Source organism: Kineosporia sp. NBRC 101731, assembly GCF_030269305.1.
GTDB lineage: Bacteria > Actinomycetota > Actinomycetes > Actinomycetales > Kineosporiaceae > Kineosporia.
Window position 1 is genome coordinate 1178321 of record NZ_BSTC01000001.1, and the last position, 230686, is coordinate 1409006.

At 69.4% G+C, this 230686-nt stretch carries 213 protein-coding genes, 3 tRNA genes, 3 pseudogenes and 2 riboswitches (2 of these 221 cut by a window edge); of the genes and pseudogenes, 148 read left to right on the forward strand and 71 right to left on the reverse strand.

Annotation, left to right across the window (positions count from 1 at the left end):
- The 38 genes and pseudogenes from fusA to QSK05_RS05345 form a co-directional block, all read left to right on the forward strand.
- Positions 1-1208, forward strand: the 3' portion of a protein-coding gene (gene fusA, locus QSK05_RS05160; RefSeq protein WP_285595169.1) for an elongation factor G. The gene continues 895 nt to the left of window position 1, outside the view; 1208 of the gene's 2103 nt are visible here — the last part of the coding sequence; its start codon lies off the left edge, out of view; it ends in the stop codon at positions 1206-1208.
- Positions 1209-1271: 63 nt separating this feature from the next.
- The gene (gene tuf, locus QSK05_RS05165) at positions 1272-2468 is read left to right on the forward strand and encodes an elongation factor Tu (RefSeq protein ID WP_285594411.1); all 1197 of its coding nucleotides are present in this window, start codon (positions 1272-1274) and stop codon (positions 2466-2468) included.
- Positions 2469-3059: 591 nt separating this feature from the next.
- On the forward strand, positions 3060-3368 hold the full coding sequence (gene rpsJ, locus QSK05_RS05170) for a 30S ribosomal protein S10 (RefSeq protein ID WP_052530780.1): 309 nt from the start codon (positions 3060-3062) through the stop codon (positions 3366-3368).
- Positions 3369-3382: 14 nt separating this feature from the next.
- Positions 3383-4054: a 50S ribosomal protein L3 gene (gene rplC, locus QSK05_RS05175; protein ID WP_231482807.1), complete on the forward strand. Its 672-nt coding sequence runs from the start codon at positions 3383-3385 to the stop codon at positions 4052-4054.
- Positions 4055-4058: 4 nt separating this feature from the next.
- The gene (gene rplD, locus QSK05_RS05180; RefSeq protein ID WP_231482806.1) at positions 4059-4739 is read left to right on the forward strand and encodes a 50S ribosomal protein L4; all 681 of its coding nucleotides are present in this window, start codon (positions 4059-4061) and stop codon (positions 4737-4739) included.
- Between the two features lie 5 nt (positions 4740-4744).
- Positions 4745-5047, forward strand: a complete 303-nt coding sequence (gene rplW, locus QSK05_RS05185) for a 50S ribosomal protein L23 (RefSeq protein WP_231482911.1) — start codon at positions 4745-4747, stop codon at positions 5045-5047.
- An 89-nt stretch (positions 5048-5136) separates the two neighbouring features.
- Entirely contained in the window at positions 5137-5973 is an 837-nt protein-coding gene (gene rplB, locus QSK05_RS05190) for a 50S ribosomal protein L2 (RefSeq protein ID WP_231482805.1), read from the forward strand.
- A gap of 16 nt (positions 5974-5989) precedes the next feature.
- The gene (gene rpsS, locus QSK05_RS05195; RefSeq protein ID WP_052530784.1) at positions 5990-6271 is read left to right on the forward strand and encodes a 30S ribosomal protein S19; all 282 of its coding nucleotides are present in this window, start codon (positions 5990-5992) and stop codon (positions 6269-6271) included.
- 47 nt (positions 6272-6318) lie between these two features.
- Entirely contained in the window at positions 6319-6714 is a 396-nt protein-coding gene (rplV, locus tag QSK05_RS05200; RefSeq protein ID WP_285594415.1) for a 50S ribosomal protein L22, read from the forward strand.
- Positions 6714-7550, forward strand: coding sequence for a 30S ribosomal protein S3 (gene rpsC / locus QSK05_RS05205; protein WP_231482801.1), 837 nt, complete (start codon positions 6714-6716; stop codon positions 7548-7550). Before rplV ends, rpsC begins: the two co-directional genes overlap by 1 nt.
- Before the next feature lie 5 nt (positions 7551-7555).
- The gene (rplP, locus tag QSK05_RS05210; protein ID WP_231482799.1) at positions 7556-7975 is read left to right on the forward strand and encodes a 50S ribosomal protein L16; all 420 of its coding nucleotides are present in this window, start codon (positions 7556-7558) and stop codon (positions 7973-7975) included.
- Positions 7975-8187 (forward strand): annotated as a pseudogene (gene rpmC / locus QSK05_RS05215) (50S ribosomal protein L29); the annotation flags it as partial. The gene rplP and the pseudogene rpmC, both read left to right, overlap by 1 nt.
- Positions 8188-8210: 23 nt before the next feature.
- Positions 8211-8492 (forward strand): 30S ribosomal protein S17, encoded by a 282-nt coding sequence (gene rpsQ, locus QSK05_RS05220; RefSeq protein ID WP_231482789.1) that lies wholly within the window; start codon positions 8211-8213, stop codon positions 8490-8492.
- The gene (gene rplN / locus QSK05_RS05225) at positions 8489-8857 is read left to right on the forward strand and encodes a 50S ribosomal protein L14 (protein WP_214154112.1); all 369 of its coding nucleotides are present in this window, start codon (positions 8489-8491) and stop codon (positions 8855-8857) included. The genes rpsQ and rplN overlap by 4 nt, the downstream gene beginning before the upstream one ends.
- A gap of 1 nt (position 8858) precedes the next feature.
- Entirely contained in the window at positions 8859-9224 is a 366-nt protein-coding gene (gene rplX / locus QSK05_RS05230) for a 50S ribosomal protein L24 (protein ID WP_231482787.1), read from the forward strand.
- A gap of 2 nt (positions 9225-9226) precedes the next feature.
- Positions 9227-9799 (forward strand): 50S ribosomal protein L5, encoded by a 573-nt coding sequence (gene rplE, locus QSK05_RS05235; protein WP_285594419.1) that lies wholly within the window; start codon positions 9227-9229, stop codon positions 9797-9799.
- A 1-nt stretch (position 9800) separates the two neighbouring features.
- The gene (locus QSK05_RS05240; RefSeq protein WP_052530793.1) at positions 9801-9986 is read left to right on the forward strand and encodes a type Z 30S ribosomal protein S14; all 186 of its coding nucleotides are present in this window, start codon (positions 9801-9803) and stop codon (positions 9984-9986) included.
- 91 nt (positions 9987-10077) lie between these two features.
- A complete protein-coding gene (locus tag QSK05_RS05245; RefSeq protein ID WP_285594422.1) occupies positions 10078-10257 on the forward strand; it encodes a hypothetical protein in 180 nt (59 codons plus the stop codon).
- Complete coding sequence (gene rpsH, locus QSK05_RS05250; RefSeq protein ID WP_285594424.1) at positions 10251-10649, forward strand: 30S ribosomal protein S8; 399 nt, start codon at positions 10251-10253, stop codon at positions 10647-10649. The genes QSK05_RS05245 and rpsH overlap by 7 nt, the downstream gene beginning before the upstream one ends.
- A gap of 18 nt (positions 10650-10667) precedes the next feature.
- Positions 10668-11210, forward strand: coding sequence for a 50S ribosomal protein L6 (rplF, locus tag QSK05_RS05255; protein ID WP_285594426.1), 543 nt, complete (start codon positions 10668-10670; stop codon positions 11208-11210).
- Positions 11210-11599: a 50S ribosomal protein L18 gene (gene rplR, locus QSK05_RS05260; RefSeq protein WP_231482778.1), complete on the forward strand. Its 390-nt coding sequence runs from the start codon at positions 11210-11212 to the stop codon at positions 11597-11599. Before rplF ends, rplR begins: the two co-directional genes overlap by 1 nt.
- A gap of 47 nt (positions 11600-11646) precedes the next feature.
- Positions 11647-12306, forward strand: coding sequence for a 30S ribosomal protein S5 (gene rpsE, locus QSK05_RS05265; RefSeq protein WP_285594428.1), 660 nt, complete (start codon positions 11647-11649; stop codon positions 12304-12306).
- Positions 12306-12488, forward strand: a complete 183-nt coding sequence (gene rpmD, locus QSK05_RS05270; protein ID WP_285594430.1) for a 50S ribosomal protein L30 — start codon at positions 12306-12308, stop codon at positions 12486-12488. Before rpsE ends, rpmD begins: the two co-directional genes overlap by 1 nt.
- A gap of 1 nt (position 12489) precedes the next feature.
- Positions 12490-12954, forward strand: coding sequence for a 50S ribosomal protein L15 (gene rplO / locus QSK05_RS05275; RefSeq protein WP_231482774.1), 465 nt, complete (start codon positions 12490-12492; stop codon positions 12952-12954).
- A gap of 205 nt (positions 12955-13159) precedes the next feature.
- On the forward strand, positions 13160-14470 hold the full coding sequence (gene secY / locus QSK05_RS05280; protein ID WP_285594433.1) for a preprotein translocase subunit SecY: 1311 nt from the start codon (positions 13160-13162) through the stop codon (positions 14468-14470).
- Positions 14471-14483: 13 nt separating this feature from the next.
- On the forward strand, positions 14484-15056 hold the full coding sequence (locus QSK05_RS05285) for an adenylate kinase (RefSeq protein ID WP_285594435.1): 573 nt from the start codon (positions 14484-14486) through the stop codon (positions 15054-15056).
- Positions 15057-15078: 22 nt separating this feature from the next.
- The gene (map, locus tag QSK05_RS05290) at positions 15079-15927 is read left to right on the forward strand and encodes a type I methionyl aminopeptidase (RefSeq protein WP_285594436.1); all 849 of its coding nucleotides are present in this window, start codon (positions 15079-15081) and stop codon (positions 15925-15927) included.
- Between the two features lie 219 nt (positions 15928-16146).
- Complete coding sequence (infA, locus tag QSK05_RS05295) at positions 16147-16368, forward strand: translation initiation factor IF-1 (RefSeq protein ID WP_052530803.1); 222 nt, start codon at positions 16147-16149, stop codon at positions 16366-16368.
- A 60-nt stretch (positions 16369-16428) separates the two neighbouring features.
- A complete protein-coding gene (gene rpmJ, locus QSK05_RS05300) occupies positions 16429-16542 on the forward strand; it encodes a 50S ribosomal protein L36 (RefSeq protein WP_214154137.1) in 114 nt (37 codons plus the stop codon).
- A gap of 198 nt (positions 16543-16740) precedes the next feature.
- Positions 16741-17121: a 30S ribosomal protein S13 gene (rpsM, locus tag QSK05_RS05305; RefSeq protein ID WP_231482763.1), complete on the forward strand. Its 381-nt coding sequence runs from the start codon at positions 16741-16743 to the stop codon at positions 17119-17121.
- A 76-nt stretch (positions 17122-17197) separates the two neighbouring features.
- On the forward strand, positions 17198-17605 hold the full coding sequence (gene rpsK, locus QSK05_RS05310) for a 30S ribosomal protein S11 (RefSeq protein WP_285594440.1): 408 nt from the start codon (positions 17198-17200) through the stop codon (positions 17603-17605).
- A gap of 95 nt (positions 17606-17700) precedes the next feature.
- Entirely contained in the window at positions 17701-18717 is a 1017-nt protein-coding gene (locus tag QSK05_RS05315) for a DNA-directed RNA polymerase subunit alpha (protein ID WP_231482756.1), read from the forward strand.
- Between the two features lie 68 nt (positions 18718-18785).
- The gene (gene rplQ / locus QSK05_RS05320) at positions 18786-19433 is read left to right on the forward strand and encodes a 50S ribosomal protein L17 (RefSeq protein WP_285594443.1); all 648 of its coding nucleotides are present in this window, start codon (positions 18786-18788) and stop codon (positions 19431-19433) included.
- 118 nt (positions 19434-19551) lie between these two features.
- Complete coding sequence (locus QSK05_RS05325) at positions 19552-20385, forward strand: tRNA pseudouridine synthase A (protein WP_285594445.1); 834 nt, start codon at positions 19552-19554, stop codon at positions 20383-20385.
- Positions 20386-20462: 77 nt separating this feature from the next.
- Positions 20463-22337 (forward strand): ExeM/NucH family extracellular endonuclease, encoded by a 1875-nt coding sequence (locus QSK05_RS05330; protein ID WP_285594447.1) that lies wholly within the window; start codon positions 20463-20465, stop codon positions 22335-22337.
- A 57-nt stretch (positions 22338-22394) separates the two neighbouring features.
- Positions 22395-22880, forward strand: coding sequence for a DUF5709 domain-containing protein (locus QSK05_RS05335; protein WP_285594450.1), 486 nt, complete (start codon positions 22395-22397; stop codon positions 22878-22880).
- 44 nt (positions 22881-22924) lie between these two features.
- Positions 22925-24616, forward strand: coding sequence for an ABC-F family ATP-binding cassette domain-containing protein (locus QSK05_RS05340; RefSeq protein ID WP_285594451.1), 1692 nt, complete (start codon positions 22925-22927; stop codon positions 24614-24616).
- A gap of 55 nt (positions 24617-24671) precedes the next feature.
- Positions 24672-25583, forward strand: coding sequence for a lipid kinase (locus QSK05_RS05345; RefSeq protein ID WP_285594453.1), 912 nt, complete (start codon positions 24672-24674; stop codon positions 25581-25583).
- Positions 25584-25590: 7 nt separating this feature from the next.
- Here QSK05_RS05345 and sthA read toward each other — a convergent pair whose 3' ends face one another.
- The gene (gene sthA / locus QSK05_RS05350) at positions 25591-27009 is read right to left on the reverse strand and encodes a Si-specific NAD(P)(+) transhydrogenase (protein WP_285594455.1); all 1419 of its coding nucleotides are present in this window, start codon (positions 27007-27009) and stop codon (positions 25591-25593) included.
- Between the two features lie 295 nt (positions 27010-27304).
- On the opposite strand from sthA, the gene rplM reads away from it, so the two are divergent.
- The 3 genes from rplM (at position 27305) to glmM (ending at position 29793) form a co-directional block, all read left to right on the forward strand.
- Positions 27305-27748 (forward strand): 50S ribosomal protein L13, encoded by a 444-nt coding sequence (gene rplM / locus QSK05_RS05355; protein WP_285594457.1) that lies wholly within the window; start codon positions 27305-27307, stop codon positions 27746-27748.
- 70 nt (positions 27749-27818) lie between these two features.
- Positions 27819-28322 carry a 30S ribosomal protein S9 gene (rpsI, locus tag QSK05_RS05360; RefSeq protein WP_345718736.1) on the forward strand — a complete coding sequence of 168 codons (504 nt, stop codon included), beginning with the start codon at positions 27819-27821 and terminating at the stop codon, positions 28320-28322.
- Between the two features lie 118 nt (positions 28323-28440).
- Positions 28441-29793, forward strand: a complete 1353-nt coding sequence (gene glmM, locus QSK05_RS05365; protein ID WP_285594460.1) for a phosphoglucosamine mutase — start codon at positions 28441-28443, stop codon at positions 29791-29793.
- Positions 29794-29911: 118 nt separating this feature from the next.
- On the opposite strand, the gene QSK05_RS05370 is transcribed toward glmM, so the two are convergent.
- From QSK05_RS05370 to coaA, 3 genes are all read right to left on the reverse strand, one after another.
- Positions 29912-31417, reverse strand: coding sequence for a hypothetical protein (locus QSK05_RS05370; RefSeq protein ID WP_285594462.1), 1506 nt, complete (start codon positions 31415-31417; stop codon positions 29912-29914).
- Positions 31417-32025, reverse strand: coding sequence for a SigE family RNA polymerase sigma factor (locus QSK05_RS05375; protein ID WP_285594465.1), 609 nt, complete (start codon positions 32023-32025; stop codon positions 31417-31419). The genes QSK05_RS05370 and QSK05_RS05375 overlap by 1 nt, the downstream gene beginning before the upstream one ends.
- A gap of 70 nt (positions 32026-32095) precedes the next feature.
- On the reverse strand, positions 32096-33094 hold the full coding sequence (coaA, locus tag QSK05_RS05380) for a type I pantothenate kinase (protein WP_502879717.1): 999 nt from the start codon (positions 33092-33094) through the stop codon (positions 32096-32098).
- Between the two features lie 165 nt (positions 33095-33259).
- On the opposite strand from coaA, the gene glmS reads away from it, so the two are divergent.
- The 8 genes from glmS to tsaD all read left to right on the forward strand — a co-directional run bounded on the left by glmS (position 33260) and on the right by tsaD (position 42128).
- Positions 33260-35131: a glutamine--fructose-6-phosphate transaminase (isomerizing) gene (gene glmS, locus QSK05_RS05385; protein WP_285594468.1), complete on the forward strand. Its 1872-nt coding sequence runs from the start codon at positions 33260-33262 to the stop codon at positions 35129-35131.
- A gap of 123 nt (positions 35132-35254) precedes the next feature.
- Positions 35255-36817 carry an NAD(P)H-hydrate epimerase gene (locus QSK05_RS05390; protein WP_285594470.1) on the forward strand — a complete coding sequence of 521 codons (1563 nt, stop codon included), beginning with the start codon at positions 35255-35257 and terminating at the stop codon, positions 36815-36817.
- 35 nt (positions 36818-36852) lie between these two features.
- The gene (gene alr / locus QSK05_RS05395) at positions 36853-38034 is read left to right on the forward strand and encodes an alanine racemase (RefSeq protein WP_352299999.1); all 1182 of its coding nucleotides are present in this window, start codon (positions 36853-36855) and stop codon (positions 38032-38034) included.
- A gap of 12 nt (positions 38035-38046) precedes the next feature.
- Entirely contained in the window at positions 38047-39333 is a 1287-nt protein-coding gene (locus QSK05_RS05400) for an alpha/beta fold hydrolase (RefSeq protein ID WP_285594474.1), read from the forward strand.
- A gap of 47 nt (positions 39334-39380) precedes the next feature.
- Positions 39381-39878, forward strand: a complete 498-nt coding sequence (tsaE, locus tag QSK05_RS05405) for a tRNA (adenosine(37)-N6)-threonylcarbamoyltransferase complex ATPase subunit type 1 TsaE (protein ID WP_352300299.1) — start codon at positions 39381-39383, stop codon at positions 39876-39878.
- A gap of 39 nt (positions 39879-39917) precedes the next feature.
- Positions 39918-40610 carry a tRNA (adenosine(37)-N6)-threonylcarbamoyltransferase complex dimerization subunit type 1 TsaB gene (gene tsaB / locus QSK05_RS05410; RefSeq protein ID WP_285594478.1) on the forward strand — a complete coding sequence of 231 codons (693 nt, stop codon included), beginning with the start codon at positions 39918-39920 and terminating at the stop codon, positions 40608-40610.
- Positions 40607-41071, forward strand: a complete 465-nt coding sequence (rimI, locus tag QSK05_RS05415) for a ribosomal protein S18-alanine N-acetyltransferase (protein ID WP_285594480.1) — start codon at positions 40607-40609, stop codon at positions 41069-41071. The genes tsaB and rimI overlap by 4 nt, the downstream gene beginning before the upstream one ends.
- 10 nt (positions 41072-41081) lie before the next feature.
- Positions 41082-42128: a tRNA (adenosine(37)-N6)-threonylcarbamoyltransferase complex transferase subunit TsaD gene (gene tsaD / locus QSK05_RS05420; protein WP_285594482.1), complete on the forward strand. Its 1047-nt coding sequence runs from the start codon at positions 41082-41084 to the stop codon at positions 42126-42128.
- A 52-nt stretch (positions 42129-42180) separates the two neighbouring features.
- On the opposite strand, the gene QSK05_RS05425 is transcribed toward tsaD, so the two are convergent.
- The gene (locus tag QSK05_RS05425) at positions 42181-43377 is read right to left on the reverse strand and encodes a THUMP-like domain-containing protein (protein WP_231482717.1); all 1197 of its coding nucleotides are present in this window, start codon (positions 43375-43377) and stop codon (positions 42181-42183) included.
- A 226-nt stretch (positions 43378-43603) separates the two neighbouring features.
- Here QSK05_RS05425 and groES point away from each other — a divergent pair, with 226 nt between their 5' ends.
- Positions 43604-43903, forward strand: a complete 300-nt coding sequence (groES, locus tag QSK05_RS05430; RefSeq protein WP_231482716.1) for a co-chaperone GroES — start codon at positions 43604-43606, stop codon at positions 43901-43903.
- Positions 43904-44035: 132 nt separating this feature from the next.
- On the forward strand, positions 44036-45655 hold the full coding sequence (gene groL / locus QSK05_RS05435; protein ID WP_285594486.1) for a chaperonin GroEL: 1620 nt from the start codon (positions 44036-44038) through the stop codon (positions 45653-45655).
- Positions 45656-45710: 55 nt separating this feature from the next.
- Here the strand turns inward: groL and QSK05_RS05440 are convergent, their stop codons facing one another.
- The gene (locus QSK05_RS05440) at positions 45711-46010 is read right to left on the reverse strand and encodes a WhiB family transcriptional regulator (RefSeq protein ID WP_285594487.1); all 300 of its coding nucleotides are present in this window, start codon (positions 46008-46010) and stop codon (positions 45711-45713) included.
- Between the two features lie 355 nt (positions 46011-46365).
- Here QSK05_RS05440 and QSK05_RS05445 point away from each other — a divergent pair, with 355 nt between their 5' ends.
- From QSK05_RS05445 to QSK05_RS05505, 13 genes are all read left to right on the forward strand, one after another.
- Positions 46366-47697 carry a MerR family transcriptional regulator gene (locus QSK05_RS05445; protein ID WP_285594489.1) on the forward strand — a complete coding sequence of 444 codons (1332 nt, stop codon included), beginning with the start codon at positions 46366-46368 and terminating at the stop codon, positions 47695-47697.
- Between the two features lie 100 nt (positions 47698-47797).
- Positions 47798-48412 (forward strand): response regulator transcription factor, encoded by a 615-nt coding sequence (locus QSK05_RS05450; protein ID WP_052530831.1) that lies wholly within the window; start codon positions 47798-47800, stop codon positions 48410-48412.
- Between the two features lie 64 nt (positions 48413-48476).
- Positions 48477-49058: an RNA polymerase sigma factor ShbA gene (gene shbA / locus QSK05_RS05455; protein ID WP_285594493.1), complete on the forward strand. Its 582-nt coding sequence runs from the start codon at positions 48477-48479 to the stop codon at positions 49056-49058.
- Positions 49055-50170, forward strand: a complete 1116-nt coding sequence (locus QSK05_RS05460) for a RodZ family helix-turn-helix domain-containing protein (protein WP_285594495.1) — start codon at positions 49055-49057, stop codon at positions 50168-50170. Before shbA ends, QSK05_RS05460 begins: the two co-directional genes overlap by 4 nt.
- 158 nt (positions 50171-50328) lie before the next feature.
- Positions 50329-51801, forward strand: coding sequence for an IMP dehydrogenase (gene guaB, locus QSK05_RS05465; RefSeq protein ID WP_352300302.1), 1473 nt, complete (start codon positions 50329-50331; stop codon positions 51799-51801).
- Between the two features lie 18 nt (positions 51802-51819).
- Complete coding sequence (locus QSK05_RS05470; RefSeq protein ID WP_352300011.1) at positions 51820-52944, forward strand: GuaB3 family IMP dehydrogenase-related protein; 1125 nt, start codon at positions 51820-51822, stop codon at positions 52942-52944.
- A gap of 157 nt (positions 52945-53101) precedes the next feature.
- A complete protein-coding gene (locus QSK05_RS05475) occupies positions 53102-53761 on the forward strand; it encodes an alpha/beta hydrolase (RefSeq protein ID WP_285594500.1) in 660 nt (219 codons plus the stop codon).
- A complete protein-coding gene (locus QSK05_RS05480) occupies positions 53758-55017 on the forward strand; it encodes an NAD(P)/FAD-dependent oxidoreductase (RefSeq protein WP_285594502.1) in 1260 nt (419 codons plus the stop codon). Before QSK05_RS05475 ends, QSK05_RS05480 begins: the two co-directional genes overlap by 4 nt.
- A gap of 35 nt (positions 55018-55052) precedes the next feature.
- Positions 55053-55772, forward strand: coding sequence for a DUF1365 domain-containing protein (locus tag QSK05_RS05485; RefSeq protein WP_352300304.1), 720 nt, complete (start codon positions 55053-55055; stop codon positions 55770-55772).
- The gene (locus tag QSK05_RS05490; RefSeq protein ID WP_285594506.1) at positions 55769-57067 is read left to right on the forward strand and encodes an SAM-dependent methyltransferase; all 1299 of its coding nucleotides are present in this window, start codon (positions 55769-55771) and stop codon (positions 57065-57067) included. Before QSK05_RS05485 ends, QSK05_RS05490 begins: the two co-directional genes overlap by 4 nt.
- Entirely contained in the window at positions 57064-58314 is a 1251-nt protein-coding gene (locus QSK05_RS05495; RefSeq protein ID WP_285594507.1) for a class I SAM-dependent methyltransferase, read from the forward strand. Before QSK05_RS05490 ends, QSK05_RS05495 begins: the two co-directional genes overlap by 4 nt.
- Before the next feature lie 50 nt (positions 58315-58364).
- Complete coding sequence (locus tag QSK05_RS05500; RefSeq protein ID WP_285594510.1) at positions 58365-59186, forward strand: DUF1295 domain-containing protein; 822 nt, start codon at positions 58365-58367, stop codon at positions 59184-59186.
- A 611-nt stretch (positions 59187-59797) separates the two neighbouring features.
- Positions 59798-59998, forward strand: a complete 201-nt coding sequence (locus tag QSK05_RS05505) for a hypothetical protein (protein WP_285594511.1) — start codon at positions 59798-59800, stop codon at positions 59996-59998.
- Between the two features lie 1146 nt (positions 59999-61144).
- Here the strand turns inward: QSK05_RS05505 and QSK05_RS36240 are convergent.
- Positions 61145-61918, reverse strand: a pseudogene (locus QSK05_RS36240) (DUF222 domain-containing protein); the annotation flags it as partial.
- 343 nt (positions 61919-62261) lie between these two features.
- On the opposite strand from QSK05_RS36240, the gene QSK05_RS05510 reads away from it, so the two are divergent.
- Both QSK05_RS05510 and QSK05_RS05515 read left to right on the forward strand, forming a co-directional pair.
- Positions 62262-63518, forward strand: a complete 1257-nt coding sequence (locus tag QSK05_RS05510) for a DUF2786 domain-containing protein (RefSeq protein ID WP_285594513.1) — start codon at positions 62262-62264, stop codon at positions 63516-63518.
- A 206-nt stretch (positions 63519-63724) separates the two neighbouring features.
- Positions 63725-64126, forward strand: coding sequence for a hypothetical protein (locus QSK05_RS05515; protein WP_285594515.1), 402 nt, complete (start codon positions 63725-63727; stop codon positions 64124-64126).
- On the opposite strand, the gene QSK05_RS05520 is transcribed toward QSK05_RS05515, so the two are convergent.
- Positions 64123-65994, reverse strand: coding sequence for an ABC transporter ATP-binding protein (locus QSK05_RS05520; RefSeq protein ID WP_285594517.1), 1872 nt, complete (start codon positions 65992-65994; stop codon positions 64123-64125). The genes QSK05_RS05515 and QSK05_RS05520 overlap by 4 nt on opposite strands.
- Positions 65991-67727 (reverse strand): ABC transporter transmembrane domain-containing protein, encoded by a 1737-nt coding sequence (locus QSK05_RS05525; RefSeq protein ID WP_285594519.1) that lies wholly within the window; start codon positions 67725-67727, stop codon positions 65991-65993. Before QSK05_RS05525 ends, QSK05_RS05520 begins: the two co-directional genes overlap by 4 nt.
- Before the next feature lie 81 nt (positions 67728-67808).
- Here QSK05_RS05525 and QSK05_RS05530 point away from each other — a divergent pair, with 81 nt between their 5' ends.
- The 3 genes from QSK05_RS05530 to guaA are packed head-to-tail and all read left to right on the forward strand — an operon-like array spanning position 67809 to position 70663.
- Complete coding sequence (locus QSK05_RS05530) at positions 67809-68657, forward strand: SURF1 family protein (RefSeq protein ID WP_285594521.1); 849 nt, start codon at positions 67809-67811, stop codon at positions 68655-68657.
- Entirely contained in the window at positions 68627-69049 is a 423-nt protein-coding gene (locus QSK05_RS05535) for a DUF3817 domain-containing protein (RefSeq protein WP_285594523.1), read from the forward strand. The genes QSK05_RS05530 and QSK05_RS05535 overlap by 31 nt, the downstream gene beginning before the upstream one ends.
- Positions 69050-69070: 21 nt before the next feature.
- Positions 69071-70663: a glutamine-hydrolyzing GMP synthase gene (gene guaA / locus QSK05_RS05540; protein ID WP_285594525.1), complete on the forward strand. Its 1593-nt coding sequence runs from the start codon at positions 69071-69073 to the stop codon at positions 70661-70663.
- Between the two features lie 56 nt (positions 70664-70719).
- On the opposite strand, the gene QSK05_RS05545 is transcribed toward guaA, so the two are convergent.
- From QSK05_RS05545 to QSK05_RS05555, 3 genes are all read right to left on the reverse strand, one after another.
- Positions 70720-71565, reverse strand: coding sequence for an NAD-dependent epimerase/dehydratase family protein (locus QSK05_RS05545; protein ID WP_285594527.1), 846 nt, complete (start codon positions 71563-71565; stop codon positions 70720-70722).
- A 120-nt stretch (positions 71566-71685) separates the two neighbouring features.
- A complete protein-coding gene (locus tag QSK05_RS05550) occupies positions 71686-72468 on the reverse strand; it encodes a nucleotidyltransferase family protein (RefSeq protein ID WP_285594530.1) in 783 nt (260 codons plus the stop codon).
- A 37-nt stretch (positions 72469-72505) separates the two neighbouring features.
- Entirely contained in the window at positions 72506-73024 is a 519-nt protein-coding gene (locus QSK05_RS05555; protein WP_285594532.1) for an NUDIX domain-containing protein, read from the reverse strand.
- Positions 73025-73152: 128 nt separating this feature from the next.
- Between QSK05_RS05555 and QSK05_RS05560 the strand changes: the two genes are divergently transcribed.
- The 3 genes from QSK05_RS05560 (at position 73153) to QSK05_RS05570 (ending at position 77699) form a co-directional block, all read left to right on the forward strand.
- Entirely contained in the window at positions 73153-74316 is a 1164-nt protein-coding gene (locus QSK05_RS05560) for an NUDIX domain-containing protein (RefSeq protein WP_285594534.1), read from the forward strand.
- Positions 74317-74318: 2 nt separating this feature from the next.
- On the forward strand, positions 74319-76421 hold the full coding sequence (locus QSK05_RS05565; RefSeq protein WP_285595174.1) for an Eco57I restriction-modification methylase domain-containing protein: 2103 nt from the start codon (positions 74319-74321) through the stop codon (positions 76419-76421).
- Positions 76422-76586: 165 nt separating this feature from the next.
- On the forward strand, positions 76587-77699 hold the full coding sequence (locus QSK05_RS05570; protein WP_285594537.1) for a glycerophosphodiester phosphodiesterase: 1113 nt from the start codon (positions 76587-76589) through the stop codon (positions 77697-77699).
- Here QSK05_RS05570 and QSK05_RS05575 read toward each other — a convergent pair.
- Together QSK05_RS05575 and QSK05_RS05580 are read right to left on the reverse strand one after the other, a co-directional pair.
- Positions 77696-78070 (reverse strand): hypothetical protein, encoded by a 375-nt coding sequence (locus QSK05_RS05575; RefSeq protein WP_285594575.1) that lies wholly within the window; start codon positions 78068-78070, stop codon positions 77696-77698. The genes QSK05_RS05570 and QSK05_RS05575 overlap by 4 nt on opposite strands.
- On the reverse strand, positions 78070-79338 hold the full coding sequence (locus tag QSK05_RS05580; protein WP_285594577.1) for a PspC domain-containing protein: 1269 nt from the start codon (positions 79336-79338) through the stop codon (positions 78070-78072). Before QSK05_RS05580 ends, QSK05_RS05575 begins: the two co-directional genes overlap by 1 nt.
- Positions 79339-79498: 160 nt before the next feature.
- Here QSK05_RS05580 and QSK05_RS05585 point away from each other — a divergent pair, with 160 nt between their 5' ends.
- From QSK05_RS05585 to pcrA, 3 genes are all read left to right on the forward strand, one after another.
- Positions 79499-81022 (forward strand): ATP-binding protein, encoded by a 1524-nt coding sequence (locus QSK05_RS05585; protein ID WP_285594579.1) that lies wholly within the window; start codon positions 79499-79501, stop codon positions 81020-81022.
- Positions 81019-81741, forward strand: coding sequence for a LuxR C-terminal-related transcriptional regulator (locus tag QSK05_RS05590; protein ID WP_285594582.1), 723 nt, complete (start codon positions 81019-81021; stop codon positions 81739-81741). The genes QSK05_RS05585 and QSK05_RS05590 overlap by 4 nt, the downstream gene beginning before the upstream one ends.
- A 97-nt stretch (positions 81742-81838) precedes the next feature.
- Positions 81839-84412: a DNA helicase PcrA gene (gene pcrA / locus QSK05_RS05595; protein WP_285594584.1), complete on the forward strand. Its 2574-nt coding sequence runs from the start codon at positions 81839-81841 to the stop codon at positions 84410-84412.
- 64 nt (positions 84413-84476) lie between these two features.
- On the opposite strand, the gene QSK05_RS05600 is transcribed toward pcrA, so the two are convergent.
- Positions 84477-85787: a glycoside hydrolase family 3 N-terminal domain-containing protein gene (locus tag QSK05_RS05600; RefSeq protein ID WP_285594586.1), complete on the reverse strand. Its 1311-nt coding sequence runs from the start codon at positions 85785-85787 to the stop codon at positions 84477-84479.
- A 136-nt stretch (positions 85788-85923) separates the two neighbouring features.
- Between QSK05_RS05600 and sucC the strand changes: the two genes are divergently transcribed.
- The 3 genes from sucC (at position 85924) to QSK05_RS05615 (ending at position 89686) form a co-directional block, all read left to right on the forward strand.
- Positions 85924-87105 carry an ADP-forming succinate--CoA ligase subunit beta gene (gene sucC, locus QSK05_RS05605; protein ID WP_285594588.1) on the forward strand — a complete coding sequence of 394 codons (1182 nt, stop codon included), beginning with the start codon at positions 85924-85926 and terminating at the stop codon, positions 87103-87105.
- Between the two features lie 3 nt (positions 87106-87108).
- A complete protein-coding gene (gene sucD, locus QSK05_RS05610; protein ID WP_285594590.1) occupies positions 87109-87996 on the forward strand; it encodes a succinate--CoA ligase subunit alpha in 888 nt (295 codons plus the stop codon).
- A gap of 193 nt (positions 87997-88189) precedes the next feature.
- Positions 88190-89686, forward strand: a complete 1497-nt coding sequence (locus QSK05_RS05615; RefSeq protein WP_285594592.1) for a cell division protein PerM — start codon at positions 88190-88192, stop codon at positions 89684-89686.
- Positions 89687-89690: 4 nt separating this feature from the next.
- Here QSK05_RS05615 and QSK05_RS05620 read toward each other — a convergent pair whose 3' ends face one another.
- Positions 89691-90383, reverse strand: coding sequence for an MFS transporter (locus tag QSK05_RS05620; protein ID WP_285594594.1), 693 nt, complete (start codon positions 90381-90383; stop codon positions 89691-89693).
- A gap of 143 nt (positions 90384-90526) precedes the next feature.
- Between QSK05_RS05620 and purN the strand changes: the two genes are divergently transcribed.
- The 13 genes from purN to QSK05_RS05685 all read left to right on the forward strand — a co-directional run bounded on the left by purN (position 90527) and on the right by QSK05_RS05685 (position 106015).
- On the forward strand, positions 90527-91159 hold the full coding sequence (gene purN / locus QSK05_RS05625; RefSeq protein ID WP_285594595.1) for a phosphoribosylglycinamide formyltransferase: 633 nt from the start codon (positions 90527-90529) through the stop codon (positions 91157-91159).
- 38 nt (positions 91160-91197) lie between these two features.
- Positions 91198-91284: riboswitch (ZMP/ZTP riboswitch) on the forward strand.
- Between the two features lie 54 nt (positions 91285-91338).
- Positions 91339-92946 carry a bifunctional phosphoribosylaminoimidazolecarboxamide formyltransferase/IMP cyclohydrolase gene (gene purH / locus QSK05_RS05630; RefSeq protein ID WP_285594597.1) on the forward strand — a complete coding sequence of 536 codons (1608 nt, stop codon included), beginning with the start codon at positions 91339-91341 and terminating at the stop codon, positions 92944-92946.
- Positions 92947-92992: 46 nt separating this feature from the next.
- The gene (locus QSK05_RS05635; RefSeq protein WP_285594599.1) at positions 92993-93265 is read left to right on the forward strand and encodes a DUF3017 domain-containing protein; all 273 of its coding nucleotides are present in this window, start codon (positions 92993-92995) and stop codon (positions 93263-93265) included.
- Positions 93266-93429: 164 nt separating this feature from the next.
- Positions 93430-94698, forward strand: a complete 1269-nt coding sequence (locus tag QSK05_RS05640) for a toxic anion resistance protein (RefSeq protein WP_285594600.1) — start codon at positions 93430-93432, stop codon at positions 94696-94698.
- Between the two features lie 24 nt (positions 94699-94722).
- Positions 94723-95373, forward strand: a complete 651-nt coding sequence (locus QSK05_RS05645) for a hypothetical protein (RefSeq protein ID WP_285594601.1) — start codon at positions 94723-94725, stop codon at positions 95371-95373.
- The gene (locus tag QSK05_RS05650) at positions 95370-96839 is read left to right on the forward strand and encodes an AAA family ATPase (protein ID WP_285594602.1); all 1470 of its coding nucleotides are present in this window, start codon (positions 95370-95372) and stop codon (positions 96837-96839) included. The genes QSK05_RS05645 and QSK05_RS05650 overlap by 4 nt, the downstream gene beginning before the upstream one ends.
- A complete protein-coding gene (locus tag QSK05_RS05655; protein ID WP_285594604.1) occupies positions 96836-98092 on the forward strand; it encodes a GlnX family signal transduction membrane protein in 1257 nt (418 codons plus the stop codon). The genes QSK05_RS05650 and QSK05_RS05655 overlap by 4 nt, the downstream gene beginning before the upstream one ends.
- Before the next feature lie 11 nt (positions 98093-98103).
- Positions 98104-99141, forward strand: a complete 1038-nt coding sequence (locus QSK05_RS05660; RefSeq protein WP_285594606.1) for a glutamate ABC transporter substrate-binding protein — start codon at positions 98104-98106, stop codon at positions 99139-99141.
- Between the two features lie 58 nt (positions 99142-99199).
- On the forward strand, positions 99200-100333 hold the full coding sequence (locus tag QSK05_RS05665) for a hypothetical protein (protein WP_285594608.1): 1134 nt from the start codon (positions 99200-99202) through the stop codon (positions 100331-100333).
- 1 nt (position 100334) lies between these two features.
- Positions 100335-102593: a serine/threonine-protein kinase gene (locus QSK05_RS05670; RefSeq protein WP_285594610.1), complete on the forward strand. Its 2259-nt coding sequence runs from the start codon at positions 100335-100337 to the stop codon at positions 102591-102593.
- A 55-nt stretch (positions 102594-102648) separates the two neighbouring features.
- Positions 102649-103911 (forward strand): protein phosphatase 2C domain-containing protein, encoded by a 1263-nt coding sequence (locus QSK05_RS05675; protein ID WP_285594612.1) that lies wholly within the window; start codon positions 102649-102651, stop codon positions 103909-103911.
- Between the two features lie 71 nt (positions 103912-103982).
- A complete protein-coding gene (locus QSK05_RS05680; RefSeq protein ID WP_285594614.1) occupies positions 103983-105266 on the forward strand; it encodes a vWA domain-containing protein in 1284 nt (427 codons plus the stop codon).
- Complete coding sequence (locus tag QSK05_RS05685; RefSeq protein ID WP_285594616.1) at positions 105263-106015, forward strand: FHA domain-containing protein; 753 nt, start codon at positions 105263-105265, stop codon at positions 106013-106015. Before QSK05_RS05680 ends, QSK05_RS05685 begins: the two co-directional genes overlap by 4 nt.
- A 56-nt stretch (positions 106016-106071) precedes the next feature.
- Here the strand turns inward: QSK05_RS05685 and QSK05_RS05690 are convergent, their stop codons facing one another.
- The 3 genes from QSK05_RS05690 to purU all read right to left on the reverse strand — a co-directional run bounded on the left by QSK05_RS05690 (position 106072) and on the right by purU (position 108837).
- Positions 106072-106722, reverse strand: a complete 651-nt coding sequence (locus tag QSK05_RS05690) for a hypothetical protein (RefSeq protein WP_285594619.1) — start codon at positions 106720-106722, stop codon at positions 106072-106074.
- A 209-nt stretch (positions 106723-106931) separates the two neighbouring features.
- Positions 106932-107732 carry a DUF6318 family protein gene (locus QSK05_RS36245; RefSeq protein WP_352300308.1) on the reverse strand — a complete coding sequence of 267 codons (801 nt, stop codon included), beginning with the start codon at positions 107730-107732 and terminating at the stop codon, positions 106932-106934.
- Between the two features lie 160 nt (positions 107733-107892).
- A complete protein-coding gene (purU, locus tag QSK05_RS05695; protein ID WP_285594621.1) occupies positions 107893-108837 on the reverse strand; it encodes a formyltetrahydrofolate deformylase in 945 nt (314 codons plus the stop codon).
- A gap of 755 nt (positions 108838-109592) precedes the next feature.
- Here purU and QSK05_RS05700 point away from each other — a divergent pair.
- Positions 109593-111281, forward strand: coding sequence for a glycoside hydrolase family 26 protein (locus tag QSK05_RS05700; protein WP_285594623.1), 1689 nt, complete (start codon positions 109593-109595; stop codon positions 111279-111281).
- Between the two features lie 74 nt (positions 111282-111355).
- On the opposite strand, the gene QSK05_RS05705 is transcribed toward QSK05_RS05700, so the two are convergent.
- Positions 111356-111730, reverse strand: a complete 375-nt coding sequence (locus QSK05_RS05705) for a hypothetical protein (protein WP_285594625.1) — start codon at positions 111728-111730, stop codon at positions 111356-111358.
- A gap of 106 nt (positions 111731-111836) precedes the next feature.
- On the opposite strand from QSK05_RS05705, the gene QSK05_RS05710 reads away from it, so the two are divergent.
- The 3 genes from QSK05_RS05710 (at position 111837) to QSK05_RS05720 (ending at position 114873) form a co-directional block, all read left to right on the forward strand.
- Positions 111837-112400, forward strand: a complete 564-nt coding sequence (locus QSK05_RS05710) for a LemA family protein (RefSeq protein ID WP_285594627.1) — start codon at positions 111837-111839, stop codon at positions 112398-112400.
- Positions 112401-112549: 149 nt separating this feature from the next.
- Positions 112550-112638, forward strand: a riboswitch (ZMP/ZTP riboswitch).
- A 52-nt stretch (positions 112639-112690) separates the two neighbouring features.
- Entirely contained in the window at positions 112691-113989 is a 1299-nt protein-coding gene (gene glyA / locus QSK05_RS05715) for a serine hydroxymethyltransferase (protein WP_285594629.1), read from the forward strand.
- Between the two features lie 5 nt (positions 113990-113994).
- Entirely contained in the window at positions 113995-114873 is an 879-nt protein-coding gene (locus QSK05_RS05720) for a bifunctional methylenetetrahydrofolate dehydrogenase/methenyltetrahydrofolate cyclohydrolase (RefSeq protein WP_285594634.1), read from the forward strand.
- A gap of 59 nt (positions 114874-114932) precedes the next feature.
- Here the strand turns inward: QSK05_RS05720 and QSK05_RS05725 are convergent, their stop codons facing one another.
- A complete protein-coding gene (locus tag QSK05_RS05725) occupies positions 114933-116138 on the reverse strand; it encodes a M20 metallopeptidase family protein (protein ID WP_285594636.1) in 1206 nt (401 codons plus the stop codon).
- A 173-nt stretch (positions 116139-116311) separates the two neighbouring features.
- Here QSK05_RS05725 and QSK05_RS05730 point away from each other — a divergent pair, with 173 nt between their 5' ends.
- Entirely contained in the window at positions 116312-117118 is an 807-nt protein-coding gene (locus tag QSK05_RS05730) for an exodeoxyribonuclease III (protein WP_285594638.1), read from the forward strand.
- An 83-nt stretch (positions 117119-117201) separates the two neighbouring features.
- Here the strand turns inward: QSK05_RS05730 and QSK05_RS05735 are convergent, their stop codons facing one another.
- The 5 genes and pseudogenes from QSK05_RS05735 to QSK05_RS05755 all read right to left on the reverse strand — a co-directional run bounded on the left by QSK05_RS05735 (position 117202) and on the right by QSK05_RS05755 (position 118906).
- A complete protein-coding gene (locus QSK05_RS05735) occupies positions 117202-117471 on the reverse strand; it encodes a Txe/YoeB family addiction module toxin (RefSeq protein ID WP_285594640.1) in 270 nt (89 codons plus the stop codon).
- Entirely contained in the window at positions 117464-117718 is a 255-nt protein-coding gene (locus QSK05_RS05740; RefSeq protein ID WP_285594642.1) for a type II toxin-antitoxin system Phd/YefM family antitoxin, read from the reverse strand. Before QSK05_RS05740 ends, QSK05_RS05735 begins: the two co-directional genes overlap by 8 nt.
- Before the next feature lie 205 nt (positions 117719-117923).
- A pseudogene (locus QSK05_RS05745) lies at positions 117924-118073 on the reverse strand (ATP-binding protein); the annotation flags it as partial.
- A gap of 171 nt (positions 118074-118244) precedes the next feature.
- Positions 118245-118628, reverse strand: a complete 384-nt coding sequence (locus QSK05_RS05750; protein ID WP_285594647.1) for an alpha/beta fold hydrolase — start codon at positions 118626-118628, stop codon at positions 118245-118247.
- The gene (locus QSK05_RS05755) at positions 118625-118906 is read right to left on the reverse strand and encodes an alpha/beta fold hydrolase (RefSeq protein WP_285594649.1); all 282 of its coding nucleotides are present in this window, start codon (positions 118904-118906) and stop codon (positions 118625-118627) included. Before QSK05_RS05755 ends, QSK05_RS05750 begins: the two co-directional genes overlap by 4 nt.
- Before the next feature lie 331 nt (positions 118907-119237).
- Here QSK05_RS05755 and QSK05_RS05760 point away from each other — a divergent pair, with 331 nt between their 5' ends.
- Both QSK05_RS05760 and QSK05_RS05765 read left to right on the forward strand, forming a co-directional pair.
- Positions 119238-119534 carry an AbrB/MazE/SpoVT family DNA-binding domain-containing protein gene (locus QSK05_RS05760; RefSeq protein ID WP_285594651.1) on the forward strand — a complete coding sequence of 99 codons (297 nt, stop codon included), beginning with the start codon at positions 119238-119240 and terminating at the stop codon, positions 119532-119534.
- Positions 119531-119863 carry a hypothetical protein gene (locus QSK05_RS05765; protein WP_285594653.1) on the forward strand — a complete coding sequence of 111 codons (333 nt, stop codon included), beginning with the start codon at positions 119531-119533 and terminating at the stop codon, positions 119861-119863. The genes QSK05_RS05760 and QSK05_RS05765 overlap by 4 nt, the downstream gene beginning before the upstream one ends.
- 41 nt (positions 119864-119904) lie before the next feature.
- Here QSK05_RS05765 and QSK05_RS05770 read toward each other — a convergent pair whose 3' ends face one another.
- Positions 119905-121404, reverse strand: coding sequence for a methyl-accepting chemotaxis protein (locus QSK05_RS05770; protein ID WP_285594654.1), 1500 nt, complete (start codon positions 121402-121404; stop codon positions 119905-119907).
- A gap of 260 nt (positions 121405-121664) precedes the next feature.
- A complete protein-coding gene (locus QSK05_RS05775; protein WP_285594655.1) occupies positions 121665-123557 on the reverse strand; it encodes a CASTOR/POLLUX-related putative ion channel in 1893 nt (630 codons plus the stop codon).
- Between the two features lie 114 nt (positions 123558-123671).
- On the opposite strand from QSK05_RS05775, the gene QSK05_RS05780 reads away from it, so the two are divergent.
- Together QSK05_RS05780 and QSK05_RS05785 are read left to right on the forward strand one after the other, a co-directional pair.
- Positions 123672-124517, forward strand: a complete 846-nt coding sequence (locus QSK05_RS05780; RefSeq protein ID WP_352300040.1) for a DUF72 domain-containing protein — start codon at positions 123672-123674, stop codon at positions 124515-124517.
- Positions 124518-124582: 65 nt separating this feature from the next.
- Positions 124583-125509 carry a hypothetical protein gene (locus QSK05_RS05785; RefSeq protein ID WP_285594657.1) on the forward strand — a complete coding sequence of 309 codons (927 nt, stop codon included), beginning with the start codon at positions 124583-124585 and terminating at the stop codon, positions 125507-125509.
- Between the two features lie 13 nt (positions 125510-125522).
- Here QSK05_RS05785 and manA read toward each other — a convergent pair whose 3' ends face one another.
- Both manA and QSK05_RS05795 read right to left on the reverse strand, forming a co-directional pair.
- Complete coding sequence (gene manA, locus QSK05_RS05790; protein ID WP_285594658.1) at positions 125523-126797, reverse strand: mannose-6-phosphate isomerase, class I; 1275 nt, start codon at positions 126795-126797, stop codon at positions 125523-125525.
- A 101-nt stretch (positions 126798-126898) separates the two neighbouring features.
- Positions 126899-127687 (reverse strand): alpha/beta fold hydrolase, encoded by a 789-nt coding sequence (locus QSK05_RS05795; protein WP_285594659.1) that lies wholly within the window; start codon positions 127685-127687, stop codon positions 126899-126901.
- A 139-nt stretch (positions 127688-127826) separates the two neighbouring features.
- Between QSK05_RS05795 and trpS the strand changes: the two genes are divergently transcribed.
- Genes trpS through QSK05_RS05810 form a run of 3 tightly spaced genes read left to right on the forward strand, consistent with a single transcriptional unit; the run spans position 127827 to position 130654 of the window.
- Positions 127827-128846, forward strand: coding sequence for a tryptophan--tRNA ligase (gene trpS, locus QSK05_RS05800; protein ID WP_285594660.1), 1020 nt, complete (start codon positions 127827-127829; stop codon positions 128844-128846).
- A gap of 5 nt (positions 128847-128851) precedes the next feature.
- On the forward strand, positions 128852-129451 hold the full coding sequence (locus QSK05_RS05805) for a 2'-5' RNA ligase family protein (protein WP_285594661.1): 600 nt from the start codon (positions 128852-128854) through the stop codon (positions 129449-129451).
- Positions 129452-129454: 3 nt separating this feature from the next.
- On the forward strand, positions 129455-130654 hold the full coding sequence (locus QSK05_RS05810) for a YihY/virulence factor BrkB family protein (RefSeq protein WP_285594662.1): 1200 nt from the start codon (positions 129455-129457) through the stop codon (positions 130652-130654).
- A gap of 48 nt (positions 130655-130702) precedes the next feature.
- Here the strand turns inward: QSK05_RS05810 and QSK05_RS05815 are convergent, their stop codons facing one another.
- Entirely contained in the window at positions 130703-132007 is a 1305-nt protein-coding gene (locus QSK05_RS05815; protein ID WP_285594663.1) for a D-alanyl-D-alanine carboxypeptidase family protein, read from the reverse strand.
- A gap of 83 nt (positions 132008-132090) precedes the next feature.
- Complete coding sequence (locus tag QSK05_RS05820) at positions 132091-133209, reverse strand: glycosyltransferase family 4 protein (protein WP_502879733.1); 1119 nt, start codon at positions 133207-133209, stop codon at positions 132091-132093.
- A 342-nt stretch (positions 133210-133551) separates the two neighbouring features.
- Between QSK05_RS05820 and QSK05_RS05825 the strand changes: the two genes are divergently transcribed.
- From QSK05_RS05825 to QSK05_RS05870, 10 genes are all read left to right on the forward strand, one after another.
- Positions 133552-134679, forward strand: coding sequence for a mannose-1-phosphate guanylyltransferase (locus tag QSK05_RS05825; RefSeq protein WP_285594665.1), 1128 nt, complete (start codon positions 133552-133554; stop codon positions 134677-134679).
- Positions 134680-134719: 40 nt separating this feature from the next.
- Positions 134720-135439: a methyltransferase domain-containing protein gene (locus QSK05_RS05830; protein WP_285594666.1), complete on the forward strand. Its 720-nt coding sequence runs from the start codon at positions 134720-134722 to the stop codon at positions 135437-135439.
- Complete coding sequence (locus QSK05_RS05835) at positions 135436-136503, forward strand: type III polyketide synthase (protein WP_285594667.1); 1068 nt, start codon at positions 135436-135438, stop codon at positions 136501-136503. Before QSK05_RS05830 ends, QSK05_RS05835 begins: the two co-directional genes overlap by 4 nt.
- A 64-nt stretch (positions 136504-136567) precedes the next feature.
- Complete coding sequence (locus QSK05_RS05840; protein WP_285594668.1) at positions 136568-137746, forward strand: amidohydrolase; 1179 nt, start codon at positions 136568-136570, stop codon at positions 137744-137746.
- A gap of 292 nt (positions 137747-138038) precedes the next feature.
- On the forward strand, positions 138039-139094 hold the full coding sequence (locus QSK05_RS05845; RefSeq protein WP_285594669.1) for a BMP family lipoprotein: 1056 nt from the start codon (positions 138039-138041) through the stop codon (positions 139092-139094).
- Between the two features lie 127 nt (positions 139095-139221).
- Entirely contained in the window at positions 139222-140787 is a 1566-nt protein-coding gene (locus QSK05_RS05850) for an ABC transporter ATP-binding protein (RefSeq protein WP_285594670.1), read from the forward strand.
- A 5-nt stretch (positions 140788-140792) separates the two neighbouring features.
- Positions 140793-141929, forward strand: coding sequence for an ABC transporter permease (locus tag QSK05_RS05855; RefSeq protein ID WP_285595175.1), 1137 nt, complete (start codon positions 140793-140795; stop codon positions 141927-141929).
- A complete protein-coding gene (locus tag QSK05_RS05860; protein WP_285594671.1) occupies positions 141926-143188 on the forward strand; it encodes an ABC transporter permease in 1263 nt (420 codons plus the stop codon). Before QSK05_RS05855 ends, QSK05_RS05860 begins: the two co-directional genes overlap by 4 nt.
- 2 nt (positions 143189-143190) lie before the next feature.
- A complete protein-coding gene (locus QSK05_RS05865) occupies positions 143191-143676 on the forward strand; it encodes a cytidine deaminase (protein ID WP_285594672.1) in 486 nt (161 codons plus the stop codon).
- Positions 143677-143815: 139 nt separating this feature from the next.
- Complete coding sequence (locus QSK05_RS05870) at positions 143816-145108, forward strand: thymidine phosphorylase (RefSeq protein WP_285594673.1); 1293 nt, start codon at positions 143816-143818, stop codon at positions 145106-145108.
- 193 nt (positions 145109-145301) lie between these two features.
- On the opposite strand, the gene QSK05_RS05875 is transcribed toward QSK05_RS05870, so the two are convergent.
- A complete protein-coding gene (locus QSK05_RS05875) occupies positions 145302-147671 on the reverse strand; it encodes a glycoside hydrolase family 65 protein (protein ID WP_285594674.1) in 2370 nt (789 codons plus the stop codon).
- Complete coding sequence (locus QSK05_RS05880; protein WP_285594675.1) at positions 147668-148444, reverse strand: beta-phosphoglucomutase family hydrolase; 777 nt, start codon at positions 148442-148444, stop codon at positions 147668-147670. Before QSK05_RS05880 ends, QSK05_RS05875 begins: the two co-directional genes overlap by 4 nt.
- Before the next feature lie 113 nt (positions 148445-148557).
- On the opposite strand from QSK05_RS05880, the gene QSK05_RS05885 reads away from it, so the two are divergent.
- Together QSK05_RS05885 and ligD are read left to right on the forward strand one after the other, a co-directional pair.
- The gene (locus QSK05_RS05885) at positions 148558-149661 is read left to right on the forward strand and encodes an ATP-dependent DNA ligase (protein ID WP_285594676.1); all 1104 of its coding nucleotides are present in this window, start codon (positions 148558-148560) and stop codon (positions 149659-149661) included.
- A 3-nt stretch (positions 149662-149664) separates the two neighbouring features.
- Positions 149665-150756, forward strand: coding sequence for a non-homologous end-joining DNA ligase (gene ligD / locus QSK05_RS05890; RefSeq protein WP_285594677.1), 1092 nt, complete (start codon positions 149665-149667; stop codon positions 150754-150756).
- Here the strand turns inward: ligD and QSK05_RS05895 are convergent, their stop codons facing one another.
- Positions 150757-151074: a hypothetical protein gene (locus QSK05_RS05895; RefSeq protein WP_285594678.1), complete on the reverse strand. Its 318-nt coding sequence runs from the start codon at positions 151072-151074 to the stop codon at positions 150757-150759.
- Positions 151071-152093 carry a hypothetical protein gene (locus QSK05_RS05900; protein ID WP_285594679.1) on the reverse strand — a complete coding sequence of 341 codons (1023 nt, stop codon included), beginning with the start codon at positions 152091-152093 and terminating at the stop codon, positions 151071-151073. The genes QSK05_RS05895 and QSK05_RS05900 overlap by 4 nt, the downstream gene beginning before the upstream one ends.
- A 144-nt stretch (positions 152094-152237) precedes the next feature.
- On the opposite strand from QSK05_RS05900, the gene QSK05_RS05905 reads away from it, so the two are divergent.
- Together QSK05_RS05905 and QSK05_RS05910 are read left to right on the forward strand one after the other, a co-directional pair.
- On the forward strand, positions 152238-153344 hold the full coding sequence (locus tag QSK05_RS05905; RefSeq protein WP_285594680.1) for an adenosine deaminase: 1107 nt from the start codon (positions 152238-152240) through the stop codon (positions 153342-153344).
- 29 nt (positions 153345-153373) lie between these two features.
- Entirely contained in the window at positions 153374-155491 is a 2118-nt protein-coding gene (locus QSK05_RS05910) for a tetratricopeptide repeat protein (RefSeq protein ID WP_285594681.1), read from the forward strand.
- Position 155492: 1 nt separating this feature from the next.
- Here the strand turns inward: QSK05_RS05910 and QSK05_RS05915 are convergent, their stop codons facing one another.
- Positions 155493-157214, reverse strand: a complete 1722-nt coding sequence (locus QSK05_RS05915) for a phospho-sugar mutase (RefSeq protein WP_285594682.1) — start codon at positions 157212-157214, stop codon at positions 155493-155495.
- Positions 157215-157254: 40 nt separating this feature from the next.
- On the reverse strand, positions 157255-158613 hold the full coding sequence (locus tag QSK05_RS05920; RefSeq protein ID WP_352300053.1) for an NAD(P)H-quinone dehydrogenase: 1359 nt from the start codon (positions 158611-158613) through the stop codon (positions 157255-157257).
- A 133-nt stretch (positions 158614-158746) separates the two neighbouring features.
- Between QSK05_RS05920 and QSK05_RS05925 the strand changes: the two genes are divergently transcribed.
- Together QSK05_RS05925 and QSK05_RS05930 are read left to right on the forward strand one after the other, a co-directional pair.
- Positions 158747-159226, forward strand: coding sequence for a gamma-glutamylcyclotransferase family protein (locus tag QSK05_RS05925; protein WP_285594684.1), 480 nt, complete (start codon positions 158747-158749; stop codon positions 159224-159226).
- Positions 159227-159233: 7 nt separating this feature from the next.
- The gene (locus QSK05_RS05930) at positions 159234-160058 is read left to right on the forward strand and encodes a purine-nucleoside phosphorylase (RefSeq protein ID WP_285594685.1); all 825 of its coding nucleotides are present in this window, start codon (positions 159234-159236) and stop codon (positions 160056-160058) included.
- A gap of 70 nt (positions 160059-160128) precedes the next feature.
- Here QSK05_RS05930 and QSK05_RS05935 read toward each other — a convergent pair whose 3' ends face one another.
- Positions 160129-161922, reverse strand: coding sequence for an acetyl/propionyl/methylcrotonyl-CoA carboxylase subunit alpha (locus tag QSK05_RS05935; protein ID WP_285594686.1), 1794 nt, complete (start codon positions 161920-161922; stop codon positions 160129-160131).
- A 158-nt stretch (positions 161923-162080) separates the two neighbouring features.
- Here QSK05_RS05935 and trxA point away from each other — a divergent pair, with 158 nt between their 5' ends.
- Complete coding sequence (gene trxA / locus QSK05_RS05940; RefSeq protein WP_352300057.1) at positions 162081-162455, forward strand: thioredoxin; 375 nt, start codon at positions 162081-162083, stop codon at positions 162453-162455.
- A gap of 39 nt (positions 162456-162494) precedes the next feature.
- Here the strand turns inward: trxA and QSK05_RS05945 are convergent, their stop codons facing one another.
- The 5 genes from QSK05_RS05945 to QSK05_RS05965 all read right to left on the reverse strand — a co-directional run bounded on the left by QSK05_RS05945 (position 162495) and on the right by QSK05_RS05965 (position 169038).
- Positions 162495-163901, reverse strand: a complete 1407-nt coding sequence (locus QSK05_RS05945; RefSeq protein ID WP_285594689.1) for an endonuclease/exonuclease/phosphatase family protein — start codon at positions 163899-163901, stop codon at positions 162495-162497.
- Positions 163902-163938: 37 nt separating this feature from the next.
- Positions 163939-165555, reverse strand: a complete 1617-nt coding sequence (locus QSK05_RS05950; protein ID WP_285594690.1) for a putative bifunctional diguanylate cyclase/phosphodiesterase — start codon at positions 165553-165555, stop codon at positions 163939-163941.
- A gap of 317 nt (positions 165556-165872) precedes the next feature.
- Positions 165873-166556 (reverse strand): Maf family protein, encoded by a 684-nt coding sequence (locus QSK05_RS05955; RefSeq protein WP_285594692.1) that lies wholly within the window; start codon positions 166554-166556, stop codon positions 165873-165875.
- 592 nt (positions 166557-167148) lie between these two features.
- Complete coding sequence (locus tag QSK05_RS05960) at positions 167149-167379, reverse strand: acyl-CoA carboxylase subunit epsilon (protein WP_285594694.1); 231 nt, start codon at positions 167377-167379, stop codon at positions 167149-167151.
- Between the two features lie 9 nt (positions 167380-167388).
- Entirely contained in the window at positions 167389-169038 is a 1650-nt protein-coding gene (locus QSK05_RS05965) for an acyl-CoA carboxylase subunit beta (RefSeq protein WP_285594696.1), read from the reverse strand.
- A 121-nt stretch (positions 169039-169159) separates the two neighbouring features.
- On the opposite strand from QSK05_RS05965, the gene QSK05_RS05970 reads away from it, so the two are divergent.
- Genes QSK05_RS05970 through QSK05_RS05980 form a run of 3 tightly spaced genes read left to right on the forward strand, consistent with a single transcriptional unit; the run spans position 169160 to position 171580 of the window.
- Positions 169160-170005, forward strand: coding sequence for a biotin--[acetyl-CoA-carboxylase] ligase (locus QSK05_RS05970; protein ID WP_285594698.1), 846 nt, complete (start codon positions 169160-169162; stop codon positions 170003-170005).
- A 7-nt stretch (positions 170006-170012) separates the two neighbouring features.
- The gene (locus tag QSK05_RS05975; protein ID WP_285594700.1) at positions 170013-170603 is read left to right on the forward strand and encodes a PH domain-containing protein; all 591 of its coding nucleotides are present in this window, start codon (positions 170013-170015) and stop codon (positions 170601-170603) included.
- Positions 170603-171580: an adenylate/guanylate cyclase domain-containing protein gene (locus tag QSK05_RS05980; RefSeq protein ID WP_285594702.1), complete on the forward strand. Its 978-nt coding sequence runs from the start codon at positions 170603-170605 to the stop codon at positions 171578-171580. Before QSK05_RS05975 ends, QSK05_RS05980 begins: the two co-directional genes overlap by 1 nt.
- Here QSK05_RS05980 and QSK05_RS05985 read toward each other — a convergent pair.
- Complete coding sequence (locus QSK05_RS05985) at positions 171577-172170, reverse strand: GtrA family protein (protein ID WP_285594704.1); 594 nt, start codon at positions 172168-172170, stop codon at positions 171577-171579. The two genes, QSK05_RS05980 and QSK05_RS05985, sit on opposite strands and share 4 nt — an antisense overlap.
- Positions 172171-172346: 176 nt before the next feature.
- Between QSK05_RS05985 and QSK05_RS05990 the strand changes: the two genes are divergently transcribed.
- Both QSK05_RS05990 and purE read left to right on the forward strand, forming a co-directional pair.
- Positions 172347-173528 carry a 5-(carboxyamino)imidazole ribonucleotide synthase gene (locus QSK05_RS05990; RefSeq protein WP_352300311.1) on the forward strand — a complete coding sequence of 394 codons (1182 nt, stop codon included), beginning with the start codon at positions 172347-172349 and terminating at the stop codon, positions 173526-173528.
- 26 nt (positions 173529-173554) lie between these two features.
- Positions 173555-174136: a 5-(carboxyamino)imidazole ribonucleotide mutase gene (gene purE / locus QSK05_RS05995; protein ID WP_285594708.1), complete on the forward strand. Its 582-nt coding sequence runs from the start codon at positions 173555-173557 to the stop codon at positions 174134-174136.
- Between the two features lie 167 nt (positions 174137-174303).
- On the opposite strand, the gene QSK05_RS06000 is transcribed toward purE, so the two are convergent.
- The 5 genes from QSK05_RS06000 to QSK05_RS06020 all read right to left on the reverse strand — a co-directional run bounded on the left by QSK05_RS06000 (position 174304) and on the right by QSK05_RS06020 (position 179161).
- Positions 174304-175731: an LCP family protein gene (locus QSK05_RS06000; RefSeq protein WP_285594710.1), complete on the reverse strand. Its 1428-nt coding sequence runs from the start codon at positions 175729-175731 to the stop codon at positions 174304-174306.
- Positions 175728-176171 (reverse strand): CoA-binding protein, encoded by a 444-nt coding sequence (locus QSK05_RS06005; RefSeq protein ID WP_285594712.1) that lies wholly within the window; start codon positions 176169-176171, stop codon positions 175728-175730. The genes QSK05_RS06000 and QSK05_RS06005 overlap by 4 nt, the downstream gene beginning before the upstream one ends.
- A gap of 190 nt (positions 176172-176361) precedes the next feature.
- Positions 176362-177336, reverse strand: coding sequence for a UDP-glucose 4-epimerase GalE (galE, locus tag QSK05_RS06010; RefSeq protein WP_285594714.1), 975 nt, complete (start codon positions 177334-177336; stop codon positions 176362-176364).
- 131 nt (positions 177337-177467) lie between these two features.
- Positions 177468-178253, reverse strand: coding sequence for an endonuclease/exonuclease/phosphatase family protein (locus tag QSK05_RS06015; RefSeq protein ID WP_285594716.1), 786 nt, complete (start codon positions 178251-178253; stop codon positions 177468-177470).
- Positions 178250-179161: a phosphotransferase gene (locus QSK05_RS06020; protein WP_285594718.1), complete on the reverse strand. Its 912-nt coding sequence runs from the start codon at positions 179159-179161 to the stop codon at positions 178250-178252. The genes QSK05_RS06015 and QSK05_RS06020 overlap by 4 nt, the downstream gene beginning before the upstream one ends.
- 39 nt (positions 179162-179200) lie before the next feature.
- Between QSK05_RS06020 and nudC the strand changes: the two genes are divergently transcribed.
- Positions 179201-180115 (forward strand): NAD(+) diphosphatase, encoded by a 915-nt coding sequence (nudC, locus tag QSK05_RS06025; RefSeq protein ID WP_285594720.1) that lies wholly within the window; start codon positions 179201-179203, stop codon positions 180113-180115.
- Positions 180116-180126: 11 nt separating this feature from the next.
- Here the strand turns inward: nudC and QSK05_RS06030 are convergent, their stop codons facing one another.
- Both QSK05_RS06030 and QSK05_RS06035 read right to left on the reverse strand, forming a co-directional pair.
- Positions 180127-180678, reverse strand: a complete 552-nt coding sequence (locus QSK05_RS06030; RefSeq protein ID WP_285594722.1) for a nucleoside/nucleotide kinase family protein — start codon at positions 180676-180678, stop codon at positions 180127-180129.
- A gap of 95 nt (positions 180679-180773) precedes the next feature.
- Positions 180774-181034 carry a mycoredoxin gene (locus QSK05_RS06035; protein ID WP_285594724.1) on the reverse strand — a complete coding sequence of 87 codons (261 nt, stop codon included), beginning with the start codon at positions 181032-181034 and terminating at the stop codon, positions 180774-180776.
- A 98-nt stretch (positions 181035-181132) separates the two neighbouring features.
- On the opposite strand from QSK05_RS06035, the gene QSK05_RS06040 reads away from it, so the two are divergent.
- The 7 genes from QSK05_RS06040 (at position 181133) to QSK05_RS06070 (ending at position 189531) form a co-directional block, all read left to right on the forward strand.
- Positions 181133-183265, forward strand: coding sequence for an ATP-dependent DNA helicase UvrD2 (locus QSK05_RS06040; protein ID WP_285594726.1), 2133 nt, complete (start codon positions 181133-181135; stop codon positions 183263-183265).
- A 257-nt stretch (positions 183266-183522) separates the two neighbouring features.
- Complete coding sequence (locus QSK05_RS06045; protein ID WP_502879734.1) at positions 183523-185994, forward strand: FtsK/SpoIIIE domain-containing protein; 2472 nt, start codon at positions 183523-183525, stop codon at positions 185992-185994.
- Positions 185994-186635, forward strand: coding sequence for a hypothetical protein (locus QSK05_RS06050; RefSeq protein WP_285594729.1), 642 nt, complete (start codon positions 185994-185996; stop codon positions 186633-186635). Before QSK05_RS06045 ends, QSK05_RS06050 begins: the two co-directional genes overlap by 1 nt.
- 298 nt (positions 186636-186933) lie before the next feature.
- Positions 186934-187224 (forward strand): hypothetical protein, encoded by a 291-nt coding sequence (locus tag QSK05_RS06055; protein WP_285594731.1) that lies wholly within the window; start codon positions 186934-186936, stop codon positions 187222-187224.
- Between the two features lie 246 nt (positions 187225-187470).
- Positions 187471-187701, forward strand: coding sequence for a WhiB family transcriptional regulator (locus tag QSK05_RS06060; protein WP_502879735.1), 231 nt, complete (start codon positions 187471-187473; stop codon positions 187699-187701).
- Between the two features lie 88 nt (positions 187702-187789).
- Positions 187790-187957 (forward strand): hypothetical protein, encoded by a 168-nt coding sequence (locus tag QSK05_RS06065; protein WP_285594734.1) that lies wholly within the window; start codon positions 187790-187792, stop codon positions 187955-187957.
- Positions 187958-188097: 140 nt separating this feature from the next.
- Positions 188098-189531 (forward strand): alkaline phosphatase family protein, encoded by a 1434-nt coding sequence (locus tag QSK05_RS06070; protein ID WP_285594735.1) that lies wholly within the window; start codon positions 188098-188100, stop codon positions 189529-189531.
- 262 nt (positions 189532-189793) lie between these two features.
- Here the strand turns inward: QSK05_RS06070 and QSK05_RS06075 are convergent, their stop codons facing one another.
- From QSK05_RS06075 to QSK05_RS06090, 4 genes are all read right to left on the reverse strand, one after another.
- Positions 189794-190045, reverse strand: a complete 252-nt coding sequence (locus tag QSK05_RS06075) for a hypothetical protein (RefSeq protein ID WP_285594736.1) — start codon at positions 190043-190045, stop codon at positions 189794-189796.
- 451 nt (positions 190046-190496) lie between these two features.
- On the reverse strand, positions 190497-191861 hold the full coding sequence (locus QSK05_RS06080) for an ABC1 kinase family protein (RefSeq protein ID WP_285594737.1): 1365 nt from the start codon (positions 191859-191861) through the stop codon (positions 190497-190499).
- Positions 191862-191863: 2 nt separating this feature from the next.
- Positions 191864-192979, reverse strand: coding sequence for a ThiF family adenylyltransferase (locus QSK05_RS06085; RefSeq protein WP_285594739.1), 1116 nt, complete (start codon positions 192977-192979; stop codon positions 191864-191866).
- Between the two features lie 251 nt (positions 192980-193230).
- Entirely contained in the window at positions 193231-193386 is a 156-nt protein-coding gene (locus QSK05_RS06090) for a DUF5679 domain-containing protein (RefSeq protein ID WP_231482420.1), read from the reverse strand.
- Between the two features lie 568 nt (positions 193387-193954).
- Here QSK05_RS06090 and QSK05_RS06095 point away from each other — a divergent pair.
- Positions 193955-194608 carry a M48 family metallopeptidase gene (locus QSK05_RS06095; protein WP_285594743.1) on the forward strand — a complete coding sequence of 218 codons (654 nt, stop codon included), beginning with the start codon at positions 193955-193957 and terminating at the stop codon, positions 194606-194608.
- On the opposite strand, the gene QSK05_RS06100 is transcribed toward QSK05_RS06095, so the two are convergent.
- Together QSK05_RS06100 and QSK05_RS06105 are read right to left on the reverse strand one after the other, a co-directional pair.
- On the reverse strand, positions 194574-195185 hold the full coding sequence (locus tag QSK05_RS06100; protein ID WP_285594746.1) for an NUDIX hydrolase: 612 nt from the start codon (positions 195183-195185) through the stop codon (positions 194574-194576). The two genes, QSK05_RS06095 and QSK05_RS06100, sit on opposite strands and share 35 nt — an antisense overlap.
- Positions 195182-196762, reverse strand: a complete 1581-nt coding sequence (locus QSK05_RS06105) for a zinc-dependent metalloprotease (protein WP_285594747.1) — start codon at positions 196760-196762, stop codon at positions 195182-195184. The genes QSK05_RS06100 and QSK05_RS06105 overlap by 4 nt, the downstream gene beginning before the upstream one ends.
- A gap of 484 nt (positions 196763-197246) precedes the next feature.
- On the opposite strand from QSK05_RS06105, the gene QSK05_RS06110 reads away from it, so the two are divergent.
- Positions 197247-198908 carry an NAD-dependent epimerase/dehydratase family protein gene (locus QSK05_RS06110; RefSeq protein ID WP_285594749.1) on the forward strand — a complete coding sequence of 554 codons (1662 nt, stop codon included), beginning with the start codon at positions 197247-197249 and terminating at the stop codon, positions 198906-198908.
- The gene (locus tag QSK05_RS06115) at positions 198905-200020 is read left to right on the forward strand and encodes a YlbL family protein (protein ID WP_285594751.1); all 1116 of its coding nucleotides are present in this window, start codon (positions 198905-198907) and stop codon (positions 200018-200020) included. The genes QSK05_RS06110 and QSK05_RS06115 overlap by 4 nt, the downstream gene beginning before the upstream one ends.
- Before the next feature lie 81 nt (positions 200021-200101).
- On the opposite strand, the gene QSK05_RS06120 is transcribed toward QSK05_RS06115, so the two are convergent.
- A complete protein-coding gene (locus tag QSK05_RS06120; protein ID WP_285594753.1) occupies positions 200102-200653 on the reverse strand; it encodes a PPA1309 family protein in 552 nt (183 codons plus the stop codon).
- 133 nt (positions 200654-200786) lie between these two features.
- Between QSK05_RS06120 and QSK05_RS06125 the strand changes: the two genes are divergently transcribed.
- On the forward strand, positions 200787-203825 hold the full coding sequence (locus QSK05_RS06125) for a UPF0182 family membrane protein (RefSeq protein WP_285594755.1): 3039 nt from the start codon (positions 200787-200789) through the stop codon (positions 203823-203825).
- Between the two features lie 67 nt (positions 203826-203892).
- Positions 203893-203966: transfer RNA gene (locus QSK05_RS06130), tRNA-Met, on the forward strand.
- A 74-nt stretch (positions 203967-204040) separates the two neighbouring features.
- On the opposite strand, the gene fucO is transcribed toward QSK05_RS06130, so the two are convergent.
- On the reverse strand, positions 204041-205192 hold the full coding sequence (gene fucO / locus QSK05_RS06135; protein WP_285594757.1) for a lactaldehyde reductase: 1152 nt from the start codon (positions 205190-205192) through the stop codon (positions 204041-204043).
- 322 nt (positions 205193-205514) lie between these two features.
- On the opposite strand from fucO, the gene QSK05_RS06140 reads away from it, so the two are divergent.
- The 4 genes from QSK05_RS06140 to QSK05_RS06155 all read left to right on the forward strand — a co-directional run bounded on the left by QSK05_RS06140 (position 205515) and on the right by QSK05_RS06155 (position 208178).
- Positions 205515-206693: a GH12 family glycosyl hydrolase domain-containing protein gene (locus QSK05_RS06140; RefSeq protein ID WP_285594759.1), complete on the forward strand. Its 1179-nt coding sequence runs from the start codon at positions 205515-205517 to the stop codon at positions 206691-206693.
- Between the two features lie 101 nt (positions 206694-206794).
- Positions 206795-206868: transfer RNA gene (locus QSK05_RS06145), tRNA-Met, on the forward strand.
- A gap of 133 nt (positions 206869-207001) precedes the next feature.
- Positions 207002-207075, forward strand: a tRNA-Met gene (locus tag QSK05_RS06150).
- A 173-nt stretch (positions 207076-207248) separates the two neighbouring features.
- Entirely contained in the window at positions 207249-208178 is a 930-nt protein-coding gene (locus QSK05_RS06155) for a nucleoside hydrolase (RefSeq protein WP_285594761.1), read from the forward strand.
- Between the two features lie 185 nt (positions 208179-208363).
- Here the strand turns inward: QSK05_RS06155 and QSK05_RS06160 are convergent, their stop codons facing one another.
- Both QSK05_RS06160 and QSK05_RS06165 read right to left on the reverse strand, forming a co-directional pair.
- On the reverse strand, positions 208364-209701 hold the full coding sequence (locus QSK05_RS06160; protein ID WP_285594762.1) for a flavin monoamine oxidase family protein: 1338 nt from the start codon (positions 209699-209701) through the stop codon (positions 208364-208366).
- A 90-nt stretch (positions 209702-209791) separates the two neighbouring features.
- Positions 209792-210730, reverse strand: coding sequence for a LysR family transcriptional regulator (locus QSK05_RS06165; protein WP_285594766.1), 939 nt, complete (start codon positions 210728-210730; stop codon positions 209792-209794).
- 70 nt (positions 210731-210800) lie between these two features.
- On the opposite strand from QSK05_RS06165, the gene gabT reads away from it, so the two are divergent.
- From gabT to QSK05_RS06180, 3 genes are all read left to right on the forward strand, one after another.
- Positions 210801-212120: a 4-aminobutyrate--2-oxoglutarate transaminase gene (gabT, locus tag QSK05_RS06170; protein WP_285594768.1), complete on the forward strand. Its 1320-nt coding sequence runs from the start codon at positions 210801-210803 to the stop codon at positions 212118-212120.
- A gap of 1 nt (position 212121) precedes the next feature.
- Positions 212122-213549, forward strand: a complete 1428-nt coding sequence (locus QSK05_RS06175) for an NAD-dependent succinate-semialdehyde dehydrogenase (protein WP_285594770.1) — start codon at positions 212122-212124, stop codon at positions 213547-213549.
- 177 nt (positions 213550-213726) lie between these two features.
- Complete coding sequence (locus QSK05_RS06180; protein WP_285594772.1) at positions 213727-215796, forward strand: methyl-accepting chemotaxis protein; 2070 nt, start codon at positions 213727-213729, stop codon at positions 215794-215796.
- Between the two features lie 25 nt (positions 215797-215821).
- Here the strand turns inward: QSK05_RS06180 and QSK05_RS06185 are convergent, their stop codons facing one another.
- The 8 genes from QSK05_RS06185 to QSK05_RS06220 all read right to left on the reverse strand — a co-directional run bounded on the left by QSK05_RS06185 (position 215822) and on the right by QSK05_RS06220 (position 224615).
- Positions 215822-216880: an FxLYD domain-containing protein gene (locus tag QSK05_RS06185; RefSeq protein ID WP_285594774.1), complete on the reverse strand. Its 1059-nt coding sequence runs from the start codon at positions 216878-216880 to the stop codon at positions 215822-215824.
- 23 nt (positions 216881-216903) lie between these two features.
- Positions 216904-217968, reverse strand: coding sequence for a hypothetical protein (locus tag QSK05_RS06190; protein WP_285594775.1), 1065 nt, complete (start codon positions 217966-217968; stop codon positions 216904-216906).
- A gap of 64 nt (positions 217969-218032) precedes the next feature.
- Positions 218033-218845 carry an N-acyl homoserine lactonase family protein gene (locus tag QSK05_RS06195; RefSeq protein ID WP_285594776.1) on the reverse strand — a complete coding sequence of 271 codons (813 nt, stop codon included), beginning with the start codon at positions 218843-218845 and terminating at the stop codon, positions 218033-218035.
- Positions 218842-220410 carry an ABC transporter ATP-binding protein gene (locus QSK05_RS06200; RefSeq protein WP_285594778.1) on the reverse strand — a complete coding sequence of 523 codons (1569 nt, stop codon included), beginning with the start codon at positions 220408-220410 and terminating at the stop codon, positions 218842-218844. The genes QSK05_RS06195 and QSK05_RS06200 overlap by 4 nt, the downstream gene beginning before the upstream one ends.
- Positions 220407-221408 (reverse strand): ABC transporter permease, encoded by a 1002-nt coding sequence (locus tag QSK05_RS06205; protein WP_285594780.1) that lies wholly within the window; start codon positions 221406-221408, stop codon positions 220407-220409. Before QSK05_RS06205 ends, QSK05_RS06200 begins: the two co-directional genes overlap by 4 nt.
- Positions 221405-222256, reverse strand: a complete 852-nt coding sequence (locus tag QSK05_RS06210) for an ABC transporter permease (protein ID WP_285594782.1) — start codon at positions 222254-222256, stop codon at positions 221405-221407. Before QSK05_RS06210 ends, QSK05_RS06205 begins: the two co-directional genes overlap by 4 nt.
- A 4-nt stretch (positions 222257-222260) precedes the next feature.
- A complete protein-coding gene (locus tag QSK05_RS06215) occupies positions 222261-223856 on the reverse strand; it encodes an ABC transporter substrate-binding protein (protein ID WP_285594784.1) in 1596 nt (531 codons plus the stop codon).
- A gap of 105 nt (positions 223857-223961) precedes the next feature.
- Positions 223962-224615, reverse strand: coding sequence for a TetR/AcrR family transcriptional regulator (locus QSK05_RS06220; RefSeq protein WP_285594786.1), 654 nt, complete (start codon positions 224613-224615; stop codon positions 223962-223964).
- Positions 224616-224739: 124 nt separating this feature from the next.
- Here QSK05_RS06220 and QSK05_RS06225 point away from each other — a divergent pair, with 124 nt between their 5' ends.
- The 3 genes from QSK05_RS06225 to QSK05_RS06235 all read left to right on the forward strand — a co-directional run bounded on the left by QSK05_RS06225 (position 224740) and on the right by QSK05_RS06235 (position 230106).
- On the forward strand, positions 224740-228279 hold the full coding sequence (locus QSK05_RS06225) for a 5-oxoprolinase/urea amidolyase family protein (protein WP_285594788.1): 3540 nt from the start codon (positions 224740-224742) through the stop codon (positions 228277-228279).
- 251 nt (positions 228280-228530) lie between these two features.
- Positions 228531-228821: a hypothetical protein gene (locus QSK05_RS06230; RefSeq protein WP_285594790.1), complete on the forward strand. Its 291-nt coding sequence runs from the start codon at positions 228531-228533 to the stop codon at positions 228819-228821.
- Positions 228822-228909: 88 nt separating this feature from the next.
- On the forward strand, positions 228910-230106 hold the full coding sequence (locus QSK05_RS06235) for a serine hydrolase domain-containing protein (protein ID WP_285594792.1): 1197 nt from the start codon (positions 228910-228912) through the stop codon (positions 230104-230106).
- Between the two features lie 37 nt (positions 230107-230143).
- Here the strand turns inward: QSK05_RS06235 and QSK05_RS06240 are convergent, their stop codons facing one another.
- Positions 230144-230686 carry the 3' portion of an SMI1/KNR4 family protein gene (locus QSK05_RS06240; RefSeq protein WP_285594794.1) on the reverse strand. The gene runs 138 nt beyond the window's last position, so only the last 543 of its 681 coding nucleotides appear in the window; its start codon lies off the right edge, out of view — the gene reads right to left on this strand; the stop codon is at positions 230144-230146.

A 230686-nucleotide genomic window follows, 5' to 3' on the forward strand; every position in this document is an offset into this window, starting at 1 on the left:
AAGAGGCCGTGATCACGCGTGCGGCCAACAACGACGCTCCGTTCTCGGCGCTGGCCTTCAAGATCGCCTCGCACCCGTTCTTCGGCAAGCTCACCTACATCCGGGTCTACTCCGGCAAGGTGGCGAGCGGCGCGCAGCTGATCAACTCGACCAAGGGCAAGAAGGAGCGCATCGGGAAGATCTTCCAGATGCACTCCAACAAGGAGAACCCGGTCGACGAGGCTGCTGCGGGCCACATCTACGCGGTCATCGGTCTGAAAGACACCACCACTGGTGAGACTCTTGCAGACCCGACGAACCCGATCGTCCTGGAGTCGATGACCTTCCCGGAGCCGGTCATCTCGGTTGCTATCGAGCCGAAGACCAAGGGCGACCAGGAGAAGCTCGGCACCGCGATCCAGAAGCTCGCCGAAGAGGACCCGACCTTCCAGGTCCGCCAGGACGACGAGACCGGCCAGACGATCATCGCCGGGATGGGCGAGCTCCACCTCGACATCCTGGTCGACCGTATGCGCCGCGAGTTCAAGGTCGAGGCGAACGTCGGCAAGCCGCAGGTGGCGTACCGAGAGACCATCCGCAAGGAGGTCGTGAAGTACGACTACACGCACAAGAAGCAGACCGGTGGTTCGGGCCAGTACGCCAAGGTCCAGGTGACGATCGCACCGATGGACACGTCCGAGGGCGTGTTCTACGAGTTCGAGAACAAGGTCACCGGTGGCCGCATCCCGCGCGAATACATTCCGAGCGTGGATGCTGGTATCCAGGACGCCATGCAGTTCGGCATCCTGGCGGGTTACCCGCTGGTCGGCATCAAGGCCACCCTGCTGGACGGTGCGGCGCACGACGTCGACTCGTCCGAGATGGCGTTCAAGGTTGCCGGCTCGATGGTGCTGAAGGAGGCTGCCCGCAAGGCCAGCCCCGTGCTCCTCGAGCCGATGATGGCAGTCGAGGTGCGTACCCCGATCGAGTACATGGGTGACGTGATCGGCGACCTGAACTCCCGTCGCGGTCAGATCCAGGCCATGGAAGATGTCAGCGGTGCCAAGGTCGTCAAGGCCACGGTTCCGCTGTCGGAGATGTTCGGCTACGTCGGTGACCTGCGCAGCAAGACGCAGGGACGTGCCGTTTACACCATGCAGTTCGACTCTTACGCAGAGGTTCCCCGGAACGTTGCGGAAGAGATCATCAAGAAGGTTCGCGGCGAGTAATCGCGCCACCAGCATTCCCGTCGAACCAAGTACAGATAACAACCCGTCCGACAGGAGGACCCCGTGGCGAAGGCGAAGTTCGAGCGGACTAAGCCGCACGTCAACATCGGTACCATTGGTCACATTGACCACGGTAAGACGACGCTGACGGCTGCGATCAGTAAGACGCTGCACGCCAAGTGGCCGGAGCTCAACCCGGACACCCAGGCGTTCGACCAGATCGACAAGGCGCCCGAAGAGCGCCAGCGCGGTATCACCATCTCGATCGCGCACATCGAGTACCAGACTGAGACGCGCCACTACGCGCACGTCGACTGCCCTGGTCACGCCGACTACATCAAGAACATGATCACTGGTGCGGCCCAGATGGACGGTGCCATCCTCGTGGTGGCGGCGACCGACGGCCCGATGCCCCAGACCCGTGAGCACGTGCTGCTCGCGCGTCAGGTCGGCGTCCCCTACATCGTCGTGGCTCTCAACAAGTCCGACATGGTGGACGACGAAGAGATCATGGAGCTCGTTGAGCTCGAGGTTCGTGAGCTCCTCTCCTCGTACGAGTTCCCGGGCGACGACCTGCCGATCGTGCGGGTCTCCGCGCTGAAGGCTCTCGAGGGCGACCCGGAGTGGCAGGAGAAGGTTCTCGAGCTCCTGGCCGCCGTGGACGAGCACATCCCGGAGCCGGTGCGTGACACCGAGAAGCCGTTCCTCATGCCCATCGAGGACGTCTTCACGATCACCGGTCGTGGAACCGTCGTCACCGGCAAGGTCGAGCGCGGCATCCTGAAGACCAACGAGACTGTTGAAATCGTTGGCATCAAGGACAAGTCGACCACCACCACGGTCACCGCCATCGAGATGTTCCGCAAGACTCTCGATGAGGCCATGGCCGGCGAGAACTGCGGTCTGCTGCTTCGCGGTATCAAGCGCGAAGACGTGGAGCGCGGCCAGGTCGTCGTGAAGCCGGGCTCGATCACTCCCCACACGGAGTTCGAGGCCAACGTCTACATCCTGTCGAAGGATGAGGGCGGCCGGCACACGCCGTTCTACGACTCCTACCGTCCGCAGTTCTACTTCCGGACCACGGACGTCACGGGCGTTGTGAAGCTCCCCGAGGGCACCGAGATGGTCATGCCCGGTGACAACACCGAGATGAGCGTCACGCTGATCCAGCCCATCGCCATGGAGGACGGCCTGCTCTTCGCTATTCGCGAGGGTGGTCGTACCGTCGGCTCGGGCCGCGTCACCAAGATCCTCAAGTAGTACCCACCAGCGGCGGCAGCCTCTCAGGCTGCCGCCGCTGGCGTGCGTCTGGACCCGTAACGCCGTCTGTGCCTTCGTGCCGGGCGTCTCTTCCAGCTCCGATCACCCGAACTCGCGAAGAGCGAAAGCGGGGGAGCGGCAAGGGATCACGGGTCCAGGCGGGCGGTTTTCCGTTTACCGTCAGGACCGCGATTGGTCAATGGCGGGTTACGTCTGGCACACTGGACAGGTTGCTCGCGCACCGTCGCGTCCGTTGCGCCCCTCCTGGGGCCCGGAACGACCGGCACCGGGTAGCCACCAATGCACCATCGGCCCAGCCCTTGGTCCTTCGTTGAAAACGTGGGGCGATTCTGGGCCGCGAACGCGACACGCCCGACCTCGGGGGTCGGTGTTCGCCAGCCCGACCGAAGTAGGGGTGTGAGCGTCGCAGAAGACGTGAAACGCCAGTAAGACAGCAAGTCGCACAGCATTCCTCGTGAATGCGAGGCCCGGACCGCGCACCACGGCCCGGGTGGACCACAGACAGTGCCGATCGGCAGCACCACTCGCCGGAACGCCTGTCGACCAAGCGAAAGAGAGCGCAACGACGCCATGGCGGGACAAAAGATCCGCATCCGGCTGAAGGCCTACGACCACGAGGTCATCGACAGCTCGGCCCGCAAGATCGTCGACACGGTCGTTCGGACGGGCGCGACGGTCGCGGGGCCGGTGCCACTGCCGACGGAAAAGAACGTGTTCTGCGTCATCCGTTCGCCGCACAAGTACAAGGACAGCCGCGAGCACTTCGAGATGCGCACGCACAAGCGGTTGATCGACATCATCAACCCGACGCCGAAGACGGTGGACTCGCTGATGCGGCTTGACCTGCCCGCCGGCGTGGACATCGAGATCAAGCTCTAGAAGGACCTCATCTCATGACTCTGAAGACGATCAGTAAGCCGACGGTGACCACCGTCAAGGGCTTGCTCGGCGAGAAGCTCGGGATGACCCAGGTCTGGGACGCGAACAACCGGCTCGTCCCGGTCACCGTCATCCAGGTCGGTCCGTGCGTCGTCACGCAGGTGCGCAACGCAGAGGGCGACGGTTACCCGGCGGTTCAGATCGCGTACGGCGCGATCGACCCCCGCAAGGTGACCAAGCCGCTGGCCGGGCACTTCGAGAAGGCCGGCGTCACGCCGCGCCGTCACGTGCTCGAGCTGCGCACGGCGAACGCCGCCGAGTACAGCCTGGGCCAGGAGCTCACCGTGGAGACCTTCGAGGCCGGCCAGGTGGTCGACGTCTCCGGTACCACCAAGGGCAAGGGCCACGCCGGTGTCATGAAGCGTCACGGCTTCAAGGGCCTCGGCGCCTCGCACGGTACGCAGCGCAAGCACCGTTCCCCGGGTTCCATCGGCGGTTGCGCCACCCCGGGTCGCGTGTTCAAGGGCATGCGGATGGCCGGCCGTATGGGTGGCGAGCGGCAGACCACGCAGAACCTCAGCGTGTACGCCGTCGACGCCGAGCGCGGTCTGCTCCTGATCAAGGGTGCCGTCCCGGGGCCGCGCGGCGGCATCGTCCTGGTTCGCACCGCGGCGAAGAAGGGCTGAAACGATGGCCACCGAAACCACCACCAACCTGAGCCTGAACGTCGTCGACGGCACGGGTGAGAAGGTCGGCACCGTCGACCTCCCCGCCGCCATCTTCGACGTCCAGACCAACGTGCCCCTGATCCACCAGGTCGTCGTGGCCCAGCTGGCCGCGGCCCGCCAGGGCACGCACGACACGAAGACCCGTGGCGAAGTTCGCGGTGGCGGCCGTAAGCCGTACCGCCAGAAGGGCACCGGCCGCGCCCGTCAGGGCTCGACCCGTGCTCCTCAGTTCGCCGGCGGTGGCGTTGTCCACGGACCGCACCCGCGGGACTACTCACAGCGGACCCCGAAGAAGATGATCGCCGCCGCGCTGCGGGGATCCCTCTCGGACCGCAACCGTCACGGTCGCGTTCACGTGCTCTCCGAGCTCGTGAAGGGTGACGCCCCGTCCACCAAGGCGGTGCGCAAGGCCCTCGCCGGCCTGACCGAGCGGGAGAACCTGCTGGTCGTCGTGACCCGCACGGACGAGGTCGGCCAGCGGAGCCTGTCCAACCTGGACGGCATCCACGTGCTGCCCTTCGACCAGCTGAACGCCTACGACGTGCTCTGCGCCGACGACGTGGTGTTCACCAAGGCCGCGCTGGACTCGTTCCTCGAGAGCCCGGTCGTCACCAAGGTCACCGCGAAGGAGGCTGCCAAGTGAGCAGCATCGGAAGCGTCCACAAGGACCCGCGCGACATCCTGCTGGCGCCGGTTGTCTCGGAGAAGAGCTACAGCCTCCTCGACGAGGGCAAGTACACCTTCCTGGTGGACCCGCGGGCCAACAAGACCGAGATCAAGATTGCCGTCGAGACGGTCTTCGGGGTCAAGGTCTCGGCCGTCAACACCGCGAACCGGCAGGGTAAGACCCGCCGCACGCGGAACGGCCTGGGCAAGCGCAAGGACACCAAGCGCGCCATCATCACGCTGAGCGAAGGCACCATCGACATCTTCGGCGGGCCGGTCTCCTGACGCCCGTACGTTCCTATCCGGCGATTCAGTCGCTGGATTGAGGGCGTCCGAAGACCGACATCCGAGAAACAGCAAGAGGACTGACTCACATGGGAATCCGCAAGTACAAGCCGACGACGCCGGGCCGCCGTGGTTCGTCCGTCGCCGACTTCGTGGAGATCACCCGGTCGGAGCCGGAGAAGTCCCTGGTGCGCCCGCTGACCAAGAGCGGCGGCCGGAACAACACCGGCCGGATCACCACCCGGCACAAGGGCGGCGGTCACAAGCGCGCCTACCGGGTGATCGACTTCCGTCGTCACGACAAGGACGGCATTCCGGCCACGGTCGCTCACATCGAGTACGACCCCAACCGCACGGCGCGTATCGCGCTGCTGCACTACGCGGACGGCGAAAAGCGTTACATCGTCGCGCCGACCAAGCTCAAGCAGGGCGACCGGATCGAGAACGGCCCCACGGCCGACATCAAGCCGGGTAACAGCCTCGAGCTGCGCAACATCCCCGTCGGTACGGTCGTCCACGCGATCGAGCTGCGTCCGGGCGGCGGGGCCAAGATCGCCCGCTCGGCCGGTTCCTCGGTCCAGCTGGTCGCCCGTGAGGGCCGCTTCGCTCAGCTCCGTCTGCCGTCCGGTGAGATCCGGAACGTGGACGTGCGCTGCCGCGCGACGGTCGGCGAGGTCGGCAACGCCGAGCAGTCGAACATCAACTGGGGCAAGGCCGGCCGCATGCGCTGGAAGGGCAAGCGCCCGACGGTGCGCGGTGTGGCCATGAACCCGATCGACCACCCGCACGGTGGTGGTGAGGGTAAGACCTCTGGTGGTCGCCACCCGGTCAGCCCCTGGGGCCAGGCCGAGGGACGCACGCGTCGCCCCAACAAGGAGAGCGACAAGATGATCGTTCGCCGCCGCCGTTCCGGCAAGAAGCGCTGATAGGAGCCTTTCGAGAATGCCTCGCAGTCTGAAGAAGGGTCCCTTCGTCGACGACCACCTGCAGAAAAAGGTGGACGTTCAGAACGAGAAGGGGACCAAGACAGTCATCCGGACCTGGTCCCGGCGCTCGATGATCGTGCCCGACATGCTCGGTCACACGATCGCCGTGCACGACGGCCGCAAGCACGTCCCGGTGTTCGTCACCGAGTCGATGATCGGTCACAAGCTGGGCGAGTTCGCCCCCACCCGCACGTTCCGCGGACACGAGAAGGACGACCGCAAGGGTCGCCGGCGCTGATCGCGCCCACCCAAGCAGTCAGAAGCGACAGAAGGTAGGAAGTAGCGATGGAAGCCAAGGCGCAGGCGCGGTATGTCCGTGTCACGCCCATGAAGGCCCGCCGCGTCGTCGACCTCATCCGCGGGAAGCAGGCGCCGCAGGCGATCGCCACGCTGGAGTTCGCTCCGCAGGCCGCCAGCGAGCCGGTGCTCAAGGTCGTGCAGAGCGCGATCGCGAACGCACGGGTGAAGGCCGCTGCCGCGTCCGAGGCGTTCGACGAGCGCACCCTGGTCATCCAGGAGGCTTACGTGGACGAGGGCCCGACGCTCAAGCGGTTCCGGCCGCGGGCACAGGGCCGGGCGTACCGGATCCGTAAGCGGACCGCCCACATCACTGTGGTCGTCGGTCCGGCCGAGAAGAAGGGCGGCCCCCAGGCCGTCTCCGCGAATGGGAGGACCCGCTAGTGGGCCAGAAGGTCAACCCGCACGGGTTCCGCCTGGGCATCACCACCGAGCACAAGAGCCGGTGGTTCGCTGACAGCACCAAGGGTGGGCAGCGGTACCGCGACTACGTGAAGGAAGACGTCGCGATCCGCAAGCTCATGTCCAAGGGCATGGAGCGGGCCGGCATCAGCCGCGTGGAGATCGAGCGCACCCGGGACCGGGTTCGCGTCGACATCCACACCGCGCGTCCGGGCATCGTCATCGGTCGCCGTGGCGCCGAGGCCGACCGGATCCGTGGCGAGCTCGAGAAGCTCACGGGCAAGCAGGTTCAGCTGAACATCCTCGAGGTGAAGAACCCCGAGGTCGACGCTCAGCTGGTCGCCCAGGGCATCGCCGAGCAGCTGGCCAGCCGGGTCTCCTTCCGCCGCGCGATGCGCAAGGGCATGCAGTCCTCGCTCCGCGCCGGTGCCAAGGGCATCCGGGTGCAGTGCTCGGGCCGTCTCGGCGGCGCCGAGATGAGCCGTTCGGAGTTCTACCGCGAGGGCCGCGTGCCCCTGCACACGCTCCGCGCGAACATCGACTACGGCCTGTACGAGGCCCGCACCACCTTCGGCCGCATCGGCGTGAAGGTGTGGATCTACAAGGGCGACATCACCAGCCGCGAGCTCGCTCGCGAGCAGGCTGCCGCCCCGGCGCGTGGCCCGCGTCGCGACGGTCCGGGTGGCCCCGGTGGCCGCGCGGCTCGCCCGCAGCGTCGTCGTCCGCAGCAGTCCGCTGACAGCGCCCCCGCTGCCGAGGCGCCCGCCGCCTCCGCGCCGGCCGCTGACGCGCCTGCCGCTACCGGATCGGAGGCCTGAGCACCATGCTGATCCCGCGTCGGGTCAAGTACCGCAAGCAGCACCACCCCAGCCGCTCCGGCATGTCGAAGGGCGGCACCGCCGTGACCTTCGGCGAGTGGGGCATCCAGGCTCTGGAGCCTGCGTACGTGACCAACCGGCAGATCGAGTCGGCGCGTATCGCGATCACTCGTCACATCCGTCGTGGCGGCAAGGTCTGGATCAACATCTACCCGGACCGCCCGCTGACCAAGAAGCCCGCCGAGACCCGCATGGGTTCCGGTAAGGGTTCCCCGGAGTGGTGGGTCGCGAACGTCAAGCCTGGTCGCGTGATGTTCGAACTCTCGTTCCCGACTGAAAAGGTGGCGAAGGAAGCCCTCACCCGGGCGATCCACAAGCTGCCGATGAAGTGCCGGATCGTCCGGCGCGAAGGCGGTGAAAGCTGATGGCCGTCGGTTCCAAAGATCTGAACCCGGTTAACCTGCGCGGTTTCGACCAGGAGCGCTTGGCCGAGGAGCTGAAGAAGGCGAAGGAAGAGCTCTTCAACCTTCGCTTCCAGTCCGCGACCGGCCAGCTGGAAAACAACATGCGGCTGCGTGCTGTCAAGCGGGACATCGCCCGCATCTACACGGTGATGCGCGAGCGCGAGCTCGGTATCACCGTCACCCCGGAGGCCTGAGCATGAGTGAGAACACCCAGGCTGACGTTGAGGTGCGCGGCAACCGTAAGGGACGCCGCGGCTACGTCGTCAGCGACAAGATGGACAAGACCGTGGTGGTCGAGGTCGAGGACCGGGTCAAGCACCCGCTCTACGGCAAGGTCATCCGGCGCACCACCAAGGTGAAGGTGCACGACGAGGCCAACACCGCTGGTGTCGGCGACCTGGTGTCGATCTCGGAGACCCGTCCGCTGTCGGCCACCAAGCGCTGGCGCCTGGTCGAGATTCTGGAGAAGGCCAAGTGATTCAGCAGGAATCGCGGCTCCGCGTCGCCGACAACACCGGTGCGAAGGAGATCCTCTGCATCCGCGTGCTCGGCGGCTCCGGCCGTCGGTACGCCGGCATCGGTGATGTCATCGTCGCGACCGTCAAGGACGCCATTCCCGGCGGCAACGTCAAGAAGGGCGACGTCGTCAAGGCCGTCATCGTGCGCACCGTCAAGGAGCGCCGCCGGCCGGACGGCTCGTACATCCGCTTCGACGAGAACGCCGCGGTGATTCTCCGCAACGACGGCGACCCGCGTGGCACCCGTATCTTCGGGCCGGTCGGTCGCGAGCTGCGTGACAAGAAGTTCATGAAGATCATTTCGCTGGCACCGGAGGTGCTCTGAGATGGCGAAGATGAGGATCAAGAAGGGCGACACCGTCCAGCTGATCACTGGTCGCAGCCAGAAGAACGGTGGCGACCGGAACAAGACCGGCAAGGTGATCTCCGTGAACACGGAGACCCAGCGGGTCCTGGTCGAGGGGCTCAACCGGGTCAAGCGCCACACCAAGGAGGGACAGTCCAGCCGGGGTTCGCAGACCGGCGGGATCATCACTCAGGAGGCAGCGATCCACATCAGCAACCTGATGCTGGTCGACCCCGAGACCAAGAAGGCCACCCGCGTCGGCACCCGGGTCGAGACCGTCGAGCGCGACGGCAAGACCAAGACCGTGCGGGTTCGCTACGCCAAGCGTTCCGGTAAGGATCTGTGACGATGACTGTGACCGAAGAGGGCACCAAGGTGCAGCCGCGTCTGCGTGCGCGCTACGACGCGGAGATCGCGCCCGAGCTGCGCAAGCAGTTCAACTACCCGAACGTGATGCAGACCCCGCGTCTGGTCAAGGTCGTCGTGAACATGGGTGTGGGCGAGGCTGCCCGCGACTCCAAGCTGATCGACGGCGCGGTGCGCGACCTGAGCGCGATCACCGGCCAGAAGCCGCAGGTCACCAAGGCCCGCAAGTCCATCGCGCAGTTCAAGCTGCGTGAGGGCATGCCGATCGGCGCGCACGTCACGCTGCGTGGCGACCGCATGTGGGAGTTCCTGGACCGCCTGGTGAGCATCGCTCTGCCGCGTATCCGCGACTTCCGTGGACTCAGCGGCAAGCAGTTCGACGGGCGTGGCAACTACACGTTCGGCCTGAACGAGCAGTCCATGTTCCACGAGATCGACCAGGACCGGATCGACCGCGTTCGGGGTATGGACATCACGGTCGTCACGACGGCCACCAATGACGAAGAGGGGCGAGTCTTCCTGAAGCTCCTCGGTTTCCCGTTCAAGGAGAACTGACGTGGCGAAGACTGCGCTGATCAACAAGGCGGCGCGTAAGCCGAAGTTCGGTGTCCGGGGTTACACCCGGTGCCAGCGCTGCGGCCGCCCGCACTCTGTCTACCGCAAGTTCGGCCTGTGCCGGATCTGCCTGCGCGAGATGGCCCACCGGGGCGAACTGCCCGGCGTCACCAAGAGCAGCTGGTAGGCCGGCCGTGTCACAGCTGACAATTCCGACCCCAGGCGCCACTTCGGTGGCGCCCCGGTCCGGCCGTCGTCGGACGGTGCGCAACAATCGCATGGTTTCGCTGCGCTCCAGCCTTCCGACCGGCTTGGTGACGCTGCGGCACGATGTACCGGAGTACCTCCCCGAGTTCCTCGAGCCCGAGGTTCTCGAAGCAGCAACTACGCCACAGGTCGACGCCTCCGAGAAGGTTGCCGAAACCGTGGTGGGAAAGGGCGGACAAGCCCAATGGTGATGACCGATCCGATCGCGGACATGTTGACCCGCGTACGGAACGCGAACTCCGCGTACCACGACCAGACCCAGATGCCTTACAGCAAGCTGAAGGCGAACGTGGCCGAACTCCTCAAGTCGGAGGGCTACATCTCCTCCTGGGAGATCGCTGACGCCGAGGTGGGCAAGACGCTCACCGTCAAGCTGAAGTTCGGCCCCAACCGGGAGCGCTCGATCGCCGGTCTCCGGCGGATCAGCAAGCCCGGTCTGCGGGTCTACGCGAAGTCGACGAACCTGCCCCGGGTCCTTGGTGGCCTCGGCGTGGCGATCCTGTCGACCTCGTCCGGGCTCATGACCGACAAGCAGGCCAAGCAGAAGGGCGTAGGTGGGGAAGTCCTCGCCTACGTCTGGTAACGGGAAGGGAGAGAGAGCATGTCCCGAATCGGACGACTGCCGATCACCGTTCCCGCCGGCGTCGACGTGAACCTCGACGGCGCGCAGGTGTCGGTGAAGGGCCCCAAGGGGACCCTGAACCTCACCGTTGCCGCCCCGATCACCGTCGCCCGCGAGGACGACGGAACGGTGAAGGTCACGCGCCCCGACGACGAGCGTACGTCGCGCGCACTGCACGGTCTGACCCGCACGCTGATCGCCAACATGGTGGTCGGTGTGACCGAGGGTTACACCAAGAAGCTTGAGATCGTTGGCACGGGTTACCGGGTCCAGGCGAAGGGCTCCAACCTGGAGTTCGCCCTGGGCTACAGCCACTCGATCACGGTGGAGCCGCCGGCCGGCGTCACCTTCGCGGTGGAGGGCCCGACGAAGTTCTCGGTGTCCGGCATCGACAAGCAGGCTGTCGGCGAGGTCGCCGCCAACCTGCGCAAGCTGCGTAAGCCCGACCCCTACAAGGGCAAGGGCGTCCGCTACGCCGACGAAGTGATCAAGCGCAAGGTCGGAAAGGCGGGTAAGAAGTAATGGCTATCGGTGTCAAGCGCAGCGGCGGTGGCTCGGTCCGCAACAAGCAGGCCTCCCGTACCCGTCGCCACCTGCGAGTGCGCAAGCAGCTGCGGGGCTCCACGGAGCGCCCGCGCCTGGTCGTGAACCGTTCCGCCCGACACGTTTTCGTGCAGGTCGTGGACGACACGCAGGGCAAGACCCTGGCGTCGGCCTCCACCATGGAGGCAGACCTGCGGGGCCTGGACGGCGACAAGACCGCCAAGGCCCGCCGTGTCGGCGAGCTGCTCGGCGAGCGCGCCAAGGCCGCCGGTGTCACCGCTGTGGTCTTCGACCGCGGTGGCAACAGGTACCACGGTCGTGTCGCCGCAATTGCGGACGGCGCCCGTGAGGCCGGGCTGGTCCTCTAGCCCATGCGCACGCTGACCTTTACGAAGCGAGAGAGAAGGAACGTCTGATGGCTGGACCTCAGCGTCGCGGGCCCGGGGGTAACACCAACTCCGGCGGGCCGACCAGCGGCGGCGAGAACAGCGGCGGCGGCGGTCGCCGGGGCGGCCGTGACCGCGACAACCGTGGTGGTCGTGACGGCGGCCAGGACAAGAACCAGTTCGTCGAGCGCGTCGTCGCGATCAACCGGGTTGCCAAGGTCGTGAAGGGTGGTCGTCGCTTCAGCTTCACCGCCCTGGTGGTCGTCGGTGACGGCGACGGCACGGTCGGCGTCGGTTACGGCAAGGCCAAGGAAGTACCCGCCGCGATCGCGAAGGGCGTTGAAGAGGCGAAGAAGGCCTTCTTCAAGGTTCCGCGTATCCAGGGCACGATTCCTCACCGGATCCAGGGTGAGGAAGCGGCCGGCGTCGTGCTGCTCATGCCGGCTTCGCCCGGTACCGGTGTTATCGCCGGTGGTCCGGTGCGCGCCGTGCTGGAGTGCGCCGGTATTCACGACGTGCTGAGCAAGTCGCTCGGCTCGGACAACGCGATCAACGTCGTTCACGCGACCGTTGCCGCGCTGCGTGGTCTCGAGCGTCCGGAAGAGGTTGCGGCCCGTCGTGGTCTGCCTCTCGAGGACGTCGCTCCGGTCGCCATGCTGCGCGCCCGGGCCGCGGGGGTGGCCGGCTGATGGCTCAGCTGAAGGTCACCCAGATCAAGTCGAAGATCGGCGGCAAGCAGAACCAGCGCGACTCGTTGCGCTCGCTCGGCCTGAAGCGGATCGGGCACTCTGTGATCAAGGAAGACCGTCCCGAGATTCGCGGGATGGTCAACACGGTGCGGCATCTCGTCACCGTCGAGGAGGTGGACTGAGATGGCAGAAGGCCAGCGCGAGCACGCGCTGAAGGTGCATCACCTGCGCCCGGCCCCCGGGGCCAAGACGGCCAAGATCCGGGTCGGTCGTGGTGAAGGCGGCAAGCGCGGTAAGACCGCGGGTCGCGGTACCAAGGGTACGAAGGCCCGTTACCAGGTTCCGGCCCGGTTCGAGGGTGGGCAGATGCCCCTCCACATGCGGCTCCCGAAGCTGCGTGGGTTCAAGAACCCGTTCCGGACCGAGTACCAGGTCGTCAACCTGGACAAGCTCAGCTCCCTGTTCCCCGACGGCGGCAGCGTCTCCGTCGAGGACCTGGTGGCCAAGGGTGCAGTCCGTGAGGGACACCTGGTCAAGGTTCTGGGCGACGGCGAGATCTCGGTTGCGATCAACGTGACCGCGAACAAGTTCTCCGCCAGCGCCAAGGAGAAGCTCGCTGCTGCCGGTGGCAGCGCCACCGAGCTGTAGCACCTGCTCGACCAGCTCGATTTCTGACACCCCGGTGACTCCCGAAATATGGGAGTCGCCGGGGTGTTAAGGTCACACGACCGGCGTCTTGCAGATCGGCGGGCCCAGGTGGCTCACAGCCGTTCTGTCGGGCGCACCAACGGCCCAATCCAATGGCCCGTCACGACGAGCTGCCCTGTGTTGGGCAGCGCGCAGGAGGTTTTGCGTGCTCACCGCGTTCTTCCGGGCGTTTCGAACCCCTGATCTGCGGCGCAAGATCTTCTTCACCGTAGCGATCATGGCGCTCTTCCGCCTGGGGTCGTATGTCCCGACCCCCGGCGTCGACTACGCGGCCGTACGTCGCTGTGTGGACCTCGCGAGCAACAGCAGCTCGTCCGGCCTCTACGAGCTGGTGAACCTGTTCAGCGGTGGTGCGTTGCTGCAGCTGTCGATCTTCGCGCTCGGGATCATGCCGTACATCACGGCCTCGATCATCATCCAGCTGCTCACCGTGGTCATTCCACGGTTCGAAGCGCTGAAGGAGGAAGGTCAGTCCGGCACCGCCCAACTGACCCAGTACACGCGATATCTGACCATCGGTCTCGCGGTGCTGCAGTCGACCACCTTCGTGGCGATCTCCCGTCAGCAGGGTGGCCTCTTCACCAACTGCACCGAGACGCTGATCCCGAACGACGACCTCTTCACCCTCGGCGTCATGGTTCTGACCATGACGGCGGGTACCGGCTTCATCATGTGGCTGGGTGAGCTCGTCACCGAGAAGGGCATCGGCAACGGTATGTCGTTGCTGATCTTCACCTCGATCGCATCGGCGTTCCCGGGTTCGCTCTGGTCGATCAAGACGCAGCGGGGCTTCGACACCTTCTTCATCGTGATCGGTCTCGGTCTGCTGATCATGGCCGCGGTCATCTTCGTCGAGCAGAGCCAGCGCCGCATCCCGGTGCAGTACGCCAAGCGGCAGGTCGGCCGGCGGGCGTACGGCGGCACGACGACCTACATCCCGATCAAGGTGAACATGGCGGGCGTCATCCCGGTCATCTTCGCCTCGTCGCTGCTGTACCTGCCGGCCCTGATCGCCCAGTTCCAGGGGCAGAACAGCACCGCCGGCTGGGTGGTCTGGATCCGGGACCACCTGGTGAAGGGCGACCACCCGATCTACATCGCGCTCTACTTCGCGCTGATCGTCTTCTTCACGTACTTCTACGTGGCGATCACGTTCAACCCGGACGAGGTCGCCGAGAACATGAAGAAGTACGGCGGCTTCATCCCCGGAATCCGCGCGGGCCGACCGACGGCCGACTACCTCGAATATGTTCTGAGTCGCATTACTCTTGCTGGTGCTCTGTACCTCGGCATGGTGGCATTGATCCCTCTGATCGCGTTGATCCTGGTCGACGCGAATCAGAACTTCCCCTTCGGCGGTACGAGCATCCTCATCGTCGTCGGAGTGGGTCTGGAAACGGTCAAGCAGATCGAGTCCCAGTTGCAGCAGCGTCACTATGAAGGGTTCCTGCGATGAGAGCGGTGCGTCGATGAGGCTTGTGATCCTCGGTCCACCCGGCGCTGGAAAGGGCACACAGGCCAAGAAGGTCGCGTCCCACTTCGGCATCCCGGCGATCTCGACCGGTGACATCTTCCGGCAGAACGTCACGGACGGAACGCCGCTCGGCAAGCAGGTCGAGGAGATCATGAAGTCCGGGAAGTACGTGCCGGACGAGGTCACCAACGAGATGGTGCGCAACCGCCTCCTCGAGGAGGATGCCGCTGTCGGGTTCCTGCTGGACGGTTATCCGCGTACCGCGGCGCAGGTCGACGAGCTCGACTCGATGATCGCGACCTCGGGCACGAAGCTGGATGCTGTGCTCGAGCTGACCGTGGACATGGACGAAGTGGTGGACCGTCTGCTCAAGCGGGCCGAGATCGAAGGTCGCCCGGACGACACCGAAGACGTCATCCGGCACCGGCTCGAGGTCTACACCGAGCAGACCGCTCCGCTCGTGCACATCTACTCGGACCGCAACCTGCTGCTGCGGGTCGACGGCATGGGTGACATCAGCGACGTGACCAGCCGGCTCCTGGCCGCCTGCAACGACTTCGCTGTCTGAACCAACCAAGAGAGAACCAAGAATGCTCGGTCGCGACCGGATCCAGTACAAGACGCCCGATCAGGTCCGCCTCATGCGGGCCGCCGGGCTGATCGTCGCCGACGCCCTCCAGGCCGTGCGTGACGCACTGGCCCCCGGGCTGACGACGAGTGACCTGGACCGGGTCGCGAACGAGCTGATCGTCGGGCGGGGCGCGACGCCGTCGTTCCTGAACTACGGCCGTCCGCCCTACCCCGCCACGCTCTGCGTGTCGGTGAACGACGAGGTCGTGCACGGCATCCCGGGCAGCAAGGTGCTCAGGGCGGGCGACGTGGTGAGCGTCGACTGCGGGGCCATCCTGGCCGGCTGGCACGGCGACTCGGCCTTCACCGCGGTGGTGCCCGGTGACAGCGAGCGGGACCCGGAACAGGCCAAGGCCGACCAGGACCTGATCGACACCACCGAGGAGTCGATGTGGCGCGGGATCGCGGCCATCGTCGCGGGAGAACGCCTGAACGCGATCGGTGTGGCGGTCGAGGACTTCGTCGGTGACCGCTTCGGCCTGGTCGAGGACTACGGCGGTCACGGCATCGGCACCGAGATGCACCAGGCCCCGCACGTGCTGAACTACCGCACGCGTGACCGTGGACCGAAACTCAAGACCGGCATCTGCCTGGCCATCGAGCCGATGCTCACCGCCGGTAACCCGGACACCCGGGTGCTCGCCGACGAGTGGACCGTGGCCACGGTGGACGGCGGGAACGCCGCTCACTGGGAGCACTCGGTGGCTCTGCTCGAAGACGGCCTCTGGGTGCTCACGGCCCCCGACGGCGGGGTCTCGAAACTGACCGAACTGGGCGCTGCGGTCTCTTCCCTGGCCACCCCGGCCTAGGCTCGATTTCGCCGTCCACCATGGTATGGCGTAGACTTTTACGTCGGCTCATGTGCTGAATTTCTTCGTCGTCCGGGAACACCCGGTGACGGCCTGAGACAGCCTCTAGACGTCAGTCTGAGCCGTCTGATGAAACGCCTGATCGTTCCGGTCCTGTAGTTGGAGGGCCGGGTAGCGGCCGGGCGCCGCGATGAACGATCGACAGGAAAAGCGGAGGACATGCCGAAGAAAGACGGTGTCATCGAGATTGAAGGCAGCGTGGTGGAGGCGCTGCCGAATGCCATGTTCCGCGTGGAGCTTTCCAACGGGCACAAGGTACTCGCGCACATCTCCGGCAAGATGCGCCAGCACTACATCCGGATCCTTCCGGAAGACCGGGTGGTGGTCGAGCTGAGCCCGTACGACCTCTCCCGTGGGCGCATCGTCTACCGCTACAAGTGACACCTCCACACACCACCGCCCCGTTCCATCAGCCACTCTGAGAAATCACGAGAAGCCACGATGAAGGTCAAGCCGAGCGTCAAGAAGATCTGCGACAAGTGCCGAGTGATCCGCCGTAACGGCCGGGTCATGGTGATCTGCGACAACGTGCGCCACAAGCAGCGTCAGGGCTGATCCAAGCCCCGCAGAACCACCGCACCATCGCAGGATCTGAGCAAAACAGCAGCGCACGTCTCTGAGGTGCAGGGCGACACGCCCGACCTCGGGGTACGACACCCCCGGACAACTGGGCCGGGGACCCTCGCGGTAGTCCCACGCAGGGAAATGTCGCTGCTCCACACCTGGTAACGAGCAGAGAAGAGAACTCCTGCAATGGCACGTCTCGTTGGAGTCGACCTCCCGCGCGAAAAGCGCCTCGAGGTCGCCCTCACCTACATCTTCGGCGTCGGCAAGACCCGCGCCAAGGAGACCCTCGCCGCGACCGGCCTGAGCGCCGACCTGCGCGTGCGTGAGCTGAGCGAGGAAGACCTCGTCCGTCTGCGCGACCACCTCGAGGGCAACTTCAAGCTCGAGGGTGACCTGCGCCGCGAGGTTGCCGCCGACATCCGCCGCAAGGTCGAGATCGGTTGCTACGAGGGTCTGCGTCACCGTCGTGGCCTGCCGGTCCGCGGTCAGCGCACCAAGACGAACGCTCGTACCCGCAAGGGCCCGAAGCGCACCGTGGCCGGCAAGAAGAAGGCCGGCAAGAAGTAGTCCAGCTCCAATCCCTGAACCAAGGGTCCGGAGCACGGACCGACGACCTCCGCCTTATTCGTAGGAAGAGCTTTCAATGCCTCCCAAGTCACGCCAGTCCGCTGCGTCGCGCAAGCCGCGTCGCAAGGAGAAGAAGAACGTCGCTCACGGGCACGCCCACATCAAGAGCACGTTCAACAACACCATCGTCTCGATCACCGACCCGGCCGGAAACGTCATTGCGTGGGCGTCCTCGGGCCAGGTCGGCTTCAAGGGCTCGCGTAAGTCCACTCCGTTCGCCGCGCAGATGGCGGCCGAGGCCGCTGCCCGCCGCGCGCAGGAGCACGGCATGCGCAAGGTCGACGTCTTCGTGAAGGGCCCGGGCTCGGGCCGCGAGACCGCGATCCGCTCGCTCCAGGCCACCGGCCTCGAGGTCGGCTCGATCCAGGACGTCACCCCGACGCCGCACAACGGTTGCCGCCCGCCGAAGCGTCGTCGCGTCTAACGCTTCACCCGGCCCGCCGGTCGGACAGAGGACCGGCGGGCTCACCCCCAGCAGGCGTCATATAGCGGTCGCCTGTAGCGAAAGGGAAAACACCAGTGCTGATTGCACAGCGCCCCATCCTCGCCGAGGAAGCAGTCTCCGAGCACCGTTCCCGGTTCGTCATCGAGCCGCTGGAGCCGGGTTTCGGGTACACCCTCGGTAACTCGCTCCGTCGCACCCTGCTCTCGAGCATCCCGGGCGCGTCGGTCACCAGCATCCGCATCGACGGTGTGCTGCACGAGTTCACCACCGTGCCCGGTGTCAAGGAAGACGTCACCGAGCTCATCCTGAACATCAAGCGTCTGGTCGTCTCCTCGGAGCACGACGAGCCGATCGTGATGTACCTGCGCAAGCAGGGTCCGGGTACGGTCACCGCCGCGGACATCGCTCCGCCGGCCGGTGTCGAGGTGCACAACCCCGACCTGCACATCGCCACGCTGAACGGCAAGGGCAAGCTCGAGCTCGAGCTGACGGTCGAGCGCGGTCGTGGCTACGTGTCGGCCAACCAGAACAAGACCGGTGAGCAGGAGATCGGTCGTATCCCGATCGACTCCATCTACTCGCCGGTGCTGAAGGTCACGTACAAGGTCGAGGCGACCCGTGTCGAGCAGCGCACCGACTTCGACCGGCTGATCGTCGACGTCGAGACCAAGCCGTCGATGCAGCCGCGCGACGCCATGGCGAGCGCCGGCAAGACGCTGGTCGAGCTGTTCGGCCTGGCCCGTGAGCTCAACCTCGAGGCCGAGGGCATCGACATGGGCCCGTCCCCGTCGGACGCCGCCCTGGCCGCCGATCTGGCTCTGCCGATCGAGGAGCTCGACCTCACGGTCCGGTCGTACAACTGCCTCAAGCGCGAGGGCATCCACACCGTGGGTGAACTCGTCGGGCGCAGTGAGGCCGACCTGCTCGACATCCGTAACTTCGGCGCCAAGTCGATCGACGAGGTCAAGGCCAAGCTTCACGGCATGAACCTGGCGCTCAAGGACAGCCCGCCCGGGTTCGACCCCACCCTCGTCGTCGACAGCTTCGGAGCGGACGACGACATGTCGTTCGCCGAGGACGAGCAGCTCTGACAACCCCATAGCCCGGCGCGGGACGCGAACCCCCGTGCCCGGGTTGTGCATCTCTAGGAGTCACAGACATGCCCACGCCCACCAAGGGTCCCCGTCTCGGGGGTGGTCCCGCGCACGAGCGGCTGATGCTCGCCAACCTCGCGACCCAGCTGTTCACGCACAAGTCCATCACCACCACGCAGACGAAGGCCAAGCGCATGCAGCCCCTGGCTGAGCGCATGATCACCTTCGCGAAGCGCGGTGACCTGGCGGCCCGCCGCCGGGTGCTGCAGACGATCACGGACAAGGGCGTCGTGCACACGCTCTTCACCGAGATCGCGCCGGTCGTGGCGGAGCGTAAGGGTGGCTACACCCGGATCACCAAGATCGGTAACCGCAAGGGCGACAACGCCCCCATGGTCGTCATCGAGCTGGTCCTGGACCCGCTGACCGCCGGTCAGTCGACCGTGCGTGAGGCTGAGGCCGCCACCGGTCGCGCCGCCCGGGGCAACAAGTCCGTGGCCGCCGAGCAGGCCGCCGAGGACACCGCGACCGAGGCGGAGAACGCCAAGGTCGACGGTGACGCCGAGGGTTCGGTCGACGCCGCCGCCCAGTCCGAGACCGCTGCCGTTGCGGCCGAGGCCGAGGCTCCGGGTAGCGACGAGGCCAAGGACGCCAAGGCTGCTGCCGAGGTTGCCGAAGAGTCTGCCGACGACGCGGTCGACGGCAAGAAGTAAGTTCCACGCCGCCGAGCCCGTCATCCCCGTCCTGGGGGTGGCGGGCTCGCGTCGTTGTGGTCACCGAAACAGAGAGAGCCCAGTGCTTTTGGACGTTGTTGAGCCCCCGCTGTCCACGGTGAGAGTTCGCCTGGACCTGGGTTACGACGGCACGGACTTCAGCGGCTGGGCCGCCCAGCCCGGCCGCCGCACGGTCGAGGAGACCCTGTCGACGGGACTGGGCACGATCCTGCGCCTGCCCGGCGGCCCGAAATTGACGGTGGCCGGCCGCACCGATGCCGGCGTGCACGCGAACGGCCAGGTGGCGCACGCCGACATTCCGGCCGACGCCTGGAACCGGTTGCCCGGCCGCAGTGACCGGGCTCCGGAGCAGGCCGTCCTGACCCGGCTGGCGGGTGTTCTGCCGGGTGACATCCGGGTGCACGGTGCCTCGATCGCCGCCGAGGGTTTCGATGCCCGCTTCTCCGCGATCAACCGGCGCTACGCGTACCGGATCAGTGACCACCCCAGCGGGCCACCTCCGCTGCGCCGCCGCGACGTCCTGAGCCACCGGCGTCCTCTGGACGAAGCCGCCATGACCCGGGCCGCCCGCACGCTGACCGGACTCAACGACTTCGCCGCGTTCTGCAAGTACCGCGAGGGTGCGACCACGATCCGCACCCTGCTCGCCTACGAGTGGCATCGCGACGAGCAGGGTCTGCTCGTGGCCACGGTGCTCGCCGACGCCTTCTGCCACTCGATGGTGCGGGCCCTGGTCGGTGCCGTGCTGCCGGTGGGGGAGGGGCGTAAGCCCGACGACTGGCCCGCCCAGGTACTGACCGAGGGGCATCGCGACCCGCGCGTCGCGGTGGTGCCCCCCCACGGCCTGGTGCTGGAAGAGGTCGGGTACCCCGCGGACGACGAACTGGCGGCCCGGGCGAAGGAGTCAAGGGCGGTACGCACCCTGCCGTAGTCCGCTGACCGATCGGGTGTCACTCGTCACGTGCTGTTCACGCGAAAAGGCACAGAAGACCCTTAGGCTCCTCCACCGTGACGACGACGAGGCGTAATTACGCGACCGGCGCCAAGGTGCTCGCGGCGGCGACGGGACTGGCGGGGCTGGGCATTCTGGCTCCGGGGACCGCGCAGGCAGCGACGTGCACGGGCGACGTGACCGCGATCGGCAGCATCCAGGGCAGCGGCGCCGCGGCGGCGATCACCGGCGCGGTGACCGTGCGCGGCGTGGTCGTCAGCGACAACGAGGGATCCTCGCCCACCCTGCAGGGGTTCTTCCTGCAGGACGGCGGTGACCAGGACAAGGCCACGTCGGACGGGATCTTCGTCTACGCACCGGGAAAGAACCAGGTCAGCGTGGGTGACGAGGTCCAGGTCACCGGTACCGCGGCGGAGTACCAGGGGCAGACCCAGATCACGTCCACCGCCCTGGACCTGTGCGCGACCGGTCAGAAGGTGAAGCCGACCACGGTGAAGCTGCCCCTGGCCTCGGCGACCGCCCTGGAGCGCTACGAGGGCATGCTGGTGCGCCTGCCGCAGAGGCTCACCGTCTCCGAGCACTACCTGCTGGGCCGGTTCGGCCAGGTCACGGTGTCGAGCAAGGGCCGGCTGATGCAGCCGACCAACGTGTACGCCGCGGACGACCCGAAGCGGGCGCAGCTGCAGGCGAAGAACACCCTGAACCAGCTGATCGTCGACGACGCGCTGAACAACCAGAACGCCGACCCGATCGGGTTCGGCCGCGACGGCAAGCCGCTGAGCGCCACGAACACCCTGCGCACCGGCGACACGGTGAAGAACGCGACCGGCGTGCTGACCTACACCTGGGCCGGTAACGCGGCCAGTCCCAACGCCTGGCGCCTGCGCCCGGTCGGCGCCCTGAACGGCGCCGCGGACTTCCAGGCGACCAACCCCCGCCCGAAGACCTCGAAGGTCAAGGGGGACGTGACCGTCGCCAGCAGCAACGTGCTGAACTACTTCAACACCTTCACCGGCTGCACGTACGGCGTGGGGGGCGCGGCCACCGACTGCCGCGGTGCGGAGAACGCCGCCGAGCTGGAGCGGCAGACCGCCAAGGAGATCGCCGCGCTGAAGAGCCTGGACGCCGACGTGGTCGGCCTGATGGAGATCGAGAACGACGGCTACGGCGCCGACAGCGCGATCGCCACCCTGACCGACGCCCTGAACGCGTCCACCGCGCCCGGCACCTACGCGTACGTGGACGCGGACGCGGCCACCGGCGTCGTCAATGTGGCCGGTGACGACGCGATCAAGGTCGGGATGCTCTATAAGCCGGCCAAGGTCACCCCGGTCAAGACCCTGGTCGAGAACGATGACCTGTTCGAGCGTCACCCGCTGGCCGTGACCTTCAGGACCCCGAAGAACGCCAAGGTCAGCGTGGTGGTGAACCACTTCAAGTCGAAGGGCTGCGACGGCGCGACCGGGCTGGACACCGACCAGGGCGACGGTCAGAGCTGCTGGAACGCCCACCGCACCGAGCAGGCCACGACACTGGCGGGCTGGATCGACTCGACGCTGGTGCCGGCCGCGGGCGACAAGGACGTGCTGGTCATCGGTGACCTGAACTCGTACGCCAAGGAAGACCCGATCCTGGCCCTGAACGACCTGGGTTACACGGACATGATCGACAAGGAGATCGGCAGCGACAAGGCCTACTCGTACGTGTTCAGCGCCCAGTCCGGTTACCTCGACCAGGCCCTGGCCAGCTCGTCACTGAAGAGCCAGGTGAAGGACGTGCTGGACGTGCACATCAACGCCGACGAGCCTTCGGTGCTGGACTACAACACCAACTTCAAGTCCGCCGGGCAGATCACGTCGCTGTACGCCCCCGACCGGTTCCGTACCTCGGACCACGACCCGGTACTCATCGGTCTGGATCTGAAGAAGTAACGATCTTCGGACGCTCACGAATGGCGGCCGCGGCGCGAAAGTGCCAAGGTCGCCTTCATGAGTAATTCGACCTTTGAGCCTGGCGACTCGGACGAGGTCTACCAGCCGTCGGCAGACGGCTCGGACGAGACCTACGACCTGGACCAGGCCTTCGGTGACGACGACGTCGACTCGGCGGTGTATGACGCCGGCTACTCACCGCCGGAGAAGCCGCGGGGCATGACCCGGTTCGGCACCACCGACGCCGAGGAGGCGCAGGGCGAGAGCCTCGAGGCGCGCCTGGCGCAGGAGGAGCCCGACCCGAACCTGGTCTCCGACCTGGAGGCTTCGCCGACCGACGAGAACGTCGACTCGGTGGACAACAACCGCATCGAGGACGAGGACCTCTCCTACGCGGAGGTCGGTCGCGGTCGTGCGGGCCGGCTGGTCGACCCGGACGAGGGTCTGGGCGCCGACGAGGAGAAAGACCTGATCGGCTCCGACGTGGGCATCGATCAGGGGGCCGCGAGCGCCGAAGAGGCCGCGGTCCACATCATCGAGTGAAATCGCTTCGCGTCTGAGCGCCGATGCCGGGCACACTGTCAGGTGTGTCCGGCATCGACGTCAATCAGGTTTCTTTCACTCTTCCCGACGGGCGTCCCCTGCTGGACGAGGTCACCTTCAAGGTGCCCGACGGCGCGGTCGCCGCGCTGATCGGCCCGAACGGCACCGGCAAGACCACGCTGCTGCGCATCCTGGCGGGTGACACCGCCGCGCACGGTGGCGCCGCCGTGGTGTCCGGATCGCTCGGGGTGATGCGTCAGTTCATCGGTAGCGTCCGCGACGAGACCAGTGTGCGCGACCTGCTCGTCTCGGTGGCGCCGACGACCATCCGGGTGGCCGGGCAGGCTCTCGAGGCCGCCGAGCTGAAGATGATGGAGCACGAGGACGAGCCCACCCAGATGGCCTATGCCCAGGCGCTGTCCGACTGGGCCGACGCCGGTGGCTACGAGGCGGAGACCTCCTGGGACGTCTGCACCGTGGCCGCGCTCGGCCTGCCGTTCGAGAAGGCCCAGTACCGCAGCGCCAACACGCTCTCCGGTGGTGAGCAGAAGCGTCTGGTGCTGGAGGCCCTGCTGCGTGGCCCCGACGACGTGCTGCTGCTCGACGAGCCGGACAACTACCTCGACGTTCCGGGTAAGCGCTGGCTCGAGGAGCGCCTGGCCGAGACCTCCAAGACCGTGCTGCTGGTCAGCCACGACCGGGAACTGCTCTCCCACGCGGCCACCCGCATCGTCACCCTGGAGCCGCACGCGGCCGGGGCGAACGCCTGGATCCACGGTGGCGGGTTCGGCACGTACGCGCAGGCCCGCACCGACCGCAACAGCCGGCTGGAAGAGCTGCGCCGGCGCTGGGACGAGGAGCACGCCAAGCTCAAGCAGCTCGTGCTGATGCTGAAGACCAAGTCCTCGTTCATGGACTCGATGGCCGCGCAGTACCACGCCGCGCAGACCCGGCTGGCGAAGTTCGAGGCGGCCGGCCCGCCCGAGCTGGTGGCGAACGAGCAGAACGTGCACATGCGCCTCAAGGGTGGACGCACGGGGAAACGGGCCGTGGTGGCCACCGATCTGGAGCTCACGGGTCTGATGAAGCCGTTCAGCACCGAGTTGTGGTTCGGCGACCGGGTGGCGGTGCTGGGGTCCAACGGCTCGGGCAAGTCGCACTTCCTGCGGCTGCTCGCGGCCGGTGGCAGCGACCCGGACGTGGAGCACCAGCCGGTGGACGACTCACCGACGGCCCGGCCGGGTGCGGTGCCGCACACCGGCTCGGTCAAGCTCGGTGCCCGGGTGCGGCCGGGCTGGTTCGCGCAGACCCATCAGCACGTGGAACTGGCCGGGCGCACGCTCCTCGACATCCTGCACCGCGGCGACGGGCACCGTTCCGGGCTGCCGCGCGAGGCCGCCAGCCGGGTGCTGGACCGCTACGAGCTCAGCGAGCAGGCCGAGCAGAAGTTCGAGTCGCTGTCGGGCGGACAGCAGGCGCGGTTCCAGATCCTGCTGCTCGAGCTCTCAGGGGCCACTCTGCTGCTGCTCGACGAGCCGACGGACAACCTTGACCTGCACTCGGCCGAGGCCCTGGAGAAGGGACTCAGCGCGTTCGAGGGCACGGTCGTGGCGGTGACCCACGACCGCTGGTTCTCCCGCGAGTTCGACCGGTTCCTGGTGTTCGGGTCGGACGGTCAGGTCTACGAGTCGGACGAGCCGGTCTGGGACGAGGCACGGGTTCAGCGGGCACGCTAGGTGCTCCCAGGGGTCTGTGACGGAACCATCAGAATGCGGCCGTAGTTTGATCTCCGTGACAGAGACGCCGGCGGTACTGATCGTCAACTCGGCGTCGCGCCGCGGGCAGGAGACTTTCGCCCAGGCCCGCGACCGGCTCGAAGAACTGGGTGTCCAGCTGATGGCCGCCCACGCCGTGGATGACCCGAGCACGCTGCCCCAACTGGTGCAGGAGACGATCGACGCGGGCGCCCGCACGATCGTGCTCGGCGGTGGTGACGGCACGGTCAGCTCGGTCGCGCCCCAGTTGTGCAACACCGGGGTGGTGCTCGGGCTGCTGCCCACCGGCACCGCGAACGACCTGGCGCGCACCCTGGGGCTGCCCACCGACCTGATGAAGGCCTGCGAGACGGTGGCCGACGGCAAGGCGGTGGACGTCGACCTCGGGGTGGTGGGTGACGACCGTTTCCTCAACGTGAGTTCCATCGGCCTGGCCGTCGGGGTCACCGAGATGCTCAACCCGAAGCTGAAGAAGCGTCTCGGCGCCCTCGCCTACCCGATCGCCGCCGCCAAGGCCTACCGGCGGTTCGTGCCGTTCTCGGCCCGGCTGGAGTTCCCCGACGGTGACCACCCCGACCTCGAGCTCGACGACCTGCTCCAGCTGGCCGTGGCCAACGGCCGGTTCTACGGCGGGGGAGCGGTGGTCTCGCCCGACGCCGGTATCGACGACCACCTGCTCGACGTCTACGCGATCCCCCGCGGAACCCCGCGGCAGCGCTGGCAGGTGGCCCGGCACTTCGTCAGCGGCGCGTTCACCGAGAACGACCACGTCTACCACGTCACCACGCAGAACGTCCGGGTCAGTACGGTTCCCGGGCAGGCGGTCAACGTCGACGGCGAGCTCTCGGCCCGCACCCCCGTCGACTTCGGCATCGTGCGGGGTGGCCTGCGGGTGATCGTGCCGGAAAACGCGACGGTCGGTATCTAGGCGAAATCTAGGCGAAGAACCGCTCCACGGCCCGGATCTTGTTCACCGCGTCGAGCGCGGCCACCTTGTAGGCCTCGGACAGCGTGGGGTAGTTGAACACGGTGTCGACGAGGTGGTCGATGGTGCCCTCGCACGTCATGATCGCCTGGCCGAGGTGCACCAGCTCGGTCGCCTGGGAGCCGAACACGTGCACGCCCAGGAGCTTTCGCGTGCCGGTGCTGACCAGCAGCTTGAGCATGCCGTAGGAGTCGCCGGCGATCTGCCCGCGGGCCAGTTCGCGGTAGCGCGAGATGCCGACCTCGTAGGGCACGGACGACGAGGTCAGGTCGGCCTCGGTCCAGCCGCAGTAACTGATCTCCGGGATCGTGTAGATACCGATCGGCTGCAGGCTGATCAGGCTGTTCACGTGTTCGCCGAAGGCGTGATAGGCCGCCAGGCGGCCCTGTTCCATCGAGGTCGCGGCCAGGGCCGGGAAACCGATCACGTCACCGACGGCGTAGATGTGCTCGACGCTCGTGCGGTAGTGGTCGTCCACCGTGATCCGGCCCCGCAGGTCTGCCTCCAGTCCGGCGGCGGGCAGGTCCAGCGCCTGCGTGGCGCCCTGGCGACCGGCTGAGTACATCACCGCATCAGCCGGAATTCGTTTACCGGAGACCAGATTCGTCACGGTGCCGTTGGCGTTGTTCTCGACCGAGGCGACCTTCTCGTCGAACCGGAAGGTGACCGAGAGGTCGCGCAGGTGGAACTTCAGCGACTCGACGATCTCGGAGTCGCAGAAGTCGAGCATCCGGTCGCGCTGTTCGACCACGGTGACCTTGCAGCCGACCGCCGCGAACATCGACGCGTACTCGATGCCGATCACCCCGGCACCGACCACGACCATCGACCGGGGCAGCTGGTCCAGGTGCAGGATGCCGTCGGAGTCGATGACCTTCTTGCCGTCGAACTCGATCGAGGACGGCCGGGCCGGGGTGGTGCCCGTGGCGATCACCACGTACTGCGCGGTGACCGAGCGGGTGCCCTGTGGACCGCCCTCGATCAGCACGGTGTGCGGGTCGGTGAACCGGCCGGTGCCGTGCAGCAGGTCCACGCCGTTGCGGTTGAGCTGGCTGCGGATCACCTCGACCTCACGGCCGATCACGTGCTGGGTGCGAGCCAGCAGGTCCTCCAGGGTGATGTCGTGTTTCACCCGGTAGTTCTGGCCGTACATGTCCCGCTGGTAGGTGCCGGTGAGGTAGAGAACGGCCTCGCGCAGCGTCTTCGAGGGGATGGTGCCGGTGTTGATGCACACCCCGCCCACCATGTCGCCGCGTTCGATCACCGCGGCGTGCCGGCCCAGCTTGGCCGCGGCGATAGCTGCCTTCTGCCCGCCCGGCCCACTTCCGATCACCAGCAGGTCGTACTCGTAGTCATGCTCGTCGGCCATGATCGGATCCCCCGGGTATCAGCTGGTTCGCGGCTGGCCACCACTCCATCGGCGGGGGGCGGCGCGGGGTTGATCGGCGGGGCGAAGTTGTGCTTGCCGACCCCACGTTTTGACCCCCCGGAAGCAGCCCGGTAATCTGAGTCCTCGTTGTGTGACCCGTCCGTCATGTCGAGCCTAGTTGGTGCGTGGCACGTCGGGTACGGAGTAGCGACCTCGTTGATGCATTCGAAGAGGCGTTGTCCGTGGCACATGAAAATGTCGACCCGAATGCTCTGATCAGAACGAGGCTGCGACCGTGCGTACGTTTACCCCCAAGCCCGGTGACATCGAGCGCCGCTGGCACGTCATCGACGCGTCCGACGTCGTGCTCGGCCGGCTCGCTTCGCAGGCCGCTGTGCTCCTTCGGGGCAAGCACAAGGCCACTTTCGCTCCCCACATCGACACTGGTGACTTCGTCATCATCGTCAACGCCGACAAGGTCGCCCTGACCGGCAAGAAGCGCGAGCAGAAGCTCGCCTACCGGCACTCCGGCTACCCGGGCGGTCTGCGCTCGGTCAGCTACACCGAGCTGCTGGAGAAGAACCCTCAGCGCGCCGTCGAGAAGGCGATCCGGGGCATGCTGCCGAAGAACTCCCTCGGCCGCGAGGTGCTCGGCAAGCTCAAGGTCTACGTCGGCCCCGAGCACCCGCACGCCGCGCAGCAGCCCGTCCCCTTCGAGATCACCCAGGTCGCGCAGTAATCCACGAGGCTGCCGGTAACCCGGCGCCCGCGGATCGCGACCCCCGTAGCCAAGCGCAACAAGGAGAACCGTGACCGAGTCCACCGCCGAAGTGGCTGACGCCGCCACCGAGGAGTTCGAAGAGGACGCCCCGAGCAGCTACACCTCCGCCACGCCGGCGGTCAAGGGTAGCGGCTCCAGCATCATCGCCCCCGGCTCGGCCACCGGCCGCCGCAAGGAGGCTGTCGCCCGGGTCCGCATCATTCCGGGCACCGGCCAGTGGAAGATCAATGGCCGCACCATTGAAGATTACTTCCCGAACAAGGTGCACCAGCAGCTCGTCAACGAGCCGTTCCGGGTCACCGAGCTCGAGGGTCGCTTCGACGTCATCGCCCGTCTGCACGGTGGCGGCTCGTCCGGCCAGGCCGGTGCGCTGCGTCTGGGCATCGCCCGTTCGCTGAACGAGATCGACGAAGAGACGAACCGTCCGTCGATGAAGAAGGCCGGCTTCATGACCCGTGACCCGCGGGCCAAGGAGCGTAAGAAGGCTGGTCTCAAGAAGGCTCGTAAGGCTCCTCAGTACAGCAAGCGCTGATCCAGACATCAGCTGCGCACGCACGGCCCCGGGGTTATCTGGCTCCGGGGCCGTGTTGCGTTCAGCGGGGGGATAATCGGCGAGTAGATGTGAAACATTCCCGCGTAGGAGGAACTCGTTGGCGCGACTATTCGGCACGGATGGCGTCCGGGGTCTGGCGAACCGCGACCTGACCGCTGAGCTCGCCCTCGACCTCGCGGTCGCGGCGGCGCACGTGCTCGGCGAGGTCGCGGATTTCCACGGCCGTAGGCCCCGAGCAGTGGTCGGGCGTGACCCGCGGGCCTCGGGTGAGTTCCTGTCCGCCGCCGTCATGGCCGGTCTGGCCAGCGCGGGTGTCGATGTCGAGGACGCGGGCGTGGTTCCCACCCCCGCCGTGGCCTTCCTCGTCGACGACTCCGAGGCAGACCTGGGCGTGGTGCTGTCGGCCTCGCACAACCCGATGCCCGACAACGGCATCAAGTTCTTCGCCAGCGGTGGCTACAAGCTGCCCGACGAGGTCGAGGACCAGATCGAGCGCCGCATGGGCGAGCCCTGGGCCCGCCCCACCGGCGCCGAGGTCGGTCGCACCCGCCGTCTGGCCAAAGCCGGTGACAGCTACGTCGCGCACCTGCTGGCCACCCTGCCGTGCCGTCTCGACGGACTGAAGGTGGTGCTCGACTGCGCCCACGGTGCGGCCAGCGTGGTCTCCCCGCGGGCCTTCCGCGAGGCCGGGGCCGAGGTCATCGTGATCGGTGCCGAGCCCGACGGGCTCAACATCAACGACGACTACGGCTCCACCCACGTGGGGCACCTGCGCGACGCCGTGCTGGCGCACGGCGCCGACGTGGGTATCGCCCACGACGGTGACGCCGACCGCTGCCTGGCGATCGACCACCTGGGCCGCGACATCGACGGCGACCAGATCATGGCCGTGCTGGCCCTGGCCTTCGCCGACCGCGGCGTGCTGGCCCACAAGACCCTCGTCACCACGGTGATGAGCAACCTGGGTCTGCGCCTGGCCATGGAGCGTGAGGGCATTCGCGTGATCCAGACCGCGGTGGGCGACCGCTACGTGCTCGAGGAGATGCGCAGCGGTGGCTACTCGCTCGGCGGTGAACAGTCCGGCCACGTCGTCATGCTCGACCACAGCACCACCGGCGACGGCGTCCTGACCGGCCTGCACCTGCTCGCCCGCATGGCCCAGACCGGTAAGTCGCTGGCCGAGCTGGCGTCGGTGATGGAGCGCCTGCCCCAGGTCCTCGTCAACGTCAAGGGCGTGGACAAGAACCGCTGCCACGACGACGCCGAGCTCCAGGCCGCGGTCGCCGCGGCCGAGGCCAGGCTCGGCGACACCGGCCGGGTGCTGCTGCGCCCCTCCGGCACCGAGGCCCTGGTCCGCGTCATGGTCGAGGCCAAGGAGGCCGGCCAGGCCAGCGCCGAGGCCGAGGGCCTGGCCGCGGTGGTGAAGGACCGGCTCGCACTGAGCGTGTAGAAGCTGAGCGTGTAAAGCTGTGTGAGGCAAGGAAAGAAGGGCGGTTCCGCGGAGTGCGGAACCGCCCTTCTACTTCCGGGTCACCGCGTCCCCTCCTGCGCGCGGTGACCCGGAACCCTTACGGAGTCACCGACCGCCCGTTACCGCCGGCGACGTCGACAGTCGAGAGGAACGTGTCCTCCTGACTCCTGGGCGGCGTCTGCTGCGCGATCACCGAACCGTCCGCCGCGAGGGCGACCACCGGCTCCACCGCCGGGTCCTCCGGTTCCCCGGTGAAAGGGCTGGACACGTCCAGAACAGCCATCCGGTTCTTCACCGCAGCCGTGACCTGCCCGACCCGGACCTGGGTGGCGTTCTGCGGGGCGATCACCAGGTAACGCCGGGTCTCGCCGTGCTCGATCCAGACGCTCGCCATCGCGGCAGAATCGCTGTCAGCCTCGGTCACCTGATGGCCCCGCTGGATGGCCTCGAACTCCTCGTCGGCGGCGTCGTTGTCGTTGTAGTCCCCATCGTCCGGCTGGCGCTCGCTGAAGGCGGCGATGTAGACGCCGTTCGCGGACCGCAGCAGCGTCGCCACGGCCTGACCCTGCTTCCCGGCCTTGGCGGTACCGGCCCAGACCGGCGTCTGTGCGCTGGTCGCCCGGTTCTCGCCCAGAGCGCCGCCGAGATATTCGAGTTCGTCGGGATCCGTGCCGGGTGCGGCCACCGCCACCAGGTCGTAGCCCGGGGCGTGGGCGGCCGACGACCCCCCGGTCTCGGCCCCCCCGACCGTGATCCGGGCGTCGAACAGGCGGTATTCGTCCTCGGTGACCGGACCGGCCCAGACGCCCTGGCCGGCCGAGGGCACAGCCCGCCGGGTCGTGTCGATCTTCTCGGTCGTCCCCACCACGTCGAAAGTGCGGGCCGTCGCGATCTGCGGGGCGTCGGCGCCGGGGGCGGAGACGATCACGACGGCCTTCGCGACGTCGTACGAGTCGCCCGGGGCGTCGAACAGGGTCAGTGGTTCGTAGGGCACCTCGTCGGGGCTGACCGACAGGCCGCTGCTGGCCGTGCTCGTCATCCGGGATGCCGGGGCCCCGGCGTCACCGAGCCAGATGTCGCGGCCCCAGTAGGTCTTTCCCTTCTTCTCCCCGGAGTACACCAAAACCGCGTAACGGGCGCGGTCCTCGATGTCCCCGGCCGCGACGACGTGCACGTCGTCGGCGTCGACCCGGTCGTCCTCACCGGCCAGCCGCTCGCGCACAGCAGCCTGCCAGGTCTTGTCACCGGCCAGCGACCCGACGGTCGCCGTCGGGTACCCGGCCTCCTCGAGCGTGGCCGGTTCCGTGGTCCGGGTGGCGATCACGGTGGGCGTCGGGCGGCTCGGAACACCCTGGTCGGCGCGGTCCACCGCACCCCCGGCCAGTACCTGCACGGCTACCACCGCCGCAGCCGCGGCTCCGGCCAGGGCCAGCCCGCCGTAACGGGTGATCCGGTCACGCCGGACGGAGGTCTCGAGGCGGGGGAAGGGGCGGCTGTCGCGGGTCTGGGTCTCGGCCAGACGCTGCAGGCGGGCGGCCAGCTCAGGAGTCAGGCCCAGCTCGGGAGGCAGGCCCGGCTCGGGCCGCTGATCGGTCGGGTTCATCACTTGGCTCCCTTCGGGCGGGTGCTGAGCTTCGGGCGGGTGTCGAGTACTTCGGACCGGCTCGTGATCTGGGTGCCGGACGCGGGCACGGGGAGGGACCGGTCCGGTGCCGCCGCGCCGACCACCGCCGGAGGTGAATCTGCAAGAGCCGCGCGGAGTTTCGCCAGGCCCCGGCTCGAGGCGCTTTTCACCGAGCCGGCCGAGCAGCCCATCAGGTGGGCGGTCTCGGCCTCTGAGCGGTCCTCCAGGTAGCGCAGCACCACCGCGGCGCGCATCTGCGGCGGCAGCGAGCGCAGGGCGGCGACGAGCTGCTCGTCCACCGGCTCCGTGGCGCCGAGCCCGACCGCCGGTGCGGGGGCCGACTCCAACGGCACCTCGCGGATGCGGCGCTTACGGCGCCACGACAGGGCCGCGTTCACCACGGCCTTGCGCACGTACGGTTCCGGGTTGTCGTCCCCCAGTCGGTGCCAGCGGCGGTGCACCCGGGTCAGGGCCTCCTGCACGCAGTCCTCGGCCACGCCGCGGTCCACGGTGATCAGGTAGGCGCTCTGCACCAGGGCAGGCCAGCGCGCGGTGACGAACTGCCGGAAGGCTGCCTCGTCGTCCATGAATCCCCCCTTCGAAGGTCTTGCTCCTCAGGGGGATACACGCCGTCCGGGGCCGGTGAGGTTGCTCGGCCTACAGCTTTCTCAGCCGGATCCGCCGGGCGGTGTGGTCGGCACCCTTGGTCAGCACCAGGGTGGCGCGGCCGCGGGTCGGCAGCACGTTCTCCACCAGGTTCTTCTCGTTGATGTCGTGCCAGATCCGCATGGCCGTGGCCACCGCCTCGGCGTCGGTGAGGGCGGCGTAGCGCTGGAAGTACGACTCCGGACGGGCGAACGCGGTCTCGCGCAGGCGCAGGAAGCGGTTCACGTACCACTGGCGCACCTGCTCGGTGTGCGCGTCCACGTAGATGGAGAAGTCGAAGAAGTCGCTGACCGCCATGCCCTGGCGGCCGTCGGCGCGGACCCGGGCGGGCTGCAGCACGTTCAGGCCCTCCATGATGAGGACGTCGGGGCGGCGGACCACGACCTCCTCGCCGGGCACGATGTCGTAGGTCAGGTGGGAGTAGACGGGGGCCCGCACCTCCGGCCGACCCGACTTCACGTCGGCCACGAAACGCAGCAGCCGACGCTGGTCGTACGACTCCGGGAAACCCTTGCGGGTCATCAGCCCGAGCCGGTCCAGCTCGGCGTTCGGTTTGAGGAAACCGTCGGTGGTGACCAGTTCCACGCTCGGGGTGCCCGGCCAGCGGGTGAGCAGCTCGCGCAGGATGCGGGCGGTGGTGGACTTACCCACGGCCACCGAACCGGCGATGCCGATGACGAACGGCGTGCGGGCCGGGCTCTCCTGGAGAAAGGTGGAGGTGGCCTGGTGCAGCTGGGCGGTGCCGGCCACGTAGAGGTTCAGGAGCCGGCTCATCGGCAGGTAGATCTCCTCGACCTCGCGCAGGTCGAGGAGGTCTCCCAGTCCGCGCAGCCGGTCGACGTCCGCCGCGGTGAGGGTCATCGGGGTGTTGGCCCGCAGGGCGCCCCAGGCCGCGCGGTCCAGCTCCACGTAGGGCGTGGAGCGGCTGCCGGTGCCCTCGGGGCGTTCCGGCGCGCTCAGGGGGTCGAGGCTCCTCGGCACGGGGGTCATTCTGCCCGCCGCGCCCCGGCCACGGGGCCCGGGCGTCCGTGACGGATCCGACGATTCACCCAGTGTCATCGGACGGTTGCCGAATGCTCCGGGTGGCAGCGGCAACCGGGCGAACCCCGTCGTTCCGGAGAACGACGCCCGCGCGGCCGGTTAGGCTCAGTCACCATGTGCGGAATCGTGGGCTACACGACGGATCCTGGGTCTTCGGGCAGCGGGGCGCTCGACGTCGTTCTGGAAGGTCTGCGGCGGCTCGAGTACCGGGGCTATGACTCCGCCGGGGTCGCCCTTCAGGTCGATGGCGAGCTGTGGACGGCGAAGCGGTCGGGCAAGCTCGCCCGGCTGGAAGAGGCGCTGGCGGCCACGCCGCCCCCCGCCGCGGCGACGGGTATCGGTCACACCCGGTGGGCCACCCACGGTGGGCCGACCGACGAGAACGCGCACCCGCACCTGGCCGGGAACGGTGGCCGGAATGCCGTCGCCCTGATCCACAACGGCATCATCGAGAACTTCGCCGTGCTGAAGAAGGAGCTCCTGGCCGACGGCGTGGAGTTCCTCAGCCAAACCGACACCGAGGTCGCGGCGCACCTGCTGAACGCGGCGTACGAGAGGGTCGGCGACCTGACCGAGGCCATGCGTCTGGTGTCGAACCGGCTCGAGGGCGCCTTCACGCTGCTCGCGGTGCATGCCGCCGAGCCGGGCACCGTGGTCGGCGCCCGCCGTAACTCCCCGCTGGTGGTCGGGGTCGGCGAGGGCGCGAACTACCTGGGTTCCGACGTGGCCGCCTTCATCGGGTACACCCGCGAGGCCATCGAACTGGGCCAGGACCAGATCGCGACGATCACCCCGGCCGCTGTCAGCATCATCGACTTCGAGGGCAACCCGGTCGAGGGCAAGCGCTTCCACGTGGACTGGGACGCCGCGGCCGCGGAGAAAGGCGGTTACCCGTCCTTCATGGCCAAAGAGATCATGGACCAGCCCCAGGCGGTGGCCGACACCCTGCTCGGCCGCACCGACATCGACGGCAACCTGGTGCTCGACGAGCTGCGGATCGACGAGTCCGTGCTGCGGTCGGTGGACAAGATCGTGGTGCTGGCCTGTGGCACCTCGTCGTACGCGGGCATGGTCGCCAAGTACGCCATCGAGCACTGGTGCCGGATCCCGGTCGAGGTCGAGCTGTCGCACGAGTTCCGCTACCGCGACCCGGTGGTGAACGCGCGCACCCTGGTCGTGGCGATCTCGCAGTCCGGCGAGACGATGGACACGATCATGGCGATCCGGCACGCCCGCGAGCAGGGCGCCCAGGTGGTGGCGATCTGCAACACCCACGGTTCGACCATCCCGCGCGAGTCCGACGCGGTGCTCTACACGCACGCCGGCCCGGAGATCGCCGTCGCCTCGACCAAGGCGTTCCTGGCCCAGATCACCGCCTGCTACCTGCTCGGCCTGTATCTGGCCCGGCTGCGCGGCAACAAGTTCCCGGACGAGATCCGCGAGATCCTGGGCCAGTTGCAGGCCATGCCGGACAAGATCCAGAAGGTGCTGGACGGCCTGGAGCAGGTGCGCACCATGGCTCGCTGGATGGCCGACACCCGCTCGGTGCTGTTCCTCGGCCGTCACGTCGGTTACCCGGTGGCGATGGAGGGCGCGCTCAAGCTCAAGGAGCTCGCCTACATCCATGCCGAGGGTTTCGCCGCCGGTGAGCTCAAGCACGGCCCGATCGCCCTGATCGAGCCCGGCCAGGCGGTGTTCGTGATCGTGCCCTCACCGCGCGGCCGCGACTCGCTGCACGCCAAGGTGGTCTCCAACATCCAGGAGATCAACGCCCGCGGCGCCCGCACCATCGTCATCGCCGAGGAGGGCGACACCGACGTGGTGCCCTACGCCAGCGAAGTGATCTACGTCCCGCAGACCCCGACGCTCCTGGCTCCCCTCGTCACTGTCGTGCCGCTGCAGGTGTTCGCCTGCGAGCTCGCCACGGCCAAGGGCCTGGACGTCGACCAGCCCCGGAACCTGGCGAAATCGGTCACGGTCGAGTAGCCACTGACCAGTAGCCGTTGGCCGGACGGTTGCACCGTGCGTGTGGTCGACGTGCGGTGCCCGTTCGGCCGCCGGACGCATGGGTGGGGACGCCGGACCCCCGGTAGTTGCTTAGATGAGGCCATGAGACGAGCGAACCCAAAGGCGGGACGCCATCAGAAGGGCCCGGCGGCCTATCGCGTGGAAGACCTGCGCAAGGCCGAGCAACAGGTGATGGCCTTGTTGCCGGGCGGGGCCCTGATGCAGCAGGCGGCCGCGGGTCTCGCCGTCAGCTGCGCCCGGGTGCTGCGCGAGCGTACCGGTGGCATTTCCGGCCGGCGGGCCGTGCTGCTCGTCGGGCCCGGTGACAACGGCGGCGACGCGCTCTTCGCCGGGGTCCGCCTGGAGCGCCGGGGGGTCGCCGTCACCGCTCTGCTCACCGCGGAGAAGTCCCACCCGCTGGGCAGTGCCGCGCTCGTGGCCGCCGGGGGGCGCTGCGTCGAGGTCGGCCCGGACACCGCGGTCGAGGCCTGGACCCAGCTCGAGGCCGCCGATCTGGTGGTCGACGGCCTGCTCGGCCTGGGCGGCCGCCCGGGGCTGCGGGAGCCGGCCGCCGGGCTGGTCGACCGCATCCCCGACCACGCCGTCGTCGTCGCCGTGGACCTGCCCAGTGGTGTCGACCCGGACACCGGCGCCACCCTCTCGCCGTACGTCTGGGCCGATCTCACCGTCACCTTCGGTGCGGCCAAGGCCTGCCTGCTGCTGCCGCCCGCCAGTTCCGCCGCCGGCGACCTGGAGATCATCGACATCGGCCTGGCCCCCTACCTGCCCTCCGAGCCCCTGGTGAGCCGGCTGTCCGCGGCGGACGTGGCCCGGCTGTGGCCGGTGCCCTCGCCCGGCGCGGACAAGTACCGCCGGGGTGTGCTGGGCGTCGTCGCCGGATCGGCCGGTTATCCGGGCGCCGCCGTGCTGGCAGTTGCCGGGGCGCTGCGCACCGGGGTCGGGATGGTGCGCTACGTCGGCCCGAAGGACGCCACCGCCGCGGTGCGCTCGGCCTGGCCCGAGGCGGTCTCGGGCACCGGGCGGGTGCAGGCCTGGCTGCTCGGCTCGGGGGTGGTGCCGGATGCCGCCGACCAGCAGCCCGAGGCCATCCACGAGGCCCTGCAGTCCGACCACCCGTGCCTGCTGGACGCGGGGGCGCTCGGCCTGTTCCCGGCCGAGCTACAGGCCCACCAGAATCGATCAGGCTCCGGCGACGGCACGGTGTCGACCCCGCCCGACCGCTCCGACCGCCTCCTGCTCACCCCGCACGCCGGGGAACTGGCCCGGCTGCTGAGCGACCTGGGCGAGGACACCCACCGCGAGGAGGTCGAGAACCAGCCCTACGCGTTCGCCCACCGGGCGGCCCGGCTGACCGGTGCGACCGTGCTGCTGAAGGGCTCCACCACGCTGGTGGTGCGTCCCGACGGGCACGCCCGCAGTCAGGCCGAGGCGCCCTCCTGGCTGGCGACGGCCGGTTCCGGGGACGTGCTCGCCGGGATCGCCGGGGCCCTGCTGGCCGGCGGTCTCAGCCCGTTCGACGCGGGCAGCGTGGCGGCGTTCGTCCACGGCCGGGCGGCCTCGAAGGCCTCCGGCGGCGGGCCGATCACCAGCCTCGACGTGGCCGGTCAGGTTCCCGCGACGGTGGCGGCGCTGTTGAGTCACTGAGCCCTTGGCCGCTGGAGCTGCCACAATCGACGGTTATGAACGTGTCTTCACCCGTGTCCCGGATCGAGCTGCCCGCCGGCCTGCCGTCGGCCGCGGTGGTCGATCTGGACGCGATCGCGGCCAACGTCCGGGTGCTGCGCGAGTGTGCACCGAAGGCCCAGGTGATGGCCGTGGTGAAGGCCGACGCCTACGGTCACGGACTGCTGCCCGTGGCCCGGGCGGCACTGGCCGGGGGAGCGACCTGGCTGGGCACGGCGCAGCTGTCCGAGGCCCTGGCGCTGCGGGCCGCCGGGATCACCGCGCCGACCCTGGCCTGGCTCACAGTTCCGGGTGACGCCTACGCCGAGGCGGTCAGGCAGAACGTGGACATCGGGGTCAGCGCCGGCTGGGCCCTGACCGAGATCGCCGCGGCCGCACGTGATCTGGGCACGGCGGCCCGGGTGCACCTGAAGGCCGACACCGGGCTGAACCGCAACGGCTGCACCCCCGAGGACTGGCCGCAGTTGGTCGAAGACGCCCTGAAACTCCAGGCCGAGGGCCTGCTCTCGGTGGTGGGCGTGTTCTCGCACCTGGTTTCCGGCGACACCCCGCAGGCCCCGGTCAACCGGGAGCAGATCGATGCCTTCGTCACCGCCGTCGATCTGGCCACCGCGGCCGGGGCCCGGTTCGAGGTGCGGCACCTGGCGAACTCGCCGGCCACGCTGGCCCTTCCCGACACCCACTTCGACCTGGTCCGCCCGGGCCTGGCGGTGTACGGCCTGAGCCCGTTGCCCGACCGGGCCGGCGCGGCCGACCTGGGGCTGCGCCCGGCCATGACCGTGCTCGGCCGGGTGGCGAACGTCAAGAAGGTGGCCGCCGGGCAGGGGGTCTCGTACGGCCACACCTACACGACCTCCACCGACACCGAGCTGGCCGTGGTGCCACTGGGTTACGGCGACGGCGTCCCCCGCCACGCGAGCAGCGCCGGGCCGGTGCAGCTGGCCGGGCGACGATTCCACGTCACCGGGCGGGTGTGCATGGACCAGGTCGTGATCGACCTGGCCGACGGGGGGATCGGCCGGGTGGCAGCCGGCGACGTGGCGGTGCTCTTCGGCGGCGCCCCCGGTGAGCCCACCGCGCAGGACTGGGCCGATGCTGCCGGCACGATCAGCTACGAGATCGTGACGCGCCTGGGTGCCCGGGTGCCGCGGATCCACACCGGTTCCGCGGGCCGGTAGGAGTAGATCGAGATGCCAGGGAAGGCACCGAGAAGTAGTCGCCCTCAGACCCCCGCGCGCACTCTGGGCCCCGCCAAACCGCCGCGGATCGTCGCCCCGGACGGCACCACGGCCCATACCAGGAATACCAGGAACACCGTTCTCGCCTTCGGCGTGGGCCTGGTCGCGACCGGCGTCGGTGCGGTGCTCGGCCTGGCCGCCGAGCGCGCCGCGATGTCCCGGCGCAAGCTGCTGGGTGATCCCGGGGCAGCTGCGACGGACGGCCGCGGTGGCCCGGAACTTGGCTCGCTGCAAGGTAGGTCGCACGTAGTGACGAGTGGCGGGGCGTCTCTGCACGTCGAGGTCGACGAGCCGGAGGAATCACCGCCCCTCACTGTCGTCCTCACTCACGGGTACTCGCTCAGTCTGGATGCCTGGCACTACCAGCGGCTGGCGTTGCGCGGGCACTACCGGCTGGTGCTCTGGGACCAGCGGGGTCACGGGCGCTCGGGCGCCGGGGAGGACGGTTCCTCGACGATCGACCAGATCGGACGCGACCTGGCCGCGGTCATCGACGAGGTGGCCCCGCAGGGTCCCCTGGTGCTGCTCGGGCACTCGATGGGGGGCATGACCGTGATGGCGCTCGCCGAGCAGCGTCCCGAGCTGTTCGCCGAGCGCGTGGTGGGCGTCGGGCTGTTCTGTACCAGCGCGGGGGGCCTGGGTCCGCTCGACCTCGGCCTGTCCGGCGTGGGCCGGGCGATGATGTCCCTGGCCCCGGCCGCGGCCCGTCTGCTGGCCAGCCGGCCGTCTCTGGTCGCTCACGGTCGACGGATCGGCAGTGACCTGGAAAGTCTTCTGGTGCGCCGGTACTCGTTCGCCTCGCCGGTTCCCCAGGAACTGGTGCGGTTCTCGGCGGGCCTGATCGCGCAGACCCGGATGGAGGTCATCTCCGACTTCCTGCCCGGTCTGGGCAGCCACGACAAGCGGGTCGCACTGGCCGTGCTCGACGGCCACGCCCTGCTGGTGATGGCGGGGGAGGACGACCTGCTGATCCCGCGCGCCCACAGCGACGACATCGTGGCGAGCCTGCCCGACGCCGAGTACGTGGTGGTGCGGCAGGCCGGTCATCTGCTGCCGCTGGAGCACCCGGATCTGGTCAACGCCTACCTGCTGGAACTGATGACGGACGCCTCCGCGGCGGTGCGCGACCGGAAGCCGAGTCGTCGGCGGGGGTGGGGACGTCGTACCGTGACCCCCGTACGGCAACCAGCCGGCGAAAGGGCTGAAGGCCGAGCCAATGACCAAGGAGGTCGCAGGTGAGTGGGGCGCACCGGGCTGATCCGGCCGGATCCGTCGGCGAGCCGGCCATGACCGTGTCGTCCGACGTGTCGTCCGCGGCCGCCATGCGCGAGCTCGGCGGACTCGTGGCCGGCCTGCTGAAACCCGGAGACCTGCTGGTCCTCACCGGTGATCTGGGCGCGGGCAAGACCACGCTGACGCAGGGCATCGGCGCGGGGCTGGAGGTGCGCGGTGACATCACCAGCCCGACCTTCGTGATCGCCCGGGTGCACCCGTCGCTCGTCGAGGGCCCGGCGCTGGTGCACGTGGACGCCTACCGCCTCGACACCCTGTCCGAGGTGGACGATCTCGACCTGGACGCCGACCTGTCCGAGTCGGTCACCGTGGTCGAGTGGGGCGAGGGCCTGGTGGAGGGGCTGGCCTCCGACCGCCTGGAGGTCCGCCTGGAACGCCCGCGCGGCGCCTCCGGCCCGGACGACCCCGAGACCGTGCACGACGAGCCCCGTACCGTGCGCCTGCGGGGCTACGGCCCCCGCTGGTCCGGCGTCGAGTTGCCCTCCCTCTAACTCCCTCTAGCTCCATCTAACGGAGAACGCGAGAACGACATGACCGACGAGCTCACCCTGGCCCTGGACACCGCGTCCGCCATGGTTTCGGTCGCCGTGCACGACGGCGCCGCCGTCGTGGCCGAGCGGTCCGGCGAGCGCAGCGGCAAGCATGCCGAGCAGCTCGCCCCCCTGATCGAGGAGGTGCTGGCCGAGGCCGGGGCGACCCGCGCCGATCTGACCGGCATCGTCACCGGAGTGGGCCCCGGCCCGTTCACCGGGCTGAGGGTCGGTCTGGTCACGGCCGCCGTGCTGGGCTACGCGCTCGATCTGCCGGTCCGGGGCGTGTGCAGCCTCGACGCGGTCGCTCTGGAAGCCGTGCAGCACGGCGCGACCGCCCCTTTCATCGCGGCCATGGACGCCCGGCGCCGCGAGGTCTACTGGGCCCGCTACGAGGTCACGAAGATCGATGGGGTGCTGGTCCCGGTACGGGAGGGGCTGCCAGAGGTCAGTGCGCCGGCCGAGCTCGAGCTGAACGCACTCCGAGCCGCAGGCCGCGGAGCCGACCTCTACCCCGACATCTTCGGCGCCCCCCTCGAAGGTCCGCCGGACCCCTCCGCCGGTGCCCTCGCGTCCTTGGCCCATCTGGATCGTGGTCAGCCGCACCCGCGCTTCCTGCTCGATCCCGAGCCGCTGTACCTGCGTCGCCCCGACGCCCAGGCCAACATCACCCGGAAGCGTGTGCTGAAGTGAGCATTCGCCTGCGGGCGATGCGCTGGTGGGACGTCGAGGCGCTGATGCCGCTGGAACGCGAGTTGTTCGGCGACACCGCGTGGACCGTGGAGATGTTCTGGTCGGAGCTCGCCCACCCCGAGACCCGTTGGTACGTGGTGGCAGAATCAGCAGAGGACGAATTGCTCGGCTACGCGGGCCTGCTGGCACCGGGCGCGGAGGCAGACGTGCAGACCGTCGCCGTCGCGCCGGCGGCCCAGGGCCGCGGCGTGGGCCGTCAGCTGCTCGACGCGATGATCGACCAGGCCCGGTCCCGGGAGGCGACCAGCCTCCTGCTGGAGGTTCGCGCCGACAACGAACAGGCCATCCGGCTCTACACCCGGCGGGGTTTCGAGCGCATCGCGATCCGCCACCGGTACTACCAGCCCGGCGACATCGACGCCTGGATCATGAGACTTCGACCTCTGAGAGCGGGTGACTAGGGTGGGTGGCGTGAGCGATGAACCTCTCGTCCTCGGCCTGGAGACCTCCTGCGACGAGACCGGGGTCGGTATCGTGCGCGGCGGCACGCTGCTGGCCGACGCGGTCGCCTCCTCGGTCGACCAGCACGCCCGCTTCGGTGGGGTGGTGCCCGAGGTCGCCAGCCGCGCGCACCTGGAGGCCATGGTGCCGACGTTGCGTCGTGCCTGCGCCGACGCCGGTGTCTCGCTGAGCGATGTCGATGCGATCGCCGTGACCTCCGGCCCGGGCCTGTCCGGCGCGCTGATGGTGGGCGTGGCCGCGGCGAAGGCCCTGGCGCTGGCCCTGGGCAAGCCGCTGTACGGCGTGAACCACCTGGCCGCGCACGTGGCGGTGGACATCCTCGAGCACGGTCCGCTGCCCGAGCCCGCCATCGCCATGCTGGTCTCCGGCGGGCACTCGTCACTGCTCTACGTGCCCGACGTCAGTTACGACGTGCAGCCCATCGGCCGCACCATCGACGACGCCGCGGGTGAGGCCTTCGACAAGGTGGCGCGTCTGCTGGGGCTGGGATTCCCGGGCGGTCCGCTGATCGACCGGGCCGCGCGCGAGGGCGACCCGGCCGCGATCCGTTTCCCCCGGGGCCTGAGCGCCGCGCACGACATGCGCGACCACCGGTTCGACTTCTCGTTCTCCGGCCTGAAAACGGCCGTGGCCCGCTGGGTCGAGCAGCGGGAGGCCGAGGGCGTCAGCGTGCCGGTCAACGACGTCTCGGCGTCGTTCCAGGAGGCCGTGGTCGACGTACTCACCCGCAAGGCGGTGCTCGCCTGTCAGGAGAACGGCGTCGAGCACCTGCTGATCGGTGGGGGAGTGGCGGCGAACTCCCGGCTGCGGGCCATGGCGCAGGAGCGCTGCGCGAAGCAGGGCATCACCCTGCGGGTGCCGAGGCCCGGCCTGTGCACCGACAACGGCGCGATGGTGGCGGCACTCGGTGCCCGCATGGTGCAGACGGGCCGCACTCCGTCAGACCTGACCCTCCCGGCCGACAGCTCGATGCCGGTCACGCTGGTGCAGGCCTGAAAACCTGATGGAAGACGTGGTGGAGCCTGCGCATGCAGGCTCCACCACGTCTTCAATTCTGTTTGTACGGCCGCACCACGATCACCGACTGCCGCCCCGCCACCCGGGTCAGCACGATGGTGGCCTCGTTCGGCCCGGCCAGCCGGAGCTGACGGCGTAGCTGCTCGGGCTCGACCGCGGTGCCGCGCTTCTTGATGGTGATCCGGCCGACGCCGCGGTCGCGCAGATAGGTGCGCAGTTGCTTGAGCTGGAAGCCGAAGACGTCGTCGACGGCGTAGACCCGGGCCAGCTGGGTGTGCTCGATGCGGTCGGCGGTGACGTAGGCGATGGTCGGGTCGATGAGCCGGCCGCCGATCTGGTTGGCCACGGCCGCGACCAGCCCGGACCGGATCACCGCACCGTCGGGCTCGTAGAGGAACTGGCCCACCTTGCCCACCTCGGCGGGCACCGTGTCGGCCATCGAGCTGTCGTTGATCTCCGCGCCGCCGCCGGAGGAGTCGAGCACCAGGGCGCTGCGCCGCACGCCTTCGCGGCGGACCGAGCCGAACCACAGCCCACACTCCACCACGTCGCCGTCGACCGACACCCACTGCGCCTCGGTGTCGTCGGGGACCATGTGATGGGGCACGCCGGGGGCGGTCTTCATGCCGACCGCGGGCAGTCGGCCGGCCAGCTCGCGGACGAACGACAGCGGCGGGTTGCCGGTGCGCGGGTCGAGCAGCCGCCGGCCCGAGGCCTCGCGGCGCGCCGGGTCGAGGAAGGCCCCGTCGAGATCGTCGATGCGGGTGGTCATGGCGTCTTCGTGCCGCACCACGGCCTCTGGCCAGTGCCGCAGGTTGACGGTGGCGATGGCCGCGGTGACCTCGTCCTTCTCCACCGCCACGACCTCCCGGTCGAGCGTGGCGAGGGCCATCGAGTCGGCCCCGATACCGCAGCCCAGGTCACCCACCCGCCGCACCCCGGCCGCGGCGAAACGCTGCGCGTGCCGCGCTGCCACGGGCAGCCGGGTGGCCTGCTCGAGGCCGGTGGGGGTGAAGAGCATGCCGTCGGCGAACGGGCCGAACTTGGCCCGGGCAGCGGATCTCAGGCGGGACTGGGTGAGGGCGGCGGCGACCGTCTCGGCCGGGTGGCCGTCGCGCCGCAGCTGCTCGCCCAGTGACATCGTGGTGGACTCGTCGTACTGGGGCAGCGACTCCAGCAGGGACCAGCCGTCCTGGGTGAGCAGGTTCGCGATTCCGGAGAGATCCACCCGCTGATCCTCCCACGGCCCACCGACAATCTTGCCGACACTCCTGGCACTCGGGTTGACCGAGTGCTAACGACCGTTCTAGATTCGAACCTGGCACTCTCCTCGTGAGATTGCCAGCAACACCCCTCAGCAGGGCCCCGATCGGCACCCGCGACGACGGTCGATGTCCCGCTGGACCACAGTCCTTGCACATTCATCGACGTTCCGAGAAGGGGAGGTCCGCAAAGTGTCGGTCTCCATCAAGCCGCTCGAGGACCGAATTGTCGTCAAGCCGCTGGACGCGGAGCAGACGACGGCCTCGGGTCTCGTCATTCCGGACACCGCCAAGGAGAAGCCCCAGGAGGGCGAGGTCCTGGCGGTCGGCCCCGGCCGATTCGACGACGAAGGCGCCAAGCGGATTCCGCTCGACGTCAAGGTCGGCGACACCGTTCTGTACAGCAAGTACGGCGGCACCGAGGTGAAGTACTCCGGCGAGGAGTTCCTCATCCTCTCGGCGCGCGACGTCCTCGCGATCATCGAGAAGTGATTCGGCGGTCCCGCTGATTCAGCGGGCCCGTTGATCGAGCATCCGCCCCGGTCTGCCTTCGTGGCGGCCGGGGCGTATGTGGTTCTCCTAGTACCCAAGTGGCGAGAAATCCATCCAAAGGACTGACAACGCATGGCAAAGACTCTGGAGTTCAACGACGACGCCCGGCGCTCGCTCGAGCGGGGGGTCGACGCCCTGGCGAACGCCGTCAAGGTGACGCTCGGCCCGCGTGGCCGCAACGTCGTGATCGACAAGAAGTGGGGCGCCCCCACCATCACGAACGACGGCGTCACCATTGCCAAGGAGGTGGAGCTGGACGACCCGTACGAGAACCTGGGGGCCCAGCTCGCCAAGGAGGTCGCGACCAAGACCAACGACGTCGCCGGTGACGGCACCACCACCGCGACCGTGCTGGCCCAGGCGATGGTCAAGGAGGGCCTGCGGAACGTTGCCGCCGGCGCCGCCCCGTCCAGCCTGAAGCGTGGCATCGACGCGGCCGTCGAGGCCGTCAGCAACAAGCTGCTCGAGACCGCCCGGGAGATCGAGGGCAAGGAAGAGATCGCCCACGTCGCCACCATCTCGGCGCAGGACGCGGGGGTCGGTTCGCTGATCGCCGACGCGTTCGACAAGGTCGGCAAGGACGGCGTCATCACCGTCGAGGAGTCCTCCTCGACCGCGATGGAGCTCGACTTCACCGAGGGCATGCAGTTCGACAAGGGCTACCTGTCGCCGTACTTCGTGACCGACGCGGAGCGGATGGAAGCCGTCCTCGAGGACGCCTACATCCTGATCCACCAGAACAAGATCTCCTCCCTCTCCGAGCTGCTCCCGCTGCTGGAGAAGGTGCTGCAGACCGGTAAGCCGCTGCTGATCCTGGCCGAGGACGTCGACGGCGAGGCGCTGTCCACCCTGGTCGTCAACAAGATCAAGGGCACGTTCGCCGCCGCCGCGGTCAAGGCCCCCGGCTTCGGTGACCGCCGCAAGGCCACCCTGCAGGACATCGCCGTGCTCACCGGCGGCCAGGTCGTCAGCCCGGAGATCGGCCTGAAGCTCGACCAGGTCGGCCTGGAGGAGCTGGGCCGCGCCCGCCGCGTCGTCATCACCAAGGACGACACCACGATCATCGAGGGCGCCGGCGAGCGCATCGAGGTCGAGGGCCGGATCGCGCAGATCCGCGCCGAGATCGACCGCACCGACTCCGACTGGGACCGCGAGAAGCTGCAGGAGCGTCTGGCCAAGCTGGCCGGTGGCGTCTGTGTCATCCGCGTCGGCGCTCACACCGAGGTGGAGCTCAAGGAGAAGAAGCACCGCATCGAGGACGCCGTCTCGGCGACCCGCGCGGCCATCGAGGAGGGCATCGTCGCCGGCGGCGGTTCGGCCCTCATCCACGCCGTCTCGGTGCTGGACGACAGCCTGGGCCTGACCGGCGACGAGGCGACCGGCGTCAACATCGTGAAGCGCTCGGCCTCCGAGCCGCTGCGCTGGATCGCCGAGAACGCCGGCCTCGAGGGCTACGTCGTGGTCGACAAGGTCCGCCAGGGTGGTCCGGGCACCGGGTTCGACGCTGCTGCCCAGGTGTATGGCGACCTGCTCGCCAAGGGCATCATCGACCCGGTCAAGGTCACCCGGTCGGCGCTGATCAACGCCGCCTCCATCGCGTCGATGGTTCTCACCACCGACACGCTGGTCGTGGACAAGCCGGAGCCGGCCGAGGAGCCCGCGGCCGGTCACGGTCACGGCCACGGCCACTGATCCGTCACTGATCCGGTACTGAAAAAGCCCGGCCCCGTTCCGGGGCCGGGCTTTTTCAGCTGGCCGCCAGCGACTCGTCCCGCTCCTGCGCGTACGTGCTCTCCCGTTCGTCCTCGGTCAGACCGCCCCAGACCCCGTAGGGCTCGCGGACCTGCAGGGCGTGGTCGCGGCACTGCTCCATCACGGGGCAGCGGGCGCACACGGACTTCGCCGCGACGTCCCGCTGGCGGCGGGCCGGGCCGCGCTCGCCCTCGGGGTGGAAGAAGACCCGCGGATCCGCGGTCCGGCAGGCGCCGTCGAGCTGCCATTCCCACAGGTCGGCGACGGGCCCGGGAAGACGAGAAATCTCAGCCATCATGGACACACCATTCCGATCGAAGAACCTGACCCCGGGTTTCGGGGTCGTGTGTTGGTCGCGTGTTGGTCGTGTGATGGAGGGGGCTCCTCCAGTCCCGGCAAGAGATGCATCGGTCCGCCTCGGGGCGCGCTTGACGCTTCGGTGAACTACCTTTGAAGCGGTTCTCCCGGAGATTGCAACGGTTCGGGCGCTGCTCAAGTAGGATCGTTGCACCGCTTGTTCGGCTGGGGCGGCATCGGGGGACGTTCTGAGTTAGTGTCTGTGTCTCTAGTGCCAGGGGGCGGGTGAAGTGTCAGAAACGTCTCGGCAGGCAATGACCCGAGCTGAAGAGCCCGCCCAAGGTCGGAATGAGGTGACGGAGGCGATCTCTACGCCGCCCTCGCCCACGCTCACGGTGGCCGCCGTGGCCCGACGTCTCGGCGTCGCCCCGCCCACCCTGCGTACCTGGGACCGTCGCTACGGTCTCGGTCCCTCCGCGCACACCGCCGGTGCCCACCGCCGTTACTCCCCGGCCGACGTGGCCCGGCTCATGGTCATGCGCCGGCTCACCCTGGAAGGGGTGGCCCCGAGCGACGCCGCGAAGATCGCGCTCGCCACGGCGCTCACCCCCGAGGGCCGCCCCGTGCAGCCCGACGACGACCACACCCCGGCCGAGGGTTTCGACGCGTCCCACCTCGACCCGGACGCGGGCGGCCGGCCCCTCGACACCCCCCGTGACTTCGCCCCCGGCGCCGACCGCTACCCGCCCGGTTCGTTCCTCGACGAGGTCGACCTGGACCCGGGTTTCGACAAGACCTTCGACAAGAGTCTCGACGAGCCGGCCCCGGGTGAGACGGAGTACCCCGTCGGCTACGGCCGTCCCGAGCCCACCGCCTGGTCGGCCCGGGGCCGGGCCTCGCGTCCCCAGGACGACTCTCCCGACGACGAACTCGACCTCACCGGTCTGGGCGAGCCCGGCGACGGGTACGACGACCCCGGCCGCCGGAACGATGACGAGTGGCCCGGGGTGCTGCGCTCGGTCGAGACCGCCGCCGGCGGCCCCGCCGGTGGCGGCCGGGCGATGGCCCTGCCCGACGGCACCCCGCAGAGCCGGGGTCTGGCCCGCGCGGCCATGTCGCTGGACACCTACGAGACCCACCGCATCCTGCGGGAGAGCATCCGCCGTCAGGGGGTGGTGCCGACCTGGAACACGATGATCATGCCGGTGCTGCGTGCGCTGGGTGAGCGGGTACGGGTCTCGGGTGAGGGCATCGACGTCGAGCACGCGTTCTCCGAGGTGATTCTCGGGGTGCTGCGCAACGTGGCCGTCAATGTCCGGATCACCCGTAACTCACCGATGGTGCTGCTCGCCTGCGCCGACTCGGACTACCACTCGCTGCCCCTGCACGCGCTCGCCGCGGCGCTGGCCGAGCACGAGGTACCCACCCGGATGCTGGGCACGGGACTGCCCCCGCACGCCCTCGCATCGTCCGTGCGCCGCACCACACCGTCGGTCATCGTGCTCTTCGCCCGGATGCCCGGGGCTGACGCCGCCGACTCGCAGATCCTGCGCCGGCAGCGGCCCGCGCCGACCGTGATCCTGGCCGGGCCGGGCTGGCGCCCGGACACCATCCCCGCCAGCGCCCGCACCGCCGGCTCCCTGATCGAGTCGATCGACGAGGTCCTGCGCGGTCTCCAGGCCTGAGTGGCCGGCAGTAGCTCAAGTCCCCGGCCCCACAGCCGAAACCTTGGTCAGAGGACATCTCCCACGGATGGGTGATGCCAAGGCTTCGTGAGGTGTATCTGTGGCAACGGTTCTGGTGTGCGATGACTCTGCGCTGGTCAGAGAAACCTTGCACAGGGCTCTTTCTTCCGTTCCCGGCATCACCCGCGTGGTGGACGCTTCCTCGGGTGAGGAAGCGCTGGCGCGCTGGCCGGTCGAGCGCCCGTCGCTCGTGCTGATGGACGTGCGGATGCCCGGTATCGGTGGCGTCGAGGCGGCCCGGAGGTTGCTCTCGCGGCATCCCGAGGCCATCGTGGTCATGGTGACCATGGCTGAGGACGCCGACGGCGTCGCCCGGTCGGTGGCGGGAGGTGCCCGCGGCTATCTGGTCAAGGACGCGTCCCGGGAGGAGGTGGCGGCAACGGTGGTCTACGCCCTGAGCGACGGCCTGGCCCGGCGCACAGTTCCGGCCCCCCGCAGCAACGACGCGAACGTGTCGGCTCCGCCCCTCACCGAACGTGAGATGCAGGTGCTCACAGGAATGAGCCGTGGTCGCAGCAACGCCGAGATCGGCAAGGAGCTGTACCTCTCCGAAGACACGGTGAAGACGCACGCGCGCAGGCTCTTTCGCAAGATGGGCGCGGCGGACCGGGCACAGGCGGTTGCGGTCGGGTTCCGCTGGGGCCTGATACGGTGAAGTAATGGCCGTCCGGGGCGGCAAGAAAAATGCCGTAGGTGTAACGCCGAAGCCTCATGCCGCGATGTCTCAACCGGACGACACAGAAGACTTCCAGGAGCTGTCGTCCCGCGCCGTCCAGGGTGACGACGCGGCCACTGAACGATTGCTCCAACGCGTTCACCACTTGGCCAGGCGTTACTGCCGGGCCAGGCTCTCCCGCATGCCCGGCGGGGAGCACACGGCGGACGACGTTGCGCAGGAGGTTTGCATCGCTGTGCTTTCAGCGCTGAGTCGCTATCGGGACGAGGGACGTCCGTTCGAGGCGTTCGTCTACCGCATCGCGGCCAACAAGGTGGCTGATGCACAACGTGCCTTCTACCGTGCGGCCATCCCTGTCGCGGACGTTCCGGAGACTCCGGAGACCGCGGCCGGTCCGGAGGAGCTGGCCGAACGGGCCGGCGACGCACAGCAGGTCCGTGAGCTGCTCAACCGGCTCCCCGACCAGCTGCGTGAGCTGCTCGTTCTCCGGGTGGCGGTCGGGATGTCGGCGGAGGAGACAGGCCGGGCCCTGGGCATGACCGCGGGGGCGGTCCGGGTTGCCCAGCACCGGGCGATGCAACGACTGCGGAGCATGATCGATGTTCCCGCGACGGAGACGGCATGAGTACTTCGCCCCCACAGGACGAGACCGGCCAGGACCTGACCGGCCTGATCGGCCCGGACCAACCCACCGCCGACCTTTCCGAGCTGGCCGCCACCGATGCGCTGCTCGACCGGCTGGCCTCACGCACGGCGTCCGACGACGACCTGCTCGACCCGACGGCCTCAGCCCTTCATCTGTTGCTGGGCGAGATCGACGCCGAGGCCAGTGCCGACAGCGCCATGGCCCGCCTGGTCGAGGTGCTGGCCGGGCGGCCGCTGTACATCGACGCGCCCAGTAACCAGGTCCATCAGATCGACCTGACGACAGTGGACACCACAGCGGACACCACAGCGGACGTCGAACCCACGGCCATCGACGTGACCGACGTCCAGGAGCCGGCTGCCACTCCCGTCACCCCCATCACTGCCGCACGCAGCAAGCGCTGGCGGGTGGCTGCGAGCAAGATCTCGGCCCCGGTCGCCGCTGCGTCGATCGCCGTCATGGTGGTCCTCGGCGGTGGTGTGAGCGCGGCCGTGGCCGGCGACCCGATGGCACCGCTGAACGGTGTCGGCCGGGTCATGGCCAAGCTGCCCGGCGTCGACTCGTCGGGCTACGCCCGGAAAGACGCCCAGAAGGAGCTCGAGCTCGCGGCGAGCCTGGCCGCGTCCGACCCGGACGGGGCCCTGGAGCACTACAACAAGGCCCAGGCGATCCTGGCCGACCTCCCCGCCAGCAAGAAGTCCGACCTGCTCGCCCAGGCCGACGCGGTGGCGCTGCAGCTCGCGCCCACCGAGCCGGGCGTCCCCGGGACGACCCCGGTCAGCACCGTGACCACCCCGAGTGACGACATCACCAGCGATCCGGCCGTCACCGGCACCCCGGTCGCCGCGACGTCGACGGACGAGACGTCGGAACCCACGACGAGCACCGGCACCGACGGTGCCTCCACCCCGCCGACCAGTGCGTCGAGCACCGACCCGACCGCCACCACCGGGCCGACCACCACCAGCGCGCCCAGCACCTCGACCGACGCGCCCGGCACGCAGACCACTGTGCCCTCCACCCAGGCCAGCACGGCGCCGTCCACGGCCTCGTCGGAGGCCTCCCCGGTGGATTCGGCACCGGAGGAATGACCCTTCCGGTCCGCGTGTCAAGAGCACCCTCCAATCGTGACTAGCATGAGGACAGGGAAGACGACCCGCCCCGCCGCTGTTCGTCCTCTCTGACGGCCGGACAGCGACGCGGAAGGTTTCCCCTGGTGAGCGTGAACCAGAACGACGAGATCCCGGCGATGCCGCTCGGACTCACCTACGACGACGTGCTGCTCCTGCCGGGTGAGAGCGACGTGATCCCCAGCGCCGCCGACACCCGCTCGAAGGTGAGCCGCCGGATCGAGGTGGCCGTGCCGCTGATGTCCGCGGCGATGGACACCGTCACCGAGGCGCGTATGGCCATCTCGATGGCCCGCCAGGGTGGTCTGGGCGTGCTGCACCGCAACCTCTCGATCGACGACCAGGCCCAGCAGGTCGACCTGGTCAAGCGGTCCGAGGCGGGCATGGTCACGCACCCGGTGACCACCACCCAGGACGCCACCCTCGCGGAGGTGGACGCGATGTGCGGCCACTACCGCGTCTCGGGTCTGCCGGTGGTGGACGACGCCGGCAAGCTCGTGGGCATCATCACCAACCGTGACATGCGCTTCGAGTCCGACTCGGGCCGCCGCGTGGGCGACGTGATGACCCGCATGCCGCTGGTCACCGGCCCGGTCGGGATCAGCCCCGACGACGCGATGGCTCTCCTGGCCCGGCACAAGATCGAGAAGCTCCCGCTGGTGGACGACGACGGTCGTCTCGCGGGCCTGATCACGGTGAAGGACTACACCAAGCGCGAGCAGTTCCCGCTCGCCACCAAGGACGAGGCCGGCCGGCTGCGCGTCGGTGCGGCCATCGGCTTCTTCGACGACGCCTGGAAGCGCGGCATGGCGCTGGTCGACGCCGGCGTCGACGTGCTCATCGTCGACACCGCCCATGGTCACTCGCACGGTGTGGCCGACATGATCGCCCGCCTGAAGAAAGACAGCGCCGCGGCGCACGTCGACATCATCGGCGGCAACGTCGCCACCCGGGCCGGTGCCCAGGCCCTGATCGACGCCGGTGCGGACGGCATCAAGGTGGGTGTCGGCCCGGGCTCGATCTGCACCACCCGGGTCGTGGCCGGTGTCGGTGTTCCCCAGGTCACCGCCATTCTGGAGGCCGCGCGGGCAGGTAAGGCCGCCGGCGTTCCGGTGATCGGTGACGGTGGTCTGCAGTACTCCGGTGACATCGCCAAGGCCCTGGTCGCGGGCGCCGACACGGTGATGCTGGGCTCGCTCCTGGCCGGTTGTGAGGAGAGCCCGGGCGACCTGGTCTTCATCAACGGCAAGCAGTTCAAGTCCTACCGGGGCATGGGGTCGCTGGGCGCCGCCCAGACCCGGGGCAAGGCCAAGTCCTACTCCAAGGACCGCTACTTCCAGGGCGACGTCTCCGACGACAAGTTCGTGCCCGAGGGCATCGAGGGTCAGGTGCCCTACCGCGGCCCGCTCAGCGCCGTGGCCTACCAGCTCATCGGTGGCCTGCGGCAGTCGATGTTCTACGTCGGCGCCGCCACCATCCCGGAGCTGAAAGACCGCGGCCGGTTCGTCCGGATCACCTCGGCGGGTCTCAAGGAGAGCCACCCGCACGACATCCAGATGACGGTCGAGGCCCCGAACTACAGCCGCCGCTGAACAGACAGATAACCTTCGGTGGTGACTGAGATCGAGATCGGCCGGGGCAAGCGGGGCCGGCGCGCCTACACGTTCGACGATGTCGCGATCGTCCCCAGCCGGAGGACGCGCGACCCCGAAGAGGTGTCGACGCACTGGCAGATCGACGCCTACCGGTTCGACCTGCCGATCGTGGCGGCGCCGATGGACTCCGTGATGTCCCCGGCCACCGCGGTGGCGATGGGCAATCTGGGTGGTCTGGGGGTGCTCGACCTCGAGGGCCTCTGGACCCGGTACGAAGACCCGGCGCCGCTGCTCGCGGAGATCGCCGGGCTCGACCCGGCCGTCTCCACGCGGCGTATGCAGGAGCTGTACGACGAGGAGATCAAGCCCGAGCTGATCGTGGCCCGGATCAAGGAGATCCGTGACGCCGGCGTCACGGTCGCCGCAGCCCTCACCCCGCAGCGCACCCAGCAGTTCTGGAAGACCGTGGTGGACGCGGGGGTCGATCTCTTCGTCATCCGCGGCACCACCGTGTCGGCCGAGCACGTCTCCGGCCGGGCCGAGCCGCTGAACCTCAAGCGCTTCATCTACGAACTCGACGTGCCCGTCATCGTCGGTGGCTGCGCGACCTACACGGCCGCGCTGCACCTGATGCGCACGGGCGCGGCGGGTGTGCTCGTCGGTTTCGGTGGTGGCGCCACGCACACCACCCGCGACACGCTCGGCATCCACGCGCCGATGGCGACCGCGGTGGCCGACGTGGCCGCCGCCCGTCGCGACTACATGGACGAGTCCGGTGGCCGGTACGTGCACGTCATCGCCGACGGCGGCATGGCCCGCTCCGGTGAGATCGTCAAGGCCATCGCCTGTGGCGCCGACGCCGTCATGCTCGGTGCGGCTCTGGCCCGGGCCTCCGACGCTCCCGGCCGGGGCTACCACTGGGGTCCCGAGGCGCACCACCCGTCGGTGCCCCGCGGCACCCGGGCCCAGGTGGGCACGGTCGGCACGCTGGAAGAGATCCTCTACGGTCCCGGCCGCGTGGCCGACGGCACGACGAACCTGATCGGTGCCCTGCGCCGGTCGATGGCCACCACGGGTTACTCCGACCTCAAGGAGTTCCAGCGGGTCGAGGTCGTCGTCTCGCCGTACCAGCCCAGCTGACACCATTGCAGAACGCGCCCGCGCAGCTACCGTGAGGCAGGCTGTTCCCGACGTGACCTAGTCCGGGTCACGTCGGGAAGGACGTCTCGTGCGGTCGGCAAGATCTTTTTCGCCCCGGCGAGCCATCCGACCCCCCACCCTGCTCCGAAGCACAGGTATGGGACGTCATCTGGCCGTGTGCGGCTCGCTGTCCGGGTCGCGGTGGCGCGACGGTCAGGTGCGCGCCGTCGCACTGATGCTTCACGGCGGAAGGGTGACCGGCCACGAGCCGGTGACCTGGTACCAGCCGGCGGTACTTCGGGTGAACTGGCTGGCGCAGGCCCTGCACCGGAGGGTGCGCCGGCACGGCGTGCAGGTCTGGAACCTGCGCTTCGGGGTGCGCGGCTGGAACGGGCCCGAAGCCTCGCCGCTGGCCGATGTCCAGTGGGCCCTCGATGAAATTGAGGGACGCGTGGGTCGCCCGGTCGTGTTGGTCGGGCATTCCATGGGGGCACGAACGGCGCTGCGCGCTGCGGGAGCCCCGGCGGTGCGGGGCGCGGTGGCGCTGGCTCCGTGGGTGCCGGAGGGCGAACCGGTCGCCCAGCTCGCAGACCGCTCGGTGGTGCTGGTGCACGGCACGGCCGATCGGGTGACGGACCCGGAGCTGACCTCCCGGTACGCCCGGCGGATCCGGCCGGTGGCCAGATCCGTGGAGCACCACGAGATCCCGGGCTCCGGGCATGCGATGCTGCAGTCCGTGCGGCGGTGGGACTCCCTGACCGCTGCGGGGGTCCTGGACATCCTTGAGATCCGGGGCTCGCGCGAGGCTGTCCGATGAGGCGCCGGGTCGCCGTCATCGGTAGTGGAATCTCGGGACTGACCGCCGCCTACGTGCTGCGTACCTCGTCCGAGGTGACGCTGTACGAGGCCGCCCCCCGGCTCGGCGGCCACGCCGACACCCACTCGGTGATCAGTCCCGAGGGCCGGGAACTGTCGGTGGACACCGGTTTCATCGTCCACAACGCACGCACCTACCCGACGCTCCTGAGGCTCTTCGGTGAGCTGGGCGTCCGCACGCAGGAAACGGACATGAGCATGTCCGTGCGCTGCGACGGGTGTGGGCTGGAGTATTCCGGAGGTCAGGGGGCCCGCGGTCTGGTCGCCCGCTCGTCCAACCTGCTGAACCCGCGCTTCGACCTGATGCTGCTGGAGATCCTGCGGTTCCACCGGGCTGCCCGTGCCGTGCTGTCCACGCCGGGTGACGAGGCTCTGACGATGGCCGAGTTCCTTCGGAGGGGAAGGTATTCGAACTACGTCACAGATCATTTCGTCGTGCCCCTGATCGCCGCGGTCTGGTCGTGCGCAGCCGACACCGCCTTGCAGTACCCGGCCCGGTACCTGTTCGCCTTCCTCGACAACCACGGCATGCTCAGCGTCGGCGGCTCACCGAAATGGCGCACGGTGGTCGGAGGTTCGGCCCGCTATGTGGAGCTCGTGGGGAAAGAGCTCGCGGAGGTGCGGCTCTCCAGCCCGGTGCGGTCGGTGCTGCGGCATCCGGGCGGCGGGGTCTCGGTCGTGGACGGTGCGGGGGGCGCCGAATCCTATGACGCCGTGGTGGTGGCCACCCATCCGGACCAGGCGTTGCGGCTGCTGGCCGATCCGACCGAGGCCGAGAAGACTGCCCTCGGGGCCTTTCGGTACAGCGTCAATCCTGCTGTGCTGCATACGGACTCGTCGGTTCTTCCGACCGCTGAACGGGCCGCCGCATCGTGGAACTACCGCATGCCGACCTGTGCGGGCAGTGCCGACGCGGTGCGGGTGAGCTACGACATGAGCCGGCTGATGCGGCTCGATTCCGGCACCCGGTACCTGGTGTCGCTGAACGCGCCGGACGTGGACGCGGCCTGCGTGATCGAGACGATGGACTACGCGCATCCCCAGTTCACGCCGCAGTCGGTGGCCGCGCAGAAGCTCCTGCCCGCGCTGAACGACGGCACGACTGCCTTCGCGGGGGCCTATCACGGCTGGGGATTCCACGAGGACGGTGCCCGGTCCGGGCTGGCGGCGGCCCAGTCGCTGGGGGCGTCGTGGTGAGGAAGAAGCTGGCCGGGGCCAACGCCGTGGTCGGCCTGTCCCAGCCGGCGATCTACCGCTGCTCCATCGAGCACACCCGGACCACCCCGCTGCGCAACCAGTTCCGCTACCGCAGCTACCTGTGGTCGGTCGACCTGGACGACCTGCCCCGGGTGCCGTCGACGGTCGCGGGATTCCGTCCGCAGGATCATCTGGGGGCCGGGCCTGACCTGCGGGGCAACGTTGACACGTACCTGGCGACCGAGGGCATCGACCTGCGCGGTGGCCGGATCCGCATGCTCACGGCGGCGCGGGTGCTGGGCTACGTGTTCAACCCGCTGACCGTCTACTGGTGCCACGATCCGGCCGGTGACCTGGTCTGTGTGGTGGCCGAGGTGCACAACACCTACGGCGGGCGGCACTGCTACCTGGTCCGCACCGACGACCGGGGCCGCGGCCGGGTGCAGAAGGACTTCTACGTCTCGCCGTTCGAGGCTGCCTCGGGTGCCCACTACACGATGAGCCTGCCCGAGCCCGGTGAGCGCCTCGACCTCGCCATCACCCTGCACCGCCCCGGTCAGGCACCCTTCGTGACCCGGGTGCACGGCCGGCGTCATATCGCGACCAGGACCACGATCGCCCGGTTCGCTCTGCGTTTTCCCCTGGCTCCGCTCGCCGTCGCGGCGCGGATCCGTCTCCAGGGGGTCAAGTTGTGGGCGCGCGGTCTGCCCGTCGTTCCCCGTCCCGATCACGTACGTCAGGAGGCCGTTGAATGAGCGTCACGGACCCGAGAATTGCTGTGGCGGCGGTGATTCCCGATGACGACCTGGCGGTTCGGTGGCCCGACGTCGCACGGGTGCCGGCCGGTGGGGTCCAGGCCGTGGTGGCCCGGGCGTTGTTCCGCCGGGCGGTGGCCGGTCTTCCCCTTCGGGTCGAGCTGGGTTCTGAGAGCATAGGTTCCGGTGGCCCGGGCGACCCGGTGATGCGGATCGTCCGACCCGATCACTTCTTCGCCCGGGTGGGGCGTTACGGCCTGATCGGGGTGGGGGAGTCTTACCAGGCCGGGGACTGGGAAGCAGACGCCCTGGTCGAACTGCTCACCGTGTTCGCCACCCGGATGGCCCGACTGGTGCCGCCCGCGCTGCAGAAGCTGCGCCGGTTCGCCCTGCTCCGGCAGCCGCAGACCGACGAGAACACCCCGGACGGTGCCCGCACGAACATCTCCCGGCACTACGACCTGTCCAACGACCTGTTCGCCACCTTCCTCGACCCCACCCTGACCTACTCGGCCGCGCTCTTCGACGACGAGGTGGGCAACACCTGGCACGATCTTGAGGCCGCCCAGCTGCGCAAGATCGAACGGCTGCTGGACGAGTGCCGGGTCGGCGAGGGCAGCCGGGTACTCGAGATCGGCACGGGATGGGGCCAACTCGCGATCCAGGCGGCGGCCCGGGGTGCCACGGTGCACTCGATCACCCTGTCCGAGGAACAGCTCAGCCTGGCCCGGCAGCGGGTGGCCGAGGCCGGTCACGACGACCGGGTCACCATCGAGTTGTGCGACTACCGCGCCGTCACCGGGCAGTACGACGCGATCATCAGCGTGGAGATGATCGAGGCGGTCGGGGAGTCCTACTGGCCCACCTACTTCGCCACGATCGACCGCTGCCTGGCTCCGGGCGGCAGCGTCGGGATCCAGGCGATCACGATGCCGCACGACCGGCTCGTGGTCTCCCGCCGCACCTGGACCTGGATCCAGAAGTACGTGTTCCCGGGTGGGCTGCTGCCCTCGGTTGAGGCCTTCCGCCAGGCGGTGGGCGAAACCTCGTTGCGGGTGATCAGCGACCTGTCGTTCGGCCCGGCCTACGCCGAGACGTTGCGTCTGTGGCGCCAGAGATTCGCTGCGGCCTCCGACGATCTCGATGCCCTCGGCTTCGACGCCGTCTTCCGCCGGATGTGGATCTTCTACCTGGCATACTCCGAGGCGGGTTTCCGCTCGCGCTACCTCGACGTGCACCAGTTCGTCCTGCGCAGGCCCGTCGTCTTTCAGCGTTCCGTAGTGGAGGCATCGTGACCACGCCGAGCCTGGCCGCCGAGGTCACCCCGATCGCCGAGGCGGTGCTCGGGAAAGACCTGCCGATCCGCATCCGGCTGTGGGACGGTACGGAGACCGGACCCGCCGACGCCCCGGCGCTGGTCATCCGTTCGTCCCGTGCTCTTCGCCGTTTGTTCTGGCATCCCGGCGAACTCGGCCTGGCGCAGGCCTATGTGACCGGTGAGATCGATGTCGAGGGCGATCTGGCCGACGGATTCCGGCGGGTGTGGGCCGCCCTTCGCACACAGAAGGCGTCGCCGAATCTCGCCCTCGCCCCCAAGATTCTCGGTCTTGCGGCGAAGGGCATCGGCCGGCCTCTGCCGCCGCCCGACTCCCAGGCCCGACTGCGCGGACGGCTGCACACCCGCGGGCGCGACAAAGACGCCATCGCCCATCACTACGACCTGTCCAACGACTTCTACCAGCTCGTGCTCGATCCTCACATGGCCTACTCCTGCGCCTATTTCACTGAGCCCGGGCAGTCGCTGGAGAAGGCGCAGGCAGCCAAGCTCGACCTGGTCTGCCGCAAGCTCGGTCTGACGGCCGGACAGCGTCTGCTCGACGTGGGATGCGGCTGGGGCGCGCTCAGTATTCATGCGGCGCAGGCCTATGGCGCGCAGGTCACCGGCATCACGCTCTCGGGGCAGCAGGCAGCGTTCGTGCGTGAACGCGTCCAGAAGCTCGGACTTGAGGATCGGGTGACGGTGAAACTGCTCGACTACCGCGAGCTGGCCGGCGAGCCGTTCGACGCCGTGGCCTCGCTGGAGATGGGCGAGCACGTCGGGCAGGCCAATTATCCGGTCTACGCGGCGACCCTGCACCGCATGGTGGTGCCGGGCGGTCGTGTTCTGGTGCAGCAGATGTCGCGTGGTGCGAACCGTCCCGGTGGCGGTGCGTTCATCGAGGCCTACATCGCGCCGGACATGCATATGCGTCCGGTGGGGGAGACCGTCGCGATGCTGGAACGGGCGGGTCTTGAGGTGCGGGATGTTCACGGGATGCGCGAACACTACGTATGGACCGCCCAGGCTTGGTACGAGCTGTTCGAGCAGCGCTACCCGGACATCGTTGCCCTGGTCGGTGAGGAGATGGCCCGGGTGTGGCGGCTCTATCTCGTCGGCGGAGGTCTGGCGTTCGAGGAGGGGCGGATGGGGGTGGACCAGATCCTCGCCGTGCGTCGGGTGCCGGGTGGGATGAGTTCGATGCCGGCTGTGCGTGATTTCTGATGGGTCGTTGTTTCTGATGAGGCGAGACTTCTGAGTGTTGAGGACTTCTGATGTCGCAGTCGTTCGCTGATCTGCTGTCCGACCTGTGGCCCGTGATGGTCGTGAGTCTGGTGTCGGCCGTTCTGCTTCAGGTCGGAACATTCTTCTATGCGTTGCGGGTGGGGCGATTCAGCGTCGTCGATATCACCTGGGGGCCGAGTTTCGGTCTGATCGCTGTGGTCGGGTGGCTGGTTTCGGTCGGTGAAACGGGGGACGACTGGCGCCGCGGCCTGGTGCTCGTGCTCACGCTGCTCTGGGGCGGCCGTCTGGCCTGGCACATCGGCGGACGTCAGCGGGGGGAGACGCAGGACGACCCGCGGTACACCGAGCTGTTGTCGAGGTCTTCCGGCCATCCGAAACTGGCTGCGCTGCGACAGGTTTTCCTGCTGCAGGCAGTAGTTGCCTGGTTCATCGCGCTCCCCCTCCAATTCGCCATGGTGGACGCCGGTAAGCCCGGCATCCTGGTGTGGCTCGGTGTGCTCGTGTGGGGCGTGGGCTTCTTCTTCGAGGCAGTGGGGGACCGGCAGCTCGCGGTCTTCAAGGCCGACCCGTCCCATCGGGGCAAGGTCATGGATCGCGGCCTGTGGAAATACACGCGGCACCCCAACTATTTTGGCGACGCCTGCGTCTGGTGGGGTTTGTTCCTGGTCGCTGCCGATGCTGGCTGGTCGTGGCTGACCCTGCTTTCCCCGCTGCTGATGACCTGGTTCCTGGCAGCCAAGACGGGCAAGCCACTGATGGAGAGACAACTGTCGAAGAGCCGCCCGGGCTATGCCGAATATGTTGATCGGACAAGCGGTTTTATCCCCCTTCCCCCGCGGCGTGGGCGCTGATATTGAGCGTGGGCGCCGTCGGCTCTGGCGGCTGCTTCGGCTATTGCGGTGCGGGTGCGGGTGCGGGTGCGGGTGCGGGTGCGAGGGCTGGGGCCGGCGTAGAGCACGGCTGTCTCCGATCTCGCTCGTGTGCTCGAGGGCGTGCTTGGAACAGGGCGCTTTAGCTCCGGTCAGAAGGGTGGCTCTCCGAAGTCGATGTCGGAATGCTGGTTAGCCGGTGGTTTGCGCGGCGCGAGACTCTGCAGATCTTTCTGCCACTCCCCGAGCCGAAATTGACGACGCGCTTCCTGATCTGCTGGCTCGGTGGGCTCGGTGGGCTCGGTGGGCTCGGTGGGAGCGAGGGCCTTAGGGGCCGGGTAGTTCCCGTTAGTTCCGGGAAGCGGCGGAGGCGGTTGTACTCGATACTGGCCCAAACGGCTCCGCCATTCGATGCTGCCGGTCGGATAGGGCTCGTCGGGGCTGGTGAGGCGCATCGTCCATCCACCATGTGTCTTGAGGCGATGGTGAAAACGGCACAGCGGCACTAAGTTACAAGGACATGACTTTCCTCCTTGGCTGAACGGGATCGCATGGTCGACATCGCATTGTTGCGCCGGCCGGGAGCAACTGGGATGGACGCACTGCTGGAAACGCCCCATGACCTGATCCAGGACGGTCTGGCGGGGCTTGTACCGGGTCGAGGGTTCGGCGCAGTTGGCTTGGTCGCCGGGTCCGTGCTGCCCGCGAGACTTGTGATGCTGGTCGTCGGGCCCGTGGTGGTACTCGGGCGATTCGCGGTGCTGGTCGTCGCGCTTGCGGTGTTGCTCGTGTGATTCCTCGTGTGATTCGGAGTAATGGTCGTCGCGCGGGTGGCGTTGGTCGTGGGGTTCGCTGGGCTGGTCGTGCCCCCCGTGGTGCTGGTCGTGTGGGCCGCCGGTCTGGTCGTGCGGTTCAGAGGCCCGGTTGTGAGGTCCGCAGTCCTGATACGCAGGAGTGCTGTTGTGAGCGCGGTCGGCGGGTGCTGGGTTGCGGTGGGGGCCGTTGCCGTCGGAAGCGGGGTTGCGATGACCAGACTCAGTGCTTCGGTCGCCAGGCTCGAAGCCGTTGTCGCGCGGTCGAGGGGCCAGGTTGTCAGACACTGTGGTCCGGCTGGAGGACGGGTTCCCCGGCGCGCGGTCCTGCTCGGTCGGACCATTGGCCCGACCGGAAGCATGCCGCGCATGTTCATCGATACGGATCACCGTGACGTTCCCTGCCTGCCGGGCTATCTCGCGGGCGAGGTCGGCCGGTACCGCGCCTATGCCCTGGAGCTCGCCGGGTAGGTCATCGATGCCGCGCAAGGTATCCACAGTGACCGTGACGACCAGATGAGGTCTGCGTCCTTGCTGCCGGGGTAGGGCAGGGGGCAGCCACCAGCCCAGAACGGACCCCTGAGCCTGGGCCACAGAATCTGGCCGGCTTCGAGGCGAAGCGTCTGGTGGTGGGTCTGATCTTTCAAGGCACGGTGCAGCGGGCTGATCGGAATGTGGTGATGCGGGCCTGGTGGGCTGTGTCGGAATCTGCTGGTCGGGTCGTGTTTGCTCCGACTTACCGGATGATGGCGCCAAGCCGCTGGGTCGTGGCGACATCGGCTGGCCGGATTGAGGTGTTCCGGCTGCGTCAGGCTGAGGGGTTGCCGCGCTGTCGGGCTGAGGCGCTTGCGCCCTGGCCGGATGTGGTGAGGCAGATCCGTCGGAGGTCTCGGCAACTGATCCGTTGTGCTGGTGGGGGGCTGCCGAACCGGGGTGTGGCGAAGCGGGCTGGCCCTGACGGGGTGAAGCCGAGGCGTTCGCCCGGCGCGTTGCCGGGGCACCGGTTGTAGGCGAGGTCGGGGCGTCGGGATGTCCGGGCGGAACCACACGTCCGCCGAAGGAGTCGACAGGTTCTTGGGGTACGGGAACGAACGGCAGAGGGCTGTGACTGTGAATGGACCGGAAGATGGCCACAAATGCGTCGGCTCGTCGTTCCTGATGGCTGCGGGGGTCTGGGTTGCCGGCCCTGCGAGCCTGGTCGCGACAAGCATCGGCCAGGCCGTCGAGCAGGGTATGGATCATCATGGTCTGGTCGGCCGTCAGCTTCGCGTAGAGACCTCCCATCCCGTCGGGAAGAGGAAAAGCTCTGATGCATCGGTCTTTTCTTTCCTTTTGATGACGTGTTCGGGCGGCCGAAGGATCGACCTTCTGGATCTCCCGCTGGGTCGCGGCGAGGGCCTGGCCGTGTGACATGCCGGGCAGCAGCTGAACCAGGGCGGCTTGTACTGCCTCCCACTCGGAAGTCCCGGGCTGTATGGAATTACGCATTCGGGTGTGCATGGCAACGACTGTGCGCCAGTCGAGATCCCCGGAATCAACCAGGGCCACCAGTAGGGGTAGTTCGGGGCAGACCAGTACGGATTCTCCCACTCGGCCGTTCGCCTGATGCCGGGTAAATCCAAGTGCCATGCCGATTTCGGCCCCGATCGACTCGATGCCGTCAACGGCCTCGTACGAGCTCTGCGAGGGAAGCGATGAGGCGGCCAGGCCGGCCGCCCTGTAGAGGCATTGCGACTGGATGGCATCCAGGTGCCGCTTCAGGCGCTCGGCTGCCACTGCCGCCCCGAGGCACTGGCTCTCCGATACTTGTGTTCGGTAGGAGTTTTCGACGGCCTGAAAGAGGTCGGACATGAGCAAGGAGGTAAGGGCGACGTCGGGCCAGGCCGACAACTGGTTCTCCATTGGGACCGCACCCCCGCGCCATCGTTCGAACACCTGTTCGAATATTAGCCCATTTTTCGGACTTCTGGGGCTTCGAGTTCGCTCCCTGTCGAGAGGTGGTTCATTGAAATGCTGCTACCTGCAATGGGAATGAGTGTGCTGTGCTCTGTGGGGCGGCGCGATTCTGGAGGGAGGGATGCGGTCGACTCTTGGGAACGGTGACCTGTGGAAAGTGCTTTTCATCCACAGCCACCCAGTCGGCGTTCGGGGCGACGGCTTGTCGACCTAGGGTGTCGGTATGGGTAGCAGAGACCGCCGACGAGATGACTCCGCTGAGCGGGCCGTCTTCAGGGCGCTAGCGGGCATGCGAGATGCCGATCTCCCGCACGAGCAGATGCTCGAAATCCTGCTTCAGGCGGCGATGTCGACGGTCGGAGTGGGGAACCGAGGTGCGTTCGAGGAGCTCTCCACAGCGCTTGCCGAGAGGCCGGACCTGAGGGGCTGGCGAACGTTCGTGGCGCGCGACCTGATGATCCGGTTGCCGTTCGCGATCGGGCAGGCCTGGTCGAGGGGGTGGGAGCCGGCCGATGTCGTGCGATATGCCGGGAGGCGTCTGGGCCCTGGGCGGGCTGCGCTGGCGGCCGAGGCGGTGAGTGAACAGCTGGCCGGCTATGCGGGGGTGACGGTCGATCCTCGCTGGCACGAGCAGGTGGCCGAGTTCGAGGTCGTGCCCTGGTGGCCGGCCGGTAGTACCGCTGTGCAGGCACACCTCGAGCGGGACGGATGGGTGACCTTCGCGCCGGAGTTGCTGGAACTGGTCGGGTTTCTTCTCATGTTGCCCGGGCTGGAGCGGGTCGGGCCGCCACCGGGGGAGTACCGGCCCCTGGCCGGAGATCGGCCCACGCCACCCCCGCAGGTGGACGAACGGGTGCTGAGCCGCATCCGGGCGTTACTGGCGAAGGCTGAGGCGACCACGTCGGAGGCGGAGGCGGAGGCTTTCACCGCCGGTGCACAGGAGCGGATGGCCCGCCACAGCATTGACATGGCCATGGTTCAGGCGGGTGGTGATCAGGTGCGGGGGGAACGCCCCGCGACTCGGCGTATCTGGATCGACCCGCCCTACGAGCAGTCGAAAACCGTTCTGCTGAATGCGGTCGCGCAAGCGAATCGATGCCGGTCGGTGTGGACGAAAAATATCGGGTTCTGCACGGTGATCGGGTTCGCCGCTGATGTGGAAGCGGTCGAGGCGCTGTTCACGTCGTTGCTCGTGCAGGCGACGATGGCGATGACTCGCGCAGGTCGTATAGAGGAGGCCGGGGGCAGGGCGCGGAGCAAGACATTCCGGCAGTCGTTCCTGGCGGCTTACGCGTTCCGGATCGGTGAGCGCCTGACCGAGATCACGCAGGAGCAGACCGAGGCCGCGCGGGCCGAACTCGGCGACGATCGGTTGCTGCCGGTGCTGGCCAGCCGGCAGCAGGATGTGGAGGATCGTTTCGAGGAGTTGTTCCCCAGCGTCACGAGAGGGCGCAGCATCCGGGTGGGTGATCGGATGGGCTGGGCCAGCGGCCGGGGGGCCGCGGACCAGGCCACATTCGGTACGTCGTCGGCGGTGACTCCATGACGTGATGGCTCGATGACTCGATGACTGCAGGCCCGGCTATGTCCAGTGGCCTCGTGAAGGTCGCGCCCGCCGCGGCGGTGGGTAGTACGGCCTCTGGCCGAGACGCAGGTGTAGCCAGGCATCATTCGATCGTCGTACGGCCGAGACGTCCCGGTATCCGTCGGCGGCGTGACGACGCCGGGTACGGCCGTGAATATGTTTTCGGTATGGAGACTTTCGCTGCGAATCCCCGGTCCGCGGCCTCGTTGCGGTCGCGTCGCCGGTGGCCGGTCGCGGTCGGGGCTGCGGTCGGTACGGTGCTGGTCATCCTGGGTGGCCGGTTCGTCAACGGGGGCCTGAACGTGTTCGAGCGGGTGGCGCAGGAGTCCTGCGGGAACGGTTTCTGCGTGCAGCGGATCCATTCTCCCGAGCTTCTCCTGGTGCCCGGCTATGACGTGGTGACGGTGTGGCAGGAAGGCAATCCAGGCCGGATGTACTCCTCCGGCGATCCGTTCGACGAGTACTCGGAGGTGGTCATCACGTGGGAGGACGGCGGGGTCACCGTGTCCGACGGTGGGCCGGCCCGGCTGAGCTGGACAGCAGATTCGCTCGCTCGGCTGAATGACTAGCCCTCCTGCCACGACCGCCACAGAGCCGCGTACGAGCCGCCGTGCTGCAGCAGCTCGTCATGGGTTCCCAGCTCGGTGATCTGCCCGCCCTCGACCACGGCCACCCGGTCGGCGTCGTGGGCGGTGTGCAGACGGTGGGCGACCGCCACCACCGTGCGTCCCGCGAGTACGGCCGACAGCGAGCGTTCCAGGTGACGGGCGGCGCGGGGGTCGAGCAGTGACGTGGCCTCGTCCAGCACCAGGGTGTGAGGGTCGGACAGCACCAGCCGGGCGAGGGCGACCTGCTGGGCCTGGCTCGGGGTGAGGCTGTGCCCGCCCGACCCGACGACCGTGGAAAGACCTTGCGGCAGTGTCAGGACCCAGGGCAGAGCATCGACAGCATCGAGAGCGCGCGTCAGTTCCGCGTCCGTGGAGTCGGCCCGGGCCAGGCGCAGGTTGTCCGCCAGGGTCCCGACGAAGACGTGCTGTTCCTGCGTCACCAGTGCAACCTGTTGCCGCAGGTCCGGCAGCGGCAGATCTACCAGGCTGATGCCGGAGCCGGAGCCGGAGCCGGAGCCGGAGCCGGAGCCGGAGCCGGAGCCGGAGCCGGGGTTGGAGCCTGCACCCGCGCCTGTGTCTTCGCCGGTGCCTGTGCCCGCTCCTTCGTCTGCGTGCACCGTCACCGAACCCGTCCTCGGCGGGTGGATGCCGGCCAGAAGCCTTCCGAGCGTTGACTTCCCGGCCCCGCTCGGCCCGACCACGGCCAGCCGCTCGCCGGGTCGCAGGGTCAGGGAGACGCCGTGCAGCACGTCCAGGTCACCGCGATAGGCGTAGCGCACGTCGCGGGCCGCAACGGCGCGGGAGCCGTCCGGGAGATCACCGGCGGAGGCCGAGACGGTGCGGTCGTCCGGTACCTGCCCGATGCCGATGATGCGGGCGAGGGAGGCGCCGCCGATCTGTAGTTCGTCCGTCCACTCCAGGATCAGGTCGAGCGGGCCCATCAGCTGGGACACGTACAGCACCACCGTGGTGACCTCACCGGCCGAGGCCCGGCCGGTGAGGGTCAGCCAGCCGCCCCAGGCGAGCACGGCGGCGGTCGGGATGATGTAGCCGAACTCGACCAGCGGTGACCACACGGTGCGCAGCGACAACGTGTAGCGCTCCGCGCGGTAGACCTCGCGCAGGTCGTCGTCCACCCGCTGCCGGCGCCGCTCACCGAGCCGCAGGGCGGCGACGGTGCGCGCCCCGTCGAGGGTTTCGCTCACCGTGCCGTCCAGCCGGGCGTAGGCGGCCATCTCGGCCAGATAGCCGTCGCGGGCCCGGCGCAGGTACCAGCGCGTCGTCGGCACGATGAAGAAGGCCCCGGTCAGCGCGGCCACCCCGACCAGTGGCGAGGTCACGAGGATCGCGGTCAGGGTGACGATCAGGGAGATCACACCGACCACCACGTTCGGCACGGCGTACCGCACGCTGTGACTGACGGCCTCGACGTCGTTGGTGGTACGTGAGATCAGGTCGCCGCTGCCGGCCCGCTCGACCACGGACAACGGCAGCCGGGTGACCTCCCGCAGGAAGTCCTCCCGCATCTCCGCGAACACCCGCTCGCCGAGCACCAGGGAGCTGCGGTTGGCGTACCAGGCCAGACCGGCCTGGACGAGAACGGCGACGGCCAGCAGCGACACCGCGTGATTCACGGACGAGCCGGTGGCCGAGCCGTCGGTGAAGTCCTGCACCAGGCGGCCGAGCAGCGCCGGGCCGGCCAGCGCGACGACGGCCGCGGCACCGTGTGCGGTGACCGAGAAGGCGAAGGCCCGGCGGTGCCGGCGCAGCAGCCGGGTGGTCTCTTGGCGCACCCGTTCCCGCGGGGCGATCGGCAGCAGGGCGCTCATCGTCGGCTCTCCTCAACCGCGGCCTCAACGGCAGCTTCGCTACGCACCACGACTTCTCGATATCTGGGTGACGACGACAGAAGGGACCGGTGCGTGCCCGACGCACCCACGCGTCCTTCATCGAGAAAGGCGACCCGATCGCACCGATCGAGCACCAGCGGACTGGACGAAACGACCAAAGTTGTTCTCCCCGAACGAGAAGCGTGCAGCCGGTCGGCGATCCGGGCCTCGGTGTGCGCGTCGACCGCCGAGGTCGGCTCGACCAGCACCAGCACCTCCACATCGGGGTGGGCGGCCATCAGCAGGGCCCGCGCCAGGGCGAGCCGCTGCCGTTGCCCGCCCGAGAAGTCGCGCCCACGCTCGGCGACCGGCGCGTCCAGCCCTTCGGGCAGCCCGGTCAGCACGTCGAAGGCGTCGGCCGTGTGCACCGCCCCGAGCACCTCCTCGTCGGTGTGCCGGCCCAGCGGGTCGATCTGCTCGCGCAGCGTGCCGGTGAACAGCCGGGGCTCGGCCTCACTCAGCACCACCCGCCGGCGCACCCGGTCGGCGGGCAGGTGCTCGAGGGGCACGTCACCCAGCCGGGCGCCGGGGGTGAGGGCCGCGAGCCGGTCGGCGATCTCGATCCCGGTCTCCGGCCGGGCGCTGACCAGCGCGGTCAGGGATCCCACCGGCACGGTCAGCCCGGACGAAGGGTCATGGAGGACACTGCCGGGCTCCGGTAGGTGGGTGGTCGCCGAGGTGGGGACGCGGCGGCCCAGCACCGCGATCAGCCGCTCCGCCGCCACCCGGGCCCGCACCCACCGGGACAGCACCTCGGTGGACGTCTGGAGCGGCAGCTGGAGGAACGCGGTGACGGCATACACCGTGACCAGGTCGCCCACGCTGAGGCGGCCCTCCACCACCCCGTGCCCGGCCAGCCAGGTCAGCCCGGTCAGGAACGCGCCGGGCAGCAGGACGTGCGCGGCGTCGAGCAGCGCCTGCAGGCCGGCCACCCGGACCCCGGCCCGCCGCACCTCCTGGCTGTGCTCGGCGTAGCGGGCCGTGAACTGGTCCTCCCCACCGATGCCCCGCAGCACCCGCAGCCCGGCCACGGTGTCGGCGCCCAGCGAGGTGAGGTCGCCCTCGCGGGCCCGGTGCCGGGTCTGCCGGGTCTGCAGCGGCTGGATCAGCACGATCAGCCCGGCCGCCAGCAGCGGCATCCCGATCACCACGAACAGCCCGATGGCCAGGTCGATCCGGAGCAGATAGATCGCCACGGCGCCGAAGGCGACGACGGTGCCTGTGCCTCGCGCGGTGATGTCCATCAGGTCGGCGAAGCGCGGGCCGTCGGTGCTCACGGCCTGCACCACCTCACCGGTGGTGACCTTGCCGGAGACGGCCAGACCGTGGTCGGCCACGTGGTGCCCGACCAGGTGCTGACTGCGCAGCGCGCCCAGCAGCCAGTTCGACACGGCGAACCGGTGCCGCATCATGCCGGAGAGGGCCGAGGCGAGCGCCAGCCCCACCAGCACCAGACATCCGGTGACCAGGGCGGAGGAGTCCCGCGCGACCAGCCCGGCGTCGACGGTGTTGCCGACCACCAGCGGGATCGCGGCCTGACACCCCATCCAGAACACACCCAGCAGGGCGCCCCCGGCCAGGGTGCGCCACTGGAGCCGGGCCATCGAGAGGATGTAGACGGTGGGCGAGGTGATGGACGGCCGGGGCGGTACCGGATCCGGGAGCGTGATCACTCTTCAGGAAGGTACGGAGGCAACAGGGTCGACCGCACCCCAGTTTCCGGGCCCACCGGTGCACCGCGTTACCTTTACCGGGTGCTTCGTACCGCGCTGAAGCCGCGATGGCTGGCGCTCCTGGTGGTCATGCTGCTCGCTGCCACCCTGATGGCCAAGCTCGGCGAGTGGCAGCTCGAGCGCGCCCGTGAGCACGGCGATTCGGCCCAGCAGGCCGAGCTGGCGCAGAAGTCGTCGAAGACCGTGCCGCTGGAGAGCGTGCTGAAGCCCAGCCAGACCTTCCAGCGCGACGCGGTCAACGCGAAGGTCACGGCGTCGGGACACTGGAGCGGCGAGAACCAGCTGCTGTCGCCCGATCGCGAGCAGGACGGCCGGACCGGCCTGTGGGTGGTGACGCCGCTGATCACCGAGGACGGCACCACGGTCCCGGTGGTGCGCGGCTGGGTGGCCGGCCCGGACGATGCGGCGGCCGCCGCACCCGACAGCGACACCCAGGTCACCGTCGTCGGTCTGCTGCAGCCCAGTGAGCCGCCGTCGGTGCGTCAGCCGGGGGAGACGTCCGGGCTGCCGGAGGGCCAGATCGACCGGGTCGCCGCGGCCCAGCTCGCCGCGCTCTGGCCGCAGCCGATGATCACCGGTTTCGTCGTGCTCGACAGCCAGACCCCGGCCCCGGCCACGCAGATCACCCCCGTGCCCCCGCCCTCCTCGGACGGCCAGCTGGACTGGGGCAATCTGTCCTACGCGATCCAGTGGTGGGCCTTCGCCGTGATCGCCCTGCTGTTCTGGTTCCGGCTGGTGCGCGACGACCACCGAGGTCTGCTGCCCGGCCAGGACAACGAAGACGACGCAGACGACGAAGACAACGCAGACAACGAACTCCTAGACGAAGGAACCTCCTCATGGCCGGCCCGAACCGCGGACAGTCCCTGAAGAACGCCCTGCTGAGGTACCGGGTGCTGGCCTACGCCACCGGTGTCTTCCTGCTGCTGCTGACGCTGCACATCGTCATGCAGGGCTTCCAGATGCGGAACACCGATCTGTCCTGGTTCTCGAACGAGGGCCTGAGCGCGGTGATCCCGGGCAGCGGCCACCTGATCCCGATGATCCACGGCTGGCTCTACCTGATCTACGTGATCGTGGCCGTGGACCTGTGGATGCGCACGCGCCTGCCCCTCGGCAGCACGATCCTGGTGGTTCTGGCCGGGACCGTCCCGGTGATGTCGTTCGTCGCCGAGCGCTGGGTGACCGGCCGGGTGCAGCCGATGGTCGGCGCCGTGGTGGAGAGGAAGCCCCGGCCCGACGCCGTTCAGAAGCAGTCCTGAACCGGCCCTATCCTTGTCCGGGTGAGTCAACCCGAGTCCGTTCCCGCGACCGACCACCGGCCTGTCCTGGTCGTCGACTTCGGCGCGCAGTACGCCCAGCTGATCGCGCGCCGTGTGCGCGAGGCCAACGTGTACTCCGAGATCGTGCCCTCCTCGATGCCGATCGCCGACATGCTGAAGAAGGACCCGGCGGCCATCGTGCTGTCCGGCGGCCCGAGCAGCGTCTACGAAGAGGGCGCCCCGCAGGTCGACCCGTCCCTGTTCGAGGCCGGGGTGCCCGTGCTGGGCATCTGCTACGGCTTCCAGGCGATGGCCCTGGCGCTCGGCGGCGAGGTGGCCCACACGGGCCTGCGTGAATACGGCGGTACGAAGGTCAGCACCACCGAGGAGTCCACGCTGCTGCACGGCACTCCCGCCGACCAGTCGGTGTGGATGAGCCACGGCGACGCCGTGCACACCGCACCTCCCGGCTTCGACGTGCTCGCCGAGTCGTCCGGTGCCCCGGTGGCCGCCTTCGAGAACAAGGAGAAGGCCTTCTACGGCGTGCAGTGGCACCCGGAGGTCAAGCACTCCACGTTCGGTCAGACGGTGCTCACCAACTTCCTCTACACCGGCGCCGGTCTGCCCGGCGACTGGACCACGGGCAACGTCATCGACGAGCAGGTCGCGCGCATCAAGGCGCAGATCGGTGACGGCAAGGTGATCTGCGCGCTCTCGGGCGGCGTGGACTCGGCCGTCGCCGCCGCACTCGTGCAGCGGGCCGTCGGTGACCAGCTGACCTGCGTGTTCGTCGACCACGGGCTGCTGCGTTCGGGCGAGGCCGAGCAGGTCGAGCAGGACTTCGTCGCCGCCACCGGCGTGAAGCTCAAGGTCGTCGACGCGGTCGAGCGCTTCCAGACCGCGCTCACCGGGGTCAGCGACCCGGAGGAGAAGCGCAAGATCATCGGCCGGGAGTTCATCCGGGTCTTCGAAGACGCCGCCCGTGAGGTGGTCGAAGAGGCCCACGAGAGCGACGGCGAAGACGTCAAGTTCCTCGTGCAGGGCACGCTCTACCCCGACGTGGTGGAGTCGGGCGGCGGTACCGGCACGGCCAACATCAAGAGCCACCACAACGTCGGCGGTCTGCCCGACGACCTGCAGTTCGACCTGGTCGAGCCGCTGCGCACGCTGTTCAAGGACGAGGTTCGCGCCGTCGGCGCCCAGCTCGGCCTGCCCGAGGAGATCGTGCAGCGTCAGCCCTTCCCGGGCCCCGGCCTGGCGATCCGCATCGTCGGTGAGGTCACCAAGGAGCGTCTCGACACGCTGCGCCAGGCCGACGCCATCGTGCGCGCCGAGCTCACGGCGGCCGGTCTCGACCGCGAGATCTGGCAGTGCCCGGTGGTTCTGCTGGCCGACGTGCGCTCGGTCGGTGTGCAGGGCGACGGCCGCACCTACGGCCACCCGATCGTGCTGCGGCCGGTGTCCAGCGAAGACGCGATGACCGCCGACTGGACCCGCGTGCCCTACGAACTGCTGGCGCGGATCTCGACGCGGATCACCAACGAGGTGGACGGCGTCAACCGGGTGGTGCTCGACGTGACGAGCAAGCCCCCGGGCACCATCGAGTGGGAGTAGAACCTCAGTGAGGACGTCGGTGAGTCTCCCCCGGGAGGCTCACCGACGTCCTCACTTCAGTTCTGGAAAGAACGGGTCAAGCCACCCAGCGGCAGCGAGGTGAACGGACCACCGACGCGCTCGGGTGCGGGTGGCGGCTGCTCGCCGGTACGGGAACGGCGGCTGGTCTCCGGGGGGATCTCCTCGGCGAAGGCCTCGGAGTCGTCCTGCGGCTGGTAACCCATCGCCCGCGCGGTGGAAAGGTCCCACCAGCCGCGCGTATTCGCCGAGACGCCGTAGGCGATCACGTGACCGCGCACCGGGCCGCGCAGGCTCGCGTCCATCAGCCGGGCCGCGTCGCCGGGGCTCAGCCAGGTGGACAGCTCGCGGCGGTTGGCCGGCTTCTCCTTGCAGGCGCCGATGCGCAGCGACACCACCTCCAGCCCGAACCGGTCGGAGTAGAGCTGGCCGAGCGCCTCCAGCGCGACCTTGGCCACGCCGTAGAAGGTGTCGGGACGGGGCCGCACGTCGACGCCGAGGTCACTGCCGCCGGCGGTGCGCTCCCAGAAACCCACCGCGTGGCAACTGCTCGCCAGCACCACGCGCTGGATGCCCCGGCGCAGCGCGGCGTCGAGCACGGCCTGCGTGCCCTGCACGTTGGCCTCGAGGATCTGCGGGAGTGGCGCTTCGTGCGGGATACCGGCCAGGTGGATCACCGCCCCGCAGCCCACCGTGGCGGCGTCGAGCGCGGCACTGTCGAGCACGTCGATGCTGCTGATGTCCGGGTCGCCGTCGGGTTCGCGGTCGAGCGAGTGCAGTTCCCAGCCCAGGGAGGCCAGGCGGGGACGCACCATCCGGCCGATGGTGCCCGCAGCGCCGGTGATCAGCACCGGTGACTGCGAGGAGGCCGCAAGGGTGGTCACCGTCGCGACATTAGTCGTGCCGTCGGAGCTTGGCATCCCCCGATCGCGTGTCCGGGCGGCGATGGAGAGTAACCATCGCCATCCCGACCAGCGACGAAAGCCGAGAACAGAGGACGTCGATCAGCCCGCAACTGTCACGCTCAGTTCGCGGGTCCCGGCGCGGATCTGCCGTTCCAGCACCTCGTCGGGCCCGACGTAGGCGCCCGGCCAGACCACCGAGCTCGTCACGGTGCCCAGCACCTGCGCGCCCTCACCGATGACGCTCGCACCGTGCGACGCGTGCAGATTGGCCGCCAGGTAGTCGGCCGGGGTGCCGCAGTCGATGGCCACCGTGTTCTCCGGCAGCACGAACAGGTCGAGGCGGTCCTTCTCCATCTCCTGCCGCCACAGCACCTCGTACAGGCCGGTGATCTCCACCTCGAGGTTCTTCACCAGGTCCCACGGCAGCAGGCAGGCCCCGACGTAACAGACCGCCGTGCCGTCGGGAGTGGTGAAGTCGCGCCGGGTGGTGGCGGGGGCACACAGCAGACGGCAGCGCTCGCCGTCCCAGCCGTCCGCGAAACCCTTCAGGCCGTCCGGCAGGTACTGGTCGGCGTTGGTCACCAGGGCGTGGCGCCCGTCCAGCCAGGGTTTGAGGTGGGCCACACCGCCCGCGGTGCCGAGGGATTCCGGGGCTTCGACCGAGAGGTGAGCCCGGTCTCCGACGTGCGCCTGGATCTGCCCGGCGTGGTGGAAGACGTTCACCGCCAGGTTGGCCGGGCCGTTCCCGGTCAGCGGCGCGAGGCGGGACAGAGCCTGGTCGAGCAGGGCGATGTTGCCGACGGGGCACAGCGGCTTGGGGCGCAGCTCGGTGAGGGGGCGCAGGCGCGTGCCCTCACCGGCGGCGAGCACGATGCCGGCCATGCCGTTGTGGCTGTCATGACTGGGGTGATCAGGAAGGCTAGGCACCGAGCGTGCGGCCTTCGTGCGGGGTGGACGCCTGGAAACGGATCAGCTCGGCGACAGCGGTGCGGGTGGGGTCGTCGGTGGTCTCCGGGTCGGTCAGCTCGTCGAAGCGGATCCAGCCGGACTCCAGCGCCTCGCCGGAGGCCTCGACCGGGAACGGCTCGGCGACGCGCACCCAGAACAGGACGTCGACGCGGCGGGAGCTGGGCTCGACCACGGTGGAGAACGGCAGGCCGACCTCGACCCGCAGCCCGGTCTCCTCCTCGACCTCGCGCACCACCGCGGAGGACGCGTTCTCGCCCCGGTTCAGCAGACCGCCCGGGAAGGTCCAGCCCCGGCGGTGCCGCTGTTTCAGCATCAGCAGGGTGCCCTCGTGCTCGATCAACGCCAGGGCACCGACCGTGTGGCCCGGGGCGACCCGGCGGATGATCCACAGGCGGAGGAAGCGGGGAAGACGACGGTAGAGACTCAGGGCCATCGCATAAGGACGGCGCACAACCTGACGGCCGGACATCCCCGCAGGATAGGGCAGATGACCGTTCCGGGTGATTCGGGTGGGACGTCTGTCCAACTTCTCGGGCCGGTGGGCGGTAGCGTCATACGGTGCCGTCTGCCGAATCTATGCGTCCCCCACTCCGTCCGGTGCAGCGGACCGCGGCCTACGGCGTGGTCAACGACGGATCAGGGGCTCTGTTGTTACTGCGTGTCCCCGCCGGTGGTGATCCGGCGGGGCGCTGGTCGCTGCCCGGAGGTGTGGTGCGACACGGCGAGCACCCGCGCGACCGGGTGCGGGCCGGGCTGCTGGAGCAGACCGGTCTGCGGGCCGCCAGCATCACCCCGCGCGACGCGGGCGCCGACGTGGTCGAACTGCCCGACGAAGGCATCAGCGTGCACACCCTGCGCCTGCTGTTCGACGTCACGCTGTACGGCACACCGGCCGGGATCCCCGGCCCCGGCCGCCCGGCGGTCGATCGGCGCAGCCCCTCCGAGCAGGGTGACCGGCTGCTGGGGGAGGACCCGGCGGCCCTGGATCCCTCGGACGAACTGCCCGCTCCCGTGGCCCTCGTCGTGACGCCCGACCCCGACCGGCCGGTCGCGCAGTTCGTCGGGCGGTTCATGGCTCCCGGCGAACTGGTGGGTCTGCCGCTGTCCCGGTTCCTGGCTCCCCTGCTGGAGGGGAACTCCTCGGACGAGACGCTGCTGCTGACCGGCGGCCCCGATCTGCTCGACCCGCCGCTCGACCCGGCCTCTCTCGCGGTCCCGGTCCCGAGCCTCGACGAGGTGCCCGCCTTCGTGCAGCGCCCCGCCGCCTACGCGGTGCTGGTGAACGAGAAGGCCGACGGTGGCCCGCAGATGCTGCTGAGCCGGCTGGCGGGCAGCGAGAGCACCTGGACCCTGCCCGGCGGCGGTATCGACCACGGTGAGCACCCCCGCCCGGCCCTGCGCCGAGAGATCCACGAGGAGGCCGGGCTGCCCTACACCGAGGGCCCCCTCATCGACATCTCCAGCCGGCACTTCGTCGGCCGCGGTCCGCACGGGCGCCTGGAGGATTTCCACGCCCTGCGCCTGATCTACGCCGGATCGGTGCCGTTCGACCAGGAGCCCCAGGTGATGGAGGTGGACGGCTCCACCGACGAGGCCGCCTGGATCCCGATCGCCGACCTGGACACCGCCGGTGCCGTGCCCACCGCCCACGATGCGCTCGCCGCCTGGCAGGCGTACCGCGACGGCGAGGGCCTGGAAGCCGTGATGGACCGGGCGGCCGACGCCCGGGGCGACGAGATGATTGACAGACCTGGTTCGTGATCATGCATAAACTGGCCGGTCCGGCGGGCCTGGTGCTGGCCGCGGCGGCCGAGATGACCGTCCCCGACGATCTCGACCCTCAGCTGTGGCGGGATCAGGCCGTTCTGCGTGCGGTCGAGAATGCCTGGGAGGCAGAAGATCTGGTCAGCGTCGGGGCCCTGGCCACCGGCTACGACGCGCTGCTGCTCTACGTGCCGGCCACGGTCGGCGGGGCGCTGACCCTGCATCCCGTCGGCAACGCCGAGCGCCGGCACCGCGGGGCGTTCAGCACTCCGTCGGTGTACGCGGACTCCCTGGCCCGGCGGGCGATCCCGGCTCTGCCCGGCGACGGCCGGCTGCCCACCATCGTCGACCCGGCCTGTGGCGCGGGCAATCTGCTGCGCGCCGCGCTGGGCCGGCTGCTGTCGCTCGGGGTGCCACCGCAAGAGGTCCTCGGTGCCCTGCACGGCGTCGACGCCGACCCGGTCGCGGTGAGCCTGTGCCGGTCCGCGCTCGCGGCCGACCTCAGCCTGGCCGGGCGGCCGACCGATCCGGCCGAGCTGGAGCACCAGATTCTTTCCGGTGACGGGCTTTCCGGTGGTACTCCGAACCAGGAGGCAGCCGGGGCCGGGCTCACCTGGCACACAGCGTTCCCGGCGGTGCTCGACGTCGAGGGGGCCGAGCCGGAACCGGTCACCGGGTGGCGGGGCGGCTTCGACGTGGTGGTGGCCAACCCGCCCTGGGAGCGGCTCAAGGTGCACGCCCGCGACTGGGGCGGCTCGATCCCCACCGGGCTGCGCGACCACCGCGCCGGTACCGCCCGCGCCCTGCGCGACGCGGGGCGTCATCCCCTGACCGGGGCCGGCGAGCTCAACGCCTACCTGCCCTTCGTCGAGACCTGCTGGCGGCTGCTCGCGCCGCACGGCCGCGCCGCCCTGCTGGTTCCCGCCGGTATCGCGTCCGACCGGTCGGCCGCCCGTCTGCTCGAGGCACTGTGTGCCGCCGGGGCACTCGACCGGCTGCACCTGATCGAGCCGCGCGGACCGATCTTCGCCGGGGTCAGTGGGCGGGTCGGGGTGGCTGTGGTGGAGCTGGCCGGTGGGCCTTCGGCCGTTCACACCGATGTCAGCGCCGAGGTGGCTGTCGGACTGGCCGGGCCGGACCAGCCGCCGGGGGAGCGGGCCTGGCAACTGCCCGCCCATCTGTTGCGCGTGCTCAACCCGAACAGCGGCACCGCACCGTTGTTCGCGTCCTCCATCGACGCCACCATCGTCACCCGGGCGCACCGCCGCACCCCGGTGCTGCTGCGCCGGGACCCGGCGGGCGGCACCACCAGCGACGATCCCTGGAAACTGCGGCTGGTCACGCCCCTGCACATGACGCGGGACGCCCGGCACTTCCGCTCCGGGCCGGGCGAAGGGCTGGTGCCGCTGTGGGAGGCCAAGCACTGCGCCATGCTCGACCCGAACGGCGGCACGGCCACGGCCCCGCGCTACTGGGTGCCCCGGGAGCTCGTGCAGGAACGCTACGGCGACCTGTGCGACCGCGGCTGGCTGGCCGGCTACCGCAACGTCTCCACCACGGTCGCGCCGCGCACCCTGCTGCCGGCTCCGCTGCCGGTGGTCGCGGTCGGCAACTCGCTGCCGCTGATCTCGGCGCAGCGGCTGCCGTTGCTGCTGGCCGCGCTGTCCACCCTGCCCGTGGACTACCTGCTGCGGCAGAAGCACGCCGGGGCCAACGTGAACTTCTTCAAGCTGGAGCAGGTTCCGGTGCCCCCGCCGGAGGCCTACGACCGGCCGTGCCCCTGGGGCGAGGGAACCATCGCCGACTGGGTGCTGGAACGTTTCGCGCGGGCCGTGGTGTGGGCGCCGCACCTGTCCGGGCTGGTGGCTGAGCTGGAAGAGGCCGGTGTGGAGGTTTCGCAGGAGCTGGATCCGGTCCGCATCGCCACGGCCCGGGCCGAGCTGGATGCCGCCCACGCCGTGCTACTCGGTTTCGACCGGGTTGAACTCACGCATCTGATCGGAACTTTCACCGCCCTGCGGCGTCAGGACGAGACCCGGCACGGTGACTTCGCTACCTCGATCCGTGTGTTGCAGGCGTACGACCGGCTGAAGCCTGGGTGAACACCGCACAACCCGCAGGCTCCGGATCACTGAACCCATGCGTAGTTCATCGCCGCGTCGACCGGCCGTCACATTCTGGCGGGGCTCCCGTCGGCCGGGATCGGTTGGCTGATGTCCCGGGGGCGCCGATCGGGCGAAGGTCGCCACGGGCGCCATGGAGGAAAGATGAACCGTCGCACGGTCATCACCGGCCTGGCAGTTACCCCGCTGGCTGTCGCCGATCCGGCGCATGCGTTTCCGGCGCAACGGGTCTCGGCCAGTTCGCGGAAGGGTGCCACCCTGGTCATCGGGCACCGCGGCGCCAGCGGCTACCGGCCCGAGCACACCCTGGCCTCCTACGAGCTCGCCGCCCGGATGGGTGCTGACTTCATCGAGCCCGACGTGGTGATCACCCGGGACGGTGTGCTGGTCTGCCGGCACGAGCCGGAGATCGGCGGCACCACCGACGTCGCCTCCCGGCCCGAGTTCGCCGATCGCAAGACCACCAAGAAGCTCGACGGCGCCAACGTAACTGGCTGGTGGGCAGAGGATTTCACGCTCGCCGAGCTGAAGACGCTGTACGCTGCCGAGCGTCTGCCGGGAGTGCGGCAGGAGAACACGATGTACAACGGGCGGCTGCGGGTGCCGACCCTGGACGAGGCGTTCCAGCTGCGGGCCGAGCTGTCCCGCCGTCTCGGGCGCCGGATCGGGATCTACCCGGAGACCAAGCACCCCACCTATTTCCAGGAACTCGGCCTACCGCTGGAGAAGCGGCTGCTGGGTCTGGTGCGCAAGCACGGCCTGAACCACGCGGACGCGCCGATCTTCGTGCAGTCGTTCGAGACCACGAACCTGCAGCAGCTGCGCCGGATGGGCCTGCGGGCCCCGGCCGTGCAGCTGCTGAGTGCCACCGGTGCCCCCTACGACCTGGTCGCCGCCGGTGACCCGCGCACCTACGCCGACCTGATCACCCCGAAGGGCCTGGGGGCGATCGCCCGGTACGCGCAGGGGCTCGGGCCGGACAAGAGCCTGGTGATCCCGCGCACCGCGGCCGGCGCCCTGGGCAGTCCCACCGCCCTGGTCGACAACGCCCACGCCCAGGGACTTCTCGTGCACCCGTACACGTTCCGGGCGGAGAACACCTTCCTGCCCGCCGACTACCGCAGCAGCGGCGGGGAGAACGACTTCGGCAAGGCGATCGACGAGCAGATCACCTTCCTCGCCACGGGCATCGACGGTCTGTTCACCGACCAGCCCGATGTCGGGGTGTTCGCCCGGAGCGAGCGGGCCGCGGCCTAGGACCTAGGGCTCTTCTTCAGGGCCGCGCCCAGCAGGGTGACCCCCACCGCCAGCATGATGGCGAAGGCCACCGCGGCCGGGTTCAGCGAGATCCCGGCCAGCTGGCTGGTCACGGCGGTGAGGCCGATGATCAGCAGGATCAGGCCGATGGCGACGGTGGTGGTGCGGATGCCCGGGTGTTCCTGCGGTTGCGGGGGGACCCGGGGCGTCTGATCGGGGCCAGGGCCAGGGCCGGGTGCGGGGCTGGGTTGCGGAGGGCGGCCCGAGGTGAGGTAGCCGCTGGATCCCGCCTCTGGTTCTGGCGCTCCGCCCGGCTCGAAAGCCTTGGTCGGGTTGACCGGCTGGTCGTTCTCGAGGTTCTGCCCGGACATCAGTTGCTCCCCATGTTCTGCGAAACTCGTTTGATCTCCAGCTGTCCCACGCCTTGCTGGGCGACGACCCGGACCACGGGTTCACCCTGCCCGTAGGTGAAGGTGCGCGACCGGTTGTCCGAGTTGCCCTTCACCTCGTAGCGCGTGCCGTCCGGCTCGTACACCTCACCCGCGCCGAGCCGGGCGTCCACCTCCACCGTCACCCACGACGGCAGATTCAGCACCAGGCGCCCGACGCCCAGGTTGGCCTCGACCTCCAGCGGGTCCGAGGCCGTGGCCCCGCTCAGCGCCCCGGCCGAGGTGAGATTCAGCTCGGCCTCGCCGATGCCCAGGTTGTACTGGTCGTCGGCGGCCTCGCGGGTGTCCGGGTTCCAGGTCGCGGTGCCGACGACGGCCATGTGCTCACTGGTCTCGACCCCGGCGTGCTGGGCCGCGGCTCCGACCGCGAGGATCAGGGAGAGCAGGACGCCCAGCCCCGCCAGACCCGGGCTGCGGCGTCCCATCAGGCCGTTCGCCACCACGCCGCCGGCGATCACGGCGATCGCGACGCCCAGGGCGGTGAGGCCGGCCCAGCCCGGCAGGTCGCCGAACGCCTCGGCCATCAGCACGCCGGTCGCGGCGATCAGGGCCAGGCCCAGGGTGAGCTGACGCACCCGGCGTGAGGGTGCGGTGCGGGCCCGGACCAGTTGCTGTGCCTCGTGGTGCTGCCAGGCGGCCTCCTCGTGGGCGGTGCGCTGCTTCTGGCCGAAATCCTGGGTCATCACGGGTGAGGACGTCTGGTGACTGTTCTGCGGCTGACTGTTCTGCGGCAGGCGCTTCGCCATCCACCACAGGCCACCGACGATCAGTGCGGCCAGGATCAGGGTGCCCGGGAAACCCCAGAACCAATGGCCGTTCCCACGCCACGGCCCGCCACCGCCGACGGCGGCGAAGGCCAGGATCGCCCCGGCGAAGAAGCCCGGGCTGAACCGTCCGCGCATGGCCTCCTGCACGTGGATCCGGCCGTCCTGCTCCTGCGGCAGCAGCAGCCAGCACACGCCGTACAGGGCCACGCCCAGGCCCCCGATGATCGAGAGCGCGACGAAAGTGCCCCGGATCAGGGTCTGGTCGATGTCGAGGCGCCGGGACAGGCCGCTGCCGACACCGGCCACCCAGCGGTTCTCGGACGGCCGGAACACGCCCTGTTCGCGGATCTTCGCGAAGAAGTCGTCACCGGGACGGGTGGGTGGAGCACTGGACGGAGCGCTGGGCTCCTGGGTGTCGGGCATGTCGTGGGCCCCCTCGATGGGTACTGGTCTACTGAAGATCCTGCTCGTCCATCGGGGTCCGGGGGATCGGGGGAGCCCCCGAGACCACCCTGAACCATCGGGCCGGCACCGCGGGTTCGTCCCTGAGGGAATCGGCGGCCGTGCGTGTGACGATGATCCGGTGAGTACATCCTCCTTACCGGTTCTCCCCGGGTCGCGGCGCCCACCGCTGGTGCGCCCGCAGGAGCAGCGGGTGCTCGCCGGGGTCGCCACCGGGGTGGCCGTTCACCTGGGTCTGCCGGTGCGCGCGGTGCGCATCGGGTTCGTCGTGGCCACGCTCATGGGGGGCCCGGGCGCCGTGCTCTACGCCTGGCTCTGGGCGCTCGTGCCCGACTCGGCGTCGGCCGCGGCGGCGCAGGCCGCCCAGCAGGCGGCCGCCCGCGCGCCCTATTCGGGTGCACCCGTTCTCGGAGCCCAAATTGGGGGACGACCGTTCCCGGCCGTCGCGCTCGTCGCACCTTCCGATCCGGTGGATCGGATCGACCCACCCGCACCGGCACCTCCGGAAACCGAGGTGGCGGCCGGAAGCTCGACGACGTCCACCATCGGCCCGATCGGCCCGATCGGCCCCGTCGATCCACTGAAGGAGACGGTTCTCCAGGCCCGCGCGGCCGCCGTGGCCGCAGCGGTGGAAGAGGTGGAGGAGCAGGTCCGCACCAGCCGGCGCAGCCGGTTGCGCGCCGACCTGTTCGCCGGTCTGTGCCTGTTCGCCGCGTGCGCCGTGCTGCTGGCGAACTGGAGCGGGCTGGAGGTGCAGGCGGGGTTCACGATGCCGGTGCTGATCGTGGCGTCCGGTGCCGTGATCGCCTACGCCCAGTTCGACGAGGCCGACCGTTCACGCTGGTTCTCGTCGACCGGTTTCACCACGCGGGCCACCACGCTGAGGCTGATGCTCGGGGTGGTCGTGGTGGTGCTGGGCATCGTGCTGCTCGTGCTGCAGAACGCGGACCCGGTGCTGATCACGCAGACCCTGCTGGCCACGGTCGCGGTGCTGTTCGGGGTGACGGTCGTGTTCGCGCCCTGGGGGGTGCGGTTCTGGCGCACCCTGGACTCCGAGCGCGCCGGCCGGGTGCGCGAGGCCGAGCGCGCCGACATCGCCGCCCACCTGCATGACTCCGTGCTCCAGACGCTCGCGCTGATCCAGCGACGCAGCGCGGACGCCCCGGAGGTGGCCCGGCTGGCCCGGGCCCAGGAACGGGACCTGCGCGGCTGGCTCTACGGCCGCGGGGATGAGGACCCGACGATGATCTCGGCCCGGGTGGCGGCGCTGGCGGCCGAGGCCGAGGACGTGCACGGGGCCGTGATCGAGGTGGTCACGGTGGGCGACCGGCCGGTCGACGAGCGGGCGATGTCGCTGCTCTCGGCGCTGCGGGAGGCCGTGGCCAACGCGGCCCGGCACGCGGGCGGGGAGTCGATCCGGGTGTATGTCGAGTGCATGCCCGACGGCATCGAGGCCTTCGTGCGCGACCGCGGGCCCGGATTCGACCTGGCCGCGGTGCCGGAAGACCGGCTGGGCGTGCGGGAGTCGATCATCGGCAGGATGGAGCGTCACGGGGGCTCGGCCCGCGTGCGCAGTACCGAAGGTGAGGGGACCGAGATCCGGCTGTTGCTGCCGGACAGCGGTTCCGTGGAGGAGGAACAGTGAGCAAGGACGTCGCACGACCCGTGAAGCTGCCGGTCCGGGTGGTGATCGTGGACGACCACCGGGTGTTCCGCAGCGGCGTGCGTGCCGAACTCGCCACGGCAGTCTCCGAGGGCAAGCTCGACATCGTCGGTGAGGCCGGCGACGTGGAGGAGGCCATCGCGGTGGTCGCCAAGACCCGGCCCGACGTGGTGCTGCTCGACGTGCACCTGCCCGGTGGCACGGTGCGTCCGGGAGGGCGCGATGTGCTGCAGCGTTCGGCGTCCCTGACCAATCACGTGGACACGGCCGAAGACCCGGTCACCCGGTTTCTGGCGCTGAGCGTGTCCGACGCCGCGGAAGACGTGATCGCCGTGATCCGGGCCGGCGCCCGGGGCTACGTGACCAAGTCGATCTCCGGCCCGGAACTGGTCGCGGCGGTGCTCACCGTGGCTTCTGGCGATGCCGTGTTCTCGCCCCGGCTGGCCGGTTTCGTGCTGGACGCGTTCGGCACCGGTGCCGGAGAGGTGGCCCAGGTCGACGACGAGCTGGACCGGCTCTCGGCCCGCGAGCGCGAGGTGATGCGTCTGATCGCGCGTGGTTACGCCTACAAGGAGGTGGCGAAGGAGCTGTTCATCTCGGTGAAGACGGTGGAGACCCACGTGTCGGCGGTGCTGCGCAAGCTGCAGCTGTCCAGCCGGCACGAGCTGACCCGCTGGGCGGCGGACCGGCGGCTGCTCTAGCGGGCTGCGTGGGTGACCCACGGGTGGTCTGTGGGTGGGCTGCGGGTGGTGTGCGGGTGGTCATGCCTGTCGGTGCGGGCACGTAGGCTGATTTCCGATGAGCACGCTATTCGATCTTCCCGACGCCGAGCCGGAACCGCCGAAGCGGCCGGTGTGGACCGAGCAGCCCGTGGCCCGGCCTGTGCCGACGGCCGCCGGGCCGGTCACGCCCGAGCCCTCCCGGCGGGAGAAGGCGCAGCAGATCGCCCGCGAGCGGTCGGCGAAGCGCTATCCGCTGCCCACGCTGGTCCAGGCCGGCGAGGCTGACAGGCCTGACGGGGCTGCTGAAGAGACTGTTGACGGAGCTGTCGACGGGGCTGTTGACGAGGCGCCCAAGCGTGATCTCCGGGCGATCGCGCCGAATCTTGATCCGGAGAAGCTGGTCCTCGGGCTGAACGAGCAGCAGCAGGCGGCCGTGCTGCACCGCGACTCGCCGTTGCTCATCATGGCGGGCGCGGGCTCGGGCAAGACCCGCGTGCTCACCCACCGCATCGGCTACCTGCTGGCTGCGCGCCACGTGCGGCCCGGGCAGATCCTGGCGATCACGTTCACCAACAAGGCCGCGGCCGAGATGCGCGAGCGGGTGGCCACCATGGTCGGGCCGCGCGCGTCGTCGATCTGGGTGTCCACGTTCCACTCGTCCTGCGTGCGCATCCTGCGTCGCGAGGCCACGAAGGTGGGCCTGAAGTCGAACTTCTCGATCTACGACTCGGCCGACTCGCAGCGCCTGATCGGTCTGGTCGCCCGCGAGCTCGACCTGGATCCGAAGAAGTTCCCGCCCCGGGGGCTGGCCGCGCAGATCTCCAACCTCAAGAACGAGCTGATCGACGAGGAGACCAATTCCGGTCGCGTCAGTGAGAGCAACCCGGGCGAGCGGGTACTGGCCGACGTCTACACGGGCTACCAGCGGCGGCTGCGCCAGGCCAACGCGCTCGACTTCGACGACCTGATCATGACCACGGTCAACATCTTCCAGGCCTTCCCCGAGGTCGCGGAGCTGTACCGCCGCCGGTTCCGGCACATCATGGTCGACGAGTACCAAGACACCAACCACGCCCAGTACGTGCTGATCCGGGAGCTGGCGGGCGGCCCGACCGCGAGCCCCAACTCCGCGGGCACGCCCCCGATCCCGATGGCCGAGCTCACCGTTGTGGGTGACGCCGACCAGTCGATCTACGCGTTCCGCGGCGCCTCGATCCGCAACATCATCGAGTTCGAGCTCGACTACCCGCAGGCGCAGACGATCATGCTGGAGCAGAACTACCGCTCCACGCAGACCATCCTCTCCGCGGCCAACGCGGTGATCGAGCACAACCCCGACCGCAAGCCGAAGAAGCTCTGGACCGCCGGGGCCACCGGCACGCAGATCACCGGGTACGTGGCCGACGACGAGCACGACGAGGCCGCGTTCGTCGCCGAGGAGATCGAGAAGCTCCAGAAGCAGGAGTCGGTGCGGCCGGGCGACGTCGCGATCTTCTACCGCACCAACGCCCAGTCCCGGGCCCTCGAGGAAGTGCTGGTGCGCGCCGGCCTGCCCTACAAGGTGGTCGGCGGCACCCGGTTCTACGAGCGCCGCGAGATCAAGGATGCCCTGGCCTACCTGCGGGTGCTGGTCAACCCGGCCGACACGGTCAACCTGCGGCGCATCATCAACGTGCCCAAGCGTGGCATCGGTGACCGGGCCGAGGGTGCCCTGGCCGCGCTGGCCGACCGGGAGAACATCTCGTTCGGCGACGCGCTGGTCCGGGCCGACGAGGCGCCGGGCATCGCCACCCGCTCACTGACGGCGGTCAAGCGGTTCGCCGAGCTGGTCGAGCAGCTGCGCACGCTGGTCGAGAGCGGTTCCGACCCGGGCACCGTGCTGGAGGCCGTGCTGGAGCAGACCGGTTACCTGGAAGAGCTGCGGGCCAGCCACGACCCGCAGGACGAGTCCCGCGTGGAGAACCTGGCCGAGCTCGTGGCCGTCACCCAGGAGTACTCGCGCACCACGCCCGGCGGCACCCTGCAAGACTTCCTCGAGCAGGTGTCACTGGTGGCCGACGCCGACGAGATCCCCGAAGACGAAGAGACCGAGGGCGACGAGCCCAAGGAAGACGAGGGCGTCATCACCCTGATGACCCTCCACACCGCCAAGGGCCTGGAGTTCCCCGTCGTCTTCCTCACCGGCCTGGAAGACGGCGCGTTCCCGCACATGCGCTCGCTACAAGACCCCAAAGAGCTGGCCGAGGAACGCCGCCTGGCCTACGTCGGCCTGACCCGGGCGAAGGAGCGGCTCTACATCACCCGCGCTGCCATCCGGAGTGCCTGGGGCCAGCCCAGTTACAACCCGCCCAGCCGGTTCCTCAACGAGATCCCGGTCGACCTGATCACCTGGCGTCGCAGCGAGTCCACGCAGATGCGCGCGTCGTCCACCCCGGCCGTGGCCCGCCTGGCGCAACGTCCGGGAGCGCGATCGACGGGCAACCGCGCCGTCGTCAACCTGGAGCCGGGCGACCGCGTCACCCACGACACGTTCGGCATGGGACGGGTGGTCGAGGTGGTCGGCGAGGGCGACAAGACCGTTGCCCACATTGATTTCGGTGAGGGCGTCAAGCGGTTGCTGCTGCGGTACGCGCCGGTGGTCAAGCTCTAGAGGGCTGGTAGACGCCCGCCAGGCACCCTGGGTGCCGGGCGGGCATCGGTGCTGGGGCGCGTCCTCAATTCTGGTTCTTGCCGCAGGTGAGCAGCCCGGCCTTCTGCTTCAGGGTGAGCACCCGGGTGACCGAGGCGTCGACTTTTTTGCTGAAGTTCTTATTGACGGCAGCCTTTTTCGTGATCGCCACCATCATCGTGCGGGCCTGATCGCTGGGGACGGTGAGCACCAGGTCGCCCCCGGCGTTGATGAACCGCACGGCCCGCTGACCGGCGGCGACGTCGGTGACGGCCTTCGCCGCGCCGACGTCGTCGGTCATCACCACGCCCTGGTAGCCCATCTGCTCGCGCAGCAGGTCGGTGATCACCTTCGACGAGAACACGGCCCGGTTGTCCGGGTCGATCCGGCGGTAGGTGGCGGAGCTGATCATGACCGCGCCCGCCCCCGCGTCGATGCCGGCCTGGAAGGGGCGCAGGTAGGCGTCGTTCGCGGTGGTGCGGGTGTCGACGACCCCGCTGGAGGTGTCGGTGTTCTTCGTGACCCGTCCCAGTCCGGGGAAGTGCTTCACCGTCGCGATCACCTTGTTCTTCTCGAGCGCGGTGGTGACGGTGGTGATGGCCCGGGAGACCGTGGTCGTGTCGGTGCCGTACTCCCGGCCGAACACGCCGATCGGCGGGTTACGGCGTTCGGTGCCGCTCGGCACGGTGTCGGCAACCGGTGCCAGGTCCATCGTGATGCCCGCCCGGGAAAGCTGTTTCGCCCAGATCCCGGTCATGCGGGACAGACGCGCGGTGCTCCAGGTGCCCTGCACCCGAGCCTTCGCCAGCGTGCCCCAGCGGCCACCGCGCAACGACTGCACCGCGCCGCCCTCCTGGTCGATGGAGACCAGCGGCTCGATCGTCGCGTCGCCGGCCCGGACCGACGGCAGCCGGTTGATCTCCTGCTTCAGACCGGCCGCGGAACGACCGCTGCGCCCGTGCAGGAACACCGAGCCCAGGTGGTTCTTCCGCATTACCGACACCACCGAGTCGGCGTCGGTCAGGGGAGTGCCGGCCATGACCAGCTGACCGGCCCGCTCGGCCGGGCTCAGGGCCTCGACGGCGGACTGCACGCACGCCGCAGCTTGCTCGACGGCGGGATCGACGGTGGGACTGGGCGAGCTTGATTCCGTTGATTCCGGGGGCAGGGCACGGCTGTCCGTCGTACTGGTGGCACCGGGTTGTGCAATCGAATCGTTCCCGGAGGCCGTGGACGGTGCCGACGAGCACCCGGCCAGCACGAGGCCCAGCACGACGGCGCCGGTCAGCCCACTGATCGGTCTGCCCTGGAGATGGGAACGCCGACGATCTGGTCCGGGCCCGAGTGCATCGATCACTGTAGAAGCCTGTCATGCCTTCGCCGGAGCGCCGGATGACCCGGACGTGACGCGCTCCACGATGACACTGGCGGGTCGGCGAACCTGTCCGGACTAGGCTCGGTCACACATCCGTCCCCGTCGTTGAGGACCACCCGTGGATCTGTACGAATACCAGGCACGCGACCTGTTCGCGGCCCACGGCGTACCGGTGCTGGACGCCGCCGTGGCCGACACGCCCGAAGAGGCCGCCGAAGCCGCTTCTAAACTCGGTAGTTCCGTTGTCGTCGTGAAGGCCCAGGTCAAGGCCGGAGGCCGGGGTAAGGCGGGCGGCGTCAAGCTCGCCAAGTCCCCGGAAGAGGCCGCCGACCGCGCGAGGGACATTCTCGCGCTGACGATCAAGGACCTGCCCGTGCGCCGGGTCATGGTGACCCAGGGCGCCGACATCGCCGAGGAGTACTACTTCTCGGTGCTGCTCGACCGGGCCAACCGCACCTACCTCGCGATGGCCTCGCGAGAGGGCGGTATGGAGATCGAGGAGCTCGCGGTCGAGAGGCCCGATGCTCTCGCCCGCATCCCCGTCGACGCCATCACCGGCATCGACGAGGCCAAGGCCACCGAGATCGTCGACGCGGCCGGTTTCGCGGCCGACGTGAAGCCGCAGCTCATCGAGGTCATCCAGAAGCTCTGGACGGTCTTCAAGGCTGAGGACGCGACCCTGGTCGAGGTCAACCCGCTGATCAAGAGCGGCGACGGCACGATCATCGCCCTCGACGGCAAGGTCTCGCTCGACGAGAACGCCGGCTTCCGCCACACCGAGCACGAGGCCCTGGCCGACTCGGCCGCCGCCGACCCGCTCGAGGCGAAGGCGAAGGCGAAGAACCTCAACTACGTGAAGCTCGACGGCAACGTCGGCATCATCGGCAACGGTGCGGGTCTCGTGATGAGCACCCTCGACGTCGTCGCCTACGCGGGGGAGGAGTTCGGTGGTTCCAAGCCGGCCAACTTCCTCGACATCGGTGGTGGCGCCAGCGCCGAGGTGATGGCCAACGGGCTGGAGATCATCCTCTCCGACCCGCAGGTGAAGTCGGTGTTCGTCAACGTCTTCGGCGGCATCACCGCCTGCGACGCGGTGGCCAACGGCATCGTGCAGGCCTTCGCACTGCTGGAGTCCCGCGGCGAGGCCGTGACCCGTCCGCTGGTCGTGCGGCTCGACGGCAACAACGCCGAGCTGGGCCGGCAGATCCTCACCGATGCGGGCCTTCCGGGCCTGGAGCAGGTGGACACGATGGACGGCGCCGCCTCCCGCGCGGCCGAGCTCGCAGCCAAGGGAGCCTGAACGATGGCGATCTTCATCGATGGGAACAGCAAGGTCATCGTCCAGGGCCTGACCGGTTCCGAGGGCAAGAAGCACGCGCAGCTGATGCTGAAGTCGGGCACCCAGGTCGTCGGCGGCGTGAACCCGCGCAAGGCCGGCACCACGGTCGAGTTCGAGGGCGGCGTCTCCGTACCGGTCTTCGGCTCTGTCGTCGAGGCGATCAAGGAGACCGGCGCCGACGTCAGCGTCATCTTCGTGCCGGCCGCCTTCACCAAGGCCGCCGCGTACGAGGCGATCGATGCGGGCATCCCGCTGGCCGTCGTCATCACCGAGGGCGTGCCGGTGCACGACACGGCTGACTTCTACCAGCACGCCGTCAACTCGGGCACCACGCGGATCATCGGGCCGAACTGCCCGGGTCTGATCTCTCCCGGGCAGTCCAACGTCGGCATCATCCCGGCCAGCATCACCGGCCCGGGACCGATCGGCCTGGTCAGCAAGAGCGGCACGCTGACTTACCAGATGATGTACGAACTACGGGACATCGGTTTCTCGTCGGGCGTCGGGATCGGCGGTGACCCGGTCATCGGCACCACGCACATCGATGCGCTCGCCGCGTTCGAGGCCGACCCCGAGACCAAGGCCATCGTCATGATCGGTGAGATCGGTGGCGACGCCGAAGAGCGCGCCGCGGCCTACATCAAAGACCACGTGACCAAGCCGGTCGTCGGCTACGTCGCGGGTTTCACCGCCCCCGAGGGCAAGACGATGGGTCACGCGGGCGCCATCGTGTCGGGCTCGTCCGGCACGGCGCAGGCGAAGAAGGAGGCCCTCGAGGCCGCCGGCGTGAAGGTCGGCAAGACGCCGAGCGAGACCGCTCAGCTCATGCGGGACATCGTCAGCGCTCTCTAGCCGGGGTTTCCCCGCGCGGTTCCGGCCGCAGGAAGTCCGTGGTGGCGGGCTTCCTGCGGCCGTACGCGTTTTGTTCCTGGGAAACGCAGGACGACGCGGACGCCTTTGGCCCGCATTGTGACTCTCGTCGGATCTGGCGACACCCCCGTTGAAGTCCCACGTCATCGGCGATTCCTGCACCAGCATGAACCGGATGAGCACCGTACGGGACCACATCGGCACACCCACGGGCACGGTGGTGCGGGGACCGGGCCGCGGGCCGAACGTGGTGCTGTACGCCGCGGTCGTCGCCGCCCAGGCTGCGGCGGCCTCACTCGCCGTGGTGATGGTGCCGGTGGTGCTGGCCTGGGCCACCGCCTCGTACAGCAAGGCCCCGTGGACCGATGTGGTGCAGTTCGGGATCGGCGCCTGGCTGCTCGGGCACCACGTCGGCATCGTGATCCCGGACGGCCACCTCGGTCTCGTCCCGCTCGGCCTGATGCTCGTGCCGGTGATGAGTTGCTGGTTCGGCGGGGTGCGTCTGGCCCGCGGTCTCGACCCGAACGCGGACGCGATCCGCGAGGGCATCGGGCGGGCCCGGCCCAAGGCGCCGACACCGAAGGCGATGGGCGTGTTCGTGTTCAGCTACGCCGGTATCGTCACGGCCATCGCTGCGCTGAGCACCCAGCCGGCGGTGAGACCGCTTCTGGGACAGGCGTTCGCCGGTTCGATGGTGATCGTCTGCCTGTCCGGTGCCGCCGGGATGGCCGCCTGGGTCGGCGGTGGGGTCGTGCCCGGTCTGCGCCTCTTGGTCGACAAGACCCACAGTCCCAAGGTGATCCGTCGTTGCCTGCGCCCGGTGCTGCTGGGGGTTTCCGTCCAGCTCCTCGCCGCCTTCGTCCTGCTGCTGGTCGCGGGCGGGCTGGGCTGGAGCCGGATGGTCACCTTGCACAGCGCCCTCGGCACGGGCCTCGTCGGCGGGGCCGTACTGGTGTTCGCCCAGCTCCTGGTCGTGCCCAACCTGATGATCTGGGCCGCCTCCTACGCCACCGGGGCCGGATTCGCCGTCGGCTCCGGCACCACCGTCGCCCCCGGGCAACTGGACGTCGGGACCCTGCCTGCCCTGCCGGTTCTCGGCGCTCTTCCGGGTGGGCCCGGGCCGCAGTGGCTCTGGCTGCTCGTCGCGATCCCGGCCGTCGGTGGGGTGGTGACCGGGGTGCGTGTGCTGCGGATGCCACTGGGCCGCAACTTCCTGCACCTCGACGCGTCGTCCACCCGCCAGATGATCGAACGGGTACCGCATCACGTGCGGGTGCCCCTGGTGCGGTCGGTGGTGGCGACCGTGCTGATGACGCTGGTCTGGACGCTGCTCGGCTGGCTCGCCGGGGGCGCGGCGGGGCCCGGGCGCCTGGGCACGATGGGGCCGGACGTGCCGGAGTTCGTGCTCTGGATGGCGATCGAGAGCGGTGCCGCGATCGTGCTGACCGTGGCGGTCGGGCTGGGGGTCAGGACGCTGGTCCGGGGCCGTTCGCAGCCGGACCGTTCGCCGTCCGATCGTTCGTCGGCGGACCGCTCGCAGCCGGCCGGGGCGGCTGCTTCCTCGCAGCGGACACCGGCGGCCGGGGTGCCTCGCCCGGCCTCGCCGGCCTCTCTGTCGGGTGCGGCCCGGGATCCGCTGGAGTGGCTCGACCGTCCCGGGCCGCCCTCGTGAGGCCCTAACCGTTACGGGTGCGGTCTCGCATGTCCTGGAGGATCTTGTCGAACCGCTCGTTGTAGTCGTCGGTGCAGACCTGCTGGGCGGACTCGGTGTTGGCCCGGGCCTGGCACTGTTCCAGGTCGGAGACCGCCGGGTAGTACACCGCGTGGGCCACCAGGACCAGCATCAGGTACCCGGTCATACCCAGACCGAACAGCGTGAAGATGATGCCGCGCGAGCCCAGCCCGGCCCGGCGCATCTCGGCGAGGCCGATCACCACCTTGATGCCCACCCAGCCTGCGGCCAGGCCCAGGGCGATGCCGCCCAGCCGGAACGGCAGCTCGAGCTGGGCCACGATCATCAGGCCGAGCACCATGATCATGAAAAGTCGCAGTCGGGAACGCGTCTGAAGAGCGGTGGCCTTCAGCTCCTCGGCCGTCTTGCGGCGGCGTTCGGGCCTGTTCCAGCCGGAGTTAGGTGGGTAGGGGGCCTGCTGCCAGCCCGCTTGCGGCGGGTACTGGGGTGGGTACTGCGGTGGGTACTGGGGTGGGTATTGCGGTGGGTATTGCGGTGGGTATGGGGGCGCCGGGGCCTGCCCGTTCCCCGCCGGTGCGCCGTCCGCCTCGGCCGGGCGGTCGTCGGGCGGCACCGGGGTCGTCTCCGGCGCGTCGGGCCAGTTGTTGCTCGGCCCGGGATTCGGGGTGCTCGGCACGGCTCCTCGTCGTTCGCTCGGTGGTCGTCGTTCGCTCGGTGGCCGCCCTCGGCGGCCGAAAGCGTTCGAATGTTCTCAAATAATGCGCTGCCGCCGGGACGCGGCGCCCGGGCACCGCCCGAAGCTGGCTATCGTCTCCGTTCGTGACCGAGGAACCGCAGGTACCCGCTTCCCAGCCGCGGGTGGCCGTCATCGTGTCCGGCAGCGGCACTCTGCTGCAGGCACTTCTGGACAACGCACAGGGTTACACCATCAGTTCCGTGCTCTCCGACCGCGCCGACGCGCTGGGTCTGGAACGGGCGCGGGCGGCCGGTGTTCCCACTGCGGTGGTGGAGCTGAAGGACTTCCCCGACCGCGCGGCCTGGGACCGGGGTCTGCTGCGGGCGGTCGAGACGTTCTCGCCCGACCTGATCGTGCTCGCCGGCTTCATGCGGATCATCGGTGAGCCGCTGTTGACCACGTACGGCGGCCGGATCATCAACACCCACCCGGCCCTGCTGCCCGCCTTCCCGGGGGCGCACGGGGTCCGCGACGCGCTGGCCCATGGGGTCAAGGTCACCGGCTGCTCGGTGATCATCGTGGACGCGGGCACGGACACCGGTCCGATCGTCGCCCAGCAGGCGGTGGACGTCCTGGACGACGACTCGCAGGAGTCGCTGCACGAACGCATCAAGGTCATCGAGCGGAACCTGCTGGTGGACGTGGTGGAGCAGATGGCTACCACCGGCTGGCAGGTCGACGGCCGGCGTGTGCGCCTGGGGCGCCCCGCAGGCTGAACGGCGCTGAACCGGTGGCGGGGTGGGCGTTGCTAGGATGAATCCGCCGTGACTGGCGTTCGGGTGGGCAACCACCGGGGAGCGGTGCAGTGTCGTCCTCTGGGTCGTTCGCCTGGGCCCTGAGCTGCAGCGACTGCTGCGCAAACCCCTGACGGCAGAACACCGCTTGGAGTGAACGCATGACGTCCGACCCCACCACCCGGCTCCCGATCCGCCGGGCCCTGGTCTCCGTCTACGACAAGACCGGTCTCGAAGACCTGGCCCGTGGTCTGCACGAGGCCGGGGTGGCCCTGGTCTCGACCGGTTCCACCGCCTCGCGCATCGCGGCCGCCGGGGTGCCGGTCACCAAGGTCGAAGACCTCACCGGCTTCCCCGAGTGCCTCGACGGCCGGGTCAAGACGCTGCACCCGAAAGTGCACGCGGGGCTGCTGGCCGACCGCCGGCTCGACTCGCACGTGCAGCAGCTGGCCGAGCTCGGGGTCGAGCCGTTCGACCTGCTGATCAGCAACCTGTACCCGTTCACGGCCACGGTCGCCTCCGGGGCCACGCCGGACGAGTGCGTCGAGCAGATCGACATCGGCGGCCCGAGCATGGTGCGCGGCGCCGCGAAGAACCACCCGTCGGTGGCCGTCGTGGTCGACCCGGCCCGTTACGCCGATGTGCTGACCGCCGTCACCGCGGGCGGGTTCACCCTGGCCCAGCGGCAGCAGCTGGCCGCCGCCGCGTTCCGGCACACCGCCGAGTACGACGTCGCGGTCGCCTCCTGGATGGGCAGTGTGCTGGCCCCCGCGCAGGACGGCAGCGCGTTCCCGGTCTTCTCGGGTGCCACCTACGAGCGCGAGACGGTGCTCCGCTACGGCGAGAACCCGCACCAGCAGGCCGCGCTGTACCGCAGCGAACGCCCCGGCCTGGCCCACGCCGAGCAGCTGCACGGCAAGGAGATGTCGTACAACAACTACGTCGACACCGATGCCGCCTGGCGGGCCGCGCACGACCACGGTGACGAGCCGACCGTCGCGATCATCAAGCACAACAACCCCTGCGGTATCGCGGTCGAGGCCGGTGCGGGCGGTGTGGCGAGCGCCCACCTCAAGGCCCACAACTGCGACCCGGTCTCGGCCTACGGCGGCGTCGTGGCCACCAACCAGACCGTGAGTGTGGAGATGGCCGAGCGGCTCTCCGAGATCTTCACCGAGGTGGTGGCCGCTCCCGACTTCGAGCCGGCCGCGCTCGAGGTGCTGACCCGCAAGAAGAACATCCGGCTGCTGAAGGTGCCGGTCGACACGGCTCCGCCGGCGGTCGAGACCCGGCCGATCAGCGGTGGCCTGCTGGTTCAGAACGTCGACCGCATCGATGCCGGTGCCGGTGACGACTCGGCCACCGGTGGCGACGCCCCCTCGAAGTGGCGCCTGGTCTCCGGTGAGGCGGCCGACGAGGCCACGCTGGCCGATCTGGAGTTCGCCTGGCGGGCCATCCGCGCGGTGAAGTCCAACGCCATCCTGCTGGCCGACGGCGGTGCCAGCGTCGGCATCGGGATGGGCCAGGTCAACCGGGTGGACTCGTGCCGCCTGGCGGTGGACCGGGCCGGGGCCGACCGGGCCAAGGGCGCGGTCGCCGCCTCGGACGCGTTCTTCCCGTTCGCCGACGGTCTGCAGGTCCTGCTCGACGCCGGGGTGCGCGCCGTGGTGCAGCCGGGCGGGTCGATCCGTGACGAGGAAGTCATCGCCGCGGCCCAGGCCGCCGGGGTGACCATGTACCTGACCGGTACCCGTCACTTCGCCCACTGATCAACGAACTGTCGAGCTGACGAGACAAGCGGGGAGCTGAACTTCGGTGGAAGGGCCGTCGCTACCGGTACGCCGGATCGCGTTCCTGGTCGTGCTGCTTCTGGTGGCGGCGTCCCTGCCACTGACCATGCTGGTGAACTTCCAGGTCGGTGGCTACTCGCTCGCCCTGGCGGCGATCGTCGGCGGCACCGCCCGGGCGGTGCTGCCGCCCTACCTCTGCCTGGGCCTGTTGGTCCGGTCCCGGCAGCAGGACGTCCTGACCATGTTCGTCCTGGGTGTCGCCATTGCGTTGCTGGCGTGGAAAGTCCCCGGCGGATGATCCGCCCGGGCGGGGCGAGCACATAGGCTGACGAGAGACCGGACGGGCGTCCGGATGCAACGTGGATCCGGGGCAAAGCGTTCTGAGTGATGGGGCCCGCTCCGGGCCCCGGGAGAAGTCCGATGCCCGTGCCGGCGTCGGGGAACTGACGCGAAAGGGATCTCATGAGCGAGCCTACGAGCCCCGGTTTTCAGGCTGCTGCCACCCGCCCGAGCCCGCTGGAGCCCCCGGCGCCGTCGGCGCCCTCGCTCACCCTGTCCGCGCCGGAGCCGCCCCCGGTGATCGCGCAGACCCAGGCGCACGAGCTGGCCCCGGCCGTCGACCCGGGCGCCGTTCCCGGGCTCGACGCGAAGGTGAACGACTACATCGGCTCACTGATGACGGCCGATCCCAAGTCGCCGGAGTTCGCCAGCCGCACCAACGACGTGCGCACGATGGGCGACACCGACATCCGGGAGGCGGCCGACAGCTCCAACCGGCTGCTGCAGGTGCCCGTGCGGGCCCTGAACGAGGGTGGCCTGTCGCAGGGCTCGAAGGTCGGCTCCACGCTGGTCGAGCTGCGGCGCACGGTGGAAGACCTGGACCCGAAGGGTGCCACCGGCACCAAGAAGATCCTCGGGATGATCCCGTTCGGCAACAAGGTGCGGGACTACTTCCAGCGCTACCAGAGTGCGCAGGAGCAGCTGAACGCGATCATCCAGGCGCTCTACAACGGTCAGGACGAGCTGCGTCGCGACAACGCCTCCCTGAACCAGGAGAAGCAGCAGCTGTGGACCACCATGGCCCGGCTGAACCAGTACATCTACGTGGCCGAGCGGCTCGACGCGCGGCTGTCGGCCACGATCGCCGAGCTGGACGCGACCGATCCGCAGCGGGCCAAGGCCCTGCGCGAAGACGTGCTGTTCTACGTGCGGCAGAAGCACCAGGACCTGCTCACCCAGCTGGCGGTGTCGATCCAGGGCTATCTGGCGATGGACATCATCATCAAGAACAACCTGGAGCTCATCAAGGGCGTCGACCGGGCGACCACGACCACGGTCTCGGCGCTGCGCACGGCGGTCATCGTGGCCCAGGCGCTGTCCAACCAGCAGCTCGTGCTCGACCAGATCACCGCGCTGAACAGCACCACCTCGCGGATGATCGAGAGCACCTCGGAGATGCTGAAAGACAACTCGGCGCGCATCCAGGCCGGGGCCGCGTCGGCCGCGGTCGGCCTGCCCGAACTGCAGCGGGCCTTCGCCAACATCTACGCGACGATGGATGCCATCGACACGTTCAAGGTGCAGGCGCTCGACACGATGGCCTCCACCATCGGCACGCTCGAGACCGAGACCACCAAGGCCCGCGGCTATCTCGACCGGGTCCACGCCAACGACCAGCGCACGTCCGAGGCCTCGCGCGGCGGTTCGCTCGACCTGGGGATCGGGCGCTGAGCATGCTGACAGAACGGGGCCACCGTGTCCTTCGGTGACTGGCTCGGAAAGGTGTTCGGGAAGGATCCCGAACCGGATCAGCCCCGTCTGGAGCTGCCCAAGGTCAAGAGCAGCGCCGAGCTGCTGGCCGAACTGGAGCAGTTCGAGCGGGAGATCGCCACGCGGGTACCCACGATGGTGATCTCCCGGGTGTCCCGGGTGACGTCGATCGTGCGGGAGACCATTCCGCGGCTCGACCAGCTCGGGGCCGGCAGTTACCAGGCGCACACGGTCGTCGCCACGGCCACCAGCTATCTGCCGGAGGCGGTCGGCGGTTACCTGCGCCTGCCCCGGTCGTGGGCCGACACCCGGCCCATCGCGAACGGCAAGACCGCTCTGCTGCTGCTCTGCGACCAGCTCGACCTGCTGGCCTACAAGATGGACCAGATCCTCGACGCGGTCGTCCGGGCCGATGCCGCCGCGCTGGTGGCGCACGGTCAGTTCCTGGCCGAGAAGTTCGCCGTGGGAAGCTCTCTCGAGCTCGGTGGGCAGATCAACGTGCCCGCCCAACCCGGCTCGGCAACCATGCCGCCGGCCGCGCCCGGGAGCCCAGGTGCGTCCACCATCGACACCGAACCCGACGACGAGCCGACCAGAGGGCCGTTGCGTCGGCTCGACCCGCCGGGAGCGTCGTGACCGAACACCACGAACTCGTGCCGGCCCTCGAGAATCTCATGGCGACAGGCATGTCGGCCGGTCTGCAGCGGGATCAGGTGTATGCCGAGGGGGCGTCGTTCGCCGCGGCCATCGCCGAGTCCGCGCCCGGTGGTGCGCAGGACTGGGCCGCTCATCTGGGGCGCACCGTACAAGACTTCTTCGACGCCGCGAGCAGTGCCCGGCGCTGGCGCAACGCCCCTACCGCCCTGCTGACCGGTCTGGTGAACGATCGTTCGCCCATCGCGACCGACTATGCGAGAGCCCTGACCGAGGTGGCTTCCGCCGCGTGCTCACTCGGCGAGCCGACCATCCGGGTCGTGGCCAATGCCTCGGCCGCTTCGGCCGCGCAGCTGGCCGGGGTGAAGGTCTCGCCGGCACCGACAACAGCACCAGCACCAGCACCGTTCCAGGAGCCGGTCTCGGTCCAGGATCTGCCCGGCGGCTGGCGTTTCACCGGTACGCCCGACCCGGCCGGTCCGATGGCTTCGCAGGCCTCGGTTCCCGCGGTAGAGCCGGTGGTTGAGCCGGAAGCGCCTGAGGTGCCTGCCCGATCGCTGGCCGAGCTGCTGGCTGAACTCGATGCGCTGATCGGCCTGACCTCGGTGAAGAACGAGATCCACCGGCAGGCGCAGCTGTTGCGGGTGGAGAAGCTGCGCGAGGAGGCCGGGCTGCGCAGCGTGACGATCACCCGGCACCTGGTGTTCAACGGCAACCCGGGCACCGGCAAGACCACGGTGGCCCGGCTGGTCTCCGGCATCTACCGGGCTCTCGGGCTGCTCTCCAAGGGGCACCTGGTCGAGGTCGACCGGTCCGAGCTGGTGGCCGGCTACCTGGGCCAGACCGCCGCGAAGACCGCCGAGGTGGTCAAGAGCGCGCTGGGCGGAGTTCTTTTCATCGACGAGGCCTACTCGCTGGCCGGTGACGACTACGGCACCGAGGCCATCGACACGCTGGTGAAGGAGATGGAAGATCACCGCGACGACCTGGTGGTCATCGTGGCGGGCTACCCCGGCCCGATGGCCGGGTTCATCGCCAGCAACCCGGGACTCTCCAGCCGGTTCCGCACGGTCATCGAGTTCGACGACTACACCGACGCCGAGCTCGAGCAGATCTTCGCGGTGCACGCCGGCAACGCCGACTACGAGGTCGGTGAGACGACCCGGGCCCGCTTCCGCGAGCTGCTGCCGGAAGGTGACCGACCGGTCGGGTTCGGCAACGGGCGCTGGGCGCGCAACATGCTGGAGGCTGCGATCGGGCACCAGGCCTGGCGGCTGCGGGACGTCGAGGCGCCCACCCTGGAGCAACTGCGGGAACTGGCGCCCGGTGACCTGGACGGAAACAGTGATGAACTGAGCAACGAATTCGGGGGTTCCGGCGTCGGCACGGATGTGAGCGTTCACAACGAGGCCCACGTGCCGGACAAGGGAACGGAGCACGCACCATGAGCCTGACGACTTTGCCGGAACAGCGGGGCGTCGCGCGGCGCTCGTTCTCCGGCACGCCTGGCCGTCTGCGGCTGACCGCGATCGGCGCCGTCGTCGCGGTCCTGATCTCCGCGGTGCTGGGTGCGGTGGCCCTGAAGATGCGGTCCGACGCCCTCGGCCGGGCCGATTCGTCGGCGTCCCACCTCCTGCTCCTGCAGAGCGTGCAGACCAACCTGGTGACGGCCGACGCCGATGCCACCAATGCGTTCCTCAAGGGTGGTCTGGAACCGCAGGAACAGCGGATCGGCTACCTCCGCGCACTGGAGGCGGTCTCCAAGGGCCTGACGACCGCTGCCCGGCACAGCTCGGAAGACGCCGAGGCGCTGGGCGAGGCCAACGCGGCGATCAACCGTTACGCGGGCTTCGTGAGCTCGGCCCGTGCGAACAACCGCCAGGGTTTTTCCGTCGGGGCCAGTTACCTGAAATCGGCCAGCGCGTTGCTGAACTCTCAGGCCGAGGACGAGAAGGGCGCGATTGCCCTGATCGAGGAACGGACCGAGGCTGATACCCAGGCCGTGGCCGACGCCTACGCCGACGCCGGGTTCGCCCGCTGGCTCCTGCTCCTCTCGGCCGTGGTGGGTATCGGCGGCCTGCTGTATGCGCAGGTCACACTCAGCCGACACTCGCACCGCTATCTCAACCTGCCGGTTGTCGCGTCCACCGTCGTGCTCGTGGTGACGCTCGGGGCGGCAGCGGCGCTGATGGCGTCGGCACAGAGCCAGGCCAACGACGTGCGCTCGGAATCCCTGCGTCCGGCCCAGGATCTCAGCAACTCACGGGTGGCGGCCTTCACCGCCAAGTCGACCGAGAGCCTGACCCTGATCCAACAGGGGTCGGCCACCCCGGACGACACCCTCTGGAAGAAGAATTACGAGAAGGCGCTGGACCTGGTCGACGGCGACTCGAAGGCCCAGCTCGAGGCTTATAAGGCCCAGCACGAGAAGATCAATCAGCTCGATGTCGACGGGGCCTGGCGCAGCGCGGTGAATCTGGCTACCTCCGATTCCGACACCTCCGCCAACGCGCTCTTCTCGCAGTACCAGGACTCGACCGAGACCGACCTGGAGAAGGTCTCCGGCGAACACATTTCGGACGGCCTCGACTCGGCGCGTGACCCTTTGCTACCGGTGGCCGCGCTGCTCCTGCTGGCGGGTCTGTTCTGTGCCGCGGCGGCCTGGCGGGGCGTCTCGTTCCGACTCAACGAGTACCGGTGAGGGTGATGACCATGAAGCGACCTCGCCTTCTGGCGGTAGTAGGTGCCACCGCGCTGCTGGCCGGCTGCGGAACCGCCACCACGTCGGCATCGCCGACGTCCCGACCGGCGACCCAGCCGGTGTCACAGGCCCGTCCGGCGGCCGCACTGGCCGCCGACGACACCATTCCCACATGTCCCCAGGACGGAAAGTCCGCCGTGGCGTCCATCGATCCGGGCAGTATCACCACGTCCGCGAGCTCCTGGCCGAGCGGCTCCACCATGGCCGATATCAAGGAGCGCGGAAAGCTGATCGCGGGCGTCGCGGGTGACGTCACGCTCTGGGGTTCGCGTGACCCGTTCACCGGCAAGCTCGCCGGTTTCGACGTCGACGTGGTCAAGCGGGTGGCGCAGGAACTCGGGCTCGACCCGAACCGCGACGTCGAGTACAAGGTCATCAACTTCGCCCAGCGTCTGCCGAAGCTCCAGGAGCACGAGGTCGACCTGGTCGCGGACACCATGACGATGAACTGCGCCCGCTGGTTCGGCACCGACGCCAACAAGACCAACTACATCAACTTCTCCACCGAGTACTACCGGGCCGGCCAGAAACTGCTGCTGCGCAGCGACTCCGACGCCACGAACGTCGAAGACCTGGGCGATGCCACGGTCTGCACCACGGAGGGCTCCACCAGCCTCGAGAACATCAAGGACCTGGTGAAATCCACGGTGGTGGTGAGCGATGTGGGCGAGTGCCTGGTGAAGTTCCAGGAGGGCGAGGCCACCGCGATCACCAGTGACGACACGGTGCTCGCCGGGTTCGCGAAGCAGGACCCGTACGCCAAGGTGATGGCGGGCGACCCGCTCAACATCGTGCCGTACGGTCTCGGCACCGCGTCCGACGCCGCCGACCTCACCCAGTTCGTCAACGTGGTGCTGGAAGACATGCGGCGTGACGGCACCCTCGACCGGCTCTACACCAAGTGGATGAGCGGCAGCGGCACCCAGCCCGACGTGCCCCCGGCGGTCTACGGGCGCACCGAGGCCGAGCTCACGAAGGACCGGGGCTGATGTCCCGTTCACCCCTGGGCCAGCGGCAGCGGCGGGTGTCGTGGTCGAATTGCCGACGATGACACCAGTAGCGCACGCCATGGCCCCCGTCGCCCCCGGCCAGCTGGGCCAGGCGATCGGGGTGGACGAGCTGCGCACCTACCTGGGTGCGCTCGACGACTGGCGGGCCGCCCGCAAGCGTGAGCTCGACCAGATCGACGCCGCGGCACTGCGCTCGGACGAGGCCGACAGCTACACCGGCGACCTGTCGCTGGCCATGACCATGTGGCAGTCGGTGAGTGACCGCTGGACCCAGCTGACGACGATCTGGGACTCCGGACGGGTCGGCCCCCAGCAGCGCGAGGAGATGTCCCGGGTGATCTGGGGCACCGGTACCGGCGCGGGGTCGGGCAGTGCGACGGGCGCCATCGGTCTCTCGCTGGCCGAGGCCTGCCGGCTGTCCGACGCCCTGACCGCAGCCCTGCGGGCCCGGCTGTCGTTCGACCCGATGGCCGCCGACGTCGCCGCCCGCATCCAGGCCACGCGCGCCACCCTGGAACGCTGCCGCGAGCAGCTGGCCGGGGGGCACACCGCCCGGCCCCTGTCATTGCCCGACCTGGACGAGCTCACCCGGCGGCTGGACGAACTGGCCGCCCGGGCCCGGAAGGGGTCCGACGTCAGCGGGCCGTTCGCGGCGATCGAGACGGCGGCGGCCCGGGCCGAACGCGACCTGATCATGGCGGCGGCCGCCCATCGCGGTCTGGGCCGGGACTACCGCGCCGCCCTGGAACGCCGCCGGGAGCTGGAGGCCGAGGCCGACCAGCTGGACAAGCTCGTCGAGCGCACCCGTGCCGCCGTGGTGCCGGCGCCGAAACTGGCCGTGCCCGACGTGTCCCGGCTCGGCAAGGTGCCGCAGACCCGGGAGGCGCTCGACGCCTTCCGCGGTCGTCTCGACCTGGTCGGCACCGCGATGAAGCAAGTGCGTGACACCTACACCTCGGCCCTCGGCGAACCCGGCGTCCTGCTCGGGCTGCTGCGTGCCTTCGCGTCCAAGGCCCAGGCCAACGGCCGCGCGAAAGACCCGCTCGTCGCACTCGTCAGGGAACAGGCCGAGACAGCGCTGTCGGCTGTGCCCTGCCACATCCTGGACGCCCGCAACCTGGTGGAGAACTACCAGCGTCTGATCGTCCCGGTTCCCGGGGGAGGAATCTGACATGACCTCGACTCCGCTCTCCTGCATGCAGCCCGGCTGTACGGGCACGATCGAAGACGGGTACTGCAATGTCTGCGGTGCCCCGGCCTCGATCGGTGCACCGACCCCGGCGCAGGGTGCTCTTCCCGACCCCGACGCCGGCTACGCGACATCCACCCGCACCGCCGCGTCGTCGTCCAACCGCCTGGCCAGTGCACCGCTGGGCTCCGCCCGGGCCCTGGGGGGCACGAACAACACCCGCCGGCTGGGGTCCACCTCGTCCCGTACCCGCGCGGCCCGGCTCGGCGCGGGCATCACCACTGTGCCGCCGGCCCCCGTGCCCAACCCGCTGGCCGCGGTGCAGGACAATCCGCAGGTTCCGGAGAACCGCCGGTTCTGCCCGAACTGCGGTAACCCGGTGGGCCGTTCGCGGCAGGGACGGGAAGGCCGGCCGGAGGGTTTCTGCCCGAACTGCCGCTCACCGTTCTCGTTCACACCCAAGTTGAAGCCGGGCGACCTGGTCGCCCGGCAGTACGAGGTGGTCGGCGCGATCGCGCACGGTGGTCTGGGCTGGATCTACCTGGCCAAGGACAAGAACGTCTCCGACCGCTGGGTGGTGCTCAAGGGCCTGCTCAACTCCGGTGACCCCGACGCGCTGGCCGCGGCCATCGCCGAGCAGCGGTTCCTGGCCCAGGTCGAGCACCCGCTGATCGTCGAGATCTACAACTTCGTCACGCACGACGAGGCCGGCTACATCGTCATGGAGTACGTCGCCGGCCAGTCGCTGAAAGACATTCTGAAAGAACGGATGCGCACCTCCGGCGGGGCCTACTCGCCGTTCCCGGTGGACCAGGCGATCGCCTACATCCTCGAGGTACTGCCCGCCTTCCAGTACCTGCACGACACCGGGCTGATCTACTGCGACTTCAAGCCTGACAACATCGTTCAGGCCGGTGACTCGATCAAGCTGATCGACCTCGGTGGCGTGCGCCGCATCGACGACATGGACTCGGCCATCTACGGCACCGTGGGCTACCAGGCCCCCGAGGTGCCCGAGGTGGGCCCGTCCGTCGCCAGCGACCTCTACACCCTCGGCCGCAGCCTGCTCTCGCTGGCCATGGAGTTCCGCGGCAACACCAGTACCTATGTCACCAGCCTGCCCAGCGTGGCCGACACCCTGCTGTTCCAGCGGTACGACTCGCTGTACCGGCTGCTCGCCAAGTGCTGCGCCCCCAACCCGGGCGACCGCTTCGCCACCGCGGACGAGCTGCGCACCCAGCTGCTCGGCGTGCTGCGCGAGGTGGTGGCCGCCGACCGTCACGGCGAACGGCCCGCCTCGCACTCCACGGCCTCGCTGCTGTTCGAGCCGCCGGTGGTCGAGGGCGACCGGCTGCAGTGGGACAACCTGCCCCGCCTGCGGGTGGACGACACCGACCCACAGGCCGCCTGGCTGGCCTCGATCAGCGTCGACGACCCGCCGGCCAAGCTCGACCTGCTGCTCAACGCGCTCAACCCGTCGGTCGAGGTGCGCCTGGCCACCGCCTACACCGCGGTCGAGGCCGGCGACCTGGACACCACCGATCGCGTGGTCGGCGAGATCCTCAACGAAGACCCCTGGGAATGGCGGGCCATCTGGCTCGCCGGGCTCGGGGCCCTGGCCCGCGGGGACGCGACGGCGGCCCAGGCCGCCTTCAACGCGGTCTACGGCCAGGCCCCCGGTGAACTCGCGCCCAAGCTCGCGCTCGCCGTGGCCTGCGAGGAGGGCGGCCAGCCCGACATCGCCGAGAGTCTCTACCTGACCTGCCTGCGCACCGACGCCAACTTCACCGCCCCGGCCGCGTTCGGCCTGGCCCGGATCCGTTCGCAGCGGCACTCGCAGGGTCAGGGTGAGCTGGAGGCGGCGATCGCGGCGCTGGACATGGTGCCGACCACGAGCCGCAGCTTCGTCAGCGCCCGCCGCCAGAAAGCCGCTCTGCTGGTGGGTTCCGGCGCCGGGCTGGACGCCCTGTCGGCCGCGTTGGACAGTGTCGCGGCCGTGCGGCTCGACCCGCGCGACCGCGCCCAGCTGCGGGTCGACGTGCTGGCCGCGGCCCTGACCGATGTGCAGCAGACCGGAGAACGGTCCGACGTCCTGCTGGGCGGTGTGCCAGCACAGACGCCACAGTTGCAGGACGGTCTGGAAGGGGCCTACCGCGAACTGGCGGGGCTCACCGAGAAACGTGACGAGCGGGTCCGGCTCGTCGACGAGGCGAACCGAGTGCGCCGCTGGACCTGGCGGTGAGCATTCCGAACCGACTGCCGAACCGACAGCCCGACCGAAACGCCAAGAGGTTGATGTGAACGAGAATCCTCCGTCCGACGTGCACCCGGCGCCGGGACCGACAGCGGGGCAGCGCATTGTCTGTCCCAACTGCGGGGAGGACGCCGAGCCCGGTGACCTGTTCTGCGAAGGCTGTGGTCAGGACCTGCCCGACGGCATCACGCCGATGCCGGCCGACCCCGCCAAGCGGCCCGGGGGCATGTCCCACCCGGCCGCCGTCCTGCCGGCCACGCCGGTCGACCTGGAGTCGCTAAGCCCGATCTGCCGCACCTGCCGGGGCACCACCTTCCAGGACGGTTACTGCGAGAACTGCGGTTCGCCCGCGGTGAAGGTGCGCGACCACTGGGAGGAGCGCCCGGCCGCCTGGGTCGCGGCCGTCTCCGACCGGGGGGTGCGTCACCACCGCAACGAGGACGGGATGGCTGTCTCGGCCCGCCCGGAACCCGGATCCCGTGCCATTCTCGTTGTCTGCGATGGGGTTTCGTCGTCCTTCGACTCGGACATCGCCAGCCTCGGCGCCGCCCGGGCGGCCGCCGAGGTGCTCGACCGGCCCCGGCCGGACGTCGCCTCGGTGGCCGGTCGCATCTCGGCCTGGAACGAGCGCCTGGCCCTGGCCGGCGACGAGGCGAACAAGCAGGCGGTCGAGGCGGGCCGCCATCCCAGCGGACGCCCGGGCGAACGGCAGGACAGTCCGCCGTCGTGCACGTTCGCGGCGGCCGTCGTCGACAACGGCGTGATTGTCGTCGGCTGGGTCGGCGACAGCCGCATCTACTGGATCCCCGACTTCGGCGAACCCGAACAGATGTCGCGGGACGACTCGTGGGCTACCGAGCAGATCCTCGCCGGGGTGCCGCGCGAGGAGGCCGAGAACGGACCCCGGGCCCACGCGATCACCCGCTGGCTGGGACCGGACAGTCCCGACACCGTGCCCACCCGCGACTCTCGCGTGCCCGATCGCCCGGGCTGGCTGCTGGTCTGCTCCGACGGTCTGTGGAACTACTGCTCCCCGGCCTCCGACCTGGCCACCCTCGTACGAGGGCTGGCGGACGAGGTGCAGGGCGATCCCTCACTGCTCGCGAGCCGGCTCATCGACTGGGCCAATGCGCAGGGCGGTATGGACAACATCACGGTGGCCCTGGCCCGGATCGCGCCGATCCCGCCGCAGCGCGGCACCGGGATCACAACGGACGAAACCACCACCCCGACGCAAGCAACGTCGAGCGGGCTCAACGGCGTCCTTGGTTCGGACCCCACCGGCTACGGAAATCCGCACGCCTGACCTGCCCGACCTTGCCCCCGGAAACACACGGGCCACACCTCACGGTGGCCCACGAACGATCGGAGAGCCAGATGCCGTCCTTCAGCGCCGAGGTGTTCCAGAACGAGTTCATCTCCGAGGGCGCCACCGACGTGCACGCCATCGTCTCGGTGACCTGCGCCGGAGCCGGCGAGGCGGGCCGCGGGGAAGGCGGTGACGCCGCCGAGATCATCATCGTCGATACCTCCGGCTCGATGCTCGACGCGAAGATCATCGCCGCTCGTCAGGCCGCGGCCGTCGCCGTCGACCAGATCCTGGACGGCACCTGGTTCGCGGTCATCTCGGGCACGCACGTGGCCACCCGTGCTTTCCCGTACCCGAACGCCCGGATCTCGATGGTGCAGATGGAGCCCGGTGCCCGGGCCGCCGCGAAAGACGCCATCTCCCGGCTCGAGGCCGACGGCGGAACCGCGATGGGCTCCTGGCTGAAGCTCGCCGGGCAGCTCTTCGACACCGTGCCCCAGGCCACCCAGCGGCACGCGATCCTGCTCACCGACGGGCAGAACCAGAGCGAGCAGCCCTACCAGTTCCAGGCAGCCATCGAATCGGTCACCGGCCGGTTCCAGTGCGACTGCCGTGGTGTCGGCGCCGACTGGGACGTCGCTGAACTGCGCCGCGTCTCCACCGCGCTGCTCGGCACGGTCGACCTGATCGCGAACCCGGCCGCCATGGCCGCGGACTTCGAGTCGCTGATGCAGAAGGCCATGGGCCGCGGCGTCGCCGAGGCCACCCTGCGGGTCTGGGCGCCGCAGGGCTCGCAGCTGCTGTGGGTGCGCCAGGTCTCGCCCAGCGTGGAAGACCTGACCAGCCGCAAGATCGAGGTGAACCCGCTGACCTCGGCCTTCCCGACCGGAGCCTGGGGCGATGAGTCCCGCGACTACCACGTGGCCGTGCGCGTTCCCCCGCAGCCCGTCGGCCAGGAACGTCTCGCCGCCCGCGTGCAGCTGCTCGTCAGCGACTCGGTGGTCTCGCAGGGCCTCGTGAAGGCCCGCTGGTCCGGAGACGACGCCCTCACCACCCGTATCGACCCCGCCGTCGCCCACTACACCGGCCAGGCCGAACTGGCCGTCGTGATCCAGGAGGGTCTGGCCGCCAAGGCCGCCGGCGACGAGGCCACCGCCACCACCAAGCTGGGCCGTGCGGTCGCGCTCGCGGCTGAGACCGGTAACGATGAGGCCACCAGCAAGCTGCGCAAGGTCGTCGACATCGACGATCCGGCCACCGGAACCGTGCGGCTGAAGCGCTCGGTCGACAAGCTGGACGAGATGGCACTCGACACCGCTTCGACGAAGACGACAAGGGTCAACAAGCGATGAGCTCACGCTGTCCCGACGGGCACGTCTCCGAATCGACGGACTACTGCGACGTCTGCGGTCAGCCGATCGGTGCGGCGCCCACCCCTCCGCCCCTTCCTCCGAGCAACCCGCTCGACCTGATCTCCCCGGCCCAGCAGGGTGTCGGGCAGCCGGAGAAGGATTGCCCCCACTGCAACTCGGTCGTGCCTGCCGACGACCTGTTCTGTGAGGTCTGCGGGTACGACTTCACTACCGGGGTCATGCCCGAACCGGTGGGCGGGACCCCCGAGCCGCTCGCGCCCGAGCCCGCCGCTCTCCAGCCGCCCGACCCCACGATGCCCGTCGCGACCCAAAACCCACAGGCGCCACTGACCTGGGTGGCCGAGGTGTGGATCGACCCGGACTGGTACTCCACCCAGGAGAGCGACGAGCCCTGCCCGTCACCCGGTATGCCGCAGGTGGTTCCGCTGTGGGACCAGAGCATCCTGGTCGGCCGCAGGTCGACGAGCCGCAACATTCACCCTCAGGTGGACTGCGGCAACGACCACGGCGTCTCCCGCCGCCACGCCCAGCTCACCACCGACGGACAGCGCTGGTTCGCCGAAGACCTGCAGTCGTCCAACGGCACGCACATCGCCCCCGCCGGAGCCCCGCTGCCCACCACCCCCATCCCCGGAGGGCAGCGCACCGAGTTCCGCGAGGGTGACCGGGTCTACGTCGGCGCGTGGACGAGAATCGTCATCCGCCGGGCCACCCCCGACGAGTACTGAGCCTTATCGTCCGGTCGCACCTGCTCCCTCTGAAAGGGGCAGGTGCGACTCTCGTTTCAGGACGAGGACCCGGCCACCAGACGGTTCTGCGCCGAGACGACGTTCAGCGTGCTGGCCGGGCTGTTCACGGTGGCAAACCCGTCCACCGGTAGCCAAGGCCCACCCCCTACCGAGTACTCGCCGCTGTAGACCGTGGTCAGGCCAACCCGTGGGCGTCCGGACGAGCGGTAGACGTGTGCAGTCCGAAGCTCGGGATAAGGCGCCCCAGCATCCTCCGTGGTCAGCCCGTCCCCGTCCCCGTACCGCCATCGAAACTCTTCCGGCGTGGCCCGAACCCGCACCGGCAACCCAAGAATCGTGGTCGGAAGCGTCACCGTGTCAGCATCGGCGTACAGATTCGTCGGAACATTCACCAAGGTACGACCATCAGCCGGCTGCACCACGATCGGCGAAGCCGGCAAGGGCAGCCGCTGAAAATCCTCACCCGTGAGAACCGGCACGACAGGCGCAGGTTCATCGGGATCGACATCGCCCAGACAAACGTACGCACCGGTCGCTGTCCAGTTATTGGAACCGACGGGGGCACTAAAAACCCAGTACCCGATGTCGCGCGGCGCGGGTGTGCCTGCACACATAAGAGTGGCGTTGTTGCACAGCACGATTGCGCTTGTGGTGGGCAGGTTTCCAGTGCATGCGGGAAGGTGCATGTGTTTGAGTCGAGGCCTGGTAGAGATATGGCTCGTGGTGTTTGAACCTTGGGCGCCGCCAGATTCGGTCCACCCCTGAAGATCCATGTTGCTAGCTGAAGCACGTGAGGTTATGGATCGATCTGTGTCCGCGGGAGCATCCTCGGCGAAGGCGGCCTGACCGGGGAGCAGCATTGCTAAGCCCGTCATGGTGCTCACGAAAATGCGCTTCACGAGGAACTCGGTTCGTCGATAGACACGTCGTGCACAAGCCACTCGTGGTCCGCGGTCCACTGCAGAGCGACTGAGCTTTGAGACTTGGGTACAGGGGGGTATGTCTCTCGGCTTCCGTCTGGGCGCGTTTCAACACCGGCTTGTTGCGAGATCACGGTGGCAACAAGTATGCGATTTCCTACTTTTCCGGGCGGTGCAGCAACGAAATGGAGCTGGATGGAGGAGCCGGAGATCGTTGATCCTTTGGATTTCGCGTCTCCAACGTCATCGAGTGTGGATGCACAGAATGTGCAGTTAGATTGAATGATGGACTCAAATTTATTCGTATTCAAAGATTTGTAGGTCCAGTTATGTACATCCCAAAAATACCGAACAAAATCCTCGGCCCCCTTCGCGCTCCGCACCGCCTCTGGGGCGACTGGAGGTGTCACAGTCGCACTTGGGGTGGGTGTTGAAGAAGTTGAAATTGTTGTTGTGGGTGGAGGAGTGGGGTCTTTGCTGCCTCCTGTGCAGCCAGCCAGGGCTAAGAGCCCGGCCGTGAACCCGATGGCAACATCTTGTGCTCTAAACCGTCCCCCGACCATGAAAACAGAATAACCAGCCCTCGCCCCCAAAGTCCGCCCCTGAATCCGAACTGTGGATAACGTCCATAATCCCCCAAGCGGAACGGCCCGGCCCTTGGGCGTCGGGCTGCGAGGGCTTTGGGGAAGGTGGCGGGGGTGAGGTGACGGTGGCGGCTTTCGGTCCTGGTGGTCGGCGACTGTGGGGGTCGGCTGCGTTGTGTACACCTGGTACATCCGGTACCGGATGTACCAGGTGTACACATTCCGAAGGGTTCCCCGGCTGCCCGGACTCCGCTGGTTAGTGCCACTGCGTGGTGTCGCCTGCTGGGTGGGACGGGTTCGCCGGGGGAGCTCCTCCGGAACCGGCCTTACCTATCTGTTCTTGCGGCCCTGCTCAGCTGAAGACGACGGTCTTCGTGCCGTTGATCATCACCTTGTTCTCGGCGTGCCAGGTGACGGCCCGCGAGAGCACCTGGCACTCGACATCCCGTCCGGCGGCGGCCATCTGCTCGGCGCTGGTGGCGTGGGTGACGCGCTGGACGTCCTGCTCGATGATCGGGCCCTCGTCGAGGTCGGACGTGACGTAGTGGGCGGTGGCCCCGATGATCTTCACACCACGGGCATGGGCCTGCTGATAGGGCCTCGCGCCCTTGAAGCTGGGCAGGAACGAGTGGTGGATGTTGATGGCGCGTCCGCTGAGGGCCTGGCAGAGCTCGGGGGAGAGCACCTGCATGTACCGGGCGAGGACGACGAGGTCGATCTGCTCACGGTCGACGATCTCGAGGAGCTGTTTCTCGGCCTCGGGTTTGGTGTCCTTGGTGACCGGGATGTGGATGAACGGGATGCCGTGCGACTGCACGAGGTCCTCGAACTCCCGGTGGTTGCTGACGACGGCAGGGATGTCGATGCTGAGCGCGCCGATCCGGTGCCGGAAGAGCAGGTCGTTGAGGCAGTGGCCGAACTTCGACACCAGCACGAGCGTGCGGCAACGGGTGCTGGCGTCGACGAGACGCCACTGCATCTGGAACGAGTCGGCGACGGACAGGAAGCCGTTGCGCAGACGGTCGAGGGTCTCGACCGGGTCGAGCGCGGTGAACTTCACCCGCATGAAGAAGGTGCCCGGGTCGGTGCCGTCGTGATCGTCGAACTGCTCGCTCTGCAGGATGTTGCAGCCGTGCTGGATGAGGAAGCTGGCGACGGCGTAGACGATGCCCGGCCTGTCCTCGCAGGCGAGTGTCAGAACGTACTGCCGGCGGTCGGCCGGGGCGGAGCCGCCCGTGCCGAGGGGAGTAGGTGCGGATGTCGGCGTGGATGGAGTGGATGCAGAGGCCTCGGTCACCTGCGCAGCGTGCGTGGGAGGACGCCGAACGGTCAAGAGCGGCGCCCCGGCGAGGTGGAGCGACCTCGGGAAAAGCGGCACGACCAAGCACGAGAACGGGTCACTTAGCACACCGGAAGGAGTGCTCGTGACCTTCAAGGACGTGCACGCTAAGTGAATGTTATGGAAGTGGCAAATATGTCTTGCGGGCTACCTGACGGTACTGCGTAATCGAATGATGCCTTGCTGTTAGACCCGCAGCTCACATGATCATTTGGCGCCGTCAACGCGCCGCCATGACCTGCACGACGTCCGTTCTGCGAGGGTTGGGAATTGGCTGGCCCGGTCTCACCTGAGACCGTCCTGAGAATCCCAAGATTGTCTTGAATGGCCTCTGACCAGCACTGGTATGGTCTGCCACACATTAGACGGTTGGGGGCGGGGTCACCTAGCATCACGATTCGATCTCGGTTGCGACATATGGCCGGGATGCATCCGTATCAACCGGCCGAGGACGGCCAGTAGCCGTGCAGGACGCCGGGCGACCATGGGAGCAGAGAACCACCGTGACGAGCAGACGCAGAGCGCAGGGCGAGAGCGAGCGAAGAGCCAGATCCGCTGCGGAGCGTGAGGGCCAGGAGGCTCCCGCGAACCGTGGCGAAGTGCTCGACACCCGCCGCAGCCGCGCCACCCGCGCATCCCGCGATTCCGTCCGATCTGCCCCGTTGGACCCCGCAATGGCCCGCCGCAAGCGGCGCGCCGCTACCAACGCCCGAGTGGGTGCGTTGGAGGGGTCCTCTTTCTTTGCTGACGACGATGGCCAGGACAAGAGCGCCAAGGCCACGAGTGTCCGGGTCGAGCCCGCCCCGGCCGAGCAGCGGCTCAGTCGCTCCGACCTGCGGGCCCGCCGCGAGCGCATGGAGAAGCGGCGCCGTCGTCGCGCCCTGCAGCGTCAGCTGACGTTCGGGCTGATGGGCCGCGAGACCGACCCCGATGCCGTCACGGTCGCGATTCCCCAGCTGGAGGAGACGCAGACCGGTTCCATCAAGGTGCGCTCCGGCCACGCCAAGGTGGCGACCCCGCCGTCCGGGTCGCTGGAGATCGTCGAGACCGACGTCACGGTCGACGATCCGACGCCCACCGGCGAACTCAGCAGCCGCCGCGCCCTGCGGGGGCAGCGCCCGAAGACCGGCCGCCGTTCCAACCGTGGCCCGATCGGCCGCGCGGTCAGCAACAAGCGCGCCTGGCTCGGTGCTGTGGCGATCGCGCTGACCATTGCCGTGCCCGGCGCCTACTTCATCGACCGCGCCCAGCAGGACACGGTCGAAGAGGCCGCGCTGACCAGCGACAGCAACTCGATGCCGGCGATCACCGCGGACCGTTCCGCGTCGCCGACCTCGGAAGAGCTGAAGAAGAACCAGGAACGCCTGGGTAAGGCCACGGCCACGAAGACCAAGAAGGCCGCGGCCAAGACGAAGACGAGCAGCAAGTCGCCGAGCGCCAGCAAGACCACGACGGAAGACTCGTCGCCGTCGGCGACCACCGGCAAGACCACCCAGATCGGCCTGGCCAACCTGAGCGACAAGGCCTCGGGTCTGGGCTGGGCGTCGGGCCTGTACATGCCGGGCAGCAGTGCCGGTAACGCTGCGGCCTTCGGGAAATGGCGTGGAGCGGGCGTCGACGTGGTCGTCGACTGGCCGGCACGCGCCAGCTGGGACGACCTGATCAACCCGGAGTGGTTGTACGACTCCTGGAAGAACACCTCGTACACCAAGTCTTTCGGCTTCCCGCCCTTCCCGGAAGACGGAAGCACCCTGTCGCAGTGCGCCTCGGGCGCCTACAACGACAAGTGGAAGCAGATCGCCACGAACATCAAGGCCGCGGGTCTGGACGACACGAGCGTCATCCGCCTGGGCTGGGAGTTCAACGGTGACTGGTACGCCTGGCAGGCGAACGACCCCGCCGCGTTCGCCGAGTGCTGGCGACAGGTTGTCTCCGCGGCCGAATCGGTGGCCCCGGCGCTGACCTGGGACTGGAACGTCAACCGGGGCGTGAGCGCCGGTCAGGCCGACCCGACCAAGGCTTACCCGGGCGACAAGTACGTCGACATCGTGGGCATCGACTCCTACGACATGTGGCCCGGCGCGACCAGTGAGTCGGCCTGGGACGAGCAGCTGAACGGCAAGCAGGGCCTGAAGTACTGGAGCAACTTCGCCAAGAACCACGGCAAGAAGGTCAGCGTGCCGGAGTGGGGCGTGTACCCAGGTACCGCGCATGCCGGTAACAACGGTGGCGACAACGCGTTCTACATCGGGAAGATGAAGGCCTGGTTCGAGAGCCTGGGCAGTCAACTGGCTTACGAGGCCTACTTCAACGAGCCGGCGAGTTACTACGCCGGGTCGATCTTCGGTGAGGTGCAGAACCCGAATGCCTCCGCGAAGTACAAGGCACTCTGGGGCAAGTAGATCGTGCAAGAGAACGCCTCCCGGGAAAACCATTTTCCCGGGGGGCGTTTTTTCGTGGTGGACGATCGGCCCGGCTAAAGAATGCCGTCCTCGATCTGTTCCACGGTGACGGACCAGTGCAGGTCTTTGAGCAGCGCCTCGGCGTCGATCGCGGTGAGCTGTTTCTTCAGCAGCCGAATTCGCTTACGGCGCGGGATCTCCGGATCGGCATCCCCGCCCGCGTAGAACTCGTCGAACGCCTTCAGGAATCCGCGGAAGGCATCCATGCTGCTGCTGAGCAGGCACGGGGTGCTCGGGGTGGGGTCGAGCAGGAAGAGACGACCCTCGGCGTCCACACCGATCTCCTGGTAATGATTCGCCGCCCCGATGACCGTGAACTCGCGCCCGCCCATCTCCTGAACCCGTGCGGGCCGGTCGTCGAGGGTCATGCCGAAGCGCAGCTCTTCCATGACTTCAGGATATGACTCGTCCGGTAGGACCGGATGGTCTGCCCCTTGGGCCGTGAATGGGGTGAAGGCGTGGAATGAGGGGTCGACGACTGGCTACGTTGAGGCCATGGTGCTCGTGGTGACGCTTGTCGTCCTGGTGGTCGTGGCGCTTTCCCTGTTCTGGGCGGTGCGTGCCCACAATGGACTCGTGCGCCGTCGTCACCAGGTCGAGGCCGCGTCCGCGCAGATCGACGTGCACCTCAAGCGCCGTCATGACCTGATCCCGGATCTGATCGAGACGGTGAAGGGATGCGCGGCCCACGAGAGCGGCACCCTGGACGCCGTGGTGCAGGCCCGGCAGCAGGCGGTGTCCGCGAACGGCGCCGGCGCCGGGCAGCGCGCGCAGGCCGAGAACGAGCTGTCGGCCAGGCTGTCGAGGTTGTTCGCGGTGGCCGAGGCCTACCCCGACCTGAAGGCCAGCCAGAATTTCGGCGCGCAGCAGAGCGAGCTGGCCGACACCGAGGACAAGATCGCCTACGCCCGGCAGCTCCTGAACAACGCCGTGCAGACCTACAACACCAGCCTTCAGACCGTGCCGACGAACATCGTCGCCGGGCTGGGGAGCTTCACGCCGGCCGAGTACTTCGAGGCCCGGGGCGAGGAGCGCGGAAACATCTCCGTCCAGTTCTGATGTCTGTAGCCGTGTCTGCAGCCGGCAGCCGGGTCTGGTGATCCAGCCGGTTTGAGAAGTTCGTCCAAGGGCTACTGACAGCTGTTGCGGATGATGCGATGCTTATCGCCATACGCAACCGACCGGCCACTCGCGGGCATTGATACGATGTTCCTCGCCGCGACTGGCGTTCGGGTGGGTCACCACCGGGAAGCGGTGGAGTGTCGTCGTCTTCGGGTCGTTCGCCTGGGCCCGGGGCAAGGGAAGCACGACCTGACCACCCGACGACCGACTCTGCTTGGAGTAACCGCATGACGTCTGACGCCGCCTCCACCAGCCGCGCGATCACCAACGAGTCCCTCGCTGACGCCGACCCCGAGCTCGCCGCCGTTCTGGGCAACGAGCTGGGCCGCCAGCGGAACACCCTCGAGATGATCGCCAGTGAGAACTTCGCTCCCCGCGCCGTGCTCGAGGCGCAGGGTTCGGTGCTCACGAACAAGTACGCCGAGGGTTACCCGGGCAAGCGCTACTACGGTGGCTGCGAGTTCGTTGACGTCGCCGAAGAGCTGGCCATCAGCCGGGTGAAGTCCCTGTTCGGGGCCGACTACGCGAACGTGCAGCCGCACTCCGGCGCGCAGGCCAATGCCGCCGCGATGCACGCCCTGATCCGCCAGGGCGACACCATCCTGGGCCTGGAGCTGGCCCACGGTGGTCACCTGACCCACGGCATGAAGATCAACTACAGCGGCCGGCTGTACAACGTGGCCGCCTACGGGGTCGACCCGAAGACGTTCCTGATCGACATGGACGTCGTGCGTGCGAAGGCCCTCGAGGCCCGGCCGAAGCTGATCATCGCGGGCTGGTCGGCCTACCCGCGTCAGCTCGACTTCGCCGCGTTCCGCTCGATCGCCGACGAGGTCGGCGCCTACCTGATGGTCGACATGGCGCACTTCGCCGGTCTGGTCGCCGCGGGCCTGCACCCGAGCCCGATCCCGCACGCCCACGTCACCACCAGCACCACGCACAAGACCCTGGCGGGCCCGCGAGGCGGCATCATCCTGGCCAACGACCAGGAGAACGCCAAGAAGTTCCAGTCCGCGGTGTTCCCGGGCCAGCAGGGTGGCCCGCTCATGCACGTGATCGCCGGTAAGGCGGCCGCGTTCAAGATCGCCCACTCCGACGCGTTCAAAGACCGTCAGGCCCGCACCGTGCGCGGCGCCAAGATCCTCGCCGAGCGCCTCACCGCCGCCGACGCCACGAAGGCCGGCGTCTCGGTGCTCACCGGTGGCACCGACGTGCACCTGGTGCTCGTCGACCTGCGGGAGTCCCAGCTCGACGGCCAGCAGGCCGAAGACCGTCTGCACGAGATCGGCGTGACCGTGAACCGCAACGCGGTTCCGTTCGACCCGCGTCCGCCGATGGTCACCTCCGGTCTGCGCATCGGCACGCCCGCGCTGGCCACCCGGGGCTTCGGCGACGAGGAGTTCACCGAGGTCGCCGACGTGATCGCGAACGCCCTGCAGCCCACGGCCGACATCGAGAGCCTGCGCAAGCGGGTCGAGAAGCTGGCCCAGGACTTCCCGCTGTACGAAGGCCTGGAGACGTGGTGACGTCGGTGACCGCGCAGCTTCTCGACGGTAAGGCCGCCGCTGCCGCTATCCGCGTCGAGCTCAAGGAACGCGTCTCCCGGCTGAAGGAACAGGGCATCGTTCCCGGTCTGGGCACGGTGCTGGTCGGTGAAGACCCGGGCAGCGCCAAGTACGTCGCGATGAAGCACGCCGACTGCCTCGAGGTCGGCATCAACAGCATCCGCGAAGACCTGCCCGCCGACGCGACGCAGGAGCAGGTCGAGGCCGCGGTCAAGCGGCTCAACGACGACCCGGCCTGCACCGGGTACATCGTTCAGCTGCCGCTGCCGAAGGGCCTCGACTCCGACCGGGTGCTCGAGCTGATCGACCCGGCCAAGGACGCGGACGGTCTGCACCCGACCAACCTCGGTCGGCTGGTGCTCAACGTCAACGCACCGATGACGAGCCCGATCCCGTGCACCCCGCACGGCATCGTGGATCTGTTGTTGCGCAATGACATCGATCTCAAGGGCAAGGAGGTCTGTGTGGTCGGCCGCGGTGTCACCGTCGGTCGCCCACTGGGTCTCCTGCTCACCCGCCGCGAGCTCAACGCCACGGTCACGTTGTGCCACACCGGTACCCGTGACGTGGCCGAGCACGTGCGCCGGGCCGACGTGGTGGTCGCCGCGGCCGGGGTCGCGAACATGATCACGGCCGACATGGTGAAACCGGGCGCGGTCGTGCTCGACGTCGGCGTCAGCCGGGGCGTTCCCGACCCGGTCACCGGAAAGTCCAAGCTGGCGGGCGATGTCGCGCTCGACGTGCGCGAGGTGGCCGGCTGGGTGGCGCCCAACCCGGGTGGGGTGGGCCCGATGACCCGGGCCATGCTGCTCGCCAATGTCGTCGAGGCGGCGGAACGGCAGTAAGAGCTTCAAAATTGAGGACGCCCGCCACTCACCGATGGTGAGTGGCGGGCGTCCTCAATTTAAATGCTGAGTTGACGCAATGCCAGCTCGGTGTACAGAGCTGCCCCGTCGGGAAGCACCGCGTCGTCGAACGTGGCGTGCGGCGAGTGGTTGCTCGGCGCGGTTTCCGGATCGTGCCCATCGGGGCACGCGCCAATGAGAATCATTGCCCCCGAGACCTTCTCGAGAACCCGGGAGAAATCCTCGGTGCCGGTGAGGGGCCGGGCCAGGGTGTGGATGCGTGATTCGCCGAACAGGTTGGCCGCCGTCTCGAAGGCGAAATCGGTGGCCACGGAGTCGTTCAGCGTGACCGGGCACTCCTCGACGTACTCGACCGCCACCTCCACACCGTGCGCGTCGGCGACGCCCTGGCAGACCTGGTGCACCAGATCGCGCATCTGACGGCGCACGCCCCGGTCGAAAGTACGCACGGTGGCCTCGAAACCAGCGGTCTCCGGGATCACCGTGTGCTTGGTGCCGGCCTTCAGCTTGCCCACGGTGAGCACGGCGGCCTCGAAGGCGTCGATGCGGCGGGTGATCGCGGTCTGCAGCGCCATCACCATCTCGCAGATGGCCGGCACCGGGTCGCGGGCCAGGTGTGGTGAGGCGGCATGCCCGCCGGAACCCCGGGCCGTCACGAAAAGACCGTCCGCAGCGGCCATCACGGCTCCCGGGCGGGTAGCGATCGTGCCCAGCGGCACCTGGTTCGGCAGCACGTGCAGGGCGAAGGCCTTGTCCACGGCCCGGCCGGCGGCGCCGAGCACGCCCCCACCGATCATCTTCGAGGCGCCCTGATAGCCCTCCTCGCCGGGCTGGAACATCAGCACGACGTCACCGGCGATCTGATCCCGCCGGTCGTTGAGCAGCCGGGCGGCCCCCACCAGCATCGCGGTGTGCAGGTCGTGACCGCAGGCGTGCATGGCGCCGTCGACGGTGGAACGGAACGGGCTACCCACCTCCTCGTGCACCGGCAGGGCGTCCATGTCCGCGCGCAGCAGCACCACTGGCGCTGTCTCCGGGTCGGGAGCGGCGGTGCCGCGCAGCACGGCGGTCACCGAGCCGATCTCCTGGCCCGCCGTGATCTCCAGGTCCAGGCCGTCGAGGGCCTCGAGCACCGCCTGCTGGGTGCGTTGCAGCCGGAGCCCGATCTCGGGTCGCCGGTGCAGCCGGTGCCGCAGATCGGCGAGATCGTCGCTGATCCCGGCCGCGTCGTCCAGAAGGGTCATGCCACGTGTTTACCCTTTGTCGAGCCCCCTGGACAGGGGTTTCACAGAATGTGACTCCTGATCCACGCCGCGACCAGGTCCGGCGCCTCCTGGACCGGCGTGTGCCGGTGGGTATCACCTCCAGCCGGGCCTGGTCGTCCCGGGCCCGTTCCTCAATGGGAGAGGATGGCGTCATGAGGATCGCGACCGTCAACGTCAACGGTATCCGGGCTGCTGAACGGCGGGGTATGCCCGCCTGGCTCGCCGAGCGGCAGCCGGACATCCTCTGCCTGCAAGAGGTCCGGGCCGACGACGCCACGCTCATGAAGATCATGGGTGAGGGCTGGTACGGGGTGCACGAGGAGTCTTCGGCGGCGAAGGGCCGGGCCGGGGTGGCCGTGCTGTCTCGGACTGAGCCGGTGGCCGTGCGCTCGGGCCTGGGGTCCTTCCTCGGCGCTGGGCGATGGGTTGAGGCTGACTTCGCTCTGACGCCTTCTGCTGAGGGGGAGCCCTCGCTGCTGACGGTGGTGTCGGTGTACGTGCACACCGGCGAGGCCGAGACCCCGAAGCAGGACGAGAAGTACGCCTTCCTGAACGAGATCCGGGAGCGCATGAACAAACTCGCCGCGGACGGGCGTCATCTGCTGGTGTGCGGCGACTTCAACATCTGCCACCGCGAGGTCGACCTGAAGAACTGGAAGGGCAATCTGAAGAAGGCCGGCTTCTTGCCGGCCGAGAGGGCCTGGATGGACTCGCTGTTCGACGAGGACGGGTTCGTGGACGTGCACCGCAGCCTCGCGGGGGAGGGGCCGGGGCCTTACACCTGGTTCTCCTGGCGGGGGAAGGCCTGGGACACCGGGGCCGGTTGGCGCATCGACTACGCGATTGCCGGCGCCGGCCTGGCTGCACTAGCCACCTCAGCCGAAGTCGACCTCGCGCCCTCCTACGCGGAGCGCTGGAGCGACCACTCACCGGTCGTTGTGGACGTGACGCTTGCGTAGAACGCTGCATTGGCAGTGCGCGATCTGCGGCGCTGAGTTCCGCCATCGCTTGAGCGATTGAACTGTCGCTCGCGGCCCCAGCGTCAATGATCGTAGTAGTGGCCTCGGAGAAGGACGATCACGAGTTGCTTCTCGGTGAAGCTGTAGACCATGCGGTCCCCCTCGGTCACACGTCGGGACCAGTACCCGGCCCACTCGGCGACCAGAGGTTCCGGCCTGCCGATCCCTTCCTCCGGTGTCCGGCGAGCTTCGTCGATCATGCGATTGATTCGCCGAAGCGTGGGCTTCTGCGCTACCCAGGACTGGTAGTCGTCCCAGCCCTGAGTGGTGAAGGTGAGGAGGCGATCAGACATCGGGGTCGATCAGCTCCCGCTCTTGGGCCAAGCCAGCCTCTGCCTGGGCGATGGACTTGCGAAGACGGTTGGCGACCTGCGGGTCGGACATCAGGAACAGGGTCTCCTGGATGCGCCGCCACTGCTCTTCGGGCACGAGGAAGGCGGTGCCGCCCTTGGACAAGATCTCCACGACCTGCTGATCGTTGTTGACTTCCTCGATAAGGGGGAAGAGACGTTTACGCGCTTCGGTCGCAGTGATGGCCATGGTGCGCTCCAGTGGTGTCGGTATCAAGACGTCACTGCATGGTACCAAATCTGGTACCAGTACGGTGGGCTGGTCCGCCTGCTCGACGGTTCCTGGTCGAAGTGGTGGATTATCGACGGCCCTGGGACACCGGGGCCGGTGGAGCGATCATTCTCCGGTGGTCGTGGACCTGGAGCTCGGCTTCTGACGTCTTGACGGGTAAGGGCTACGGGCCGAGCAGCGCGGCCGGAACGACGGCGATCCCGTCGGGCCGACGGTAGGCGAACTGGCCGTTCGTGATCATGATCGCGTCTGCGAGCCGATCTCCGATCATGGTGCGCAACCAGTGCAGGTGCTTGACGTCGTCCAGGCCCACTTCACCGTAGGGTCGCTGCAGCGGTTCCCTGCATCATGGCACTTCAGACCCTCTATGTGTCCGTCTGCGCCCTCGCTACGACACCGTTTGCATGCTGGCTACAGATCCATTTGCACGCTACTTACGGATCTGTTTGCTTGATCGACTGAGAGGGTCCGGGCGGGCAGGCTTCTATAGGGCGGCCAGTCTCCGGGCCAGCTCGTCCGGCCGGCTCAACGCCAGTAGGTGGCCACCCGGCATCTCGATCGTCTCGGCGCCCAGCCGCTCGCGGGCGAGTCTGCGCACGAACGCCAGAGGGAACAGTCGGTCGTCACGTCCTTGGAGAACGAGGGTCGGCACCGACGGCCAGACTTTCGCCGGCCATGGTTCTGTGAAGGATCGGTCTGAGGGACTGCGGTGCGGCCAGGTCATGGCGGTTGCCTCGATGTCCGGGGAGACGTCGTGGAAGAAGTCTTTCGGCGCTTCGAACTGACCCAGTCCGGCCTGCACCCGGGCCACCTGGTGCCCGGTCGCTTCCCACCACTGCCCGGCGGTCTCACCCGGCGCAGGAATCATGGGGTTGATGAGCACCAGTAGGCGTACGGGTACCGCTCAGCCACCAGAGGGGCCACATAAGCGCCCATGGAGTGGGCGACCACGATCGTGGTGTGCGGGTCGGCGTCGCCCAGAGCCGTGACCACCGTGTGCGTGTACTCGGCCCAGCCCGCGGACTCGTCCTGAGCCGGCAGGTCGACCGCTATGGCAGTGTGCCCCAGCTCTTCCAGCCGCGGAACGACGTAGTTCCAGTAGCGGGCGTCGCCTCCGGCCCCGGGGATCAGTAAGAAAGTCGTCACGCCGGTCCGACTCCCGCGGGAGTCGCTTCTCATCTCTGGCGACAACTCTCGTGGTCCTGTCCGGTTCACCGGGGTGAGTTGACGAAGGTCCCTGGACGCCGGGGGGCGCATCGACTACGCCATTGCCAGCCTCGGGCTGGCCGTGACGGCCACCGCCGCTGAGGTGGATCTGGCCCCGACGTACGCCGAACGCTGGAGCGATCACTCTCCAGTGCTAGGGCCTTGGCGCTCGACTCCTGACGCGCGGCGCCTGCAGCTATGCAGCATTGCTGCTTTGCGACTTGGAGACTATCGTTGATAGTGGGGTCACGTAGATACAGGAGGGCAGGCTGTGGCAGACGCTCTTTTCCATGGATTCATCGCCTTGCAGTCGCGAGGATTGTTCGCTCTGCCCAGTGAAGTTCGGCGTCGGTACGGGCTGGACAAGCCCGGTGCCCAGGTCGAGATCACCGAGCGCTCGGACGGTGTTCTGGAGGTGCGCCCGCAGGCGGCCATTCCCGCAACCCAGGCGTGGTTCTGGGAAGAGGCGTGGCAGCAGCGCGAGCGCGAGGCCACGGCGGACCTCACAGCGGGCCGGTTCACCGACCATGACAGTGCCGACGCGTTTCTTACCGATCTCGACTCGTGAAGTTCCGAACTCTTGACAGCTTCAAGGCCGATTACAAGAAGCTGAAGCCCGAGCACAAGGACACTTTCAAGAAAGTCGTCCTGGACAAGTTCGCCCCCGCCTGTGACGACTGGGCGTCGGCGCAGGCGGCGCAGGCGGCGCGTCGGGCCTACGTGTGGCCGGCTTCGCTTCGGGTGGACGAGATGCGAAGAGCTCCCGGCATCATGGAGATGACCTGGAGCTTCGCTTCGCCTGACGGGCGCGCTACGTTCCAGTTCCTCTCCATCGATGGTGAATGGTTCTGTGTTTGGCGGCGAATCGGCAATCATGGCGGCTATGCCAATCCATGAAGCCTGAAGAACGCCCCGTCTCTCGGAGGCTTGCTGTCGAATCAGCAGCGGAAGCGGGAGATCAGACCGTCGACCTGACGCGCGATGCCATCCAGTTCGGTGGCGGAGGCGCGGTTCCTCACCGCGATAGCGGATGTCTCCTGGACCGTTTCCTGGATCCCCGCGGTATTCCTGCTGATCTGGGTGGCGCCGTCGGCGACCTCGTCGACGCTTCGGCTGATCTCCGCAGTGGTCGCGGACTGTTCTTCGACCGCGGCGGCGATCATCGACTGGTTCTCGTCGATCCTCCTGATCACTCCCACGATGGTATCGATGGCGTCGCTCGATCTCTGCGTGATGCTCTGAATCGCGGCGATCTTCGCGGTGATGTCCTCGGTCGCCCCACCTGTCTCGTGGGCCAGATCTTTCACCTCGGAGGCGACGACGGCGAAACCGGTGCCGGCTTCGCCGGCCCGCGCCGCCTCGATGGTCGCGTTCAGCGCGAGGAGGTTCGTCTGCTCGGCGATGGTGGTGATCGCCTTCACGATGGCCCCGATCTCCTCGCTCGCCGCGGTCAGGTCGGCGACTGATTGGCTGGTGATCTGGGCTTCGCGAACGGCCTCCGCCGCCACCTCGACCGCAGACGCGGTCTGACCGGCGATCTCGCGGATGGCCGACTGCATCTGCATGGTCGCTGAGGACATCCCCGCGATCTGTGTGCCGACGAACGTGGCGGCCGAGGACGTTTCCTCGGCCTTGGCGGCCGTTGCCTCGGCAGACTGCCCGAGCCGCACCGACGTGTCCGACAGTTCGGCACAGGCGCCGATGAGAGTTCCGGTCGCGGCCCCGGCGGCCGAGATGGTCTCGCTGATCTCGGTCATGGCCTGGTTGAAGGCCACTCCCATCTGTGCGAACTCGTCCTTGCCCTCGGTCGCCACCCGCGCGGTCAGGTCGCGCTCGGCCATCGAATGCAGGGCCACCATCACCCGCCTCAGCGGCCGGATCACCGATCGGCCGACCATCCAGCACAAGACGGCGAACATCAGGATCGAAGCGATGACTCCGATGAGCAGCCAGATCTTCGCTTGTCGCGCTGAAGCCTGGGCCTGGACCTGGCTGTCGTCCACGGCGGCGAGCATGGCTTCGTCCACACCCCCCATGCTTTCCTCCAGCTGGGCGAACAAGGTCAGGAAGGCAGGGAGCTCGGCCCTGGCCGCGGTGGGATCGCTTTCCGCCAGCTGGCTGAGCGAAACCGCCTGATCTGCATACTTCTCCAGGTCGGGCCGAACCGCGGCGAACTGTGCGGCAACGTTCGAAGGAGCCAGTGCGGCCGCCTCGTTGAATCGGCTGAGGATGGCTGCGGCGTCATCGGTCACCGCCGCCGTGTCGAGCAGCTCCCGATCGGCTGCGGTCTCGGCGAGCAGCGCGGCCAGCACGTCGCCGCGTATCCCGTCGTGCAGCATGTCAGCATTCCATTGAAGCGACATTCCGTTACTGGTCCGGGCCAACTGCTGGCCGGCGTCCTCCTGGGAGCTGGTTCCTTGCAGTCCGACCGCGGCCATCGCGATCACGCAACCCGAGCCGGCTAGGGCGATGAACAAAAATCTCCGTCTTACACCCATTTTCGCTTTACCTAACCTCGTGAAGGCAGACCGAGTGGAGGGATATCCGCGGCGAGGCCGGTGACCGGCGCATCCGTTCGTTCGTGCCCTGTCAGGTTCGGCGGATCATGGTCGGTACTCAAGCCGGTTCCGCCGAATCCTTGGCGGTCGGGTCACTGCTCCTCGGGCGGTCCGGTGGGCCGGCCGGTGTGAGTGACTGCTCAGCTCTCCGCCAGCACGATCACCCGGTCGTCGCGGCCGAGGGTGACGAGTGAGCGCTTGTCCGGGTTCATGACGATGCCGAAGGCGGACGGGTCGTGGGCGTTGCGGGCCAGTTGGTAGCCGATGGCCACCTGGCCCTGGTTCAGGGCGGCGGCGCTGACCACGGCGAACTCGACCTCGGTGGGAGCCACGTAGGCGTCGGCCGGTTTCAGGTAGATCTCGTGGCCCTCGGCGGTGAAGAGTTCTTCGAAGACGTCGAGCAAGGAGGGGGTCTCGGAGACCTGGGCGACCATGAGCGAGACCAGCATGTTGCTGACGATGAAGTCGTCGGGCTCGCCGATCGAGGCCAGGTTGCGGCTCTGGATGTCGAGGATCTCGCTGGTGACGCGCAGGCCCCCGGTCTGGCGACCGATGTCGCGCAGGTGCAGCAGGCACACCGTGGTGCGGGCGTCGGCCATCTCCTGGTTGCGGCCCTCGCTCTCGGAGAGGATCAGGATGTGGTCGAAACCGCTGACCCCCAGCGACTCCAGCAGGCCGCGGTCGGTGACGTCGCCGGTCTGGGCGGTGACCTTCAGGTTCTCGAAGTCGCCGGTGATCAGCGACTGGGGATTGCCCTCGCCGACGATCCAGGTCTCGCTGCCGTCGGGGGCGTACGAGTCGAGTTCGTGCAGCACCACCGGTAGCCGGGGGCTGCACCCGAGGATGAGGGTGCGCTCGGGGCGGGCCGTCGGCTGCGGCGCGAGGTCGGGTCGGACCGGCACGGGGGGTTCCGTGGTTCCGTCCAGAAAGATCCGGTCGTCGTCCTCACTGATGACGATGGACTCGTCGCCCGGCTCGAAGCGGCGGTCCGGCGGCGGGGGCAGCAGGATCTGCCCGGAATCGGTGCGCACGCCGATCAGGGTGGAGGTGCCGAGGGTGAAAACTGCCTCGCGGAATGTCTTCCTGGTCATTTCGGGCTGCCCGACGACGTAGATCTCGACACCGGCGAAATCGAGCAGCTCGCTGTACACGGCCGCGAGCCCAGGCTGCCGGCTGGACTGTACGAGCAGTCGGCTGATCAGCGTTCCGGCCTGGACCAGGGCCACGCGATCGCCGGCGACCATCCGCGCGACCGGGGCCGTGCGCAGGTCCTGGATCTCGGCGACGATGTGACCCGGCTGGTCGTCCTCCCGCTTCGTGATCGCCAGCAGCGTCTTCAGCACCCGGGTGTCGGCCTCGCTCTCGCTGACGAGGGATCCGTCCGGGTGGTAGTCGGGGGAGATGACGATCACGGAGCGGGACCGGCCCAGCGCGAGGAGGCCGAGGTCGCTGAACGACATCGGGCTACCGCTCCGGGTGACGATCCGCAGCTTCGAACCGTCCATCGCCTCGGCGATCTCGGTGTCCATCTCGACCTTGTCGCGGTCGGCGAGAATCACCACGCAGGCGTCGCGGCGGTTCCGGTTGGCCTCGGCGAGTTCGTCCAGGAGGGAGAAGATCTTGCGGTCCCAGCCGAGGATCACGGTGTGCCGCTGCTCCACGACCGCGCTCCGGCCGCGCCGCAGGGCTTCCATCTGGTCGCCGAACCCCTGGGTCAGCACACCGATCAGGGCCGACACCACGAAGATCCCGCCGATCGTGAGGGTCAGCATGATGGCCATGAAGACCCAGCCCTCGCCGTCCCCGCCGATCATCCCCGGGTCCATCGCGTGCATCAGCGACAGCCAGATCACCCGGCCGAGCGAGTCGGCCTTCCCGCTGTCGTCCATGGGCCGGACCCGGAGGACGGCGGTGGCGAGGGTCGCGATGGCCACCAGCACGATGGTGAAGGCCGCCAGCAGCAGGATCTGGCTCCCGGCCCCGCGGGCCATGATGTTGTCGAACCGATAGCGCAGCCGGGCCTTCAATGACATGAACCGGAAGGTACTGATGGTTGACCGGAATAGCTACATCGGGCCGAGCCTGGCCTCTTGTGGCGTTGACCTGGTCCGATGGCGACCATCGGTGGAATAGCGGAGGTTCTGGACATGCAAAGACTTCATGTCGGGTGCGCGATGTGGACGCACAAGGCCTGGTCGGGTCGTGTCACGCCGCGAGGGGTCGGGGCCCGGGAGCGGCTGCGGTTCTATGCCGGCTGGTGCAACGCGGTGGAGGGCAACACCACCTTCTACGCCACGCCGACCCGGGAGACCGTGGAAACCTGGGCACAGCAGACCGATTCGGATTTCCGGTTCGTGGTGAAGCTGCCCAGACTGATCACTCACGACCGCCGGTTCGTCGGGGTGGACGAGGAACTGCGGCAGTTCCTGCACGTGGTGGAGCCGCTCGGACCCCGGATCCAGGCCCTCTGGATCCAGTTGCCGGGCACCTTCGCGCCCACCGACGTCCCCACGCTCGAGGCTCTGCTGCGAAAACTCCCGACGGAGCATCGTTATGCCGTTGAGGTGCGGCATCCCCGGTTCTTCAGCGACCCTGGCGAACTGGAACGGATGTGTGCGCGGACCGGTACCGAATGGGTGCCGTTCGACACCACGGCCTTCTTCGCCACCCCGCCGACGAGTGACGCGGAACGTGAGGCGTGGGAACGTAAACCGCGTCTGCCCCGGCGCGACCGGGCGTTGACCGAGCGGCCGGTGATCCGGTACCTCGGCCGGGACGACGAGGCGCGCACGATCGCGGGCTGGCAGCACTGGGTGGAGGTCATGGCCGCCTGGCTGCGCGAGGGCCGTTCCCCGACCTTCTTCCTGCACACCCCCGACAACGTCGACGCGCCCGCCCTGGCCCGCCGGTTCCACGACGAGGTACGGGCCCGGGTGCCCGGGCTGGAGCCCCTACCCACGCCGGATCCGGTCGAGCCGGAGACCCTGTTCTGAACGTCCGAAAGAGCGAATAGCCGTCCCGCGCTCAGGTGCCGGAACGCCCGACCGATCAATCAGTCGTGAGTCCTGGACCCAGCCTGCCTCCGCAGGCCCGACACGAGGCGGCCGCCCGCCTGGTGGGTCTGGGGCTTTATCGCGAGGCGCAGAGCCTGCTGAGCGTGGACGAACCGGACGATGCGGTGCCGGGCATGCTGGCCTCGATCCTGGCGAGCGATCCCCGGGCGGGTGCGAAGTTCCTGGGCCGGCGGATGATGGCGTCGCAGGCCAGGCCCGGGGAGACCGAGCTGGTGCGGGGCTGTATCGCGATGGTCTCCGGGCGCGCGGAAGGGCTGCAGACGGCCCGGCTGGGGCTGGAGCGGCTGGAGGAACCGGGCCCTGACGACTGGACCATGTTCGCCGTGTCGGCGGCCCCGCACGATCTGACCGCTGCGGCCGAAGCCGCGTCCAGCATCACCACCGCACCCAACGCGGCCGTGCTGGCCGTGCTCGCCGCGGCCCGGGCGGCGCAGGGAGATGCTCACGGGGCGCACCGGCTGCTCGACGCGGCGGCCTGGAACGGGGTCGGTGACGATCCCCGGCACCGAACGGCCGACCTGCTGAAGAGCCACGGGCACGAGAGCGCCGGCCAGGAACTGGACGCGGCGCACTGGCACCGGCGATCGCTCGGGGAGTCGTGGGCCCGCCGGATGGAGACCTGGCGGCGTCGCCGCACCGAGCGCGACCTGCGCTGCCGCTGTGCGAGCACCCCCGTGTTCGTGGGAGAGGGCACGCGCTACTACGTGAACTGGCACCTCGAGCTGCTGGAACACCTGGAGGGCGACGAGAGTGACGGCTCCCCGTCGTGGCGCGTGCTGTTCTGCCCGCGCAGCGGCGTGCGGTATCTGGACCGCGAGTCGATCCCGGCGTCGGTGCGGATCGGCGTCTTCACCGAACCGCTGCCCATGGTGGACGAGGAACCGCCCCGGGCGGTCGGCGGTCAGTTCTAGAGGTTCCCGGGTCTCAGAGGGAGCGGCCGGGGGCGGCCCGGAAGACCTCACCCTCACCGGTCAGGGTGAGGGGGCCGGCGGTGGCGGTGACGAAGGCGGACTGGCCACTCTCCAGCGGCACCGAGACACCTCCGGCGGTGACCGTGACCGCACCCTTGGTGCAGAGCACGATCTGCGGACCGCTGATCGAGGCGTCGGCGGTCACCGGATGGCCGGTGCCGCCGGTCACGATGACCCGGCTGAGCTGGAAGTCCTGGACCGGCGGACGCCAGGCGACCTCGTCGTCCGAGAGCTGGGAGAGGTTGCTGTCACCGGAGGCCAGCGGACGGCTGTCGATGACGTGGAGCAGCTCCGGGACGTTGATCTCCTTGCTGGTCAGACCACAGCGCAGCACGTTGTCCGAGCCGGCCATGATCTCCACGCCGAGACCGCTGAGGTAGGCGTGCGGCACCCCGGCGTCGACGAACACGGTCTGGCCGGGAACCAGCCGCACCAGGTCGAGCAGCAGCGGCGCCAGCACCATCGGGTCGGCCGGGTGCAGGCCGATCAGACGGTCGAGCCAGCCGAACACCTCGGGGTAGTCGGGGCTGCCCTCGGCGGTGAGGCGGCTGCTGCCGGAGGCGACCTCGGCGACCAGGGCGGCCCGGTCCTCGATCGGCCAGGTGATCAGCAGCTCCAGGGCGGAGTGCAGGCGGGCGGCCTCGTCGGAGGTGCTGCCGTGGGGCATGAGCACGTCGATGAGCTGCTCCAGGCGCGGCGCCCGCAGACGACTCAGCAGCATCGCGACCTGGGCCGGCGGGCGGAACCCGAACAGGGCCTCGATCGGCTCGAGCGCGTAGAGCATCTCGGGCTTGTGGAACGGGTCGACGTAGATCGAGTCGGGGCCCGGCGTGTACTTCTCCTGGGCGCGCTGCATGGTCGGGTGCACCTGCACCGACAGCGGGCGGGCGATCGCCAGGATCTTGAACAGGTAGGGCAGGCGGGCGCCGAAGCGGGCCTGCACGTCGCGGCCCAGCACCTGCTCGCCGAAGCGCTCGATGGCCTCGGGCAGCGACAGCTCGACCGTCGAATCGCCGTCGGGCAGCACCAGCACGGAGGGTGCGGACGGGTGCGTGCCCATCCACAGCTCGGCCTCCGGGCCGCCGCTGGGGGTACGGCTCTGCAGCAGGGCCAGCGCCGAGGTGGAGCCCCAGTCGTAGTCGCGCACGGCGTTACGCATAGCGGTGACCGCCGGAACCGCGGTCAGGTACTGCTCGTTCGCCGAAGGTTCAGCGGTCCAGGCCGTCATGACGCGCAGCCTACCTGGCCGGATGCCCGGTTCCGGCCGAGAAGGGCGTCCTGGCCGAATGTTCGGGCCAACGTCACTCGGTCAGTCGGCCGGGAGGGGTTTCACCCGACAGTCGGCTCGGCGTCTGCGGCGAGGGTCAGCAGGTCGTCGGCGATCCGGCCGGGATCGGCGGTGAGCATGCGCCCGCCGGATCCGTAATACCAGCTCACCCGGGTCCGGGGCAGGCCGCCGAGGGCCTCCGCGATCCCGGTACGGGTGGCGGTACCGCCACCGTCGGGGTCCGGCACACCGTCGGGCGGCACCACCGGGCAGAGCACCACCGGCACCCCGACGAGCGGGTACCAGGCGCGTGGCTCCCCGAGGAAGACGGAGTGGGCGATCGAGCGGCGCCGGGTGAGCAGGGGATCTTCGCCGTCCGCCGGATCGGAGGGGCTGTCCGGGTGGGTACTCGCCCAGAACGCCTCGAAGGTCGGGTAGCGCCAGGCCGGGCGGGTCCAGCCGCCGTCGATCAGGCAGAGGCCGGTGATGCCGTCGCGCCGGGCGGCCAGCGACAGGGCCACGTCGGCGCCCCAGCCGTGCCCGGCCACGATCGGCGAACGTGCACCGGTGTAGCCGAGCTGGTCGAGCAGGGTGGCGAGGTCGTCGGCGCTGGTGTCGGTGTCGTACCCGGTCGGCGGGGCCTCGGACCGGCCGTGACCGCGCAGGTCGACGGCGGCGATCTCGTGGCCGGCCTCGACCAGTCGCCCGGCCACCTGGCGCCACACCGTGGAGTCGGCCGACTCGCCGTGGACCAGCAGGAACGGCCGCAGCGGGGCCTCGATCCGGGCCACGGCCAGCGCCGGCCCGTCGGTCAGCTGCACCGTCTGGACCTCGCCCTGTTCGACCGGCATGTCCGCCCTGCTCTCGTGTGTGCCTTCGTCTTCACGTGCATCAGCCGCATCTGACTCGACGACCGTAGATGATCGCGCGCCGGTCTGCCCGGCGAAGCCCGGTGCCCCGTAGCCGGTGGAAGGTGCCAGAATGAGGGCCATGCCTGAAACCGGTCCCGCGCGACCCCGGCTGCTTTCCGGTATGCAGCCGACGTCCGACTCCCTGCACCTGGGTAACTACATCGGCGCGCTTGCGAACTGGGTCGAGCTGCAGGAGCAGTTCGAGGCCTTCTTCTTCGTCGCCGACCTGCACTCGATCACCGTCGACTACGACCCCGCGGCCCTGCGCCGGCGCACCCACCGCTACATCGCGCAGTACCTGGCCGCGGGCATCGACCCGGCGAAGTCGGTGCTGTTCGTGCAGAGCCAGGTCCCGGAGCACCCGCGCCTGTCCTGGGTGCTGGAGTCGATCACCGGGTTCGGCGAGGCCGGCCGGATGACCCAGTTCAAGGACAAGTCGAGCAAGGAAGGCTCCGACCGGGCGACCGTCGGGCTCTTCACCTACCCGATCCTGCAGGCCGCCGACATCCTGCTCTACCGTCCGAAGGTCGTGCCGGTCGGCGAGGACCAGCGCCAGCACCTCGAGCTCACCCGCGACCTGGCCCAGCGCTTCAACAAGCGTTTCGGCAAGACGTTCCCGGTGCCCGAGGCCCACATCGTGAAGGCCACGGCGAAGATCCTCGACCTGCAGAACCCGGACAAGAAGATGAGCGGCAGCGTCGGCGGCCCCGGTTGCCTGTGGCTGCTCGACGACCCGAAGGTCTCGGCCAAGAAGATCCGTTCGGCCGTCACCGACACCGGTCGCGAGATCGTCTTCGACCCGGAGAACAAGCCCGGGGTGTCGAACCTGCTCACCATCCAGTCGGTGCTGACCCGGTCGCCGATCGAGTCGCTCGTGGAGAAGTTCGCGGGGGCGGGCTACGGCGACCTGAAGAAGGAGGTCGCGGCGGCGTACGAGGAGTTCGCCGGGCCGATCGCGGAGAAGGCCAACGCGCTGATCGCCGATCCGGGCACGCTCGACGACATTCTCGCCGACGGGGCGGCGAGGGCTCAGGAGACGACCACACGGGTGCTCGCCGAGGTCTACGACCGGGTCGGGTTCCTACCTCCGAAGCGGTGATCGGGATGACGGGGGGAACCCGCCGGGAACCACCGGCGACCATGAGCATGGCTCTGGTGAGACCGGTCTCCGAAGACGTGGTCACCATCGGGGTGGTGCTCGACATCCCGCAGCCGCAGGCCGACTTCCTGCGGCAGAGCCGGGCCGGCTTCGGCGATCCGCTGGCGGCGGAGATCCCGCCGCACATCACGCTGCTGCCACCGACCCAGGTGCCCGCCGGCGACGACCAGGCGATCCAGGATCATTTGCGCGCCGTCGCGGCGGTCACCACCCGGTTCAGCATCACGCTGGGCGGCACCGGGTCGTTCCGGCCGATCTCGCCGGTCGTCTTCGTCAAGCTGGAAGACGGCGCCGAGCACTGCGCCGACCTGCAGCGGCTGATCCGGACCGGCCCGCTCAAGCGGGCCCTGCCGTTCGACTACCACCCGCACGTCACGGTGGCCCACCATCTCGACGACCCGGCGATGGACCGGGCCGAGTCCGAGCTGGCCGATTATCGCTCGACGTTCGACGTCTGCGGGCTCAACTTCTACGAGCACGGGCGCGACGGGCTGTGGCAGTTGCGGCGTCGGTTCGGCTTCAAGGGCGATCTGCTGGACACTTAGCCCGTGAGCGAGACAACAGCGGGGACAGCGGGGAAGAGCTCGGCCGGCCTGCTCGAGCGGGCCAAGGGGTCGGTGCCGTGGCGGGCCTGGCAGCGGTACGGCAACGCCCGCGGCGGTGTGCTCGCGGGCGGGATGGCCTACGCGGCGTTCTTCTCGATCTTCCCGGCCCTGGCGGTCGGCTTCACCGTGTTCGGGCTGATCGTCGGCGACGACAAGCCGATGCAGCGCCGGGTGGTCGACGCGGTGAACGACGGCGTCGGCACCGTGGTCATCAGCCCGGTGGGCGGCAGCGGAGGCATCGTCTCGATCGACACGCTGACCAGCTCCAGCCAGCTCACCATCGCCGGCATCATCGGTCTGGTCGGTTTCCTCTTCACCGGCCTGGGCTGGCTCGACGCCATGCGGGAGGGCATGCGGGCGATGTTCGGTCAGCTCAAGCTGGAGCGGAACCTCGTCATCTCGAAGGCCCGCGACCTCGGCGTGCTGGTCAGCCTCGGCCTGATGATGCTGGTCTCCGCGGTGGCGGGCATCTTCGTCAGCGCGTCCACCGGCGTCCTGCTCGGCTGGATCGGTGTGGACGAGGGTTCGGCCATCGGCCGGGTGGTCCTCGGCATCGTCGGCACCCTGCTCGTGCTGGGCGTCGACACCCTGATCTTCATGCTGCTGTTCCGCCTGCTCTCCGGCGTGAAGCTGCCCAACCACGACCTGTGGGACGCCGCCCTGTTCGGCGGTATCGGCCTGGGCGTGCTGAAGCTGCTCTCCGGGGTGCTGCTGAACGGGGCCACGAACAACAAGTTCCTGGCCACCGCCGGCGTCGCCCTGATCCTGCTGGTCTGGCTGAACCTGGTCTGCCGCCTCACGCTGGTCGCGGCGGCCTGGGGGGCCACGATCGCGATCGACCGCGGGCACCTCGCCGACACCGCCCCCACCCCGGAGGCGACCCTCACCGTCACCCGCACGCGGGCCGGTACCGCCACGTCCACCCGCCCCGCGGCGTCCACCAACCCGGCCGCCGCCGGCCGGCGCACCGCGGCCCCGATGCCTCCGGCGCAGTACTCACCGGTCGTGAGTCCTCGCGCGGCCGACCGGGTCTCGGTCGCGGCCGGGGCTGTGCTGGGTGCCGCCGGTCTGGTCGCCGCCCGCTCCGCGGTGGGAGCGGTGAAGTCGGTCGGCAGTGTTCTGCGCCGCCACGACGACGACTGAAACCAAGAACACCATGGTGGACGTCGACGTCCACCATGGTGCGTGGGTTCAGTAGAGGTGCCGGGAGTCGCGCTGCCGGCGACGCACCTTGCGGGCGCGTGAACGCCGGCTGTTCGCGAGGACGGGGCGCAGGCCGAAGGCCGTCGCCACGAGCAGCAGTGCGAGGGTGAGGACGAGCGGCCAGAAGCGGGTCATGGGCTGGGTGGCGCCGACGGCGTTCGCTGCGGGTAGAGCCGCCTTGAGCCGGCCGGAAGCGGCCCCGTCGACAGCCCCGTTGACCGTGCCGTCCACCGCGTCGGTGTCGGGTGAATCCGTCGCCTGCGCCGCCGAGACGTCGATACCGGGGCCCGTCATCGCGCTCAGCTCACCGGGTTCCACGAGACGGCCGACCGGGTTGGCCTTCTGGCCGTAGGTGAAGGCCCACTTCAGCAGGTCACCGCTGGGGGTGAAGACCGGGCCGTCGGAGCGCAGGACCACCGCGATGTAGTGGTGGCCCTGGTGCGCCGCGGCGGCCACGTTCGTGCTGCCGGCCTTGGTGGTGTAGCCGTTCTTGACGCCCATCACCCCGGGCAGATAGCCGAGCAGCCGGTTGTGGTTCTGGATCTGATAGTGCTTCCGCTTGGCGCCCAGTGACTTTCCCTTGTTCGGGAAGGCGTACGACGGGGTCACCATGATCTTGGCCAGCGTCTCGTTCTGCAGCGCGGCGGTACCGGCCAGCGCCAGGTCATAGGCGCTGCTCACCTGGCCCTTGGCGTCGAGACCGCTGGTGTTGCGCACGACGGTGTCGAACGCCCCGAGCGCGTTCGCCTCGGCCTGGATCTGCGTGACCGCCGCGGCCTGGCCCCCGATCAGGTTGCTCAGGGCGTTGGCCGTGTCGTTGCCACTGGCCATCAGCAGGCCGTGGAACAGGTCGTCCACCGTGTATTTCGAGCCCTTGACGATGCCGACGCGGGTGCCCTCGATCGCCTCGTCCTCCTCCCGGCCCGTGTAGACCTGGTCCGGCTCGAGCTGGGGCTCGATGGTCAGGGAGGTGAAGAGCTTCAGGGTGGAGGCCGGCCGCAGCGGCACGTGCACGTTCTTCGCGGCCAGGATCTCCCGGCTGTCCAGGTCGGCGACCAGCCAGGCGGCGGCCTTGACCTTCGGTGGGGCCTTGACCCCGTCCGGCAGGTCGGTCAGCGTCTTGGTGCTGATCAGGGCTTCACCGCCGACCCAGGAGACCGCCTGGGGCAGGACGAAATCGTCTTTCTTGTCCTTGGTGGGCACCGCCTGGGCCGTGCCGGCTGCACCCAGGGTGAGAGCGGTGACGGCGGTGACAGCAGAGACGATCCGGAGCACGCGGTGAGAACTGGACATCGTGTTTCGAGCGTACCCGGCGCCTGTGGGGGGTTCACAAGGAACGGACGACGCCCGGGGCACGCCGTCACCGGGTGGGCGGGTCAGGAAGCGGCTACCGCCCGCACCCGCAACACGCTGCGGTAGTGCTCGATCAGCTCGTCGCCCAGCAGTTCCCAGGTGTTGCGCTGCACGCCGACCCGGCCGGCCGCGCCCATCCAGCGGCGCTGTTCCGGGTCGGTGGCCAGGGCCTGGACGCAGCCTCGCAGGTCGGTGTCGTCCTCGGGAGCGTAGAGCAGGCCGTTCGTGCCCGGGGTGACCAGGTCGAGCGGTCCACCGGCAGCCGGGGCCACCACGGGCACGCCGCTGGCCATGGCCTCCTGGAGGGTCTGCCCGAAGGTCTCGGAGGTGCCGGTGTGCACGAACACGTCGAGCGCGGCGAAGGTGTCGGCCAGGTCATCGCCGTCGCGCCAGCCGAGGAAGGTGGCGCCCGGCAGGCTGCGCTCCAGGGCCTTGCGGTGCGGGCCGTCGCCGGCGATCACCAGGCGCACGTTCTCCAGGCCGTTGAGCGCGGCCAGACGCTGCACCCGCTTCTCGGTAGCCAGGCGGCCGACGTAACCGACCAGCACCTCACCGTTCGGGGCGAGCCGCTGCCGCAGTTCCTGCACGGCCGGGGTCTCGCGGCGGCCGGGGTGGAACCGGTCGCTGTCCACACCGCGCTGCCACAGGGCCAGGCGCGGCACCGTGTGGGCGCGCAGTTCGTCCATCGCCGAGCTCGAGGGCGCCAGCGTGAGGTCGGCCTGGGTGTGGATGCGCCGCACCCAGCGCCAGGCCGTGCTCGCCAGTTTGCCCAGGTGGTGACGCTCGGCGAAGGCCGGCACGTCGGTCTGGAAGACCGCGACCGTCGGCACCCCGAGCTGTCCGGCCGCGGTCACTCCGACGGCGCCCAGGACGAAGGGGGAGGCGAGGTGCACGATGTCCGGGCGGAACGCCGAGAGCGTGCGCAGCACCTTGGAGCTGGGCATGCCGACGGGGAACTGCCGGTAGTTGAAGGAGGGCACCGAGACCACCGGGAACCCGGCGAAACTCGTCGGGGCCGGGCCGGGGCAGATGACGACGGCCTCGTGGCCGTGGGCGCGCAGGTGCTCGAGCACCCGGCAGACGCTGTTGGTCACGCCGTTGCCGGTGGGAAGGAACGACTCGGCGACGATCGCGACCCGCAGGGAACGGTCCGGTCGGCCGTTCACGGAGAGGGAGGAAGCGGCCGGCGGCGTGACCTCCGCCGCGGGCAGTCCCGGACGCAGGATCGGCTGCATCGGCCGCACGCTCTGACGCAACAGGCCCAGCTCGCTGCCGGACCCCACCACAGACATTCGCTGCATGGGCCACAGCGTGGGCCGACCGGGTGAGCGTCAGGGAAGCGGCGGTGGTGTCGCAGGTGAACAGCGACCGGCGAGGGGTTGGCTACCGCTACTGGGTTGCTACTGGGTGAGGTCCGGCTCATCCGGGGGCTATTCCGCTGAGTTCGGTACAGAGAGGTTGCCCGGGGCCCTACGGTGGGGCGGGTGACTGAGCTAGCACCTGAATCGTCGGCCGCCCTGCCCGGGTTCTGGGCCATCGTGCCCGCTGGCGGGGCCGGCACCCGGTTGTGGCCACTGTCCCGCCAGGCCCGGCCCAAGTTCCTGCTCGACCTCACCGGTTCGGGCCGCACCCTGCTGCAGCAGACCTGGGACCGGCTCGTACCGCTCGCCGGGGCGGGTGGGGTCGCCGTGGTCACCGGTGCCGCGCACGCCGAGGCGGTCATCGAGCAGCTGCCCGGCCTGCTCGAGGCCAACCTGCTGACCGAGCCGACGCCGCGTGACTCCGCCGCCGCGATCTGCCTCGCCGCTGCCGTCATCATGCAGCGCGACCCCGACGCCGTGGTCGGCTCGTTCGCGGCCGACCACGTGATCCGCAACGCCCCCGGCTTCGAGGCCGCGGTGGCCGACGCCGTGGCCGCCGCCCGGCACGGCGAGATCGTCACCCTGGGCATCGAGCCCGACCACGCGTCCACCGCGTTCGGATACATCAAGGTCGGCGAGGCCCTCGGCCTGGAGGGCGCGTCGTCGGCCCACCGGGTGGAGCGATTCGTCGAGAAGCCCGACGCCGACACCGCCGCCCACTACCTCGAAGAGGGCGGGTACCGCTGGAACGCGGGCATGTTCGTGGCCCGGGCCGACGTGCTGATGGCCGAGCTGGAGCGCAACCGCCCGGAGCTGTACGCCGGGGTACGCCGCATCGCCGCGGTCTGGGACACCGACGAGCGCCAGGCCCTGGTCGACGAGGTCTGGCCGCAGCTGGAGAAGGTCGCGATCGACTACGCCATCGCCGAGCCCGCGGCCGAGGCCGGCCGGGTCGCCGTGGTGCCCGCCACCCTGGGCTGGGACGACATCGGTGACTGGGCCTCGCTGGCCGCCCTGCTGCCGGGCGACGCCGCGCTCAAGGTCGTGGGTGACGCCGCGCAGGTACTCGACGTGGACTCCTCCGGCATCGCGGTGCCGGCCGGGGAACGGCTCGTCGCCGTGCTCGGCCTGAAAGACGTCGTGGTCATCGACACCCCCTCCGCCGTGCTCGTCACCACCCGCGAATGGGCCCAGGACGTCAAGAAGGTCGTCGAGACCCTGACCCAGCTCGGGCGGCACGACCTGCGCTGATATGAGCTAATACGGGAGTTGGCCAACTCCTGGGAGCGGCATGTCGTCACGCAGGGCCCGCAACGATCCGGCGCAGTACGACGACCTCACCGACGAATGGTGGCGTCCGCACGGAAGGTTCGCGGCCCTGCACTGGCTGGCCCGCGCCCGGGCCGGCCTGATCCCGGACCCGCCGAGCGAGGGCGCCCCGCTGCTCGACATCGCGTGCGGTGCCGGTTTGCTGCAGCCGCACCTCACCGGCCGGCTGTCGGGCTGGGCGCACACCGGCATCGACCTGTCGCTGCTGTCGTTGCGGCAGGCCCGGGTGCGCGGGGTGCGGGTGCTGGCGGCCGACGCCGCCCGGCTGCCGTTCGCCGACAACACGTTCGAGTGTGTGGTGGCCGGTGAGGTGCTCGAGCACCTCACCGATCTGCCGGCCGCCGTGGCCGAGATCAGCCGCGTGCTGGCGCCCGGCGGCACGCTCGTCGTCGACACCCTGAACGACACCCTCCTGTGCCGGGTCGCCCTGGTGCGCATCGCCGAGCGTCTGCCCGGGGGCCCGCCGCCCGGTATCCACGACCCGGACCTGCTGGTCCCGCCCGATCGGCTCGGCGAACTGCTGGCCCGCCACGGAGTGCGACTGCGGCCGCCGACCGGTCTGCGCCCGGCGATCGGGGAGTACCTCGCCTGGCTGACCCGTCGCCGCGACGACGTGACCATGCTGACGACCCGTTCGGTGGCCATGGTCTACCAGGCAACCGCGATCAAGGAGTCTGTGTGAGAGACCTTCTGGGGCATCGTGCGGTGATCACCGGCCAGAGCCAGGCAGTTCCGCAGCCCATTGCCCAGAAAGAATTGTGGGATGACGTTTTCTCGCCTCGATTGGGGGGAGACCGGGTCGCCCGGCAGATCTTCCTGCGGGCCGGCATCACCACCCGGCACGCGGCCGTCGACCCCCGCGAGACCGATGTCAGCGGCTGGAGCACCGGTGACCGGATGCGTCGCTACGTCACCGAGGGCCAGGCTCTCGGGAGCGCCGCCGCAGCAGCTGCGCTCGCCGAGGCAGGACTGGACGCGTCCCGGATCGGGCTCTTCGTGGTGGTGTCCTGCACCGGCTACGCCACCCCCGGGCTGGACATCCGGATCGCCGAGCAACTGGGCATGGGGTTGGACACCCGCCGGTTGCTGGTGGGCCACATGGGTTGTTACGCCGCCGTGCCCGGGCTCCAGGCCGCCGCCGACTTCGTGCGGGCCCAGGGCCTGCCCGCACTGTTGCTGTGCGTCGAGCTGCCGACCCTGCACATGCAGAAGTCCGACGACCCCTCCGACCTGCAGACCGTGGTGTCGCACGCGCTGTTCGCCGACGCCGCGGCCGCCCTGGTGATCGAACCGGACGCCCCGGCCGGCCTGGAACTGCTGCACACCACCGCTGTGACCGTCCCCGGCACCGAGGAGCTGATGACCTGGGACGTCACCGCCCACGGCTTCCGGATGGGTCTGTCGCCCAAGGTTCCGGACGTGCTGGCCGGGCAGGTGGAGGACGCCGTCACCGGCCTGGTCTCCGGATTCGGCCATTCGGTGGACGACGTGGCCGGGTGGGCCGTCCACCCCGGCGGGCGCCGGATCGTCGATGTCGTCGCCGAACGGTTACGGCTCGGCGACGACCAGGTCGCCGAAAGCCGGGCCGTTCTCGACCAGTACGGCAACTGCTCCTCGCCCACCGTGCTGATGGTGCTGGGAGCGATCCGGCGGCAGCGCCTGCTCAGAGCCGGGGAGCCGCTCGTGGCCATGTCTTTCGGGCCCGGACTGACTTTGTGCAGCGCCCTGCTGAGAACGGTGTGTTAAATACTTGTTGGTCCACCATTCGGGTGCCAGGGATCACACCACGCAGGTCTATGCTCGCGGGATCGTGAACATTCCCGAGGTTGCTTCCCTGGTAGCGGCGTACGCCGACGAGCTGATCGACGTCCGGCGCGACATCCACGCGCATCCGGAACTCGGATTTCAGGAGTTCCGTACCACCGGGCTGGTGTTCGACCGGCTGGCGAAGGCCGGCCTCGAACCCCGGCGGCTGAACAGCGGCACCGGGCTCTGGTGCGACATCGGCACGGGCCGGCGCACCATCGTGCTGCGCGCCGACCTCGACGCACTGCCGATGATCGACAGCTGCGGGCGGCCCTGGGCGTCCACCCACGAGGGCGCCACCCACGCCTGCGGTCACGACGTGCACACCACCGGTCTGCTCGGCGCCGCGCTCGCGCTCGCCGACCTGCACGAGCGCACGCCGCTGCCCGGCCGGGTGCGGCTGATCTTCCAGCCCGCCGAGGAGAAGATGCCCGGCGGCGCCCTGAAGGTGCTCGGCGAAGGACTTCTCGACGACGCGACCCGGGCCTACGGCCTGCACTGCGACCCGCACACCGACGTCGGCCACATCGGCTCCCGGGTCGGCGCGATCACCGCGGCCGCCGACCACGTCAGCGTCACTCTCACCGGTCACGGCGGGCACACGTCCCGCCCGCACCTCACCGAAGACGTCATCTTCGCGCTCGCCGCGGTCGTCACCGGTGTTCCCGCTGCCCTCTCGCGCCGGCTCGACCCGAGGTCCGGGGCGAGCATGGTCTGGGGCCGCATCAACGCCGGCGTGGCGATGAACGCGATCCCCAGCGCCGGTGAGGTGGCCGGCACGTTCCGCTGCCTCGACAGTGCGGTCTGGACCGTCGCCAGTTCGGTCATCACCGAGACCATCCACGCGATCGTGCAGCCCTACGGGGTCAAGGCCGAGGTCAACTACCAGCGCGGGGTGCCCCCCACGGTCAACGACGCCGATGCCGTGGCGATCGCCGAGGCCAGCATCAAGGCCGAGCTGGGGGCCGACGCGCTGCAGCTGACCCCGCAGAGCCTCGGCGGCGAGGACTTCGCCTGGATCCTGGAGAAGGTGCCCGGCGCGATGGTCCGGCTCGGCACCCGCACGCCGGGCGGCACGACCTTCGACCTCCACCGGCCCGACTTCGACGTGGACGAGCGGGCCGTGTCGGTCGCGTCGACGTTCCTGGCGTCGGTGGCGGTGCGGGATCTGTTCGGAGGGTAGGTCCGTGAGGGCAATCAATCCAGGGTTGCCCCTCCTGACCAGGTTCAATCTGATATTGGCGAGTTCCGGTCCGGGGGCGGCGAGTCCTCCGGTCGGCGGGGCGAATGACGAACAGATTTCAACGGTCACGGTTCGGACACCGAATGTCTCCGGGTCAGATCGCGCCCTGAATAACAGCTATGGTCGCCCCTGATACCGGCCCGGTCAGGGCCGGGACCGGGGCAGTTGTCCTGGACGTCATGTCCTGGATACCCCTGGTTCGACCAAAGCTGTAACTCAAGAGGAGGCACCTGTGCTCCGGGTGACCAAGCTGGTTGCGGTGGCTGCCGCCGCTACCTTCGCCCTCGCCGCCTGTGGCGGCGGGAGCTCCGACGGCTCGAGCGACGCCGGTGACACCGGTTCCGCGAAGTCCGACGTCAAGGTCGGTCTGGCCTACGACGTCGGCGGCCGTGGCGACCAGTCGTTCAACGACTCCGCCGCGACGGGCCTGGACAAGGCCAAGTCCGAGTTCGGGATCGATGTCAAGGAACTCGAGGCCAGCGCCAACGAGACCGACACGGCCCGTGAAGAGCGCCTGCGCCTGCTCGCGCAGGGCGGCTACAACCCGGTGATCGCGGTCGGCTTCGCCTACGCCACGCCGCTGGGCAAGGTCGCGGAGGAGTTCCCGGACGTCCAGTTCGGCATCATCGACGACTCCAGCCTGGAGAAAGTCAGCAACGTGACCTCGCTGGTCTTCGCCGAGGAGCAGGGCTCGTTCCTGGTCGGCGCGATCGCGGCCGAGGCATCCAAGAGCGGCAACGTCGGCTTCGTCGGTGGCGTGAACACCCCGCTGATCCAGAAGTTCGAGGCCGGCTTCACGCAGGGCGCCGAGTCTGTGAACAAGGACATCAAGGTTCAGGTCAAGTACCTGACCCAGCCGCCGGACTTCGCGGGCTTCAACGCTCCCGACAAGGGTGAGACCACCGCGCAGGGCATGATCGACGCCGGCGCGGACGTCATCTACGCCGCCGCCGGTGGTTCCGGTTCCGGTGTGTTCAAGGCGATCTCCGCCGCAGGCGAGGGCAACTGGGCCATCGGTGTCGACTCCGACCAGTACCTGACCGCCGACTCCGCGGTGAAGGACTACATCCTGACCTCGATGCTCAAGCGCGTCGACACGGCCGTCTACGACTTCATCAAGTCGGCCGTCGACGGCAAGGTGCTCACCGGCGTTCAGGAGTTCGACCTGTCCGACGAGGGCATCGCGTACTCCACCTCGAACGAGGCGGTCAAGGAGTACGAGGCCAAGGCGGACGAGCTCAAGGAGCAGATCATCAGCGGCGACATCAAGGTGTCCGCCACCCCGTGACGCTGATCGATCAGATCTGACGCATTACCCTGGCCGCCGTCCCGCCCCGATTCTGCGGGGAGGGGCGGCGGTCCAGTTGTCCCCCCGGAAACGGATGTCCAGCAGTGGGTGAAGAGGTGTTCCGTTGATGCCCGAGTCGGAAGGTGCCGCGCAGAGCGAGACTGGCGCGGCAGCCACCGTCCCCGCGGTCGAACTGTCGGGGATCACCAAGCGGTTCCCCGGCGTGGTCGCCAACCATGACGTGAACCTGCGGGTCCGGCCCGGCACGGTGCACGCCGTGGTGGGTGAGAACGGCGCCGGCAAGTCCACGCTGATGAAGACCCTGTACGGCATGCACAAGCCGGACGAGGGCACGATCACGCTGAACGGTGAACAGGTCGTTCTGCACAGCCCGGCCGACGCGATCTCGCGCGGCGTGGGCATGGTGCACCAGCACTTCATGCTGGCCGACAACCTGACCGTTCTGGAGAACGTCGTGCTCGGGGCCGAGCCCCGGCGCTGGGGTGGCTTCGGCCTGAACCGCGCCGCCGCCCGCACGAAGATCCGTGAGATCGGCAAGCAGTACGGCCTCGAGGTCGACCCGGACGAGCTGGTCGAGCGCCTCGGCGTCGGCGACCGGCAGCGGGTCGAGATCATCAAGGTGCTCTACCGCGGTGCCCGCATCCTGGTGCTCGACGAGCCTACGGCCGTGCTGGTGCCGCAGGAGGTCGACGCACTGTTCGAGGCGCTGGCGGTGCTGAAGGGCCAGGGGCTCTCGATCATCTTCATCTCGCACAAGCTGGACGAGGTCCGCTCGGTCGCCGACGACATCACCGTCATGCGCCGCGGCACCACCGTCGCCACCGCCGACCCGAAGACGGTCAGCTCCCGCGAGCTCGCCGAGCTGATGGTCGGCAGCGAACTGCCCTCCCCGCAGACCAGCGACTCGACGGTCACCGACCGTCCCGTCCTCGAGCTGTCCGGCATCAACCTGGTGGACGGCGCCCGGCACCTGCTGCGCGACGTCACCCTGACCATCCACGCCGGTGAGGTGCTGGGCCTGGCCGGGGTCGAGGGCAACGGGCAGGCCGAGCTGGTCGAGTCGATCATGGGCATGCGCTCGGTCGACAGCGGCACGATCAAGCTGACCGGCGAGGACATCACCTCCTGGTCGACCCGCCGCCGCCGGGAGGCCGGCTGCGGCTACATCCCCGAGGACCGGCACCGGCACGGCCTGATCCTCGACGCCCCGCTCTGGGAGAACCGGATCCTCGGCCACCAGAGCCGCAAGCCCAACGTCCGCGGGCCGCTCGTCGACCGGTCCGGTGCCCGTGCCGACACCGAGCGGATCGTGCGCGAGTACGACGTGCGCACCCCGTCCATCGACGTGCTGGCCAGCTCGCTGTCCGGCGGTAACCAGCAGAAGCTGATCGTCGGCCGCGAGATGAGCGGCAAGCCGAAGCTGCTGATCGCCGCTCACCCCACCCGGGGCGTCGACATCGGCGCGCAGACGGCCATCTGGGACCTCCTGCGCACCGCCCGGGCCGAGGGCCTGGCCGTGCTGCTGATCAGCGCCGACCTGGACGAGCTGATCGGCCTGTCCGACAGCCTGACCGTGATCCTGCGCGGCGAACTCGTCGCCGAGGTCGATCCCTCCACCGTCACCCCCGAACAACTCGGCTCCGCGATGACCGGGGCCGGTGAGGCTGCGTGAAGAGCATGAATGCGGACACCGTCCGCCGCGTCGGCCTGTCCCTGGCCGCACCGGCGCTGGCGATCATCCTGTCCCTGGCGATCACCTCGGCCGTCCTGGCCGCCGCCGGGAACGACCCGTTCGAGACGTTCAAGCAGATGATCGAGTACGCCAAGGAACCGCGTACCACGGCGATGATCATCAATGGCTCGGTCACCTACTACTTCGCCGCGCTGGCCGTCGCCTTCGGGTTCCGGATGAACCTGTTCAACATCGGTGTCGACGGCCAGTACCGGCTGGCGGCCATGCTCGCCGCCGCGGTCGGTGGCGCGGTCAGCCTGCCCCCGATCCTGCACGTCGGCCTGATCCTTCTGGTGGCCGTTCTGGTCGGTGGGCTCTGGGCCGCCGTCGCGGGTCTGCTGAAGGTGTACCGCGGGGTCAGCGAGGTGATCTCGACGATCATGCTGAACTCGATCACCACTGCGCTGATCGCCTTCCTGCTCACCACCGACAAGCTCGCAGTGCAGGCCGAGGGCTCGAACAACATCGGCACCAAGGCGATCCCGGCCAGCGGCCAGGTACCGGGTATCGGCCTGGTGCCGGACTCCCCGCTGAAGGTCTACGGCCTGATCGTCCTCGCCGTGATCGTCGGTTTCCTCTACTGGTTCGTGATCGAGCACAGCCGCTTCGGGTTCGACCTGCGCGCGGCCGGCCGTAACGAGGAGGCCGCTGTCGCCAGCGGCGTCAACGTGAAGCGGATGATCCTGATCAGCATGGCCGTCTCCGGCGGTATCGCCGGTCTGGTCGGCATGCCGCAGCTGCTCGGCTCGAGCTACACCTACTCGCTCGACTTCCCGGCCGGCATCGGCTTCACCGGCATCGCGATCGCGCTGCTCGGCCGCAACACCGCCCTCGGTGTGGCGATCGGGGCCCTGCTGTTCGGGTTCCTCGACAACTCCTCGCAGATCCTCGACCTGGAGGGCGTGCCGAAGGAGATCGTCATGATCACCCAGGGCGTGATCGTGCTGTCCGTCGTCATCGCCTACGAACTGGTCCGCCGCTACCGGATCGTCGCCCAGCAGCGTGAGGTCGGCCGCCGTCTGAGCGAACCGCCCGCGCCCGCCGCCGGTAACGACAAGACGCCGCAGGGAGCGCAGGCATGAGCACCACGCTGGAAACGACCACCCCGCCCGCCGCTCCGGCCCCGGAGAAGGCCACCCGTCTGAGCCAGCCGCTGCGCCTGGCCCTCTACGCCCTGGTCGCGCTGGCCGTACTGAGCCTGATCCGGGTGCTCACCGACGCCAACGACCTGACCTCGGCCGGCACCGTGAGTGCCGCCCTCACCCTGGCCGTGCCGATCGGCCTGGCCGGTCTCGGTGGCCTGTGGTCCGAGCGGGCCGGTGTGGTCAACATCGGTCTCGAGGGCATGATGATCCTCGGCACCTTCGGCGCCGGCTGGATCGGCTGGCAGCACGGTCCCTGGGCGGGTCTGCTGACGGCCGTGATCTTCGGCCTGGTCGGTGGTCTGGTGCACGCCGTCGCCACCGTCACCTTCGGCGTCGACCACGTGGTGTCCGGTGTCGCGATCAACATCCTCGGCCTGGGCGTCACCCAGTACCTGGCCGGTGAACTGCTGGCCGACAGCCCCGGCGGTGGCGAGACCCAGTCCCCGCCGATCTCCGCGCTGCCGCGTCCCTCGGTCCCCGGGCTGGACGGGCTGCTCGAGCCGCTGGAGAAGCACCACTGGTTCCTGATCTCCGACATCGCCGGCATCCTGCGGGGCCTGCTGACGAACGTCTCGATCCTGACCGTGGTCGCCGTGCTGCTGGTGATCGCCAGCTACGTGATCCTCTGGCAGACCCCGTTCGGCCTGCGGCTGCGCTCGGTCGGCGAGGACCCGCACGCCGCGGAGTCCCTCGGCGTCAAGGTGCGGCTGTACAAGTACATCGCGGTCGCGGTGTCGGGCGGTCTGGCCGGTCTGGCCGGTGGCTTCCTGGCCATCGTCGCCTCCGGCATCTACCGCGAGGGTCAGACCGGTGGCCGTGGTTACATCGGTCTCGCCGCGATGATCTTCGGCAACTGGCGCCCGGGCGGCCTGATGATGGGTGCGGGCCTCTTCGGCTACACCGACGCCATGCAGCTGCGGAACGCGGTGGCGGTGCACGCCCTGCTGCTCGTGGTCTTCGCCCTGCTGCTGGTCGTCACGGCGCTCAACCTGTACCGCCGCAAGTGGATCACCGCCGCGGTCGGCCTGGTCTTCGCCGTGCTCTCGCTGGTCTGGTACCTGAACAGCGACGAGCTGCCCGGCCCGATCACCACGATGACGCCGTACGTCACCACACTGCTGGTGCTCGCCCTCTCGGCCCAGCGGCTGCGCATGCCGAAGGCCGACGGGCTGGTCTACCGGCCGGAGGGGAAGTAGGTATGACGGAACAGCAGGATGCGGCGGCAGCCGATCCCGACTTCTACCCGGGCCGGGTGGCCGGTGACGCCGGGCCGGACCAGATCGACTGGACCGCCCTGCGCGCCGCTGCCCGCCTGATCAAGGAGAAGGCCTACGCGCCGTACTCCGGGTTCCCGGTGGGTGCGGCGGCCCTGGTCGACGACGGCCGGATCGTGACCGGCTGCAACGTCGAGAACGCCTCGTACGGCGTGGGTCTGTGCGCCGAGTGCGGGCTGGTGTCGTCGCTCAACGCTTCGGGCGGAGGCCGTCTCGTGGCCTTCACCTGCGTCGGCCCCGACGGCGAGTCGCTCATGCCCTGCGGGCGCTGCCGTCAGCTGCTCTACGAATTCGGCGGCCCCGAGCTGCTGGTCGAGACCAGCCACGGCATCGTCCCGATGACGCAGGTGCTGCCGGACGCGTTCGGCCCGAGTGATCTGTCCCGGGCGACGGGCCCGACGCACACCTGATTTCTTTCGTGATCATGCAAAACCTCCCCGGGGAGGTTTTGCATGATCACGGTTGTTTTGGGGGGACTACGCGACGGGCAGAAGAGCCGAACGGGACTCACCCCGCCGTCCCGTGCGTCCCTTCGTTAACCTCGCGACCATGACCGAACCTTTCGCCGCCGTCGACGTGATCGCCGCCAAACGTGACCGCAACCGACTGAGCGACGCGCAGATCGACTGGGTGGTCGGCGCCTACACCCGCGGGGTGGTGGCCGACGAGCAGATGTCCGCGCTGCTGATGGCCATCCTGCTGAACGGCATGCTGCCGGAGGAGATCTCCCGGTGGACCGCCGCGATGATCGCCTCGGGGGAGCGCCTCGACTTCAGTGGCCTGTCCCGTCCGACCACCGACAAGCACTCCACCGGTGGGGTGGGCGACAAGATCACGCTGCCCCTGACCCCGTTGGTCGCGGCGCTCGGTGCCGCGGTGCCGCAGCTGTCGGGGCGCGGGCTCGGTCACACCGGGGGCACGCTGGACAAGCTGGAGTCGATCCCGGGCTGGCGGGCCCGTCTGAGCAATGCCGAGATGGCCCGGCAGCTCGACGAGGTGGGCGGGGTCATCTGTGCCGCGGGCGAGGGCCTGGCTCCGGCCGACCGCAAGATGTACGCCCTGCGCGACGTCACCGGAACCGTCGAGGCGGTGCCGCTGATCGCCTCGTCGATCATGAGCAAGAAGATCGCCGAGGGCACCGGGGCCCTGGTGCTCGACGTGAAGGTGGGCAGCGGCGCATTCATGAAGAGCGAGGAGCAGGCCCGTCTTCTGGCCGGGACGATGGTGCGGCTGGGGGCGGACGCGGGGGTGAACACCGTGGCGCTGCTGACCGACATGTCCACACCGCTGGGCCTGACCGCGGGCAACGCCCTGGAGGTGCGCGAGTCGCTGGAGGTGCTGGCCGGCGGCGGGCCGCCCGACGTGGTCGAGCTGACCCTCGCGCTGGCCCAGGAGATGCTCGAGACCGCAGGCCTTTCCGGCGATCCGGAGAAGGCCCTGAAAGACGGCCGGGCGATGGACTCGTGGCGCCGGATGATCGCGGCGCAGGGCGGTGACGTGGATGCCCCGCTGCCGGTCGCGCAGCACACGCACCAGGTGCTCGCCCCCGCCGACGGCGTGCTGGTGGGCCTGGACGCGATGGCCGTCGGTGTCAGCGCGTGGCGGCTGGGCGCGGGCCGTTCGCGCAAGGAAGACCCGGTGCAGGCCGGCGCCGGTGTCGAGATGCACGTCAAGCCCGGTGGCGAGGTGCGCGCCGGTGAGCCCCTTTTCACCCTGCACACCGACACCCCCGAGCGGTTCGACCAGGCGGTCGAGGCGCTGGAGGGCGGTTACCAGATCGCCCCGTACGGCGACCGCCCGGCGCACCGACCGCTGATCATCGACCGCATCACGGCCGACTAGAGCTCGCCAAAAAATCCTCCGTGATCATGCAAAACCTCCCCGGCGTTCTAGAACTGTGATGACGAGAGTTCTAGAACTCTGGGGAGGTTTTGCATGATCACGAACAGGTTTTGGGGGCAACCTAACTGGGGACGCCCACCCGCCCCGATCGGGGCGGGTGGGCGTCCGCAGTTGTTGCCTTTGTTGCCTGGGACTACTTGCGGCGCATGGGTTCCCGGCCGAAGGGCTGGGTCGGCCGGGGGTGCGTCGGGGTGGCCGGCACCGCCAGGCTGACCGGGTCGCCGATCTTCAGCGTGACCAGCTCACCGTGGTGCAGGATCTCGAGCTCGTCCGCGGGGTTGCGCTCGTGCTCGGTGAGCAAGTAGGTCACCTGCTTGCCGTCGGTCTCCACCCGCAGGCGCAGGCCCTTGTGGGTGATGGTGAAGGCGAGCCGGTCCAGGCCCTCCGGAAGGCGCGGCGCGAAGGCGAGAGTTCCTGTCGTGTCGCGCATTCCGCCGAACCCGGCGACCAGGGACATCCACGTGCCGGCCAGCGAGGCGATGTGCAGGCCGTTCATCGTGTTGCCGTGCAGGTCGTGCAGGTCGGTGAGGGCGTTCTCGATGGTGTAGTCGTAGGCCAGGCCCAGGTGCCCGACCTCGGCCGCCATCACCGACTGTGTGCAGGCCGACAACGACGAGTCGCGCACCGTGAGCTTCTCGTAGTACGCGAAGTTCGCGGCCTTCTGCTCGGGGGTGAACGCGTCGCCGCGCAGCTGCATGGCCAGCACCAGGTCGGCCTGTTTGACCACCTGCTGCCGGTACAGCTGCACGTACGGCATCGTGAGCAGGAGGGGGTAGTCCTCCTCGGTCAGCGATTCGAAGTCCATCACCGCGTGACGGGTGAAGCCCTCGGCCTGCGGGTGCACGCCGAGCTTCTCGTCGAACGGGATGAACATCGAGTCGGCGCACTGCCGCCAGGCGCTGATCTCCTCCGCGTCCACCTCGAGAACGGCTGCCTCGTCGGTGTAGTTGGAGGCTGCCGTGGCCGCGGCCCGGAGGTTCCGCTGTGCCATCAGGTTGGTGTACACGTTGTTGTCGGTGATCGCGCTGTACTCGTCCGGCCCGGTGACACCGTCGATGCGGAACCAGCCGTCGCGGTCGAACGCGCCGTAGGAACGCCACAGCCGGGCGGTCTCGACCAGCAGGGGCAGGCCGATCTCGCGGTCGAACTCGTCGTCCTCGGTGGCGTCGTGATAGCGGATCACGGCGTCGGCGATGTCGGCGTTGATGTGGAACGCCGCCGTGCCGGCCGGCCAGTAGCCGGAGCACTCGTCACCGTTGATGGTGCGCCACGGGAACGACGCGCCCTTCAGGCCCAGCGTGGACGCGCGGTCCCTGGCCTTCTGCAACGTGCTGTGCCGCCAGCGCAGGGCATCCGCCGCGGCCCGGGGCGCGGTGTGGATGAGTACCGGCAGGACGAAGGTCTCGGTGTCCCAGAAGCAGTGGCCGTCGTACCCGGGCCCGGTCAGGCCCTTCGCCGGCACCGGCCGCTGCTCGGCCCGGGCTCCCGCCTGGAAGATGTGGAACAACGCGAAACGCACGGCCTGCTGCAGTTCCTCGTCACCGTCCACCTCCACGTCGGCACGGGCCCAGAACTCGTCCAGGTACTGCCGCTGCTCGGCCAGGAGGTCGTCCCAGCCGGTGTGGATGGCCCCGGTCAGGCCGGCCGCCACCTGGTCGCGCAGGGCCGGCAGCGACCGCTGCGAGCTCCAGCCGTAGCTGACGAACTTGATCAACCGCAGCTTCTGGCCCGGACGCAGGGTGGCCGTGACGGTGAGGCGGCCCCAGTCGGGACGCACGCCCCAGTTGGTGGAGACCTTGACGCCCTCGGGCACCTCGATGACGTGCTCGGCGGCGGCCGCCACGCGGCGACCGCTGTGCCGGGTCTCGTGCACCAGGGTGATGCGGTTGCCGTTGCAGTCGTGCTCCAGGGCCTGCAGCGGGTTGTGCATCGCCGCGGCGACCCGGGGGTCGACCGAACCACCTTCGGGCATCTGCTCGTTCGCGACCAGCTCGGACTGCAGCACCACGCGGGCGGTCTCGTGCAGCGGCTCGACCTCGTAGGCGATCGCCATCACCGAGCGGTGGGTGAACGACACCACCCGGGTGCTCGTGACCCGCACCGACTGGTCGGCGGGCGAACGCCACTCGACCTCGCGCTTGAGCGTGCCCGCGCGCATGTCGAGCACCCGCTCGTGCTTGTCCAGGTGGCCGTAGCGCAGGTCGAAGGGCTCGTCGTCGACCAGCAGGCGGATCAGCTTGCCGTTGGTGACATTGATGATCGTCTGGCCGGACTCGGGGTAGCCGTAACCGGCCTCCGCGTGGGGCAGAGGCCTTCGTTCGTACACCGAGTTCAGGTAGGTGCCCGGCAGGCCGTGCGGTTCGCCCTCGTCCAGGTTGCCGCGAATTCCGATGTGCCCGTTGGACAGGGCGAACACCGACTCGGTGGAACCGAGGTCTTCCAGGTGGAGCTCGGTCTCCCGGATGCACCAGGGCTCGACTGTGAATGCCGCTCGACGGTTCATGCGCGGTTATCTATCAGCTGAGCGAGATCGGTAACCACCACATCGGCCCCATGCTGGGACAACGCGGCGGCGTGACCGACCCGGTCGACACCGATGACGATACCGAAGTGCCCGGATCGTCCGGCTTCGACGCCGACGAGGGCGTCTTCGAAGACCGCGGCCTGGCTCGGCTCGACGCCGAGCAGCCGGGCGCCCTCGATGAAGGTGTCGGGAGCGGGCTTGCCGTTCAGGCCGGCGGCGATCGCGGCCTGGGCGTCGACCCGGGCCTCGACGAACTTCTCCATGCCGGTCACGCGCAGCACCTCGGCGGTGTTGGCGCTGCTGGACACGACGGCGATGCGCAGCCCGGCGGCCTGGGCAGCCTCCAGGTAGCGGAACGTGCCGTCGAAGATGGTCACGCCGTCCTCGGCGATCATCTCGTGCACCAGGTTGTTCTTCCGGGTGCCGAGACCATTGACCGACTCGGTTTCTGGCGAGTCGGCCGCGTCGCCCTCCGGCAGGGTGATGCCGCGGGACGCCAGGAAGCTGCGGGTGCCGTCCTGCCGGCGCTTACCGTCCACGTATTTCACGTAGTCGGTGGCGATCTCGAACGGGACGAACGCTTCGCCGAGGCGCTGGGCGCGCTCGGCGAGATACGAGTCGAACATCTTCTTCCAGGCGGAGGCATGCACCGACGCCGTGTCGGTGAGCACCCCGTCCAGATCGAAGAGGCAGGCCAGTACGTGTTCGGGGAGGCCGACGTCTTTCGGCCGCGCGGTTTGCGGATCGGACATGTGTCCAAGCAGACCACAGCGGGCGCCCGCTTGTAGACGCGTTCGGCCTCGCATGCGACGACATTGCCTGTTCTTTCCCCGCCGGGGGCCCCCGCGATGACACGATGGGCGACATGGATCTGCCCGTGATGCCGCCGGTCAAACCGATGTTGGCCAAGTCGGTGCCGGAGATTCCGGACGTCGGTCACGTCGAGCCGAAATGGGACGGATTTCGTACCGTCGTGTTCCGGGACGGTGACGAGGTCGAACTGGGCAGCCGCAACGAGAAACCGATGACCCGGTACTTCCCGGAGCTGGTCGAGGCGCTGCGCGAGAACCTTCCCGAACGCTGTGTGATCGACGGCGAGATCGTCACCGTCGTCGACGACCGTCTGCAGTTCGAGGTGCTCCAGCAGCGCATCCATCCGGCGGCCAGTCGCATCAAGCTGCTGTCCGAGCAGACCCCGGCCTCGTTCATCGCGTTCGACCTGCTCGCCGTGGGCGACGAGAACCTGATGGGGCAACCGTTCTCACAGCGCCGGGCGCGTCTGGTCGAGGCCCTGTCCGCGGCCCGGGCCCCGATCCACTGCACGCCCGCCACCGGCGACCTGGCCACCGCGCAGGAGTGGTTCGGCATGTTCGAGGGCGCCGGGCTGGACGGGGTGGTCGCCAAGCCGCTGGACGGGCCCTATCTGCCGGACAAGCGGGCTATGTTCAAGGTCAAGCACGCCCGCACCGCCGACTGCGTGGTGGCCGGATTCCGCTGGCACAAGAGCGGCCCGGTCGTCGGATCGTTGCTGCTGGGGCTGTACCGCGAGGACGGCTCGCTGCAGCACGTCGGCGTGGCCGCGTCGTTCCCGATGATCCGGCGGGCCGAACTGGTCGAGGAGCTCGAGCCCTACCGGATGGCCGTGGAAGAGCTGGGGCAGCACCCGTGGGGCCAGTGGGCCCAGGCTCAGGCCCACGAGCACCAGCGCATGCCCGGCAACGTGTCCCGCTGGAACTCGACGAAAGATCTCTCCTTCGTGCCCCTGCGTCCCTCCTTGGTGGTCGAGGTGGCCTACGACCAGATGGAGGGCGACCGGTTCCGCCACACCGCGCAGTTCCGGCGCTGGCGCACCGATCGCGAACCGGGCAGTTGTGGGTACGGCCAGCTCGAGCGGCCCGTGAGTTTCCGGCTTGAGGACGTCCTCTCGCCTTCGGGGTCACAGGCGCCACGGATCCAGAGTGAGGGTTGAGTGATGGCCGCCAAGAGCGCAGCGGTGCAGATCGAGGTCGAAGGTCCCGAGGGTGCCCGGTCGGTGCGCCTGTCCAGTCCTGACCGGGTGCTCTACCCGGAGGTCGGGCTCACCAAGAAAGATCTGGCCGAGTACGTCGTGGCGGTCGGCCCGGCCCTGGTGCGGGGTCTGCGTGACCGGCCGGTCTCGCTCGAGCGTTTCCCGGAAGGCGTCGGCGGGGAACGCTTTTACTCCAAGAACCCGCCCCGCGGGGTGCCCGCCTACGCCCGTTCGGTCACGGTGACCTACCCGAGCGGGCGCAGCCATCCGCAGCTGGTGGTGGACGAGGTGGCCACCGCGGTCTGGGCCGTTCAGATGAACACGCTGACCTTTCATCCGTGGCCGGTGCGGTCCGGGAACGCCGACAACCCCGACGAGCTGCGCCTCGACCTCGACCCCCAGCCCGGTCGTGACTACGCCGACGCCGTGCGGGCCGCCCTTCACCTGCGTGACCTGCTGAAAGAGCTCGGCCTGGAGGGCTATGCGAAGAGCTCGGGCAACCGCGGCGTGCACGTCTTCGTGCCCATCGCCCCTGACCACGAGTTCCTCGACGTACGGCACGCGGCCATCGGTATCGGCCGGGAGCTGGAGCGGCGCGATCCGGACCTGGTGACGATGGCCTGGTGGAAGGAGGAACGGGGCGAGCGGGTCTTCGTCGACTTCAACCAGTGCACCCGCGACCGCACGATGGCCGGCGCCTACAGCCCTCGTCCTCTGCCCCACGCCCCCGTCTCCACCCCGCTGACCTGGGCCGAGCTGCCCGAGGTCGACCCGAGAACCCTGACCGTGCGTACCGTTCCGCAGCTACTGGCGGATCGTGGGGACCCCTGGGAGGACCTGCACGCCTCACCCGGTGACATCGCTCCCGCGCTGGCTCTGTGGCAGGACGACCTCGATCGAGGGCTCGGTGAGCTGCCCTTCCCGCCCGACTACCCGAAGATGCCCGGCGAACCCAAGCGCGCGCGGCCTTCGGTCTCCCGCGCCGACACCGAGGGCATTGCCGACCGGGACTGGTACGCCGACCCGGCCCGGTGGGACGGCGACCAGCCGAAATAGTTATCCGGCCAGGCTGTCGCGGGGGTCGGCGTCGCCGTAGAACTTCTGCCAGAGCAGGGCCAAGTGGGAGTGGAACTCGGCGTCGTCGTCGAAGTACCAGTCCGTATGGTGCTCGTACTCGGCGGGTGTCAGCTTCCCGGTCAGGCTCTTCGCGAAGCCACGCCGGAAGCTCTCCTTGAGCGAATCAATCTGCATCCCTGAGATGGCGTTGACGAAATCGTCTTCCCAGTCCCGGCCGAGGACATTCACATTGATGATGCGCCCGGCATAGTCGAGGAAGGTTCTGACGTCTTCATCGGGATTCTGGATGCGACTCATGATCCGTCCATCGGCTTGGGGTACATCGTTTTGAGACGGTACTCGCCGCCGGGGCCACGACGGAAGTACGCGAACATCACTCCGTCGGTGAAGTCGGTGGGAGTCGGTGGTCTGCTGCCAGGAGGATCGCCGGTGGGCCGAGCCCGGGTACCGTTCATGCGGATCCCCTTGACGTACCGGCGGTATTCGGGACCAAAGATCTCGGAGAGTGGCGCCTCCACCCGGATGTACTCGATTCCTGAAAGCGTGTTCTCCTGCTGTTGTCCCGCAAATGCGCGGCCGGCCCGAAGGAAGCTCGCGGCTTTCAGGAATGCCTCGGGGGAGGTAATCCTCGTGGCGTGGCGTCCGCATCGGTGACTGCGGCCCGTGTCACCGTCCACCGTGGTGCCGGTCATCGGGTCGATCCACCACAGCACCCGGTCGGTCAGCTGCTGATCGGTGACCTGCGGCCCGTGCCGCTGGGGTCCGTGGCCCTGCCGGCGCAGTTCTTCGATACGGGGCGGTGTTCCGGTGTCCGTGGAGCTGAGGGAGTCGGCTGTCCTGATCTCCTCGGCGACGTCGTCCTGGATCGTCACCAGCGCTTCACCCGACTCCTGGAGGTCGCGGGCCAGGTCCTGGGCGACACCGATGAGCCAGCCGGCCTCGACGGTCTCCAGATGGCCGAGGGCCTCGTCGATGGCCAGAGCCGCATGATCGAGGTGGTCCTCGCCGAGTTCCGCGGTGACGGCGCTCAGATGCCCGGACGCCTCGGGGGCCGACATGTCGTCGTGCACCCGGTCGAGCACCTCCACCGCGTGGGCCAGCCGCTCCTCCAGGTCCGACAGGTGGGAAAGAGCGTCGGAGAGGTACTCGGACGCGGTCTCGTAGCCGTAGGCGACGCCGTCCCATCCGGCCCGCAGTGCGTTCTCGGTCTGCGTCTGTGCGGTGTCCGCCGCCCGGCCGCAGCGGGTCTGCGAGTCGGCCAGCACCGCGGCCAGGCCCGTGATCGCGGCGGCGATCAGACCGGTACGCGCAGTCACACATCAGTTACTACAGGTGGTTACGTAACGCTGACAAGTACGGATGAACCACTCGCCCGCGACCAACGGCCCTGGCAGTTACGATCACGCGGCGGATCCGCCCGGAACCCCTGTGGGACGGGTGTCGCGCTATAAGCTCCTCGGGTGACCGGTCCAATTGATTCAGCCAGCATTGCCCGGGCCCCCAAGGTCCTCCTCCACGATCACCTTGACGGTGGCCTGAGGCCGGAGACGATCGTCGCGATCTCCGCGGAGATCGGCCACGAGCTGCCCACCACCGACCCGGAAGAGCTGCGCGAGTGGTTCCGCAGCAGCGCCGACTCCGGTTCGCTGGAGCGCTACCTCGAGACGTTCGTGCACACCGTCGCGGTGATGCAGCGCCGTGACGACCTGGTGCGCGTGGCCCGCGAGGCCGCGATCGACCTGGCCGCGGACGGTGTGGTCTACGCCGAGATCCGCTGGGCCCCCGAGCAGCACCTCGAGGGCGGCCTGAGCCTCGACGAGGTGGTCGTCGCTGTGCAGGAGGGTCTGGCCCAGGGCGAGAAGGAGGCCGCGGCGGCGGGCACCCCGATCCGCACCGGCCAGCTCGTCACCGCCATGCGGCACGCCGCGCGGGGTCGTGAGATCGCCGAGCTGGCCGAGCGGCACCGGGACAACGGCGTGGTCGGGTTCGACATCGCCGGGGCCGAGGCCGGGTACCCGCCCTCGCGTCACCTTGACGCCTTCGACTACCTGCACGAAGCCAACATGCACGTGACCATCCACGCCGGTGAGGCCTTCGGCCTGCCGAGCATCTGGGAGGCCGTGCAGGTCTGCGGCGCCGACCGGCTCGGTCACGGCGTGCGGATCATGGAAGACATCGAGGTCATCGGGGGTCGCGACACGTACGGCCGTCCGGCCGCCAAGCTCGGCCGGCTGGCCGGGTTCGTGCGCGACAAGCGCATCCCGCTGGAGCTGTGCCCGACCAGCAACGTGCAGACCGGGGCCGCGGCGAGCATCGCCGAGCACCCGATCGGCCTGCTCAAGGACCTGCGGTTCCGCGTCACCCTGAACACCGACAACCGGCTGATGTCCGGTACCTCGATGACCCGGGAGATGACGCTGCTGGTCGAGCAGGCGGGATGGACCCTGGAAGACCTACGATGGGTCACCATTAATGCCCTGAAGAGTGCATTCATCCCGTTCGACGAACGACTCGCCCTGATCGAGGACGTGGTGAAACCCGGTTACGCCCAACTGGGTATCAGCTGATCGGCCTGAGCTCGAAGGAGGACTGAGCGGTGGCGTACCGGCCGGCCCGCTTCCCGGGCTCCCGGCGCGTGCTCGCCGCGGACGCGGTGGGGCGCTATGACCTGCGCCGGACCATGATGGCCCGGTTGCTGGCGTCCAACCCGGCGCTCTCGTTGCTGCTCCTGGTCGGCGATGTCGAGATGGACGAACTCGACCTCGACCCCCATGCCGGCGTCGAGGCGGTGTCTGCTGCCTTCACGCGTCCCGAGCCGGATGTGCACGGCCTGATCATCGCCGGGAACCTCCTGGTCAACACGGCCGTGCAGCATCCGCGGACGAACAACGGGATGAGCCTGTACGTACTCGGCGACCTGAAGGCCCGCAACGTGGTGATCAGCGGGCTGGAGCTCGTGGTGCACGGCGATCTGCGGGTTTCCGAGGTTTTCGCCGGAGCGGGCCCGTCCGGCGGGGCCCGGCTGGACGGTGACGTCCACGCGAAGATGCTCGTCTCCGAAGCCTTCCCGATGCTCGTCGGCGGGCAGCTGAAGGCGCCGGTGCTGGAGACCGGGCGCACCCGGATCGGTGTGGTCGAGGGCGCGGGGGTGCGCGAGGCCAAGGGTGAGGTGCCTCCCTCGCTGGTGATGACCGATCAGGTGCTGGAGCCCGGCCCGGAGGGGGTCGAGCTGTTCTCCTGGCCCCGCTTCAAGACCGCCGTGGCCTCGCGCATGCCCACCCTGAGCCCCGACTACCTGGCCGGCCGCACCAACCTGGAGTCGATGCGCGAGCTGCGCCGGCTCGAGGGTGAGATCGAGGTGGTGCTCGCCGAGGGCCGGTACGCCCGCGGCGCCGAACTGCTGCGCAAGGCCCGGGCCATGGGGGCGCCCCGCAACGAGACCGGGCTGATGCTGGCCGACGCGATCTACCGGGTGCATCACGGCACCGGTAGTCGCGAGGCCCTGGCCGAGGCGCTCGAACTGCTCGACGAGGCCCTCGGCCCCAAGCCCGACACCGCGGCGGTGATGGCCCACCCGCAGGCTCTGCTGCAGCGTGCGGCGATCCTGCTGCAGCTGAAGGAACACGACGACGAAGCCTTCGACCAGGCCTGGCGTGACTGCAGCCTGGCCGCGGTGACCATGCCCGCGCAGGAAAGGGCAGGCATCGCCGGGCTGATGGGGCAATGGCTGTTCACCCGTCACCGCTACGACGAGTGCGTTCCCTACCTGCGGCAGGCGCTCTCGGCCGATCCGGACGACGGCGCGCAGCACGGCCGTCTGGCCCGGGCGCTGTGGATGCTCGACCGCGAGGCCGAGGCACTGCCGCACGCCACCCGCTCGCTCGAGCTGAACCCCGCCGACAACCGGATGTGGTACGTCCGGGGCAAGTGCCAGCAGGTGCTGGGCGACCCCGAGGACGCCCGGCTCGACCTGGCCACCTACCTGGAGATGCACCCCGACGACGACCTGGCCGTGGAGGCCCTGATCATCGTCGACCTCGACGCCGGGGACACCGACGAGGCGGTCGAGAGTGCCCTGCGCTTCATCGAGCACTACCCCGATATCGACGGCGCCCCGGCTCGTTTCGGCCGCCTGTTCCACCTGCGCGAACGCTACGACCTGGCCGTGCCGCTGCTGCGCCGGGCGATGCAGCTGCACCCGGAAGACTCGTCCATCGTCCGTGACCTGGCCTTCGCCCTCAACGAGAGCGGCCACGACCAGATGGGTCTCGACACCGCGCTGCGTCGCGTCGAGATCGACTCCGAGGACGACCACATCACCTACCTGCGGGCCGAGGTCAACCTGGCGCTGAACGACCCGAACGCCGCCGAGGGTGACCTCGAGGAGTACGTGGCCCGGTTCCCGCGGGCCGGGCGGGCTTTCGCATCATTGGCCAGCATCCGCCTGCTGCAGCTGCGTCCCGCCGAGGCGAAGCGGCTGCTCGAGACCGCCCAGTCGATCGCGCCGGACGACTACTACATCGACAGCGTCGTGGAGAAGGCCGGTTTCGCTCAGGACACCGATCCGACCGACACGACCGACCTGACCGACCTGACCGACTCGGCGAGCCGGCCCACCCAGCTGATGAAGGCAGGCCCCTCGCCCCAGGAGGGCGAGAGGTCTGCGGCCGCTCAGTTGTCGTTCCGGGACGGCGGTTTCCGGCGACCCGGCTGATCTAGCTGATGCCCAGCGCGTGGGACACGTCGGCGGTGATGCGGGCCAGTCGGTCCGCGGCCGCCTCCCGGGCCCGGTCGACCGAGCCGTTCTCCACCGGAATCACTACTTCCAGATAGCACTTCAGCTTCGGTTCGGTACCGCTCGGGCGCACGATCACCCGGTCGCCGTTGGTCGTGCGGTAGCGCAGACCGGGCGTGCCGGGCAGCCCGTCCACCCCCTCGGACAGATCTTCGGCCGATTTCACCGGGCTGCCACCGAGATTCGCCGGCGGCCGCTGGGTGATGCGATCGAGCATGCTCGAGATCTGCGCCAGATCGTCCACCCGCACCGAGAACTGGTCGGTGGCGTGCAGACCGTGCCGCGTGGCCAGATCGTTCAGGGCATCGAGCAGGGTGCGCCCCTGGGCCCGTAGCTGGGCCGCGTACTCGGCGATCAGCAGGGCCGCGCTGATGCCGTCCTTGTCGCGCACGGCACCGGGGGAGACGCAGTAACCCAGCGCCTCCTCGTAGGCGTAGGACAGCTCGGGAACCCGGGCCAGCCACTTGAAACCGGTCAGGGTCTCGGTGTGCGGCACGCCGTGGGCCGCCGCGACGCGGGAGAGCAGCTGCGACGACACGATCGAGCTGGCCACCACGCCCCGGACGCCCCGGACCAGCAGGTAGTCACCGAGTAGGGCCCCGACCTCGTCACCGCGCAGCATGCGCCAGTCGCCCTCCGGCACCGGTACCGCCACGGCGCAGCGGTCCGCGTCCGGGTCGTTGGCGATCACCAGATCGGCGCCGCGCTCACGGGCGGCGGCCAGCGCCAGGTCGAGTGCACCGGGCTCTTCCGGGTTGGGAAAACTCACGGTGGGGAAGTCCGGGTCGGGCTGCGCCTGCTGCTCGACCACGTAGGGGGCCGGGAAACCCGCGGCCGCGAAGGCCCGCACCGCCGTGTCCCCGCCGACACCGTGCAGCGGGGTCAGCACGATACTGATCTCGCGGGCGCTGCCCGGTGTGAGCACGGCGCCGACCGAGGCGAGGTACTCGTCCACGATCGACGGGCCGATCGGTTCCCAGCCATCGGTCGCCATCGGCACGTCGATGGCCGGCGGCGCGGCCGCGATCTGGTGGGCGATCAGGTCGTCCATCGGGGGGACGATCTGGGCGCCACTGCCGGGGGAGGAGTCGGCCCGCCCACCCAGGTACACCTTGTAACCATTGTCCTGCGGCGGGTTGTGGCTCGCCGTGACCATGATCCCGGCGTCGGCGTGCAGATGGCGCAACGCGAACGCCAGCACCGGTGTCGGCAGCGGGCCGGGCAGCAACTGGGCCACACACCCCGCCGCGGTCAGCACCGCGCAGGTGTCCCGGGCGAACACGTCGGAGTCGTGGCGGGCGTCGTACCCCACCACCACCCGGGGCTGCTCACCGTCGGCGCCCACCGTTGCGAGGGCCTGGTGCAGATGGCCGGCGATGCCGGCCGCGGCGCGGATGACGACTGCACGGTTCATCCGGTTCGGCCCCGCGCCCAGTGCGCCGCGCAAGCCCGCGGTGCCGAACTGGAGGGAGCCGGAGAAGCGTTGTACGAGATCATCGACCGCTTCACCGGAGACGGTGGAATCGCCGGAGGTGACCAGCTCGATCAGCCGGTCCACCTCGCGCCGGGTACGGGGATCGGGGTCCGCGTCCCGCCAATGGGTCGCGCGGTCTACCAGACCCGCGAGCTCGGTTTCGTCCACACCCAGAACTTACCTGGTCGTCACCGGAGTCTGCCTGCGGCTACCCGATGTGCAGCTGTCGCGCCGCCTCGGCCACCGAGCCCGAGATCGACGGGTACACGGTGAACACGGAGGCCACCTCGTCGACCGTGAGCCGGGCCGAGACCGCCAGCGTGATGGGATGAATCAACTCGGACGCGCGCGGTGCCACCACCGTGCCGCCGAGCACCCGGCCCGAGGGCGAGGCGAACAGCTTCACGAAACCGTCGTGGATGCCCTGCATCTTGGCCCGGGCGTTGGTGGCCAGCGGCAGCTTCACCGAGACGGCCTCCAGCCCGGCGTCGACCTGGGCCTGGGTCACCCCGACGGTGGCGATCTCGGGGGAGGTGAACACGTTGGAACTCACCAGCCGCAGCTCCAGCGGGGACACCGCGTCGCCCAGCGCGTGCCACATCGCCTTGCGGCCCTGCATGGCCGCGACCGAGGCCAGCGGGAACACCCCGGTGCAGTCGCCCGCCGCGTAGACACCGCGCGCGCTGGTGCGGGAGACCCGGTCGACCCCGATGTGCCCGGACTCCGAGACCGTGATCCCGGCCTCCGCAAGCCCCAGGCCGGAGGTGTTCGGCACCGCGCCGACCGCCATCAGGCAGTGCGAGCCCTCGACCGTGCGTCCGTCGGACAGCGTGACCACGACGCCCGCGTCCGTCCGTTTGACGCTTTGCGCGCGCGAACGGGACAGCACCTCCATGCCACCGCGCCGGAACACGTCTTCCAGCACCTCGGCGGCATCCGCGTCCTCGCCCGGCAGTACCCGGTCGCGGCTGGACACCAGCGCGACCTGGGCGCCGAGCGCGTGATAGGCGCTGGCGAACTCGGCCCCGGTCACCCCGGAGCCGACCACGATCAGCTTCTCCGGCAGTTCTTCCAGGTCGTAGAGCTGGGTCCAGTTCAGCACGCGCTCACCGTCGGGCCGGGCGTCCGGCAGTTCCCGGGGGCTGGCGCCGGTGGCGATCAGCAGGGTGTCGGCCTCGACGATCTGCTCGCCGACCTTCACCCGTCCGGGGCCCTCGAGCACACCGCGGCCCTCGACGATGCGCACCCCTTCGGCCTCCAGGCGCCGCGTGATGTCGCGGGACTGCGCCTGGGCCAGCTTCTTCACGCGGCGGTTGACCTCGCCCAGGTCGGCCCGTACCCGGCCGAGGCCGTGGATGCCGAGTTCGCCGGAGCTGCCGACGGTGGCCAGCACCTCGGCGGTGGCGATGAGGGTCTTGCTCGGCACCACGTCGGTGAGGACCGCCGCACCTCCCGGGCCGTTCTCCTCGACCACCGTGACGTCGGCGCCGAGCTGGGACGCCACCAGCGCGGCCTCGTACCCGCCGGGCCCGCCGCCGACGATGACAATCCTGCTCTTCACGCTCACCGGCTCATTGTCCCGCACCAGGGCCGCGCGGCACGCCCGGGCAGGCCGCTGACGACCAGCTGACGACAACGAGTCCCAGTTGTCACACCAGGCGTTTGCACGTCAGCACCGGTGAATCCCTACTCTGTCCCTCATGGATCTCTACGCCGCCTACGGCGCGAACCTCGACCCCGAGCGGATGGCGCTGCGGGCGCCCCACTCGCCGTTGCGCGGGTTCGGGTGGATCAGCGGCTGGCGCCTCACATTCGCCCAGGTCCCCAACGCTGTGGACGGTGCCCTGGCGACGCTGGTGGAGGACCCGGCCGCGCAGGTCTACGTCAGTCTCTACGACGTCACCTCCGGGGACGAGCAGGCGCTGGACGAGTGGGAGGGACTGGCCACCGGGCAGTCCCGGAAGATCCACGTCCGGGTGCAGACCCTGGACGGCGACGCGGTGGCCTGGGTACACGTGCTGGACGCCTACGAGGGTGGCCTGCCCGCGGCCCACTACCTGGGCATGCTGGGCGACGCGGCCGAGGCCGGCGGCGCGCCCAGCGACTACGTCCACCACCTGCGCACCAGCCCGTGCGTGTCGAGTGACACCCCTGAGCACCTTCCCCCGAACGAGCTGTGAGCCTTCGATGACTGACCTTTCCCCGACCGACTCCCCGACTGAGCTGGCCGCGGCGGCCGCCCAGCGCCTCGCCGAGCTGACAGGCGTCGATAAGCACGACGTGGCCCTGGTTCTGGGCTCCGGCTGGGCCCCTGCCGCCGACCTTCTGGGTGAGACCGTGGCGCAGGTGCCGGCCACCGAGATCCCGGGCTTCTCGGTCTCCGGCGTGCCCGGTCACGTGGGCCAGCTGCGCTCGGTGCGGATCAACTCGCAGGGCGAGCCCAAGCACGCCCTGATCCTCGGCAGCCGCACGCACTACTACGAGGGCAAGGGCGTGCGCGCCGTGGCCCACGGGGTGCGCACCGCGGCGGCGGCCGGCTGCTCGATGGTGGTGCTGACCAATGGCTGTGGCGGCCTGAACCCCGAATGGCCGCCCGGAACCCCGGTTCTGATCAGCGACCACATCAACCTGACCGGTGCGTCCCCGCTCGAGGGCGCCACCTTCGTCGACCTCACCGACCTGTACTCGTCCCGGCTGCGGGAGATCTGCCGCCAGGTGCAGCCCGATCTGCCCGAGGGCGTCTACGCGCAGTTCCGTGGCCCGCAGTACGAGACCCCGGCCGAGGTGCGCATGGCCGGGCGGCTCGGCGCCGACCTGGTCGGCATGTCCACGGCTCTGGAGGCCATCGCGGCCCGCGAGGCCGGCCTGGAGATCCTCGGCATCTCGCTGGTGACGAACTTCGGCGCGGGCATCACCGGCCAGCCGCTCAGCCACGCCGAGGTGCTGGCCGAGGGCAAGGCCGCCGCCGAGCGCGTGGGCTCGATGCTCGCCGAGGTCGTCCGGCGGCTCTGAGGTCCCGACCGCTCTCAACGGTGGACGTCCGGGCTGACCGGCGCCCTCAGGCGCCGGTCAGCCCTTCGGTTCAGTCCTTCACTTCGCAGATCAGCGCGCCGGACGTCACGGTCAGGCCGATCTGGGCGGTCAGGGCGGTCACCGTGCCGGCCTTGTGGGCGGTGAGGGGCTGTTCCATCTTCATCGCCTCGAGCACCACGACCAGGTCGCCCGCCTCCAGGTGCTGCCCCTCCTCGACGGCGACCTTGACGATCGTGCCCTGCATCGGTGAGGTCAGGGCATCACCACTGACGGCGGCCGCAGCCCGGCTCCGGGTGCGGCGGGGAGCCTTCTTCTCGGCGGTCCGGGCGGTTCCCGACCCGCCCGACCCGCCCAGCCCGGCCGGCAGGATCACTTCCAGGCGCTTGCCGCCGACCTCGACCACGACGCGTTCGCGCGGTTCCTCCGGGGTCTCCTCACCGGCCGGCCCGGTCCAGGACGGGATGGTGTTGTCGAACTCGGTCTCGATCCAGCGGGTGTGCACCGTGAACGGCTCGCTGGTGAAGGCCGGGTCCGCCACGACCGCCCGATGGAACGGCAGCACCGTCGGCAGGCCCTCGACCACGAACTCGCCCAGCGCCCGACGGGCCCGTTCCAGCGCCTGACGGCGGGTGGCACCGGTGACGATCAGCTTGGCCAGCATCGAGTCGAACCCGCCACCGATCACCGAACCCGCCACCACACCCGAGTCCAGGCGCACACCCGGCCCGGACGGAGGCTCGAACACCACCACGGTGCCCGGCTGGGGCAGGAAGTTGCGCCCCGCGTCCTCACCGTTGATCCGGAACTCGATCGCATGCCCGCGCACCGGCGGGTCGTCGTAGCCCAGCGGCTCCCCGGCCGCGACCCGCAGCTGCTCACGCACCAGGTCGATCCCGGTGACCTCTTCGGAGACCGGGTGCTCGACCTGCAGGCGGGTGTTGACCTCCAGGAACGAGATCGTGCCGTCCGGGCCGATCAGGAATTCACAGGTGCCGGCGCCGACGTATCCGGCCTCGGTCAGGATGGCCTTCGACGCCCGGTACAGCTCGGCGGTCTGGTCGTGGGTCAGGAACGGGGCGGGTGCCTCCTCGACCAGTTTCTGGTTACGGCGCTGCAACGAGCAGTCCCGGGTGGAGACGACCACCACGTGCCCGTGGGCATCGGCCAGGCACTGCGTCTCCACGTGCCGCGGACGATCCAGGAACCGCTCCACGAAACACTCACCCCGCCCGAACGCGGCCACCGCCTCACGGGTCGCGGACTCGAACAGCTCCGGGATCTCCTCCAGCGTCCGGGCCACCTTCAAGCCCCGCCCACCACCACCGAAAGCGGCTTTGATCGCCACCGGGAGCCCGTGCTCACGGGCGAAGGTGACCACCTCGTCCGCCGTCTGCACCGGATCCCTCGTGCCCGGCACCAGAGGTGCTCCCGCCCGCTGAGCGATGTGGCGGGCCTTGACCTTGTCACCCAGCACGTCGATCGCCGAGGGGGGCGGGCCGATCCAAGTCAGCCCGGCGGCGATGACGGCGGCGGCGAAGTCGGCGTTCTCGGCCAGGAACCCGTAACCCGGATGCACCGCATCGGCCCCGGAGCGGGCGGCGACGTCGAGCAGTTTGTCCACGACGAGGTACGACTGCGCGGCGGTGGTGCCGTCCAGTGAGTAGGCTTCGTCGGCCACGGTGACGTGCAGGGCGTCCCGGTCGGGCTCGGCGTACACGGCCACCGAGGCGATACCGGCGTCCCGGCAGGCGCGCGCGATCCGCACCGCGATCTCACCCCGGTTGGCGATCAGGACCTTGCTGATGGACCGGGGGGTGCCCGGTTCCGGGGACGGCGTCGTCATCTCGGCTCCCTCGTCGACTCCCTCTCGGCATCGGAGAGTATCGCCGGTACCGCTCTCCCGGACCCCTCGGGAAGTGGCTCCGGACACGTTGAAGGTGACAGTCGTCCTCTGGACGGCCCTCCCGGGAACAGTGCCGCGGGGAAGTCGGTTGACCAACCGTGGCTACTATGACGATGACCCAGCAGAACCACGACGAAACGGTCAAGGACGGCATTGTCCTGATCGACTTCTGGGCCTCCTGGTGCGGTCCGTGCCGCCAGTTCGCCCCCGTCTTCGAGAAGGCGTCGGAAACGAACGAGGACGCCAAGTTCGCCAAGGTGGACACCGAGGACCAGCAGGAACTCGCCGCTCAGTACGGCGTGACCTCGATCCCGACGCTGGTGGTCTACCGCGACGGCATCCCGGTGTTCGGTCAGCCCGGCGCCCTTCCCGAGGCTGCCCTGACCGACATCCTGCGTCAGGTGCGCGACCTGGACATGGACGAGGTCCGCACCCAGTACGAGGCCCAGCTGAAAGAAGCCGGCCGCAGCTGATCAGCCGTCCCGGGACATCGCGGAGTGCCGGTGGGCCGATCAGCCCGCCGGCACCTCCAGCGCCGCCACGATCGCCCGGTGCGAACTGCCCCCGATGGTGGCCGTCGCGGTCGAGCCCACGCCGAGCTTCTCGTCGACCAGCACATGGTCGGCCGGGGTGATCGGCAGCGGTGACCACGAGGGCCACGTGGGCCGCAGACCCTTGCCGGTGATGTCGGCCGCGTCTTCCCAGCCGGCCTTCTCGAGCATCCGGAACCCCGGCTGCCAGGGGGCCACGTTGAGGCTGCCCACCAGGAACGATCCGCTCGTGGCGCCCTCTACCCGCTGCTGCGAGAGCCGGGTCAGGTCGGCCCGCCAGCCCGGGCCCGGCCGCAGCGGGCTCCCTGACAGCTGGGCCACGGTCAGGCCGACCCGGGCCTTGTTGACCTCGAGCACCCCGGTGGCGACGGGTGAGTCGTACTCCTGCGCCTCGGCGAGGCCGGAGATGGTCAGCCGGCTCCAGATCCCGATGCCGTCGGTCTGATCGCCGGACACGTGCATCCACACCGGCGGCGTGTTCCGGCTCAGGCCCGACACCGTCAGCTCGTGGGCCAGGGTGGTGCTCAGGCCGGTGACGATCACCACGTCCGCCGAGTAGTCGGTCGCCGCGCCCACCACGTCCGAGGCGCTCGCCCGACCGTGGTTGCCGTCCACCGTCATCACCCGCACGGTGTCCGTCGTTCCGGCCGGCAGGTCCCGGGACGAGGCGTAGCCCGCCACCATCGCCCAGGGCAGCAGCGCGGCCAGCGCCGCGATGCCGGTCGAGATGAAGTGCTTGCCACCCACCCCGATCGCGATCACCGGCAGCGCGCAGATCGTCACCAGCGGCGCCAGGGCCGACGGGGCGGAGACGAACGGCGAGAGCGAGTCGACGAACACCGTGGCCGTCCACAGCGCCAGGAGCAGGGCGACCGCGGTCAGCCAGAGGCCCACCCGGCGACGCCGGCGGGGGTCGGCGGCGCGGTGCGGCTCGTGGTCGTCGTCGTGAGCGTCGAAGCGTGCGCTGTCGTGCGCGTCGAAGTCGTCCGGGTCGCGGCGGGCGGGAGGACGTGTCAAGGCATCGCCGGCCGGGCCCAGATCCATACCGCCCACGCCGCCCAGCGGGGTGGGACGGGCCGGGAACCGTTCGGCCAGGGGCCCGCGCTCGGGGCGCTCCGGCCGGCGACTCGGCGCTTCCTCCGGCTCGGGGACGTCCCAGGGGGCCGGGGCCTTCTGGCGTGCGGTGGGGTTGGTGCCGGGAGAGCGGTCCACCGGCTGGGGACGTAGCGGCAGTCCACTGCTCGCGGTCTGGGCGCGCTCGGCGGCCTCACGCTCCGCACGCAACTCGCGACGCGTCTTCGGGGTCTTCGGTGCGGCGCCGCTCTCCGGCCCGCGGCGTGATCCACGTTCCGGGGGGCGGCCGTCCATGATTCGACAACTTATCCCAAGGAGCCGTGGGTCAGGGTCAGGATGCGCGATCTGTGGACCACGTGGGTACGGTGCGTAACCGCTCGAGGAACTCCGGGGCGGTCACCGCACCCCCGTAGAACAGGCCCTGCCCGGTGTCGCAACCGAGGTCGGTCAGCCGGCGGGCGGTCGGGCCGTCCTCGATGCCCTCGGCCACCACCCGGGCCTTCAGCCCGTGGGCCATCGCGATGGTGTGCTGCACGATCGTGGCGGTCGATTCCCGGGCCAGGTCCGCCACGAACGCCTGGTCGAGCTTCACCTCGTCCATCGGCAGCTGCCGGAGGTACGACAGCGACGAGTAGCCGGTGCCGAAGTCGTCGATCGAGACCGAGATGCCGTCCTGGCGCCAGCGGCGCAGCAGCACGGACGCCGCCTCCGGGTCGGTGAGCAGCGACTGCTCGGTGATCTCCACCCGCAGCGCGGCCGGGGGCAGTGAATGCTGTCGCAGGGCCGCCCCGATCCGGCCGGACAGTTCCTCGTCCCGCAGGTCGTCGGCGCTCAGGTTCACGCTCACCGGCACCTGGTGGCCCTCCCGCCACCACGAGGCGCAGGCGGCCAGGGCCTGGTCGAGAACGAGCGCGGCCATCGGCCGGCCCAGCCCGGTGCGCTCGGTCAGGGGAAGGAAGACCGCGGGCAGCAGCACCCCGTCGCGCGGGTGACGCCAGCGGGCCAGGGCCTCGGCGCCCACGATGCGCCCGCTCCCCAGATCGACCTGGGGCTGCAGGTGCACCTCGATGTCGCCGCGGGTCAGGGCCAGACGCAGCTCACCGGTGCGGCGCAGCCGCTCGCCGCCGTCGTCGTCGCTCGGGTCGTACCGGGCTTGCCCGGTGCGGTCACGGCGGGCGTGGTGCAGCGCCACGTCGGCCCGGCGCAACAGGTCGGACCGCTCGGGCGGGAGCGGGGACGTGCTGGTCGCGATACCGATGCTCGCCGCCATGTGCAGCCGCGACCCGCACACGTCGAACGGTTCGTGCAAGCAGGCCTGCAGACGGTTCGCGATGCGCTGGGCCTCGTCCGGCCCGGCCCCCGGAAGCAGAACGGCGAACTCGTCGCTACCCAGCCGGGCCAGCATCTGCCCGGGCCGCAGGCAGGAGCGCAGCCGGGCCCCCACCGCCGTCAGCAGCCGGTCGCCGGTCTCGTGCCCGAGGGCCTCGTTGACGTCGCGGAAGTTGTCCAGGTCGACCAGCAACATCGACCTGGTGTCCGACCCGGGCGCGGCCAGCGCCTGGGCCAGGGCTCGCCGGCTGGCCAGGCCGGTGAGGGTGTCGGTGTCGTCCTGGCCGGGCTGATCCGGCTGATCGGGGTGATCGGGCCGGCCGGGCTGAGACCGTGGGGCACCCGCCCACAGGGCGCGGGCCCGGAACCCGGCCGCGACCAGACAGGCCAGCGCGATGCCCGCCCCGATGCGCGAGGTGTGCGACACCCCCTGCGACACCGTCACGAGGACGGCGCAGGCGGCGACGACCACGGCGAGCAGGGCGGTCACCTGGAGGGTGAACAGCACGGACAACCGGCGCCCGTCCGGTGCACCCGGCTCGCCGCTCGCACCGGTGTCGCCGGTCCGGCTGGCCCCGTCGGTCACGGGATCGGCGGAAAACTCCTCCTCTTCGTGCACCTGGTTGCTCTCGGTGACATCGGTGTCAGTCGGGCACGGGGGTGCGAGGACCGGGGGTGAGGGTCGGGGGACGATCGCGGCACCGGCCATGTCCGGTCGGCCCGCGAGAGCTGCCCGGATGTTCTGGTCCGCGCTCTGACCTGTGGGTTCAAGGTCAATGCGGGGCAATTCGCTCGTTTCGGTCGGGGGCGTCGGGCGGTGCCGGCCTGGCCTGGTCAAGCCCATGTGAACCAGTCTTAAGGGTGATCGCAGGCCCGGCAACCGAAACAGATATATGCCACCAGCCGGTGTCACCTGCGAAACGTGGACACTTTCTGTTACTTGCCTGTCCAGAGCGACGGCCAGGCCACGCCAAGTTCCGTCGTCAGGTCGCGCAGCAGCGGCAGCGACAGCCCGACCACGCCGTGATGATCGCCCTCGATCCCGCTGATGAAGGCCCCGCCGATCCCGTCCACGGTGAAGGCACCCGCCACGGCCAGCGGCTCGCCGGTGGCCACGTAGGCCTCGATCTCCTCGTCGGTGACCTTGGCGAAGTGCACGGTGGTGATCGAGACCGCGCCGAGCGTGCCGCCGGTGCCGCCGTCCTCCGGGTCGCGCAGATCGATCAGCCAGTGCCCGGTGCACAGCCGTCCGCTGCGCCCGCGCATCTCCTTCCAGCGCCGCACCGCGTCCTGCGCGTCGGCGGGCTTGCCCAGGGCGACACCGTCCAGGTCCAGCACCGAGTCGCACCCGAGCACCAGGCCGGGCTCGGGAGCCTCGTCGTCCTCGCCGGCCTCGTCGTGGTCGAAGAATTCCTTCTCCACCGTGCGGGCGACGTCCTCGGCCTTCTCCTTGGCCAGGAGAAGCGCGACGTCTTCCGGCTCGGTGATGCCGGTGCGGGCCAGCACGGCCGGTTCATCGACGTCCGAGACCCGCACGGCGGGATCGATCCCGGCGGCGCGCAGGGTGGCCAGTCGCGCGGGGGAGGCGGAGGCGAGGGTCAGAGGGATATGAGTGCTCACGGCGGACAAGTGAAGCAGTCACCCGGCCGGCCCGGCGCCCGGCGCCCCGTGACGTACCCCGGGCCGGTCCTGCTCGGCGCGGTCCGCCTGCCTTCTGCCGCCTGCCGCCCGCTGGCTGCCTTCTGCCGCCTGCCGGTGGCCGGGCCGCTGGGTTGCCGGGCTGCTGGGGGTAACGGGCGGACGGGCAACTGGGCAACTGGGGGTGGACGAAATCCGGACCGTGCCGACCTCTCCCCGATGGAATCACCGGAGGGTTTGGCTGAGGTGAGGAACGCAATGTGTACACCTGGTACATCGGGTACCGGATGTACCAGGTGTACACATTGCGCGGGGTGCCGAGGGTGTCTGGTGTGCCCGGTGTGTCGGTGCGCTGAAGGGCCGGGGTGCTGGGGGTGCTGGGGAACCGGGGGTGCTGGGGAACCGGGGGTGCTGGGGAACCGGGGGTGCTGGGGAACCGGGGGTGCTGGGGAACCGGGGGTGCTGGGGAGCCGGGGCGCAGAAGCCGGGTGATCCGGCGGTTCGGAGATTCGGTGGTCTGGAGCGCCGGGGTTCCAGGGGCTTGGACGGCTGGAGAGTGGAAGTGCTGCGCCGGTCAGCGAGTCCGGCCCGACGCCCGCCAGGCACCGGGCCCGGGTGACAACGGGTGTCGCGTCAGCGAGGCTCGATCGGTCCAGCTCGAAGCCGGCCGGGCGCGCGGTTCCGGGGCGTCGCCGGAGCTTCCCACCGCCCCGATCACTGCGAGCAGCGCGGCAACTTCCTCCTCGGTCGCGTCCCCGCGAACCAGACGCAACAGCGGCCGGTCAGTTGCTTCGTCCTCAGGCATGAAAGGTCCTCACAGCGGGATGTTGCCGTGCTTCTTCGGCAGCGACTGCTCGCGTTTGGTGCGCAGGGCCCGCAGCGCCCGCACGATGTGCTCGCGGGTGCGGGCCGGCTGGATCACCGCGTCGATGTAGCCCCGCTCGGCCGCGACGTAGGGGTTGGCCAGGGTGTCCTCGTACTCGGTGACGAACGCCTGACGGGCCGCCTCGACGTCGCCGCCGGAGCTCATCACCTGCTTGATCTCGTTGCGGTAGAGGATGTTCACCGCCCCCTGCGCCCCCATCACGGCAATCTGCGCGGTCGGCCAGGCCAGGTTGAGGTCGGCGCCCAGGTGCTTGGAACCCATCACGTCGTAGGCACCGCCGTAGGCCTTGCGGGTGATCACCGTGACCAGTGGCACGGTGGCCTCGGCGTAGGCGTAGATCAGCTTGGCCCCGCGCCGGATGATGCCGTTCCACTCCTGATCGGTGCCCGGCAGGAAACCCGGCACGTCGACGAGCGTGAGCACCGGGATGTTGAACGCGTCGCAGGTGCGCACGAACCGCGCGGCCTTCTCCGAGGCGTTGATGTCCAGACAACCCGCGAACTGCATCGGCTGGTTGGCCACCACCCCGACCGGTGCGCCCTCGACGCGCCCGAACCCGACGATGATGTTCGGCGCGAACAGCGCGTGCACCTCGAGGAACTCGCCCTCGTCCAGCAGGTGCTCGATCACCGCGTGCATGTCGTAGGGCTGGTTCGCCGAGTCCGGGACGAACGTGTCCAGCCAGGGGTCGGGCTCCAGATCGGCCTCGAAGGCGGCCACGGGAGAGTCGGAGAGGTTGTTGTCCGGCAGGTACGAGACCAGCGAGCGCACGTACTCCAGCGCGTCCGCCTCGTCGGTACCCAGGTAGTGCGCGTTGCCGGAGAGCGTGTTGTGGGTGCGGGCCCCGCCGAGCTCCTCGAACGTGACCTCCTCACCGGTGACGGTGCGGATCACGTCGGGGCCGGTGATGAACATGTGCGAGGTCTGGTCGACCATCACCACGAAGTCGGTCAGTGCCGGGCCGTACACGTGCCCGCCCGCCGCCGCGCCCATGATCAGCGAGATCTGCGGGATCACCCCGGAGGCCTTCACGTGCTGGGCGAAGATCTGGCCGTACAGGCCGAGAGAGACCACGCCCTCCTGGATCCGCGCGCCGCCACCCTCGTTGATGCCGATCAGCGGCACCCCGGTGCGCACGGCCATCTGCTGGATCTTGACGATCTTCTCGCCGTAGACCTCCCCCAGCGAGCCGCCGTAGACCGTGACGTCCTGGCTGAACACGCACACCTGACGACCCTCAATCGTGCCGTACCCGGTGATCACCCCGTCGCCGTAGGGTCGTTTGCGATCCACCCCGAACGCCGTCGACCGGTGTCGGGCCAGTTCGTCGAGCTCCACGAAGGAGCCCTCGTCCAGCAGCGCGAGCAGGCGCTCGCGGGCGGTCTGCTTGCCCTTGGCGTGCTGCTTCTCGACGGCCCGTTCGGAACCGGCGTGCACGGCCTCGTCGATGCGGCGGTGGAAGTCGGCCAGTTTTCCGGCGGTCGTGTGGATGTCGGGGTGCCCTGTCTCGACGGTCCCGACTCTCTCGCCGGTCTCGACCGTCCCGTCCACCTCGTCCACCGATACCGGGTCGGACATCGCGCGCTCCCTCGTCGGACTGCTCGGAACCCCAGCGAGCCTAGCCGGGCATCCCGGCCACGTACCGGACCGGATCGGGACGCAGGTCACACCCGGCCTGTCCCGGCCTATCCTGACTGGCATGTCAGCCGACTGGACCGATCTGGATCGCCCACCCCTGCGGCAGGCGTCGCTGCGTGCGGCCCTGACCTCCGGACCGGACGCCTGGAGCACGGTCGACGTGGTCTCCGAGACCGGTTCCACCAATGCTGACCTGATGGAACGCGCCCGGGCGGGGGAGTCCGGCGGCGCGGTGCTGGTGGCCGACCGCCAGAGTTCGGGCCGGGGACGCCTCGGGCGTGAGTGGGTGAGCCCGGCCCGTTCGGGGCTCGCGGTCTCGGTGCTGGTGCGTCCCACCGCCCCGATCGAGAACTGGGGCTGGATCAGCCTGCTCACCGGGGTCGCGGTCACCGACGCACTGATCCGGGTCTGTGGGCTGCCCGCAACCCTGAAGTGGCCCAACGACGTCCTGCTGCCCACGATCGACGGCAACGGGTACGCCGGTGACCACCTGAAGGTCGCGGGCATCCTGGTCGAAGCCGCACCCGGCGCCGTGGTGATCGGCATCGGGCTCAACGTCAGCCAGTCGCAGGACGAGCTCCCGGTGCCCACCGCCACGTCGTTGCGCCTGTCCGGCTCGGCCACCACCGACCGGGACACGGTCCTGCGGGCGGTACTGCGGTCGCTGGCCCGCCGGCTGGCCGAGTTCGAGAACACCGGGCCGGGTGGTATCGCGGCTGCCTACCGTGAGCGTTGTTCCACGATCGGTCGCACCGTGCGGGCCGAGCTGCCCGGTGGGGTCACCCGCACCGGTATCGCCGACGGTGTGGACGACAACGGGCGCCTGCTCTTGCTGACACCGGATGGTGCCATTTCGGCTCTCTCGGCAGGCGACGTGGTGCACATCCGCAACCCAGAAACGGCATGATCTGCCCATGGGTTTCCCGACGCGTCTGCTGGCCGACGATGAACAACTCGTCCTGGTGCTCCGCCGCCACATCAAGGTCATTGCCTGGCCGATCCTGCTGCTGATCCTCATCCTCGCCCTGATCGGCGCGAGTTTCCTGCTGGGCCAGCCGATCGTGACGATCGTCGCGGCCGGCGCAGGGCTGCTCGTCGCACTGCGCTGGGTGCTCTGGCCGATCCTGATCTGGTGGAACGAGATCTACGTGGTCACCACCGAGCGCCTGATCCTGCGCCGCGGCGTGCTCAACCGCTCCGGTCACGACATGCCGCTGACCCGGCTGAACGAGGTGTCGTTCGAGCACGGCCTGATCGAGCGGATGCTCGGCTGCGGCACGCTCAAGGTGGAGAACGCCAGTGACGGCGGTCCGCTGGTGCTGACCGACATCCCGAAGGTCGAGCTGGTGCAGCGCACGTTGCACGAGCTCTCCGACGCCGCGCGGGGCTACGAGGGGGGTCGTCCGCTCGACCCGTCGGTCGCCCGTTCCCTCGACGACGCCTTCGACGAGGAGTACCGCGGTCCGGCTGCTGCCGACACACCGGAAGACCACGGACGCCGCTGATGACCAACCGGGACGAGTTCACCTCCCACCTGCTCGGCGGCCCCTGGACGCTGCGCCGGCGGGAGGTGGCCAAGCGGGTCGGCGTCTCTTTGCTGTCGGCCCGCAAGCTGTGGCGCGCCCTGGGATTTCCCGGGGTCGACGACGAGGAGGTCGCGTTCAACGACACCGACCGCAAGGCCCTCGAACGCGCCGTCGGGCTCGTCCGGCACGACCTGATCGACGAAGAGACCGCGATCGCCTGCGCCCGGGCCCTGGGCCAGACCACCGACCGGCTGGTGTCCTGGCAGATCGAGGCGCTGCTGGAGTTCCTCGCCAGCCGCAGTCCCAGCGGTGTTCCCGAAGATCCGATCAAGCTCATCGAGCAGCTCACCCCCGAGCTCGAGGAGCTGCTGCTCTACTCGTTCCGCCGTCAGCTGGTCGCCGCGATCAGCCGCTTCGACGCCACCTCGGGCCGTCCCGCCGACACCGTCACGGTGTGCTTCGCCGACCTGGTCTCCTACACCCGCCTCTCGCGCCGTCTGCCCCGCCGGGAACTGTCCCGGCTGGTGCAGCGGTTCGAGGGGCTGGCCTCCGACGTGGTCACGGCCGGGGGCGGCCGGGTGATCAAGACGGTGGGGGACGAGGTTCTCTTCATCGCACCGGACGAGATGACCGGCGCCCTGATCGCCCTGTCCATCTCGGCGCGGATGGCCGAGGACGACGTGGTGCCCGACGTGCGGGTGGGCATGGTGCACGGCCCGGTGCTGCGCAGTCTGGGTGACGTCTACGGCAACACGGTCAACCTGGCCAGCCGGCTCACGTCGCTCGCCGAGCCCGGCACCGTGGTCACCGACCCGAGCACGGCCAAAGCGCTGCAGAACCATCCCGGCATCGAGTTGGTGGCCCAGCGCCCCCGCCTGGTGCGGGGGTTCGGTCAGGTCCAGCCGCTGCTGGTGGCCCCGATGGGGATCAGCGACCAATTGATCACGGTCGACTAATTGAGGACGCCCGGGTCACCTGTGGTCTGTGGGCGCACGTTGATCTCGTGGTGGGCTTTGGCCTCGAGATCCTCGGCGATCGCCTCGGGGGTGCCGGGGGGTGTGAGGTGCTCCTCGGCGCCGGCCTGGTCGTCGGTGAAGACGAACGTGCGGTAGGCCCAGAACCGGAACAGGGTGCCCAGCACCAGACCGATCACATTGCCGGAGATGTTGTCGGCCAGCGGTGATTCCAGGCCCAGGACGTAGCGGGAGAAGCCCAGGCAGGCCAGGGCGATGGCCAGGCCGGCCCCGTTCATCACCAGGAACAGCACGAACTCGCGGCGGCGCGAGGCCCGGCGGCGGTGGCGGAAGGTCCAGTAGCGGTTGCCCAGCCAGGCCACCAGCGTCGCGACCAGCACGGAGATGGTCTTCGCGGTCAGCGGCTTGTGGCTCAGCCCGAGCGCCTCACCGGCGGCGCTGTGCAGCAGCAAGTTGAACACACCGGTGTCGACGATGAACGCGACGCCGCCGACGGCACCGAACTTCGCCACCTCGCGGTACAGCAGATCGACCGACCTGCGCAGTCGGGTGAAAGGTGAATCGGCAGCCATTGGCCCAACAGTGCCATGACTACCTGAGGATCGCTAAGCGGAGACGGGCCTCGTACACGTACGCCTGACGCATCGTTATTGTGACCGCCGTGAGCTCCACACCCCGTACCCCCGAATCCACCGGCCCCGACGCGACCGGTGCGACCGGCCCGTTCGGGAAGGTCCGGCTCACCCCGCTGACCGCGGCCGACCCGATCCCCGGCGGCTTCCCGACCGTCGGCGTGATCGGCGGTGGGCAGCTGGCCCGGATGATGCAGCCTCCGGCCGTCGCGATGGGCGTGCGCCTGCGGGTACTGGCCGAGTCGGAGACCGCCAGCGCCGCGCTCGCCATCCACGAGGCGCCGGTCGGCGACCACCGTGACATTTCGGTGGTGTCCGCGTTCGCCTCCGGCGTCGACGTGATCACCTTCGAGCACGAGCACGTGCCCGGCCCGATCCTGGAGAAGCTCGTCGCCGACGGGGTGCCGGTGCGTCCCGGCCCGGCCGCGCTCGGTTTCGCCCAGGACAAGATCGCCATGCGGCGCAAGCTCACCGAACTCGGGCTGCCCTGCCCGCGCTGGGCCCAGGTGCGCACGTGGGACGAGCTGGCCGCGTTCGCCGCCTCGCTCGAGGGCGGCCTGGTGCTGAAGACGCCGCGCGGGGGGTACGACGGCAAGGGTGTGCTGCTCTTCGACGAGCTTGCCGGGCCGAAGGCGGAGACGGCCCGCGGATGGCTCGACGCCGCCGCCCCGGACGGTCTGCTCGCCGAGGAGAAGGTCGCCTTCACCCGCGAGCTCGCCGCCCTGATCGCCCGCAGCCCCTCCGGCCAGGCCGCCGCCTGGCCCGTGGTCGAGAGCACGCAGAAGGACGGCATCTGCCACGAGGTGATCGCCCCGGCCCCCGGCCTGACGCAGGACCAGGCGGCGCAGGCCACGAGCGTCGGCCTGCGGATCGCCGGTGAGCTCGGCGTGGTCGGGGTGCTCGCGGTCGAGATGTTCCAGACCGATGACGGCCGCATCCTCGTCAACGAACTGGCCATGCGCCCCCACAACTCCGGGCACTGGACCATCGACGGCGCCGTGACCAGCCAGTTCGAGCAGCACCTGCGGGCGGTGCTCGACCTGCCGCTGGGTGACGTGAAGGCCCGCTCGCCGTGGACCGTGATGGTCAACGTGCTGGGCGGCGAGTACGAGGACCTCTACCGCAGCTACCTGCACGTGATGGCTCGCGACCCGGGCGTGAAGGTGCACATGTACGCCAAGGAGGTCCGGCTCGGGCGCAAGGTCGGCCACGTCACCGTCTGCGGTGACGACCTGGACGACTGCCTGGCCCGGGCCCGGCACGCCGCGGCGTTCATCCGCGGCGACATCGACGAGTGATCCGACGAGTGAACGAGGTTTCGGCAATGACTGCTCAGCCACTGGTCGGCCTGGTCATGGGCTCGGACTCGGACTGGCCCGTGATGGAGGCCTCCGCCCTCGCCCTGGAGGAGTTCGGGGTGCCCTACGAGGCCGACGTGGTCTCCGCGCACCGCATGCCCCAGGAGATGATCAGCTACGGCGCCGCCGCACACGAGCGAGGCCTGCGGGTGATCATCGCCGGGGCCGGAGGTGCCGCCCACCTGCCCGGCATGCTGGCCAGCGTCACCCCGCTGCCGGTGATCGGGGTGCCGGTGCCGCTGAAGTACCTGGACGGCATGGACTCCCTGATGTCCATCGTCCAGATGCCCGCCGGGATCCCGGTCGCCACGGTCTCCATCGCCGGGGCCCGCAACGCCGGCCTGCTCGCCGTCCGCATCCTGGCCGCCGGTGAGGGCGAATTCGCCGCCGGCCTGCGCACGGCCCTGGTCGGCTTCTCGGTGTCACTGCGAGACGCCGCACACGCCAAGGGCGAGAAACTCCGCGCCCGGGCGAACAGCGCCGCCGCCGAGTCCGGCGTGGGCCCGGCCGAGCCGACCCGCCCGGCCACCGGCTTCACCGCCCGCTGAACAGGGACACCCCCAAGATCTTGGCCGTGATCAGGCAAACTTTCCCCGGGAAACTTTGCATGATCACGGCCAAAGGTTTTTCTTGATCATGCAGGGTGTCCCCGGCGGTGACGCGAAGGAGGCCCGGGCCGGTGAACACTCACCGTCCGGGCCTCGTTCGTGCTGGCCTATTTGTCTTTCTGCTCGTCGGCCAGGGTCTGGAGGGCCGAGGTGTCGTCGCTCTTCAGGGCGGCGAACATCTGCAGGGCCTTCTGCGTGTCCCACTTCACCGCGGACATGCCGTTGACCCGATAGTCGGCGTTGCCGATGGGCACGGTCATCGAGATGCCTTCGCTGCCCGAGACCGCCTTCATCGCCAGGACGAACTTGGTCAGGGCGACCGGGCCGGTGTTCTCGTCGATCGTCAGGGCCCCGCCGCCGGCCTTGGCCGCCGGGATGGCCCGCCAGGGCTGGATCAGCGTGCCGGGGGAGAGGGTCTTCTTGGCGATGGCGGCCAGGGTCTCGCGCTGCCGCTCGACCCGGCCGAGGTCACCCTTGGGGTCGCTGTACCGGGCGCGGGCATAGCCGAGGGCGGTCTTGCCGTCCATCTGCTGGCAGCCCTTCTTCAGGTTGATGTGTGCCTTGGCGTCTTTCATGTTCCGCTTCGGGCACAGCTCCACCCCGCCGATCGCGTTGACGATGTTGGCGAACCCGCCCAGGCCGGTCTCGACGTACTCGTCGATCTTCACGCCGCCGACGTTCTCCAGGGTCTGGATCAGCAGGGTCGGCCCGCCGAAGGAGTACGCGGCGTTGATCTTGTTGCTGCCGTGGCCCGGGATCGGCACGTACGAGTCACGCGGCACGCTGATCAGCACGGTCGGGCCGTCACCGGAGGGCACGTGCAGCAACATGATCGTGTCGGTGCGCTGCCCCGCGACCGAGCCGGTGCCGAGTTCCTTCTTCTCCTCGGCGCTCAGATCGTCGCGGGCGTCACTGCCGACCACCAGGTAGGTGCGGCCCGGGGTGTCTTCCAGCTTCGAGTCCTGGTGGGCCGGCTCGATCGCGTCGACCCGGTTCAGGCTGGACCATGCCGTGAACCCGAGGATGATCGGGTAGGCGATGAGCAGGCCGACGATGACCAGTACCACCAGCTTCACGCTCGGCCGGGGCAGGCTGCGGCCGGTCCCCACCGCCGACGGACGGCTGCCGGGGCCACCCGGCCCACGGCCGCCCGGGCCACCGGGACCCCGACCGCCCGGGCCACCAGGACCCCGACCGCCCGGACCGCTCGGACCGGGACCGCCACCGCCCGGACCGCCGGCGCCGCGATCGCCCGTGCTCCGCGACCTGGCCCCGTACGCATCGCCGCCCGGACCGCCGGGGACACCGCCGCGTCCGTAAGCCTCGTCGTGCTCGTCCACGTACTGCCCATACTGCGCGTGCGGGTCGGCGCCGCCGTGCTGGCGGTACATGTCGCCGACCTCGTCGTTGTCCTGGTCATAGGGGTACTCGTCCCGCCGGGCACCCTGCGGGACCTGAGGGATCTGCTGATCTCCCGGGCGCCGCCGCGGCCGGCCGGCCGCCTCGTCGGGTGACCAGTAGTTGTCGTCGCTCATGCCACTCCCAGTCTCGGAGCCTCGATGGCCGGGCAGGTGTCCATGACGACCTGGAGGCCCGCGGCGCTCGCGCGGGCGGCCGCGGCCTGGTCGATCACGCCGAGCTGCAGCCAGACGGCCTTCGCGCCCACGGCGATCGCCTCGTCCACCACCTCGCCCACCAGTTCACTGCGGACGAAGCAGTCGACCACGTCGATCGGGCCCACCGCCGCGGCAGCCTCGGCGAGCGTGCGGTAGCCCGTCGCGCCGTGCACCTTCCCGGCCTTCGGATGCACCGGCACGATGCGCATGCCGAGGTTCTGCACGTAGCGTGCGACACCGTAGGCGGGGCGGGCGCGATTGTCGGACAGCCCGACCACCGCCCATCGTGCGGGGGTGGTGAGCAAGCGCTGCATCACGCCGGGATCGTTACGGTGCGCCTTGGGTGGGCCGGTCTCCATACGCACAGTCTGCCCTGAGACTCCGACAAAATGCCGCACTGCGGGAACCAGTCCCAGGTAACTGATGGCAAGGCCGACTTTCCGTCAAACCCCTGCTACGCAACGACACCTGAGTCGTAGGAAAGGTGCAGGGCTGCACCCTCCCTGCACCTTTCTGCGCTGTCCTGCACCTCAGGTGCCCACGTCGTCCTTAGCGGGAAACTGACTGCCACGCCGCCCAGGCGGAGGCAACCATGTCGTCCAGGCTGTGCCGGGTGTCCCACTCCAGGTCGCGCTGGGCCAGCTGGCCGTCGGCCACGATCCGCGCCGGGTCGCCCGGGCGCCGGTCGACGATCTTCGGCTCGAAGGCGATGCCGGTGACCTTGGCGACCGCGGTCATGATCTCGAGCACCGAGGCGCCACTGCCGCTGCCCAGGTTGTAGACCCGCTCGATGTCCTGGCCGGCCTCCATCCGGGCGGCCGCCGCGACGTGGGCCAGGGCGATGTCCTGCACGTGCACGTAGTCGCGCACGCAGGAACCGTCGGGCGTCGCGTAGTCGTTGCCCCGGACCTGCGGGATGCCGCCCTCGGTCAGGGTTTTCAGCACCACCGGGAACAGGTTGTGGGGGCTCACGTCGTAGATGTCGGAGTGGCCCGAGCCGACCACGTTGAAGTAGCGCAGCGAGGTGTGGGTCAGGCCGGAGACCCGGCCGACGTTGCGCAGCAGCCACTCACCGATGAGCTTGCTCTCACCGTAAGGGCTTTCGGGCGTCGTGGCGGTGCTCTCGGTGACCAGCTCGACGTCTGGCGTGCCGTAGACGCCTGCGCTGGAGGAGAACACGATGTTCTCCACGCCGACCTCGGCCATCACCTCGAGCAGCACCTGAGTGCCCTGAACGTTCTGGGTGTAGGTGTGCAGCGGCCGCTTCACCGACTCACCGGCGTACTTGAATCCCGCGCAGTGGATCACCCCGGTGATCGGCGTGCCGTCGGGCTCGGTCAGAGCCGCCCGCACGGCGTCCCGGTCGAGGATCGAACCTTCGTGGAACCGCGTACCGGAACCGACGAAACCCCGCACCCCGGTCGAGAGGTCGTCCAGGACGGCGACGGACCGCCCGGACTCCTCGAGGCAGCGGGCAATATGCGCGCCGATGTACCCGGCGCCACCGGTCACAAGCCATGTCATATCGACAACCCTACTCACTGGGGCTGAACGCCCGGATCGCGGCCACTGTCAGAACGATGTCAGAACGGTGCCGGGGATTGTCGAACAGCCGGGCAAAGGCCCCGCCAGGGCCGAAACTCACCGGGTAACGGTCAGCCCGGCAGGTCGAGAACTACCCGAACGGCACGGTGATCGCCCACCGGAAGGTCGGCGACCCCCTCTCCGCGCGCCCGGGTTCCGGGTGGCAGACCCACCCCGAGCACGTGGTCGAGCTGCACCCCCGGCCGTCGTCCGGGGAAGGTCGGCGTGTTCACCAGGGGCGCCCAGCCGGTGAGGGCCCGGACCGGCAGGGGTGGCAGGTTGAAGTCGCCGAGCACCACCACCGGGCCGTCCGCGAGCTCCTCCACCCAGGTCCGCAGGCGGCGCAGCTGACGCACGTTGACCCCGGGCACGAACGACAGGTGGGTGCACACCACGGTCACACCGTTCGCGAGCCGCGCGGCGAGCGCCACCCGGGGCTCGTCCTTCAGCCAGATCAGGCGCGGGGGCCGGCCGGGCACCGGGAGGGGGAAGCGGCCGCGGGCCGGTTCCAGGGTCAGCGTGTGCCAGGTGAGCACGGGTAGGCGGGAGATCAGGCAGATTCCGTAGGCCGGCCCGTCCACCGGCCCGCCGGAGTAGGGCACCCAGGTCTCCCCGGGCGTCCCCAGGACGGTCGGTTCGAAGCGGGCCCACCGGGTGTCCAGGGCCGCGGCCAGCACCGCGGTCTGGTCGAGGCCGGAGCGGTCCTGGCCGAGGTCGACCTCCTGGCAGCCGAGCACGTCGACATCGAGCGTCACGGCGGCTGCGGCCAGGGCCTGCGCGCCGGCCGCGGTCCCCTGGGCGGTGCGCCCCGAGAACAGGTTCAGTGAGGCCAGACGCACGTTCTCACCAGCTCTCACCAGGGCTCGTCACCGACTCCGGCTTCCAGGTCGGCGAGCATCTGGACGGCGTCGTCCACGATGCCCGCGTCGTTGCTGTGAACGCCGTGCAGCAGCCAGCGGGCGATCGCGAACTCGCCGGACAGCCGCGCGCGGCGCACCAGGTCGGCGTCCACCGGCTCGCGGCGGGCGGCGGTGTAGGCCGCGAAGACCGGGCGCATGGCCGGTTCGGTCGCGCCGATCGACACCCAGGCCAGGTCGTCGGCGGGATCGGCGACCCGGGTCTCCGACCACTCCATCACCCCGGTGACCTTCTCGCCCTCGGCCAGCACGTTGTCACCGGCCAGGTCGCCGTGCACCACACAGGGCACGAAACGCCACGCGCCGACCTCTTCCACGGCGTGTTCCCAGCGGGTCAGTAGCCGCACCGGGGTGAGGCCGGTGGCCGCGACCCGGTCGAGCTCGGCCAGCCGGCGGAACCGGTACTCCTCGGCCGTGTAGACCGGCATCCCGGCCTCTTCCGCCAGGTGGGTGGGCAGGTTGTGGATGGCCGCGATGGCCTCGCCGTACGAGGCGGCCAGCGTCGGGCGGTGCAGCAGCTCGAGAGGACGCACGGCCCGGCCGGGCAGCCGGCGGTGCACCAGGGCGCGACCGCCGTCGCGCAGCGGGGCGACGCCCTCGGCCTCGGGCAGGCCGAACGGCACCCACGAGCGCAAGGTGCCGACGAGCTGCGACTCCGCGTCGAGGCGCATCCCGGCGACGTCGGTGCGAGGGGCCCGCACCACCCAGTGCCGGCTCAGGTTGTCCTCGATCAGGGCGGTGTCGACGTCGTCGGCGGTCGCGTCGAGGGTCTGGGTGCGCATCGGTTCCAGGCCGTTGACGGCGGCCGAGGCCAGCGCAGCCAGGGAGAGCGGTGATCGGGAGGGCACCCGACCACCGTAACCGCGGATCCCGATTAGGGTGCGGCTATGTCATTGGAGCGTCTCGCCCTGTCCCGTTCCACGCTCGACCGGGCGGCCCACCGCCGGGCGGATCCCGGCCTGATCGACAGCTTGCTCAACGACCCGCGCACCCGGGTCGCGCTGTTCCACGAGGGCGAGACCGCGGTGACCGACGCGCCGACCGTGCTGCTGTGGCCCGTGGAATCCGTGCTGAACCTGAAAACTGACGGCCAGCAGTTCTTCCTGGGTACCGACGGCGACGGCCGCGACTACCTGGCGCTGTCCGTGTCCGAGCGCCCGGCGGTGCCCGAGGGGGTGCGCTGGGCCTCGCTGCGGGAGGTCGGCTCGCTGCTCGACGACACCGGCGCGGGCATCTTCACCACCGCGGTCGCGCTGATGGCCTGGCACACCTTCCACACCCACTGCTCGAACTGCGGGGCCGCCACCGGTGTCGCGCAGGGCGGGTGGATCCGGCAGTGCCCCGAGTGCCACCGTGAGCACTACCCGCGCACCGACCCCGCGGTGATCATGTCGATCGCCGATCAGGACGACCGCCTGCTGCTGGGCCGTCAGGCCAGCTGGCCCCAGAACCGTTACTCGACGCTCGCCGGGTTCGTCGAGCCGGGCGAGTCGCTGGAGGACGCGGTCCGCCGGGAAGTGGCCGAGGAGGCCGGTGTGGTGGTCGGGGAGGTGCAGTACCGGGGCAGCCAGCCCTGGCCGTTCCCGTCGTCCCTCATGCTCGGTTTCCACGGGCGGGCACTCAGCAGCGAGATCAAGGTCGACGAGGTGGAGATCGCCGAAGCACGCTGGTGGAGCCGCGACGAGCTGCAGGCCGACATCAAGGCCGGCACGCTGGTGCTGCCCCCGGCCGTGTCGATCGCCCGCCGGCTCATCGAGAACTGGTTCGGGGCGGAGATTCCCGATGATCCCTCGGGTTGGTGACCGTCAGAAGATCACCACTGAGGACGAGGTTTGAGCGCGGGGCGGTCCGGGTGGTCGAAGCGGGCCACCAGGCCGGCGTGCCGGGCCGGATCGTCGTCCGCCAGGTACCGCGACCACGCACCCGGGACGCGGGTGGCCTCCTCCGGAGGCAACCGGCGTCCCAAAGCAGGGGCCGACACGTCGAGATGCACGATCAGGTCGAACCCGTCGCGGATGTCGTCACGGGTGAGGAACCGGCCGTCGACGACGGCCACCGTGCCCGGCGGGGCGGGCTGCGGGGAGACCCGCACCGAGCGGTCGGTGAGCGGGTCGCGCAGCCGGGGCAGCCAGGTGTGGCGCCCGTCCGGCAGCAACGCGTCGAGCACCTCCCGGCGCAGCGCCGGGAAGTCGTAGTACAGGTCGTAGACCGCGTCCGGATCGTCGCGCCCGTACTCCAGCCGCACCGAGCGCCCGCGCAGGAAGTCCTTCGCGCTCACCCGGGCGACCGGCACGGCGCTGTTCTCCAGCTCCCGCGCGATCGCGTCGGCCAGCCGGGCTGTGTCCGCCTCGACCGGCCCGTCCACGCCGAGGCGCAGCCGCCTTCGATCAGAGCCGTCGCCCGACAGCGCGATCAGCTGCCGGACGACGTGCTCGGCGAGCTCCCTGAGAGTCAGGAGACTCAGGCGATCGGGACCAGGCGCGACTTGACCTCGGCCAGCGAGGGGTTGGTCGCGGCGCTGCCGTCCGGGAAGACCACGGTCGGCACGGTCTGGTTGCCACCGTTCACCGACATCACGTACTCGGCGGCGTCGGGCACCTCTTCGATGTTGACCTCGGTGTAGCCGATGCCGTCACGGTCGAGTTGCTTCTTCAGCCGATTGCAGTAGCCGCACCAGGTCGTGCTGAACATGGTGATCGTGCCGGGTGCCGGGGTCTCCATCGCAACCTTCCTCAGTCGTGTGCCTCACTCGTCGAGCGTTCAACATCGCGGCCCGGGGCTGTGTTCCCGCCCCGTGCGCAGACTGAGAGACTGCCCCGATGACCACCCCAGCCCACGGCGCCGACGGCATGCTCGCCGGGCTGGACCCTGAGCAGCGTGAGGTCGCCCTCGCCGTGCGGGGCCCGGTCTGCGTGCTGGCCGGGGCCGGTACCGGCAAGACCCGCGCCATCACCCACCGCATCGCCTACGGCGTGCACTCCGGCGTCTACAAACCCCAGCAGGTTCTCGCCGTCACCTTCACCGCCCGCGCGGCCGGGGAGATGCGGACCCGCCTGCGTCAGCTCGGCGTCGGCGGGGTGCAGGCCCGCACCTTCCACGCCGCGGCCCTGCGCCAGCTCGGCTACTTCTTCCCCCGCGTGATCGGCGGACGCCCGCCGGAACTGCTCGAGCACAAGGCCCGCATGGTCGCCGACGCCGCGTCCCGGCTGCGGATCACCGTCGACCGCGCCGCCGTACGCGACCTGGCCGCCGAGATCGAGTGGTCGAAGGTCTCCCTGCTCACCCCCGAGAGCTACGTCAAGGCCGCCCGCACGGCCGGCCGGGGCGAGCCGGGCGGCTTCCCGGTCGAGACCGTCTCCCGGCTGATCCAGGTCTACGAAGAGGCCAAGACCGACCGCGGCGTGATCGACTTCGAAGACGTCCTGCTGCTCATGGCCGGGCTGATCGAGAGCTACCCGCACGTGGCGAACGAGGTGCGGGGCCAGTACCGGCACTTCGTGGTGGACGAGTACCAGGACGTCTCCGCCCTCCAGCAGCGCCTGCTCAGCCAGTGGCTGGGCGACCGCAAGGAGCTGTGCGTGGTCGGCGACCCGAGCCAGACCATCTACTCCTTCACCGGTGCCTCGCCCGAGCACCTGATGACCTTCCAGCACACCTATCCCGACGCCACGGTGGTGCGCCTGGTGCGCGACTACCGATCCACCCCGCAGATCGTGGCGCTGGCCAACCGGCTGCTCGCCCGCCGGGTGAAGACCTCCGGCCCCGCCCCCCTGGAACTGCGCTCGCAACGGGAGGCCGGCCCGGCACCCCGCCTGAACAGCTACGACGACGACGCCGCAGAGGCCGCGGCGGTGGCCAAACAGATCTCGGCACTGCTCGAGGACGGCGTGCGGATGCGCGAGATCGCCGTGCTCTTCCGCACCAACTCGCAGTCCGAGCAGATGGAACAGGCGCTGGCGGACGCCGGTCTCGCCTACGTGCTGCGCGGCGGCGAGCGCTTCTGGGCCCGCAAGGAGGTGCGCGAGGCGGTCATGCTGATCCGTGGCTCGGCCCGCGGCGGGCTCGGCGACGGCACCCTGGGCGAGTCGGTGCGGGACGTCCTGTCGCACTGCGGATGGACGCCCCAGGCCCCCACCGGGGTCCAGGCCGGTGGGGTGCGCGAACGCTGGGAGTCGCTGCAGGCCCTGGCCGCGCTCGCCGACGACATGCAGGCCGCGCGTCCCGACGCCACCCTCTCCGACCTGGTCACGGAACTGGACGAGCGGGCCTCGGCGCAGCACGCCCCGGCCGTCGAGGGGGTCACGCTGGCCTCACTGCACGCCGCGAAGGGCCTGGAGTGGGACGCGGTCTTCCTGATCGGGGTGTCCGAGGGGCTGATGCCGATCTCGTTCGCCGAGAACTGGGACGCGGTGGAGGAGGAGCGCCGGCTGTTCTACGTCGGCATCACCCGGGCCCGCGAGCACCTGCACCTGTCCTGGGCCCGGTCGCGCAACCCCGGTGGCCGGGCGAACCGCAACCCCTCGCGGTTCCTCGACGGCCTGTTCCCCGAGGCCGGTTCGGACGCCGTCTCCCGGCGGGCCCAGAAGGTGCGGGAGCCGCAGGAGACCCGGGCCGCCGCCGCGCACCGTCCGCCGCCGGCCCTGTGCAAGATCTGCGGCCGGTCGCTGACCGGGGCCGTGGAGCGCAAGGTCGGCCGTTGCTCGTCCTGCCCGACCGGGTACGACGAGCAGACGCTGCAGAGCCTGCGCGACTGGCGCGCGGCGGCCGCCGAGGTGACCCGGGTGCCCGCCTACGTGATCTTCACCGACGCCACCCTGATGGCCATCGCCGAGGCGAACCCGTCCGAGCCCGGCGAACTCGCCCGGGTGCCCGGTGTGGGGGCCGTCAAGCTGCAGAAATGGGGGGACGACGTGCTGGCCGTGCTGTCGGGGGCACCTGGGGAGTCGGCTTAGCGGCACGTGCGCGTGGCTGGTGATCCCCGTACCGCCTATCGTGGTTCGTGACACATCGGTAGGTATGGGCGCGGTACGGTCACATTTCGGAGGATCACTCGGTGGTCAGCGCGAAGAAGCTGTTCGGGCGGGCCGTGAAGACGCACCGGCAGGCCGAGGGGCTGCTCGACGCGGTGCGCGAGCGTCTCGACCGGCTCGAGGCCGAGTCGACGCACAGCGCGGAGTCGGCCCAGCAGCAGACCGCGCTGGCGGCGCGGCTGGAACGGGCCGCCGCCGACGCGGCCCCGCAGTGGCTGGGCGCGCCCTGGCCGGTGATCGGCGAGCAGCGTTTCCCCCTGGAGCACTCCGCCCGCGCCGGTGACCCGGCGATGATCCGGATCGGCGACGCGCAGCCCCTGCCCGGCGTCGGCTTCCCGGTGATCGTCCCGTTCACCGGGGTCGGCCACATCGCGATCGACACCGACGCCCGCGACCCGGCCGTCGCCGGGCTCCTGCGCAGCATCATCACCCGGCTGGTGGCAGCCTTCCCGGCCGGTCAGCTGCGCCTGCTCGCCGTCGACGGCGGTGCTCTCGGCGCCCCGCTGGCACCGTTCCACCCGCTGGTTCCCGCCGGGGTGATGAACGAGCCGGTCAGTGACCTGGACGAGTTCCGCGAGCTGCTCACCGAGGCCGAGGAACAGGTGAAACAGGTGCAGGCGGGTCTGAACCCGTCGCCCGACGTGCTCGTCGTGGTCACCGCCGCACTGCCCGCCAGCTGCACCCGCAGCGACTACTCCCGGATCGCGGCCCTGTCGCACGCCGGCCCGGCCGCCCGCGTGCACCTGCTGCTGACCGGCTGGGGGAGCCCGCACCGCTCCCGGTCGTCGTGGGACCAGGTCCCGCCGCTGGAGCGCACCACGAGGATCACCGCCGACCCCTCCTCGTACGGGCACTTCCGGGTCGGCGACCCACCGCTGGAGAGCTTCGGGGGAGAGGGCCGCGCGCTCAACGCCACGGTCACGCTCGACCCGCCGCCCCCACCCGGCCTGATCGACGAGCTGTGCCGCCGGGTCGCGGCCAAGGCCGAGTCGGACGGCACCCTGCTGTTCGACGACCTGGTGCCCGACCGGCTCTGGGCCGAGTCGTCGATCACCGGCCTGACCACGCTGGTGGGTCGCATCGGCCGGGGCGACGCGGTGGTCTCGCTCGACGACCAGACCCCGCACTGGCTGGTCGCGGGCCGCACCGGCTCGGGCAAGACGGTGTTCCTGCTCGACATCCTCTACGGCCTGGCCGCCCGCTACTCGCCCGACGAGATGGCTCTCTACCTGCTGGACTTCAAGGAGGGCGTGTCGTTCTCGGAGTTCATCCCGACCGAGATCGACCCGACCTGGGTGCCGCACGCGCGCACCGTCGGGGTGGAGTCCGACCGGGAGTACGGCCTGGCCGTACTGGCCGAGCTGGTGCGGGAGATGAGCCGCCGGGCCGCCGCGATGAAGAAGGCCGGCGTCACCAACCTGGCCCAGCTGCGCACCTCCCGGCCCGACGTGGCGCTGCCGCGCATCCTCACCGTGATCGACGAGTTCCACGTGCTGCTCAAGGGCACCGACGACACGGCCAAGCGCTCGGTCGCGCTGCTGGAGGAGATCGCCCGCAAGGGCCGGTCGTACGGCATCCACCTGATCATGGCCAGTCAGTCGGTCTCCGGCATCGAGTCGCTCTTCGGCAAGAGCACGTCGGTGTTCGGGCAGTTCGGCATGCGGGTCGCGCTGTCCGGGGGCGGCGGCATCCTGGACACGATGAACGACGCCGCGGCCGCACTGCCGATCGGCCAGGTCGTGCTCAACCACGCCGCCGGGGTGGCCAGCGCCAACCGCCGGGCCCGGTTCCCCGACGCGGACGCGGCCAGCCTGCACGCGCTGCGGCACCGGATGTGGGAGATGCGCACCCCCGGCTCCCCGCCGCCCGCGGTCTTCATCGGGTACGCCGAGTACTCGGTGGACGAGGCCCCGCCGCCCCCGCGCCGCGCCACCGGCCGTCGCCGCAAGGTCGCACTGGTCGGCCGCCAGGTCGACGTGGGCCTGTCGTCGGCCGCCTTTCCGCTCGACTCCTCACCGGGCCGCCACCTCGGGGTGCTCGGCACCTCGGCGGTCGGTGCCGACGTGCTCGCCTCGGCCGCGATCAGCCTGGCCCAGCAGCACGAGCCCGGCGAGGCCAGTTTCCACCTGGTCAGCCTGATCGGGTCGGCCGAGGAAGACGTCTTCATCCTCGAGCAGCGACTGCAGCGCGCCGGGCACCGGGCGCAGATGCTGCGCCTGCCCGAGTACCGCGAGTTGTTGCGGCAGTTCGCGAACAACCCGCCCGACCGGATGCGGCCCAACTACCTGTTCGTCTACGGCGCCGACGCGGCCGCCTCCTCGCTCCGGCAGAAGAAGCCCGGTCGCGCGCCGGGCATCGACGACTTCCGCACGATCCTGCGGGAGGGCCCGGCCTCCGGGGTGCACATCTTCGGCTGGTGGCGCGGCGTGCGGCGTCTCAGCGACGACCTGGGTCTCGCGGGCAAGGACGACGTGGCCGGCCTGGTCGCCCTGAACGTGAAGGGCAACGAGGTGGGCACCCTGATCGGCCGGACGAACCTGCGCTGGCAGCCCCGGCACAACCGGGCCCTGCTGATCGACCGGCACGAGGACCGCGAGGAGCTGATCGTGCCGTTCGTGTCGCCCGGCCGTTACAGCGAGGAGTTCGCCTGATGTCGCCGTCGTCCCCGCAGCAGGGCTGGGCCGAGTACGCCGAGTACGCGCGCCGGCTGGACTCGGTGCGGGCCGAGGAGAACGCCCGCACGGCCGGCATCCGCGAGGGGGTCGCGCAGATGTCCGAGCACGCGGACGAGTTGGTGGCCCTTCTGGACAATCAGCGCTACCACCTGACGGCCTTCGCCCAGAAGGCGAAGCTGACGTTCCCTCCGGGGGCCGGCACCCCGCCCGAGGGGCGCGTGGAGCCGCAGACCGACCTGGCCCGGGTGGCCCAGCTGATCGACGAGGCCGAGTCCCAGGGGGCGGACGCCCACAACCGGGCGATCCGGCCGAACCTGCTGCCCGGCCTGAGCGGTGGGCTACGCGGGTTCGTGGTGTTCGGGGTGACCGCGCTGGTGATCATGGCGGTCCAGTTCGTCGGGTTCGCCACCACCGGCAACAATCCCGACTTCCTCCGGTACGGCGTCCTGGTGCCGTTGGTCGGTTTCGGTGCCGCGTCGCTGCTGCTGCGGGTGGGCAACAAGGGCCGTGACCCCGACCTGGCACCCGCGCCCGTGCCCACCCGGCTGGGACTGCTGATGTGTTTCGGGGCGCTCCCGGTGCTTTTCCTCATCCTGATCGCGGCGAACCGCAGCTGAGGCCGGGCTCGCCCAGAGGTGGGGCAGAGGTGGGGCAGAGGTGGGGCAGAGGCTGCCCAGAGCAGAACCGCGCACTCGCAAAACTTTTTTGGAATTTCTAAAAGCCTTGTGCAGCAAGGAAAAGGACCCACCTACTGAGCCGTTCAGGTGGGCGCCACGAAGTATTCGCCATTAAATACGTTGTCCGCCGGGCACGGGGGCGTCTACTCTCGATCTCGTTGTCCTGTCAGTGACAACAATCGCACTGCGGCAGACCTGAAGAAGGTCGGCCCGGGACTAGAGCAGGAGGTGGCGACACGTGAAGAACACGATTGACATGCGGATCACCGCCGCCTCCGTCGCCGTCCAAGGCAAAGCCGCGTCCGTGTCCTCGTCCTTGAATGAGGTCCGGTATCACGTCGGCGCGACTGAACTCGTCAACACGGGTGCAGTCTGCCTGCAGTCCGCTCCGTCGTCCCTGAGCTCCTTCTGGGCCGGCGCCATGAGTGGGGCTGCTGCCGCCAAGGCCGGCCGTCTGGCCGCCGTGCGACCGTCCTCCGATTTCTTCAAGCCCCCTTACGGGTCACAGGCCAGCGATGGCACCGGATAGGCAAACGCCGCTTCCGGCCTCGCGAAAAAGCCGTGGACCCCATTGGGGTCCACGGCTTTTTCGTTGTCTGACAAGGGTTTTCAGGTTTCCGTGATGAGCAGAACGTCCAATCTCAACTCCAATTCAGCGAAAGATGAAACAGCTCCCGGTCGTCACCGGGGGAACAACCCGAGGGGGATGAAACCCGTGCAGCTCACCGCCTTGCTCGACGCCTTGGTGGAAGAGATCGACGAGACCTCGACCGAGATGCCCTGCCGGGTGTTCGACGCGGAGCTCTGGTTCGCTGAGTCTCCGACGGATGTGGAGCAGGCGAAGGCACTTTGCCGCGACTGCCCCGTGCGGCAGGAATGCCTGGCCGGTGCGCTGGAGCGCAACGAGCCGTGGGGGGTCTGGGGAGGCGAGCTCTTCGTCGCCGGCGTGATCGTCGCGCGCAAGCGCCCCCGGGGCCGGCCGCGGAAGGTTGTGGTGGCTGCCTGATCTCCGGGTCAGGCGGCCGCCCGGCCAGCGCACCGATATTCCTAAGTACTACTCACATAACGTTTTTCGTTTCCAGGGGGAAACTGTCATGCATGCCAGCCTGTACAACTTCGAACTGATCAAACTGCAACATCACGAGGCCAGGACGCTCGCCGCCGACGAGCGGTACGTCGCCGTGGCCAGGCGCGCCCGCCGCCGCACGAAGCGGGCACTGTGGACGAAGGCGACGACCGCCCGGGTTGGATCGGTTCGGTAGTCGCCAGAAATTTCGCCACTGACCTGTATCAGAGAGGCAACGCCGGGACTCTTCACAGCGTCTTGGACTTCGGACGGGTGCTGACCATCGGAGGGGGTGGTCAGCCCCCGTCCGGCGTTTGCGTCCTAATCTCACCTGGCATGAGCGCACGTGAGATCGCCGAGACCCTCACCCGGCCGGACCTGGCCCACATCGTCGACCTCGTCGCCTATCCGGAACCGGCCGGCACCGTCGTGGTGCACGGGCAGCGTGGTGTGGTGCGGCTGTACGCGGGGGAGCGGCACGAGGTACTCGCCGGATCAGACCCACTGGCCGACACCGACCCGATCGCGTTCCTGCCCTACGACCGGGAATGTGCGAATCCGTCGCCGCCGAACGTGTCCAACGCGTATCCCGAACCGGCCCGGCGACTGCTGTCGTTCTTCGCCGACACCGATCGCAGCCCCGACCTCGTCGTGATCCACACACCCTCGCACTTCTTCCCGGACGAGGGAGGGCACGCCGGCGAGCACGGCTCGCTCGACGTGATCCAGTCCCGGGCGCCGTTCGTGCTCTCCGGTGCGGGTGTCCCGCCGGCCGGCCCGGTGCGGGGGCATGCCCGGATGATCGACGTGGCCCCGACGCTGCTACGTCTGGCCGGGGTCGATGATCTCGAAGGTCTCGAGGGTCAGGCGATCGAACTGGCGGACGAGGTCCCCTCCCGTCGCGTGGTCGGTCTGCTCTGGGACGGCGCTCCCAGCTCCGACCTGCTCACCCTGGCGGCCGACGGCGAACTGCCGGCCGTCGCCGAACTGCTGGCCGACGGTATCGCTCTGACCGGCGGGACCGTGGCCGAGTTCCCCAGCGTGACCTTGTGCAATCACACCAGCGCGCTGACCGGTGTCGGCCCCGGGCGCCACGGCATTCTCGGCAACGTCTTCTACGACCGGGCTCGGGGGGAGCGCATCAACGCGAACGACGAGAGCACCTGGCACCGCAGTGCTGAATGGTTGCGACCCGGTGTGCGCACGGTGTTCGAGCGCCTCGACCGGGCGCGGCCGGGCAGTCGCAGCGTATGTGTGAACGAGGCGGTGGACCGGGGCGCGACCACGTCGACGATGCAGATGATCCGGGCCCTGGGCGATGCGCCGGGTCGTTCCGTCACGGACTTCCTGCCCCCGGCGATCGGGAGCCCTCACCTGGACGACCGCTATTTCGCCTGGGCCACGCGGGTGGACGACGCCGGACTCGCGCAGGTGCTGCGGGAGTGGGCCGATCCGGCGGCGGCCCCGGACCTGACCTGGTGGTCGACCGTCGTCACGGACGCCGGGCATCACGCCGGCGGGCCGCGCTCAACGATCGCGCGGGACAGCCTGCGCGACGCGGACCGTCGGCTGGGCATCTTTCTGGCGCATCTGGAAGCTATCGGACTGCGGCAGCAGGTGACTTTCCTGCTCACCGCTGACCACGGCTTCGAAGCGGCGGACACGAGCGTGACCGGGTCATGGGGCCCGGCCCTGGCCGACGTCTGTGGGCGACTGGGCGTCACCTACCGCGACGAGGGGCCAGGCTTCGTCTACCTGAACGTGGGATGAATCGCGTTCAGAAATGATCGTCCGGCGGGTGCACCGAATAAGGCCTGGTGAATGGTGGGGCGGGCATTCAGGAAATGCACTTCGGGCCATCATCTGCGGTCAGGACCCGAGATATTCGCCGTGTTCAGGGTCGGTCGGGCCGGGCCTGCAGCTCGGTGGGCCGAAGACGATGCCGGTACCGCTCCCGACCGGGTGTGGGGAGCGGCCTGATCTACCGGCGGTGCGGGGGTTCCTACGGTCTACGGGTGTGGGTCAGGCCTGGTCAGCATCGGCTGCTGCGCACGTCATTGCCGGCTTCGATCTCCAGAATCCGCTCCCGGGCACAGGTTTCGCAGTCCCAGAGGGCAACGCCGTTGATCACCGACCAGGCTCCGACCACGCGGTAGAGAGCTTGTGGAGCCGGCGCGAGGCAGGTTCGGCAGTGGGTATGCGTGCCGGACTGCGAGGGAATCGCAGCCAGACCGGCAGGTTGGGATTCGGCGATCCGGGTCTCTGAACGCAGTGAGCCATTCATGGGTTCAGGGTACGCATTTCGCGTAACGCGCGGATGACGGTTCGCTGTCCCGGCGGATATCTGCACGACATCTGGATGTATCCGTAGGCCGTGCGGGGGATGCTGACTAATCTCAGAATACGGGATATGCGTCTCGAAAACTGGAGGGTCGGTTAACCCGGGGGACCGGCCCGCTCCCGGTTGTTCGCAACCCTCCGTGAGGTCTCCCCGAAGGCTGACGGTGCTGGTCGCAGGGTGTGCGAAGCCGGTGGGCGGGGTGTCGGAGTGGTCCCGGTTCGGCGGGTCGGAGGTTCACCTACGGTCAGGGAGAGCGGGCTGCCGGCCGAGGTGTGACGTGCGGGGGCAAGAGTTAACGGGCACCCGCCGGTAGTTCGACGGGTGCCCGGCGTGGCCGGTTGCGCGAGGCCGATGTGGTGCGCATCACTGCAGTGCCCGTACATACCCGTACGGCTCAGTCGCGCGCGACCTCGTTGTCATCCCGCTCGTCATGCAGCTCGTAGGCCCCGGCATCGAATTCCGGCAGCCACTGCTGCAGCACCTCGGGCACCGGTACATCGCCGTCGATCTGGCAGAGCACCGCGATGCCGCCCAGCCAGACCCGGTGGATCAGCAGGTACTCGGGCGGCAGGTTGAGCTTGAGGCCCATCGTCCAGTCCGGCCGCCGGACATCGTTGATGTAGGTGAAGAGCGAGCGCATCCAGGCCCGCTCGAAGCGCCAGCTGGAGTGCCGGATCGGCTCCAGGAAAGGGGCCAGGTAGGTCAGCAGGGCATCGCCGTCGATCGTGATGGACGACTTGATGAAGCCGAGTTCGCGCAGACCCGCGACCACCGCCTCCGACTCACCGGCCATGGCCAGGGTGAGCAGGCGTCCCATCTCCGGCGGCATGCCCTCGGGCAGACGCTTGACGGCGCCGAAGTCGAGTACCCCGAAACGGCCGTCGTCGAGCAGACGGTAGTTGCCCGGGTGCGGGTCGGCGTGCAGCATCCCGGCCCGGGCCGGGCCGGCCAGCAGGAACTCCAGGTAGCGCCGGGCGCCCAGGTCACGTTCCTCGCGGGTGCCGGAGGAGATCAGCTTCGACAACGGCACACCCTCGAGCCACTCGCTGACGATCACGTGCTCGCTGCTGGCCAGGACCGCAGGGATCGCGAACACCGGGTCGTCCCGGAAGGCCTTGGCGAACTTCGCCTGGGTCTTGGCCTCGAGCGTGTAGTCGAGTTCCTCCACCATGCGGGCCTTGAGCTCGTCGAGGATCGGCTTCACATCGAGGCCGGGGATCCAGCCACCCGCGATCCGGCCCACCCTCGTCACCTGGTTGAGGTCCGAGATCAGGGCTGCTCCCGCACCCGGGTACTGGATCTTCACCGCGCAGGCCCGGCCGTCCCGCCAGACGGCCTTGTGTACCTGGCCGATGCTCGCCGCGGCCGCGGGCTGGTCGTCGAAGCTCTGGAACTTGCTGGTGCGCCAGCGGGGGCCCAGTTGCTCGGCCAGCACCTGATGCACCGTGGCGGCCGGCAATGGGGGAGCGGAGTCCTGCAACTTCGTCAGGGTCGCCCGGTAGGGCGCGGCGACCTCCTCGGGGAGTGCGGCCTCGAAAACGCTCAGGGCCTGGCCGAACTTCATCGCCCCGCCCTTGAGCTCGCCCAGTACGCGGAACAGCTGCTCCGCGGTGCGGGCCTGCATCTCGGCCGCGACCAGTTCGGCCGGCTTACCGCCGAGACGTTTACCCAGTCCCAGAGCAGTACGTCCGGCAGCCGTCAGGGGCAGGGACGCCAGCTTCGCCGTCCGGGTGACCGCGCGACGCGGCAGATCTGTCACTTTCACATTCTCCCTTCTCGTCCGGCACCGCGCGCGTCCGCATCGTTCTCAGTTCCCGGCATTCCCGTCCAGGAGCAACCGCACCCGGGATGAACCGGCCAGGGACGGCGGGCGACCAGGCCGTCGGGCAGTTCCACCTCGAGCGTGGCGCCGACGGCGGCGGGCTCGGCCACACCGTCGAGATGGGCCAGGACCTGCAGGCTCACCAGCCCGGCGGCCAGGGCCGAGCTCGCTGATTCCTGCGGTGTCTCACCCTGGGCGCGCAGCTGGCCGGCCAGGGCGGGCCAGGCCGGGTCGCGATCTGTGCGGTGCAGGTCAAGACACCGCAGGCAGGGACTGGTACCCGGGAGCACCAGCGGGCCGACCACCACGCCGTCCTCACCCACCACCACCGAGAGGTGGGAGACGTCCGCGCTCATCAGGGTGTCGGCGCGGGCCGCGTCGGCGGTGCCGTGGTCGACGAGGACGACCAGATCCGGTTCGGTGTGTCGGGCGGCGGGGCGCGTGCCCCGGGTGCCCCTGGTGTCCGGCTGCGGGGAATGCCCTCCGGCGCGCCGCACCAGATCCTGGCCCACCGCGACCCGCGGGCGGCCGAGGTCGGGCAGGCCGGCCCCCGCCGGGGCCAGGTCGGCGGCGGTGACCCGGCCCGGGTCCTGCACCACGACGGTGCCGACCCCGGCCGCGGCCAGGGTGGCGGCGATCGAGCTGCCCAGCCGTCCCGCGCCCCGCACGACCACCTGGCGGTCGGCCCGGGCGGTGAGGAGTTGCCAGCCGTCGCCGCAGTGCGGGTGCACCACGGACCAGACGGCCGCATCGGGGGCCAGGCGCGCACCGGCTCGCCCCAGGCGTGCCGGATCAGGAAGACCGGGCCCGGACGACACCAGGACCCCGCAGTCACGCAGGAGTGTGATGAGGTGGCCACCCCGCTCGGGATCGCCGTGTACGGACAGCGATCCGGGCACCGAGGTGTCGATGCCGTGATGAAGAGCCTCGACCAGAGGGATGTCCTGCAGAGTGAGGCCGGTGATCACCGTGCCACGTCGCCGGGAGAGCCCGATCTGCAATGTGGCCGGATCCCGCCAGGCCCGCCGGAACCCCGGCTTGAGACGAATGCGCACGATTTTCCCCCTCGACCTGTGAAGGGTGTCAGGAAGAACGACGCCGTGCACCGGGCTGTCCACAGGACGGCCCGGGGGTGTGGATAACTATGGTGAAAATGCCTGGGTGGCGGCCAGGGCTCGTTGCCGTGCCCTGGCCCGCGCCACCGCCGCACCTCGGGCCTCATGACGTCTCATGACGTCTCCGCCGTCGGCCCGGCCCACGGAGCCGAGGGATCCTCCCGGACCCCACGACTGCCCGAAGGTGCTGGTCAGGCCTTGCCGAGGATGCGGTTCAGGTTCGTCCCGCACACCGGGCACACGCCCTTGGCCATGCGACGGCCGTTGGTCTCGACGACCTTGCCCTCGGCCTGACGCTTTTCCTTGCACTTCACGCAGTAGAACTCGCCGCTGTAGGTGTCCGACATGTTCGCTCCTGTTACGGGTTGTGAATTGGTCTGGACGCATCGACCGCTCGTAACGAGGCGATGCCCTGACTGGGCGTAACGCCTTCCGCGGCGACTCCCCGGCCCGGTCGGAAGGTCACATTAGCTCAGCACGCAGGTTGTGCCTGCTTAGACGGCTATTCGGCGCGTCGGGAGACTGCCCGTGTGAGGCAAGATGTCGGTTTTGTAACGGCCTGTCCGGGTACTCGTAGTAAGAACCGCCACATGAAAAAGGGGCCCCGGGCCGATCACCGTGCGCCTTCCCCAGCGCGCGAAGATCGTTACCCGGAGCCCTCGTGGATCACGCTATGAGGTGCTCGCCGTGCAGTCAATCGTTCAGGCACCCCCGGACTGCACCGAGTGCGCCCCGGCACCCTCTGGCCTGTGGATAACCCTGTGGAATTCAGGGCCGGACCTGTGGATAGGACGGATATGTCCGAAGATGGAACGCCCCCGGACCGCTCGCCGCCGGTTATTTCCAGTTGCGGTTCTGTGATCACAGCGCGTTTGATCCCTGATTCTCAGGGCATTCGCCGGGTACGGTGCTGAGGTGGCCAATAGCACGCCGGAACCGTCGGACGACCCGCGGGTCGAGGTGCGCCGGAGCGGACGGCGCCGCAGCACGGTCACGGCCTATCGCGAGGGGGGCCGGACCGTGGTGCTCATACCGGCGCGTTTCACCCGCAGCCAGGAGCAGGAGTGGGTGCAGCGCATGCTGGACCGGCTCTCCGCCCAGGAGCGCCGCCGGCGCCCGGGCGACGAGGAGCTGCTGACCCGGGCCCTCACCCTCAACGAGCGGTACTTGCGGGGACTGGCCACTCCGGCCGGCGTCACCTGGGTGCAGAACCAGAACACCCGATGGGGGTCATGCACCCCCGCCGACCGCTCGATCCGGCTGAGTACCCGGCTGCTGGGTATGCCCTCGTGGGTGCTCGACTACGTGTTGCTGCACGAACTGGCCCACCTGATCCAGCCGGGCCACGGGCCGGATTTCTGGTCGCTGCTCGACTCCTATCCCCGCACCGAGCGGGCGCGCGGCTTCCTCGAGGGATTCTCCGCGGCCCGCGACCTGCCGGTGGACGACGACCCGCCCGGTTCCACGTCCGACGGCGAGACCCCGGCCGACCGGGCCGAGCACGGCGACACCGAGACCGACGAAGAGGTTGACGTCAGCGAGGCGTCCCCGGCGTCCCAGATGTCGTGAGTGCTGTGGGAGTGGTGGCCAGTACCTGACCGGCGCGGCGCACGAGTTCCGGGACGCCGGAGGCCAGGTTGTCGGGCAGTTCGCCGACCGGCCACCACCGCACCTGCGGTGACTCGTCGCTCGGCGTCGGCTCGACCACCGGCGTGACCATCAGGTACTGCAGGTCGAGGTGCCAGTCGACCACGCCGGGGGCGCACGGGGCGCGGTGCCGGGACAGCAGGACCGGTGAACCCAGCACCCGGCCCGTCAGCCCGGTCTCCTCGACCACCTCGCGGGCCGCGGCCTGAGCACCACCGGTGTCGTCCGGTTCGAAATGGCCCCCGGGCTGCACCCACTTCCGCATCTTGTGGTGGAACACCAGGCAGGTCTGGGAACCGTCCTCGCTCAGCACCGCCGCCGAGGCGGTCAGGTGGGCCGGTGCCTGCGTACGGCGCAGCAGGCCGTCGCCCGTGCTCGCGAGCAGGGCCAGCCACGCCGTCTGCTCGAAGCGCTCGTCCGGGCCGTCCGGCCGGGCGTTGCGCAGGGCGGCACCGACGTCGTCGAGAAGTCCGGTGCCGCCCCGGAGCGTGTCGGTCACCGGTCCTCGTCGTCCTTCGGCTTGTCCTGGTCATCGTTCTTGGACGTGCCCGGCGCGCTGCCGTCCTCGCCGGGGGCCTCCCCGAGCCCGCCGTCCAGCAGTTTCGCCAGTTCCGCGTCCATGTCGTCGTCGGCCTTGTCGACCTGGGCGAAGCCCATCGGGTCGGCGAACGCGGTCTCGCCGGGGGCGATGTCGGGGTGCTCCCAGAGCGCGTCCCGGCCGGAGGACCCGCGGGCGGCGGTCAGGGCCGACCATACCGCCGCGGCCTCCCGCAGCCGGCGGGGCCGCAGCTCGAGACCGACCAGGGAGGCGAACGTGTGCTCGGCCGGGCCACCGGCGGCCCGGCGCCGGCGGATGGTCTCCTGCAGGGCGGACGCGTGCGGCAGGGAGGTGCGGGCGGCCTCGTCGACCACGGTGTCCACCCAGCCCTCGACCAGGGCCAGCGCCATCTCCAGCCGGTCGAGCGCGGCCTGCTGGGCCGGGGTGCGCTCGGGCTCGAAGATGTCGGAAGCCAGCGCCGCCTGCATGGCCTGCGGGTCGGTCGGGTCGATCTCGCGGATCGCCGACTCGATGCGGTCGGTGTCGATCACGATGCCGCGCGCGTACTCCTCGACCAGCGACAGCAGGTGCGCCCGCAGCCACGGCACTCCCGCCACCAGCCGGGCGTGGGCGGCCTCGCGCAGGGCCAGGTACAGCCGTACCTCGTCCTCCTCCAGGCCCAGACCGCTGCCGAACTCGGTCAGGTTGGAGGGGATCAGCGCGACCCGGCCGGCGGGCAGCAGCGGCAGGCCGACGTCACCACCGCCGATCACCTCCCGCGACAGACCGCCCAGGGCCTGGCCGAGCTGGGCGCCGAAGAACGTGCCACCCATCTTGCGCATCATCGGCAGGGCGTTGCCGAGCAGACCGCGCATCTCTTCCGGCGACTGCTCGGTGAGGGCCTTGGCCATCGCCTCGCCCACGCTCTCGGCCACCGGCTCGACGATGATCTTCCAGACGCCGAGCGTGTTCTCGATCCACTCCGCGCGGCTCCAGGCCTCGGTGCGCGCGGTCGCGGCGGGCAGGTCGCAGACCCGGTCGAGCCACAGGTCGGCCGTGCGCAGGGCCTCGGCGACCTTGCGCTGCTGGGACTCACCCACACTCGGGTCTCCGCCCTCGGCCGCAGCCTGACGGGCCACACTGGTGGCGAGCTCCCAGTTCACCGGGCCGTCGCCACCGGTGCTCATCATCTGCTGCACCTGGCTGAGCATGGCCTGCAGCGCCTGGGGGTCTTGAGGCATACCGGGCAGATTCATCAGGCCGGGCGGGAGATTGCCCAGCACGTCCGGCGGCAGTTGGGCCCCGCCGCCCATGAAGGCGGAGAAGAGCCCGGCCAGCGGATCTTCCGGCTCCTTCCGGGGGGCGCTGTCCCGGCCGCCGGTGGGCAGGTCGGAGCCGAAGCCGATGCGTGGGCCGGTGCCCCGACGGGGCTCGTCGCCGGTGGGTACGTCCGGCGTGTCCGAGCCCTGCTCGCGGCTCTCGTCGTCGCGGGGGCCGTCGGACTCAGCGTCCTGGCCGTCCCGGTTTCCCTCGCTCATGTTCTGTGTCTCCCTCGCTGGCTGTCGGCTGCCGCCGTCGCCCGGAGCCGGATGGCCCCGTCCTACCGAAGATCGTTCCAGGCCGTTGAGGTCCTGGGCACCAGGGTCGCACCGATCCGGTGAACCGACCCAGCCGACCGCGCCGTCCACGCTGTCCCATGACCCCGTCAGCAGCCCCAACGACCGGGCGGACGCGATCGAGCCCCCGATCCAATCCGCCCACGGCGAACGCGCCCCTCCCTCGTGATCATGCAAAACCTCCCCAGAGTTCTAGAACTGTGATGGACGGAGTTCTAGAACGCCGGGGAGGTTTTGCATGATCACGAGAGGTTGGTGGGTGGACATGAGGGGTGGGTGGACGGTGTTGGTCTGCTCCAGGAAGGGCTCCAGGCTCCGGGTCTGACAACGTCGTCCCTTCGTACTCGCGCTGTTGCCCCGGCGCCCCGGGGTGCCAGGAATCGGCTGGTGATGATGGGATTCCCCCGTGACCCCGACACGCCGCCCCCGTTTCCTGCCCGGATCAGGTGGTCAGCCGGGTCCAGGGGTGATCGCCGTCACGGGCGCCGCCGGGCCCGCCGGCCGGGCGCTGGTGCGCTCCCTGCTGGCCCGGATGAGTGAAACCGCCGGCCCCGGGCCGGCGCCACGGCGGGTGATCGCGATCGACTCGGCCGAGCGGATCGCACGGCTCGTGATGCCCGCCCCGGTGAAGCATCCCGAACCCGCTCCGGAGCCCGTGGCGGAACCGGGGCCACCGGGTCTGCCGGGTCTGCCGGGTCTGCCGGGTCTGCCGGGGCTGGAGTATGCCGCCGAGGAGACCAAGGACATCGACCCGGCCACGGACGCGGACCTCGTCCCACCCGTGACCGCCGCCCCCCACAGCGAAGGGGTGCCGACCGACGAAGGTGCCGCGTCGTCCTCAGGTGCCGATGGGAACAGCACCGCGGAAGACCGGCCCCGCCGCCGCTCCTACCTGCCCGCCGGGCTCACGGCCCGTCTCGAGCCGAAGCCCAGGGACCCGAAGCCCAAAGACCCGAAGCCCAGGGACCCGAAGCCCAAAGACCCGAAGCCCAAGGACCCCAAGCCCAGAGACCCGAAGCCCCAGGACGCGAAACCCCAGGATGTGGCGAAAGAGGAGGACGAGCCGGGTGTTCCGGAACTCGGCATCGTCCCCGGCACCGACACCGGGGTGGAGTGGCGCGCGGCCGACATCTCCTCGCCCGACGTGGTCACCGTCCTGGACTCCGCCGACGTCGTGATCCACCTGGCCACCGCCGACGACCTGGCCGAGTCGGTCACCGGCAGTGCCTCGGACCGCAGGGTGCGGGCCGTACGTGCGGCGCAGGCCGTGAGCATGGCCGCGGCCGCGGTCGGAGCGCGCCGTCTGGTCGCGGTCACCAGCGCGATGGTGCTCGGTGCCCGCCCCGACAACCCGGTGCCCCTGGCCGATGACGCGACCTGCCGCGCCGAGGCCGACGAGGGCCAGGTGGGTGATCTGCTGGAGGTCGAGCGGGTGCTCGAGCGCATCCCGCGGGTGCACCCGGGCCTGGCCTTCACCCTGCTGCGCCCCGCGGCCCTGGTCGGGCCGGGCGTGGACACCGCCGTCACCCGGCACTTCGAGGCGCCCCGCCTGCTGGTGCTGCGCGGCACCGGTACGCAGTGGCAGTTCTGTCACGTCGACGACCTGTCCGCCGCGATCTGGACGGCGATCACCCGGGGCCTGGACGGGCCGCTGACCGTGGGGGCGGCCGGGTCGCTGGACGAGTCCCAGGTCGAGACGATCAGTGGGATGCGGCGTCTGGAGGTGCCCGCCGGCCTGGCCTTCAGTACCGCCGAGCGGCTGAACCGGGTGGGGGTGCTGAACACCCCGGCCAGTGAGCTGGCCTATGTCGTGCACCCCTGGGTGATCGGCTCGGCCGGACTGCTCGCCGCGGGCTGGCAGGCACAGCAGGACAACGAGTCCTGTCTGAAGGGGCTGCTCGACGACCAGCGTCGCCGCCGGGTCACGCCGAGCGGTCGAAGGGTCGGCGGCCGCGATGCCGCGATGGGTGCGGCCGGGGCGGCCGTGGCGTTGCTGGGAACCGCCGCGATCGTGCGGCAGGCCAGGTCGCGTCAGTCCAAACGCCGCCGCTCTACCCTTGAACCGTGACCGACCAGCCCGGAGCCCAGCCCGAACACCACGACGACTGGGTTCCGCCCCGGTCGGGTCTGATCGACCCCCGCACCGCGGTGATGCTGATCGCCTGTCTGTTCGCGGTGGTGCTGTCCGCCGTGGTGGTGCTGCTGCCGGTGAAGTACGCGATCCTCAAGCCCGGTCCGGTGCTGAACACCCTGGGCAACAGCACCGACAAGAAGCCGCTGATCTCGATCTCCGGCCACCCGACCTACGAGACCTCCGGCACGCTCGACCTGACCACGGTCTCGGTGCTCGGCGGTCCTGACCGCACGGTCACCCTGATCCAGGTCATCGACGGCTGGCTGCGGCGTAGCAGCGCGGTGGTGCCGGAGGAGCAGGTGTTCACGCCGGGGGAGACCCAGGAGCAGTCGGACGCCGAGAACCAGGCCGAGATGACCTCGTCGCAGGAGAGCGCGACCGCCGCGGCCCTGTGGGCGCTGGGCATCGACGTGCCGACCACGCTGACCGTGGCGGGCACCGACCCGTCCGCGCCGGCGGCCGACGCGCTGAAGAAGGACGACGTGATCCTCGGCCTGAATGGGAAGAACGTCGGTGACCTGGCCGAACTGCGCACCATGCTGGCGGCCACCGGCCCGGGCGACGACGTGACGGTGAAGGTCCGCCGCGACGGCAAGGCGCGAGCGGTCACCACCCAGACCGTCCAGGCCGAAGACGGTGACACGGTGCTCGGCATCTACATCACGCCGGACTTCGACTTCCCGTTCGACGTGAAGATCCAGATCGAGGACATCGGCGGCCCGAGCGCCGGCACGATGTTCGCCCTGGGCATCATCGACAAGCTCACCCCGGGCGACCTGACCAACGGTAAGGACATCGCCGGCACCGGCACGATGGACGCCGACGGCACGGTCGGCCCGATCGGTGGCATCCGGCAGAAGCTGGTCGGGGCCCGCGAGGCGGGCGCCGAGTACTTCCTCGCCCCGGCGGACAACTGCAACGAGGTGGTCGGGCACGTGCCCGACGGCCTGCAGGTGGTCAAGGTCAAGACGCTCGACCAGGCGCGCACCGACGTCGAGAAGATCGCCGCCGGCGACGCGTCCGGGCTGGCCGGGTGCGATTCCTGAACTGAATGGAGGACGACGCACCGCACCTTCGGTGCGTCCGTCCCGTCAGCCCTGTCCGTCCCGTCAGTCTCGTCAGTCTCGTCAGTCCAGGGTCGCGGCGACGCCCTCGACCAGTCCGGGGGCGAGGTCGCGGCCCACCGCCACGTTGTCGTCGGCGTCGTGGTCGCGGGCCCGCACGGCGCAGCAGTACTCACCCGAGCGCAGCACCGCAGCGCCCAGTCGCACGTCCCGGCGGTCCGGATGCTGCTCGATCCAGGCGGCGGCCGATTCCTCGTCGTCCGGGATCTGGTCCTCCACCTCGGGCGGCAGCACCGTGCGTTCCACCACCACGGCGCAACCGTCCACCGATTCCGGCCAGGCGATCTGGTGCAGAAGTTCTTCCAGGTTCTGGGCCTGCGGCAGGCCCTCCTGCTCGACGGCGGTCAGGTGATCGGGGTCTTCCTGCGAGGCGTTGATCACCTCGGTCGGCAGCCGGGAGGCCAGGGAAGGATCTCTCTGGAGCGCGGCCGCGGTCTTGACCAGGGCGAACACCCGCACCGGGGCATCCCAGCCGGCGGTGGCGACGTGACGTTCCAGCTCCACGATCACGCGGCGGACGGAGAGCGAGCGGGGGTCGGCGAGTTCTTCTGTCACGGCCCGCAGTCTTCCATCCGAAAGATCTTCGGGCTTCCTCACCTGCTGGCCAGTTGTTCCAGCCGGTATTCACAGCGCCACATCAGCTGCGTCAGGTAGGGAACCGGGCGGATGGTGGGTAAGTTCTCCATGCGTGACCTATGAGCGCGACCCCCGAGGCCCACGGCCGGTCCTGAACAAACGCAGGCGCGGAGCTCTGGCACCTACGCTGATCACTCTCGGCGTGCTCATCGTGCTGGGTCTGATCGCGTCCCAGATGTGGACGGAGGTGCTCTGGTACCAGTCGGTCGGATTTGCGAAGGTTTATCAGACCGAGCTGATCACCAAGATCATCCTGTTCGTGCTGGGCGCCGCCGTGATGGGTGCGGCCGTGGCGGCCTCGCTGATCATCGGCTACCGCAGCCGCCCGATCTACGCCCCGATCTCCACCGAGCAGGTGGGGCTGGACCGCTATCGCGAGAGCATCGAGCCGCTGCGTCGCCTGGTCGGCATCGCCGTGCCGGTCGTGCTCGGCCTGTTCGCCGGCTCGGCCGCCAGCCAGCAGTGGCAGACCGTTCAGCTGTGGCTGCACCGGGTGCCGTTCGGCCAGAAAGACCCGCAGTTCAAGATGGACATCGGGTTCTTCGTGTTCACGCTGCCGTGGTTGCAGTTCCTGGTCAGCTTCCTGACCGCCGCGGTGTTCCTGGCCGCGATCGCTGCACTCGTGACGCACTATCTCTACGGCGGTCTGCGGGTCCAGGGCGGTGGGCAGCGCCTCACCTCGGCGGCCCGCATCCACCTCTTCGTGCTGGCCGGCTCGTTCCTGGTGCTGCGCGGCCTGGACTACTGGCTCGCCCGGTACGCGCTCTCCACCAAAGACTCGCGGCTCATCACCGGTCTCACCTACACCGATGCCAACGCCGGGCTGACCTCGCGCGGCGTGCTGGCCGGGATCGCGGTGATCATCGCGGTCCTGTTCATCGTGGCTGCCTTCGTCGACCGCTGGCGGTTGATCCCGCTCTACGGCACCGCCCTGCTGGTGGTCTCCGCGATCGTCATCGGGGGCATCTACCCGGCCGCCGTGCAGCGGTTCCAGGTGCAGCCGAGCGCGCAGGAGCTGGAGCGTACCTACATCCAGAAGAACATCAAGGCCACGAGAGATGCGTACGGTCTGGAGAACATCAAGACCGAGACCTACAACGCGCAGTCCGAGGCCGACGAGAAGGATCTGCGGGACAGCGCGGAGAGCATCCCGGGCATCCGCCTGCAAGACCCCTCGCTGGTCAGCCCCACGTTCTCGCAGCTGCAGCAGATCAAGCAGTACTACTCGTTCGCGGACACCCTCGACGTGGACAAGTACAGCATCGACGGGGAGACCCGCGACGCCGTGGTCGCCGCCCGGGAACTGAACATCGACGCGGCCCCCAGCGAGCAGCGCAACTGGGTCAACGACCACATCGTCTACACCCACGGCTACGGCATGGTCGCGGCCTACGGCAACGAGCGCTCCGCCGACGGTCGCCCGGTGTTCATGGAATCGAGCATCCCGAGCACCGGGAAGCTCGGTGAGTACGAGCCGCGCATCTACTTCGGCGAGAACTCCCCGGACTACTCGATCGTGGGCGCACCCGAAGGCGCCGCCCCGCAGGAACTCGACATCCCCGACGACACGGCCGCCAGTGGCCAGCAGAACTACACCTACGCGGGCGACGGTGGCGTCAAGGTCGGCTCGACCCTGCGTCAGCTGCTCTACTCGATCAAGTTCCAGGACCAGAACATCCTGCTGTCGAAGCAGGTGAACGCCGATTCACAGATCCTCTACGACCGCACGCCGCGCGAGCGGGTCGAGAAGGTCGCGCCGTTCCTCACTCTCGACGGCGACCCGTACCCGGCCGTGGTGAACGGCCGGATCACCTGGATCATCGACGCGTACACGACCACCTCGCAGTACCCGTACTCACGCACCCAGACGCTGGAAGACGCCACCTCCGACTCGATCACCAAGACCACCACGGCGGTCAGCGCCCTGGACAACACCCGGGTCAACTACATCCGTAACTCGGTGAAGGCCACGGTCGACGCCTACGACGGCTCGGTGAAGCTCTACACCTGGGACAACGAAGACCCGATCCTCAAGGCCTGGACCAAGGTCTTCCCCAACACGGTCGAGCCGATGAGTGACATCAGCGCCGACCTGATGTCGCACCTGCGCTACCCGGAAGACCTCTTCAAGGTCCAGCGCGAGCTGCTGCAGCAGTACCACGTGACCGATGCGAACGCGTTCTACTCGCAGCAGGACTTCTGGACGGTGCCCGACGACCCGACGAAGACCACGGCCAACGCCCTGCAGCCGCCCTACTACCTGACCCTGCAGATGCCGGGCACAGACACCACGAACTTCTCGCTGACGTCCACCTTCATCCCGGCCGGCCGAACCCGCAGTGTGCTCACCGGCTTCCTGGCGGTGGACGCGGACGCGGGCAGTGATCCGGGCAAACCACGGTCCGACTACGGGCAGATGAGACTTCTGCAACTGCCCAAGGACACGGTGATCTCGGGCCCGGGCCAGGTGCAGAACTCGTTCAACTCCGACCCTGACGTCTCCTACCTGCTCAACCAGCTGCAACGCGGAAACGACAGCTCGGTGCAGCGAGGTAACCTGCTCACGCTGCCCCTGGCCGGTGGCCTGCTCTACGTCCAGCCGGTCTACGTGCGGGGCAGCGGCAACACCTCGTACCCGCTGCTGCAGAAGGTGCTCGTCTCGTTCGGTGACGAGATCGGGTTCGCCGACGACCTGAACGGTGCGCTCGACCAGGTCTTCGGCGAGGCCAGTACCGGCGGTGACAGCGGTGACGGCGCCGGTTCCGGGGACGACTCCGGGGACACCGGTGACACGGCGGTGGCCAATGCCCAGCAGCGCCTGAACAGCGCTCTGGAAGCGGCTCAGAAGGCGTTCACCGACGGGCGCACGGCTCTGCAGAACAATGACTTCGCCGCCTACGGCGTGGCGCAGAAGACGCTGGAGAGCGCACTGGAACGGGCGACCGAGGCGGAGGCCGCACTGAAGGCCGCGCAGACGGCCGCCGACGCGACACCGGCGCCCAGCGCGTCGGCCAGCCCGTCGGCCAGTGCAAGTACGAGCCCCAGCACCAGTACGGGCAGCACCGAGATCACGACCAGTCCGTCGAACTGAACGCAACGTCTCGCGGCGGTGTCGATTTGCTGTCTGTCCTGAGGACGGCATATTGTTGAGACATCGCCGCGGGGTGGAGCAGCTCGGTAGCTCGCTGGGCTCATAACCCAGAGGTCGCAGGTTCAAATCCTGTCCCCGCTACAAAGATTGAGGCCCGGTCTTCTCAGTGAGAAGACCGGGCCTCAATTGTTTGGCCAGGGATTGCCGGCCAGGGCTCAGAAGACGGACCGGTACAGCTCCTCGATCTCCGCGACCGTTGCTTCCCGCGGGTTGCCGCCCGCGCAGACATCGTCGAACGCTGCTCGGGCCAGGGCCGGCAGATCTTCCTCGCGGGCACCGACCTCCCGCAGCCGGGTCGGGTTCCCCAGGTCGCGGGTCAGGGTGGCGACCGCCTCGACCGCCGCGATGCGGGCCTTCTCCAGCGGCATCGTGGCGGCGTCCGGCACCCCGAAGGCGGCGGCGATGTCGCGGTAGCGCTCGGCGCTGCTCTCCGCATTGAAGGCCATCACCGGGGCCAGCAGGATCCCGTTGGCCGCACCGTGCGGCGCGGAGTAGAAGGCGCCGAGGGGATGGGCCATGGCGTGCACCAGGCCGAGGCCGACGTTGGAGTAGCCCATCCCGGCCACGTACTGAGCCAGGGCCATCCGTTCCGCCGCGGCCGGGTCGCCGTCCGCCGCCGCGCGCAGGGAGCCGGCGATCGTGGTGATGGCCTTGAGGTGGAACAGGTCGGACAACTCCCAGGCGCCCTTGGTGAGGTAGCCCTCGATCGCGTGGGTGAGCGCGTCCAGACCGGTCGCGACCTTCAGCCCGCGGGGCGCGCCGGCCATCATCTCCGGGTCGACGACGGCCAGCACCGGGATGTCGTGCGGATCGACGCAGACGAACTTGCGCTGTCGCTCCTCGTCGGTGATCACGTAGTTGATGGTCGTCTCGGAGGCGGTGCCGGCGGTGGTGGGCACCGCGACGATCGGCACCGACGGGTTCTTGGTCGGGGCCACACCCTCGAGTGAGCGCACGTCGGCGAACTCGGGGTTGGCCACGATGATGCCGATCGCCTTGCAGGTGTCCTGCGGTGATCCCCCACCCACGGCGATCAGGACATCGGCGCCGGACGCCCGGAAGGCTTCGACACCGGCCTGCACCTTGGCGATGGGCGGGTTGGGCAGCACGTCGCAGAACACCTCGTAGGGCAGGCCCGCACCCTCCAGCAGCCCGGTCACCCGACCGGTGACCCCGGAGTCGACGAGCACCTGGTCGGAGACCACGAACGCCTTCCGGAACCCTCGCCGCGCCAGCTCGTCCGGAATCACCTCGATCGAACCGGCACCGAAGTAGGCAGTCTGGTTCCAGATCATTCGATACGCCATGACACATGCTCCGCTCGAACCGGCTGGTTGAAACCTTTCAATCCGACGCTAGGGGTGGCTCGGGCGCAGTCACACCATCCAAGGCCCTGCCGTCGCGGGACCTCCAGCCGAAAACCACGTGTCTCACGACTGTCCCGGTGTCATCGTCGGTATCACCCGCCACAGCAAAAGCGCCGACTGCCAGGCATCTTCGCTAAATCGATCCTAAATCCAAGTCCGTGGGCAACTTTCGCCCGGCGCCCGACAACTGGACAGACGTAACTCCTCCGATCGTGGCTTTCGACGCCGCGTGCCCTGACACCGGAAAGAGAAGACACTCTTCATGAAGGCTCGTATCGCGCTGGCCGCCGCCGCTGTGGCCGCCGCCGTCGTCGGAGGCGGCATCATGCTGTCCGGCCCCGCCTCGGCCGTCGAGACAACCCTCTGCGACCAGTACGCCTCCACCAAGGTGCAGGGTGGTGAGTACATCGTCCAGAACAACCGCTGGGGAACCGGTGCCGCCCAGTGCATCGATGTCAGCGACGACGGGTTCACCATCACCCAGCAGGAGGGTGTGAACTCGGGCGGGGCCCCGACGGCCTACCCCTCGCTGGTCTGGGGCTGCCACTACAACAACTGCACCAATAACTTCTCGCCGATCAAGGCCAGCTCCACCGAGTTCACCGGGATCGGCTCCAAGGCCTCGATGAAGTACGTCTCCGGTGGCGTCTGGAACGCCTCGTACGACATCTGGTTCGACCCGACCGCGCGTAAGGACGGCCAGAACACCGGCGCCGAGGTGATGATCTGGGCCAACCACTCCGGTGGCGCCTCACCGGTCGGCTCCAAGGTCGGCACGGTCACCACCGCCGGTGGCACCTGGGACGTCTGGTACGGCAACATCGGCTGGAACGTGGTCTCGTACGTGCGCACCTCGGCGGCCTCGTCCGTCGACTTCAAGGTGACGGACTTCTACAACGACGCCGTGCAGCGTGGCTACGCCCAGAGCTCCTGGTACCTCACCAGCATCCAGGCCGGCTTCGAGCCGTGGAGCGGTGGAAAGGGCCTCGGGATCTCCGGTTTCGCGGTCACCAAGGGCACCAGCGGCTCGACCCCGGTCGTGACGACGGCAGCGCCCACCGTGCCGGCGGCGACGCCGACGGCCACCACCACGACGCCTCCCGTGACGACCACGACGACCGCCCCCAGCACCGGTACGGGGACGGCCAAGTGCACCGCGACCTACAAGGTCTCCCAGTCCTGGGGCTCGGGCTTCATCGGTGAGGTCACGGTGAAGAACACCGGTGCCGCCACCTCGAAGAACTGGAAGGTCGCCTGGACCTGGCCCGCGAGCCAGAAGGTCGTCTCCAGCTGGAACGCCACCTCCGCCCAGTCGGGCACCAAGGTCACCGCCGCCAGCCTGAACTACAACGGCGCGGTCTCCGCCAGCGGCACCACCCAGTTCGGGATGCAGGTGGACGGTGCGTCCGCCACCCCGAAGCTGACCTGCAGCGCCGCCTGACCCCCAGCGGCGAGTGGGCCCGGTCCTCTCCGGAGGACCGGGCCCGTCCGGGTCAACGGATTCGCGTTCTCGGACGGGGTGTGACAGTGTTGAGCTACCGACGCGGGGTGGAGCAGCTCGGTAGCTCGCTGGGCTCATAACCCAGAGGTCGCAGGTTCAAATCCTGTCCCCGCTACAAGTAGTAGTGAAAGAAGCCCGGCCCTTGATCCTGAGGGCCGGGCTTCTTCGTGGCTGGCCGGGCTTCTTCGTCCCTGATGGAGCAACGGATTCGCGTTCTCGGCCCAGGTGTGACAGTCTTGAACTACCGACGCGGGGTGGAGCAGCTCGGTAGCTCGCTGGGCTCATAACCCAGAGGTCGCAGGTTCAAATCCTGTCCCCGCTACAAAGATTGAGGCCTGGTCACCGGACATCCGGAGATCGGGCCTCAATGGGTTTGGCGGTCCGGTCCAGTGGCCTGGTCCGGCCTGGTCCGGCCCGGTCCGGCCTGGTCCGGGCCCGAAACGATGCTGGGATAGGCTGACCGGCTGTTCGTTTCGCCTTCTCCTGGGAGTCACCTTGTCCGAGCTACCGGTCCACTTCGACTGCGACACCGGGATCGACGACTCCCTGGCCCTGGGACACCTGGTTTCCTGCACCGGCATCGAGCTGGTGAGCATCAGCACGGTGAGCGGCAACATCGACGCCGCGCAGGCGGCCCGCAACACGCTCGACCTGCTGGCCGTACTGGGCCGCGACGACATCCCGGTCGCCGTCGGCGAGCACCACCCGCTCGTGGGCGGCTATGCCGGTGACGCCCCGCACGTGCACGGTGGGAACGGCATCGGCGACATCGCTCTGACCCGGTCCGCCCGCGAACCGGAATCGATGAGCGGCCCCGAGCAGATCGTCGAGGCGGCGCTGACCCACGCGGGCCGGCTGCACCTGGTCGCGGTCGGGCCGCTCACCAACCTGGCCAAGGCCCTCGAGCTGGAGCCGCGCCTGCCCGAACTTCTCGCCCACGTCACCATCATGGGCGGCGCGGTCTGGGTGCCCGGCAACATCACCGATCACGCCGAGGCCAACATCGGCAACGACCCCGAGGCCGCGGCCATCGTGCTGGGCGCCGGCTGGCCGGTCACCCTGGTGCCGCTGGACGTCACCCTGACCCACACGCTCGACGTCACCGCCCAGGATGCGCTGGCGGCCGCCGGGGGCGGCTTCCAGACGGCGCTGGCCGGCATGCTCGACTGCTACCTGGGATTCCACGAGACCCGGTACGGCAGGCGTGTGAGCGCCCTCCACGACCCGATGGCCACGATGCTCGCCGTCGGCGACATCGCGGCGGCCACCGTGCGGTCCACCGGCATCCGGGTCGAGACCTCCGGCGCCGAGCGGGGTCGCACCGTGGCGGTGGAGACCGGCCCGGTGATCGACGTGGTCACCGCCATCGACGATGCGGTCGGTCCGCTCCTGCTCGAGCGGCTCCTCGGCCTGAAGAACGCCTGAGGGCCATCCTGGCGAAGGCTCGCCCCGATCACCGGGACGACCCACCGGAGGCGGGCTTTCGTCCGCTTTCCGGCACTCGGTCGCCCCTGGCGACATCCGCCGGTGACGCAGCAAGGCCCGGGTTCTGTGCAGAACCCGGGCCTTTTCGATGTCTGTCGATGTTTTCAGTGGTCGGAAGGTGTTCCTCAGATCGATTCGGCGAGCATCCGTCCCACCCGGATGGCCCCGTCGACATGCTGGAAACCGAGGCCGGCCACGTCGGACGTGCCGAACGAGATCGGGCCCACCGGCTCACGCAGTGTGGCGCCGTACCGGGTCAGGCCACCGATGTCGAAGCTGGTCGCGTAGGCCCCGGCGGTCCACTCCTCGGCCATCCACTGGCTCTCGTAGTAGGCCTCCGGCTGCAGGGCCCGGTCGCCGTAGTAGGCGGCCAGTGAGGCCAGGGTGCGGGCGCGACGCTCCTGCGGCGACAGCGCGAGCAGTTCGTCCGCGTTCTCGTCCGAGACGAAACCGACGAGCGTTCCGCGGGTCTCGTCGTGGTTGGTGTTGTCGTAGGACTCGTGCACCACTTCGTACGGGCTGAAGGCGGTTCCGGAGAGCCCGTCCTCGCGCCAGAACGGTGTCGGGTACGTGATGTGCAGTTTGAGCACGATGCCGAACGAGGTGTGCTGGCGGGCCTGCATGTGCACGGGGGGCAGGTTGGGCGTGAAACCGATACGGGAGACCAGGGTGGGCGGTACGGCCACGATGACCCGCTTCGCCCGCCAGGTGCCGTTCACCGTGGCGCCGTCGGCGTCCCAGGCGATCGAGGTCACCGGAGTGCCGGTGACCACCCGGTCGCCCAGCTGTTCGGCCAGCAGCAGCGGTACCTGCTGCAGGCCGCCCTCCACCCGCCGGTCGAGGATGAAGTCGGCGTCGACCAGATGGCTGAAGCTGCCCGCGCTGGCGGCCATCAGCACCGCGGACAGCGCGGAGAAGGAGTGCGCGGGCTTGGTCAGCATGGCCGGGCCGATGTAGAGGGCGATGTTGTCGCGCGCCTCCACGTCGTCGGTCTGCTGTTCCAGCCACGCGGAGAAGGAGACGCGGTCGAGCTCGGCGGCCCCCGGCATGTCCCACGGGCTCAGCGGGTCCATCTGCCCGGCGAGTTTGTCCAGCAGCACGGTGAGGCGGTCGACCTCGGCCGCGGTGTGCTCCGACACCGGGAACGCGGCGCCGTCGAAGGTGCGGCGCACGCCGTCGCGGCCGACGTAGACGCTGCGCCCCTCGCGGTAGCGGGTGAAGGTCTTCAGCCCGAGCTCGTCCAGGGTCTCCAGCAGGGCGGACTGGTCGGGGGAGACCCACTGCCCGCCCAGTTCCAGGCGCACGCCGTCGATCGTGTCGGTCCACAGGCGACCGCCGATGCGCATCCGGGCCTCCAGCACCACCACGCTGCGGCCGGCCTTCGCCAGGCGGGTGGCCGCGGTCAGGCCGGTGACGCCGGCGCCCACGACCACGACGTCGACATCAGTTAGGGCGGCACTCATGATCAGGAATCTCCCTGGAGGTACGTATATCGTCGTGACGAGTGTCGATGGCGCTTGAATCCGCGTCAAGCGCGGTTAACAGCGACGAAATCAATGGGTGGACGCGGTTGGGTCCACGTTTTCCGCAGGTTCGGCTCCCGATGCGGGCACCACGTCCGGGCCGTACTGCTCGGCGCAGAAGGCGGCCAGTCGCCCGGCCAGAGCGGCCAGGGCGGTCGCGGCGTGATGATGCGGGTCCCAGGCGGCGTAGAGGCTGATCCGGACCGGACCGGCGGGGCCGGTCACGGCCACCGGGGCGAGGTCGAAGCGGGGATCGTCCGAGACCACCGCCACACCGCGGCCCGCCGCGGCGAGGGCCTGGGCCACCCGGGCGTTCGTGCACTCGATCACCTCCCGATAGCTCAGACCGGTTCCGTCCAGCGCCTCGTCCAGCAGCTGGCGGGGCCGGAAGTCGACGGTGAGCAGCAACAGCGCCCTCTCGGCGAGCTCACCGACGTCCACCGTCGGGCGCCCGGCCCACGGATCGTCCCTGCGTACCTGGGCCCAGATCGGCAGCACGGCCAGCGCGTGCGAGGCCAGGTGCCGGGCCGGTGGCCGGGGCACGATGGCCAGATCCGCACCCGAGCTCAGAGCCGCGTCGGCGCCCCGGGGGTCTAGCTGGCGCACGATGGGGACCGGGTCGTCGGGGTGCAGAGTGGCCAGGAACGGGGCCAGCACGTCGTTGAGCGTGGTCGTGGGCACGGCCAGATGCAGCTGGTCCAGGCGTCCGGAGGCGATCGAGGCGCAGGCCCGCCGCACCTCGTCGGCCTGACGCAGCAGATTCCGGGCCAGGGGCAGGAACTGTTCACCGGCCGGGGTCAGTCGCAGCCGATGCCCCTGTCGCTCGAACAGCGGCAGGCCGATGTCCTGCTCCAGCTGACGCAGCTGTCGGGAGAGCACGGGCTGGGTCACGTGCAGCCGGGCCGCGGCCCGGGTCGCGGAGCCGGCGTCGACCGTCTCGGTGAAGTAACGCAGCAATCGGAGGTTCATGCTCACAAGGCATGAATTTAGTGTTGAACAGGTCTTGGACAACATGAGAAGGACGTCGCACCCTCGTGATATGCCCCGTGAACCCCTTGCCCAGAGCCGTCACCTCGGCACCGAGCTGCCCGGCCCGAAGTCGGTCGCCCTGATGCAGCGCAAGCAGGCCTTCGTCAGCCCGGGGGTCGGCACCACCCTGCCGGTCTTCGCCGCCCGCGCGGCCGGGGGCATCGTCGAGGACGTCGACGGCAACCGCTTCATCGATCTCGGTTCGGGCATCGCCGTCACCACGGTCGGCAGCAGCGCCCCGCGCGTGGTCGAGGCCGTGCAGGCCCAGGTCGCCGACTTCACCCACACCTGTTTCATGATCACCCCGTACGAGTCGTACGTGCAGGTCGCGCAGGCGCTCGCCCGGCTCACCCCCGGTGACCACGAAAAGCGGTCGGCCCTGTTCAATTCGGGCTCCGAGGCGGTCGAGAATGCGGTCAAGATCGCGCGTTCCTACACCGGCCGCGACGCCGTGGTGGTGTTCGACCACGCCTACCACGGCCGCACCAACCTGACCATGGCGATGACCGCCAAGGTCGCCCCGTACAAGCACGGGTTCGGCCCATTCGCCGGTGAGGTCTACCGGGCGCCGATGTCGTACCCCTCGCGCGACGGTCTTTCCGGGGCCGAAGCGGCGCGGCGCGCGCTGTCGCAGATCGAGACCCAGGTGGGTGCCGGGAATCTCGCAGCACTGGTGATCGAGCCGATCCAGGGTGAGGGCGGTTTCATCGTCCCGGCCCCCGGATTCCTGGCTGCGCTGGCCGACTGGTGCACGGAGCACGGCGTGGTCTTCGTCGCCGACGAGGTGCAGTCCGGATTCGGCCGCACCGGGACCTGGTTCGCGGTCGAGCAGGAGAACGTCGTGCCCGACGTGGTGGTCTCGGCCAAGGGCATCGCGGGTGGGCTTCCGCTCTCGGCGGTCACCGGTCGCGCAGACATCATGGACGCGGTGCACACCGGCGGTCTCGGGGGCACCTACGGGGGTAACCCGCTCGCCTGCGCGGCCGCCCTCGCCGTGATCGAGACGATCGAGGCCGACGGCCTCCTGGAGAGGGCCCAGGAGATCGAGACCCTGGTGCTCGGGCGTCTGCACGATCTGAAAGACCCCCGTATCGGTGACATCCGGGGCCGGGGCGCGATGCTCGCCGCGGAGTTCGTCGACCCGGCGACCGGTGAGCCGGACGGCGCCCTGGCGAAGGCGGTGGCGGCCTATGCTCACGCCCAGGGCGTCATCACCCTGACCTGCGGCACCTGGGGCAACGTGATCCGGTTCCTGCCGCCGCTGAGCATCTCCGACGAGCTGCTCTCCGAAGGGCTGGACGTCATCGCCGCCGCGCTGAAGGAGATCTGAGATGGACTACACCAAGGGCGTTCTCATCGGCGGCACCGGGCGGGCCGGTAGCCGCGGCACGTTCGGGGTGGTCAACCCGGCCACGCTCGAGGTCATCGCCCAGGTCTCCGACGCCGGCCCGGACGACGCCGTGCTGGCCGTCGACGCGGCCTCGCAGGCGTTCCGCGCCTGGGCCGACACCGCGCCCCGGGCCCGGGCCGACCTGCTGATGAAGACCCGCGAGCTGATGCTGCGCGACACCGAGGAGCTCGCCCGGCTGATCGCGGCCGAGAACGGCAAGTCGCTCACCGACGCCCGCGGTGAGGTGATCTACGCGGCCGAGTTCTTCCGCTGGTTCGCCGAGGAGGCCGTGCGCCCGCACGGTGACTTCGGCTCTTCCCCGGCCGGTGGCACCCGTACCATCGTCACCCATCACCCGGTCGGCGTGGCCGCACTGGTCACACCGTGGAACTTCCCGGCCGCCATGGCCACGCGCAAGATCGCCCCGGCCCTGGCCGCGGGCTGCACGGTGGTGCTCAAGCCCGCCGCCGAGACCCCGCTCACCGCACTGCACATCGCCGCCCTGATGGCCGAGGCGGGGATCCCCGACGGTGTGGTCAACGTGGTGCCGGGGGAGGACGCCCCGGCGATCGTCGCGGCCTGGACCGACGACCCCCGCGTCCGCAAGATCTCCTTCACCGGTTCCACCCAGGTCGGCCGCCAGCTCCTGCGCCAGGCCTCCGAGAGGGTGATGAACACGTCGATGGAGCTCGGCGGCAACGCTCCCTTCATCGTCACCGCCGATGCCGATCTGGACGCGGCCGTGGACGGGGCGATGATCGCCAAGTTCCGCAACGGCGGGCAGGCCTGCACCGCGGCCAACCGGTTCTACGTGCACGCCGACGTCGCCGCCGAGTTCACCGCACAGCTCGGCGCACGCGTCGAGGCCCTGAAAGTGGGCCCGGCTGCTGACGGTTGCGACATCGGACCACTGATCTCCGCGAAAGCCCTGGCGAACGTCCACCGTCTGGTCGAGAGTGCTCTGGTGACCGGTGCCCGCATCGCCCACGAAGCAAAACCCGCCACCGCCCCGGGGCACTTCTTCACCCCACTGGTGCTGACCAACGTCACCACCGAGTCGGACGTGGTGCGGGAGGAGTCGTTCGCGCCCATCGTCCCGATCGTCACCTGGACCGATCCCGAAGACCTGCTGACCCAGGTGAATTCCACCGAGTATGGCCTGGCCGCCTACATTTTCGCCGGTGACCTGGGCGTCGCACTGAAACTGGCCGAGCGCGTCGAGGCCGGCATGATCGGTGTCAACCGGGGCCTGGTCTCCGACCCGTCGGCGCCGTTCGGTGGGGTCAAGCAGAGCGGCATCGGCCGGGAGGGGGCCCGCGTGGGGCTGGAGGAGTACACGGAGACGCAGTACTTCAGCGTCGCCTGGTAACCCGACCCTTCGTCCGTGATCATGCAAAGGTTCCCCGGGGGCGTCTGCATGATCACGGCCGGTCGGGTTCGGGGCGCCGGGCGGGCACTGCTGGGTCACTGCTGGGTCACCGATGACTTTGGTCCTTTCGTATCCGTGAACGGTCAAGAGCCGGCCGGTATCTGTCGAGACGGGGGCATGACCACGTGGGAGGGCGACCAGACAGTGGTTCACCGGAGCAGCAAGCCGGCGTTCCTTCGGCCCTCGCTGGCGGTGACCGATCGGCTGCGTTCCAGCTCTCGCCTGATTCTCGTCATCGTCATGCTGCTGATCCCCGGGGCCGTCGCGACCTGGTCGTTCGCGGCGGTGATGGACGAGCAGACCAGTTTCGCCGGGCACGAGCGCGTCGGGGTCGACGTCTTGAAGCCGGTGCTCGACGAAATGGTCCAGGTACTGGCCGGGCAGACCCCGGACCTGGCGGCCCTGACCGCGCTGGCCGGTGATCATCCCGAACTGCGGCTGGACGATGCCGTGCAGGGTCTGCGCGACGGGGGTGCCGATCCCATCGCTCAGATCGACGCCCTGACCCAGCTGGTGACCGCGATCGGCAACTACTCCAACCTCATTCTCGACCCGGACCTCGACTCCTTCTACGTGATGGATGCGCAGGTGGTCCAGCTGCCCAGGATGGCGCAGGTCGCCGTGCACGCAGCGCATCCCGGTACCGGAGGGTCGCTCAGTTCCCGGATCGCTGATCAGGCGGTCCTGGCCGGAACTCTGCAGAGTGCGGCCGACACCATCGAGGCAGACGCGACGACGGCCGCGGCCAACAGTTCACTGAGTGGTCTGGACCAGAAACTCGCCGCGGTGCCCACCCTCGCCGAGGCGGGCCGGGTCCTGGCCGGGAAGCTCAGCGGTGGTCTGGCCCGCCCCGGGGCGGTCAGTGACCAGGACTTCACCGCGGCGGTGACGGCTGCTGTCGTCCCCCTCACCACCGTGCTGGAAGAGCTTCTCGACGCCCGGATCGAGCGGCTGGAGGCACGCCGCGACCGGGTCCTGGTGCTGGCCCTGATCTTCTTCGTGATCGGGGTCTGGTTGGCGGTCGGGGTCTGGTGGCGCACCCAGCACGATGTCCGGCAGACCGTGGCCGGGGTGATGGCGATCACGACGGGTGATCGGCAGAGACATCCGCTTCCGTCCGGTCGTGACGAGATGGGCGACATCGGCCGGGCACTGATGGTGGCCCGGGAACAGCTGGGTTCTTCGGCCGAGGAACTGCGCTCCGCCCATGCCGCCCAGGCGGCGCAGGCCCAGGACACCTTCCTGCGCCAGCGGGAGGCGGAGAAGCAGTCGCGGGAGCGGGCCAAGGAAGTGGTCGCCCAGACGTCGGCAACGGTCGTCGTGGAACTCCAGTCGGTGGTGCGGGACGTCGAGGCGGTACGCACCACAGCCGGGACGATCGACGGCCGGGTGGCGGGTGCCCACCAGATCACCCGCGACGTGGTGGCCCGGGCCGAACAGGCGAACCGGGTGGTGATGGCCCTGGGGGAGAGCCTGAACAAGGTGGCGGGTATGGCGCACCTGATCGCCGGGGTGGCCGACCAGACGAAGCTCCTGGCCCTGAACGCGAACATCGAGGCGGCCCGGGCCGGTGAGGCCGGCCGTGGCTTCAGCGTGGTCGCCGCCGAGGTGAAGAACCTGGCGATCGCCACGGCCACGTCGACCGAGCAGATCACGAGCATCATCAGCCGGATCGAGATGGACGCCGTCGAGATGCACGGCGCCATCGGCGGAGTGGCCGCCAGCATCGAGGGCGTCGACGAGGCCACCTCCGGACTGGCCGGGGTGGCCGAGGAACAACTGGCGCTGGTCGAGCGCCTGGATGCTTCGCTGAACGAGACGATCCAGCGGCTGAACGGCATGGAACGTATGGACGAGGTCCTGGAACGCCGTGGGCGCGAACGGGTCCCGGTCTCCAGCCCGCTCCGGATCACCTACCGTGGGCAGACCCGGACGAGCGTCCCGATCGACCTGAGCGAGACCGGACTCGGATGCGTCCCGCCGGACGGCCCGGCGCTGTCGATCGGTGACCGGGTCGAGGTGGCGCTGGAGGTCATGGGCCGTCCGATGCAGTTCAAGGCCCAGGTGGTCCGGGTGAACGGAGGCGAGAACCCACTGCTGGGGCTGCAGTTCACCGACCTGACCGCCGAGGAGCGGGACTACCTGATCCGGGTGGTCGAGGACCGGCTTCAGCCGGTCCGGCGGTGAGCCGAACCGGCTGACGTCACTGAGATCAGCTCTCGCGCACGAATTCGTAGGGGTGGGCGCTGTAGGTCAGACCGGAGTGCCAGTTACTGTAAGTGGTTTCGAACTTCCGGGTCTTCCCGGCCGCCAGGGGCAGGTCGCCCCAGCTGAAGTCCGCGCCGACCAGGACGCCACGCTTGTCCCGGGCCTCGACGGCGACCGTGATGTAGGGAACCTTGCGGCTGGAGTTGTTGGTGACCTTCCCCGACCACTCGACCGTGGTGATCCCGTGGTAGCTGCTCGACGTCTTCTTCACCGCCGAGACCTTGAGCTTCGCCGGGCTGAGCGCAGACCGGGTGCCCCATGACGGCTTCACCTTCGCACTGGCCGTCTTCTTCAGCACCGCGGCCGACGCTTCGGGCCACACGGTGAAGGGGGCACGGGATCCGGGGGCCATCAAGACCCAGGTCCCGTTGAACTTCTCCTTGTACGTCTTCAGCAGTTTCCCCTGGGCGTCGTACAGCGAGACGTCCAGGACCGGCACCGAATGCCATTCGTTCGAGACATTGACCAGCTCACCGATCACGCTGCTCTCGAAGTTCCGGCTCATCCGCTGCGTCAGCACACCGATGGTCTGGCTCTCCGGCACCACGCGTGCCATCAGGTCGTAGGACTTGGTCTTGCTGTAGCCCTTGGGCGATGCGACGACCAGGTAGTAACTGCCCTTGTTCAGCATCCGCCCGATCTTCTCGGGGCTGGTGCCCGAGCTGTTCGAGGCGTTGAGCTTCTTGCCCGATGCGTCGTAGAGGCCGAGGTTGTAGTTGGTGGGCAGGTTTCCGAGCAGCGCGTAGAGGTAACCGCGGCTCTTGAAATCGACCCGGTACCAGTTGCGCTGGCTCTTGCTACGAATCGTCGACTTCTGCCAGGTGTTCGCGGGCATCGCGGCCCGCTTCTTCACCGCGGCGAAGGTGTGGGACGGCGCGTAGGCCGTGGCCGCCTCGGCCCGGCCGGTGAAGGTGGGGCCGGACGAGACCAGGAAACCCATTACCAGCAGGGCGGCCACGGGCAGGAGCAGGAACCTGCGTCTGGAGATCAGTGATGAGAACATGGAAGGCCCTCCAGTGGGGGAACTCAGGAAGTCTCGTAGGCACGAACGGTGTAATGGACCGGCGTGGAGCGTCGGCCGGAATGGCTGACGACGAACTTCTTCGTCGCGCCCGGAGCCAGATTGGGCTGCCAGATACCGTCGACGATGTCGACCACAACGCCCCGCTTGTCCCGGCCTTCGAGGAACACATTCACGTCATGAGCCGTGCGGCTCGAGGTATTGGTGACCTTCACCGACCAGTCGACATCGGACCAGGCGCCACCGCCGTAGACCCGGGTCGTCGTCTTCTTCAGGCCGGAGACCTTGAGACCCACACGAGTCCTGACCGTCTGCTCCTGCCAGTGGGGTACCACCTTCACACTGGCTGCCCGCTCGAAGTACGGGGCCCGCTCGACGAATGCCGAATAGTGGACGCGGGCTCCGGGAGCGATCGGGATCCAGGGGTGGTTGCTCTGCTTCTTGTACTTCTTCAGCAGCTTTCCGCGGGAGTCGTACAGCGAGACATCCATCTGGACGACCTCGAGCCAACTGTCTGAGACATTGACGATCTCACCGACCGCGTGGTTCGAGGTGCGGGCCAGACGCTGGGTGAGCACACCGATGGTGGCGCTCCTCGGCACGACCCGGGCCATCAGCTCGTAGTTACTCTTGCTGTGACCCTTCGACGAGCCCACCAGCAGGTAGTACGTACCCGCGTCGAGCATCCGCCCGATGCTCTCCGGTTTCGTCCCCGCGCGGTCGGACACGTTGAGCTGCTTGCCCTTCGCGTCGTACAGCCGCAGGTTGTAGTCGGCCGGCAGGCTCCCGAGCAGGGCGTAGAGATAGCCACGGGTCTTGAGGTTCACCCGGTACCAGTTGCGCTGGCTCTTACTGCGGATCGTGGACTTCTGCCACGAGTTGGCCGGCATCGCGGCGCGTTTCTTCACCGCCGCGAAGGTGTGGGACGGCTGGTACGAGGCTGCGGCCTGGGCGCTCCCGGCGAAGGGGAGAAGGCTCAGGGCCAGCATGACGATGATCGGCAGCAGGAACAGCCTGCGCCGTGAGATCCGCGTGGAGATTGCGACCGCCCCTGGTGAAAAGTAGATCAAGAGGGGCGATCGTAAGACATATATGTCCGAAAAATCCGGTCAATAGATCACAGGAACCTCACAGTCAGGAGATCGTGGTCTCCCGCCACGGCGCCCAGTCCGGGTCGTGGCCCGGCCAGACCTCGGTCCCGTCCTCCTGATCCAGGGCGTGGAGACGCCGGATCGCGGTCACGGCGTGAGGTTCGTCCTCGGGGAGCATCGTCGTCCCGCAGGGCAGGGCCTCGACGATGTTCTGCCGCAGATCCGCCGCGTCGCAGGCCAGAACCACCGTACGGGTGGGCAGCTCGATCCGGAACGACTGGTGGCCCGGGGTGTGGCCGCGGGTGTCCAGGGCGGTGACGCCTTCTGCCAGTTCGGTGTCGCCGTCGAGCAGCACGATGTCCAGGCCTTCGCGCAGGAAGTCGCTCGGCACGGTGACGTAGTTGCTGTCGAGTTCCGGTATGCGCCGCGCGAACTCGTACTCGGCGCGCTGGATCAGCACCGGGGCGTCCACCAGGCGCAGGCCCCCGGTGTGATCGAGATGCACGTGCGAGATGCCGCATCCCTTGAGCTGCTGCCAGGACAGCCCGAGCGCCGCGACCTGGTCGGCCAGCGGATCGCCGGGTGGTAGCAGGGCGGTGTAGCTGTCGAAGTTGAGATATTCCGCCCGGGCGGCCGGATCACGCACCACGTCGACGTTGAATCCGCTGTCGAACATCAGCCAGCCGTTCTCGTACACCACGGCGGCCGCGGTGACCGGTTCCAGCAGGAACCGGGCCGGATCGCCGCCGGGCACCGAGACCGGCTCCGGGATCGGCTCGTAGCCCACGATCATCGGGTGCATCCGCAGTGGACGGCCGGTCAGGCCGAGCGCGGAGTCCCAGTCCCGCACGCTCACGAAACAGCCGCCAGACTGGGCGAAGCCGCCAGCAAGCTCTTGGTGTACGCATGCTCCGGTGCCTCGAACACCCTCCGCACCTCACCCTCCTCGACGATCCGGCCTTCGGTCATCACCGCGATCCGCCCGGCGATGCGCTTGGCCACGGCCAGGTCGTGCGTCACGAGCAGCAGCGCCACACCGGTGGTCCGGCGCAGGTTGTCGAGCAGTTCCACCACCTGGGTGGCCAGTGTGGCATCGAGCGCACTGACCGGCTCGTCACACAGCAGCACCCGGGGGGAGGAGGCCAGGGCCCGGGCGATCGCCGCGCGCTGGCACTGCCCACCCGACATCTGGCGCGGTCTCGAGCGGGCCACCGCGGGATCCAGGCCGACCTGCTCCAGAAGCTCGGCAACCCGCCCCGGCCGGGCCGATCTGGCCATCCCGGCCAGCTCCAGTCGCTCCGCGATCTGGGCGCCCACCGGCATCCACGGGGTCAGTGAGGCGCGCGCATCCTGAAAGATCAACTGCGGACGCGCGTCCGCTGCACTCCTGATCTTGCCTTCCGTCGCCTGCTCGAGGCCGGCCGCGATCCGCAGCAGGGTCGATTTGCCGCTGCCGCTCTCACCCACGAGCGCCACCGACTCGCCCTCGGCCAGGTCCAGGGAAACCCCGTGCAGCACGCGACGACTCTCCCGGCGGTGATGCGGGACGGGGAAGTCCTTGGTGATGTTCCGCAGTCGGAGCACCGGGTTCGCTGTGGCGAACGAGGTTTCCGCTGCGCCGAACGGGCCGGCGATGTCCAGCCGCGATGCCAGCAGCTGCCGGGTGTACGGGTGCTCCGGCGAGCGCAGCACCTTCCTGGCCGATCCCTGCTCGCGGATCCTCCCGGCCGACATCACCACGATGCGGTCGGCGATCTGCGCGGCCACCCCGAGGTCGTGGGTGATGAGCAGCACCGAACAGCCGTGCTGTTCGCGCAGCCGGGCGAACAGGGCGACCACCGTGGCCTGCACACTCACGTCGAGCGCCGTGGTCGGCTCGTCTGCGACGATCAGCGCGGGTGCCTCCTCGGGATCGGTCGCGATCGCCCCGGCGATGCTCACCCGCTGCCGCAGACCGCCGGAGAGCTGGTGCGGCCAGTAGTGAAAACGGGCCTCCGGCTCGGGTACACCGCACTCCGCCATCGCCGCCACACCGCGTTCGTCCGAGGCACCGCGTTCGCAGACCTGCGTCCCCGCCTTCATGGTCGGGTCGAGCGAGGTCAGCGGATCCTGGAAGACCGCGCCGAGCCGGTGCCGGCGCACGTGGTGGCGCGCCTTCTCGGGGCCGTGCAGCATGTCGACACCTGGGGGCACCTCCCGGCCCCCTTGGGGCTGGGGGACGATCTCGATGGTGCCGCCGATCTGCGCGTGTGCGGGCGGGATGCCGAGCAGGCAACTGCCCAGCACCGTCTTGCCGGAGCCGGACTCACCGACCAGTGCGACGATCTCACCGGCCCGGATCTCCAGGTCCACACCGTCCACGGCCCGCTTGTCCCCGAAATCGACGGTCAGACCGCTGATCCGGGCCACGATGTTGCTCACTCCGACTCCCTCAGTCGCGGATCGATCAGAAGCTGCAGGGTGTCCACGAGGAAGTTGAGCAGCACGTAGGCCACCCCGAGCACCAGCACCACGCCGGTGATCGCGGCCAGGTCGGAGGCAGCGATCGCGGTGGAGAGGTAGCGGCCCAGACCCGGCCAGGAGAAGAGGCTCTCGACCACCACGGAGCCACCGAACATGATGCTCACCTGGAGCCCGGCCATCGACAGGGCCGGCCCCGCGGCGTTGCGCAGTCCGTGTCGCCACACCGTCAGCCACCAGCCCGCGCCCTTGGCCCGGGCCGAGCGGACGAAGTCCGCCGCCATCACCTCTCGCAGCGAGGCCCGCAGGACCCGGCCGATCGCCACCGCCGGTCCGAGCGCCAGCACCACGGCGGGCAGGACGACGTGCCAGACCGCGTCGAGGAATCCGCCCGGGTCGCCGTGCAGGAGCGAGTCCAGCAGGGTCATACCGGTCGGGCCGTCGGCCGTGTCGCCCCGGCCACCGGCCGGGAACCAGCCCAGGTCGCGGTAGAACACGAGCAGCAGCACGATCGCCAGCAGGAACGAGGCGGCGGAGGCCCCGGCGACCGAGACCACCCGCACCAGGCCGCCGGTCAGGCCGTCCCGGGCCCCGACCACGCCGAGCAGCAGCCCGCCGATCAGGGCCAGCAACGCCGCGACCAGCACCAGTTCCAGCGTGGCGGGTAGATAGGTGGCGATGTCGTCGGCCACCGGCCGCCGGGTGGAGACCGAGGTGCCGAGGTCGCCGTTGAGCAGACGGCCGAGATAGCCCACGTAGTGGGCGATCAGCGGCTCGTCCAGACCCAGCCGCTCCCGGGCCGCGGCCAGGGCCTCGGGTGAGGCCGTACGCCCGGCCAGCACCCGGGCCGGGTCGGAGGGCAATTGCCGCTGAATCAGGTCGACCACGAAGGTCAGCACCAGCAGTACCCCGGCCATCGAGGCCAGGCGAACACCGAACTGCCGCACGAAGCCCGTCATCCGATCCGCTCCTGCACACCGTCACCGGCAAAGTTGGCGGCCATGGTCACCACGAAGAGCACCGCGGCCGGGGCCAGGGCGACCCAGGGCGCACTGAACAGATAGGTGAAGCCGGCGGCCGACATGCTCCCGATCTCCGCGGCCGGCGCGGGTGCGCCGAGACCGATGAACGAGAGGGAGGCCAGCAGCAACAGCACCGATCCGACGTCGAGGGAGGCCACGACCACGATCGGGCGCAGCACCCCCGGCAGCACGTGACGCAGGGCGACCCGCAGCGGGGACATCCCCGCCGAGCGGGCCGCGTCCACGTGGGGGAGTACCCGTACGGCCCGCACCTCGCTCCGGACGATCCGGGCGTACCAGGGCCACCAGGTGGCCGTGACGGCCAGCAGCACGTTGCGCAGACCGGGGCCGAGCGCCGCCACCACGAGCAGCGAGACCAGGGGCCCGGGCAGCGCGAGTACGGCGTCGGTGAGGCGCATCAGCACCGCGTCCACCCAGCCGCCGAGCGTTCCGGCGATCGTCCCGATGATCGTCCCGATGAGCAGACTGCACACGATGATCCCGAGCACACCCCACCAGGACGAGGCCAGACCCAGGACCACCCGGGAGAGCACGTCGCGGCCCTGTTCGTCCGTGCCCAGCCAGTGCTGGGTCCCCGGAGACAGGAAAGGCGTCCCCACGATCTCGGTCTCACCCGAGGGCACGAGCCAGTGGGCGAACGGCAGGATCACCGTGAGCGCGACGATCAGGTACAGGCACCAGAGTTCCAGCCGCCCGGCCCCGCCCCGTCGCGGCCCCGCGAGCCGGAACCACCGCCGTCCCGGCGTCGCGGTCGCCACTGTCATGTTCTCAGCTCCGCTTCAGGGTGCGCAGGTCGAGGGTGACGGAGAGCGGGAGCCAGTGACCCGCACCGGTCAGGTCCTTGCTCATGATGAACGCGTCGTCGATGTCGGCCAGCGTGATGTAGGAGACGTCGTCGTGGATCGCGTCCCCGGCTGCGCCGTATGCCTTCTCGGCGACCGTCTCGTTCGTGGCCGCCGCGCCCCGGTCGATGTACCGGTCGGCGGTGGGAGTCCCCCCGGCCAGGTAGTTCAGTGCGCCGTTGCCCTTGGTCAGGTCGGAGTACCAGAACAGCCGGGCCCAGGTGTCGGGGTGGGCCGAGTCCGGATAGGCGGTCTCGAAGAGCAGGTCCGGCGCGGTGTCGAGACTGCCCGACAATCCGTAGATGTCGTTGCCCTGCACAGCGACCAGTTCGACGGTGGCCCCGGCGTCGGTCCACTGGGCCTGGAGCGCCTCGGAGGCCTGCTGGTCGGCGGTGTGCCCGGCAATGTACCCGAGGGTGATGGTCTTGCCCTTGGCCAGGGTCGCGAGGTCGCCGGCCGCGGTCTGCCAGGTGTCGGTCGCCGTGCCGTCGGCCACCATCCCGCCCGGGTACATCTGCCCGGAGACCTTGGCGTAGTCGCCCCAGACCTGGCTGACCAGGGTCGTGCGGTCGATCGAGTCGCGCAGTGCCTCGCGCAGTTTCACGTCCGACAGGGTGCCGCTGGTTTTGACGTGCAGGTTGGCCTTCTGCAGGGTCGGGAACTGCTCCACCTGGTAGTCGGCGTCTTTCGCGAACTGCTGCAGCGTGGCCACCGGCTGCCCGGTGATGATGTCCAGGTCGCCGCCCTCCAGCTGCAGCAGCTGGGTCGCCACGTCGCTGATCACCTTCACCGTGACCGTTGCGAAAGAGGGCTCGGAACCCCAGTAGTCGTCGCGCCGGGTGAGATCGTACTCCTGGCCCGCGGTCATCGAGCCGAGCTGGTAGGGCCCGGTGCCGGCGGTGTGCGTCTTGAGGTACTCCAGCGCGTTGTCGGCCTTGTTCTCCTCCAGCACCTGCGAGTCGATCACCTTCGGCCCGAACGGGCTGGCGACCAGGGAGAGGAAGGAGCTGCTGGGCGCCTTCAGCTTCACCACGAAGGTGTGGTCGTCGGGCGTCTGGTACTTGGCGACACCGGCCACCATGTAAGCCATCTGGGACTCCACCCCGGGGGCGGCCAGGCGCTCGAAGCTCGCCTGGACGTCGGCGGCGGTCATGGCCCGGCCACCGGCGAAGGTGACGTCGTCGCGCAGGGCGAAGGTGTAGGTGAGCCCGTCGGCGGAGATCTTGTACGACTTCGCCAGCATCGGCACGATCTCGTCGGTGGAGTCGGCGCTGTAGCTGAGCAGCCCCTCGTAGACGGCCGTGAGCACCTGGTTGCCCTCGTACTGGTAAACGGTCTGCGGGTCGAGCGTCGGCATCTCGGAGGAGATCGCCAGGCGCAGCGCGTCGTCCGGCCGGTCCCCGGCCGATCCCGAGGCGCCGCCCGAGCAGGCGGCGAGGGCCAGGGTGATGGTGGCCAGCCCGGCGCCGACTCCGAGGTTCCGGCGGAGGTGCCTGCGGTGAGGGGACATTCGGCGGCTCATGGGGCTCCTCGCTCGGCCGGTGACACTTTCGATCAACTGATAGGAAGTCGGCCCTATTCAGCCCGCCGAGTGTTTCCGGAGTGATTCGCGGCCCGCTGAGTTCGGTTAAACCAAACCGGCTTCCAGAGTGACGCGGGCCACACTCAGCAATCGGCGCTCGGGGACGCGCAGGATGCGCAGGGCGGCGTCGGCGATCGCCGGGGCCACCTCGTCCGCGTTCATCTCGCCCTCGGTGCGGCGCCGCAGGATCACCGACTCGATCAGCCCGATGACCAGCATCGCTGCTGGTCGGGCGGTTTTCGAATCGGTCTCCAGCACGCCCGCGACCAGCTCGCGATAGACCTCGTAGAGCCGTTCGCGCTCGAGCTGGAACTCACTGAAGTCGTCGTGGTCGAGCCCGGGGGTCAGGTAGAGCGATCCGAGATTGTCGTGCCCGGACAGCAGCAGCCGGGTGTCGTAGAGACACAGCGCCCGCAGGCGCACGTCCGCCGGGTCGTCGCGTTCGGCCAGGGCCGTGGCGTACTCCACCGAGGGTTGCACCGTCTCCAGCAGCAGGCGCAGCAAAATAGCCTGTTTGCCCGGGAAGTAGTGGTACATCGAGGCCTGGCTGATGCCCGCCCGGGCGGCGATCTTGTGCGTGCTGGTGCTGCCGTAGCCGGCCTGGCAGAACAGGTGGGCCGCGGCGGCCAGGATGTCCTGCTCGGTGGTGAGACCGGACGTGGATGGCCCCTTCGCGCGGGGACGACCGAGGGACGACATGGCCAGGAGTGTAGGTCCTGCTTCCGGATTTACCCCCGGCACAACGTGTTACACCGACTTAACCGGCGCGGAACGTGGCGTCAATCGGTCGTGTCTTGACTTTCTGTCAATCAACAGAAAGTCGGTGACGGGGACAGTGGCGGAACGGATCGGCGCCCTGCTGGTGGCCAACCGCGGTGAGATCGCCTGCCGCATCATCCGCTCGGCGCGGAGCCTCGGGATGCGCACCATCGCGGTGTTCTCCGAGGTCGACCGGGCTTCGGCGCACGTACGGCAGGCCGACGAGGCGGTACTCATCGGACCGGCGCGCAGCTACCTCGATCCGCAGGCCCTGCTCGACGCCGCCCGGCGCACGGGCGCGCAGGCCGTGCATCCGGGCTACGGATTCCTCTCCGAGGACGCGGCGTTCGCGGAGCGGGTCGAGGCGGCCGGGCTGATCTGGGTCGGCCCGACCCCGGAGCAGCTGCGTCTGCTCGGGGCCAAGCACACCGCCCGGGCGGCGGCGGTGGCCGCGGGAGTGCCGGTGTTCCCGGGCACCGGGCTGCTGGCGTCGGCCGACGATGCGGTGGCCGCGGTGGCTGCCGTCGGCTACCCGGTCATGCTCAAGGCCACCGGCGGGGGCGGTGGCATCGGGATGTCGGTGTGCCGGGACGAGGCAGAGCTGCGGGCCGGGTACGAGCGGGTCTCCGGTCTCGCGGAGCGCAGTTTCGGCGACACCGGGGTGTTCGCCGAGCGATACGTGGAACGCGCCCGTCATGTCGAGGTCCAGGTGTTCGGCGACGGCACCGGAACCGTGGTCTCGCTCGGTGACCGCGACTGCTCCTTGCAGCGGCGGCACCAGAAAGTGGTGGAGGAGGCCCCGGCCCCGGGCCTTCCCGACGAGCTGCGGGAGCGGTTGCACTCCTCGGCCCGCAACCTGCTGGCGTCGGTCGGTTACCGGTCGGCCGGCACGGTCGAGTTCGTCTACGACGCGCAGCGCGGCGAGGCCTCGTTCCTGGAGGTGAACGCCCGCCTCCAGGTGGAGCACCCGGTGACCGAGGCGGTCACCGGTGTCGATCTGGTCGCGTGGATGCTCCGGCTCGCCTCCGGTGAGAAGGACCTGCTGAAGGCCTATCCCGACGGATCGGTCCCGGTCTCGGGCCACGCGGTGGAAGCGCGTGTCTATGCCGAGGACCCGGCGGCCGGGTTCCGGCCCAACGCCGGTCTGCTGACCCGGGTCGAGTTCCCCGAGACGCCGGGTGTCCGGGTGGACGGCTGGGTCGCCACCGGCACCCGGATCCCGACCGACTACGACCCGCTGCTGGCCAAGGTGATCGTGAGCGGTGCCGACCGGGACGCGGCGCTGCGGGGCCTCGGTGAGGCCCTGGGGAAGACCCGGTTCGACGGGGTCGAGGTGAATCTCGGCCTGCTGCGCACGGTCACGCGCCTGGCGGAGTTCACCGGCCTGGAGCACCACACCGGGACCCTCGACGACCTGGGTGATCCCGAGCCGCGGGTCACCGTCGGCCGGCCGGGCCTGATGACGACGATCCAGGACGCGGACGGCCGGCAGGGTTTCTGGCAGGTCGGGGTGCCGCCGAGCGGCGCGATGGACGACCGGTCACTGCGGGCCGGTAACCGGTTGCTCGGGAACGACGACAACGCCGCCGGTCTCGAATGCACGGCGAACGGACCGGAACTGACGTTCACGCACGCCACGCGGATCTGCGTGACCGGGGCACCCGCGCCGGTCACGGTGGACGGCACCCCGATCGAGCACTGGAGGGTGGTGGATGTCGCGGCCGGATCGGTGGTCTCGGTCGGGGAGGCGAGCGCCGGGCTGCGCACGTACCTGACCGTGGCCGGTGGCTTCGACGTACCGCAGTACCTCGGCTCGGCCGCGACCTTCACCCTGGGCGGGTTCGGCGGTCACGGTGGGCGGGCGTTGCGGCCCGGTGACGTGCTGCGCCTGGGTCGTTCGACAGCAGAGGTCCAGACCCCTCTGCGGCCTGAGCCCTTCACCCACCACTGGAACCTGACCGTGCTGGTCGGCCCGCACGGCGCCCCGGAGTTCTTCACCCGTGACGACCTGCGCCAGATCCTGAACTCCCGCTACGAGGTGCATTTCAACTCGGCCCGGACCGGAGTGCGGCTGATCGGCCCGAAACCGGTGTGGGCCCGCCGGGACGGTGGCGAGGCCGGGCTGCACCCCTCGAACATCCACGACAACGCCTACTCGGTCGGCGCTCTCGACTTCACCGGGGACACCCCGATCCTGCTCGGCCCGGACGGCCCGTCGCTCGGCGGTTTCGTCTGCCCAGTGACGGTGATCCGTTCCGAGCGCTGGAAACTCGGGCAGTTGCGCCCGGGTGACACGGTGTCTTTCGTGACCCGGACGGAAGCCTTGCCGACAGTGGCGGGCGAGGACGGCGTCCTCCAGCGTATCCCTGCCGAAGGCGCTGCCCCCGAGGTGACCTACCGCCGCAGCGGTGACGACAACGTCCTGATCGAATACGGGCCGATCGTGCTGGATCTGGGCCTGCGGGCGCGGGTGCACGCACTGCACCGGCGGCTGGCCGAGCTCGACCTGCGAGGGGTCGTCGACCTGACCCCCGGAATCCGCAGCCTGCAGGTCCATGTCGACCCGGACGTCCTGCCGGTCCAGCGGCTGCTCGGCATCCTGACCGAGGTGGAGCGTGATCTGCCGTCGGCGAGCGACCTGGTGGTGCCCAGTCGTCGTGTGCGGCTGCCGCTGAGCTGGGACGACCCGGCGACGCGCCTGGCCATCGAGCGGTACATGGCCGGTGTGCGCGACGACGCCCCGTGGTGCCCCTGGAACATCGAGTTCATCCGCCGGATCAACGGTCTCGACACCCCGGACGACGTCTACCGCACCGTTTTCGATGCCGAGTACCTGGTGCTCGGGCTGGGCGACGTCTACCTCGGCGCTCCCGTCGCCACCCCGCTCGACCCACGGCACCGGCTGGTCACCACCAAGTACAACCCGGCCCGCACCTGGACCGCGGAGAACTCCGTCGGCATCGGTGGCGCGTACCTGTGCATCTACGGCATGGAGGGCCCGGGCGGCTACCAGTTCGTCGGGCGTACCACCCAGGTCTGGCGCACCTATCCGGATCCCGGCCAGAACCCCTGGCTGCTCGACTTCTTCGACCGGATCAGCTGGTACCCGGTGTCACCCGAGGAATTGCTCGACCTGCGGGCCGACCTGGCCGCGGGGCGCAGCACGCCGGACATCACCGAGGGCAGCTTCTCCCTGGCCGAGCACGAGCGGTTCCTGGCCGAGAACGCGGACTCGATCACGGCCTTCCGCCAGGTGCAGGCCGGGGCGTTCGAGGCGGAGCGCCGGGCCTGGGAGGCGGCGGGCGAGTTCGACCGGGCCGAGCAGGCGGCGGCCGCGGTGGTGCCGGAGCCGGTCGAGGTGGTGGTGCCGGCGGGTGGTTCCCGAGTGGATGCCCCCTTCGTCGCCAACGTGTGGAAGGTGCTGGTGAAGCCGGGGGACGTGGTCGAGGTGGGGCAGGACGTGGTGGTCCTCGAGGCGATGAAGATGGAGGCCTCGGTGCAGGCGACCGCAGCCGGGGTGGTTCACGAGGTCCCCGCTGTTTCCGGAGCCCAGGTGGCCCCGGGCGAGGCCCTGGTGGTCCTGGCGTCAGCGGTCCCAGCCTGACTCTGCGGGAGATGCAACGACCCCAGCAAACCTTCCGTGATCATGCAAAACCTCCCCGACGTTCTAGAACTCTCATGCAAGGAGTTCTAGAACTCTGGGGAGGTTTTGCATGATCACGGAGGTGTAGTTGTTCGAACAAATGTTCGATAGAATCGGCGTGTCCGGCACACCAATTGCGGGGGTGGTGCTACGTGCGACCGATGCAGTCCCGAGCCGTCCGTCAGAGTCTTCCTAGTGATCCCTTCGAGCGGGTGCGCACGCCGCCGGAGGCTGTTCCCGTGCTGGCGCTGCTGCGGGGTGACGGCGGTGAGGTGCTGACCGTGGTTCCGGCCGCGGTGCAGGCCTGGTCGGGTGAATCCGTGCGCATCACCTGGGCGGCGCGGCGGGGTGTCCAGCTCTACTCGGCCTGGATCCCGGCGGCCGACGTGGTGCGGGGTGAGGCGGCCGCGCGGTTGCTCGACGAGTTCGCCTTCGGTGGTGGGTACCGGGCCGTGATCGCGCGGTTCCTGGCGTGGCGGGAGGCGCAGCCCCGTTCGGCGTAGAAACGCGGGACGGGCGATGAGTTCGGGTGGTGTGTCTCGTCCTCAGGGGTGACCGTCGTTGTCGCGAACCGGAGGCGAACCTGTGCCGATGCCCGTCGAAGCCCTCGAGAAGCTCCATGCCGACCTGGCTGCGAACGTCACCGCGGGTGAGGTGCCGGGGCTGGTGACCGCGGTGGTGCGTGGTGACGACGTGGACGTGTTCTGCGCGGGCGCGACGGCGGTGGAGGGTGGCGTGCCGGTGCGGCGCGACACGATCTTCCGGATCGCGTCCATGACCAAGCCGATGGCGGCCTTCGCGGCCCTGCGACTCATCGACGAGGGGCGGTTCGGGCTGGACGAGCCGGTCGGCCGGCTGCTGCCCGAACTGGCCGCGCCGCGCGTGCTGCGGGAACTGGGGGCGCCGGTCGGCGACACGGTCCCCGTCGAAAGGGCCATCGTCGTGCGCGATCTGCTTGCCTTCACGGCGGGTTTCGGGGTGGTGATGGCCGGGCCGGGCACCTACCCGATCCAGGCGGAGATCGAGGCCGCCTTCGGTCCGCCCGGTCCACCCCGGCCTGCGCACACACTCCCGGGCGACGAGTACCTGGCCCGGCTCGGGGCCCTGCCGTTGCTGCACCAGCCCGGGGCACAGTGGATGTACAACACCGCGAGCGACGTGCTGGGTGTCCTGATGGCGCGGGCCACCGGCGCTTCGCTCGACGAGGTGCTGCGGGAGTACCTTTTCGAGCCGCTGGGAATGCCGGACACGGGTTTCTGGGTGACGGAGGGCGCCGTCGGGCGTCTGGCGGTCAGCTACACCGTGGGTGCCGACGGGGGTCTCGAGCTGTTCGACCCGGCCCGGGGTGGGCAGTGGACCGCGCCGCCGCCCCTGGAATCGGCGGCCGGGGGACTGGTCTCGACGGTCGACGACTGTCTGGCCTTCACCCGGCTGATGCTCGGTCGGGGAGTCGTCGGCGGGCGGCGGCTGCTGTCGGGAGAACTGTTCGCCGAGATGACCCGCGACCAGCTGAGCCCGGCCCAGAAGGCGCACACCGAATGGGTTCCCGGGTTCTTCGACACGCACGGCTGGGGCCTGGGCCTGGCGGTGCGAACGGTCGCGGGCGACGGTGAGTCGGCCGGCTCGTACGGGTGGAGCGGTGGCCTGGGCACGGCTTGGGCCTGTGACCCGGCGCTGGGCTCGGCGGGCATCCTGCTCACCCAGCGGGCGATGACCTCGCCCGTGCCGAACCCGGTGATGAACGCCTTCTGGTCTCAGGTTCCGGCCGTCACCGGCTGGGTGGGATGAGCCGAGGCGCCGGCGAGACGCGGAGCGATCACCATGCTCAGCTGACTTCGAGGTCGTACACCAGCACGCCCTCCGCCAGTTCCTCCGGATCGGCCTGATCCGGATCGAGGTCACCGAGTCGCTCGGTGCACCATCGCAGCAGCTCGACGAGGCCGGGGGCGAGCACCCGGCGCAGGTCCTCGTCGCGGCCGATCACGATGACCTGCCCCACGGTGCCGCCGGGGCGGGGAGCCAGGTCGGCGGCGAGGAAGTTGCCGCCCCCGTCCGAGGCGAAGGGGATCCAGTCCGGCGAGCTGTACACGCCCAGGACCGGGTCGTTCCCGCGCACGGTGACCGCCCGGTCGAGTTCCTGGGCCATCTCGCCCGGCTTGAAGTGTGCCCGGACGTTCTCCAGATGGGTCCAGGCGTCGGCCAGTTCGCCGATCGGGTCGAAGGTCCAGCCGTCGCCGAAGACCGGGCCGACCCATCGACCCCGCTCGCGGCCCGCGTCGTCGTCGGCCAGGTCGGCGTAGTTCGTCTGACCGTCGCTCAGTTGGTAGAGCCCGGCCAGGTCGGCGGGTAGAGCCCGGCCGACGGTCTC

Coding starts and splice junctions, on each gene's coding strand:
- QSK05_RS05390 (WP_285594470.1), top strand. CDS start 35,255: ATGAGACGAGCGAACCCAAAGGCGGGACGCCATCAGAAGGGCCCGGCG.
- QSK05_RS06185 (WP_285594774.1), bottom strand. CDS start 216,880: ATGTTCTCATCACTGATCTCCAGACGCAGGTTCCTGCTCCTGCCCGTG.
- rplF (WP_285594426.1), top strand. CDS start 10,668: ATGTCCCGAATCGGACGACTGCCGATCACCGTTCCCGCCGGCGTCGAC.
- QSK05_RS06205 (WP_285594780.1), bottom strand. CDS start 221,408: ATGACGGGCTTCGTGCGGCAGTTCGGTGTTCGCCTGGCCTCGATGGCC.
- QSK05_RS06050 (WP_285594729.1), top strand. CDS start 185,994: ATGTCGCCGTCGTCCCCGCAGCAGGGCTGGGCCGAGTACGCCGAGTAC.
- QSK05_RS05860 (WP_285594671.1), top strand. CDS start 141,926: ATGAGCACCACGCTGGAAACGACCACCCCGCCCGCCGCTCCGGCCCCG.
- QSK05_RS06060 (WP_502879735.1), top strand. CDS start 187,471: ATGCCCTGCCGGGTGTTCGACGCGGAGCTCTGGTTCGCTGAGTCTCCG.
- QSK05_RS05440 (WP_285594487.1), bottom strand. CDS start 46,010: ATGGCTGAGATTTCTCGTCTTCCCGGGCCCGTCGCCGACCTGTGGGAA.
- QSK05_RS05580 (WP_285594577.1), bottom strand. CDS start 79,338: ATGCCCGACACCCAGGAGCCCAGCGCTCCGTCCAGTGCTCCACCCACC.
- QSK05_RS05570 (WP_285594537.1), top strand. CDS start 76,587: ATGAACCGTCGCACGGTCATCACCGGCCTGGCAGTTACCCCGCTGGCT.
- QSK05_RS06180 (WP_285594772.1), top strand. CDS start 213,727: ATGACCACGTGGGAGGGCGACCAGACAGTGGTTCACCGGAGCAGCAAG.
- QSK05_RS05970 (WP_285594698.1), top strand. CDS start 169,160: ATGTCAGCCGACTGGACCGATCTGGATCGCCCACCCCTGCGGCAGGCG.
- QSK05_RS05575 (WP_285594575.1), bottom strand. CDS start 78,070: ATGTCCGGGCAGAACCTCGAGAACGACCAGCCGGTCAACCCGACCAAG.
- QSK05_RS06065 (WP_285594734.1), top strand. CDS start 187,790: ATGCATGCCAGCCTGTACAACTTCGAACTGATCAAACTGCAACATCAC.
- QSK05_RS05740 (WP_285594642.1), bottom strand. CDS start 117,718: ATGGCCATCACTGCGACCGAAGCGCGTAAACGTCTCTTCCCCCTTATC.
- QSK05_RS05880 (WP_285594675.1), bottom strand. CDS start 148,444: ATGTCCGATCCGCAAACCGCGCGGCCGAAAGACGTCGGCCTCCCCGAA.
- QSK05_RS05725 (WP_285594636.1), bottom strand. CDS start 116,138: ATGACCCTTCTGGACGACGCGGCCGGGATCAGCGACGATCTCGCCGAT.
- QSK05_RS06040 (WP_285594726.1), top strand. CDS start 181,133: ATGACCACCCCAGCCCACGGCGCCGACGGCATGCTCGCCGGGCTGGAC.
- rpsH (WP_285594424.1), top strand. CDS start 10,251: ATGGTGATGACCGATCCGATCGCGGACATGTTGACCCGCGTACGGAAC.
- fucO (WP_285594757.1), bottom strand. CDS start 205,192: ATGGCGTATCGAATGATCTGGAACCAGACTGCCTACTTCGGTGCCGGT.
- QSK05_RS05500 (WP_285594510.1), top strand. CDS start 58,365: ATGTCGCAGTCGTTCGCTGATCTGCTGTCCGACCTGTGGCCCGTGATG.
- purH (WP_285594597.1), top strand. CDS start 91,339: ATGACGTCCGACCCCACCACCCGGCTCCCGATCCGCCGGGCCCTGGTC.
- QSK05_RS05925 (WP_285594684.1), top strand. CDS start 158,747: ATGGATCTCTACGCCGCCTACGGCGCGAACCTCGACCCCGAGCGGATG.
- QSK05_RS05655 (WP_285594604.1), top strand. CDS start 96,836: ATGAGCCTGACGACTTTGCCGGAACAGCGGGGCGTCGCGCGGCGCTCG.
- QSK05_RS05685 (WP_285594616.1), top strand. CDS start 105,263: ATGAGCTCACGCTGTCCCGACGGGCACGTCTCCGAATCGACGGACTAC.
- QSK05_RS05400 (WP_285594474.1), top strand. CDS start 38,047: ATGCCAGGGAAGGCACCGAGAAGTAGTCGCCCTCAGACCCCCGCGCGC.
- QSK05_RS05510 (WP_285594513.1), top strand. CDS start 62,262: ATGCGAGATGCCGATCTCCCGCACGAGCAGATGCTCGAAATCCTGCTT.
- QSK05_RS05335 (WP_285594450.1), top strand. CDS start 22,395: ATGAGTAATTCGACCTTTGAGCCTGGCGACTCGGACGAGGTCTACCAG.
- QSK05_RS05875 (WP_285594674.1), bottom strand. CDS start 147,671: ATGAACCGTCGAGCGGCATTCACAGTCGAGCCCTGGTGCATCCGGGAG.
- coaA (WP_502879717.1), bottom strand. CDS start 33,094: ATGACCCCCGTGCCGAGGAGCCTCGACCCCCTGAGCGCGCCGGAACGC.
- rpmJ (WP_214154137.1), top strand. CDS start 16,429: ATGAAGGTCAAGCCGAGCGTCAAGAAGATCTGCGACAAGTGCCGAGTG.
- rplB (WP_231482805.1), top strand. CDS start 5,137: ATGGGAATCCGCAAGTACAAGCCGACGACGCCGGGCCGCCGTGGTTCG.
- QSK05_RS36245 (WP_352300308.1), bottom strand. CDS start 107,732: ATGTACCAGGTGTACACAACGCAGCCGACCCCCACAGTCGCCGACCAC.
- glmS (WP_285594468.1), top strand. CDS start 33,260: ATGTGCGGAATCGTGGGCTACACGACGGATCCTGGGTCTTCGGGCAGC.
- QSK05_RS05475 (WP_285594500.1), top strand. CDS start 53,102: ATGGGACGTCATCTGGCCGTGTGCGGCTCGCTGTCCGGGTCGCGGTGG.
- QSK05_RS05660 (WP_285594606.1), top strand. CDS start 98,104: ATGAAGCGACCTCGCCTTCTGGCGGTAGTAGGTGCCACCGCGCTGCTG.
- rplR (WP_231482778.1), top strand. CDS start 11,210: ATGGCTATCGGTGTCAAGCGCAGCGGCGGTGGCTCGGTCCGCAACAAG.
- QSK05_RS06160 (WP_285594762.1), bottom strand. CDS start 209,701: ATGAGTGCCGCCCTAACTGATGTCGACGTCGTGGTCGTGGGCGCCGGC.
- QSK05_RS05780 (WP_352300040.1), top strand. CDS start 123,672: ATGCAAAGACTTCATGTCGGGTGCGCGATGTGGACGCACAAGGCCTGG.
- galE (WP_285594714.1), bottom strand. CDS start 177,336: ATGACATGGCTTGTGACCGGTGGCGCCGGGTACATCGGCGCGCATATT.
- rplP (WP_231482799.1), top strand. CDS start 7,556: ATGCTGATCCCGCGTCGGGTCAAGTACCGCAAGCAGCACCACCCCAGC.
- rpsE (WP_285594428.1), top strand. CDS start 11,647: ATGGCTGGACCTCAGCGTCGCGGGCCCGGGGGTAACACCAACTCCGGC.
- ligD (WP_285594677.1), top strand. CDS start 149,665: ATGGCCGCCAAGAGCGCAGCGGTGCAGATCGAGGTCGAAGGTCCCGAG.
- QSK05_RS05460 (WP_285594495.1), top strand. CDS start 49,055: ATGAGTACTTCGCCCCCACAGGACGAGACCGGCCAGGACCTGACCGGC.
- alr (WP_352299999.1), top strand. CDS start 36,853: ATGAACGTGTCTTCACCCGTGTCCCGGATCGAGCTGCCCGCCGGCCTG.
- glyA (WP_285594629.1), top strand. CDS start 112,691: ATGACGTCTGACGCCGCCTCCACCAGCCGCGCGATCACCAACGAGTCC.
- rplE (WP_285594419.1), top strand. CDS start 9,227: ATGACTGTGACCGAAGAGGGCACCAAGGTGCAGCCGCGTCTGCGTGCG.
- rpsM (WP_231482763.1), top strand. CDS start 16,741: ATGGCACGTCTCGTTGGAGTCGACCTCCCGCGCGAAAAGCGCCTCGAG.
- nudC (WP_285594720.1), top strand. CDS start 179,201: ATGTCATTGGAGCGTCTCGCCCTGTCCCGTTCCACGCTCGACCGGGCG.
- QSK05_RS05985 (WP_285594704.1), bottom strand. CDS start 172,170: ATGGCTGCCGATTCACCTTTCACCCGACTGCGCAGGTCGGTCGATCTG.
- guaB (WP_352300302.1), top strand. CDS start 50,329: ATGCCGCTCGGACTCACCTACGACGACGTGCTGCTCCTGCCGGGTGAG.
- QSK05_RS05520 (WP_285594517.1), bottom strand. CDS start 65,994: ATGAGCGCCCTGCTGCCGATCGCCCCGCGGGAACGGGTGCGCCAAGAG.
- rpmD (WP_285594430.1), top strand. CDS start 12,306: ATGGCTCAGCTGAAGGTCACCCAGATCAAGTCGAAGATCGGCGGCAAG.
- QSK05_RS05980 (WP_285594702.1), top strand. CDS start 170,603: ATGACCAACCGGGACGAGTTCACCTCCCACCTGCTCGGCGGCCCCTGG.
- pcrA (WP_285594584.1), top strand. CDS start 81,839: ATGAGCACGCTATTCGATCTTCCCGACGCCGAGCCGGAACCGCCGAAG.
- QSK05_RS05795 (WP_285594659.1), bottom strand. CDS start 127,687: ATGCCGGTCGAACAGGGCGAGGTCCAGACGGTGCAGCTGACCGACGGG.
- QSK05_RS06105 (WP_285594747.1), bottom strand. CDS start 196,762: ATGAGCGAGGGAAACCGGGACGGCCAGGACGCTGAGTCCGACGGCCCC.
- QSK05_RS06140 (WP_285594759.1), top strand. CDS start 205,515: ATGAAGGCTCGTATCGCGCTGGCCGCCGCCGCTGTGGCCGCCGCCGTC.
- tsaB (WP_285594478.1), top strand. CDS start 39,918: ATGACCGACGAGCTCACCCTGGCCCTGGACACCGCGTCCGCCATGGTT.
- QSK05_RS06070 (WP_285594735.1), top strand. CDS start 188,098: ATGAGCGCACGTGAGATCGCCGAGACCCTCACCCGGCCGGACCTGGCC.
- QSK05_RS06235 (WP_285594792.1), top strand. CDS start 228,910: ATGCCCGTCGAAGCCCTCGAGAAGCTCCATGCCGACCTGGCTGCGAAC.
- QSK05_RS05565 (WP_285595174.1), top strand. CDS start 74,319: ATGCATAAACTGGCCGGTCCGGCGGGCCTGGTGCTGGCCGCGGCGGCC.
- QSK05_RS05710 (WP_285594627.1), top strand. CDS start 111,837: ATGGTGCTCGTGGTGACGCTTGTCGTCCTGGTGGTCGTGGCGCTTTCC.
- QSK05_RS05490 (WP_285594506.1), top strand. CDS start 55,769: ATGAGCGTCACGGACCCGAGAATTGCTGTGGCGGCGGTGATTCCCGAT.
- QSK05_RS05285 (WP_285594435.1), top strand. CDS start 14,484: ATGAGGCTTGTGATCCTCGGTCCACCCGGCGCTGGAAAGGGCACACAG.
- QSK05_RS05615 (WP_285594592.1), top strand. CDS start 88,190: ATGAGCACCGTACGGGACCACATCGGCACACCCACGGGCACGGTGGTG.
- QSK05_RS05550 (WP_285594530.1), bottom strand. CDS start 72,468: ATGGCCGGCATCGTGCTCGCCGCCGGTGAGGGCACGCGCCTGCGCCCC.
- manA (WP_285594658.1), bottom strand. CDS start 126,797: ATGACGGCCTGGACCGCTGAACCTTCGGCGAACGAGCAGTACCTGACC.
- QSK05_RS05935 (WP_285594686.1), bottom strand. CDS start 161,922: ATGACGACGCCGTCCCCGGAACCGGGCACCCCCCGGTCCATCAGCAAG.
- QSK05_RS05505 (WP_285594511.1), top strand. CDS start 59,798: ATGGACGCACTGCTGGAAACGCCCCATGACCTGATCCAGGACGGTCTG.
- tsaE (WP_352300299.1), top strand. CDS start 39,381: ATGACCGTGTCGTCCGACGTGTCGTCCGCGGCCGCCATGCGCGAGCTC.
- QSK05_RS05690 (WP_285594619.1), bottom strand. CDS start 106,722: ATGCACCTTCCCGCATGCACTGGAAACCTGCCCACCACAAGCGCAATC.
- QSK05_RS05640 (WP_285594600.1), top strand. CDS start 93,430: ATGAGCGAGCCTACGAGCCCCGGTTTTCAGGCTGCTGCCACCCGCCCG.
- QSK05_RS06215 (WP_285594784.1), bottom strand. CDS start 223,856: ATGAGCCGCCGAATGTCCCCTCACCGCAGGCACCTCCGCCGGAACCTC.
- QSK05_RS05480 (WP_285594502.1), top strand. CDS start 53,758: ATGAGGCGCCGGGTCGCCGTCATCGGTAGTGGAATCTCGGGACTGACC.
- rpsS (WP_052530784.1), top strand. CDS start 5,990: ATGCCTCGCAGTCTGAAGAAGGGTCCCTTCGTCGACGACCACCTGCAG.
- trpS (WP_285594660.1), top strand. CDS start 127,827: ATGCCTGAAACCGGTCCCGCGCGACCCCGGCTGCTTTCCGGTATGCAG.
- QSK05_RS05750 (WP_285594647.1), bottom strand. CDS start 118,628: ATGATTCCTGCGCCGGGTGAGACCGCCGGGCAGTGGTGGGAAGCGACC.
- infA (WP_052530803.1), top strand. CDS start 16,147: ATGCCGAAGAAAGACGGTGTCATCGAGATTGAAGGCAGCGTGGTGGAG.
- QSK05_RS05705 (WP_285594625.1), bottom strand. CDS start 111,730: ATGGAAGAGCTGCGCTTCGGCATGACCCTCGACGACCGGCCCGCACGG.
- map (WP_285594436.1), top strand. CDS start 15,079: ATGCTCGGTCGCGACCGGATCCAGTACAAGACGCCCGATCAGGTCCGC.
- QSK05_RS05665 (WP_285594608.1), top strand. CDS start 99,200: ATGACACCAGTAGCGCACGCCATGGCCCCCGTCGCCCCCGGCCAGCTG.
- QSK05_RS05515 (WP_285594515.1), top strand. CDS start 63,725: ATGGAGACTTTCGCTGCGAATCCCCGGTCCGCGGCCTCGTTGCGGTCG.
- QSK05_RS06090 (WP_231482420.1), bottom strand. CDS start 193,386: ATGTCGGACACCTACAGCGGCGAGTTCTACTGCGTGAAGTGCAAGGAA.
- QSK05_RS06165 (WP_285594766.1), bottom strand. CDS start 210,730: ATGAACCTCCGATTGCTGCGTTACTTCACCGAGACGGTCGACGCCGGC.
- rplO (WP_231482774.1), top strand. CDS start 12,490: ATGGCAGAAGGCCAGCGCGAGCACGCGCTGAAGGTGCATCACCTGCGC.
- shbA (WP_285594493.1), top strand. CDS start 48,477: ATGTCTCAACCGGACGACACAGAAGACTTCCAGGAGCTGTCGTCCCGC.
- rplC (WP_231482807.1), top strand. CDS start 3,383: ATGACTCTGAAGACGATCAGTAAGCCGACGGTGACCACCGTCAAGGGC.
- QSK05_RS06000 (WP_285594710.1), bottom strand. CDS start 175,731: ATGAGCGACGACAACTACTGGTCACCCGACGAGGCGGCCGGCCGGCCG.
- rplX (WP_231482787.1), top strand. CDS start 8,859: ATGGCGAAGATGAGGATCAAGAAGGGCGACACCGTCCAGCTGATCACT.
- QSK05_RS05670 (WP_285594610.1), top strand. CDS start 100,335: ATGACCTCGACTCCGCTCTCCTGCATGCAGCCCGGCTGTACGGGCACG.
- QSK05_RS05375 (WP_285594465.1), bottom strand. CDS start 32,025: ATGGACGACGAGGCAGCCTTCCGGCAGTTCGTCACCGCGCGCTGGCCT.
- rpsJ (WP_052530780.1), top strand. CDS start 3,060: ATGGCGGGACAAAAGATCCGCATCCGGCTGAAGGCCTACGACCACGAG.
- QSK05_RS05775 (WP_285594655.1), bottom strand. CDS start 123,557: ATGTCATTGAAGGCCCGGCTGCGCTATCGGTTCGACAACATCATGGCC.
- QSK05_RS05885 (WP_285594676.1), top strand. CDS start 148,558: ATGGATCTGCCCGTGATGCCGCCGGTCAAACCGATGTTGGCCAAGTCG.
- rpsK (WP_285594440.1), top strand. CDS start 17,198: ATGCCTCCCAAGTCACGCCAGTCCGCTGCGTCGCGCAAGCCGCGTCGC.
- sthA (WP_285594455.1), bottom strand. CDS start 27,009: ATGGCCGACGAGCATGACTACGAGTACGACCTGCTGGTGATCGGAAGT.
- QSK05_RS05370 (WP_285594462.1), bottom strand. CDS start 31,417: ATGAACCCGACCGATCAGCGGCCCGAGCCGGGCCTGCCTCCCGAGCTG.
- sucD (WP_285594590.1), top strand. CDS start 87,109: ATGGCGATCTTCATCGATGGGAACAGCAAGGTCATCGTCCAGGGCCTG.
- QSK05_RS06210 (WP_285594782.1), bottom strand. CDS start 222,256: ATGACAGTGGCGACCGCGACGCCGGGACGGCGGTGGTTCCGGCTCGCG.
- QSK05_RS05555 (WP_285594532.1), bottom strand. CDS start 73,024: ATGTCCGGCCGTCAGGTTGTGCGCCGTCCTTATGCGATGGCCCTGAGT.
- QSK05_RS05245 (WP_285594422.1), top strand. CDS start 10,078: ATGGTTTCGCTGCGCTCCAGCCTTCCGACCGGCTTGGTGACGCTGCGG.
- QSK05_RS05770 (WP_285594654.1), bottom strand. CDS start 121,404: ATGGCCGCGGTCGGACTGCAAGGAACCAGCTCCCAGGAGGACGCCGGC.
- rplV (WP_285594415.1), top strand. CDS start 6,319: ATGGAAGCCAAGGCGCAGGCGCGGTATGTCCGTGTCACGCCCATGAAG.
- QSK05_RS05870 (WP_285594673.1), top strand. CDS start 143,816: ATGACCGAACCTTTCGCCGCCGTCGACGTGATCGCCGCCAAACGTGAC.
- QSK05_RS05535 (WP_285594523.1), top strand. CDS start 68,627: ATGGCCGGCCCGAACCGCGGACAGTCCCTGAAGAACGCCCTGCTGAGG.
- rpsQ (WP_231482789.1), top strand. CDS start 8,211: ATGAGTGAGAACACCCAGGCTGACGTTGAGGTGCGCGGCAACCGTAAG.
- groL (WP_285594486.1), top strand. CDS start 44,036: ATGGCAAAGACTCTGGAGTTCAACGACGACGCCCGGCGCTCGCTCGAG.
- QSK05_RS05815 (WP_285594663.1), bottom strand. CDS start 132,007: ATGTCCAGTTCTCACCGCGTGCTCCGGATCGTCTCTGCTGTCACCGCC.
- QSK05_RS05850 (WP_285594670.1), top strand. CDS start 139,222: ATGCCCGAGTCGGAAGGTGCCGCGCAGAGCGAGACTGGCGCGGCAGCC.
- QSK05_RS05960 (WP_285594694.1), bottom strand. CDS start 167,379: ATGCCTGAGGACGAAGCAACTGACCGGCCGCTGTTGCGTCTGGTTCGC.
- rplQ (WP_285594443.1), top strand. CDS start 18,786: ATGCCCACGCCCACCAAGGGTCCCCGTCTCGGGGGTGGTCCCGCGCAC.
- QSK05_RS06220 (WP_285594786.1), bottom strand. CDS start 224,615: ATGTCGTCCCTCGGTCGTCCCCGCGCGAAGGGGCCATCCACGTCCGGT.
- QSK05_RS05965 (WP_285594696.1), bottom strand. CDS start 169,038: ATGTCCGACCCGGTATCGGTGGACGAGGTGGACGGGACGGTCGAGACC.
- QSK05_RS05975 (WP_285594700.1), top strand. CDS start 170,013: ATGGGTTTCCCGACGCGTCTGCTGGCCGACGATGAACAACTCGTCCTG.
- QSK05_RS05830 (WP_285594666.1), top strand. CDS start 134,720: ATGTCGTCACGCAGGGCCCGCAACGATCCGGCGCAGTACGACGACCTC.
- QSK05_RS06075 (WP_285594736.1), bottom strand. CDS start 190,045: ATGAATGGCTCACTGCGTTCAGAGACCCGGATCGCCGAATCCCAACCT.
- QSK05_RS05865 (WP_285594672.1), top strand. CDS start 143,191: ATGACGGAACAGCAGGATGCGGCGGCAGCCGATCCCGACTTCTACCCG.
- QSK05_RS05680 (WP_285594614.1), top strand. CDS start 103,983: ATGCCGTCCTTCAGCGCCGAGGTGTTCCAGAACGAGTTCATCTCCGAG.
- QSK05_RS05930 (WP_285594685.1), top strand. CDS start 159,234: ATGACTGACCTTTCCCCGACCGACTCCCCGACTGAGCTGGCCGCGGCG.
- QSK05_RS06005 (WP_285594712.1), bottom strand. CDS start 176,171: ATGGAGACCGGCCCACCCAAGGCGCACCGTAACGATCCCGGCGTGATG.
- QSK05_RS05730 (WP_285594638.1), top strand. CDS start 116,312: ATGAGGATCGCGACCGTCAACGTCAACGGTATCCGGGCTGCTGAACGG.
- QSK05_RS05945 (WP_285594689.1), bottom strand. CDS start 163,901: ATGGACGGCCGCCCCCCGGAACGTGGATCACGCCGCGGGCCGGAGAGC.
- QSK05_RS05895 (WP_285594678.1), bottom strand. CDS start 151,074: ATGAGTCGCATCCAGAATCCCGATGAAGACGTCAGAACCTTCCTCGAC.
- purE (WP_285594708.1), top strand. CDS start 173,555: ATGACTGCTCAGCCACTGGTCGGCCTGGTCATGGGCTCGGACTCGGAC.
- QSK05_RS06175 (WP_285594770.1), top strand. CDS start 212,122: ATGGACTACACCAAGGGCGTTCTCATCGGCGGCACCGGGCGGGCCGGT.
- rplD (WP_231482806.1), top strand. CDS start 4,059: ATGGCCACCGAAACCACCACCAACCTGAGCCTGAACGTCGTCGACGGC.
- QSK05_RS05805 (WP_285594661.1), top strand. CDS start 128,852: ATGACGGGGGGAACCCGCCGGGAACCACCGGCGACCATGAGCATGGCT.
- QSK05_RS05855 (WP_285595175.1), top strand. CDS start 140,793: ATGAATGCGGACACCGTCCGCCGCGTCGGCCTGTCCCTGGCCGCACCG.
- QSK05_RS05735 (WP_285594640.1), bottom strand. CDS start 117,471: ATGTCTGATCGCCTCCTCACCTTCACCACTCAGGGCTGGGACGACTAC.
- QSK05_RS06035 (WP_285594724.1), bottom strand. CDS start 181,034: ATGGAGACCCCGGCACCCGGCACGATCACCATGTTCAGCACGACCTGG.
- gabT (WP_285594768.1), top strand. CDS start 210,801: ATGCCCCGTGAACCCCTTGCCCAGAGCCGTCACCTCGGCACCGAGCTG.